The 225,398-nt window shown below is 64.2% G+C and carries 220 protein-coding genes, 1 tRNA gene and 2 pseudogenes (1 of these 223 running past the window's edge); 96 read left to right on the top strand and 127 right to left on the bottom strand.

Annotated elements, in window-relative coordinates:
- The 3 genes from BUB39_RS20615 to BUB39_RS20605 all read left to right on the top strand — a co-directional run.
- Nucleotides 1-583: the 3' end of an ABC transporter substrate-binding protein gene (locus BUB39_RS20615; RefSeq protein ID WP_210187119.1), read on the top strand. Its footprint begins 614 nt before the window's first position; only the last 583 of its 1,197 coding nucleotides appear in the window; its start codon lies off the left edge, out of view; its stop codon occupies nt 581-583.
- 71 nt (nt 584-654) lie between these two features.
- Nucleotides 655-1,602, top strand: coding sequence for a carbohydrate ABC transporter permease (locus BUB39_RS20610; RefSeq protein WP_210187118.1), 948 nt, complete (start codon nt 655-657; stop codon nt 1,600-1,602).
- Nucleotides 1,603-2,430 carry a carbohydrate ABC transporter permease gene (locus BUB39_RS20605; RefSeq protein WP_073057554.1) on the top strand — a complete coding sequence of 276 codons (828 nt, stop codon included), beginning with the start codon at nt 1,603-1,605 and terminating at the stop codon, nt 2,428-2,430. It abuts the gene before it with no gap.
- A 40-nt stretch (nt 2,431-2,470) separates the two neighbouring features.
- On the opposite strand, the pseudogene BUB39_RS20600 reads toward BUB39_RS20605, so the two are convergent.
- A pseudogene (locus BUB39_RS20600) lies at nt 2,471-2,752 on the bottom strand (transposase); the annotation flags it as partial.
- Between the two features lie 50 nt (nt 2,753-2,802).
- Between BUB39_RS20600 and BUB39_RS20595 the strand changes: the two are divergent.
- Nucleotides 2,803-3,546, top strand: a complete 744-nt coding sequence (locus BUB39_RS20595) for an SDR family oxidoreductase (RefSeq protein WP_073057552.1) — start codon at nt 2,803-2,805, stop codon at nt 3,544-3,546.
- A 75-nt stretch (nt 3,547-3,621) separates the two neighbouring features.
- Here the strand turns inward: BUB39_RS20595 and BUB39_RS20590 are convergent, their stop codons facing one another.
- A complete protein-coding gene (locus BUB39_RS20590) occupies nt 3,622-4,476 on the bottom strand; it encodes a sulfurtransferase (RefSeq protein WP_073057550.1) in 855 nt (284 codons plus the stop codon).
- Between the two features lie 481 nt (nt 4,477-4,957).
- Between BUB39_RS20590 and BUB39_RS20580 the strand changes: the two genes are divergently transcribed.
- The 7 genes from BUB39_RS20580 (at nt 4,958) to BUB39_RS20550 (ending at nt 13,473) form a co-directional block, all read left to right on the top strand.
- Complete coding sequence (locus tag BUB39_RS20580; protein WP_073057547.1) at nt 4,958-5,932, top strand: substrate-binding domain-containing protein; 975 nt, start codon at nt 4,958-4,960, stop codon at nt 5,930-5,932.
- 104 nt (nt 5,933-6,036) lie between these two features.
- A complete protein-coding gene (locus tag BUB39_RS20575) occupies nt 6,037-7,506 on the top strand; it encodes a sugar ABC transporter ATP-binding protein (protein ID WP_244540327.1) in 1,470 nt (489 codons plus the stop codon).
- Between the two features lie 20 nt (nt 7,507-7,526).
- On the top strand, nt 7,527-8,546 hold the full coding sequence (locus BUB39_RS20570) for an ABC transporter permease (protein WP_073057542.1): 1,020 nt from the start codon (nt 7,527-7,529) through the stop codon (nt 8,544-8,546).
- Nucleotides 8,543-10,510 carry a D-apionate lactonase family protein gene (locus BUB39_RS20565; RefSeq protein ID WP_073057539.1) on the top strand — a complete coding sequence of 656 codons (1,968 nt, stop codon included), beginning with the start codon at nt 8,543-8,545 and terminating at the stop codon, nt 10,508-10,510. Before BUB39_RS20570 ends, BUB39_RS20565 begins: the two co-directional genes overlap by 4 nt.
- Nucleotides 10,507-11,553 (top strand): Gfo/Idh/MocA family protein, encoded by a 1,047-nt coding sequence (locus BUB39_RS20560; protein WP_073057537.1) that lies wholly within the window; start codon nt 10,507-10,509, stop codon nt 11,551-11,553. Before BUB39_RS20565 ends, BUB39_RS20560 begins: the two co-directional genes overlap by 4 nt.
- Nucleotides 11,550-12,596, top strand: coding sequence for an aldo/keto reductase (locus BUB39_RS20555; RefSeq protein ID WP_073057534.1), 1,047 nt, complete (start codon nt 11,550-11,552; stop codon nt 12,594-12,596). The genes BUB39_RS20560 and BUB39_RS20555 overlap by 4 nt, the downstream gene beginning before the upstream one ends.
- A gap of 85 nt (nt 12,597-12,681) precedes the next feature.
- Nucleotides 12,682-13,473, top strand: a complete 792-nt coding sequence (locus BUB39_RS20550) for an SDR family NAD(P)-dependent oxidoreductase (RefSeq protein ID WP_073057531.1) — start codon at nt 12,682-12,684, stop codon at nt 13,471-13,473.
- Between the two features lie 131 nt (nt 13,474-13,604).
- Here the strand turns inward: BUB39_RS20550 and BUB39_RS20545 are convergent, their stop codons facing one another.
- The gene (locus BUB39_RS20545) at nt 13,605-14,456 is read right to left on the bottom strand and encodes a VOC family protein (protein WP_073057530.1); all 852 of its coding nucleotides are present in this window, start codon (nt 14,454-14,456) and stop codon (nt 13,605-13,607) included.
- Between the two features lie 283 nt (nt 14,457-14,739).
- Here BUB39_RS20545 and BUB39_RS20540 point away from each other — a divergent pair, with 283 nt between their 5' ends.
- Complete coding sequence (locus tag BUB39_RS20540) at nt 14,740-15,477, top strand: IclR family transcriptional regulator (RefSeq protein WP_073057528.1); 738 nt, start codon at nt 14,740-14,742, stop codon at nt 15,475-15,477.
- Between the two features lie 24 nt (nt 15,478-15,501).
- On the opposite strand, the gene BUB39_RS20535 is transcribed toward BUB39_RS20540, so the two are convergent.
- Complete coding sequence (locus BUB39_RS20535) at nt 15,502-16,431, bottom strand: helix-turn-helix transcriptional regulator (RefSeq protein WP_084527764.1); 930 nt, start codon at nt 16,429-16,431, stop codon at nt 15,502-15,504.
- A gap of 587 nt (nt 16,432-17,018) precedes the next feature.
- On the opposite strand from BUB39_RS20535, the gene BUB39_RS20530 reads away from it, so the two are divergent.
- From BUB39_RS20530 to BUB39_RS20500, 7 genes are all read left to right on the top strand, one after another.
- Entirely contained in the window at nt 17,019-18,332 is a 1,314-nt protein-coding gene (locus BUB39_RS20530; RefSeq protein WP_073057600.1) for an ABC transporter substrate-binding protein, read from the top strand.
- A gap of 74 nt (nt 18,333-18,406) precedes the next feature.
- Nucleotides 18,407-19,159 (top strand): ABC transporter ATP-binding protein, encoded by a 753-nt coding sequence (locus BUB39_RS20525; protein ID WP_073057526.1) that lies wholly within the window; start codon nt 18,407-18,409, stop codon nt 19,157-19,159.
- A complete protein-coding gene (locus tag BUB39_RS20520) occupies nt 19,156-19,881 on the top strand; it encodes an ABC transporter ATP-binding protein (RefSeq protein ID WP_073057524.1) in 726 nt (241 codons plus the stop codon). The genes BUB39_RS20525 and BUB39_RS20520 overlap by 4 nt, the downstream gene beginning before the upstream one ends.
- The gene (locus BUB39_RS20515) at nt 19,881-20,777 is read left to right on the top strand and encodes a branched-chain amino acid ABC transporter permease (RefSeq protein ID WP_073057599.1); all 897 of its coding nucleotides are present in this window, start codon (nt 19,881-19,883) and stop codon (nt 20,775-20,777) included. The genes BUB39_RS20520 and BUB39_RS20515 overlap by 1 nt, the downstream gene beginning before the upstream one ends.
- Nucleotides 20,774-21,838, top strand: coding sequence for a branched-chain amino acid ABC transporter permease (locus BUB39_RS20510; RefSeq protein ID WP_073057522.1), 1,065 nt, complete (start codon nt 20,774-20,776; stop codon nt 21,836-21,838). Before BUB39_RS20515 ends, BUB39_RS20510 begins: the two co-directional genes overlap by 4 nt.
- A 36-nt stretch (nt 21,839-21,874) precedes the next feature.
- A complete protein-coding gene (locus BUB39_RS20505; protein ID WP_073057521.1) occupies nt 21,875-22,660 on the top strand; it encodes a coniferyl-alcohol dehydrogenase in 786 nt (261 codons plus the stop codon).
- Between the two features lie 60 nt (nt 22,661-22,720).
- Nucleotides 22,721-24,163, top strand: a complete 1,443-nt coding sequence (locus BUB39_RS20500) for an aldehyde dehydrogenase (protein ID WP_073057519.1) — start codon at nt 22,721-22,723, stop codon at nt 24,161-24,163.
- A gap of 21 nt (nt 24,164-24,184) precedes the next feature.
- Here the strand turns inward: BUB39_RS20500 and pcaQ are convergent, their stop codons facing one another.
- Nucleotides 24,185-25,132, bottom strand: coding sequence for a pca operon transcription factor PcaQ (gene pcaQ / locus BUB39_RS20495; protein ID WP_244540326.1), 948 nt, complete (start codon nt 25,130-25,132; stop codon nt 24,185-24,187).
- A 101-nt stretch (nt 25,133-25,233) separates the two neighbouring features.
- Here pcaQ and pcaD point away from each other — a divergent pair, with 101 nt between their 5' ends.
- The 5 genes from pcaD to BUB39_RS20470 all read left to right on the top strand — a co-directional run bounded on the left by pcaD (nt 25,234) and on the right by BUB39_RS20470 (nt 28,953).
- On the top strand, nt 25,234-26,028 hold the full coding sequence (pcaD, locus tag BUB39_RS20490; protein ID WP_073057517.1) for a 3-oxoadipate enol-lactonase: 795 nt from the start codon (nt 25,234-25,236) through the stop codon (nt 26,026-26,028).
- Nucleotides 26,021-26,422 carry a 4-carboxymuconolactone decarboxylase gene (gene pcaC / locus BUB39_RS20485; protein ID WP_073057515.1) on the top strand — a complete coding sequence of 134 codons (402 nt, stop codon included), beginning with the start codon at nt 26,021-26,023 and terminating at the stop codon, nt 26,420-26,422. Before pcaD ends, pcaC begins: the two co-directional genes overlap by 8 nt.
- A 28-nt stretch (nt 26,423-26,450) precedes the next feature.
- Nucleotides 26,451-27,194: a protocatechuate 3,4-dioxygenase subunit beta gene (pcaH, locus tag BUB39_RS20480; protein ID WP_073057512.1), complete on the top strand. Its 744-nt coding sequence runs from the start codon at nt 26,451-26,453 to the stop codon at nt 27,192-27,194.
- Nucleotides 27,194-27,820, top strand: a complete 627-nt coding sequence (pcaG, locus tag BUB39_RS20475) for a protocatechuate 3,4-dioxygenase subunit alpha (RefSeq protein WP_073057510.1) — start codon at nt 27,194-27,196, stop codon at nt 27,818-27,820. The genes pcaH and pcaG overlap by 1 nt, the downstream gene beginning before the upstream one ends.
- 65 nt (nt 27,821-27,885) lie before the next feature.
- On the top strand, nt 27,886-28,953 hold the full coding sequence (locus BUB39_RS20470) for a 3-carboxy-cis,cis-muconate cycloisomerase (protein ID WP_073057507.1): 1,068 nt from the start codon (nt 27,886-27,888) through the stop codon (nt 28,951-28,953).
- Here the strand turns inward: BUB39_RS20470 and BUB39_RS20465 are convergent.
- Nucleotides 28,935-29,810, bottom strand: a complete 876-nt coding sequence (locus BUB39_RS20465) for a helix-turn-helix domain-containing protein (protein ID WP_073057504.1) — start codon at nt 29,808-29,810, stop codon at nt 28,935-28,937. The genes BUB39_RS20470 and BUB39_RS20465 overlap by 19 nt on opposite strands.
- Nucleotides 29,811-29,936: 126 nt before the next feature.
- Here BUB39_RS20465 and pobA point away from each other — a divergent pair, with 126 nt between their 5' ends.
- The gene (gene pobA / locus BUB39_RS20460) at nt 29,937-31,109 is read left to right on the top strand and encodes a 4-hydroxybenzoate 3-monooxygenase (protein WP_073057502.1); all 1,173 of its coding nucleotides are present in this window, start codon (nt 29,937-29,939) and stop codon (nt 31,107-31,109) included.
- 42 nt (nt 31,110-31,151) lie between these two features.
- Here pobA and BUB39_RS20455 read toward each other — a convergent pair whose 3' ends face one another.
- Complete coding sequence (locus BUB39_RS20455; protein WP_073057499.1) at nt 31,152-31,763, bottom strand: TetR/AcrR family transcriptional regulator; 612 nt, start codon at nt 31,761-31,763, stop codon at nt 31,152-31,154.
- Between the two features lie 102 nt (nt 31,764-31,865).
- On the opposite strand from BUB39_RS20455, the gene BUB39_RS20450 reads away from it, so the two are divergent.
- The 14 genes from BUB39_RS20450 to BUB39_RS20380 all read left to right on the top strand — a co-directional run bounded on the left by BUB39_RS20450 (nt 31,866) and on the right by BUB39_RS20380 (nt 48,670).
- Entirely contained in the window at nt 31,866-33,323 is a 1,458-nt protein-coding gene (locus tag BUB39_RS20450; RefSeq protein WP_073057496.1) for a carotenoid oxygenase family protein, read from the top strand.
- 431 nt (nt 33,324-33,754) lie between these two features.
- A complete protein-coding gene (locus BUB39_RS20445; protein ID WP_073057493.1) occupies nt 33,755-34,606 on the top strand; it encodes a fumarylacetoacetate hydrolase family protein in 852 nt (283 codons plus the stop codon).
- Between the two features lie 64 nt (nt 34,607-34,670).
- Entirely contained in the window at nt 34,671-36,311 is a 1,641-nt protein-coding gene (locus BUB39_RS20440; RefSeq protein WP_073057490.1) for a bifunctional 3-(3-hydroxy-phenyl)propionate/3-hydroxycinnamic acid hydroxylase, read from the top strand.
- 35 nt (nt 36,312-36,346) lie between these two features.
- A complete protein-coding gene (locus tag BUB39_RS20435; RefSeq protein WP_073057487.1) occupies nt 36,347-38,110 on the top strand; it encodes a thiamine pyrophosphate-binding protein in 1,764 nt (587 codons plus the stop codon).
- 2 nt (nt 38,111-38,112) lie between these two features.
- Nucleotides 38,113-38,880, top strand: coding sequence for an SDR family NAD(P)-dependent oxidoreductase (locus tag BUB39_RS20430; RefSeq protein ID WP_073057484.1), 768 nt, complete (start codon nt 38,113-38,115; stop codon nt 38,878-38,880).
- 25 nt (nt 38,881-38,905) lie between these two features.
- Nucleotides 38,906-39,307: a VOC family protein gene (locus BUB39_RS20425; protein WP_073057482.1), complete on the top strand. Its 402-nt coding sequence runs from the start codon at nt 38,906-38,908 to the stop codon at nt 39,305-39,307.
- Between the two features lie 5 nt (nt 39,308-39,312).
- Entirely contained in the window at nt 39,313-40,086 is a 774-nt protein-coding gene (locus BUB39_RS20420; protein WP_073057479.1) for an SDR family NAD(P)-dependent oxidoreductase, read from the top strand.
- 91 nt (nt 40,087-40,177) lie between these two features.
- On the top strand, nt 40,178-41,491 hold the full coding sequence (locus BUB39_RS20415; RefSeq protein WP_175561916.1) for an ABC transporter substrate-binding protein: 1,314 nt from the start codon (nt 40,178-40,180) through the stop codon (nt 41,489-41,491).
- Nucleotides 41,492-41,568: 77 nt separating this feature from the next.
- On the top strand, nt 41,569-42,300 hold the full coding sequence (locus BUB39_RS20410) for an ABC transporter ATP-binding protein (RefSeq protein WP_073057476.1): 732 nt from the start codon (nt 41,569-41,571) through the stop codon (nt 42,298-42,300).
- Nucleotides 42,284-43,006 carry an ABC transporter ATP-binding protein gene (locus tag BUB39_RS20405; protein ID WP_073057473.1) on the top strand — a complete coding sequence of 241 codons (723 nt, stop codon included), beginning with the start codon at nt 42,284-42,286 and terminating at the stop codon, nt 43,004-43,006. The genes BUB39_RS20410 and BUB39_RS20405 overlap by 17 nt, the downstream gene beginning before the upstream one ends.
- A complete protein-coding gene (locus tag BUB39_RS20400) occupies nt 42,993-43,853 on the top strand; it encodes a branched-chain amino acid ABC transporter permease (protein WP_073057471.1) in 861 nt (286 codons plus the stop codon). Before BUB39_RS20405 ends, BUB39_RS20400 begins: the two co-directional genes overlap by 14 nt.
- Nucleotides 43,841-44,857, top strand: a complete 1,017-nt coding sequence (locus tag BUB39_RS20395; RefSeq protein ID WP_244540325.1) for a branched-chain amino acid ABC transporter permease — start codon at nt 43,841-43,843, stop codon at nt 44,855-44,857. Before BUB39_RS20400 ends, BUB39_RS20395 begins: the two co-directional genes overlap by 13 nt.
- 56 nt (nt 44,858-44,913) lie before the next feature.
- Nucleotides 44,914-46,389, top strand: a complete 1,476-nt coding sequence (locus tag BUB39_RS20390) for an aldehyde dehydrogenase family protein (protein ID WP_073057465.1) — start codon at nt 44,914-44,916, stop codon at nt 46,387-46,389.
- Between the two features lie 1,003 nt (nt 46,390-47,392).
- Complete coding sequence (locus tag BUB39_RS20380) at nt 47,393-48,670, top strand: porin (RefSeq protein WP_244540324.1); 1,278 nt, start codon at nt 47,393-47,395, stop codon at nt 48,668-48,670.
- Nucleotides 48,671-49,145: 475 nt separating this feature from the next.
- Here the strand turns inward: BUB39_RS20380 and BUB39_RS20375 are convergent, their stop codons facing one another.
- The 3 genes from BUB39_RS20375 to BUB39_RS20365 all read right to left on the bottom strand — a co-directional run bounded on the left by BUB39_RS20375 (nt 49,146) and on the right by BUB39_RS20365 (nt 54,871).
- Nucleotides 49,146-50,585, bottom strand: a complete 1,440-nt coding sequence (locus tag BUB39_RS20375) for an efflux transporter outer membrane subunit (protein WP_073057455.1) — start codon at nt 50,583-50,585, stop codon at nt 49,146-49,148.
- A gap of 96 nt (nt 50,586-50,681) precedes the next feature.
- Nucleotides 50,682-53,789: an efflux RND transporter permease subunit gene (locus tag BUB39_RS20370; protein ID WP_073057452.1), complete on the bottom strand. Its 3,108-nt coding sequence runs from the start codon at nt 53,787-53,789 to the stop codon at nt 50,682-50,684.
- Nucleotides 53,786-54,871 (bottom strand): efflux RND transporter periplasmic adaptor subunit, encoded by a 1,086-nt coding sequence (locus BUB39_RS20365; RefSeq protein WP_073057449.1) that lies wholly within the window; start codon nt 54,869-54,871, stop codon nt 53,786-53,788. Before BUB39_RS20365 ends, BUB39_RS20370 begins: the two co-directional genes overlap by 4 nt.
- 156 nt (nt 54,872-55,027) lie before the next feature.
- Here BUB39_RS20365 and BUB39_RS20360 point away from each other — a divergent pair, with 156 nt between their 5' ends.
- The 3 genes from BUB39_RS20360 to BUB39_RS20350 all read left to right on the top strand — a co-directional run bounded on the left by BUB39_RS20360 (nt 55,028) and on the right by BUB39_RS20350 (nt 58,237).
- The gene (locus BUB39_RS20360) at nt 55,028-55,732 is read left to right on the top strand and encodes a response regulator (protein ID WP_073057447.1); all 705 of its coding nucleotides are present in this window, start codon (nt 55,028-55,030) and stop codon (nt 55,730-55,732) included.
- Nucleotides 55,732-56,946, top strand: coding sequence for a HAMP domain-containing sensor histidine kinase (locus tag BUB39_RS20355; RefSeq protein ID WP_073057444.1), 1,215 nt, complete (start codon nt 55,732-55,734; stop codon nt 56,944-56,946). The genes BUB39_RS20360 and BUB39_RS20355 overlap by 1 nt, the downstream gene beginning before the upstream one ends.
- A 283-nt stretch (nt 56,947-57,229) precedes the next feature.
- Complete coding sequence (locus tag BUB39_RS20350) at nt 57,230-58,237, top strand: LacI family DNA-binding transcriptional regulator (RefSeq protein ID WP_073057595.1); 1,008 nt, start codon at nt 57,230-57,232, stop codon at nt 58,235-58,237.
- A gap of 70 nt (nt 58,238-58,307) precedes the next feature.
- Here BUB39_RS20350 and BUB39_RS20345 read toward each other — a convergent pair whose 3' ends face one another.
- Both BUB39_RS20345 and BUB39_RS20340 read right to left on the bottom strand, forming a co-directional pair.
- On the bottom strand, nt 58,308-59,423 hold the full coding sequence (locus tag BUB39_RS20345) for a mannitol dehydrogenase family protein (protein ID WP_073057441.1): 1,116 nt from the start codon (nt 59,421-59,423) through the stop codon (nt 58,308-58,310).
- Nucleotides 59,420-60,430 carry a zinc-binding alcohol dehydrogenase family protein gene (locus tag BUB39_RS20340; protein ID WP_073057438.1) on the bottom strand — a complete coding sequence of 337 codons (1,011 nt, stop codon included), beginning with the start codon at nt 60,428-60,430 and terminating at the stop codon, nt 59,420-59,422. The genes BUB39_RS20345 and BUB39_RS20340 overlap by 4 nt, the downstream gene beginning before the upstream one ends.
- Nucleotides 60,431-60,719: 289 nt before the next feature.
- Between BUB39_RS20340 and BUB39_RS20335 the strand changes: the two genes are divergently transcribed.
- Together BUB39_RS20335 and yghU are read left to right on the top strand one after the other, a co-directional pair.
- Nucleotides 60,720-61,622, top strand: coding sequence for a GntR family transcriptional regulator (locus tag BUB39_RS20335; protein WP_073057436.1), 903 nt, complete (start codon nt 60,720-60,722; stop codon nt 61,620-61,622).
- Nucleotides 61,623-61,984: 362 nt separating this feature from the next.
- Nucleotides 61,985-62,863, top strand: coding sequence for a glutathione-dependent disulfide-bond oxidoreductase (gene yghU / locus BUB39_RS20330; RefSeq protein ID WP_073057433.1), 879 nt, complete (start codon nt 61,985-61,987; stop codon nt 62,861-62,863).
- A 102-nt stretch (nt 62,864-62,965) separates the two neighbouring features.
- Here the strand turns inward: yghU and BUB39_RS20325 are convergent, their stop codons facing one another.
- The 6 genes from BUB39_RS20325 to BUB39_RS20300 all read right to left on the bottom strand — a co-directional run bounded on the left by BUB39_RS20325 (nt 62,966) and on the right by BUB39_RS20300 (nt 67,836).
- A complete protein-coding gene (locus BUB39_RS20325; protein ID WP_244540323.1) occupies nt 62,966-64,171 on the bottom strand; it encodes an MFS transporter in 1,206 nt (401 codons plus the stop codon).
- Nucleotides 64,172-64,200: 29 nt separating this feature from the next.
- The gene (gene arsH / locus BUB39_RS20320; protein WP_073057427.1) at nt 64,201-64,917 is read right to left on the bottom strand and encodes an arsenical resistance protein ArsH; all 717 of its coding nucleotides are present in this window, start codon (nt 64,915-64,917) and stop codon (nt 64,201-64,203) included.
- Nucleotides 64,910-65,332 (bottom strand): arsenate reductase (glutaredoxin), encoded by a 423-nt coding sequence (gene arsC / locus BUB39_RS20315; protein WP_073057422.1) that lies wholly within the window; start codon nt 65,330-65,332, stop codon nt 64,910-64,912. Before arsC ends, arsH begins: the two co-directional genes overlap by 8 nt.
- Nucleotides 65,329-66,420: an ACR3 family arsenite efflux transporter gene (arsB, locus tag BUB39_RS20310; protein WP_073057419.1), complete on the bottom strand. Its 1,092-nt coding sequence runs from the start codon at nt 66,418-66,420 to the stop codon at nt 65,329-65,331. Before arsB ends, arsC begins: the two co-directional genes overlap by 4 nt.
- Entirely contained in the window at nt 66,417-66,800 is a 384-nt protein-coding gene (locus BUB39_RS20305) for an ArsR/SmtB family transcription factor (RefSeq protein ID WP_073057593.1), read from the bottom strand. The genes arsB and BUB39_RS20305 overlap by 4 nt, the downstream gene beginning before the upstream one ends.
- A 97-nt stretch (nt 66,801-66,897) precedes the next feature.
- The gene (locus BUB39_RS20300) at nt 66,898-67,836 is read right to left on the bottom strand and encodes a helix-turn-helix domain-containing protein (RefSeq protein WP_073057416.1); all 939 of its coding nucleotides are present in this window, start codon (nt 67,834-67,836) and stop codon (nt 66,898-66,900) included.
- A 485-nt stretch (nt 67,837-68,321) separates the two neighbouring features.
- Here BUB39_RS20300 and BUB39_RS20295 point away from each other — a divergent pair, with 485 nt between their 5' ends.
- From BUB39_RS20295 to BUB39_RS20285, 3 genes are all read left to right on the top strand, one after another.
- Entirely contained in the window at nt 68,322-69,434 is a 1,113-nt protein-coding gene (locus BUB39_RS20295) for a hypothetical protein (protein WP_244540321.1), read from the top strand.
- Nucleotides 69,435-69,687: 253 nt separating this feature from the next.
- Nucleotides 69,688-70,137, top strand: a complete 450-nt coding sequence (locus tag BUB39_RS20290; protein ID WP_073057591.1) for a host attachment protein — start codon at nt 69,688-69,690, stop codon at nt 70,135-70,137.
- 12 nt (nt 70,138-70,149) lie between these two features.
- Nucleotides 70,150-71,133, top strand: a complete 984-nt coding sequence (locus BUB39_RS20285; RefSeq protein WP_073057410.1) for a zinc-dependent alcohol dehydrogenase family protein — start codon at nt 70,150-70,152, stop codon at nt 71,131-71,133.
- 5 nt (nt 71,134-71,138) lie between these two features.
- Here the strand turns inward: BUB39_RS20285 and BUB39_RS20280 are convergent, their stop codons facing one another.
- The 4 genes from BUB39_RS20280 to BUB39_RS20265 all read right to left on the bottom strand — a co-directional run bounded on the left by BUB39_RS20280 (nt 71,139) and on the right by BUB39_RS20265 (nt 76,199).
- Entirely contained in the window at nt 71,139-71,618 is a 480-nt protein-coding gene (locus BUB39_RS20280) for an NUDIX hydrolase (RefSeq protein ID WP_073057408.1), read from the bottom strand.
- Nucleotides 71,619-71,701: 83 nt separating this feature from the next.
- Complete coding sequence (locus tag BUB39_RS20275; RefSeq protein WP_073057405.1) at nt 71,702-74,932, bottom strand: efflux RND transporter permease subunit; 3,231 nt, start codon at nt 74,930-74,932, stop codon at nt 71,702-71,704.
- Nucleotides 74,929-75,942 (bottom strand): efflux RND transporter periplasmic adaptor subunit, encoded by a 1,014-nt coding sequence (locus tag BUB39_RS20270; RefSeq protein ID WP_084527754.1) that lies wholly within the window; start codon nt 75,940-75,942, stop codon nt 74,929-74,931. Before BUB39_RS20270 ends, BUB39_RS20275 begins: the two co-directional genes overlap by 4 nt.
- A 53-nt stretch (nt 75,943-75,995) precedes the next feature.
- Nucleotides 75,996-76,199, bottom strand: a complete 204-nt coding sequence (locus BUB39_RS20265; RefSeq protein ID WP_073057402.1) for a YgaP family membrane protein — start codon at nt 76,197-76,199, stop codon at nt 75,996-75,998.
- Nucleotides 76,200-76,334: 135 nt separating this feature from the next.
- On the opposite strand from BUB39_RS20265, the gene BUB39_RS20260 reads away from it, so the two are divergent.
- Nucleotides 76,335-76,604, top strand: a complete 270-nt coding sequence (locus BUB39_RS20260) for an ArsR/SmtB family transcription factor (protein ID WP_244540320.1) — start codon at nt 76,335-76,337, stop codon at nt 76,602-76,604.
- A gap of 9 nt (nt 76,605-76,613) precedes the next feature.
- Here the strand turns inward: BUB39_RS20260 and BUB39_RS20255 are convergent, their stop codons facing one another.
- From BUB39_RS20255 to BUB39_RS20195, 13 genes are all read right to left on the bottom strand, one after another.
- Complete coding sequence (locus BUB39_RS20255; RefSeq protein WP_073057399.1) at nt 76,614-77,606, bottom strand: ABC transporter permease; 993 nt, start codon at nt 77,604-77,606, stop codon at nt 76,614-76,616.
- Nucleotides 77,606-79,129, bottom strand: coding sequence for a sugar ABC transporter ATP-binding protein (locus BUB39_RS20250; protein ID WP_073057396.1), 1,524 nt, complete (start codon nt 79,127-79,129; stop codon nt 77,606-77,608). Before BUB39_RS20250 ends, BUB39_RS20255 begins: the two co-directional genes overlap by 1 nt.
- A gap of 205 nt (nt 79,130-79,334) precedes the next feature.
- Nucleotides 79,335-80,321, bottom strand: coding sequence for a sugar ABC transporter substrate-binding protein (locus BUB39_RS20245; protein WP_073057393.1), 987 nt, complete (start codon nt 80,319-80,321; stop codon nt 79,335-79,337).
- Nucleotides 80,322-80,424: 103 nt separating this feature from the next.
- Nucleotides 80,425-81,657, bottom strand: a complete 1,233-nt coding sequence (locus BUB39_RS20240; RefSeq protein WP_073057390.1) for a metal-dependent hydrolase family protein — start codon at nt 81,655-81,657, stop codon at nt 80,425-80,427.
- On the bottom strand, nt 81,654-83,324 hold the full coding sequence (locus BUB39_RS20235) for a hydantoinase B/oxoprolinase family protein (RefSeq protein WP_073057387.1): 1,671 nt from the start codon (nt 83,322-83,324) through the stop codon (nt 81,654-81,656). Before BUB39_RS20235 ends, BUB39_RS20240 begins: the two co-directional genes overlap by 4 nt.
- 4 nt (nt 83,325-83,328) lie before the next feature.
- The gene (locus BUB39_RS20230) at nt 83,329-85,398 is read right to left on the bottom strand and encodes a hydantoinase/oxoprolinase family protein (RefSeq protein WP_073057384.1); all 2,070 of its coding nucleotides are present in this window, start codon (nt 85,396-85,398) and stop codon (nt 83,329-83,331) included.
- A gap of 23 nt (nt 85,399-85,421) precedes the next feature.
- Nucleotides 85,422-85,940 carry a GAF domain-containing protein gene (locus BUB39_RS20225; RefSeq protein ID WP_084527746.1) on the bottom strand — a complete coding sequence of 173 codons (519 nt, stop codon included), beginning with the start codon at nt 85,938-85,940 and terminating at the stop codon, nt 85,422-85,424.
- Between the two features lie 134 nt (nt 85,941-86,074).
- Nucleotides 86,075-87,367, bottom strand: coding sequence for an ArgE/DapE family deacylase (locus tag BUB39_RS20220; protein WP_073057381.1), 1,293 nt, complete (start codon nt 87,365-87,367; stop codon nt 86,075-86,077).
- Nucleotides 87,368-87,453: 86 nt separating this feature from the next.
- Nucleotides 87,454-88,278, bottom strand: coding sequence for an ABC transporter ATP-binding protein (locus BUB39_RS20215; protein WP_073057379.1), 825 nt, complete (start codon nt 88,276-88,278; stop codon nt 87,454-87,456).
- On the bottom strand, nt 88,275-89,165 hold the full coding sequence (locus BUB39_RS20210; RefSeq protein WP_073057376.1) for an ABC transporter ATP-binding protein: 891 nt from the start codon (nt 89,163-89,165) through the stop codon (nt 88,275-88,277). Before BUB39_RS20210 ends, BUB39_RS20215 begins: the two co-directional genes overlap by 4 nt.
- A 3-nt stretch (nt 89,166-89,168) precedes the next feature.
- Entirely contained in the window at nt 89,169-90,041 is an 873-nt protein-coding gene (locus tag BUB39_RS20205) for an ABC transporter permease (protein ID WP_084527745.1), read from the bottom strand.
- Nucleotides 90,042-90,044: 3 nt separating this feature from the next.
- Nucleotides 90,045-91,067, bottom strand: coding sequence for an ABC transporter permease (locus BUB39_RS20200; protein WP_073057373.1), 1,023 nt, complete (start codon nt 91,065-91,067; stop codon nt 90,045-90,047).
- A 182-nt stretch (nt 91,068-91,249) separates the two neighbouring features.
- Nucleotides 91,250-92,851 (bottom strand): ABC transporter substrate-binding protein, encoded by a 1,602-nt coding sequence (locus tag BUB39_RS20195; protein WP_073057370.1) that lies wholly within the window; start codon nt 92,849-92,851, stop codon nt 91,250-91,252.
- A 403-nt stretch (nt 92,852-93,254) separates the two neighbouring features.
- On the opposite strand from BUB39_RS20195, the gene BUB39_RS20190 reads away from it, so the two are divergent.
- The 3 genes from BUB39_RS20190 (at nt 93,255) to BUB39_RS25560 (ending at nt 95,443) form a co-directional block, all read left to right on the top strand.
- Entirely contained in the window at nt 93,255-93,896 is a 642-nt protein-coding gene (locus BUB39_RS20190; protein ID WP_084527743.1) for a helix-turn-helix domain-containing protein, read from the top strand.
- A gap of 582 nt (nt 93,897-94,478) precedes the next feature.
- Entirely contained in the window at nt 94,479-94,823 is a 345-nt protein-coding gene (locus BUB39_RS20180; protein WP_073057368.1) for a hypothetical protein, read from the top strand.
- Between the two features lie 452 nt (nt 94,824-95,275).
- Nucleotides 95,276-95,443 carry a hypothetical protein gene (locus BUB39_RS25560; protein ID WP_175561915.1) on the top strand — a complete coding sequence of 56 codons (168 nt, stop codon included), beginning with the start codon at nt 95,276-95,278 and terminating at the stop codon, nt 95,441-95,443.
- A gap of 50 nt (nt 95,444-95,493) precedes the next feature.
- Here the strand turns inward: BUB39_RS25560 and BUB39_RS20175 are convergent, their stop codons facing one another.
- Nucleotides 95,494-96,729, bottom strand: a complete 1,236-nt coding sequence (locus tag BUB39_RS20175) for an NAD(P)/FAD-dependent oxidoreductase (protein WP_073057364.1) — start codon at nt 96,727-96,729, stop codon at nt 95,494-95,496.
- Nucleotides 96,730-96,928: 199 nt separating this feature from the next.
- On the opposite strand from BUB39_RS20175, the gene BUB39_RS20170 reads away from it, so the two are divergent.
- The 7 genes from BUB39_RS20170 to BUB39_RS20140 all read left to right on the top strand — a co-directional run bounded on the left by BUB39_RS20170 (nt 96,929) and on the right by BUB39_RS20140 (nt 104,177).
- Entirely contained in the window at nt 96,929-97,963 is a 1,035-nt protein-coding gene (locus tag BUB39_RS20170) for an acyltransferase family protein (protein WP_073057361.1), read from the top strand.
- Between the two features lie 60 nt (nt 97,964-98,023).
- Nucleotides 98,024-99,490 carry a cryptochrome/photolyase family protein gene (locus tag BUB39_RS20165; RefSeq protein ID WP_073057358.1) on the top strand — a complete coding sequence of 489 codons (1,467 nt, stop codon included), beginning with the start codon at nt 98,024-98,026 and terminating at the stop codon, nt 99,488-99,490.
- A gap of 109 nt (nt 99,491-99,599) precedes the next feature.
- Entirely contained in the window at nt 99,600-100,643 is a 1,044-nt protein-coding gene (locus BUB39_RS20160; protein ID WP_073057355.1) for a cysteine synthase A, read from the top strand.
- Complete coding sequence (locus BUB39_RS20155; RefSeq protein ID WP_073057353.1) at nt 100,640-101,356, top strand: alanyl-tRNA editing protein; 717 nt, start codon at nt 100,640-100,642, stop codon at nt 101,354-101,356. The genes BUB39_RS20160 and BUB39_RS20155 overlap by 4 nt, the downstream gene beginning before the upstream one ends.
- 21 nt (nt 101,357-101,377) lie before the next feature.
- Nucleotides 101,378-102,232 carry a 3-mercaptopyruvate sulfurtransferase gene (sseA, locus tag BUB39_RS20150; protein WP_073057351.1) on the top strand — a complete coding sequence of 285 codons (855 nt, stop codon included), beginning with the start codon at nt 101,378-101,380 and terminating at the stop codon, nt 102,230-102,232.
- Nucleotides 102,229-102,774 (top strand): MOSC domain-containing protein, encoded by a 546-nt coding sequence (locus tag BUB39_RS20145; protein ID WP_175561914.1) that lies wholly within the window; start codon nt 102,229-102,231, stop codon nt 102,772-102,774. The genes sseA and BUB39_RS20145 overlap by 4 nt, the downstream gene beginning before the upstream one ends.
- 140 nt (nt 102,775-102,914) lie before the next feature.
- A complete protein-coding gene (locus BUB39_RS20140; RefSeq protein WP_139251551.1) occupies nt 102,915-104,177 on the top strand; it encodes an OmpA family protein in 1,263 nt (420 codons plus the stop codon).
- Nucleotides 104,178-104,219: 42 nt separating this feature from the next.
- Here the strand turns inward: BUB39_RS20140 and BUB39_RS20135 are convergent, their stop codons facing one another.
- From BUB39_RS20135 to BUB39_RS20120, 4 genes are all read right to left on the bottom strand, one after another.
- Nucleotides 104,220-105,011, bottom strand: a complete 792-nt coding sequence (locus BUB39_RS20135) for an amino acid ABC transporter ATP-binding protein (RefSeq protein WP_073057346.1) — start codon at nt 105,009-105,011, stop codon at nt 104,220-104,222.
- Nucleotides 105,012-105,028: 17 nt separating this feature from the next.
- On the bottom strand, nt 105,029-106,360 hold the full coding sequence (locus BUB39_RS20130) for an amino acid ABC transporter permease (RefSeq protein ID WP_342169481.1): 1,332 nt from the start codon (nt 106,358-106,360) through the stop codon (nt 105,029-105,031).
- A 16-nt stretch (nt 106,361-106,376) separates the two neighbouring features.
- Nucleotides 106,377-107,594, bottom strand: a complete 1,218-nt coding sequence (locus tag BUB39_RS20125) for an amino acid ABC transporter permease (protein ID WP_073057343.1) — start codon at nt 107,592-107,594, stop codon at nt 106,377-106,379.
- Nucleotides 107,595-107,730: 136 nt separating this feature from the next.
- A complete protein-coding gene (locus tag BUB39_RS20120; protein ID WP_073057341.1) occupies nt 107,731-108,750 on the bottom strand; it encodes an amino acid ABC transporter substrate-binding protein in 1,020 nt (339 codons plus the stop codon).
- A gap of 315 nt (nt 108,751-109,065) precedes the next feature.
- Between BUB39_RS20120 and metC the strand changes: the two genes are divergently transcribed.
- Complete coding sequence (metC, locus tag BUB39_RS20115) at nt 109,066-110,244, top strand: cystathionine beta-lyase (protein WP_073057338.1); 1,179 nt, start codon at nt 109,066-109,068, stop codon at nt 110,242-110,244.
- Nucleotides 110,245-110,250: 6 nt separating this feature from the next.
- Here metC and BUB39_RS20110 read toward each other — a convergent pair whose 3' ends face one another.
- From BUB39_RS20110 to BUB39_RS20095, 4 genes are read right to left on the bottom strand one after another with little or no spacing between them, the layout of a single operon-like run.
- On the bottom strand, nt 110,251-110,577 hold the full coding sequence (locus tag BUB39_RS20110) for a lipid-A-disaccharide synthase N-terminal domain-containing protein (RefSeq protein WP_073057335.1): 327 nt from the start codon (nt 110,575-110,577) through the stop codon (nt 110,251-110,253).
- Nucleotides 110,570-111,346, bottom strand: a complete 777-nt coding sequence (locus BUB39_RS20105) for a glycosyltransferase family 2 protein (RefSeq protein ID WP_073057332.1) — start codon at nt 111,344-111,346, stop codon at nt 110,570-110,572. Before BUB39_RS20105 ends, BUB39_RS20110 begins: the two co-directional genes overlap by 8 nt.
- On the bottom strand, nt 111,309-112,259 hold the full coding sequence (locus BUB39_RS20100; protein ID WP_073057329.1) for a phosphatase PAP2 family protein: 951 nt from the start codon (nt 112,257-112,259) through the stop codon (nt 111,309-111,311). Before BUB39_RS20100 ends, BUB39_RS20105 begins: the two co-directional genes overlap by 38 nt.
- A complete protein-coding gene (locus BUB39_RS20095) occupies nt 112,256-113,977 on the bottom strand; it encodes an ArnT family glycosyltransferase (protein WP_084527740.1) in 1,722 nt (573 codons plus the stop codon). Before BUB39_RS20095 ends, BUB39_RS20100 begins: the two co-directional genes overlap by 4 nt.
- Nucleotides 113,978-114,142: 165 nt before the next feature.
- On the opposite strand from BUB39_RS20095, the gene BUB39_RS20090 reads away from it, so the two are divergent.
- Genes BUB39_RS20090 through BUB39_RS20060 form a run of 7 tightly spaced genes read left to right on the top strand, consistent with a single transcriptional unit; the run spans nt 114,143 to nt 122,444 of the window.
- Nucleotides 114,143-116,839, top strand: coding sequence for a DUF2339 domain-containing protein (locus BUB39_RS20090; RefSeq protein WP_084527738.1), 2,697 nt, complete (start codon nt 114,143-114,145; stop codon nt 116,837-116,839).
- A 55-nt stretch (nt 116,840-116,894) separates the two neighbouring features.
- On the top strand, nt 116,895-117,179 hold the full coding sequence (locus BUB39_RS20085; RefSeq protein WP_210187117.1) for a hypothetical protein: 285 nt from the start codon (nt 116,895-116,897) through the stop codon (nt 117,177-117,179).
- Between the two features lie 47 nt (nt 117,180-117,226).
- Complete coding sequence (gene waaF / locus BUB39_RS20080) at nt 117,227-118,306, top strand: lipopolysaccharide heptosyltransferase II (protein WP_073057326.1); 1,080 nt, start codon at nt 117,227-117,229, stop codon at nt 118,304-118,306.
- Nucleotides 118,307-118,328: 22 nt separating this feature from the next.
- A complete protein-coding gene (rfaD, locus tag BUB39_RS20075; protein WP_073057323.1) occupies nt 118,329-119,336 on the top strand; it encodes an ADP-glyceromanno-heptose 6-epimerase in 1,008 nt (335 codons plus the stop codon).
- Nucleotides 119,333-119,872, top strand: a complete 540-nt coding sequence (locus BUB39_RS20070; protein ID WP_073057320.1) for a D-glycero-alpha-D-manno-heptose-1,7-bisphosphate 7-phosphatase — start codon at nt 119,333-119,335, stop codon at nt 119,870-119,872. Before rfaD ends, BUB39_RS20070 begins: the two co-directional genes overlap by 4 nt.
- Nucleotides 119,869-121,308, top strand: coding sequence for a D-glycero-beta-D-manno-heptose-7-phosphate kinase (gene rfaE1 / locus BUB39_RS20065; protein WP_073057317.1), 1,440 nt, complete (start codon nt 119,869-119,871; stop codon nt 121,306-121,308). Before BUB39_RS20070 ends, rfaE1 begins: the two co-directional genes overlap by 4 nt.
- Complete coding sequence (locus BUB39_RS20060) at nt 121,305-122,444, top strand: AGE family epimerase/isomerase (RefSeq protein ID WP_073057314.1); 1,140 nt, start codon at nt 121,305-121,307, stop codon at nt 122,442-122,444. Before rfaE1 ends, BUB39_RS20060 begins: the two co-directional genes overlap by 4 nt.
- Here the strand turns inward: BUB39_RS20060 and waaC are convergent.
- Together waaC and BUB39_RS20050 are read right to left on the bottom strand one after the other, a co-directional pair.
- Nucleotides 122,427-123,461 (bottom strand): lipopolysaccharide heptosyltransferase I, encoded by a 1,035-nt coding sequence (gene waaC, locus BUB39_RS20055; protein WP_073057310.1) that lies wholly within the window; start codon nt 123,459-123,461, stop codon nt 122,427-122,429. The genes BUB39_RS20060 and waaC overlap by 18 nt on opposite strands.
- A 52-nt stretch (nt 123,462-123,513) precedes the next feature.
- The gene (locus BUB39_RS20050; protein ID WP_073057307.1) at nt 123,514-124,602 is read right to left on the bottom strand and encodes a COX15/CtaA family protein; all 1,089 of its coding nucleotides are present in this window, start codon (nt 124,600-124,602) and stop codon (nt 123,514-123,516) included.
- Between the two features lie 196 nt (nt 124,603-124,798).
- Between BUB39_RS20050 and BUB39_RS20045 the strand changes: the two genes are divergently transcribed.
- On the top strand, nt 124,799-125,005 hold the full coding sequence (locus tag BUB39_RS20045; protein ID WP_073057303.1) for a DUF2842 domain-containing protein: 207 nt from the start codon (nt 124,799-124,801) through the stop codon (nt 125,003-125,005).
- Here the strand turns inward: BUB39_RS20045 and BUB39_RS20040 are convergent.
- Nucleotides 124,965-126,050 (bottom strand): polysaccharide deacetylase family protein, encoded by a 1,086-nt coding sequence (locus BUB39_RS20040; RefSeq protein ID WP_073057299.1) that lies wholly within the window; start codon nt 126,048-126,050, stop codon nt 124,965-124,967. The two genes, BUB39_RS20045 and BUB39_RS20040, sit on opposite strands and share 41 nt — an antisense overlap.
- 114 nt (nt 126,051-126,164) lie before the next feature.
- Here BUB39_RS20040 and BUB39_RS20035 point away from each other — a divergent pair, with 114 nt between their 5' ends.
- Complete coding sequence (locus BUB39_RS20035; protein WP_073057296.1) at nt 126,165-127,403, top strand: GNAT family N-acetyltransferase; 1,239 nt, start codon at nt 126,165-126,167, stop codon at nt 127,401-127,403.
- Here BUB39_RS20035 and BUB39_RS20030 read toward each other — a convergent pair.
- Nucleotides 127,400-129,541: a GumC family protein gene (locus tag BUB39_RS20030; protein WP_073057293.1), complete on the bottom strand. Its 2,142-nt coding sequence runs from the start codon at nt 129,539-129,541 to the stop codon at nt 127,400-127,402. The genes BUB39_RS20035 and BUB39_RS20030 overlap by 4 nt on opposite strands.
- 185 nt (nt 129,542-129,726) lie before the next feature.
- Between BUB39_RS20030 and BUB39_RS20025 the strand changes: the two genes are divergently transcribed.
- The 5 genes from BUB39_RS20025 to BUB39_RS20005 all read left to right on the top strand — a co-directional run bounded on the left by BUB39_RS20025 (nt 129,727) and on the right by BUB39_RS20005 (nt 134,780).
- Nucleotides 129,727-130,293 (top strand): polysaccharide biosynthesis/export family protein, encoded by a 567-nt coding sequence (locus BUB39_RS20025; RefSeq protein ID WP_073057290.1) that lies wholly within the window; start codon nt 129,727-129,729, stop codon nt 130,291-130,293.
- Entirely contained in the window at nt 130,271-131,458 is a 1,188-nt protein-coding gene (locus BUB39_RS20020; RefSeq protein WP_342169478.1) for a glycosyltransferase family 4 protein, read from the top strand. Before BUB39_RS20025 ends, BUB39_RS20020 begins: the two co-directional genes overlap by 23 nt.
- Nucleotides 131,459-131,593: 135 nt before the next feature.
- Nucleotides 131,594-133,090 carry an undecaprenyl-phosphate glucose phosphotransferase gene (locus BUB39_RS20015; protein WP_073057283.1) on the top strand — a complete coding sequence of 499 codons (1,497 nt, stop codon included), beginning with the start codon at nt 131,594-131,596 and terminating at the stop codon, nt 133,088-133,090.
- On the top strand, nt 133,087-134,406 hold the full coding sequence (locus tag BUB39_RS20010) for an O-antigen ligase family protein (RefSeq protein WP_073057280.1): 1,320 nt from the start codon (nt 133,087-133,089) through the stop codon (nt 134,404-134,406). The genes BUB39_RS20015 and BUB39_RS20010 overlap by 4 nt, the downstream gene beginning before the upstream one ends.
- Nucleotides 134,407-134,507: 101 nt before the next feature.
- Entirely contained in the window at nt 134,508-134,780 is a 273-nt protein-coding gene (locus BUB39_RS20005) for a helix-turn-helix domain-containing protein (protein ID WP_073057277.1), read from the top strand.
- A 240-nt stretch (nt 134,781-135,020) separates the two neighbouring features.
- Here the strand turns inward: BUB39_RS20005 and BUB39_RS20000 are convergent, their stop codons facing one another.
- The 9 genes from BUB39_RS20000 to BUB39_RS19960 all read right to left on the bottom strand — a co-directional run bounded on the left by BUB39_RS20000 (nt 135,021) and on the right by BUB39_RS19960 (nt 141,687).
- Nucleotides 135,021-135,686, bottom strand: a complete 666-nt coding sequence (locus tag BUB39_RS20000; protein WP_073057274.1) for an outer membrane protein — start codon at nt 135,684-135,686, stop codon at nt 135,021-135,023.
- A 709-nt stretch (nt 135,687-136,395) separates the two neighbouring features.
- On the bottom strand, nt 136,396-136,764 hold the full coding sequence (locus BUB39_RS19995) for a YybH family protein (protein ID WP_073057271.1): 369 nt from the start codon (nt 136,762-136,764) through the stop codon (nt 136,396-136,398).
- A gap of 115 nt (nt 136,765-136,879) precedes the next feature.
- Nucleotides 136,880-136,956: transfer RNA gene (locus BUB39_RS19990), tRNA-Pro, on the bottom strand.
- A 119-nt stretch (nt 136,957-137,075) separates the two neighbouring features.
- Complete coding sequence (locus BUB39_RS19985) at nt 137,076-137,915, bottom strand: MerR family transcriptional regulator (protein WP_073057571.1); 840 nt, start codon at nt 137,913-137,915, stop codon at nt 137,076-137,078.
- Between the two features lie 65 nt (nt 137,916-137,980).
- Nucleotides 137,981-138,310, bottom strand: coding sequence for an integration host factor subunit alpha (locus BUB39_RS19980; RefSeq protein ID WP_073057268.1), 330 nt, complete (start codon nt 138,308-138,310; stop codon nt 137,981-137,983).
- A 136-nt stretch (nt 138,311-138,446) separates the two neighbouring features.
- Nucleotides 138,447-139,424, bottom strand: a complete 978-nt coding sequence (locus BUB39_RS19975; RefSeq protein ID WP_073057264.1) for a beta-ketoacyl-ACP synthase III — start codon at nt 139,422-139,424, stop codon at nt 138,447-138,449.
- Nucleotides 139,421-140,482 carry a phosphate acyltransferase PlsX gene (gene plsX / locus BUB39_RS19970; RefSeq protein ID WP_073057261.1) on the bottom strand — a complete coding sequence of 354 codons (1,062 nt, stop codon included), beginning with the start codon at nt 140,480-140,482 and terminating at the stop codon, nt 139,421-139,423. Before plsX ends, BUB39_RS19975 begins: the two co-directional genes overlap by 4 nt.
- 120 nt (nt 140,483-140,602) lie before the next feature.
- A complete protein-coding gene (locus BUB39_RS19965) occupies nt 140,603-141,139 on the bottom strand; it encodes a YceD family protein (protein WP_073057259.1) in 537 nt (178 codons plus the stop codon).
- On the bottom strand, nt 141,139-141,687 hold the full coding sequence (locus BUB39_RS19960) for a ubiquinol-cytochrome C chaperone family protein (RefSeq protein ID WP_073057257.1): 549 nt from the start codon (nt 141,685-141,687) through the stop codon (nt 141,139-141,141). The genes BUB39_RS19965 and BUB39_RS19960 overlap by 1 nt, the downstream gene beginning before the upstream one ends.
- Before the next feature lie 228 nt (nt 141,688-141,915).
- Here BUB39_RS19960 and BUB39_RS19955 point away from each other — a divergent pair, with 228 nt between their 5' ends.
- Nucleotides 141,916-142,428, top strand: a complete 513-nt coding sequence (locus BUB39_RS19955) for an outer membrane protein assembly factor BamE (RefSeq protein WP_073057254.1) — start codon at nt 141,916-141,918, stop codon at nt 142,426-142,428.
- Between the two features lie 147 nt (nt 142,429-142,575).
- Here the strand turns inward: BUB39_RS19955 and BUB39_RS19950 are convergent, their stop codons facing one another.
- The 5 genes from BUB39_RS19950 to ribH form a co-directional block, all read right to left on the bottom strand.
- Nucleotides 142,576-144,711 (bottom strand): sodium-translocating pyrophosphatase, encoded by a 2,136-nt coding sequence (locus BUB39_RS19950; RefSeq protein WP_425292926.1) that lies wholly within the window; start codon nt 144,709-144,711, stop codon nt 142,576-142,578.
- Nucleotides 144,712-144,856: 145 nt separating this feature from the next.
- Nucleotides 144,857-146,086, bottom strand: coding sequence for an MFS transporter (locus tag BUB39_RS19945; protein ID WP_073057248.1), 1,230 nt, complete (start codon nt 146,084-146,086; stop codon nt 144,857-144,859).
- Nucleotides 146,073-147,068, bottom strand: a complete 996-nt coding sequence (gene thiL / locus BUB39_RS19940; protein ID WP_073057245.1) for a thiamine-phosphate kinase — start codon at nt 147,066-147,068, stop codon at nt 146,073-146,075. Before thiL ends, BUB39_RS19945 begins: the two co-directional genes overlap by 14 nt.
- Nucleotides 147,061-147,591, bottom strand: a complete 531-nt coding sequence (gene nusB, locus BUB39_RS19935; protein WP_073057242.1) for a transcription antitermination factor NusB — start codon at nt 147,589-147,591, stop codon at nt 147,061-147,063. The genes thiL and nusB overlap by 8 nt, the downstream gene beginning before the upstream one ends.
- A 1-nt stretch (nt 147,592) precedes the next feature.
- On the bottom strand, nt 147,593-148,045 hold the full coding sequence (gene ribH, locus BUB39_RS19930; RefSeq protein ID WP_073057240.1) for a 6,7-dimethyl-8-ribityllumazine synthase: 453 nt from the start codon (nt 148,043-148,045) through the stop codon (nt 147,593-147,595).
- 334 nt (nt 148,046-148,379) lie between these two features.
- Here ribH and BUB39_RS19925 point away from each other — a divergent pair, with 334 nt between their 5' ends.
- Nucleotides 148,380-149,075, top strand: coding sequence for an isochorismatase family protein (locus BUB39_RS19925; protein ID WP_073057237.1), 696 nt, complete (start codon nt 148,380-148,382; stop codon nt 149,073-149,075).
- A gap of 48 nt (nt 149,076-149,123) precedes the next feature.
- On the opposite strand, the gene BUB39_RS19920 is transcribed toward BUB39_RS19925, so the two are convergent.
- The 7 genes from BUB39_RS19920 to BUB39_RS19890 form a co-directional block, all read right to left on the bottom strand.
- Nucleotides 149,124-149,735: a riboflavin synthase gene (locus BUB39_RS19920; protein WP_073057234.1), complete on the bottom strand. Its 612-nt coding sequence runs from the start codon at nt 149,733-149,735 to the stop codon at nt 149,124-149,126.
- A gap of 2 nt (nt 149,736-149,737) precedes the next feature.
- Nucleotides 149,738-150,826 (bottom strand): bifunctional diaminohydroxyphosphoribosylaminopyrimidine deaminase/5-amino-6-(5-phosphoribosylamino)uracil reductase RibD, encoded by a 1,089-nt coding sequence (gene ribD / locus BUB39_RS19915; protein ID WP_244540319.1) that lies wholly within the window; start codon nt 150,824-150,826, stop codon nt 149,738-149,740.
- A 77-nt stretch (nt 150,827-150,903) separates the two neighbouring features.
- Nucleotides 150,904-151,380 (bottom strand): transcriptional regulator NrdR, encoded by a 477-nt coding sequence (nrdR, locus tag BUB39_RS19910; RefSeq protein WP_073057228.1) that lies wholly within the window; start codon nt 151,378-151,380, stop codon nt 150,904-150,906.
- 12 nt (nt 151,381-151,392) lie between these two features.
- The gene (glyA, locus tag BUB39_RS19905; RefSeq protein ID WP_073057225.1) at nt 151,393-152,700 is read right to left on the bottom strand and encodes a serine hydroxymethyltransferase; all 1,308 of its coding nucleotides are present in this window, start codon (nt 152,698-152,700) and stop codon (nt 151,393-151,395) included.
- Between the two features lie 129 nt (nt 152,701-152,829).
- Entirely contained in the window at nt 152,830-154,098 is a 1,269-nt protein-coding gene (locus BUB39_RS19900; protein WP_425292923.1) for a L,D-transpeptidase family protein, read from the bottom strand.
- A 412-nt stretch (nt 154,099-154,510) separates the two neighbouring features.
- A complete protein-coding gene (gene ldtR / locus BUB39_RS19895; RefSeq protein ID WP_073057567.1) occupies nt 154,511-155,023 on the bottom strand; it encodes a transcriptional regulator LdtR in 513 nt (170 codons plus the stop codon).
- Nucleotides 155,024-155,205: 182 nt separating this feature from the next.
- Entirely contained in the window at nt 155,206-155,628 is a 423-nt protein-coding gene (locus tag BUB39_RS19890; RefSeq protein ID WP_073057222.1) for a DUF6163 family protein, read from the bottom strand.
- A 264-nt stretch (nt 155,629-155,892) separates the two neighbouring features.
- On the opposite strand from BUB39_RS19890, the gene BUB39_RS19885 reads away from it, so the two are divergent.
- From BUB39_RS19885 to BUB39_RS19870, 4 genes are read left to right on the top strand one after another with little or no spacing between them, the layout of a single operon-like run.
- Entirely contained in the window at nt 155,893-157,197 is a 1,305-nt protein-coding gene (locus BUB39_RS19885) for a hemolysin family protein (protein WP_073057219.1), read from the top strand.
- Nucleotides 157,198-157,250: 53 nt separating this feature from the next.
- Complete coding sequence (hemB, locus tag BUB39_RS19880; RefSeq protein WP_073057217.1) at nt 157,251-158,273, top strand: porphobilinogen synthase; 1,023 nt, start codon at nt 157,251-157,253, stop codon at nt 158,271-158,273.
- 13 nt (nt 158,274-158,286) lie between these two features.
- Nucleotides 158,287-159,660, top strand: coding sequence for a branched-chain amino acid ABC transporter permease (locus BUB39_RS19875; protein ID WP_073057214.1), 1,374 nt, complete (start codon nt 158,287-158,289; stop codon nt 159,658-159,660).
- A gap of 15 nt (nt 159,661-159,675) precedes the next feature.
- The gene (locus BUB39_RS19870) at nt 159,676-160,920 is read left to right on the top strand and encodes a threonine ammonia-lyase (protein ID WP_073057211.1); all 1,245 of its coding nucleotides are present in this window, start codon (nt 159,676-159,678) and stop codon (nt 160,918-160,920) included.
- A gap of 25 nt (nt 160,921-160,945) precedes the next feature.
- On the opposite strand, the gene BUB39_RS19865 is transcribed toward BUB39_RS19870, so the two are convergent.
- From BUB39_RS19865 to BUB39_RS19855, 3 genes are all read right to left on the bottom strand, one after another.
- On the bottom strand, nt 160,946-162,472 hold the full coding sequence (locus BUB39_RS19865; RefSeq protein ID WP_175561913.1) for a hypothetical protein: 1,527 nt from the start codon (nt 162,470-162,472) through the stop codon (nt 160,946-160,948).
- Nucleotides 162,473-162,816: 344 nt separating this feature from the next.
- On the bottom strand, nt 162,817-164,490 hold the full coding sequence (locus BUB39_RS19860) for a hypothetical protein (protein WP_073057204.1): 1,674 nt from the start codon (nt 164,488-164,490) through the stop codon (nt 162,817-162,819).
- Between the two features lie 35 nt (nt 164,491-164,525).
- On the bottom strand, nt 164,526-165,485 hold the full coding sequence (locus tag BUB39_RS19855) for a glycosyltransferase family 2 protein (RefSeq protein ID WP_175561912.1): 960 nt from the start codon (nt 165,483-165,485) through the stop codon (nt 164,526-164,528).
- 173 nt (nt 165,486-165,658) lie between these two features.
- Between BUB39_RS19855 and BUB39_RS19850 the strand changes: the two genes are divergently transcribed.
- The gene (locus BUB39_RS19850) at nt 165,659-166,174 is read left to right on the top strand and encodes an RDD family protein (RefSeq protein WP_244540318.1); all 516 of its coding nucleotides are present in this window, start codon (nt 165,659-165,661) and stop codon (nt 166,172-166,174) included.
- A 79-nt stretch (nt 166,175-166,253) separates the two neighbouring features.
- The gene (locus tag BUB39_RS19845) at nt 166,254-167,000 is read left to right on the top strand and encodes an arginyltransferase (RefSeq protein ID WP_073057198.1); all 747 of its coding nucleotides are present in this window, start codon (nt 166,254-166,256) and stop codon (nt 166,998-167,000) included.
- A 15-nt stretch (nt 167,001-167,015) separates the two neighbouring features.
- On the opposite strand, the gene BUB39_RS19840 is transcribed toward BUB39_RS19845, so the two are convergent.
- From BUB39_RS19840 to puuE, 3 genes are all read right to left on the bottom strand, one after another.
- Nucleotides 167,016-167,516, bottom strand: a complete 501-nt coding sequence (locus BUB39_RS19840; protein ID WP_244540329.1) for an AAA family ATPase — start codon at nt 167,514-167,516, stop codon at nt 167,016-167,018.
- A 115-nt stretch (nt 167,517-167,631) separates the two neighbouring features.
- Nucleotides 167,632-169,890 (bottom strand): DNA topoisomerase IV subunit A, encoded by a 2,259-nt coding sequence (gene parC / locus BUB39_RS19835; protein WP_073057196.1) that lies wholly within the window; start codon nt 169,888-169,890, stop codon nt 167,632-167,634.
- A gap of 138 nt (nt 169,891-170,028) precedes the next feature.
- A complete protein-coding gene (gene puuE, locus BUB39_RS19830) occupies nt 170,029-170,940 on the bottom strand; it encodes an allantoinase PuuE (RefSeq protein WP_073057193.1) in 912 nt (303 codons plus the stop codon).
- A 180-nt stretch (nt 170,941-171,120) separates the two neighbouring features.
- Here puuE and BUB39_RS19825 point away from each other — a divergent pair, with 180 nt between their 5' ends.
- Entirely contained in the window at nt 171,121-171,336 is a 216-nt protein-coding gene (locus BUB39_RS19825; RefSeq protein ID WP_073057190.1) for a hypothetical protein, read from the top strand.
- An 89-nt stretch (nt 171,337-171,425) separates the two neighbouring features.
- Here BUB39_RS19825 and BUB39_RS19820 read toward each other — a convergent pair whose 3' ends face one another.
- The 6 genes from BUB39_RS19820 to BUB39_RS19795 form a co-directional block, all read right to left on the bottom strand.
- Nucleotides 171,426-172,862 (bottom strand): aldehyde dehydrogenase family protein, encoded by a 1,437-nt coding sequence (locus BUB39_RS19820; protein ID WP_073057187.1) that lies wholly within the window; start codon nt 172,860-172,862, stop codon nt 171,426-171,428.
- A gap of 139 nt (nt 172,863-173,001) precedes the next feature.
- On the bottom strand, nt 173,002-174,003 hold the full coding sequence (araD1, locus tag BUB39_RS19815; protein WP_073057182.1) for an AraD1 family protein: 1,002 nt from the start codon (nt 174,001-174,003) through the stop codon (nt 173,002-173,004).
- Nucleotides 174,004-174,104: 101 nt separating this feature from the next.
- Nucleotides 174,105-174,830 carry a FadR/GntR family transcriptional regulator gene (locus BUB39_RS19810; RefSeq protein ID WP_210187116.1) on the bottom strand — a complete coding sequence of 242 codons (726 nt, stop codon included), beginning with the start codon at nt 174,828-174,830 and terminating at the stop codon, nt 174,105-174,107.
- 320 nt (nt 174,831-175,150) lie between these two features.
- On the bottom strand, nt 175,151-176,632 hold the full coding sequence (gene gatB / locus BUB39_RS19805; RefSeq protein ID WP_073057176.1) for an Asp-tRNA(Asn)/Glu-tRNA(Gln) amidotransferase subunit GatB: 1,482 nt from the start codon (nt 176,630-176,632) through the stop codon (nt 175,151-175,153).
- 96 nt (nt 176,633-176,728) lie between these two features.
- The gene (locus tag BUB39_RS19800) at nt 176,729-177,211 is read right to left on the bottom strand and encodes a CreA family protein (protein ID WP_425292925.1); all 483 of its coding nucleotides are present in this window, start codon (nt 177,209-177,211) and stop codon (nt 176,729-176,731) included.
- Nucleotides 177,212-177,306: 95 nt separating this feature from the next.
- Entirely contained in the window at nt 177,307-178,713 is a 1,407-nt protein-coding gene (locus BUB39_RS19795; RefSeq protein WP_073057170.1) for an MATE family efflux transporter, read from the bottom strand.
- A 233-nt stretch (nt 178,714-178,946) separates the two neighbouring features.
- Here BUB39_RS19795 and BUB39_RS19790 point away from each other — a divergent pair, with 233 nt between their 5' ends.
- On the top strand, nt 178,947-180,023 hold the full coding sequence (locus tag BUB39_RS19790; protein ID WP_073057167.1) for a DUF2865 domain-containing protein: 1,077 nt from the start codon (nt 178,947-178,949) through the stop codon (nt 180,021-180,023).
- Here BUB39_RS19790 and BUB39_RS19785 read toward each other — a convergent pair.
- A complete protein-coding gene (locus BUB39_RS19785; protein ID WP_073057165.1) occupies nt 179,962-181,335 on the bottom strand; it encodes a glutamate--tRNA ligase in 1,374 nt (457 codons plus the stop codon). The two genes, BUB39_RS19790 and BUB39_RS19785, sit on opposite strands and share 62 nt — an antisense overlap.
- Before the next feature lie 45 nt (nt 181,336-181,380).
- Nucleotides 181,381-181,974, bottom strand: coding sequence for a TetR/AcrR family transcriptional regulator (locus tag BUB39_RS19780; protein WP_073057161.1), 594 nt, complete (start codon nt 181,972-181,974; stop codon nt 181,381-181,383).
- A gap of 91 nt (nt 181,975-182,065) precedes the next feature.
- Here BUB39_RS19780 and BUB39_RS19775 point away from each other — a divergent pair, with 91 nt between their 5' ends.
- Both BUB39_RS19775 and BUB39_RS19770 read left to right on the top strand, forming a co-directional pair.
- A complete protein-coding gene (locus BUB39_RS19775) occupies nt 182,066-183,343 on the top strand; it encodes an MFS transporter (RefSeq protein WP_073057158.1) in 1,278 nt (425 codons plus the stop codon).
- Nucleotide 183,344: 1 nt separating this feature from the next.
- A complete protein-coding gene (locus tag BUB39_RS19770; RefSeq protein WP_073057156.1) occupies nt 183,345-184,202 on the top strand; it encodes an aminoglycoside phosphotransferase family protein in 858 nt (285 codons plus the stop codon).
- On the opposite strand, the gene BUB39_RS19765 is transcribed toward BUB39_RS19770, so the two are convergent.
- The 3 genes from BUB39_RS19765 to BUB39_RS19755 form a co-directional block, all read right to left on the bottom strand.
- Nucleotides 184,178-184,579 carry a GFA family protein gene (locus BUB39_RS19765; protein WP_244540317.1) on the bottom strand — a complete coding sequence of 134 codons (402 nt, stop codon included), beginning with the start codon at nt 184,577-184,579 and terminating at the stop codon, nt 184,178-184,180. The genes BUB39_RS19770 and BUB39_RS19765 overlap by 25 nt on opposite strands.
- Nucleotides 184,569-185,957, bottom strand: a complete 1,389-nt coding sequence (locus BUB39_RS19760; protein ID WP_073057153.1) for a class II 3-deoxy-7-phosphoheptulonate synthase — start codon at nt 185,955-185,957, stop codon at nt 184,569-184,571. The genes BUB39_RS19765 and BUB39_RS19760 overlap by 11 nt, the downstream gene beginning before the upstream one ends.
- 130 nt (nt 185,958-186,087) lie before the next feature.
- Nucleotides 186,088-186,885 carry a helix-turn-helix transcriptional regulator gene (locus BUB39_RS19755; RefSeq protein ID WP_073057150.1) on the bottom strand — a complete coding sequence of 266 codons (798 nt, stop codon included), beginning with the start codon at nt 186,883-186,885 and terminating at the stop codon, nt 186,088-186,090.
- 132 nt (nt 186,886-187,017) lie between these two features.
- Between BUB39_RS19755 and BUB39_RS19750 the strand changes: the two genes are divergently transcribed.
- Nucleotides 187,018-187,377, top strand: coding sequence for a nuclear transport factor 2 family protein (locus BUB39_RS19750; protein WP_073057148.1), 360 nt, complete (start codon nt 187,018-187,020; stop codon nt 187,375-187,377).
- Between the two features lie 77 nt (nt 187,378-187,454).
- On the opposite strand, the pseudogene BUB39_RS25890 reads toward BUB39_RS19750, so the two are convergent.
- From BUB39_RS25890 to rpiA, 6 genes and pseudogenes are all read right to left on the bottom strand, one after another.
- Nucleotides 187,455-188,102: pseudogene (locus BUB39_RS25890) on the bottom strand (DNA-3-methyladenine glycosylase family protein); the annotation flags it as partial.
- Nucleotides 188,103-188,236: 134 nt separating this feature from the next.
- On the bottom strand, nt 188,237-188,428 hold the full coding sequence (locus tag BUB39_RS19740; protein ID WP_084527768.1) for an Ada metal-binding domain-containing protein: 192 nt from the start codon (nt 188,426-188,428) through the stop codon (nt 188,237-188,239).
- A gap of 66 nt (nt 188,429-188,494) precedes the next feature.
- Nucleotides 188,495-189,778 carry an MFS transporter gene (locus BUB39_RS19735; RefSeq protein WP_073057142.1) on the bottom strand — a complete coding sequence of 428 codons (1,284 nt, stop codon included), beginning with the start codon at nt 189,776-189,778 and terminating at the stop codon, nt 188,495-188,497.
- A gap of 98 nt (nt 189,779-189,876) precedes the next feature.
- On the bottom strand, nt 189,877-191,247 hold the full coding sequence (gor, locus tag BUB39_RS19730) for a glutathione-disulfide reductase (protein WP_073057139.1): 1,371 nt from the start codon (nt 191,245-191,247) through the stop codon (nt 189,877-189,879).
- 108 nt (nt 191,248-191,355) lie between these two features.
- Entirely contained in the window at nt 191,356-191,862 is a 507-nt protein-coding gene (locus BUB39_RS19725; protein ID WP_073057136.1) for a DUF2059 domain-containing protein, read from the bottom strand.
- A 28-nt stretch (nt 191,863-191,890) separates the two neighbouring features.
- Nucleotides 191,891-192,589 (bottom strand): ribose-5-phosphate isomerase RpiA, encoded by a 699-nt coding sequence (gene rpiA / locus BUB39_RS19720; RefSeq protein ID WP_073057132.1) that lies wholly within the window; start codon nt 192,587-192,589, stop codon nt 191,891-191,893.
- Between the two features lie 165 nt (nt 192,590-192,754).
- Here rpiA and BUB39_RS19715 point away from each other — a divergent pair, with 165 nt between their 5' ends.
- Complete coding sequence (locus BUB39_RS19715; RefSeq protein WP_073057129.1) at nt 192,755-193,438, top strand: HAD-IA family hydrolase; 684 nt, start codon at nt 192,755-192,757, stop codon at nt 193,436-193,438.
- Nucleotides 193,439-193,444: 6 nt separating this feature from the next.
- Here BUB39_RS19715 and BUB39_RS19710 read toward each other — a convergent pair whose 3' ends face one another.
- Nucleotides 193,445-194,323, bottom strand: coding sequence for a cell envelope integrity EipB family protein (locus BUB39_RS19710; protein ID WP_175561910.1), 879 nt, complete (start codon nt 194,321-194,323; stop codon nt 193,445-193,447).
- Nucleotides 194,324-194,525: 202 nt separating this feature from the next.
- On the opposite strand from BUB39_RS19710, the gene BUB39_RS19705 reads away from it, so the two are divergent.
- The 6 genes from BUB39_RS19705 (at nt 194,526) to BUB39_RS19680 (ending at nt 200,295) form a co-directional block, all read left to right on the top strand.
- Complete coding sequence (locus BUB39_RS19705) at nt 194,526-194,990, top strand: RidA family protein (protein ID WP_073057126.1); 465 nt, start codon at nt 194,526-194,528, stop codon at nt 194,988-194,990.
- 2 nt (nt 194,991-194,992) lie between these two features.
- Complete coding sequence (locus tag BUB39_RS19700) at nt 194,993-195,739, top strand: glycerophosphodiester phosphodiesterase family protein (RefSeq protein ID WP_073057123.1); 747 nt, start codon at nt 194,993-194,995, stop codon at nt 195,737-195,739.
- A gap of 89 nt (nt 195,740-195,828) precedes the next feature.
- Nucleotides 195,829-197,109 (top strand): GNAT family N-acetyltransferase, encoded by a 1,281-nt coding sequence (locus BUB39_RS19695; protein WP_073057118.1) that lies wholly within the window; start codon nt 195,829-195,831, stop codon nt 197,107-197,109.
- A 36-nt stretch (nt 197,110-197,145) separates the two neighbouring features.
- The gene (locus BUB39_RS19690) at nt 197,146-198,831 is read left to right on the top strand and encodes a sulfatase-like hydrolase/transferase (protein WP_073057115.1); all 1,686 of its coding nucleotides are present in this window, start codon (nt 197,146-197,148) and stop codon (nt 198,829-198,831) included.
- Between the two features lie 31 nt (nt 198,832-198,862).
- Nucleotides 198,863-199,843 (top strand): 2-hydroxyacid dehydrogenase, encoded by a 981-nt coding sequence (locus BUB39_RS19685; protein ID WP_073057111.1) that lies wholly within the window; start codon nt 198,863-198,865, stop codon nt 199,841-199,843.
- A 26-nt stretch (nt 199,844-199,869) separates the two neighbouring features.
- Nucleotides 199,870-200,295 carry an HIT family protein gene (locus BUB39_RS19680; protein WP_073057108.1) on the top strand — a complete coding sequence of 142 codons (426 nt, stop codon included), beginning with the start codon at nt 199,870-199,872 and terminating at the stop codon, nt 200,293-200,295.
- A gap of 24 nt (nt 200,296-200,319) precedes the next feature.
- Here the strand turns inward: BUB39_RS19680 and BUB39_RS19675 are convergent, their stop codons facing one another.
- The 3 genes from BUB39_RS19675 to BUB39_RS19665 form a co-directional block, all read right to left on the bottom strand.
- Entirely contained in the window at nt 200,320-201,381 is a 1,062-nt protein-coding gene (locus tag BUB39_RS19675; RefSeq protein ID WP_073057105.1) for a fatty acid desaturase, read from the bottom strand.
- A 63-nt stretch (nt 201,382-201,444) separates the two neighbouring features.
- The gene (locus BUB39_RS19670) at nt 201,445-202,563 is read right to left on the bottom strand and encodes an AAA family ATPase (RefSeq protein ID WP_073057101.1); all 1,119 of its coding nucleotides are present in this window, start codon (nt 202,561-202,563) and stop codon (nt 201,445-201,447) included.
- 5 nt (nt 202,564-202,568) lie between these two features.
- On the bottom strand, nt 202,569-203,681 hold the full coding sequence (locus BUB39_RS19665; RefSeq protein ID WP_073057098.1) for an S-(hydroxymethyl)glutathione dehydrogenase/class III alcohol dehydrogenase: 1,113 nt from the start codon (nt 203,679-203,681) through the stop codon (nt 202,569-202,571).
- 164 nt (nt 203,682-203,845) lie between these two features.
- Between BUB39_RS19665 and BUB39_RS19660 the strand changes: the two genes are divergently transcribed.
- Nucleotides 203,846-205,324, top strand: a complete 1,479-nt coding sequence (locus BUB39_RS19660) for a DHA2 family efflux MFS transporter permease subunit (protein ID WP_073057095.1) — start codon at nt 203,846-203,848, stop codon at nt 205,322-205,324.
- 3 nt (nt 205,325-205,327) lie between these two features.
- On the opposite strand, the gene BUB39_RS19655 is transcribed toward BUB39_RS19660, so the two are convergent.
- The 3 genes from BUB39_RS19655 to BUB39_RS19645 all read right to left on the bottom strand — a co-directional run bounded on the left by BUB39_RS19655 (nt 205,328) and on the right by BUB39_RS19645 (nt 208,758).
- Entirely contained in the window at nt 205,328-205,948 is a 621-nt protein-coding gene (locus tag BUB39_RS19655; RefSeq protein ID WP_073057092.1) for a glutathione S-transferase family protein, read from the bottom strand.
- A gap of 82 nt (nt 205,949-206,030) precedes the next feature.
- The gene (locus tag BUB39_RS19650) at nt 206,031-207,311 is read right to left on the bottom strand and encodes a replication-associated recombination protein A (protein ID WP_425292924.1); all 1,281 of its coding nucleotides are present in this window, start codon (nt 207,309-207,311) and stop codon (nt 206,031-206,033) included.
- 28 nt (nt 207,312-207,339) lie between these two features.
- A complete protein-coding gene (locus BUB39_RS19645; RefSeq protein ID WP_073057086.1) occupies nt 207,340-208,758 on the bottom strand; it encodes a DegQ family serine endoprotease in 1,419 nt (472 codons plus the stop codon).
- Between the two features lie 208 nt (nt 208,759-208,966).
- Between BUB39_RS19645 and BUB39_RS19640 the strand changes: the two genes are divergently transcribed.
- Entirely contained in the window at nt 208,967-209,956 is a 990-nt protein-coding gene (locus BUB39_RS19640; protein WP_073057083.1) for a hypothetical protein, read from the top strand.
- 44 nt (nt 209,957-210,000) lie between these two features.
- A complete protein-coding gene (locus BUB39_RS19635; protein WP_073057081.1) occupies nt 210,001-210,699 on the top strand; it encodes a hypothetical protein in 699 nt (232 codons plus the stop codon).
- Between the two features lie 71 nt (nt 210,700-210,770).
- Here the strand turns inward: BUB39_RS19635 and rplQ are convergent, their stop codons facing one another.
- The 28 genes from rplQ to BUB39_RS19495 form a co-directional block, all read right to left on the bottom strand.
- Nucleotides 210,771-211,202: a 50S ribosomal protein L17 gene (gene rplQ, locus BUB39_RS19630; protein WP_073057078.1), complete on the bottom strand. Its 432-nt coding sequence runs from the start codon at nt 211,200-211,202 to the stop codon at nt 210,771-210,773.
- 50 nt (nt 211,203-211,252) lie between these two features.
- Nucleotides 211,253-212,269, bottom strand: coding sequence for a DNA-directed RNA polymerase subunit alpha (locus BUB39_RS19625; protein ID WP_073057076.1), 1,017 nt, complete (start codon nt 212,267-212,269; stop codon nt 211,253-211,255).
- 120 nt (nt 212,270-212,389) lie between these two features.
- Nucleotides 212,390-212,779 (bottom strand): 30S ribosomal protein S11, encoded by a 390-nt coding sequence (rpsK, locus tag BUB39_RS19620; RefSeq protein ID WP_073057073.1) that lies wholly within the window; start codon nt 212,777-212,779, stop codon nt 212,390-212,392.
- 79 nt (nt 212,780-212,858) lie between these two features.
- A complete protein-coding gene (rpsM, locus tag BUB39_RS19615) occupies nt 212,859-213,227 on the bottom strand; it encodes a 30S ribosomal protein S13 (protein ID WP_073057070.1) in 369 nt (122 codons plus the stop codon).
- A gap of 151 nt (nt 213,228-213,378) precedes the next feature.
- Nucleotides 213,379-213,984, bottom strand: a complete 606-nt coding sequence (locus tag BUB39_RS19610; protein ID WP_073057067.1) for an adenylate kinase — start codon at nt 213,982-213,984, stop codon at nt 213,379-213,381.
- Complete coding sequence (gene secY / locus BUB39_RS19605; protein WP_073057064.1) at nt 213,981-215,312, bottom strand: preprotein translocase subunit SecY; 1,332 nt, start codon at nt 215,310-215,312, stop codon at nt 213,981-213,983. The genes BUB39_RS19610 and secY overlap by 4 nt, the downstream gene beginning before the upstream one ends.
- Nucleotides 215,313-215,424: 112 nt before the next feature.
- Nucleotides 215,425-215,916: a 50S ribosomal protein L15 gene (rplO, locus tag BUB39_RS19600; RefSeq protein ID WP_073057061.1), complete on the bottom strand. Its 492-nt coding sequence runs from the start codon at nt 215,914-215,916 to the stop codon at nt 215,425-215,427.
- A gap of 20 nt (nt 215,917-215,936) precedes the next feature.
- A complete protein-coding gene (rpmD, locus tag BUB39_RS19595; RefSeq protein ID WP_073057058.1) occupies nt 215,937-216,146 on the bottom strand; it encodes a 50S ribosomal protein L30 in 210 nt (69 codons plus the stop codon).
- Between the two features lie 28 nt (nt 216,147-216,174).
- Entirely contained in the window at nt 216,175-216,720 is a 546-nt protein-coding gene (gene rpsE, locus BUB39_RS19590; protein WP_073057053.1) for a 30S ribosomal protein S5, read from the bottom strand.
- A 49-nt stretch (nt 216,721-216,769) separates the two neighbouring features.
- On the bottom strand, nt 216,770-217,126 hold the full coding sequence (gene rplR / locus BUB39_RS19585; RefSeq protein WP_073057050.1) for a 50S ribosomal protein L18: 357 nt from the start codon (nt 217,124-217,126) through the stop codon (nt 216,770-216,772).
- 11 nt (nt 217,127-217,137) lie between these two features.
- Nucleotides 217,138-217,671, bottom strand: coding sequence for a 50S ribosomal protein L6 (rplF, locus tag BUB39_RS19580; protein ID WP_073057046.1), 534 nt, complete (start codon nt 217,669-217,671; stop codon nt 217,138-217,140).
- 39 nt (nt 217,672-217,710) lie between these two features.
- Nucleotides 217,711-218,109, bottom strand: a complete 399-nt coding sequence (rpsH, locus tag BUB39_RS19575; RefSeq protein WP_073057043.1) for a 30S ribosomal protein S8 — start codon at nt 218,107-218,109, stop codon at nt 217,711-217,713.
- Nucleotides 218,110-218,122: 13 nt separating this feature from the next.
- Nucleotides 218,123-218,428, bottom strand: a complete 306-nt coding sequence (gene rpsN / locus BUB39_RS19570; protein WP_073057042.1) for a 30S ribosomal protein S14 — start codon at nt 218,426-218,428, stop codon at nt 218,123-218,125.
- A 24-nt stretch (nt 218,429-218,452) separates the two neighbouring features.
- Nucleotides 218,453-219,010: a 50S ribosomal protein L5 gene (rplE, locus tag BUB39_RS19565; RefSeq protein ID WP_073057040.1), complete on the bottom strand. Its 558-nt coding sequence runs from the start codon at nt 219,008-219,010 to the stop codon at nt 218,453-218,455.
- A complete protein-coding gene (gene rplX / locus BUB39_RS19560) occupies nt 219,003-219,320 on the bottom strand; it encodes a 50S ribosomal protein L24 (RefSeq protein WP_073057037.1) in 318 nt (105 codons plus the stop codon). Before rplX ends, rplE begins: the two co-directional genes overlap by 8 nt.
- Entirely contained in the window at nt 219,320-219,688 is a 369-nt protein-coding gene (rplN, locus tag BUB39_RS19555) for a 50S ribosomal protein L14 (RefSeq protein WP_029075463.1), read from the bottom strand. The genes rplX and rplN overlap by 1 nt, the downstream gene beginning before the upstream one ends.
- Before the next feature lie 71 nt (nt 219,689-219,759).
- A complete protein-coding gene (gene rpsQ / locus BUB39_RS19550) occupies nt 219,760-220,008 on the bottom strand; it encodes a 30S ribosomal protein S17 (protein ID WP_073057034.1) in 249 nt (82 codons plus the stop codon).
- Between the two features lie 10 nt (nt 220,009-220,018).
- On the bottom strand, nt 220,019-220,219 hold the full coding sequence (gene rpmC / locus BUB39_RS19545) for a 50S ribosomal protein L29 (RefSeq protein WP_073057032.1): 201 nt from the start codon (nt 220,217-220,219) through the stop codon (nt 220,019-220,021).
- A 25-nt stretch (nt 220,220-220,244) separates the two neighbouring features.
- A complete protein-coding gene (gene rplP, locus BUB39_RS19540) occupies nt 220,245-220,658 on the bottom strand; it encodes a 50S ribosomal protein L16 (RefSeq protein WP_073057029.1) in 414 nt (137 codons plus the stop codon).
- 34 nt (nt 220,659-220,692) lie between these two features.
- Nucleotides 220,693-221,406: a 30S ribosomal protein S3 gene (gene rpsC / locus BUB39_RS19535; RefSeq protein ID WP_073057026.1), complete on the bottom strand. Its 714-nt coding sequence runs from the start codon at nt 221,404-221,406 to the stop codon at nt 220,693-220,695.
- Nucleotides 221,406-221,786, bottom strand: a complete 381-nt coding sequence (rplV, locus tag BUB39_RS19530) for a 50S ribosomal protein L22 (protein ID WP_073057023.1) — start codon at nt 221,784-221,786, stop codon at nt 221,406-221,408. The genes rpsC and rplV overlap by 1 nt, the downstream gene beginning before the upstream one ends.
- Before the next feature lies 1 nt (nt 221,787).
- The gene (rpsS, locus tag BUB39_RS19525; protein ID WP_073057020.1) at nt 221,788-222,066 is read right to left on the bottom strand and encodes a 30S ribosomal protein S19; all 279 of its coding nucleotides are present in this window, start codon (nt 222,064-222,066) and stop codon (nt 221,788-221,790) included.
- Between the two features lie 12 nt (nt 222,067-222,078).
- Nucleotides 222,079-222,915: a 50S ribosomal protein L2 gene (gene rplB, locus BUB39_RS19520; protein WP_073057018.1), complete on the bottom strand. Its 837-nt coding sequence runs from the start codon at nt 222,913-222,915 to the stop codon at nt 222,079-222,081.
- 22 nt (nt 222,916-222,937) lie between these two features.
- Nucleotides 222,938-223,231, bottom strand: coding sequence for a 50S ribosomal protein L23 (locus BUB39_RS19515; protein ID WP_073057016.1), 294 nt, complete (start codon nt 223,229-223,231; stop codon nt 222,938-222,940).
- The gene (gene rplD / locus BUB39_RS19510) at nt 223,228-223,848 is read right to left on the bottom strand and encodes a 50S ribosomal protein L4 (RefSeq protein ID WP_073057013.1); all 621 of its coding nucleotides are present in this window, start codon (nt 223,846-223,848) and stop codon (nt 223,228-223,230) included. Before rplD ends, BUB39_RS19515 begins: the two co-directional genes overlap by 4 nt.
- Entirely contained in the window at nt 223,848-224,558 is a 711-nt protein-coding gene (gene rplC / locus BUB39_RS19505) for a 50S ribosomal protein L3 (RefSeq protein ID WP_073057011.1), read from the bottom strand. The genes rplD and rplC overlap by 1 nt, the downstream gene beginning before the upstream one ends.
- Before the next feature lie 16 nt (nt 224,559-224,574).
- Nucleotides 224,575-224,883, bottom strand: a complete 309-nt coding sequence (rpsJ, locus tag BUB39_RS19500; protein WP_018184903.1) for a 30S ribosomal protein S10 — start codon at nt 224,881-224,883, stop codon at nt 224,575-224,577.
- Between the two features lie 63 nt (nt 224,884-224,946).
- On the bottom strand, nt 224,947-225,398 hold a 452-nt coding region (locus tag BUB39_RS19495; RefSeq protein ID WP_342169433.1), incomplete at its 5' end, for an EF-Tu C-terminal domain-related protein.

Raw genomic sequence — 225,398 nt, 5'->3', positions numbered from 1 at the left:
GAAGGAATGGACCGGGCCACTGTCCCTCTATGCGAAGCTTTATGACGATGGTCTGATCAGTCGCGATGTTCTTGGTCTGTCTGACGATCAGATCGTCAATGAATTTGCGACTAGTAAGGTCGCGATGATGGGCGCGGGACCTTGGAATCTACCAGCAATTCGCGGCATCAATCCGCAGATCGAGATGAACTTCATGGCAGTGCCTGGCCCGGTGTCCGGGGAGAGCTTCCTGTCCGGCGCTCCATCGCCGGGCTATGCCATCAATTCGGCGACCGAGCATTTGCAGCAGGCTGAAGCCTTCCTGACCTTCTTGGCTTCGCCAGAGGCCGTGAAACTCTATCACAAGTCCTCCGGCGCGATCACCACGACCGCGGACTACAAGCCCGACCTCGATCCCGCACTCGCCGCGATTTATGCCGGTATCGAGGCGAGCCGGATCTATCTGCCGATGACATCCTGGCCACGCGCGCAAGACGCGCTCCACACCGAGATGGTGGCGCAGATCCAGAACATGGTCGCCGGCGGCATAAAGCCGGCCGACGTAGGCAAGGCCCTCGACGCAAAGCTGGCCGACAGTCAGTAGACGCGCGAACGGGCTGAAGCGGGGCGGCCGCCACTCCTCCCACGGCCGCCCCGCCCTTAGTGGAGTTCACAGTGAACATCGACAGAAATGTGATCGTCGGCGTCGCGCTGCCTGGAACCGTCCCACGCATGCAGACACTTCGCCACTGGTGGCGCGAGGCCATGGCGAGGCAGGTCTTTCTGCTTCCGATCGCAGTGGTCTTCCTCGCACTTTTCCTGATCCCGCTCGGCCAGACGCTCTGGTACAGCCTTACGGATTTCAACGGCTACTCGCGTGCGCTGCGCTTCGTCGGCATCAAAAACTACGTCCGCGCATTCACCGATCCCTCGATGATCGCCTCGCTCGGCTACACTTTCTTCTATGCCGTCTCCACGACGATCGTAGTGACGGCGCTTGCCATCCCGCTCGCCATCGCGCTGAACCAGCACTTCCTTGGACGTAACGCCGTCCGCGCGGTTTTCTTCTTCCCCGCCATCCCCAGCATCGCCGTGCTCGGCCTCGTCTGGTCCTTCATCCTGTCGCCGCTGCCATCGGGCGCCGTCAACACCGTGATTGGGCTCGTCGGTCTTGGGTCAGTGCCCTGGCTCTCCGATCCGATGCTCGCGCGACTTTCCACGGTGCTGGTCTCCGTCTGGGGGCAAACCGGCTGGCACGCGATCCTCTATCTCGCCTATCTGCAATCGATCCCAAGCGATTTCTACGAGGCGGCGGCGATCGATGGCGCCAATGCGCGGCAGCGTTTTTTTCATCTGACGCTGCCGCTCCTCGCGCCGGCCGTCACGGTAAGTCAGATGCTGCTGCTCACCGGCGGGCTCAAGGTGTTCGACCTGCCCTATACGCTGACCAAAGGCGGCCCTGGCTATGCGACGACAACGCTGTCGCAAGTGATCATCCGCCGGGGACTGGGAGAAGCGAAGTTCGGCGAGGCCTCGGCGCTCGCTGTCGTTTTCATGCTGCTGGTGCTGGCCGTGGTCGTCGCGCAGTTCGCGATCTCACGCCGTCTTGAAAGGCGCCTTTAGATGCACCGCCAGAACAGCAAGATGTTGGCCCTGCTCAGCATCACCATGATCGCGCTCGCGGTCATCATGGGCTTGCCCTTCTACTATATCATCGTCAACACGTTGAAAACGCAGCAGGTAGCCGGCAATTCACCTTTCGGCCTGCCGTCTCGGCTGTTCCTCGACAACTACCTTTCCGTGTTCCGGACCGTTCCGATTCTGCGGAGTGCGCTGAACACGCTCTACATTACCGGCGCATCAGTGTTCCTCATGCTGCTGATCGGCTCCATGGCGGCCTATGGCATGATCACGCGGCGCACCGCGCTCAACAGGCTGTTCGGAGCCGCCTTGCTGCTGGCCTTCATGGTGCCGTTCCAGTCGACACTCATTCCGCTCTACCAGATGCTGGCGCGGGTTCATCTCGTCGACAGCCTGAACGGGCTCGTCGTGATGTACAGCGCCGGCTCGATCTTCTGTTACTTCCTCATTCTCGGCTATATGCGCACGGTGCCGTTCGAGATCATCGAGGCGGCCCGCATCGACGGGTGCGGCACCTTTGGCATCTACTGGCGGATCGTCCTGCCGCTGATCCGGCCGATCCTGATCACGGTCGGTGTCTTCCAGACGATGTGGGTATGGAACGATTTCATAACGCCGACCGTGTTCCTGAGTTCTCCCGTCAACAAGACTTTGGTGCTGCAGGTCTATTCCGCGGTAGGGCAGTTTGCGATCAACTGGCCGGCCTTCATGACGCTGACGGTTATCGTGCTCTTCCCAGTTGTTGTCTTCTTCATCGCGATGCAGAAGCACATCGTAAACGGACTCGTCAGCGGCGGTATCAAGGGCTGAGCTCGCCACTCAAAAGGCTTTAGGCTGTGGTGACGATTATCTAGTTGAGCCATAGCATGACGCTTGCGATTTTGATCAAGCCTGTGAAATTCGCGGCCAGATCGTCGTATCGGGTTGCGATGCGGCGCCGTTGTTTGAGTCTGGCGAAGGAACTTACGATACCCCGTCGCTGCTTGTAGGCGATGCGGTCATAGGAGCGCTGATTCCTGCGGTGGCCGCGGGGTGGAATGACTGGCTGGCCACCCTGATTGAGGATGATGTCCTGGAGGCTATCGGTGACATAAGCGCGGTCAGCCAGCACTTGCCCGGCACGCTTGCCCTTCCGCGTCTCCATTCGCTATCAGCAACATCCTCTTGCAGGGAACGACACACATGAACAGCCTGGTCGGAAAGGTCGCTTGGATCACGGGCGCAGGCAGCGGCATCGGACAGGCGGTGGCGACCGCGCTGGCCGACGCCGGCTGTACCGTCGTGCTCACCGGTCGGCGCCAGGACGCGCTCGAGCAGACGGCTCAGACCATCACCCGCGACGGCGGAAAGAGCGTTGTCAGAGCCGGCGACCTCACCGATGCCGAAACGGCAGAATTGATCGTCGGTGAAATCGAGGCGCGGTTCGGGCGGCTCGACATTCTCATCAACAATGCCGGCGGCAACATCGTTGACCGTGCCTGGAAGGACCTCACTAGCAGCAGCATCGATACGCTCATCGCCAGCAATCTGTCGGCCGCATTCTACTGCGCCACCGCCGCGATGCATCCGATGCGCAAGGCCGGGCAAGGCCAGCTGATCCATATCGCGTCATGGGCCGGCAAGTTCATCCATCCCGTGAGCGGACCGGCCTATACCGCTGCAAAGCATGCCGTCGTAGCAATGAGCCAAAGCATCAACATGGAGGAATATCGCAACGGCATCCGCTCGACGGCCATCCTGCCGGCGGAGGTCGCGACGCCGATTCTCGACAAGCGTCCGACGCCGCCGTCATCAGAAGAGCGTGCAGAGATGCTTCAGCCGGCTGATCTTGCAGCGCTCGCGCTGTTCATCGCGACGCAGCCCGCTTCGGTCTGCCTCAACGAGGTCGTCATCAGCCCCAGGCTGAACAAATTCTACGAACGATAGCGCGGGACGACCATTGCTGCTGCAACGCCCCAGTGTCCCGGCAGAACACTGGGGCCCCAGCGGACCAACCCGAAATCACGCGTCCGGCTTGGCGGCCGTCAGTTTCGGCGTGTCGTCGCGCTGGCCCCATTCGTGCCAGGAGCCGTCATAGAGCGTCCAGTTCCCGTTGCCGGCCCGCTCGATCATGAAACCGAGGATGGCGGCCGTAACGCCAGACCCACAGGTGGTGATCACTCGGCCGCGGACATCGACACCCGCATCGGCAAACACCTTGGCCGCGGCCTCAGTGTCGACGAAGGCGAAATTATTCGCTGGGTCGAAGAACTTCGCCCAAGGCGTGTTGATGGCGTTGGGCATGTGGCCGCTCGCGACGCCCGGATAGCCTGAGCCCTCCGTTCCATCGAAGCGAGCCGCCGTGCGCGCATCGACGACGATCACACCGCTTCCCAGCGCGGATCGCACATCCTCAATGTCCGCGACCCGGCCAGGCAGAAGAGCAGCTTCGAAGACGGCAGGGGTTGGCTGCCCGGCATCGCCCGCCTCGACCGGCCGCCCTTCCGCGACCCATTTACGCAAACCGCCGTCAAGAATGCGCACATTGTCGTGCCCAAAGACGCGGAACATCCACCACAGGCGCGCCGAGACATAACCGCCGTCGTAGATGATCACGGTCGTCTCGTTATCGATGCCGAGACGGCCGATCTCGGTTGCCCAAAGTTCCGCTGACGGCAGCATGTTCACATAGGGCGAGGTGGGGTCCGACACGGCGCTCAGATCGATGAACCGAGCGGTGGGGATGTGGCTGCGACGGAAATCGTCGATCGCCTGCTTGCCTGAATCCGGCAGGTACCAGGAACAATCGAGCACGGCCAGTTTGTCATCGCCAAGATGCGATGCGAGCCAATCCGTCGTTACAAGCCAATCACTCATCGTCTTTCTCCAGCAGAAATGGAACGACGCTTAAGGCGGGTAGCCGCCGTCGTTCGTGGTCGCAATGTGCATCAGCTGTCCAGAATCGGGCAGCGCCTGACGAAGGAGCGGCATGCGCCGGTCGCCAGCGCCGAAGCCCCCATCGGCCGGGCCGAACTCCCCTGTGCGGTAGCGCGCCGCTGCGCGATCTCCCGCCGCCTGGGCGGCAGTGGGGGGATATCGCACACACGCGCGGACAGCGATCACCCCACTTTTCGAGTACGCGAAGCGATTGCGGAGCCCTCAAAGCCCCCCCGGCAATCAGACTAGACCGGTGCGCCGTTGGGAAGCCGGCCCTGCGCAGCATGGAAATTGTGTTTCTCCCTGTCCGATCCGCACAGAAAATCGTACCTTCAATCATACACGATAAATTCAATATAGATAGTGGAGTAAAGATTGCCCAGGTCGCTTGGGCACTGAAATCCCAAAGGAATTTCCACCGATGTCGACGAAGACAACGATTGCCGCGATCGCTCTCGCGGCGCTTGCGGCTGCTCATGCTTTCCCCGCTTCGGCGGCGCCGAAGGGTAAGGACGCTGAGGTCACCATCCTCGTTTCGTCGCTCACCTACGCCTTCCCGCATTTCGTTTTCCTGCAGGAGCAGTTGGAAGATGAAGCCTCCAAGATCGGCAAGGTGAAGATCCTCAGGGCGGACGGGCAGCTGAGTGCGCCGAAGCAGATTGCCGATATCGAAGCCGCCGTCGTGCAGGGCGTCGATGGCATCATCATCGCCCCGGCCGATGCCGACGCACTCGCTCCGGCCGTGAAAGCCGCAATCGATGCCGGCGTGCCGGTCGTGACCATCGATCGTCCGGTGAATGGCGTTCCCGAGGTTCTCGCCAATGTGGCGGCCGATAACGTTAAGGGCGCCGAGCGTCAGGGAGAGGCGATCGCCGCCCAGTTCCCGAAGGGTGCGACGCTGATCAACCTGCAGGGCATCCCCGGCGACAAGACCGCCAATGACCGCAACAAGGGCCTCCATACGGTCCTCGACAAGCAGCCCGATCTCTACAAGTTCGTCTCCGAGCAGACCGCCCGCTTCAGTCGCGACCAGGGCCTCTCTGTCACCGAAAATATTCTGACCGGCCTTCCTGAAGCGCCGCAGGTGATCGTCGCCGCCAATGACGACATGGCTCTCGGCGCCGCACAGGCCGTCGAGGCCCGCAAGCTCAACGGCAAGATTGCCATCTATGGCTATGACGGTTCGACGGACGCTCTCAAGGCCGTCAGCGACGGCTCGCTCGCGGCAACCGTTGATCAGTTCCCCGGCAAGCAGGGACGCGTCGCCGTCAAGACGCTGGTCGACTTCATTCGCGAGGGCACCAAGCCGGCTTCAGCCGACATCCTCGTCGAGCCGATTGCCGTCACCAAGGCCAATCTTTCCGAGGCTGAGCGCATCGGCACCGTTACGCAATGATCGGATCCGGCAGCAATGCCAGAGGCGCGGTTTCATCGGGTGGCGTTGCGCCACCCGATGAGGCGTTTCTGGGCGTCCACGATCTTACGAAGAATTTTTTCGGAGTGACCGTTCTCGACGGAGTTTCGCTGTCGCTCACAGCTGGCAAGGTGCATGCGCTTCTTGGCGAGAACGGCGCCGGCAAGTCGACGCTGATCAATCTCCTCAGTGGCATTCATCAGCCGGATGGCGGCACGCTCCGCATCGACGGACAAGTGGTCGCGTTCTCCGGACCGACCGACGCACAGCGGCGCGGTATCTCGACCATCCACCAGGAATTCAGTCTGTTTCCGACTCTGACTGTGGCTGAGACACTCTTCGCGGGCCGCTTGCCGGTCAACCGCATCGGCCTGGTTGACTGGCGCGGCATCGCTGCCAAGACCGAGGCTGTGATGCAGCAGCTCGGAGCCGATATCGCTCCGGGGCGACGCGTTGCGGATCTGAGCATTGCCGAGCAGCAGCTCGTCGAGATCGGACGCGCGCTGACCCTGAAATCCCGTCTGATCATCATGGACGAACCGACTGCGTCGTTGACGCCGCGGGAAGTGGGCCGCCTCAAATCGGTCATCCGCTCGCTGACGGCCGAGGGCGTCGCGATCCTCTTCGTCAGTCACCGGCTTGAAGAGGTCAAGGAGCTTTCCGATAGCTTCACCGTGCTGCGTGACGGCGCTGTTGTAGCGCGAGGGGAGATCGCAGATGCCTCCATTGACGATCTTGTGCGCTGGATGGTGGGCCGCGACCTGCTTGAAGAGGGCCGGCATCACGCGATCTCGACGCCGGGAGCAATCGTGCTCGAGGTTGATAATCTGTCGAGCAGGCCCCGCTCGGCCCGTTCGGCCTTTGTTGAGAGCATCAGCTTTGCGGTCCGCTCCGGCGAGATTGTCGGCCTGGCCGGCCTCGTCGGCGCCGGCCGCACCGAGATCGCGCGCCTGATCTTCGGGGCAGATCCGATCGGCAGCGGCTCAATTCGCTTGAATGGCCATCCGTTCCGGCCCAGCGGGCCGGGGGATGCCATCGCGGCGGGCGTCGCGCTTGTACCAGAAGACCGCAAGCATCAGTCGCTCTTTCCCTCGCTACCGATCAGCGAAAACTTCGCCGCCGTCGGTAGCGTTCGTCCCGGCCCATTCGGTTTCCTCCGCCGCAAGGCCGAGAGACTGGCCCTCCAGCAGTTTCGCGATCGGCTGAAGTTGCGCGCGGCAGGCGCCGATGCGCCGATCGCTACACTCTCAGGCGGCAATCAGCAGAAGGTCATTCTCGCGCGCTGGCTGGTGCTGAAGCCCCGTCTGTTGATCGTCGACGAGCCGACGCGCGGGGTGGACATTGGCGCAAAGTTGGATTTGCACCACCTTTTGCGCGAGCTCGCCGCTGATGGCGTCGCCATCCTGCTGATCTCGTCCGACCTGCCGGAAATTCTCGCGCTCAGCGACCGCATTCTGACCATCCGCAGCGGCCGTCTGACAGGCGAACTCGCCGGTCGCGAGGCCGACGAAGAGAGCCTGATGCGTCTGATGACGCTCCCCAAGGCGGCCGCCTGATACCCACAACGGTTGAAACCATGTCCCTCGCCTCCCCGACCTCCCTGGTGCGCCCCCGGCCGCCGACAAACGCACTCGCGTTTCTCGCGCGCTTTGCGCCGCTGATCTTTCTCCTGCTGCTGATGGCGCTGTTCACCTTCCTGGCACCGCGGTTCCTGTCGTCTCTCAACCTCTTCAACGTCCTGCGCCAGGTTTCCATCTTCGGCATCGTCGCGGTCGGGATGACCTTCGTCATCCTGACGCGCGGCATTGACCTTTCGATCGGCGCATTGATCGCACTGACCGGCCTCGTCGCGGCGGTGGTGGCCAAGGGCGGGGTCACCGGCCGCTTCGAACTGACGTCGGGAGGCATTGGCCTCGCGTGGTACTGGGCGGCATTGGCCGCGATCCTCGTCGGCGGCATTGCCGGCGCGCTGCAAGGTGTCTTTGTCGCCAAATTCACCGTTCCGGCCTTCGTCGTGACGCTTGGCGGCATGACGATCTTTCGCGGCCTCGCCCTGATCATTGGCAATGGCGGCCCGATCAGCGGCTTTGACGAAAACTTTGGCTGGTTTGGACGCGGCATGGTTGGCGCGGTCCCTGTTCCCGTCATCGTCTTTCTCGTGGTCGTCGTCATCGCGGGGGTGGTGCTGCATTCCACGCGCTATGGCCGCTCCGTCTACGCCATCGGCTCCAACCCCGAGGCGGCCCGGCTCTGCGGCCTAAACGTCAACCGCACGCTGATCAGCGTCTATGCGCTGACCGGCCTCTGCTCCGGCCTCGGCGGCTTCCTCCTCGCCTCGCGGCTCAATTCAGCCGAGGCGGTTGCTGGCAGCCAGTACGAACTCAACGTGATCGCCGCTGTCGTCATCGGCGGCACCAGCCTCTATGGCGGCACCGGCAACATTGCCGGCACCGTGATCGGCACGTTGCTGATCGGTGTCCTCCTGAACGGTCTCGTGATCCTCAATGTCTCGCCCTATGTGCAGCAGTTGCTCATCGGCGCGATCATCATCGGTGCGGTCACGTTTGATATCCTCATCAAGAAGTACAAGCGATGAGCCGCGCCATCTTTCTGACCGGAACGGCGAGCGTTGAGCCGCCGGTCCAGCCCCTCGCCGCCGGCCCGCTCTCGGCCAGCTATGATCGCGGCGCCCTGCGCTGGGTTCGCTGGCACAGCCGTGAAATCCTGCGCGGTCTTTCGTTTCTGGTCCGCACGCCAGGATGGGGAACGCCTGACGCTGAAATCTCCGACCTCACGATCGAGCAGGACGACGATTTCTTCGCGCTGGAATGCGCAGCACATTACCGCAACGGCAGTTCGGTCCTCTCGGCCAGGATCCGCTTTGCGGCATCGACCAACGGAACGCTCGAAGCCACCGCAACCATCCTGCCCGCGACGGATTTCGAGACGAACCGCACCGGATTCGTCGTGCTGCATCCCCTTGATGGCGTCGTCGGCCAGCGCCTTGCGGTCGAGCATGCATCGGGCGGGCGGGAAGAATTTGTCATGCCGGAAGCCATCAGCCCCGGCCAGCCGCTGCTCGACATCCGCGCCATCACGCATTCCCCGGAGCCTGGACTCTCGGTCGAAGTCCGTTTCGCGGGCGATGTCTTCGAAATGGAAGACCAGCGCAACTGGTCCGATGCCTCGTTCAAGACCTATAGCCGTCCGATCGGCCTTCCCTATCCCTACCGGCTCGAGGCGGGTACGCCGACACGGCAATCCGTGACGATCACGATCAAGGATGATGTCGAGCGCTCAGCGGTTTCCGGCGCGGCGGACGACGCAGCAGTCGCCGAAGTCGCTGTCGGCGCGCCAACGGGCGTGCCCCTGCCCCGCATCGCCGTCGGTCTGCCAGCCCGTCTTGCTGCGGAATCGCTGGCCGCCGCCCCGCAACTCGCGCTGCTTGCGGGCGCGCGCCTGCTGCTCCGCTACGACCCGGCGGCAGGTGACGTACCTGATGATATCGAGGCGGCGGGCAAACTGGCTAGCGCGGCGGACCTTCCTGTCTCGTTCGAGCTTCTCATCACTGCCGAAGCCGATCCGCGCCCGGAGGTGGCCGCGGCAGCACGGCTCCTCGCTGGAGTTGGCATCACCCCGCTGTCGGTCGCGGTGTTCCCGAAAGTCGACGAGGCGTCGTTTCAGCCCGGCGAGGCGCGCCCACCCGCGCCAAACGAGCCGGCGATCCATCAGGCAGTTCGCGAGTCCTTTCCGGGCATCCCGGCTGGCGGGGGCTCGCCGGCCTTCTTCACGGAGCTCAATCGCAAGCGCCCACCTCCGGGCACGTTCGATTTCATCACGCATGCGACGGCGCCGACCGTCCATGCTGCGGATGATCTCTCCGTGATCGAAACGCTGCAGTCGCTGCCGCATATCCTCCGTTCGGCAGGGCAGATCGCTGGCGACGCGCCGCATCATATCGGCCCGATCGGCATCGGCGCACGGCTCAACCCATATGGACCCGGACCGACACCCAATCCGCAGAATCGCCGCGTCGGCCTTGCCGATGCCGATCCGCGCCAGCGCGCCCTCTTGGGTGCCGCCTGGCATGTCGGCTACGCCGCTACCGTTGCAGCGTTTGGCATCGATACGCTCGCTCTCGGCGCGCCGGTGGGCCCATTCGGACTGGTATCGACCCCGCAAGCCTATGCCCGCCCATGGTGGGACGGTGCGGCGGAGACGGGCGTCTATCCGCTGTTCCATGTCGTCGCCGATCTCGCCGCTGCCGCCGGCAAAGAGCGGCTGGCAGTTGACGTCTCGCATCCCTCCATCGCGGCGCTCGGCTGGATCTTGAATGGCAATCGGCAACTCCTGCTCGCGAACCTCTCGGAGCGTGCAGTCACGGTGAGACTGACAGGCCTCGGCGCGGCTGGGGTTCGCACGCTCGACGCCGCGCATTTCGAAAACGCGGCGACACGACCAGAGGCGTTCCGCAGCGGCACGAACGCGCTTTCTGCAAGTGGAACACTGGAGCTCGACGCCTACGCCGTTGCCATGATTTTCGAGGGCGAGACACCATGACGACACGCTTGAAAGGCGCCGTCATCGGCTGCGGCTTCTTTGCGCAGAACCACCTGCATGGCTGGGCGGAGTTCGACGATGTCGAGATCGTCGCCGTGTGTGATCTCGATGACGCCAAGGCCAAGGCGGCGGCGGAAATATTCGGGATCGCACGCGTCTATACCAGCGCCCAGGCCTTGTTCGAGACCGAGGTACTCGACTTCGTCGACATCCCCACGACGATGGAAATGCATGAGCCGCTGGCCGGGTTGGCCTTTGCACATGGTGTGCCGGTGATCCTGCAGAAGCCTTTCGCGCCGGATCTCGATGCCTGCAAGCGCATCGTCGCCGCGGCCGAGGCCGCCAATGTAACGTTGATGATCCATGAGGATTTTCGGTTTCAGAACCTCTTCCGCAAGGTTCGCGACATTGTCGACAGCGGCGAACTTGGCCGACTGACCTTTGGTCGCCTGTCCTGGCGCACCGGCATCAACGTCTATGCCAACCAGCCCTACCTGGTTCACGTCAAACGCTTCATCATCATGGATGTTGGTGTCCATCTCCTCGATCTGGCGCGTTTCCTGTTCGGCGAGGCGAACAGCGTTTTCTGCCGGACGCAACAGATCAAGACGGGCATCGCCGGCGAGGACGCTGCCATCGTCCTGCTCGGTCACGACAATGGCGCGACCTCGATCCTCGACTTCAGCTACGCCACCAAGCGCGATCCAGATCCGTTCCCGCAGACCCTCGGCGAGATCGAGGGAACCGACGGCACACTGATCATCGGCGCCGGCGGAACCCTGACCCTGCATGCGAATGGCGCGACCCGGACCATCGCCGTTCCTCACGACTGTCGCGGCTGGACCAGCGAGCCTTGGACCCAGATCCAGGACAGCGTCGTCCATACCCAGCGCCATTTCATCGACAGCCTACGGCGCGGCATCGAGCCGGCGACCTCCGGTCGCGACAGCCTTGCGACCTATGCACTGCTCGAGGCGGCCTATCTCTCGGCAGCCAGCGGCGCGCTTATTCATCCCGACCGGTTTCCGCGAGAGCCAGCATGACCCTTTTCCCAACCCGCCAGCTTGGCTCGACCAACCTCCGCCTGCCCGTCTTCGGTGTCGGCACCTGCCCGCTCGGCGATCTCTTCGAAGCCATTCCGGAAGCGGATGCCAGCGCCACCCTGGAAGCCGCGTGGGAGAACGGCATCCGCTTTTACGACACCGCACCCTGGTACGGCCTTGGCCAAGGCGAGCATCGCACCGGACGAGCGCTCTATCGCCGGCCGCGCGAAGACTTCGTGCTTTCGACAAAGGTCGGACGCCGGCTCTTCCGCCCACGTGACCGCGCAAGCTTCGACGGTTCGAAGTGGAAGGGCGGCCTCGCCTTCGATCATGTGCATGACTACAGCTACGACGGAATCCTGCGGTCCTATGAGGACAGCCTGCAGCGGCTCGGGATCAACAAGGTCGACATCCTCTATATCCACGATCTCGACACCGGCTATTTCCCTGACGAGACCGACCTGTTGGCCCGGCTCGGAGAACTCGAAAAGGGCGGCTTCCGCGCACTCGACGAGTTGAAGGCTTCCGGCGAGATCGGCGCCATCGGCGCCGGCATCAACGAACGCGGCATGATCAACCGCTTGCTCGACCGCTACCCGCTCGACGCCTTCCTGGTTGCCTCGCGCTATACGCTGCTGGAACAGACAATCTATGCCGACGAATTGCTGCGGGCCGAGCGTGAGGGCGCCGGCATCGTCATTGGCGGGGCGTTCAACTCCGGCATTCTGGCGACCGGCGTCTCCGGCGCTGCGCGCTACGAATATGCGGCAGCCCCTGCCTCCGTGATCGAGCGCGTAACCCGGCTCGAGGCGGTGGCCAGCCGCCATGGCGTGCCGCTCGCGGCTGCGGCTCTCCAGTTTCCATTCGGTTTCAAGGCGGTGGCGAGCGTACTGAATGGCCCTTCGAGCACACGCGAGATCATCGAGAATGTCCAGCACGTCCGGCATCTGATCCCGGACGACTTCTGGCAGGAACTGCGCGCCGAGAACCTCATCGCGGAAGACATCCCGCTACCCGCGGCGCCCGCCCACGCAGCGGTCTGAGCCGCCCAGCACGAAATCCGAACTTTCGCCAGACCGTTTCTCGGTCCCCCAAACATCTTGAATCGTCCTCGTCGGAGCAAAACTCATGGCTCGTATCGTCGATACGCTCTTTTCACTTGAAGGTAAGACGGCACTCGTCACCGGCGCCGGCGGCGCGATCGGGCGCGTGCTCGCCAAGGCGCTGGCCGATAGCGGCGCAACGGTCGCCCTGCATGATTTCGACGACGCGCGGCTTGAATCGGCCCGCAAGGAAGTCGAGGCCGCCGGCGGCAAGGTCTTGACCTTCAAGGCCGATTTGACCGACGCCAAAGCCTGCCGGACGCTCGTCGACGAGGCCCACGCCGAGCTCGGCCGGCTCGACATCCTTTTGAATAGCGCTGGAACGAACCGTCGCAAGCCGATCGTCGACGTGACGCCGGAAGATTTCGACGCGATCATCGACGTCAATCTGCGCAGCATCTATTTCCTGAGCCAGGCCGCGCAGCCGCATATGGCCGCACAGGGCGGCGGCAAGATCATCAATATCAGTTCGTTGAGCGCTAAACATGCGTTCAACACGATCTCGGTCTATGCCGCGTCCAAGGCCGGCGTCAGCCAGCTGACCAAGGCGATGGCGCGCGAATGGGTCGGCGACAATATCCAGGTCAATGCGATCGAGCCGGGCTTTGTGAAGACGGAGTTCACGCGCCCGCTCTGGGACGACGAATATCGTGCCGAATGGTTCGCCCGCTTCATCCCCGCGGGCCGGCTCGCTCATCCAGATGAGTTGATCGGCGCCACACTGCTACTGAGTTCGGCTGCCTCGTCCTACATCACCGGACAGGCCATCGTCGTCGACGGCGGCGTCCTTTCTGGCGCGACCTGGGTCAAGCCATAGCGGCATGTGGCAGGCACGACCGATCAGGCGCGCTCCCCCTAGCTGGAAACCGCCTCACCGGCGCAGAGCGCGGCCCGACTTCAGACTTCCGTCGTCGAGCCGCTCGATGGGGCCAGAATCGCTGCGGTCGCTCAGGACCTCAGGATGGCTGGCCCCCATTTGTTCAGCGTCCGCGGATCCTGCGGCCAGTCGATCACCTCGCGATCGTAGATCGTCTCGAGCTCTCCGGAGATTTCGATCCAGTTTCCGTCGGGGTCCGTGTAGAAGACGAAGAGATTATTTCCCGGTCCATGACGGCCCGGCCCCCAGTTCAACAGCTGACCGTTCGCGGCGAACCGGTCGCAGAACTTCTTGATCGTCTCGAAGCTGCCCGCCTCATAGGAGTGATGATCGACACCGGTCCGGTTCGATTTGAAGCAGGCGATGGTATGATGCTCATGGTTAGTAGTCGTGAAGACGGTCGCCAGATCGCCATTAGCATGCAGAACGCGATCCGACAGGAAGAAGCCCATGCGATCGACGTAGAACTCCTTGAAACCCGGCAGGTTCTGGGTAGCGAAGGTCAGATGCTGCGTCGGCGCGTGCAGTCCTTCATGCCCGGGCTTGTAAGCAACCGTGCGCTCGATGGCCACGCCGATACACAGAAGATGACCGTCATAGTCGCGAACCGCAAAGGCATCATCTCCAAAATAGGGCGAGATGCTGGGAAGAATCTCGATGCCGTTCGTCTCCGCTCGGGCCCTTAGAGCGGCGAGGACCGCCGCGTCCCGGCAGGCCAATCCTGCATAGGCGAGCTTCTTGTCCTCGCCCTGCACGGCAACGAATCGGCGCAAGGGTCCCTCGCAGCGGAATTCGGCGGGCCCGACTTCGATCAATGTCATGTCCATATTGGCGGCATAGAATTCTGCGAGCCGCCTCGGGTTCGAACTCTCGAACGCGACGTGATGCAGATAGGCACCGGCCTGAACGGGATTGTGCGACATGGGAGCCCTCTTCGCGTCCATTCTAGTTATCTTAATGAGAGAAATTTGCATACTGTATGGCCATAATTATCGATATTCGGTAATTAAGTCCATAGAGCTACGAGGATAGAGTACCGAGCCCTCACGCTTTGGGGATGACAGGGGCCTTGCAGCTGCGGCGTGCAATTCTACCCGCCCGTCAGGGGCATCGCGGCCGCCTGTCGGGAATTGTCGAGATCGTGTGAGGATGGGATACCGTCATTCGACAAATTGATGAGCGGTGCAGCTACGGGGCGATGACTCGATGATGGGGATCACGCGATATACGCGCATATTGGCGCTGTTCGACGAGAACAGGCCGTCTCTGACCGTAGCCGAGATGTCGGAGGCACTCGAGACATCGGCCAGCACGCTCTATCGGCTGGTCCGCGAAATGGTCGCCGTCGAGATGCTCGAGAGCACCGTCGAATCGCACTATCGGCTTGGGCCACTATTTGTCGAATATTACCGCAGGATCGTGCTGACCGATCCCCTCATCCGATCGGGCACAAAATTCCTGGAGCCATTGGCGACGCAGGCTGGCGTCGCTTGTACGGCCATTCTGGCCCGCCTCTATGGCAAGACCGTCATGTGCGTGGCCGAGCACCGCATGCCTGCCGCGACCTTCAAGACGAGTTACGAATTGGGGCGCCCGATGCCGCTTCTTCGGGGCGCGACGTCCAAAGCGGTGCTGTCCTCGCTGCCGAAACGCAACATCACGGCGCTTCTGGCCGATAAGGCGAGCGAGGAGACGCGTGAAGCGCTTGCCGCTTCGTTCGCAGCCATCCGCAAGTTTGGATTTTGCGAGACGCGCAGCGAGGTTGACCGCGACTTGATCGGCATCGCGGCTCCGCTGCGCAATGCCGAACTTGGCATCAATGCGTCTGTCTCGGTAATTATAGAGGCGCGCTCGCTGACGACGGAAACGCAGCCCCAGATATATACGGCCGTAACGGCGACGGCACGAATGATCGAGGGGTTCATGGCCGAGCAGCTTGGCTGAACGCGCAGCTCTCCCGATACCACTTCATGGCCATGCCGCGAAGGAAAGCGGCTCCCGTGTAGTGCGCGCCACGGGACCGCTTTGACGGTAGGCACCCGGCGTCACACCGGTCAGCCGCTTGAAGAAGCGGTTGAAATAGCTCGGATCACGAAAACCAAGGCTGTAGCCGATCTGCTCGACCGACAAGTCGGTTTGCTCGAGGCGGGATTGCGCCTCCTCGAGCAGGCGGACATGGATCAGCGCCAAAGGCGTCTCCCGCGTGGCGCGCAGGCAGGCATCGTGTAAATGAGCGCGGGTTACGCCGAGCCGATCGGCATAGTCGTCAACGCCGAGATTTTCGCGGTAGTGGAGCTCGATGAGCTGGCGGAAACGCTGAACCGTCGTCACCCCGCTCCCGCGTTGGGCCGTCGCAGCCCCTCCGCCAGAGGCGCGCCACAGGTGGAGCATGACGACGCCGAGGTGCAGCGCCATCATCGCTGCGCCTCCCGCTTGCGGTTCGCGCGATTCCCGGATGAGCGCATTGAGCGACACCCCAATTTCGGCGAGCTGCAGCGCGATCCGGTCGCTGGGCGCAACCACCACTCGCTCGAGCATCGGCCGCAGATGGGTCGCGACAGGGCTGTCGCCGATGATCCGCCAGACAAAGTCCTCTGCGATCATCGCTGTGATGCCATCGCCGCCGGCCTCCAGGCGAAACTCTCCGGCAACCGGGAGCGGCAGCCACAGCATGACCGGCGCCAGCAGGTCCATCCGGTGGCGGTCGACCCCGATGAACACGGCCCGGCCGTGCAGAACGCAGAACAGCTGGCAATGATGACGCTTTTCCCGATCCGAGATTGACCAACTGCGCTCGGCAAGTCCCGTCTCTATCTTCGACGCAACCACGGCAGCGCCAGCACGCTGAAGCCGGTCGGCTCTCAAGGGGGCTGATGATGCGATGCGGGCGCTGACCATGACGGGCGGGAACCTCGACGGAAACCACTCGAACTATCCAGGAAAGTGCTATTTATGTCGAGAATAATGCATTCCTCTATCTGCCGCGCTGAGGCTTACTGATCATCGTCAATCCAGCCAAAGAACTGGATGGTCGGAGGAAGCGAACAGCGAACGGACTTTTGCCTTTCGAGGAGCAAGGCGAAGCAAACGTTCCCTTCAGAGTGCAGCAGATTTTTCCGTAAACGTCCCGGCGACGGAGACGGGCAATTTGATGACTTCATTGAGACCGGAAGCGACTGTTTCCGGCGCCGGATTTCTGCGGCCTGTCGTCGGAGGAGGACGCTGTGCTCGATGTTCCGTTGCTTCTGCGCGATCACGACATGCCGGCCTCGGATGGCGGTACGTTTGATCGGCTGAATCCCGTCACGCGTGAGATTGCAAGCCGCGCCGCTGCGGCAACGCTCGCAGATGCGACTGCGGCGGGCTTTGCGTCGCAGCCATTCCGAATTCACCGAGCTGCGCTGGATCACGGTTTCGAGCCAGCCGGGAGACTACCCGATCCAGCGCCGGCTCTCGGCACATGGGGAACGAACAGGGAGGAAACAATGTCTAGTCATTCGAACCATGAGGCATGCCTGCGCCCCAACCGCCGCCAATTGATGGCCGGGATAGGTGCTGGCGGATTGATGCTCGCAACACAGGGGCGCGCGTTCGCCGCCGGGGCGGACAATATCATCAAGGTCGGCTTCGTCAGTCCGCGCACCGGTGCCTTGTCCGGCTTCGGCCAGACCGACGGCTATGTTCTCGATCTGGCGCGCAAGTCTCTAGCCAAGGGTCTAGCGATCGGCGGCAAGACCTACGAGGTCCAGATCATCGATGTCGATACGCAGTCGGATCCCTCGCGCGCCAGCCAACTCGCCAAATCGCTGATCAACAGCGATCAGGTCGATCTGATCCTCGCGATATCGACGCCGGAGACCATCAATCCCGTTGCCGATGCCGCCGAGGCGGCGGGCGTTCCGTGCCTATCGACAGTCATGCCTTGGGAGGCCTGGTATTTCGGCCGCGGCGCCAAGCCGGGCGCGCCCTCGCCGTTCAAATGGACGTATCATTTCGGTTTCGGCGTCGGCGAATTCTACAAGATGTACGTCTCGCAGTTCGGCCTTATCGAGACGAACAAGAAGGTCGGCGTGCTCTATCCGAACGACGCGGACGGCAATGCGATCCGCGCCAATCTTGTCCCGCTGCTCGAGAAGTCCGGGTTTACTATCATAGATCCGGGCGCTTACGAGGATGGAACAACCGACTATTCCTCCCAGATATCGCTGTTCAAGAAGGAGAAGGTCGAGATCTTCAACTCCTTCCCCATCCCGCCGGATTTCGCTGCTTTCTGGCGCCAGGCGGCGCAGCAGGGCCTCCGCAAGCAATTGAAGATCGCGCAGCTCGCCAAGACAGGCCTGTTTCCGGACGGCGTCGAGGCGCTCGGCTCGCTGGGCTACAATCTCGGCAACAACGCCTATTGGCACAAGACCTTCCCCTACACCTCATCGCTCACGGGCATTGGCGGCGAGGCGCTTGCCAATGGCTATGAAGAAAGCTCCGGCAAGCAGTGGACGCAGCAGCTTGGCGCCACTCTCTCGCTTCTCGACGCCGGATTTACCGCGCTCAAAGCAAGCACCGATCCCAAGAGCAAGGCGGACATCGCCAAGGCGATCAGCACGCTGAACACGGTCACCATCTCCGGCAAGGTCGACTTCACGAGCGGCCCGGTGCCGAACGTTTCGCCGGGTCCGATCGTCGGCACGCAATGGGTCAAGGCAGCCCCGGGCTCGAAGTTCAAGCTCGACTTCGTCGTCACTGACAATGCGACGGACTCGAAGGTCCCGATCGCGGCCAAGCTGCTGCCGCTCAACGGCTGACAGGACGGACCTTCCGCGTCGATGCGCGGGAGGTCCACCCTCCCCTTCCTGTCGCGATGACAGAACAGACCCGAATGGATCAAAGCGTGAGCGAGGCAAAAGGCAAGCCGATCATAACGGTCTCTGGATTGCACAAGCGCTTCCGTGCGCTGGTCGTTCTGGACGGGATCGACTTTTCGATGCGCGCCGACGAGGCGGTCGGAATTGTCGGCCCTAACGGCGCCGGCAAGACGACGTTCCTGAGCGTGCTCGTGGGTGCGCATCCTCCGACCAGCGGCACGATCGACCTCCTCGGCGAGGACGTCACCCATGTCTCGGCTTCGGAGCGTTGCCGGCGCGGCATCGTCCGAACGCACCAGATTCCGCGGCCCTTCGGCGGAATGACGGTGTTCGAGAACGTCTTCGTGGCAGCCGCGAATGGCGGCGGGTTTCCGCGTGACGAGGGTTATGAACGGGCGCTGGATTCGCTGCGCCTCTGCGGCATGTTCCATCTCTGCAACCGCCGCGCCGAGACGCTTGGCCTGCTTGACCGCAAGCGGCTCGAGCTGGCGCGCGCGCTGGCGACTAATCCCAAATTGCTTCTGCTCGACGAGATCGGCGGCGGACTGACGGATGGCGAGGCGAATGAACTCGTCGCCACGATCCGCGAACTGCGCCGGCGCGACATCGCGATCGTCTGGATCGAGCACATCGTCCATATCCTGCTCGAAGTGGCTGATCGCCTTGTTTGCATGGACCAGGGCCGCATCATCGCCGACGGTGATCCCGCGACGGTGATGAAGACGCCTGCCGTGGTCGAAGCCTATCTTGGAGGAAGCGCGGAATGAGCCTCCTCGAGATCAGGAACCTCGACGTCCGCCATGGCCTGCTGCAGGCGGTGCGCGGCGTCGACCTTTCCGTTGAAAAGGGCGAGACGATCGCGCTCGTCGGCGCCAACGGTGCAGGCAAGACGACGCTACTCCGCGCGATCGCCGGCGCCCATCTTCCGGCGGGCGGCAACGTGCGTTTTGGCGGAACGGATATCACGCTCGTTCCCTCCCACAGCCGCGTTGGGCTCGGTATCGCGCTGGTCCCGGAAGGCCGGCGCCTGTTCAGCCAGATGACCGTCGAGGAAAACCTGATCCTGGCGCGCTCTGCCGGCCGCAAGGGGCCCTGGACGCTCGACCGGGTCTTCGAGGCCTTTCCCAATCTCGTACCGCGGCGCAAGGCAAAGGCGGGCAATCTTTCGGGCGGCGAGCAGCAGGCGACGGCGATCGGCCGCGCACTGATGACCAATCCGGAAATCCTGCTGCTCGACGAGGTCTCGCTCGGCCTGTCGCCGCTTGCCGTCGACCGCGTCTACGCATCGCTCGATACGCTCATCCATGGCGGCACGACAATCGTGCTGGTCGAGCAGGATCTGCGCCGTGCCATGCGGGTGGCGGACAGGATCGTCTGCATGCTGGAGGGGAAGATCGTGCTGGAAGGCAAGCGCGGCGAGATCACGCGCGAGCAGGTATCCGAAGCCTATTTTGGCCTCGGCATCGCCAAGGGGAGGCTCAGCGCATGATGATTTGGGTCAACCAGATCGTGCAGGGCATCCTGCTCGGCGGTTATTACGCCGTGATCGCCTGCGGTCTCTCCTTCATGTTCAGCGTGATGCGCATGATCAATTTGGCGCATGGCAGCCTCGCCATCGTCGCCGCTTTCGCACTCTACGTGCTCGCCGACCAATACGGCTTCAATCCCTTCAGTGCGCTGATCCTCGTGCTGCCTGCCATGGCGGTTCTCGGCTGGGTCCTGCAGCGGACGATCCTGGAGCGGAGCCAGCGCGGCGGGATGCTGGTACCGATCCTCTCGACCTTCGGCCTCTCGATCGTGCTCGACAACCTCCTGTTCGAGCAGTTCGGCGCGGACACCCGTTCGCTCGCCCCGTTCATCGACGAGCTTTCCTATGACAGCTGGACGATCACTGACGACCTCTACATCGGCAAGCTGGCGGCGCTGACCTTCGTCGCCGCGGTCGTCATTCTCGGCGGGCTGCAACTTTTCCTGACCCGGACGCAGCTCGGGCGTTCGATCCGCGCCACGGCCGAGGATCCGGATACGGTCGGCCTCATCGGCATCAATGCCAAGCGCGTCAATGCTGCAGCTGCGGCCATCGCGCTGGTGACGGTAGGCATTGCCGGCGCCTTCCTCGGCATGCGCGCTACCTTCGATGCCTATGCCGGCGGACCGCAATTAATCTTCGCCTTCGAGGCGGCCGTCATCGGCGGCGCTGGTTCGCTCTGGGGCACGCTCATCGGCGGCATCGTGCTCGGCGTGGCGCAGAGCCTCGGTGCCCAGATCAGCCCACAGGGCTTCCTGATCACCGGTCACATCGTCTTCCTCGCCGTGCTGTTCGGCCGTCTCCATCTCGACACGATCGGCACTAAGTTCCGCAAGACCGTGAGGCGTTCCGCATGAGCCAGGATCCCACCGTCCGGGTCGAGCGATGGACGCTGCAGTCGCGCATCTCCATCCTTGCCGCAGCGATCATCCTCGCCATCCTCGCAACAGGGCCGTTCTTCTTCGGCAACAACGCGATCGACAAGCTGACGACGCTGTTCATCTACGTCATCCTCGCGGTGACATGGAACGCACTCGCCGGCTATGGCGGTCTCGTCTCCGTCGGACAGCAGGCCTTTTTCGGGCTCGGCGCCTATGCCGCCGTGCGGCTCGCCGATGCCGGCCTCAACGTCTATGTGTCGCTTGTGCTCGCGGCCGTCATCATCGCGGCCGTATCGCTGCCGATCTCCAGCTTCATGCTGCGGCTGAGGGGCGGCGAATTCGCGATCGGCATGTGGGTTGTGGCCGAACTCTGCCACCTTCTGGTTAATCTCGACAGTCTGGTGCAGGGCGAGACGGGCACCTCATTGATCGCGCTCAACGCCTACGACGCCGACACGCGGCACGCGCTCAACTACTGGGTAGCGCTCGGCTCGATGACGGCCATCCTTGTCATCCTGTTCGTCCTGCTCCGCAGCCGCATCGGCTCGGCGATCCAGGCGATCCGCGACAATGAGGAGGCAGCAGCGTCTCTCGGCGTCCGCGTGATGGGAACGAAGCGCATCATCTATGTCTTCGCCGCCTTCGGCGCGGCGCTGGCTGGGGCTCTCTGGCTCTCCACCGCGATCACCTTCCAGCCCAAGACCTATTTCGGCGTCCAGTGGACCGCCTACATGATCTTCATGGTGCTGGTCGGCGGCCTCGGAACCTTCGAAGGCGCGATCCTGGGCGCGCTGATCTTCTTCCTGATCGAGACGTGGTTCGGTGGCAGCGGCGTCTGGTACCTGATCGGGCTCGGCGCCACCGCCCTCGTCTTCTCGCTGTTCGTGCCGCGCGGCATCTGGGGCTGGCTGGAGCGCCGCTTCGGCCTCGGCCTGCTGCCGCTCGGCTATCGCATTCTCGGCGTCCCGTCGGCCACCCGCATGCAAACACCGGATGACGGCGGGATCGGCGCAGCGCCCTCGGTCGGCACGCCCTAGCCGCATTTCAAGACAACGGAAACGAAAGACAGAACCATGCTGTTCGGCAAGACCATTCTCATCACCGGCGTCGCCTCCGGTATCGGCGCCCGCACGGCAGAGCTCGCGCTAGCCTTCGGCGCGGATGTTATTGGCGTCGACAGGAACGTTCCGGCTGCACCGCTGCAGTCATTCATCAAGGCCGATATCTCGTCGCCGGAATCGATCGCAGAACTGGTCTCCCGTTTGCCGCAACGCATCGATGCACTGGCCAATGTTGCCGGCGTTTCCGGGACACTCGGCGACGCCAAAACGATCGCGATCAATTTCTATGGTCTTCGGGCGCTGTCCGAGGCCGTCGCGCCGCATATCCGCGAGGGTGGCGCCGTCGTCAATGTGGCCTCTGTCGCCGGCTATGGCTGGCGCGCCAATCTCGAGCGGGCGAAGGGTCTCGTCGGCGTGCAGGGCTTCCCGGATCCCGACCAGATCGTCAAGGAATTCGCGATCGCGGAAGGCGAAGGCTATCCCATCTCAAAGGAGGCGCTGCTGCTCTGGACGCAGCGCGCTGCACATCAAGCCCTGTTCCGCGACCGCGGCATTCGCGTCAACGCCGTCAGCCCCGGCCCGGTCACGACGCCGATCCTCAACGAGTTCCGCAAGGTATTCGGCGATGCACGGGTCGACAGCGATATCACGCGCGTCGGCCGGGCTGGCAGCGCGCCAGACATCGCACCCGCGATCCTCTTCCTCGCCTCCGACGGCGCCCGTTGGATCAACGGAGCCAACCTCCCGGTCGATGGCGGCCTCGAAGCCTCCATCAATGCGGATGTCCTCGGCTTCTGAGCCGTCGGCCCTATCCATGCCCAGCCATACGCGGCTGACATCCTGAAGCAGGAGAGAACCATGAAGATCGGTTTCATCATCGATGGCGAAGCAGCAGATGCCGCCTCCGGCGCCACCTTCGACCGCAAGGACCCGGTGACCGGCGCGGTGGCAACCAGCGCCGCAGCGGCGGGCCTCGCCGATGTCGATGCGGTCGTCGCGTCGGCCGCCAAGGCGTTCGAAAGCTGGTCCGAGACCGGCCCCAGTGAACGGCGCGCACTGCTCATGAAGGCGGCGGACCTGCTGGAGAGCCGCGCGGCCGATTTCGTCAAACTCATGCTGGAAGAGACCGGCGCCACAGCTCCTTGGGCGGGGTTCAACGTGCATCTCGCCGCCGGCCACCTGCGCGAGGCTGCGGCTCTCACGACCCAGATTACCGGTGAAATCATCCCTGCCGACAAGCCCGGCATCCTCTCGCTCGCCATTCGCCAGCCGGCCGGCGTCGTGCTCGGCATCGCGCCCTGGAACGCGCCGATCATCCTCGGTGCGCGAGCAATTGCCGCTCCGCTTGCCTGCGGCAACACGGTCATCCTGCGGTCGTCAGAGGCCTGCCCCGGCACGCACCATCTGATCGGCCAGGTGATGAACGATGCCGGCTTCCCGAAGGGCGTGGTGAATGTGATTTCACACGCTCCAGCCGACGCACCGACCGTTATCGAGGCGCTGATCGCGCATCCCGCGATCCGACGGGTCAACTTCACAGGATCGTCCAAGGTTGGAAGGATCATCGCCAAGCTCGCGGCCGAACACCTGAAGCCCGTGCTGCTGGAACTCGGCGGCAAGGCACCGTTTCTCGTGCTCGACGATGCCGATATCGATCAGGCCGTTTCGGCGGCCGCGTTCGGCGCCTTCCTGCACCAGGGCCAGATCTGCATGTCGACGGAACGCATCATTGTCGACGAAAAGGTCGCCGACGCGTTTGTCGCGAAATTCGCGGCGAAGGCGGCTTCGTTGCCCGCCGGTGATCCGCGTGGCCATGTGGTTCTCGGATCGCTCATCGACCTCAAGGCTGCCGAGCGGATGGACGAATTGATCGCGGACGCTGTTTCCAAGGGCGGCATCCTCGTCGCTGGCGGGAAACGCACTGGCACGGTCGTCGAGGCCACCGTGATCGACCGCGTGACTCCGAACATGCGCGTCTATTCGGAAGAGGCCTTCGGTCCGGTGAAGCCGATCGTTCGCGTCAACGGTGTCGACGAGGCCGTGCGGGTCGCTAACGACACCGAATACGGCCTCTCCTCCGCCGTGTTCGGACAGGACATCAAGCGCGCGCTCGCAGTCGCAAAACGGATCGAGAGTGGCATCTGCCACATCAACGGACCGACCGTCGCCGATGAACCGCAAATGCCTTTTGGCGGTGTGAAGTCGTCCGGTTATGGCCGTTTCGGCAGCAAGGCCGTGATCTCCGAGTTCACGGAGTTGCGGTGGGTCACGATCGAAGGGTCGCAGCAATATCCGTTCTGACCAAGCGCCAACAGCGCCGGCTCACACGGAGCCGGCGCGACCCGCCAAGACCGCGCGAACCGATTGGACAAAGAGCTGGACCGGCAGCGTTGGCGGCACGTCGGCGCGCGTCGTAAGGCCGACGGGACCCTGCGTGTCCGATGTGTCTGCCGGCAGCATCGCGAGAAAGCCATGCGTCACATCCTCGATGACCACGCCCTTCGAGATGATCCAGACCGCATCGGATGCGCGGACATAGCTGCGCGCGAAGGCGTCCGACACGGTCTCGATCTCCCCCGCGACGAGAGGTCCGACCGCATGGGCGACGAGAAAGCGGTCGACGATCGGCCGGATGATCGACCCTGGCGGCGGCATCAGCATCTGGAAGCCGCTGATCGCGCCGATATCGAAGCCGGGGCCCCCCAGCAGCGGATGACCGGGCCGGACAATCAGAGCGATTGCTTCCGAATAGAGATGCTCGAAGGCAAAGCCGCGCATGGTCTCCGGTTCGGCCATGCGGCCGATGACGAGATCGACATCGCCGACGCGCAGCTGCGACATCAGGAAAGCATTGGGCCCGGTGATGATGCGCGGCTTCATGCCGAGACGCTGGGCGCTGAAATGCAGCACGGCGGACGGCAGGATGCTCGCCGAAACGGTGGGCAGCGCTCCGATTGTGAAGGCGACGGTGCTGTCCGGTTGAACCACCGAACGCACACCCTGCTTGAGCGATGTCAGGCTCGCGCCGACATAGCGCTGAAACACGTCGCCATAGGCCGTGAGGATCAGATTGCGGCGGCTGCGATCGAAGAGTTCGACCCCCAGGATCGTTTCCAGTTCCTGGATCGTCTTGGAGGCGGCGGGCTGGCTGAGGCCGAGCACGGACGCCGCCTGGACGACGCTCTTCAGCCGCGCGACTTCCAGGAAGCACACAAGATGGCGCAGCTTGATCCGCGCATCGACAAGCTCGCCGCGCATGCTGTCAATCATCATAACTCCTGAGTTATATGGATCAGCCAATATCTCATTTTACATGAATATCCGCAGGGGCTAAGCCTGCTGTGTCACTTTGCTTCGGACCTCGATCTGCCATGGCGTTTTCGCTGCTGAACCATCAGGTGATCCATTGGACCGAGACCGGGCGGGTCGGTGGCCCGGCAATCCTGTTCGTCAACTCTCTCGGCACGGATTTCCGGATCTGGGACGAAGTCGTCGCCCGGCTCGGCCAGCGTTGGCGCATGGTCCTGCACGACAAGCGCGGCCACGGACTTTCCGACGCGCCTGCCGGTCTCTATTCCATCGACGATCACACCAACGATTTGCTCGCCCTCGCCGATCACCTGAAACTGGATCGCTTTGCACTGGTCGGGCTTTCGATCGGCGGTTTGATCGCGCAAAATCTGGCGCTCCGCGCACCGGAACGCCTTGCGGCGCTGGTTCTGGCCGATACGGCGTGCAGGATCGGCACTACCGAGAGCTGGAATGCCCGGATCGACGCCGTCAGGCATGGCGGACTTGAGCCGATCGCCGACGCGGTCATGGAGCGCTGGTTCACGCCAGCCTTCCGCGAAACGAATCCCGTGCAGCTCGCCGGCTGGCGCAATCTGCTGCTCCGCACCCCGCCAAAGGGCTATGTCGGCAGCTGCGCGGCAATCCGCGACGCCGACTTGACCGAGCGGATCGGTGCCATCGCCGTGCCGACGCTCGTCGCCGCCGGCGACCAGGATCTCTCGACGCCCCCCGATCTCGTCCGGGCCACCGCAGATCGCATAGCCGGCGCCCGGTTCGAGACCATCGCATCGTGCGGCCATATCCCGCCGGTCGAGCAGCCCGCTGCTCTCGCGGCCCTCATCGCCCGCCATCTCGAGGAGAACGGACATGTCTGAGCCGACCGAGCGCTACAAGACCGGCATGGAGACGCGCCGCACGGTTCTGGGCGCCTCCTATGTCGACGCGGCCGTGGCGTCGACCACCGCGTTCAACGCCGACTTCCAGACCCTGATCACCGAGAGCGCCTGGGGCTCGGTTTGGTCGCGCGATACGATCTCAAGACGCGAACGTTCAATGCTGACCATCGCGCTTCTGGCAGCGCTCGGCCATCATGACGAAGTCGCGATGCATATCCGCGCGACCCGGAACACCGGCGCCAGCATGGACGACATCAAGGAAGCGCTCCTGCATGTCGCGATCTATGCCGGCGTGCCCGCGGCGAACCACGCCTTCAAGATTGCCGCGAAGACATACGCGGAAATGGACGCCGAAGCGAAGACCACAGGCTGACGGCGGAGGATCGGGAGGAGGTCCACTCATGCGAAACGACAATGCATCCTATCAGGACGGCGCGTTCTTTCAGCGCGACCGCGCCTGGCATCCCCCAGCGTTCACCCCCGAATACAAGACTTCCGTGTTGCGCTCTCCGCAGAAGGCGCTGCTTTCGCTCGGCAACACGATCTCGGAGATGACGGGCCCGGTCTTCGGCCATGACATGCTAGGCCCGCTCGACAACGACCTCATCCGCAACTACGCGACGACGGGCGATCCGATCGGTCCTCGCATCATCGTGTATGGCCGTGTTCTGGACGAGAATGCACGACCGGTGCCGGGCGCGCTCGTCGAGTTCTGGCAGGCCAATGCAGGCGGCCGCTATCGCCACAAGAAGGAAACCTATCTGGCGGCGATCGATCCAAACTTTGGCGGCTGCGGACGCACCATCACCGACGAGGAGGGGCGCTACTGGTTCAGGACCATCAAGCCGGGCGCCTATCCCTGGCCGAACGGGGTCAACGACTGGCGGCCGGCCCATATCCACTTCTCGGTCTTCGGCCACGCTTTCGCCCAGCGGTTGATCACGCAGATGTATTTCGAGGGGGATCCGATGATCTGGCAATGCCCGATCGTCATGAGCATCCCGAGCCGCGAAGCGGTGGAGACGCTGGTGGCAGCGCTCGACCGCGCGGCATCGCTGCCGATGGACACCCTCGCCTACAAGTTCGACATCGTGCTGCGCGGAAGCCGCGCGACGATGTTCGAGAACCGCAAGGAGGGCAATTGATGGTCCAGAAGCTCGGAAGGCTCAAGGAGAGCCCGTCGCAGACCGCCGGCCCCTATGTTCATATCGGCACCAACCCGAACTTCATCGGAATCCACGGCCTCTATGCCGCCGATCTCGGTTCCGAAACTGTTCCCGAGGCCGTCAGGGGCGAACGGATTGTGGTGACTGGCCGTGTCTTCGATGGCGGCGGCAACATCCTGAAGGACGCGCTGATCGAAATCTGGCAGGCAGACGCCGATGGCCTCTATCCCGGACGTGGCGAGCATCGCGGCGCTGCTGATCCTGCGTTCACCGGCTGGGCCCGCCAGCCAGTAGACGGCGTGACTGGCGATTTCCGCTTCGAAACGATCAAGCCCGGTTCAGCCCCCTATTTCGACGGCCGGCCGATGGCGCCGCACATCACGTTCTGGATCGTGGCGCGCGGCATCAATATCGGCCTGCACACACGGCTCTATTTCGGTGACGAGGAAGAGGCCAATGCGACAGATCCGGTGCTGACCCGGATCGAGCATCGCGGCCGCGTCCCGACGCTGATCGCAGCGCGATCCGACGACAGCGGCCAGCCCACCTACACCTTCGACATTCATCTTCAGGGTGACAAGGAAACAGTGTTCTTCGACATATAGCGGGCAGCGCGTGGGCATGAGGTCCACCGCCCGTCGCACCGCTCACCCCGATCCGAACGGAAACCATGACGACCAGCCTGCTCAGCGCACTCGCCGGCGACGCGGCGATCGAGGCCTTCTTTTCCGAAGGCAGCGAGATCGAGGCCATGCTGGCCTTCGAGACGGCGTTGGCCGGTGCCGAAGCTGACGCTGGGATCATCCCATCCGAGTCTGCCGCTGCCATCGCGGCGACCTGTCATGCGTTCCGGCCGCCGCTCGACGCGCTTCGGGCCGGCATGGCGAAGGATGGCGTCGTCGGGCCTTCCTTTGTCGCACTGCTGCGGACGGCAGTAGGTGAGCCGCACGGCAAATGGCTGCATTTCGGGGCGACCAGCCAGGATCTCGTCGATACCGCGCTCATCCTGAGGCTGAAGCCGATCATTGCCGAACTCAGCGCTCGTCTTGCGGCCTTGATCAGCGCGCTTCGACACCTGCAGGAGATCAATGGCGGTGTCGCCCTCATGGCTCAGACGCGCATGCAGCGGGCGCTGCCGTTCACGGCCGCTGACAAGATCGATACGTGGCTGCGGCCGCTGGAGCGCGATGAGGCGCGACTCGCCGAAATCACGCCGCGACTGCTCGTCGTGCAATTTGGAGGGCCGGTCGGCACCCGCTCCGGCCTCGACGGCAAGGGCGATTTAATCGCGGAGAAGCTGGCGGAACGTCTCGGTCTTTCCGCGGCTCCGGCCTGGCATACGGCGCGCGACAGCATCATCGAATGGGGCGGCTGGCTTTCGCTCGTGTCGGGGACACTCGGCAAGATCGGCGCCGATATCGCACTGATGGCGCAGAACGAAGTCGCCGCCGTCCAGATCGCCGGCGGCGGCGGTTCGTCCGCCATGCCACACAAATCAAACCCCGTCGACGCGGAGGTCCTGACCGCCCTCGCCCGCTTCAATGCCGGCCTTGCCGGCACGCTGCACCAGGCGCTGGTCCATGAGAACGAACGCTCCGGCGCGGCATGGACGCTGGAATGGCTGGTCCTGCCGACGATGGCCATCACGACGGGAGCGGCGCTGCGACACGCCGCGCAATTGATCGCAGCGATGCAATTCCTGCCTGACGCCGAACCCGATCAGCCGTCGGATCGATAGTCCGACGGCGACCGACCGGCGCGTGCGGCAAAGAAGCGCGAAAAATAGGCCGGATCGGAAAATCCAAGCCCGAAAGCGATCTGCGAAACGCTCATCGAGGTATAGACGAGATGTCGCCTCGCCTCGAGCATCAGCCTGTCATGAATGACGCGGATCGCGGACCGGCCAAGCGTTTCCCGGCAACAGCGCGTCAGGTGTGGCACTGAGACGCCGAGCTGGCGCGCATAGGCTTCCAGCGGCAGATGATTGCGAAATTCCGCCTCGATGCACTCGACAAAACGCCGAACAAGGACCGAGCGACTGTCGGCTGAAGGCTCGAGCGAGACCGAGGCTTCGAGCGCCGCCCGGGCGAACCAGGTTGCCAGCAGCATCGCATAGGCCTGCAGTCCGATGTCTCGGCTGCGCGCATTGCGGGCGAACTCTGCAAGTCCCGCCCGCATTATGCCATGCAAGGCGCCAAAAGCGTCCGATTCCTCAGGGTTATCGAACGCACGCGGCCGCGCGAGTGCTGACGCAGCCCCTGGATCCGCCTCCAGCGACCGGCGGAGCGTCGCCTCCGCGACACTGGCGACATAGCCTTCCGTTCCTGTCTCGAACCAGAACTCGTGAATGACGAAGGGCGGGATGAGCATCGCCGTGCCGGGGCCGAGCGTGAGCGCCTCGCCATCGATCCGCGCCCTGCCGCCACCGCCAACGATGAGAAAGAACTGGTGCATGTCCTGATGCCGATGTGGCTGGATGCGCCAGTTGTTGATGGCGCTGCGAGCATCGATCGTCTCGATATGCAGCGCATCGGGAAAGCGGTCCTCACGCCGTTCGCCATAGAGCCAATAGGCCGGAACTGATGTCGACGACATAGCGCATCCATGCTCGATTTGTCCAAGAGGCTGCGCGAATGCTCCATTCCCGTCAAGTCGGGATCGACCGACACTGCACCAACTGCGATGTCGGCCTCGCCTGTCGTCGCAAGGGGAGGATAAGACATGCGAACTCAGGTCGCGATCGTGGGCGCGGGCCCATCAGGACTTCTGCTCGGCCAATTGCTGTCGTTGCAGGGCATCGACAACGTCATCATTGAACGCAAGAGCGGCGACTATGTTCTCTCGCGCATCCGTGCCGGCGTTCTCGAACAGGGCATGGTGGCGATGCTCGAAGACGCACGCGTCGCCCAACGGCTGCACCGCGACGGCCTCGTCCACGACGGCTTTTCGCTCGCCTTCGACGGCCGCCGCCATCGCATTGACCTGAAGGGGCTGACAGGCGGCAAGACGGTGACGGTCTACGGCCAGACCGAAGTGACGCACGACTTGATGGCGGCGCGCGCTGCCATCGGCGCCACAACGATCTATGAAGCGGACGATGTCGCTCTTCACGATTTTGATGGCCAGTCCCCTCGCATCACCTTCGTGAAAGATGGGGTGTCGCACGCGATTGAATGCGACTTCATTGCCGGCTGCGACGGCTTTCACGGCGTCTCGCGCCGCAGCCTTCCGGATGGAGCGGTCCGGGAATTCGAGCGGATCTACCCGTTTGGCTGGCTCGGGCTTCTCGCCGATGTGCCTCCCGCCGCACATGAGCTCGTCTATGCAAGCTCCGACCGTGGCTTTGCATTGTGCTCGATGCGCTCGATGACGCGCAGCCGCTATTATGTCCAGGTATCGCTTGAGGAAAAGGTCGAGGACTGGTCGGACCAGCGGTTCTTCGATGAGCTTCGTCGTCGCCTGCCGGCTGACGTGGCAGAAGCGGTCACGACGGGCGCGTCGATCGAGAAGAGCATTGCGCCGCTGCGCAGCTTCGTCGCCGAGCCGATGCGCTTCGGCCGGCTCTTCCTCGCCGGTGACGCGGCTCATATCGTTCCGCCCACCGGCGCCAAGGGGCTGAATCTCGCCGCCAGCGATATCCACTACCTGTCGCAGGGCCTGATCGAGCACTATCGTGACAAGTCGGATGCGGGACTTGACGCTTATTCCAACCGGGCGCTCGCCCGCATCTGGAAGGCGGAGCGGTTCTCCTGGTGGATGACAAGCCTGCTGCATCACTTTCCGGCCAACACGCCGTTCGAGCAGCGCATGCAGCGGGCCGAGTTCGACTATATCGCGACCTCACCCATCGGCTCGACCGGCGTGGCCGAGAACTATGTCGGGCTGCCCTACTAGGCCGCCGAACGCGCGATGGAGAGCCGGCGGAAAGCCAAATCTCTATGGCGTCCGCGCGCGATAGAGGATCGCTATCGCCTTGGCAGCGTCTGTCGCCGCTTTCTCGATGTCTGCTGTGCTGGGCTCCGGACCAAGAGCCCAAAGGCGCTTTTCATAGAGATCGGTCTCGGCAATCGCCTTGAGGCGCAGCGCCGCCGCTGGAATGTCGGCGATCTGCAGCGCGCCGGAACTCGCGATCTGCGCCAGCCTCGCTTCCAACCGATCCAATGTGAGCCGGGGGCCGTTCTCGTAGAAGATCCGCCCGAGCTCCGGGAAGCGGGGGGCTTCGGCAATCACAAGCCGATTGATGGCCACGACGTCGGGCGACAGCACCAGTTGCAGATAGGCGCGAGCCAGTGCGGCAAGCGCCGCCTCGACATTCTCGACGGGATCGTCGGCATCGGCCAGCGATGCGAACGGCTCACGCCCGGCCTCGACGACATAGGCTTCGAACAGAGCCTCTTTGGTCGGGAAGTGATTGTAGAGAGTCGACTTCGATCCCCCTGCCTCGGCGGCGATGCGGGCCATGTTCACGGCGCCGAAGCCGTGCTCGCGAAAAAGGCCACCCGCCGTCGCGATGAACTGACGGCGCTTCGTCTCACTTTTAGGCCGCAAGGCAGCTCCTCTCCGTACACATCCGTACGCCTATTATTGACGGATATCGCCGGCAGATGTAAGCCAAATAACCGTACAAAGTTGTACAGTTTGGAGGAACCGATGACCGTGCCATTCCCTGCGGAGCCTGAGTTTTCGGGCGCCCTCTACGAACCTGCCCGATTTGAGGGCGACGTCTTCGACCTGATTGTCGAGGGCAATCTGCCGGCCACGATTGATGGCGTGTTCTACCAGGTCGCTCCGGACCCCCAGTTCCCGCCGATGCTGGGCCAGGACATCTTCTTCAATGGCGACGGCTGCATCCATAGCTTCACGTTCCAGAACGGCCATGTCGACTTCCGGCGTCGCTATGTGATGACGGAGCGGCTGCTCGCCCAGCGGGCAGAGCGCCGGTCGCTGCATGGCGTTTACCGCAATACCTTTACCAACGACCCGTCGGTGGCCGGTATCTCCAACAGCACGGCCAACACCAATGTCGTGCGGCATGGCGGCCTTCTGCTGGCACTCAAAGAAGACAGCCCGCCTTACGCGCTTGATCCCGTCACCTTGGAGACACGTGGCCTTTGGGATTTCAACGGCCAATTGACCAGCGCGACCTTCACCGCACATCCCAAGATCGATCCAGAAACGGGAGACCTGCTCTGCTTCGGCTACGAGGCGAAGGGAGAGGCGACGCCTGACATCGTCTATTATGAGATCGACCGAACGGGCCGGAAGAAGCGGGAGACATGGTTGCGCGGTCCCTATGCCGCGATGATTCACGACTTCGCCGTTACCGAGAACTACGTGATCTTCCCACTGATGCCGCTCACCGCTGATCTCGATCGGATCAAGCAGGGCGGTCGGCACTTTCAGTGGCAGCCAGGCCTGGAACAGTTGTTCGGCGTCCTGCCGCGGAACGGCGAGGCGAAGGATGTCCGCTGGTTCACGGCGCCGAACGGCTTTCAAGGGCACACCCTGAATGCCTTCGACGATGGCAAGGGCCGCGTCTATGTCGACATGCCCGTGACGTCCGGCAACATCTTCTATTTCTTTCCGCAGTCCGATGGTCGCGTTCCGCCGCCCGAGACGCTGAAGTCACAGCTCACGCGCTGGACCTTCGATATGGGCCGGCCCGGCAACAACCTCGAATCGACGCCGCTGACCCAGTTCCCATGCGAGTTTCCCAAGAGCGACGACCGCTATATGGGCCGCCCCTATCGGCACGGTTTCGTCATCGCCTTCGATCCGGCCAAGCCCTATGACGGCGAGAGGCTCGGGCCGCCGCCATTCCAGTTTTTCAACATGCTGGCGCATGTCGATGTCGCGACGCAGAAGACCAAGACCTGGTTTTCGGACGACCAGACCTGCTTCCAGGAGCCCATCTTTGTTCCGAAGTCCGAGAACGCGGCAGAGGGTGAAGGCTATGTCATGGCGCTCGCCAACCGGCTTCGCGACCGGGTGACCGACCTGGTGGTGCTCGACGCCCAGCACCTCGACGAAGGCCCGATCGCGACGGTCAAGCTGCCCTTCCGCCTGCGCATGTCGCTCCATGGCAGTTGGGCGCCGGCCGAGCACTAGGCAAACGTCGAGCCGGGTCTCGCACCGATCCTTGATCGCCCGCCCCGGCTCCATCTGCCTCGCCCTGTCGGTTTTTCCCAGTCGCCGTCCCGCACCACAAGGCACTGATCAGTCGCCAAAATCTCATAATCGGAAATTAAGTCGAACAACGATTGACGAATTACCGTTATGTGATAATCCTCACGTCAATAAGTTGCGGGAGGATCCAATGTGCTTGACGGCTTTTCGCCCCGATGCCTGGGGCCATCCGGTCGCTCCTCCATACAGCTTGCGTTGCCAGTGACAGCCAACACACGGTGACGCGCGTCAGCTGTGCCTCCGTCCTTCTCGGCCGAGCACCGGACAAGACCCACAAAGCCAGTCCCGCACGAAATCCGGAAAGATCTGGACGCCTTGTGCTTTGAACCGGCCTGCAGATTGGAGACGCGATAATGCAATTCGTCAGCTACACACGCCTCGGCCTGCCTGGATTTGGCGCCCGTGTCGACGGCGGCATTGTCGATCTGACAGGCCGGATTCGTCCCGGCATCACGTCGCTTCGGCAGGCAATTGCGGCCGATCTTCTCGGCGAGGCTGCCCCCCTTGTTGTCGGCCGCCCCGCAGAATTCACCGAGGCGGATGTCGCGCTCCTGCCGGTAGTTCCCGATCCTGGCAAGATTCTGTGCGTCGGCCTCAACTACGAAACGCACAGGGCCGAAACCAAGCGCCCGGATGCCAAGCATCCCACCATCTTCACGCGCTTCGCCGACACGCAAATCGCCCACCGTCAGCCGATCCTGAAGCCCCGCGTATCGGATCATCTCGACTATGAGGCCGAGCTCGCGGTGGTGATCGGCCGGGGTGGCCGCTACATCCCCGAGGACCGCGCGCTGGAGCATGTCGCGGGCTATGCCTGCTACAACGACGCCACGATCCGCGATTGGCAGCGTCATACCTTCCAGTTCACGCCGGGCAAAAATTTCCCGTCCACCGGCCCCTTCGGACCTCAGCTCGTGACACCCGATGAGGTCGGCGACTACCGCACTCTGAAGATCGTTGGTCGGCTGAACGGCCAGGTGATGCAGGAAGCCACGCTGGCCGACCTGATCTTCCCGATCGAAACGCTGATCTCCTACTGTTCGTCCTTCACGCCCCTGCGGCCCGGCGACGTGATCCTCACGGGTACACCGGGCGGCGTCGGCGACCGACGCGAGCCGCCGGTGTTCATGAAGTCCGGCGACGTCTTCGAGGTGGAAATTCCGGGCGTCGGACTGCTCGTCAACCCCATCGCCGTGGAGCCTTGAAACGGTCTGTCGCAGAAGGCCCGTCCCTGGACGGCGCGCAAATGGCACCCGGTGAGGAACAGTCATGAAGTCGAAGGATGACGCATCAAGCGCCGACATCGTGATCGTCGGCGCCGGGCCCACGGGGCTCACGCTCGCCAACCTTCTCGGCGGCATGGGCGTCTCGGTGGCCCTGATCGAGCGAAACCTGACGACCGTTCAAGAACCGCGCGCGGTATCGATCGACGATGAATCGATGCGCACGATGCAGGCGATCGGCCTCTCGCAGGCCGTCGAGGCGATCGTCGCTCGCGGCTATGGATCGCGATATCTGTCGCCGAAGCATGAGTTGTTTCTGACCGTTGAGCCGACGTCGCGCGAGTATGGCTTCGACAAGCGCAACGGCTTCCAGCAGCCGGAGCTCGAAGGCGTCCTGCGCGCTGGCCTCGATCGATATCCGCATGTGCGTCAATGGTTTGGCTGGGAAATGAACGCCTTCAGCCAAACCGACACCGGCGCAACCGTGGAGATCATCGATGCCGCCGGAGCGACCAGAGCGGTTTCTGGCCGCTATATGGTCGCCTGCGATGGTGGTCGCTCCCCGACGCGGAGCCAGCTTGGAATCAAGCTTGAGGGCTCGACCTTTGCCGAGCGCTGGCTGATCGTCGATCTCGTCCGCACCAACAATCGCTTTCGCCACACCGAGGTCTATTGCGATCCGGCACGCCCGTGCATCTCGTTGCCGGGGCCGGACAATATTCGGCGCTACGAGTTCATGCTGCATCAGGACGAGGACGAGAAGGCGGCCACCGACGAAGCCTTCGTTCGCGACCTGCTTTCACGTGTCGGCCCTGACCGGGACGCTGTGTTCAAGCGCGTGCGGGTCTACACATTCCATGCCCGGATGGCGACGCGCTGGCGTGACGGCAACATCTTCCTCGCCGGGGACGCCGCCCATCTGACCCCTCCCTTCGCCGGGCAGGGAATGAACAGCGGACTTCGGGACGCGCACAATCTGGGCTGGAAGCTGGCCGAGGCGCTGCGGGGGCCGGTCGATGATGCAGTCCTCGACAGCTATGAGACCGAGAGAAAGCCGCACGCCTGGGAGATGATCACGCTGGCGCTCAGGATGGGCCGGGTGATGATGCCGGAGAATGCCACCAAGGCGGCGTTGACGCGGGCAGCGTTTCGCGGCCTTGGACTCTACCCGCCGGCGCGGGATTACTTCGCGCAGATGCGATACAAGCCCAAGGCTCGCTTTCGCGCCGGCCTGATGTGGGCCGACGGACGCTCCGAACGACAGACGATGGTGGGGCGGCTCATACCGCAGCCGATCGTCGAGGATGTGCGCCGCCGCCGACACCTGCTGGACGCGGTCCTGCCGGACAGGCCGGTCGTCCTCCTCTTCGAGGACTATCCCGATCGTGCGATCTCGGCCGAGACAGTTGCCCGCCTCGAAGCCGCCGGAGCGGCTGTCATCGGGCTGACGCCCGAATGGATGAATCCCGTGGAAGCCCCGATTCCGATCTATCGCGACGCGACCGCGCTCTTCAGCGCCCCGGCGATGCGCCCCTATCTCGGCCACGCCCTTCTGGTCCGCCGCGACCGGTTCATTGCCGCCGCCACGCCGATTGATCAGATCGACGGGCTTCTGCCCAAGATCGCCAGCATCACGGCGCCCCGCAAGGGCGTCAGCAACAACCGGGAGCTTGTTGCCGCCTTGTGAAGAGGGAGCTCACTTGGATCGGCAGGGAGGAAACCATGCACGACATCAGCAACCGGGCGACAGCGTCCGAAGACAAGATCCGACTGACTGGCGGCCAGGCACTCGAACGCGTGCTGAAGGCAAGCGGCATTCAGAACGTCTACGGCGTCGTCGGCGGGGCCTTCGGGCCGTTTCTTGCCTCGATCAGCAAGGGCAATGCGATCAAATATGTCGGCGCGCGCCACGAGGCAGCTGGCGCCTTCATGGCGGCGGCGGAGTTCTATTCGACGGGCAGGATCGCCGTCTGTCTCGGCGAGCAGGGTCCCGGCGGCCTGAACCTGCTGTCCGGACTGGGCGTCGCGCACAACAACAATCTCGCTCTCCTAGCCATCACCACCAACGTGCCGCTGATCAGCGCCTATCCGCATGAAGGCAAGCTGATGGACGCCGACCACAAGCGGCTGTTCGAGGGGCTGACTTCCTGGAACGCGACGATCAACGATGTCTCCCGCCTGCCGGCTCTTGTCCGACGAGCCCTGCGCCATGCCTTGACCGGCTGCCCTGGCCCCGTGCACCTAGACATTCCAATGGACGTGCTGGTCGAGAGCGACGATTTCGGCCTCGACGAACTCGATGCCCCACTTTCACACTTCCTGCCTTCCGGCAGGCAGCCAGCCGAAACCGCGGCGGTGCAGCGTGCCGCCGAGATCCTGGCGCGGGCCGAGCGGCCGCTAATCATCGGCGGCACTGGCGTCTGCCATGCCGATGCGCAGGCCGAGTTGATGACCGTCATAAGCCGGCTCGGCGCAGCCGCCACCTCCACCATGACCGGCGTCGGCGCGGTACCGTCCAGCTATGAGGGTTTCATCGGCAGTTCGGGCGTCATCGGAGGACCGGTGATCCATCGCGCCATGCACGAGGCCGATGTCATCCTCGCCGTCGGCTGCAAATTCTCGTCCTATATGTGGGACGTCGACCGCCCGGCGGTCCGCGGCTGGCCCGAACAGCAACTGATCCAGATCGATATCGACCCGACACGGCTCGGCAATGCGGCGCCGCTCGCCGTGGGGCTGCTCGGCGATGCCCGAGCCGTGCTCGGCCAACTGTCAGGCGCGCTCGCGGCAATCAGCGCGCCGCTGCTGCCCAACCGCTGGACGACCGAACTCACCGCCGAATTCGCCAGCTACTCCCGGGCGCTTGAAGACCTGCCGGAAACGATCGACGGCTTAATTCATCCCGCCGCCCTCGCCCGCCGCATCGGAACGCTGCTTGGCGACAAGGGGCTCGTGGTCTTCGACGGCGGGCACACGACGTTCTGGAGCAACGCGCTGACGCCGGCCGAGCGCCCGCGGACGCGCTTCAACGATGCCTGCATGGCGCAGCTTGGCTTCGGCACACCTTTCGCGATCGGCCTCAAGCACCTTCATCCGAACGAGACGGTCGTGAACATCACGGGCGACGGCTCCTTCGGCTTCACCCTGGCTGAACTTGATACCGCGCGCCGCTACGGCCTCCCCGTCATCAACATCATTCACAACAACGCCGCCTGGGGCATCATCGCCTTCGGCCAGAAGCTCGGCGGCTTCGAGCTCGGCGGATCACTTGATGGCACCGACTATGCTGCCATCGCGCGTGGCTTCGGCTGTTACGGCGAGGTCGTGACCGATCTTGACGATTTCGATGCCGCCTTCGCCCGCGCCATCGCGTCGAATGTGCCGGCGGTGCTCGATGTCCGCGTCGGCTTTGTTCCTCATCCGCAAATGCCGGCCTTTGGCCGCATCGGCCTTGCGCAGCCGCGCCGAAACAACGGCGGACACTGACTATGCGCCTGGATGGAAAAAACGCGCTGATTGTCGGGGCTGGATCGGGGATCGGTGCGGCCACAGCCAGGCTTTTCATAGAGCTCGGCGCGCGATGCGTCTTGATGGGCCCGGTACTCGAACCGCTCCAGCAGGTTGGCGAGCGCACCAAGTCGCCGATCTCTTGTGGCGATGCATCGCGTGCCCCCGATATGGAGGCTGCGCTCGCCCTGCTGCACACGCATCACGGCAAGGCTGACATTTTGGTCAATGCCGCGGGCGGCGGCGGCAATGCAGCTCTTCTCGATCTGTCCGACGAAGACTGGGGCAAGGCGCTCACCACCAATCTCGAGACGGCCCGCATCGCCAGCCGATGCCTGATGCCGGATCTGATCGAGGGCAAGGGCGCGATCGTGCTCGTGGCGTCGCTGGCGGGCCTGCGCGCCGTGAGCGGCGCCACCGGCTATATCGCCGCCAAGCACGCCCTGCTCGGTTTGATGAAGGCAATGGCCGCCGACTACGGGCCGAAGGGCGTGCGCGTCAATGCCGTCTGTCCAGGACTCGTCCAGACCGAGATGGCGGATCAGGTCATGGACCATTTCGCGGGAGAACATGGGCTGACCCGTGCGGCGATGTATGACCGGGCGACGTCCGGCTATCCCCTTCGCCGTCCCGGACAGCCGGATGAGATCGCCCGGGTCATCGCGTTCCTGTCGAGCGAATGGGCGTCTTTCGTCACCGGCGAAGCGGTCGTCGTCGATGGCGGCGGCTCGATGGTCGACGTCTTTTAGCGGGACAAAGGGGAGGACGGCGGAAATGGTCGCCAGGAACGCAGTTCACACGGGCTATCACGTCAGCGACATCGATCGTTCGGTGGCGTTCTACGAGAAGCTCGGCTTTGCCGTACATGTGCGCATGCCGATGGGCGACGCTGAGCAGAAGAAGATTGGCGAAGTGGCGTTCATGGCGCTGCCGGGCGACGGGCCGCGTGTCGAGCTGCAGCAGCTCTTTGCCAATCCCGCACCGAATGCGGGCACGGCGCGGTCGCATATCGGACTCACCGTCGATGACATGGACGAGGCGCTCGCTCAACTCGCTCGCCATGGCATCTCACCGGAAGGCCCCCCTTTCCGTCCGGTCAAGGACGGCGCGACCATCTGCTTTATCCGCGATCCAGACGGACATCTCGTCGAATTGCTCGCCGGGTTGGAGCTCTAGGGCCGATGACAATCCCCCAGCTCCTGAGCGGCAAGGTGATCGTCGTCACCGGCGCGTCGAGCGGCATCGGCCGCGCCATCGCCATCGCCTCGGCGGAGGCCGGGGCTCGCGCCGTGATCGTTGCGGACATTCGCGAGACACCGCGCGAGGGCGGGCCGACGACGTGCGAGCGGATCACGACGCTCGGCGTCGAATGCAGCTTCATCGCATCCGATGTCAGCCAGAAGGCTGATGCGCAGGCGATCATCGCCGCCGCGGCGCCGTTCGGCGGCGTCGACGGCATGGTGTGCAATGCCGGCATCGCGCTTTCAGAGGATGTTCTGACCGTCAGCGAGGAAGACTATCGCCGCATCACCGCCGTCAATCTGGACGGAGCCTTCTTCACCGCACAGGCGGCGGCCCAGGACATGGTCCAGCGCGGTCGTGCCGGTTCCATCGTCGTCACGTCCAGCATGGGCGGACTGCGGGGCTCGGCGATTACCACCGTCTATTCGTCAACGAAGGGCGCCGTTCGGCTGATGGCTGCATCCATGGCGGACGCACTCGGCCCGCGCGGGATCCGGGTAAATGCGGTCTGCCCCGGGGTCATCGATACGCAGCTCACCCAGGCGGCCGCCCAGTCCGACCAGATCAAGGCCATGGCCGGGCGTTCGGCGCTGAAGCGGATAGGCAGGCCCGAGGAAGTCGCCGCAGCCGTCGTCTGGCTGCTGTCCGACGCCGCGTCCTATGTCACCGGCGCATCGCTCCCGGTCGATGGAGGCACCACGGCGATCCTCTGACGAGACGAATGCCGGGCGGGAGGAGCCCGGGAAACGACCAGGGCCTGCGAGACAGGCGATTTCGAAGTGTCACACGAGGAGGAGACCTCAATTGACAGACGATACGCAAAAGCGCGGCCTGAGCCGCCGGCAGTTGATCCAGAGTTCGGCGCTCGTCGGCGGCTCGGCGGCTCTCAACCTGTTCGCTCCCAATATCGTGAGAGCGGCCGAGACCACGATCAAGATCGGCTACATCACATCCCTGTCCGGTCCCCGAGCGACCTTCAGCGAGCCCGCGCAGTATACGGTTGATACGATGAAGGCCCTGCTGCGCGACGGGCTGGAGATCGGCGGCACGAAATACCCCGTTGAAATTCTGATGCGCGATCAGCAATCGAGCCCGACCCGCGCCGGTGAAGTCGGACGTGACCTTATCCTGCAGGATCAGGTCGATATTTTGCTGGCGGACGATGGCGACTCCCATTTCGCCGCCGGCGAGATCGCCGACCAGAAGGGCGTCCCCTTCGTCTCCACCATCAACCAGTGGGAGCCGTTCATCGAGGCGCGCAATTCGACGCCGGAGAAGGGCTATCCATGGTCGTTTATGTTCACATTCGGCGCGACCGACATCGCGAAGACCTATGTCGGTCTCTGGGAGACGCTGCCTACCAACAAGAAGGTTGGCGTGCTGTTTCTCGATATCCCGCCCGGTCACGCCTTCGGCGATCAACAGCGCGGCATCCCGTTCTTCCTCAAGCAGAAGGGCTTCGATGTCGTCGACGGCGGGTTTGTCCGCTTCGACAGCGATGACTTCTCCAGCCAGATCGCCATGTTCAAGGAAGCGAAGTGCGACATCATCGCCGGCTTCCTGCTGGATCCGCATTTCCAGACATTCTGGGGCCAGAGCCTCCAGGCGGGACTTTCGCCGAAGGCCGTGACCTTCGCCGGTCCGTTCCTGTTCCCCACCAGCCTGGCGGCTCTCGGCGACATGGGTGACGGCATGTCCGGCGAGGTATGGTGGACGCCCGACGTGCCGTTCAAGTCGAGCCTCACCGGTCAGACCGCGCGCGAGGTCGCGACGGCTTGGGAGACCGCGACCGGCGCGCAGTGGACCCAGCCTCTCGGCTACATGCATGCGCTCTACGAAGTGGGCTTGGCCGCTCTCAAACACGCCAAGGATCCGCGCGACAAGGAAGGCATCCGCGAGGGCATCCGCCAGATGGCTCTCGATACCGTCGTCGGCCCCGTCAATTTCCGCGACTCCAAGATCAAGAGCGTCGCGGTGACGGAAGTCGCGATGGGCCAGTGGAGCAAGACGCCCGAGGGTTCGAAATTCCCCTATGAACTCGGCATCGTCTACGCCGATCCGCAGATCGCGCCCAACCTCAAGCCGAACGCCAAGATGCGTCTGCTCGGCCAGAGCTGAGACCGGCGGCCATCGCCGAAGACCTCCGGCTCGCAGCCCTCTGCGGGCCGGAACGAGGATCCGACAAGGAAGGTCGCATGACGATTGTGCTGCAGGCCGAAGGGCTGGCGAAGAGCTATGGGCGGATCGTCGTCGTCGACGATCTGTCCTTCGAGGTGGCCCGGGGTGAGTGCCTCGGCGTGATCGGCCCGAACGGAGCCGGCAAGACGTCCCTGTTCAACGTGCTCGACGGCGGCGTTCGCGCCGATCGCGGCAAGATCATCCTGAACGGCGAGGACGTGACGCATCTGCCGCGGCACAAGCGGTCGCACAAGGGCATCGCGCGCGCCTATCAGGTTCCCCAGCCTTTCCCGGATCTGACGGTGTTCGAGAACGTCCTGGTGGCGGCTTCCTTTGCGGGGCGGCTTCACGGCCATGCGGCCGAGAGCGCGGCCTGGGAGGTGATCCATCGCGTCGGTCTCCAGGAGCGGATACGCGATCTGGCTGGCGGGCTGAGGCTCCTGGACCGGAAGCGGCTGGAAGTGGCCAAGGCCCTGGCGGCCCGGCCGCAGCTTCTTCTCCTCGACGAGGTCGCGGGGGGGCTCACCGAAGCGGAAGTCAACGTGCTGGTCGATCTCGTGAAATCGCTCAAGCCGGATTTCGGCATCATCTGGATCGAGCATGTCGCGCATGCGCTGGCAGCCACGGCCGATCGGCTGATGGCCTTGCACTTCGGCCGCAAGCTCATCGAAGGCACGCCGGACGCCGTTCTCGGCAGCCGGGAAGTGCGGGAGATCTATCTGGGGATCGTCGATGACGCCGCTGCTTGAAACGTCCGATCTGCAGACCTTCTACGGCGACTTCCAGGCGCTGTTCGGTCTCGACTTCTCGATCGCGGAAGGCGAGACGGTCGCGATGATCGGCGCCAATGGCGCCGGCAAGAGCACCTTCCTGCGTTCGATCGCCGGTCTCAATACCCAGAAGAAGGGCACGATCCGGTTCGCGGGCGAGGACATCACGCGCCTCCGGGCCGATCTCATATCCAGGCGAGGAATCGCTCTCGTGCCCGAGGGACGCGTGATGTTCCCGAGCCTCACGGTCGAGGAAAACCTGCTGATGGGCCTCGGCACGGACCGCGCTGGCGCCTGGACGCTCAAGAAGGTCTATGAGCTCTTCCCTGCCCTCACGAGCATTCGCCATAGCTCATCGGTCCGCATCTCCGGTGGTCAGCAGCAGATGGTGGCGATCGGCCGGGCGCTGCTCACCAATCCCCGCCTGCTGCTCTGCGACGAGATCTCGCTCGGGCTCGCGCCGAAGATCACCAACGACATCTACGCCTGCTTCTCGGAGATCAAGGCCAGCGGCACGGCCATCATGCTCGTCGAGCAGGACATCGTCCGCGCCTGCCAGGCCGCCGACCGTTTCTACTGCCTGCTGGAGGGACGGATCAGCCTGACCGGCCGACCCGCCGATTTCGGCATCGAGGTCATTTCCCGATCTTATTTCGGCACCGGAGATCACCATGGCCTGGCTTGAAACGATCGTAAACGGCCTGCTGGTCGGCAGTCTTTATGCCCTGTTCGGCCTCGGCGCCGCTCTGACATTTGGCGTCGCCAAGATCGTCAACGTCGCCCATGGCGAGTTCATCGTGCTGTCCGGTTTCATCGGTATCATGCTGGTCGGCATCATTCCCATCCATCCGCTGCTGCTGGTTCCGCTGGTCATCGTGATCGTCTTCGCGATCGGCTTCATCCTGCAGATGACGCTGCTTAACCGGGTGGTCGGCAAGGACCCGATCCCGCCCATGCTGCTCACCTTCGGCCTTTCCATCGTCCTCAAGAACGCGATGGTCGAGGTGTTCGGTGCCACGCCGCGCTCGATCAACATGGGCGGCCTCCGCTTCAAGGGCATGGAGGTGTTCGGCATGACGCTGGGCGTCCTGCCGGTGATCATCTTCGTCATCTCGGTCAGCCTGTTCGTGGCGCTTCATTTCTTCCTGAAATACACCCGGGTCGGGCGGACTCTCCGCGCCACGGGCGACGAGGCGCAGTTCGTCCAGTTGTTCGGCGTTAACTATCGACGCGCGTTCGGCGTCGCGACAGCGCTCGCCCTCTCGATGTCGGCGGCGGCCGGCATGATGCTCGCTATGCGCTCGACCATCACGCCCTTCACCGGAGGCGACCGTCTGTTGATCGCCTTTGAAGTCGTGATCATCGGCGGACTCGGCTCGATGTGGGGCGCGCTGATCGGCGGCCTGATCCTGGGCGTCACCCATCTGGTCGGGCTGAGGATCGATCCAAACAGCGGGCTTCTCTACCCCGACATCGTCTTCTTCATCATTCTCACGATCATGCCGAGGGGAATTTCCGGATGGCGGCAGTAACAACCATGCTCTCCCGCTCGCCCGGACGACACCACCTGCTGCTGATGCCTGCTGTACTTCTGGTGCTGGCGCTTTGTGCGGTCGCGGCTCCGTTCGTCGTCGGTGAAGGACTGTTGCGGCTCTCGAGCGAGATCCTGCTGATCTTCGCGATGGCGCAGATGTGGAATCTCTTGTCCGGCTATGCCGGGCTGCTATCGATCGGCCACCAGGTTTTCGTCGGCGCGGGCGCCTATGGCATGTTCGCGCTCTCGATCCACGCGGGCGTCAATCCCTATGTGGCTATCGCGTTCGCGCCATTCGTTTCTGGTCTCCTCGCCGCTCTCGTCGCGCCGATCCTTTTCCGCCTGCGCGACGCCTATTTCACGATCGGCATGTGGGTCTTTTCCGAGATCGTCACCATCCTGGTCGGCAAGTCGAACTGGCTGGGGGGACAGAACGGACTGACGCTTTCGGCGCTCAGGGACATGGATCCTGACTGGATCTCTCCCATCAGCTTCTGGTGGGCGGCCTTCGCGGCTATCGGAAGCCTGGTCCTGCTTGCCGGGCTGATGCGGTCACGGCTTGGCCTCGCCCTTCTCGCCGTCCGAGACAATGATGTCGCCGCCTCGAGCCTCGGCATCGACGTCTGGCGCAGCCGCTTCATCGCCTTCGTCATCTCGGCGGCCGGAACCGGACTTTGCGGGGCGATCTATTTTCTCGGACCGGCCCATATCCTGCCCGCGGCCGGCTTCGACCCGAACTGGGTGGTGATCATGCTCTTCATCTGTGTCGTGGGCGGCCTCGGTACGATCGAGGGACCGATCGTCGGAACGATTGTCTATTTCGGCTTGCGGCAGGCATTCGCCACCAGCGGTAACTGGTACCTCATCCTGATGGGCTCGGTCGCAGTGGTCGTCATGCTGGTCGCCAGGAAGGGACTCTGGGGAACCCTTCACGCCCGCTATGGGATCTCGTTGATCCCCATTCGGCGAGAGCCTCCATCCGACAAGACGTTCGGCATCTGATCCGGCGCAGCCGAGCTGCGGCTCGGCAGGCCAAGACGAAACAGGGAGAAACGACGATGCAGCAACATTTACCCGCCGCCGATTTCGGCGTAGCGACCTATGGCGACTTCTCCGGCCAGTATATCGACGGAAAATGGAGTGTCGGCCGCGACGGCCAAGCCGTCACTGACCGCAACCCGTTCGACGATGCCGTGCTGGCCGAGATATCGATGGCCAGCCTTGCCGATCTCGATGCGGCATTCGCCGCCGCGAAGTCGGCGCAGCGCGATTGGGCCCGGACGACACCGTCCGAGCGCGCCAACCTCTTCCTCCGGGCGATGGCGATCCTCGACGCCCGCAAGGATGAAGTCATCGACTGGATCGTCCAGGAATCCGGCAGCACCCGCATCAAGGCGAACATCGAATGGGGCGCCGTCCGCGCCGGCATGTTCGAGGCGGCGACGATGCCGGCCTTGGCACAGGGACACATCATCGCCGTCGACAAACCCGGCAAGGAAGCCCGCGTCTACAAGACGCCGGTCGGCGTGGTCGGCGTGATCAGCCCGTGGAACTTCCCGTTCCACCTGTCCAATCGTTCGGTTGCCCCGGCGATCGCGCTTGGCAACGCCGTCGTGCTGAAACCGTCCAGCGACACCCCGATCACCGGCGGCCTTCTGCTCGCCAAGATCTATGAGGAAGCGGGCCTGCCGCCCGGCGTGCTGAATGTCGTCATCGGCGCCTCGTCGACGATCGGCGATGCCTTTTCGCGCCATCCTGTGCCGCGCGTCCTGACCTTCACAGGCTCTACACCCGTCGGACGTCACATCGCCCGCGTCGCCGGCGAATCCCCGCTTTTGAAGCGCCTCGGCCTGGAGCTCGGCGGTAACGCGCCCATGGTCGTGCTCGATGACGCCGATCTCGGTAAGGCGGTGCATGCGGCTCTGATCGGACGCTTCATCCATCAGGGTCAGATCTGCATGAGCACCAACCGCATCATCATCGACAACAAGCTCTATGACCGCTTCGTCGACGCCTACACCGAAGCAGCGAAAACCTTGAAATATGGCGACCCCAACGAGCCCGACACGATCGTCGGACCGCTTTGCAACGACAATCAGGTCCGCAATGTGCTGAACAGCATCGCTGAGGCCCGGACAGCGGGCTTCCGCGAATGTCTGGCCGGCGATGTCCAGCACCGCGTCGTGCCGCCACATGTCTTCTCGGAGGTCACCAACGCGTCACAATTCGCCCAGCAGGAGATCTTCGGACCGGTCGCACCGCTGATCCGTGCAGAGGACGAGGCCCAAGCCCTCGCCTTCGCCAACGATACGGAGTTCGGGCTGTCGAGCGCGGTCTTCACGGAGAACGAGGCCCGCGGCCTCGCCTTCGCGCGCCAGATCGAGGCCGGCATGACACATATCAACGACATAACCATCCACGATTATCCGCATGTCATGTTCGGAGGCGAAAAGAATTCAGGTCTCGGCCGCTTCAACGGGAAATGGGCGATCGACGAATTCACCACCGATCATCTGATCACCGTTCAGAATTAGCGCGCCGACGAATTCGTCAAAGAGCGCGCCTCGTCGCGGCGACAACAGCGGTTTGCATTCGCCGCGATTTCCTTGAGCGGACATCAAGCGCCTCTTGGCCCCGTCTACTGGATGCATCGGGATTCCGAAGAATACCGTGCATCTGAAGCTTGTCGTGCTGCAGGGGCGCCTTGATCTCATGCCGCGCCAAATCGCTTGCGGCGTTCAAGGTCTGCCGCAGTCCCCCTCTTCGTTGCGCCTCCCCGCTTGGTTCAATCTGGGCGACGTCCCGGCGGCATTGCCGTCACCGTCGGGCGCGCGTGATCCTGCCCTCACCACTACAGCCCCGGTTGCCGCTCGCTGGCCGCCGCGTAAGAGCAGGCCCGACGCCGCCGCTTCTCATGGGCCAAGACAACCGAATCCCTAGCCGGCTTCGGAACGAAGGTGCCCAGCCGCGACCCCGACCTCGCGCGGTCGCCATCTGACGGGAAGCAGGTAGCAAACTGCCGCCTGTAATCGGCCAAATCAGGAGCGCAAAGCAGACCCTATCGTGATCCGGCGCCTGATGGCCGATGGCGCTGGTCGTCGCCTGCTTCGGCGGAACGATACCACCCTCGGCAGCCCTCCTCGCCCGTCAGTTGAAGCGGTTCCCCAGCGCCTTTTCGTTCAATCAGAACGGGATTGAGGCCGGCGACGACGAGTCGGCAATCCCAGCAATGCAGCGCCACATACAAACTTGTTCGGGCACATTGCGTGATCATTTAATGCAGAACGTATAAATATAATATATCCAGTTTCTATACATGAGACTGCATTGCCTATTGTATTATCGTATAAAATAGATCGTGTCTATTGGGCAACTAACCGTCACGATTCCACCCCACTTCTCTCAATTCCACGCCAAAACTACTGTTAGGCGAAAAAATCGATGGTAGCTTTATCGCACGTCGCCAGCCCCGGCCGGGCGATTGGCGACACGGATAATCTGTGCGACCCGGCCACAGCCCTTTTTGAACGGGAAACGATGATGCACTGGAAGACCAAGCTACTCTGTTCTGCTGCCACACTGATGATCGCAGGGAGCGCTCAGGCAGCGGACCTTACTGTCGCCGAGCCGGTCGACTATGTTAAAGTGTGTGATGCGTTCGGTGCAGGCTTCTTCTATTCGCCCGGCACTGACACCTGCATCAAGGTCGGCGGCTACGTGAAGTTCGGCACGTCTTTTGGCGACACTGACTTTGGAACCTACAACTCAACCTATCCGAAGAGCCAGTGGTCGAACTTCTACACCGAGGCATCGGTTCAGTTGACCGCTTCTTCGGTCACTGAATACGGCAATCTCACCGGCTTCCTGGACTACCGCGCTCAGTCGGGCAATAGCGGCTCGTTCACGGAATCGGCGTCGCAGATCGTCAATTCCTCGACAAACTCGGCCTATGTGGACAGCGCCTGGCTGTCGATCGGTCCGGTCAAGGCCGGCCGATTCACCTCGCTTTATGATTTCGGGCGTGGCTACACGGATACCGGCTCATTCGGTTCGGACCAGACCACTGACCACATCCAGGTCACGTATGCCGTGAACGGCTTCGGACTGGCGCTCTCGGTCGAAGATCAACGTGACCGTGGTTCCGCCGGCGCGACGGACGGCGTCGAGGAATCCGACGGGACGTACTATTCCGGCGGACAGGACAACATTCCGGACATCGTCGCTGCGCTGACATATGCTTCCGGCATCTTCTCGACCAAGATCGCCGCAGCCTATGTGAACAATGCCGAAGATCGTACTGGCGCGGGAAGTGAGCTCAATCCCTACATCTACACGGCGAAGACCGGTTTTGCGGTCGGCGGCAGTGTCGAATTTGCTCTCGACGCCTTCTCGCCCGGCGACAAGTTCTTCATCACGGGTAACTATGGCGACAACGCCAATTCTTATACCGGCATCTCCGGCGGCACGTCGGTCGCCAACCTGACCTCTTCACTCGATGAGAGCTTCATCGCGTCGGCTGCCCCGGGCTCGAGCTGGTCTGCTCTCGCCTCCTACAAGCATGTCTGGACGCCAGCGGTCTGGTCGGCTGTCACCGGCGGATATGCATCATATGATGGCGATGGCTATTTCGATAACTACACGGTCGATGCCTATCGCGGCGTGTTCTCGACGGGCTGGACCCCAGTTACGGGCCTCGATCTGATGCTCGACGCCCAGTACTCTCATGTCGACGTCTCCGACGGACGCACCGCCGTCAAGAACGAAGACGATGGTGACGCGTGGGCGGTCAATCTCTGGATGAAGCGCTCCTGGTAACCAACAATAAAATATCCTGACCTCCTCCCCCGACACCCCAGGGGGCACTTCGCGGTCCGCCTATGGCGGACCGCTTTTTTATGGGATCAGTTGTGAGACGGTCGGCGCGAGCTCAGTGCTCGCGGGAATATCGTAACAAAGGCGGAAAACCTCGCCTCAAGATCTCCCGGTGGGCGCGACGATTATTATGAAAGGTCGGGGGTTTCTTTGGCGTGCAGCAGGGTCTCGACGCGCGACCAAAGATGATGGATTCAGGAACCATCGGTTCCTCTTTTCGCCGTCAACAAAACGTCGCACAAAATCTGCGAAAGCTCGGTAGCCGCTCTACTCGACGGGCGGAGGCGGGCATGTCGGCTTCAATCGGATGGCGGCCATCCGACCGACCGGAGCGAAGCGAAAAGCTCTGGCAAAGAGCGACGCCGAGGGGCGGCGCTGTCCATGCCGCCGCCGCCGTCGTTCATCGGACTCAATTGCGCTATTCCTGAATCTTCGCGAGATGCGGTCCGGTATGAGTGTCGACGATCTCAGGCTTCGAGCTGTCCACCTGGCCGTCCCAGCCGCCGCCCAGCGCCTTGTTCAGCGCGACATAGTCCGTCGTGATCGCGACGCGGCCCTGAATCTGGGCGTCCTCGGCGGAATAGGCCGATCGCGCGGCCGTCAGCACGTCCAGGAAGCTGGAGGCACCGGATTGGTAGAGTGCATTCGAGAGCCGTGACGCCTCGATATAAGCCTTCGCCGAGACGCTTCGCCTGCGATAGGCGATACGCTGATTATTCAGCGAGACGATGGCGTTTTCGACATCCTCAAGCGCCGTCAGTACGGCAGACTTGTAAGCGATGAAATATTGATCGCGCTGAGCCTGAGCCACTTCCACCGCGGCGCGAAGCTGGCCGCCCTGGAAGATCGGTACGGTGAGCGAGGGGCCGAAGGACCAGCTGATCGCTGAGCCTTTCGCGAGATCGCCGATCTTGACGCCTTCCGTATCGATGTTGCCCGACAGACTGACGCTCGGATACAGCGCCGCCTGCGCCTGTCCGACCTTCGCCGTGTATTGCGCATATTGCCGCTCGGCCGCGCGCACATCCGGTCGCGACAGCAGGACGTCCGCGGGCACGCCGGTCGGGATCGGCAGCCGCGGCACGGGGATGGGGCCGCCTTTTGCCATCTGGTCAGTTAACGCGCTCGGTTCCCGCCCGGTCAGGACGGCCAGACGATGCACGTCCTCGGTATAGGCGCTTTCCAGCGTCGGAATATCCGCAGCCGTGCTGGCCGCCTGGCCCTCCGCATTGGCGACGTCGACGGCCGAGGCGGTGCCGGCGTCGAATTTGGTACGGGTCAACTTCGCAGTATTGGCCTGCGACGACGCGGTCTGCTTGGCAAGAGCAATGCGCGCCTGATAGCCCCTGGCCTCTGTATAATAGGTGGCGACGTCGCCAACGAGCGTTAGCAGCGTCGACCGCAATTCCCACTCAGCTGCATCGATGCCGAACCGCGCCGCTTCCGCCGAACGTTTGTTCGCGCCGAACAGATCCAACTCCCAGCTGGAGTCGAACCCGGCCTTGAAGTCGTTGGCTACCACTTCGTCGGCCCGGCCGCGGTTCGCCGATGCGGTGCCTTCCACGGAAGGAAACAAGCTCCCGAACGCCTGCTTATGGGTGGCGCGGGCTTCCCGGATCTTTGCCTTAGCAGTTGCCACATCGAGATTGCCGGCGACGGCCTCGGCCATCAGCTTGTTAAGCAAGGGATCGTTCAAGCGCTCCCACCAGCGCGACAGTTCAGGCGCCCGAACCTCAGCCTTGCGCGGATTGCTACCCCATTTCGACGGGAGGTTAAGCTGGGGAGCCTTGTAGTCGGGTCCGACCACGAGGCAGCCTCCGAGAAGGCTCACCGATGTGGCGATCCCGACCACCCTCATGGCCTGTCTCAGGTGTCGAATGCGCCTCTCAGGCATGCGGCAGTCCGGCTGTCCAGCAGTCATTTCTTCATATCCACCCGAAAAAGGGATTGCCCACTAGTGACCGGCCGCCGGGGCCGCCGGGGCCGCCGGCTCCGAATGCGCGGACGGGCTGCGACGGAACAGCCGTCCCAGCCAGTGCTCGAGGTCATCGATAAAAGTGAAGATGACCGGGATCACCAGCAGGCTGAGGAAGGTCGACACCAGCAGGCCACCGATGACGACGATGGCCATCGGGCGACGGAAGCTTGAATCCCCGCCGGTCAGGCTCAGCGCCACCGGCAACATGCCGAAGCCCATCGCGATCGTCGTCATGATGATCGGGCGCGAGCGCTTATGGCAGGCGTCGATCAGCGCATCGAACCGCGTCATGCCCTCGCGCCGCGCCATGATCGCGTATTCGACCAGCAGGATGGAGTTCTTGGTCACGACGCCCATCAGCATCAGCAACCCGATGACCGCCGACATGGAGAAGCTGGTGTCGGTGACGACCAGCGGAACAAGAGCTCCGCCGAGCGACAACGGCAGCGCCATCAGGATGGTGAAGGGCTGCAGGAAGTCGTGGAACAGCAGCACGAGAACCGCGTAGATGCAGAACACGCCGATGCCCATGGCGAGCCCGAAGCTCGAAAACAGCTCTGAACTGCGCTGCAACTCGCCCTGCTGAACCAAGTGCACGCCTTTAGGCAGATTCTTCAGGGCGTCCAGAGCCTGCGCTTCCTTGTAGACGTCGTTGAGGATGCGGCCGTTCAGCTCGACAGTGAGGGTGACGTTCCGCGAGCGATCGATACGATCGATCTCGGAGGGGCTGCCGCCGATGCGGATGTCGGCGATCGAGCCGAGGTCGACATTGCCATTGGTCCCTTTCACCTGAAGATTGGCGATCCGGTCGAGATCAGATCGCGTGGCGGGGTCGAACCGAACACGGATCGGAAGCTGGCGCTGCGAAAGATTTAGCTTCGACATGGATGCGGAGTAGTCGCCGCCGGTCGCGACGCGCACCGCCTCAGCAATCGCGTCGGACGTGACGCCGACCGCAGCGGCACGGGCGAAATTCGGCGTGATCTGAATCTCGGGCGCTTCCATCGATGCGCTCGATGTCACGGCGCCAAGGCCGTGCAGCGTACGAAGCTGCTCCTCAAGCTTGGTGGCCGCCTGATCGAGGGTGGCGGAATCGTCGCTGGCGAGCGTGATCTGCAGCTGGGTGCCGTTACCGCCACTGCCCACTTCGATGCGGACGCCCGGCACCACCGCCAGCGCCTTGCGCATCTCGCCCTCGATTTCGGACTGCTTCTCGCTGCGATCGCCGATCGGCGTGAGGTCGACGACGAGCGTCGCGGTCTTTGTGTCGGAAGTGGTGCTTGAGGTCAGACCGCTACCGCTCGACGCGGTGCCGACAGCGTTGAACACATGCGTGACGTGAGGGACCGTCAGCAAGATTTCCGAGACACGCTTCGCGATCGCATCGGTCTGCTCGATCGTGCTGCCCGGCTGGAGCGTCAGGGTCACCTTCGTCTGAGAATTGTCCGACGCCGGGAGGAAGCCGGATTTGAGCAGCGGTATGGTCGAGAGCGACAGGCCGACAAAGACAAGGACCGCCAGCATGGTCAGTCCGCGATGGTGAAGACAGCCGCGGACGACCGAGAGGTAGAACCGCATGAGGCGGCCGTCCTCTTTTTCCTTTTCCACTGGCTTGGCCTTCATCAGATAGGCGGCCATCATCGGCGTGAGCAGCCGCGCCACCAGGAGCGAGGCGAGTACGGCCATGGCCGCAGTGACGCCGAACTGGCGGAAAATCAGACCCGGAATGCCGCTCATGAAAGCGGTTGGCAGGAAGACGGCGACGAGGGTGAACGTTGTCGCGATCACGGCGAGACCGATCTCGTCGGCGGCTTCCAGCGCAGCCTCGAACGGCGATTTCCCCATATGGAGATGGCGGGAGATGTTCTCGATCTCGACGATCGCATCGTCAACGAGAATGCCGACGACGAGCGACAGAGCCAGCAGTGTCACTGTGTTGAGGCTGAACCCGAAGAAGTACATCCCGAGAAAGGTCGGTATGACGGAGAGCGGCAGGGCGACGGCCGCGAGCATCGTCGCTCGCCAATCGCGCAGGAACAGGAACACCACGATCACCGCCAGCACCGCGCCCTCGTAGAGCATGTGCATGGAGCCGTCGTAGTTTTCGATGATCGGGGTGACGGTGCTGTAGGCTTCAGTGATCTGGACATCGGGATTGTCGGCCGCGAACTGCTTCATCGCAGCCTGGAGAGCGGAATAGACGCCCGTATCGGAAAACCCGTTGCTCCGCTTGACCTGCACGGCAATGACCGGCTTGCCGTCGAGATAGGCTAGCGAGGAACGGTCGGCAAAGCTGTCGCTGACATCGGCAACCTGATCGAGACGAACCGACTTGCCGTTGGAAAGCGGAATGCTGAGGGCCGACAGCGCCTCGACCGAATCCATGGCGCCGCGCGTGCGGATCGTCTGCTGGCTGCCGCCGATTTCACCCTTGCCGCCGGAGCGATCGGCCTGGACCGCCACCAGTTGTGACGACACCGAAGCAGCGGTGATCCCGACCGAGGTGAGGAGATCGGGATTGAGGTCGACATGAACTTCGCGGTCGACGCCGCCGAGCCGGCTGACATCGCCGACGCCGGGAACGGCGAGCAAGGCCTTGGTCATCTCATTGTCGGCGAACCAGGAGAGCTCGGTCTCGCCGAGGCGGCTGGACTGGACCGCGAATGTCACGAGCGGCGAACTCTGCGTCGTTACCTTGGTGACGCTGGGCGACGCCATTTCCGATGGCAGGTCGGCCTTGACGCTGTCGACGGCGTTGCGGACCTCGTTGAGCGCGGTTTCGCTGTTCTTCTCCAGCTTGAAGGAGACGCTAATCGACACCGATCCGTCGGTGATGGTCGTTGTGATGTGATCGAGCAGGCTGAGCGACGCGAGGCTGTCCTCGATCTTGCGCGCCACTTCGGTCTCGAGCTGTGACGGCGCCGCGCCTTCCAGCGAAGCGGAGATCGTAATCGTCGGCAGATCCATGTCCGGGAAGTTCTGGACGGCGAGCTTCTCGAATGCCAGCAGACCGCAGAAGGTCAGCAGGAAGAACAGCAGGATGGAGGGGACGGGGCTGCGGATGGACCAGGCGGAGAAATTCATTTCGACGCTCCGCTGACCGTGACCAGTGCATTGTCGGCAAGGAACGCCCCGCCGGACTTCACCACGTCATCGCTGCTGACAATTCCGGAAAGGATCTCGACGGCGCCGTCCCGGCGGCGTCCGGTATCGACGCGGACGCGCTTGACACGATGGTCCGCATCGACGGTGAAGACGTAGTTCAAGCCGTCGCGGAACACGAGCGCCGTATCCGGCACGGTCAGCGCGCTTGTCGATGCAAGCTCTATTTCCCCGGACACATAGATGCCCTCGGGCGGGCGGTCGTCCGGAGGAAGGGCGATATAGACGATCGCGCGGCCGGTGTTGCTGTCGACGGTCGGACCGATCAGGCGTACCGTGCCCTTGATGATCTTGCCGGCCGGGCCGGCGATCTCGGCCGTCATCCCGACGCTGATGCGGGAAAGATAGCGCGCGGACACCTCGGCCTGCCATTCGACGCGCTGCTGCCGGATCATGCGGAACAGCTCGGCGCCGGACGACACGACATTGCCCAGCTGCGCTGAGCGCGACGAGATGAGCCCGTCGTCCGGGGCCAAGATCGTGGTCTGGCTGAGCTGGATCTTGATGCTGTCGAGAGCTGCATTGGCCGAATCGAGATCCGCCTGGGCCGTCTGCTCGGAAACGAGTTTGGTGGTGATATCCTCCTGCGACAGCGCGCCAGTGTTCTGCAGTTTGCGCGTTCTGTCGGCATCGGCCTTGGCCTTTGCGAGGTTAGCCTTCGCGGTCTCCACTGCGGCCTGCTGCTTGCGCAGGTCGGCTTCGACGGTGTCCTGCAGGAGCTTCGCGACCGGCTCCCCCTTCGTGACGACGCTGCCGACGTCGACGAGGATGTCGGTGATCCTAAGCCCGCCAATCTCGGCCGCGATGATCGCCTCTTGCCAGGGTTTCAGCCAACCGCTCGCCGGCACGGTCTCCGGCCATTGCTGCTGCGTCGGCTTGACGACTTCCACCGTGAGGGCTGCAGCCTCCTGCTGTTGCGCCTCCTCCGCGGACATGGCGGGCGCCATTGTCATAAGGGCTAGGCCGAAGGCGGCCGGAAAAATGGCGAGGGGGAAGCGCCTCATGCATCTGCTTTCAAGACTGGACTGCTGCATCGGGAATGGCGTCCGTTGCCCTTCCCCACCGGGTCAGTACCAGCCGCTGCGTTAAGCGCTGTAGGCGGTGTGTTAAGTTCGGTAAAAGTCGGTGCTCGCTGCCGACTCCTGGTCTAGACCTCACCCATGAGCGAACCACGCCATCCCGCCAGGGTCCTTCTCGTCGACGACGATATCGAGCTGGGAACCCTGCTGAAGGAGTATCTGGTCGATGAGGGCTTCGATGTCCTCACGGCCCAGGATGGTCGTGCCGCTCTGATGCTCATCGAGACCGGGACGATCGATATCGTCGTGCTCGACATCATGATGCCGAGAATGAACGGCATCGAGACGCTGCAGCGCATCCGGCGACTGCGTGACATTCCCGTGATCATGCTGACGGCTAAGGGGGATGATGCCGATAGGATTGCCGGACTGAACCTCGGTGCCGACGACTATGTTCCCAAGCCGAGTTCGCCCGGCGAACTCGCAGCGCGCCTGACCGCCGTGCTGCGGCGTGCTGGCCGGACGACCGGTGCTGCTCCCGAGACGGTGTTCGCCGGCGACCTCGTGATGCATCCGGCGAGCCGTAAGGTGGACTGGCGTGGTTCGCCGCTCGAACTGACCGGTACCGAATTCAGCATCCTCGAAGTGCTGGCCCGCCATGCCGGCCAACTCGTGTCGAAGCAGGAATTGTCCCAGCGCGCGCTTGGCAGGGCCCTGACGCCCTTCGACCGCCGCATCGACGTTCACATCAGCAGCGTTCGCCAGAAGCTCGGCAGTCGGCCGGACGGACAATCATGGATCCAGTCCGTCCGGGGGCTGGGCTATCAACTGCTTCGGGATCGGTGATGCGGCGCCTGTTCTGGAAATTCTTCCTGACCATCTGGCTGACTATGGCCGTTTCGGTTGTCGCGCTGTTCACGATCACCAAAGCCTTGCAGATCGAACCGTTTCCTCGCGAAGTGGAGGTCGCAAAGCGCGACTTCGCTACCGCCATCATCAACCGGCTGCTCGCCGAAAAGAATGTCGGCTCAGCAACGACGGTCGCGAGGGCCGCCGAAAAGGAACTGGCCGTCAACGGGATAATGGTCATCTCCGATCCGTCCGCGAACGGGTCCAAGATCGACGTCGCCATCGTGGAACCAGGCCTTATCGACTATGTCTGGCCGAGGCTTTTTCCGTGGGTGTCGATCGTGCTGGCGGCCGCGATCGCCGCCTACTGGCTGGCCCGCAATCTCGTCCGGCCGATCACCCACATCCGCAACGGACTGAGCGCCCTTGCGCATGGCCGGTTCGACGTCCGCATTTCGGACGAAATGGCGGGCCGGCGCGACGAACTCGCCGAACTCGCGGCGGATTTCGATACCACCGCCACGCGCTTGGAAGACTTGCGTCTTTCGCAGCGTCGTTTGTTCAGCGACGTGTCGCATGAATTGCGGTCGCCCCTGTCACGTCTTCAAGCATCGCTTGGCGTGATCGAGCAGAACCCCGCCAGGCTGAGCGCGATGATCGAACGGATATCGCGTGAGATTGAACGCATGGACGGCTTGATCGGCGAAATTCTGACCTTGGCCCGTTTGTCCGATCGCTCCGATCTGCCGATCGAGCGCCAAACGGTCGATCTCATCGATCTGCTGCAGGAAATTGTGGTCGATGCGGCCTTCGAAGCGCAAACGCGATCCATCAAGGTCGATTTCCGCGGGCCTGAGCATTTCATCGCCAAGGTCAATGGCGAGCTTATCTACCGGGCCTTCGAAAACGTCATCCGCAACGCCGTCAAGTATACGGCCGTCGGCTCACGCGTTTCGGTCGAAGCGGAGATCGAAGACCAAGTTCTGGTGCTGTCCGTGGTCGACCAGGGACCAGGGCTTCACGAATCCGAGTTAGATTGGATTTTCCAACCTTTCTCGCGATCCCAGAATGCTGAGCCGGATGGTGGCTTCGGACTTGGTCTGGCTATTGCCAAGCAGGCGATCGAGAGCCACGGCGGAAGCATCACCGCCACGCCGGCCAGCACCGGCGGGCTTGCGATGGTCCTAAAGATCCCAAGCTGTAATCAATGAGGCCGCTCCGCCGAAGCGGCGCACTCCTGAGCGTGGACAATCGTTGGATCTGGCGGGCGTACCTCCTCGCTGCATTTCGGACGCCGGCATCTCCATAGAACGACCTTCCCTCCGTGCCCACTCCGACGAAGATACGCCCGCGCTCCCCGCGACTTGGATCGAGCGGTGCGATCGGATAGGTAGCAAGGGACGTCCGGCATCCGCTGCGACGAGAGCATGATGCGCAATGTCAGACCAAGATCCGCCGGACGACACGCTGCCGCCTGCCCGGGGAAGGCGCCGCTTGGCGACCATCGCTGACGTTGCCGCGACGGCGGGAGTGGCCATCGGGACCGTCTCCCGCTTCCTGAACGGGCGCGAGATCCGCGAGGCGAACCGGCACCAGATCGAGGCGGCGATCGAGAAGCTCTCTTATCGTCGCAATGCGGTCGCCGCGGCGATGAAGACCGATACGACACATATGATCGGTCTGCTGATCCCGACCTTCGACGAATTCCACTCCGAAATGGTCGAGCAGCTTGCGACGCTGCTGCGGGCGTCGGGGCGCGCGTTGGTGATCTACTGCCACAGCCATGATGCCGACGTCATCCATGGCGCGCTCGACTTCTTCGCTGCACAGCGCGTCGATGCGCTGATCATGGACGGCGTTACGCAGGCGCGGCAGCGGGTCGAGCAGTTGATCCGCGAGGGCGTTCCCATCGTCTTCTACAACAACGAAATTCCCGGGCTCGCGGCCGACTGCGTGTTGGTGGAAAACCGCAACGCCAGCTATCGCGCCGTCAACCACCTCATCGACCTCAGGCACGAGCGCATCGCCGTCCTGACCGGCGAACTCCATGATTCCTCCGGCCGTCAGCGCTTCGAAGGCTTTGAGGCGGCGATGGCGGAGGCCGGATTGGCCGTAGACCGTCGCTACATCGCCCACGGCACATGGCGAACCAACAGTGGCTACGAATTGGCACGCCGGCTGATGCAGCTCAACAAACCGCCCACCGCGATGTACGTCTCCAACTATGGCATGACGATCGGCGTGCTCAGCTGGCTGAAGGAGCAAGGCCTTCGTCTCCCCGACGATCTGTCGCTGGTCAGCTTCGACGATGTGGCGCTGTTCCGCCTCTACGAGCCGGGCATAACCTCGATCGCTCAGCCCATTTCCGGGATCGCACAGGCCATCACCAGCCTCATCGAGGCCCGACTCGGCGACGACCGGGATGCGCCGCCGCGCACGATCACGCTCAGTTGCGACATCATCCTGCGCGGTTCCACCCGTCGGCGGCCGGCGTCTGCCTGAGCCGGACCTACCGCCATTGATGTCGCTCGACAGATGCCGTGCGGTCGGACCGAAAGCTGGTGCTGGTCGATCAGCTGGCGCATGCGAGTTCCGGGAACACGGCCTCCAGCTTCGGGAAAGCGCGACCGGGCTGCGCTTGCCGCGCCCAGCGCACGAAGCCGCCGGCGCGCCGATCGATCTTGGCAGCGTGGTTCTGCGCAATGTCGGCGATGCGATGATCGAGGAATGGATTGCCAAAGCGGTCGAGACAGGTCCGCCAATAGCCGGAAACGTCCTCGCCATGATCTGCAAAGGCCGGGATGACCTCTTCGACCATGATGCTCTCGAGCGCGGCCCGAATGGCGGGATCCGCGATGATCTCGCCCACGGTCTCGCCGGCCGGGCGGCCAAGGCTCCGCCATTGCTCGGCCAGGAGGGTATGGCCGAGATTGAGCAGGAACAGCTTGCGCCGCTCGATGAAGCCAAGGTCGTCGACGATCTGGATGTCGGGGTGGATGGCCGGCGGGATCAAACCCGAACGCTGTTCGATTGCCCACAGCGCATAGGGCTCGGCAATGGCGCCGATTGGCTCGATCGGGGCGGAGACGATCCGGTCGACCAGCGAGTTGACCCAGATGCAGTCGCGCGCCAGCCAGGCGATGAAATCTTCGCCAAGCCCGCCTTGTCGCGCAAGCTGGTCCACAACCGCCTGCAGGCGGGCGCCGTTCTTCTCCACGAGTTCGCATGGCAGGATCGTCAGGCCGCCGGCTCCGGCGCTGAAACGGGCATGCAGAAGGGCGGTCAGCAGTTCCGGAAAGCTCGTCCATGCCTCCAGCGACGGGACCGGGTTTTCGGGACAATCGAAGCCCCGGTCGCCGGTATTGCTGAGGACGAATGTCGCCTCGCCGACGAAGAGATCGCGCAGCCGCGCAATGTCGGCGCGCGCCGAAAGGCCATCAACGACACCGGATACACGGCGCTCGACATCCACTGGCCGTCCGTCGACGAGGCCACGAATGCGCACCGGGTAGGGCTGGCCCGCCTTGAACGCCTCGATCCGGGCGCGCGAGGCCGGGGATCCCGTCGTCTCGACCACATGGACTGCGCCGACGGGCTGACCGGCCTCGCGGGCTTCCGACAGCATGAGATCGGCGTGGGCCTGCAGAAAGCGGCTGGTGCCGAACTGGATGATCGTGCCGTTCGTCATGGCGCGACGTCAACCATGGCCTTGATCACCTGGCTGCGATCGGCCGCCCACGCGGCGATGCTCTCCGGCAGACCCTCAAGGCTGGTCTTGTGCGTGATCAGCTTGCGATAGTCGATCGCGCCGCTCTTCAGCGCCGCCACAACCGTCTGGAAATCCTCCGCGGTCGCGTTGCGGCTGCCGAGAAGGCTCATTTCCCGCTTGTGAAATTCCGCATCGTTGAAGGTGACATCCGCCGGCGTAACCCCAACGAGGACAAGGGTTCCGCCATGCGCGACATAGCCGAAGCTCGTCTGCATCGCACCGGCGCTTCCGGTGGCATCAAACACGACATCGAAGCCGTTGCCGCCGGTGACCGCCAGCAGGGCCGCGGCGCCGTCGGCAACGACATGGGTCGCGGCAAAGCCGAACCGTTCGGAAATCAGCGCCAGCCGGTCGGCGCTAGCGTCGAGAAGGTCGACCTCTGCGCCCCGGAGGCGGGCGAAGAGGGCGGCGCCGAGCCCGATCGGGCCCGCACCGACGACGAGCACGCGGTCCGCCGATGTCATCGCCGACCGGCGCACCGCATGGGCGCCGATGGCCAGGAATTCGACGGTCGCCGCCTCTGCCTGATCCAACCCGTCCGCGGCGATGAGATTGCCGGCCGGGATATTGATCCGTTCACAGAGGCCGCCGTCGCGATGCACGCCGAGGACGCCGATCCGCATGCAGCAATTCGGTTTGCCGCGCAGACAGGCATGGCACTCGCCGCAGGCGATGTAGGGGTTGATGACGACGCGCGCGCCCTTGTTCCAGCCGGCTGCATCGGCTGCAACGACACCGCTCAGCTCATGGCCGATGACGCGGGGATACTGCAGGAAGGGATGCTTGCCTTCGTAGATGTGGTAGTCGGTGCCGCAAATCCCGACATGGCTGATGTCGACGGCAACCCAGCCGGTCGGTGGCTGCTCGGGATCAGGCCGATCGACCAGAGCAATCGATCCGGGTTCCTTGACGACTATTGCACGCATCCTGCCTCGCTTCAGACCTGCGGCCACGGAGGCATCACCGCCGCATCATGACCGGGCTCGTTTACCACCTGACGGCACGAGGCCAGCGACATGCTGACAAATGTCTTTATTTTTTTCAAGCAGATTGACCTAGCCGTGCACCGAACCGTTGTTTGAAACAGTTTTGTAGCACGCCCCTGGCATTCCGAGGCGCCTTGCGGGCTGCTTCGGAGAGGCAATTGGGGCCGCGGTTGACCGCGGTGGATGTACAAATTAATTTCGATCATCGAAACTAAGATCGGGAATTCGGATGGCGCGAAGCGACAAGCGATTCAGAGAGGCCTACAACGCGCTGATCGACCTTGGCTCGACATCCGCCCCCGGAAGCGCCCTGCCCTCAGAAAACGCGCTCGCGGAACGAGCCGGGGTCAGCCGGACAGTCATCCGCTCGGTGCTGCATCGCCTGGAAGAAATCGGGGTTGTCGCTTGGCACGGCCGCGACAAGACGCTGCTGCGGACGACGGGAGCCGACGACCGACTGAGCGTCCAGAACGATCCGCCGAAGCCCGAAGACCTCGAGACTGCTTTTCTCGAATGGATCCTGCGTTTCGACGTTCCTGCCGGCACGCAGCTTAATATCGCCCAGTTGGCCAGGGAATTTTCGGTGACGCCGAATGTCCTGCAGGAGTTCCTCGCCAGCCTCAGCCAGTTCGGCCTCGTCGAGCGCGGCGCCAAGGGCGGGTGGCTGATGCTCGGCTTCACCGCCGACTTCGCGGTCGAACTCTCCGAATTTCGAACCATCCTGGAACTGAACGCCGTCCAGCAGGTCATGACCTGTCCGGTCAATCACCCGATCTGGGCGGAGCTGGAATCGCTGCGCAGACTGCATCTCGATCTCGATACGAGGATCGATACCGACTTCCATGATTTCTCGCATCTCGATGAACGCTTCCACGGCGCGATCAATTCCGTCGTGAAGAACCGGTTCGCCGCGCAGTCACAAAAGATCATCTCTCTTATTTTTCACTACCATTACATGTGGGATAAGCGCGACGAGAAGCACCGCAACGCCGCCGCCCTGCGCGAACATCTTGCGATCATCTCAGCGCTTCAATCGCGCGATGAAGAAGCCGCGCTGACGGCGACGCGTCGGCATCTGCGAACCTCCATGACCACATTGCTTTCCTCGCTCAAGGACCATCGACTGGTTTGATGCGGAGGTTGTTGCTCATCACGAGAGAATAGTGCTTCTCATAGTTTTAAATCGAAATATACCGTTCGCAAGGCTGCGCTCCACATGGTCAGCTGCTCTGGAGGAGACACCCCCCTGAGAGATTTCGGGACGGCTATTCGGCGCGCTTGGCGTCGTGACGACGATGGCTTGCCAGCCGGCCTCGGCTCCCCTGAAACGCCTCTCCGAGACCGTCCGCGCCCGCCGGCTGTTGCCCACGCCGGCTAGGTAGAGAAAGATCATGCGTTAAATCGAACAAATGACGCGGAAAGAGGACATGCACCCTTCCCGTCCGTCGATCGCCCAGCCACATGAGCAGGCACCACGCAACCACGGAGACGAGAATGGCGGATTCGGCCGAATACACCCCACCGAAGGTCTGGACCTGGGAAAAGCCCAGCGGCGGGACTTTCGCGAACATCAATCGGCCCATCGCCGGTCCGACACATGAAAAGGAACTTCCGGTCGGGCAGCATCCGTTGCAGCTCTATTCGCTGGCGACGCCGAACGGCCAGAAAGTGACGATCCTGCTCGAGGAATTGCTCGCGCTCGGCCATTCCGGCGCTGAATATGATGCCTGGCTGATCAAGATCGGCGAAGGGGACCAGTTCGGCAGCGGTTTCGTCGCTGTCAATCCGAATTCCAAGATCCCTGCCCTGATGGATCATTCCGGCCCGACGCCGATCCGTGTCTTCGAATCGGGCTCGATCCTCGTCTATCTCGCCGAGAAATTCGGTGCCTTCCTGCCGACGGAACAGCCGGCTCGCGCCGAATGCCTGTCCTGGCTGTTCTGGCAGATGGGCAGCGCGCCCTATCTCGGCGGCGGTTTTGGCCACTTCTACGCCTACGCACCGACGAAGATCGAATATGCGATCAACCGCTTCGCCATGGAGGTGAAGCGCCAGCTCGACGTTCTCGATCGGCGATTGGCGGAAAGCGAGTATCTCGCGGGTCCCGACTACACGATCGCCGACATCGCGGTGCTGCCCTGGTATGGCGGGCTCGCCAAGGGCTTGGCTTACGGCGCTGGCGAATTCCTGTCGGTGCAGGACTACAAACATGTGCAGCGCTGGGCCGATGCGCTGTTCGACCGGCCAGCCGTCAAGCGCGGCCGCATGGTCAACCGCGTCTTTGGCGATCTCTCGGAGCAACTGCCCGAACGACACGACGCCAGCGACTTCGAGACAAAGACGGCAGACAAGCTCGCCAAGACCGGAGCCTGAGGCGGTCGCGCGATAAACACTAGGACGCCCGCCGATCGACCTCAGGTCTTCATCGGTCGGCGGGCCATCCTTTTGCGGCGGCAACGATGCCATCGGTCGCATTCATTGGGCGATAGTACCGCCAGCGAATGCGCCTGATGCTGGCACGCGGCGTGTTGCGCCCGTTCGCCAAAGAAGGAGCGTCAACCCGACGTTGACACATGCCACGATCGCTAGCACACCGAGCAGCGACGATGCGCCGGCATACTCAAGTAGCAGGGCACCGACAAAGGGTGATAGCGCCTGCGCCACGAGACTGGGCATCGCAAGCCGGCCCATCAGCACTGGATAGAGCTCAGGTCCGAACATCGCCAGCGGCAACGCCCCGCGCGCGATCGACCAGATGCCGTTGCCGGCGCCGTAGACGATCAGGGCGCCCGCAACGGCTGGCAGACCCGCCGTCAGGGCAACGATTCCGGCGGCGATGAGCAGTGTGGCGGCCATCAGGGTGAAGATCGGCGCGAAGCGCTTGCCGACGAGCATGTCGAAGAGACGTGAAGCGACCTGCGCAGGGCCGATGAGCGCGCCGAGACCGACGGCAGCGGCGAGCGATAGTCCCCGATCCTGCAAGAGGGTGAGCAACTGGACCCCCAGCATGGTGGCGATCACGCCGCCTGTCGTCAGGATGATTGCGAGGAGAAGGAATGCCCGCCGATGGCGGGGCTCGACGACGGCTTTCGGCACTGCCTCGCTGTCCTCTGCTGACGACAAAGGCAGCGGCTCGGCGCGTGGCAGCAAGACGATCAGGATTGGCAGGCAGAAGGCCAGATGGATTCCGGCATAGACGAAACAGGCGCCGCGCCAGCCAAGCTGTTCAGCCAGGAACGCGCTGAGCGGCCAGCAGATCGTGCTGGCAAAGCCGCCGAACAGCGTCAGCGTCGTGATGGCGCTGCGGGCGCCATAGCCGTAGTAGCGGCCGAGGGTGGCAAAGGCGGCATCGTAGAGCCCGGCACCCGCGCCGCAGCCGATGATGATCCAGCCGGCCAGGTAGACAATGATCGAGGGTGCCAATCCGATCGTCAGCAGGCCAAGCGCCATCAACACGACGCTGGCCGCCAGGATACGCCGGCCGCCATGCTGTTGAATGAGGCGACCCACGCGCGGCGAAACCACCCCTGCCGCGAACAGGCCGACCGAGAGGCCACCGACCACATAGGACAGCGGCCAGCCGGTATCGACGGCGATCGGCTTGGCCAGCACCGCAGGGAGGTAATAGGTCGAGCCCCAGGCGAGGATCTGGGTGACGCCAAGAGCCGAGATCGTGACCATGCGTCCACCCGGCCGCACCGCCTCCACACTCATATGGCAGCCAGGTGCGTGCGGGCTTCCAGCTTTTCCGCCGTTTCCTTCCGCTCGCTGTAGCGATCGGTCAGATAGGCCGAGGCGTCGCGGGTCAGCAGGGTGAACTTCACCAGCTCTTCCATCACATCAACGATGCGGTCGTAATAGGACGATGGCTTCATCCGGCCGGCCTCGTCGAACTGTTCGAAGGCCTTGGCGACCGAGGACTGGTTGGGGATGGTGATCATCCGCATCCAGCGGCCGAGTACGCGCAACTGGTTGACGGCGTTGAAGGACTGCGAGCCGCCGCTGACCTGCATCACTGCCAGGGTTTTGCCCTGGGTCGGCCGCACCGCGCCGATCGTGAGCGGAATCCAGTCGATCTGCGCCTTCATGATGGCGGTCATGGCGCCGTGACGCTCCGGACTGCACCAGACTTGACCTTCCGACCAGGCCGAGAGCGCGCGCAGCTCCTGAACCTTCGGGTGGTTACTCGGCGCATCGTCGGGCAGCGGCAAGCCGCTTGGATTGAAGATCTTCACGTCGGCGCCCAAAGCCTCCAGCAGGCGAGCCGCCTCCATCGTCGCGAACCGGCTATAGGACCGCTCACGAACCGAGCCATAGAGCATGAGGATACGCGGAGGATGGCTCGACGGCTGGGCCCGCAAGCCTTTGGGATCCGTCTGCCGAAAAACGGTTGGAACGAGGTTTGGAAGGTCGTCGGGATCAGGCACGTGTCGCCGCCTGTTCTGTCTCTACGACCTCGCCATCCTCTTTGACGAAGCGGCCGATATTCGGGTTCGGCAGGACGCCCAGCACGGCCTCTGACGGCCTCGCCAGCACAGTGCCGTTGGGCGTCTCGACGACGGGGCGGTTGATCAGGATCGGATGGGCGAGCATGAAGTCGACAAGCTGGTCGTCGGTCCATTTCAGATCCGCGAGCCCGAGTTCGGCATAGGGTGTACCCTTCTCGCGGAGGAGCTGGCGCACGGTGATGCCCATCGCCGCGATCAGTTCGAGCAGGCGCTCGCGGCTCGGCGGCGTTTGCAGGTATTCAATGACGATAGGCTCCTCGCCGCTGGCGCGGATCATAGCCAGCGTGTTGCGCGAGGTGCTGCAATCGGGGTTGTGATAGATGGTGACGGTCATTGCGCGGGCCTCGGCTTGATCGACGGACTCTCGTTGGCGCCTTTAGCAGCGACGGAGCGGACGGCCTCACCGCGCTCGTACCAGCCCTTCGAACGGTTGACTATCCAGACCACCGACAGCATGACCGGCACTTCGATCAGCACGCCGACGACGGTCGCCAGTGCCGCGCCGGACTGGAAACCGAACAGGCTGATGGCGGCGGCCACCGCCAGCTCGAAGAAGTTGGAGGCGCCGATCAAGGCCGAGGGACCCGCAACGCAATGCTCTTCGCCGGTCGCCCGGTTGAGGAGATAGGCGAGGCCGGCGTTGAAATAGACCTGGATCAGGATCGGCACCGCCAGCAGCAGGATGACCAGCGGCTGGGCGATGATCTGTTCGCCTTGAAAGCCGAACAGCAGCACCAGGGTCACGAGGAGCGAAACGAGCGACACCGGCCCGAGCCACTTCAAAAGGCCGTCGAGCGCCGCTTGCCCACCCGTTGCCAGCAGGCGGCGACGCAGGATCTGCGCCACGATGACCGGCACGACGATATAGAGCCCGACCGAGAGCACGAGCGTGTCCCAGGGCACCGTGATCGCGGAGAGACCAAGCAACAGCGCCACGATCGGCGCGAAGGCGACAACCATGATGACGTCGTTGAGCGCGACCTGGCTCAGCGTGAAATGCGGTTCGCCCTTGATGAGGTTCGACCAGACGAACACCATCGCCGTGCAGGGCGCCGCGGCCAGGATGATGAGGCCGGCGATATAGCTGTCGATCTGGTCGGCGGGGAGAAGGGGCCGGAACAACCAGCCGATGAACAGCCAGCCCAGCAAGGCCATCGAGAATGGCTTAACCGCCCAATTGACGATGAGCGTCACCGAGATACCGCGCCAATGGCGCCCGACCTGACTGAGCGCGGCAAAGTCGATCTTGAGCAGCATCGGAATGATCATCAGCCAGATCAGCACCGCCACCGGCAGGTTGACCTTGGCGATCTCGGCCGCGCCGATGGCGTGAAATATACCGGGGAACAGATGCCCCAGTAAGACGCCGGCAATGATGCACAGCGCCACCCAGACGGTCAGATAGCGTTCGAAAAGGGTCATGGGTTTACCGGGTCGGCCAGTTCAGTGACGACTTCCGCCGGTAGACAACACGAGGCCGCGGCACATGTATCGGCCGCCGGGGCGCATACGGCCGGATGACCCTGGCAGCAATCGAGCATCAGGAATCCGACCAGCGCCGAGAGCCCGGCATAGTCGGCGGCATAGATGATCGAGCGTGACTCGCGCCGCGATGTCAGGAGGCCGGCCCGTTCGAGATGAGCTAGATGAAACGAGGCACTCGACGCCGGAACTCCAACAGCGTCCGCGACGGCGCCGGCCGGCATGCCCTCGGGACCGGCCACCACCAGCGCCTTGACCATCCTCAGCCGCGTCTCCTGCGAAAGCGCCCCAAAGGCATCAAGCGCCTGCTGCTCGGACAGAGTCATTTTGATATTCCGATCATTCAAGGATCATGGAAATGACGATAGGCGACGCTCGTGAAGTGCACAATCGTTTTGTGCCGTGGAGTCGGCAGCCCTAGCGCGTGCCGAGCCTTGCCTCGGTCGGCGTCCTGTCGAACCGACGCTTGAACATGCGGTTGAAGGTCGGCATGTCGATGAAGCCGCTTCGGAAGGCAATGTCGGAGATGAAGGCGCCGCTTTCCGAGGAAGCCATCAGGAGCGCGTGCGCTCGATCGAGACGGGCATTCCAGATCACCCGCGCGACGCTCTCCGATTCCGCTGCGAAGATCCGGTAGAGCGTGGCGCGCGAACATCCGACGCGGCTGGCAACGATCTCCGGATTGAGTTCAGGATTCCAGCAATAGTGACGGATCACCGTCATCGCCGCCGCATAGAGACCGGTCGGGAATTGCTCTTCGTCAGCGCCTGTCCTGAATTCCCTTTGAAGCGCCAAGAGCGTCATCTCGGAAGCCGCCGCGATCATCGCCGCCCGCTCTCGTGCGGACATGTTGGCGGCTTCGATGGCGATCAGACGAAGATGCGAGCGCAGGATTGCCGATATCCCGCCGCGCGGCAACAGACGTCCGGCCAGGGTCGACACGTCCCCCTTTAGCGCGTCCGTGAGGCTGGAGCGCCGGAACATCAGCGTGATTTCCCGATTGCGAGCCTGCATATATTCGATCGGCCGGGAAAAATCGGCGATACAGAGATCGTCCTGCCGGAGCGTCTGGCTGCCCTCATGGCTGAGCCGGCTCGGCGCGCCCCGCTCCACGAGGCCGACAAGAATCTCGTCGCAATCATCCCGCCTCAGGCGTGCTCGATCACGCCGTGTGTGGATGGCTTCCGAGACATTGTGCACGAAGGCGCAGTTTTCTCCGGCGATATAGACCAGCCGGCCTGCAAATGGTTTGCCGCCTTCTTCCGCGATCGGCTCCATGCGGTACAGGACAGAATGGCGCCAATAATCGAGCCGCTCCCCCTCCGGGATTCCCTCCGTCGACCGTACGGTCATCATTCCAAGATTTTCTGGGGTGACATGCACGTCCCCCAGCAGAGACATGTGGTCAAGGATCTTGCGGGGGACCTGAGACGCCATGCCTATCGATTCCGAACAAAGCAACGCTAAACGTGAAGAGAAACAGAATTCGGCGCCACCACACGAACGTTCAACCGATCCGGCGATTGCGACAATTCAATAAAAAACAAAGAGACGATCGCGACAAATTCGCATGATCACGCCGATTGGCTGGAGCCCCCGCTTCAGCTTCCGCAATGATCTGTCCCGGCACGATAAGCACTTCCCGGATTTTGGCAATCGCGATTGGATCGTATGGCGCCGCTACCTGTCTTCGGGCTCGCGCGCGACAGCGCCGATCGACCGGCCCGGTGTACGAATTCTGTTGCCCCGACAATATTTGGCTCGGCCGCGACCTTCGATGCGCGACGTATCGAAGGTTTTCGGCCGCGCGTTGAAATCAAGAATGAGGGAGGAAGCGGACAATGAGAAGACATCGTGGCGCTCGCGCGCTGATGGTCTCGACTTTACTAGCGTTCACGGCACTTGCTGGGACGTCCGGCGCGATGGCCGAGTCCGGCATTCCGTCCTATATGGACGTGATCGTCGGCGCCTCGGTGCCGACACCGGCCGATACCGCACGGCAGAATGTGCTCGCGCTCAACACCGGCATGTTCACGCTCTATGAGAGCGCCGGCCGTCTGGTCCAGGCCAGCATCCTCGCCCAGCATCCGGTGATCCTCGGCCTCTTCTCGGGCACGGGCGGACGCTTCACGCTCTACCGCCCCGGCCAGCCGCCACTCGACGCGCCTCCGGTGCCCGAGGTCTACCAGCTGCTGAAGTCGATCGGCCACAGCGTCATGGCGCTTGGCGTCGTGGTCGGCCCGCATATCGGCAAGGTTGGCGACACATCGTGGCAGACGCCTGTTCTCGCCTATCGCGTCCAGTTGAAGGCAGCTCTCGATAGCCTTGATGCGACGTCGATGCCCGAGGACTGGCGCGCCAACAACAAGGCGCTGATCCAGGAAAATATCGACTTCATCGACAAGTCGATCGCCGACGGAGTCATCTCTTTCGCCGCCGTGCAGGACTTCGCCGCCAAGCAGAAGAACCAGCTCAAGCTCAACATCAAATGGGCGGCCGATACCCAGGTGAAGCACTGGATGGGCGTGCTGGCCGACTGGAAACAGCAGCTCGGGCCGGACTGGGACAAGGTCTACGCAGCCAGCAACACGATCTATGTCGCGCGGCAGAACAACGTGCTCTTCAGCGTCCTGGCGCAGTTCTTCCCGCCGGAAGCGATCAATGACCGGCTGATCCTCATCGAAACCGTGTCGTTTACGACGACCCAGCAGGACATGCTGGATTCGCTCACCCGCATCATTGCCGATCGCACCGTCGGCGAAACCTTCTTCGGCAGCCCGCATCTCATGGACTACGAGCTGATGGGAGGCGACGCGCGCGACTCGATCGTCGCCGAGACCAAGGCACGTGGAATGATGACCTCCCTGCCGCCCAAGGTCCCGTTCGGCTCGCACCAGTGGCCGACGTTGATCACGCCGGGACCCGGCGCTGCATCGCTCGCCGACCTGCCCTAGCATCAAGCGCCACGCTGCAGACCCGTCGAGACGGCCGGTCCACCGCGTGCTTGCTGATATCGATATTGCGCGAGGCCGGGTCACTCCCGGCCTCTAAACGCATCTGCACGGCGCGGCGCTGCTCGCTGGCCGCGCGGAACCCTCCCGCGATTGATCGAACGCAACGCGCCTCTGCGCGTTCTCGGCGAAGCTCCCTTCGATGACGGAGGCGACCCTGCCAGTTGCAGTCCGCCGCCATCCGGAGGAGACGACCATGGAACGCATCGACATTCCGCGCCGCGGCTGGGTACTCGTCTGTGACGGCGCCAAGGCGCTCGTCTTGCAGAATGAGGGAGACGCCGAGCTCGTCAATCTGAAGCTCGTCGACGTTTGGGAACATCACGCCGAGGCCGCTCATGAGCTTGGGACCGATAGACCCGGCCGCGTCCATCAATCGGTCGGCGAGAGCCGCAGCTCCGTCGAGATGACCGATTGGCACGAGGCCGAAGAGGCGGCATTTCTGAAACGCGTCGCCAACGAGGTCGCGGGATTGCTGCAGGAACGGCAGGCCCGTGTGCTGGTGCTCGTCGCCCCGCCACATGCCCTCGGCATTCTGCGGGAAGCGCTTCCGGCCTCGGTACGGCCCATCGTCAAGCATGAGCTTGGCAAGGACCTCGTGAACCTGCCGATCGCGCAGATCGAGCGTCATCTCGCTGGTGGCTGATCGGAACCCGCTATGAGAGCCATGGTTCTGCACGCCATCGGATCACCATTGACGCTGGAGGAGCGTCCGACCCCGACGCCGGGGCACGGCGAGATCCGCGTTCGCGTCGAGGCCTGCGCCGTGTGCCGCACCGATCTCCATGTCGTCGATGGCGAATTGCCGAACCCTCGCCTGCCTATCATCCCGGGTCACGAGATCGTCGGCATTGTCGAAGCGGCCGGGCGCGGCGTGCTCCAACCGGCCGTCGGAATGCGGGTCGGCGTGCCATGGCTCGGCCACACCTGCGGCCACTGCGTCTATTGCCGGACCGAGCGCGAAAACCTCTGCGACGACCCTCTCTTCACCGGCTACACCCGCGACGGCGGCTTCGCGACGCATGTCATCGCCGACGCTGCGTTCGCCTTCCCGCTGGACGGCTATGACGATCCGGTAGCCGCCGCCCCATTGATGTGCGCCGGGCTGATCGGCTGGCGCTCGCTCAAGATCGCTGGAGACGGCGGCGCAATCGGCCTCTACGGCTTTGGCGCGGCGGCGCATATCCTCGCGCAGGTCTGCAGTTTCCAGGGTCGCCGCGTCTTTGCCTTCACGCGAGAGGGCGACGCGGCGGCTCAGGCGATGGCGCGTTCCCTCGGCGCCGTGTGGGCCGGGTCGTCCGACGACGCGCCGCCCGAACCGCTAGACGCAGCGATCCTGTTCGCGCCCGTCGGTGCCCTGGTGCCGAAGGCGCTGGCCGCGGTGAAGAAGGGAGGCCGCGTCGTCTGTGGCGGCATTCACATGAGCCCGATCCCGGAATTTGCTTATGATCTGCTGTGGGAGGAACGCCAGCTCGTCTCGGTCGCCAACCTGACACGGCAGGATGCCCACGAATTCCTGGCCATCGCGCTCACGGCCGGTGTCCGCACAACCACGACGGTCTATCCACTGGAGAAAGCCAACGAAGCCCTGGACGGCCTCCGGGTCGGCCGTTTCCAGGGCGCTGCTGTGCTGGTGCCGTGAGCGCGCTACGGAGGATCGAGCGCAACCTCCAGCCGATCGAGCAGTTCGGCCTGACCAGCATTGATCTTCGTCCGCGCCGTCGGCAGATCGAACCACGCCGCGCGATCGACCTCGGGGAAGCTCTGCATCCGCCCGCTCTTGGGAGGCCATTCCATCTCAAAGAGGTTGCTGGCGAAACGCGACAGGTCGAAATCGCCCTCCATGGCAAAGCCATGCACCAGCTTGCCGGCCTTTTGGCGCACATGGCCAAGCGGAATGAGTCGGCCCGTCGGTATGACGCCGATTTCCTCGGCAAACTCCCGCCGCGCCGCAAAATCGGGTGCCTCTCCCGGCTCGCATTCGCCTTTTGGAATCGACCAGGCGCCAGCGTCGCGCTTCTGCCAGAATGGCCCACCCGGATGCACGAGCAGCACCTCAATCGCCGGCGGGCGCCCGCGATACATGAGGATGCCGGCGCTTTCGGGCTTGCCGGTGCGCGCCTTCATTGCGCGCCCTCGCCGATCGCCCCGCCATCCAGCCTCATCGAAATCCGCCCTCCCGTACCCGCCGCGCCGCGGGTAACCGGAATCTAGGGCTTCGTGGGTCTCACGCCAACCGCGCCTCGTTTCTCGCCGCGCAAAGCGACATAGATGGCCGGGATGACGAGCACCGTCAGCGCGGTCGAGGATGCGAGGCCGAAGAGCAGCGAGATCGCAAGACCCTGGAAGATCGGGTCGGTCAGGATCACCGCTGCGCCTATCATTGCCGCGATCGCCGTCAGAAGGATCGGCTTGAAGCGGATCGATCCCGCCTCCAGCAACACGTCGATAAGTGGCCGCCCAGGCGTTCGGGCATGGCGGATGAAATCGACCAGCAGGATCGAGTTGCGCACGATGATGCCGGCAAGCGCAATGAAGCCGATCATCGAGGTCGCCGAGAAGGGCGCGCCGAACAGCCAGTGGCCGATCATGATGCCGATCAGCGTCAGCGGGATCGGCGTCAAGATGACCAGCGGCAGGCGGAATGAGCCGAACTGCGCCACGACGAGAATATAGATGCCGAGGATCGCGACGCCGAAAGCGGCGCCCATGTCGCGGAACGTCACCCAGGTGACTTCCCACTCGCCGTCCCATAGGAGGGTCGGCTTTGTCTCGTCGTCAGGCTGGCCATGCAGCGCGATGGTTGGCTTCGGCACACTGCCCCAATCCGCCTTGTCGATGGCATCGCTGACCGCGATCATGCCGTAGACGGGCGCTTCGAAAGTGCCGGCGAGATCGGCAGTGACCGTCTCGGCCGCGCGGCCATTGTGGCGGAAGATCGGGTAGGACGCCGGTTCGCGGCTCACACTGACGACGTCGCCGAGCTCAACGACGCCCCTCCCGCCTGGCAATGCATCCGCCGGGACGGGCGTTGCCAGCGCGCGGGCGTCGACGACCCCCTCTTCCTTTGGCAGCGCGATGCGGATCGGGATCGGCTGCCGCCCCTCGCCGCGATGCGAATAGCCGACCGTCTTGCCGGCATAGAGCGCATTGATGGCGTCATAAACATCGCCCTGCTCGACACGGTAGTATTCGAGATTGTCCTGATCGATAGCGAGACGCACGCGCTCGGCCGGGACGCCATAGCTGTCGTCGACATCGACGATATAGGGAACGCTCGAAAAGGCCTCGCGAACCTTGCCGGCGACGGCGCGCCGCGTAGCGGCGTCGGGGCCATAAATCTCAGCGAGCAGCGTCGCAAGGACCGGCGGTCCGGGGGGCGGCTCGACGACTTTGACGGCCGTCCCCTGCGGCAGGTCGAGCCCCTTGAGCCGGTCGCGGATTGCGAGCGCAACCGCATGGCTCGTGCGCTCCCGGTCGCCCTTCGGCGTCAGATTGATGGCGACATCGCCCTGCTGCGGCCCGGAACGCAGATAATAGTGGCGGACCAAGCCGTTGAAATTAAAGGGTGCGCCCGTGCCGGCATAGGTCTCGAACGAAACGATCTCCGGAACATCCTTGAGTCGGTCGACGATCGCCTGCAGCGCGCGGTTGGTATCCTCGACCGACGAGCCTTTGCTGAGGTCGACGACGACCTGCAGCTCGGCCTTGTTGTCGAAGGGCAGCAGCTTGACGGTCACATGCTGCGTATAGATCAGCCCCATCGACGCGATGGTGGCAACCCCGACCAAGATCAGGAACAGCCAGGCGCGGCCGCGCGAGGCAAGGATCGGGCGTGCGACGGCGCGGTAGATCCGCCCTAGCTGCCCGCCATCCGCGGCTTCGTGCTCGCCATGGCCATGTCCGCTCGCCTTGCCGGCGAAGCGAAGCATCAGCCAGGGCGTCAGGATCACCGCGACGAAGAACGATAACAGCATCGCCGCCGACGCGTTGGCGGGGATCGGGCTCATATAGGGGCCCATCATTCCCGAGACGAAGAGCATCGGCAGCAGCGCGGCCACGACCGTCAGCGTCGCGACGATGGTGGGATTGCCCACCTCGGCCACCGCTTCGATGGCCGCCTGCGCGCGCGGCCGCCCGTCCTTCATCGCCCAATGGCGTGCAATGTTCTCGATCACGACGATGGCGTCGTCGACGAGGATGCCGATCGAGAAGATCAGCGCGAACAGGCTTACGCGGTTGAGCGTGTAGCCCATCAGCCGAGCCGCGAACAGGGTCAGAAGGATCGTAGTCGGGATGACGAGCGCAACGACGGCCGCTTCGCGCCAGCCGATCGCAAGGGCGACGAGAGCGACGATCGAGATCGTCGCGAGGCCGAGATGGAACAGCAGCTCGTTCGCCTTCTCGTTGGCGCTCTCCCCATAGTTACGCGACACGGTCAGCATGAGGTCATCCGGGACGACTGTGCCCCGCACGGCGTCAAGTCGCTTCGTGATGGCATCGGCGATGACGACGGCATTGGTGCCCGGTCGCTTGGCAAGGGCGAGCGAGACGGTCGGCGTCCGAACCAGGCTGTCTCCATCGCGCGTCACGGCGGTGACGAGCGTCTCGTTCGGACTGGTCGCCAGCACGATATTGGCAACATCGCGGACATAGACCGGCCGGCCGTCGCGCGCGGTGATGACGAGATTGTCGATATCGCTGAGCTGCTGCAGCGTCTGCCCGGCCACCAGCGTTCTCTGCTGGCCGTCGTCGCGCACCCGGCCGACCTCGAACGACCGGTTGGCGCCGGAGATCTTCTCCTGAAGCTGCGCCAGCGTCACGCCGTAAAGGGAGAGCTTCTCGCCGTCCGGCTCGACACGGAACTGCTCGCCTTGCTCGCCGACGAGATAGGTCAAGCCGATATCCGGCAGCTTGGCGAGTTCGATCTGCAGTTCGCGCGCGACCCGAGTCAGGCCATCCGCCGTCCATCGTGCCGCGGCCTCCGGCTTCGGGGCGATATTGACGACGACGATCGCGACATCGTCGATGCCACGGCCGACGATCAGCGGCTCGGGAATACCGACTGGGATGCGGTCGAGATTGGCGCGAACCTTCTCATGCACGCGCAGCACGGCCGCATCGGCCGATGTACCAACCGCGAAACGGACCGTGACGAGAACGCCGTCATCTTCCGTCGTCGAATAGACATGCTCGACGCCGTCGATGCTCTTGACGATGGTCTCGAGCGGTTCCGTCACGAGCTTCTCGGCGTCCTCCGCCTTGAGTCCACTGGCCTCGACGCGGATATCGACCATCGGCACACGGATCTGCGGCTCCTCCTCGCGTGGCAGCGTGATGAGAGCGACCATGCCGAGCGCGAAGGCGGCCAGCAGGAAGAGCGGCGTCAAAGGCGACGCGATGAAGGCACGCGTGAGCGAGCCGGCAAGACCGAGTTTCATTGCTTCGCATCCGGAACGGCGACCACATCGCCGGCCTTGAGACCGGTCAGGATTTCGACACGCGCATCGCCGTTCGATGCGAAGTGTTCGCCGAGGATCACGGAAACCACGTCGCCTGACGCGAGGCGCACGGTGTCGAGGCCATGGCGCGTCTCGACCGCAGCCGGCGGTACGGCCAGCGCATTGCGAGTCCCGATCGGAATCGACACCAGCGTCCGTTCGCCGACAAAATAATCGCCGATATCCGAGACCTCGACATCGGCGGTGACGAGACCGTTGGAGATCTCGGGATAGACCTTGGCGATCCTGCCCGGCCTCAGAACCTTCGCCGCGCCACTATCCGTCGTGGAAAGGCCGCGTCCGCCGATCAGGACGCTGGCCCCCTCATGGATCGCGACAGCGTGACGCTCGGGCAGCGAGAGGCGAAGATAGTAGCCGCCGCTGGCGACGCGGGCGATCGTCTCGCCGTCCAACACCACCGAGCCGAGCGTGACCGGAACCGTCAAGACACGTCCCGTAGCGGGCGCAAGGATCGCGCCCTCGTCGTTCTGCTGGCGAGCGACCGCCGCGTCGGCCTGGTCCGCCGCCAGCTGATTGACCGCGACATCATAGTTCGACTGCGCGTCGTCGAGCGCCGCGGGGCTCGTCACGCCCTTGGCGACCAACAGCTTGGCGCGATCAAGGTCGGCTTTCGCTTTGGTAAGCTGCGAATTCGACTGCTGCGCACGCGCCTCGGCTGCCTGGATCTTCAGCGCCAGCTTGTCGTCGACGATCCGGCCGATGACGGCGCCTTCGGTCACCATGCTGCCCTCGGTCACGCCGATGGACGCGATGGTGCCGCCGATCCGCGCACGGGCGGGAACGACCGTCCGGCTCTCGACCTGCCCGAAAACGGCCTTCATCTCGGGGATGGTGACCGGCTTCACCGTGAAATCAGCGGCAAAGGCCACAGGGATGGCGCCGCCGAGCAAAAGCCCGAAGGCGGCAGGAAAGACGGCGCGGCCGAACATGATCGGTGCCTTGTCAAAGAGTGGGAGAAACGGCTTTAGGCTGGTCGATCCGCTCAGCGGAACGCACCCCCCGGCGCAAGCCCGAGCTTGCGGAACACGATTGCGGCTGGACAGAAGCCTGTCATCGAAGCCTGGATCAGATTGAGGCCGACAAAGCCGGTCAGCAGAAACCAGTAGGACGAGACATAAAGTCCGAGCGACAACGAAAACAGCACCATGAAACCGGCGAACATGAGAACGGCACGATCGAGTGTCATGACGGCGAAATCCCCGAATGAGGGACCGGCCCCTGCCCGCCCCTGTCAGGCTTGCAGTTAACATTCAAAAGTTATAAATTCAAGATCATGAATGTATCAGAAATGATCCCTGCATCCGAACGCGCAGCCGAACTGATGCGCAGCCTGTCGCATCCTCAGCGGCTGCTGACCTTGTGCGCGCTCGGAAACGAGGAAAAGACGGTTGCCGAACTGCGGCACGAGCTGGGCATCGAGCAGGTGCCGATGTCGCAGCAATTGATGCGGCTGCGCGCCGACGGGCTCGTCGCCTCACGGCGCGAGGGCACGACGGTCTATTACCGGATCACCACGCCTGAGGTGGTGTCCGTCATCGAAGCGCTGCACGCCGCCTTCTGCCCGGTGCCAAAAGCGCAGGCGGCAGAATAGGCGTGCGCCTCAGCGCCGCTTGCGGCCGGCCGAGAGGGCGACGGCGACCACGATGATGAGGCCGGTGGTCAGGTCCTTGAAGAACGGATTGACGTTCAGGATGTTGAAGCCATTGCCGATGAGCGCCAGCAGCAGCACGCCGGCGATCGATCGCCAGACCGCGCCTTTGCCGCCGTAGATCGACGTCCCGCCCAGGATGACAGCGGCGATGGCATCGAGCTCCATTCCGACGCCCGCCTGCGGCTGGCCCATCGAGATGCGCGACACCGCGATGACGCCGGCAAGACCGGCCGCGAAGCCCGTCAGCCCGAAGGTCGCGATCTTGACGAGATTGGTGCGCACCCCGGAGAGGATCGCCGCCTCCTCGTTGCCGCCCACGGCAAAGACGCGGCGGCCGAAGGTCGTGCGCGTGAGCAGGAAGGTCATCGCGGCGGCGAAGACCAGGAAGACGATCACCGCGACATTGACCATGCCGATCTTGCCGCGGCCGAGAAAGGCGAATTCCGGCATGCGCACCGGGATAAGCGCGCCGCCGGTGATCAGGATCGCGATGCCGCGGAACACCATGCTGCTGGCGAGCGTCGCCAGGAACGAGTGCACGTTGAAGCCGGTGATGATGAGGCCGTTGACGATGCCGAGCAGCAGGCCGACCAGCGGCCCGGCGATGAGCCCGACAGTCGGGTCGACATTGACGGCAAGCCAGGCGGCCGAGACGGATGCGACACCGAAGATCGCGCCTGCCGAGAGATCGAAGCCGCCGCCGATGATGACGAGGGTCAGCGCGCAAGCGATGATCGCCAGCGGCGCGCTCTGGTTCAGGATGTTGAGCAGGTTCAGCGGCGTCAGGAACGAACTCGACTGCGTCGTCAGCCAGCCCATCAGCAGCGCGATGATGATGAGGATGCCGTAGGTCTGCAGGAAGGCGACCACGCGGCGGCTGAACGGAACCTCGGCGATGCGGGAAGCGCGGACGGGCGCGGCGGGTTGAGAGGTTTCGGTCATCAGGCCACTCCGAGGGCAGCGGCATCGGCGGCCCGGTCGACATTGAACAGACGGAAGAGCGCGTCTTCCACGGTCAGGTTGCGGCAGTCCGCCTCGCCGAGGATGCGTCCATCCCGCATCAGATAGCCGCGATGCGACAGGCTGATCACCTCCTCCAGTTCGGACGAGATGAGCAGGACCGCCGCGCCGCCTTTGGCGAGTTCGATCACGAAATCATGGATGCGCCGCCGCGCGCCGATATCGACGCCGCGGCTGGGCTCGTCGAGAATGACCACCTTGGGGGCGCCATAGACCCATTTCGACAGCAGAACCTTCTGCTGGTTGCCGCCGGAATAATAGGCGACGTCACCGTCAATATGTCCCGGCATGATATTGAAATGCTGGATCATTTCGGCCGTGCGCCGGCGTTCCTCCCGCGTGCGCAGAATGCCGAGCCGCGAGACGAGCGGAAGATGCGGCAACGACATGTTCGGCCGCACCGCCTGCACCAGGTCGAGGCCCTGCTTGCGGCGGTCCTCGGGCACGAAGCCGATGCCGCGCCGCACGGATTGGCGTGGACTGCGATCCTCATAGGCTTCACCGGCGATCCGCACAGTCCCTCGCGAGGGATCGGCGCCGAAGATCGCGCGGGCGAGCTCGCTCCGGCCGGAACCGACAAGGCCGATCAGCCCGACGATCTCGCCGGCCCTTACCTCGAGCGAGACATCTTCGAGACCGGACGCCGAGGAGAGATGCGCGACCTCCAGCAGCTTCGGCGCGGACAGAGCCGGCGGCGCGGGCAATGGGGGAAATGCGACGTCGGCAGGTTCGCCAAGCATCGCCTCGATCAGGCTCTGCTTGGTCTCACCAGCGATCTCGCCGGTGCGGACGATGCGTCCATCGCGCATGATCGTGACGCGATCGGCCGTCTCCAGCACATGTTCGAGGAAGTGGGTGACATAGATGACTGTCCGGCCGTCGTCGCGCAGCCAGCGGATAACGCGGTGTAGCTTGTCGGCTTCGTCGGCCGTCAGCGAGGAGGTCGGCTCATCCATGATGATGACCCGCGCATCGCGGGCGATGGCCCGCATGATCTCGACCTTCTGGCGCTCTGCGATCCGCAGGTCGGCGACGACGGTGCTGGCCGAAAGCCCGAAACCGCAGCGTTCGTCCAGCGCCCGGAAACGCGCCTGTTCGGAGCCGGAGAGCACCCCGCCGCGATTGGCCTCGATGCCGAGGAAGACATTCTGGGCCACTGTCAGCTCGGGAACGAGTTGCAGTTCCTGATGGATCATCGCTATGCCGCTTTGAAGCGCGGCGCGGGGCGACCAATGACCGACCGGCTTGCCGAACACGCTCAGCGAGCCGGTATCGAAGGAATAATAGCCGCCGACGATCTTGCCGAGGCTTGACTTGCCGGCGCCGTTCTCGCCGATCAGCGCATGCACTTCGCCCCGCGCGAAAGCGAGCGAGATGCCCGAAAGCACGCGCGCGCTGCCAAAGCTCTTGTCGATGCCTTCGAGGCGGACGGCGTCTTCGGACATGGCGCTTTCCAACATGCGAGGCCGGGCGGGCCCAGCATCGCTCCGGGTTTTCAAGAGCCTGTGAGTTGCCGGCTTAACCCGGCAACTCACAGGCTCGCTTCCCTGGCCAAACGGAGTCTGGACGGCCGGGTTAAGCCCGGCCATGACAACTAGAGAAGGCGGGGCGCAACCATCACGCGGCCTCACACTTCGGCTCAGGCGAAGCTCAGCCCTGCCACTGCGGCTTGTAGTCCGGGTTCTCGTCCAGCACCTTCTTGGTGATGATCGGGGGAACCTTGCCGAGCGCCATCTCGTCGGTGAAGGCAGGCGTGGCCTTGCCTTCGAGCGCGTCGACGACGCCGTTCAGAGCATATTCGCCCTCGCTCACCGGCAGCTGCGCCAGCGTGGCGCTCCAGCGGCCCGCCTTGATGGCGTCGATGGCGATCTGGTTCGCGCCGCCACCCATCAGGAAGAGCTTCGAGGTGTCGATACCGGCGTCCTGGAGGGCAATCTCGGCGCCGACAAGCTGCTGGTCGGCATTCGAAAGGACGACATTGATGTCCTTGTGCGCCTGCAGCACGTCCTGCATGCCGGCCATCGACTTGTCGGGGTCGTAATTGCCTTCGACGGTGGCGACGATCTGGATGTTCTTATGCTCGCCGAGCACCTTCTGGTAGGTCTCGTAGCGCAGGTTATCGAACGGATAGATCTTCTGGCCGATGATGATCGCGACCTTGCAGGGATCCTTCCCGTTGCAATAGTCGACCACTGCGTCGGCCTGCGCCTTGGCGCCGATCGCCGGGTTTGAAGCAACGGTGGTGGTGAGGCCCGGCACCTGCGGTTCCAGCACGTCGAGCTTCGGCCCGATCGGGAACAAAGTCGTCGCGACCTTGATATTCGCCTTGATCGCCTCTTCGACCGCTGCGGCGATACCGACGCTGTCATTCGGGCAGATCACGATGCCCTGAAACTTGCCGCCGGCAATGATGTCTTCGACCTGCGAAAACTGCTTCGTGGCGTCGAACTCACCATTGAAGATTTCGACCTCGACGCCGCGCGCCTTGGCCGCCTTCTGGACGCCCTCCCAGATCGCCTGGTTGAAGCCGTTCTGGCTCGAGGCCGCGAGGAACGCCACCTTGTAGTCTGCGGCATGAGCCGCGGTGGACAGCAGCGCGGCAAGGCCGGCCGCAAGCGCAATTGACTTCAACTTCATGATCTTCTCTCCTCTTCCGGGTTCCGGACTGGACGGCAGGTTTGATTGTTCTTGTTGTTCGATCGGCCGCGACGAGGCGGCCGACCGGGTCTGACGACCGATCTCAGTTGAGTTCGTTCTTGGCAAAGCGGCCGCGCGCCATGATCGCCGGCATCTGTGCGCCGTCGCCGGCGAGGCAGCGGATGTCCGCATAGGGGTCGCCGTCGACGACGAGGAGGTCGGCAAAGGCGCCCGGCGCGATGACACCGACCTCGCCTTCCATCCGGCACAATCTCGCTCCGACCAGCGTCGCCGAGCGTATGATCTCGGCGTTGGGCAGGACGCGCGCGAGGATCTCGAATTCCATCGTGTGGTACTTCTGGAGCTCGCCGAGGAGGTCGGAGCCGAAGGCCATCGGCAGCCCCGCCGCCTGCATGATCGCAAGCGATTCAAGCCCCGCCGATCGAACGGTCTCGATCTTCGCCGCAGCCTCGGGGCCAAGCCCGAACTTCTCGCCTTCCAGCGCCAGCCCCTCATAGGCAACGAGCGTCGGCACGGCGATGCAGCCGGCTTCAGCTGCGATGGCGGCAGTCTCCGGCTGGATCAAGTTGCAATGCTCGAGGGAGAGGACGCCACACTCGACAACGCGGCGGATCGCCTTGTCGGTATACACATGCGCCGAGACATAGGTGCCGGCGTTTTCGGCTTCCTCGACGATGGCGCGGATCTCGTCGCGTGAATATTGCAGCGAGTGGATCGGGTCGGTCGGCGAGGCAACACCGCCATTCGCCATGATCTTGACGAACTTCGCGCCCTTGCGCAGTTCCTCGCGGGCGGCGAGACGCACATTGTCGACGCCGTCGACGATGCGCCCGAGATTGCCGAGCCGCTCTTCCATCATCGACGCTCGATCGTCCAGCCGCGGACGCTGGTCGGCATGGCCGCCGCTCATCGTGAGGCCCTTGCCGCAGATGACCAGCCGTGGCCCCGCGACGAGGCCTTGTTCGACGGCCATGACGAGACCGAGATCGGCGCCGCAGCAATCCCGCACCGTGGTGAAGCCACGCTGCAGGATCGTCTCCAGGATTTTGCCAGCCTTGAGCGCCGTCAGCGAAGATGGCTGCAGCGTATTGGCCGCGCCGTCGACCGTCGTCGACACGACATGCAGGTGGCAGTCGATAAGGCCCGGCATCAACGTTCTGCCAGCGAGGTCGATGCGCGTCGCGGAAGCCGCCTTGATCGGCGTCTCCGAGACTTCGACGATACGGCCACCATCGACCAGCACCTCGAAGCCGTCCATCAGCGCGTCCTGCGAAGGATCGAGCAGGCGGCCGCCGGTGAAGAGAACCGCGCTCATTCCGCCGCCTCCGCATGGTAGCCGTAGATTTCGGCGGCGCGCTCAGCTGTCAGATAGCCATTCTTGAGATCTTCGGCGATGGCGACCGGATCGCGCTTCGTCGGGTCGCCAAAGCCGCCACCATTGCCGGTCACGACCTTCACGACGTCATCCGTGTTGAGCGGAATGTCGGTCCCGAAAGAGTACCGCTCGGGGGCCTTGCCGGGGCGGAGCACCTCGACATAGTTCGGCGTGCCGTCGAGGCCGCCGTCGACGCCCCAGGGCGGCATGCGCGAGCGCGTGTAGCCGATCGAGAGGAAGTTGTTGTCGGCGCGCACGCGGTAATGAACGTTGATGCCCTTGCCGCCGCGCCAGGCGCCCTCGCCGCCCGCCTCGGGGTTCAGTGCCATCTGGTCGACCGCAAGGCCATAGCGGGCCTCGGCGACTTCGGCCGGGCAGTTGAACGTGTCGCCATGGAAGCCGGAGAAGATCGCGCTGTTGCCGTCATGGCCCATCCAGGCGCCCCAGCCGCCGAGCTGCGGCTCGACGATCGTATAGTGGCGGCCGTGATCAGGATGCGGCCCACCGACGACCGTGCCGCAGATCGAGGCGAAATTGCCGGCCGGCACGAGGCCCGGCAAATGCGGCGCGAGACAGCGGAGGATGAGGTCGAACAGGCGGATCTCGACCTCGGAATAATAGCCGAGCGCGCCGGGCTCAACGACATGGAAGATGGTGCCGGGCTTCGTCACGACGCGCAGCGGCTTGAAGAAGCCACCATTGCCGGGCGCCTGTGTATCTGTCACGGCCTTGAAGGCGAGCTGCGCGGAGATCTCGACGCCTTCGCGGCTCGAATTCTTGGAGCCGGATTGTTTCGGATTGTCGGTGAGATCGATGACGAATTCATCGTCCTTGATCTCGACCGTCACCTTGTGGATCGCGCCGTCGTCCTGCTCTTCCGTGAAATGGAAGATGCCCTTCGGCAGCGTCTTCAGCGCGGCGCGCGCGCGGCGCTCGCCAAGCTCCATGAAGTCGGCAAGGGCGGCCTCGAAGGTTTCGGTGCCGTATTTCTCGACGAGTTCGAGAATGCGCCGCTCGCCGATCCGGACGCCGGCGATACCGGCCCAGAGATCGCCGCGCAGATAATCCGGCAGGCGCGAATTCACATAGAGGATGTCGAACACGGCCTCATTCGGCACGCCGGCATTGACGAGCTTCACCGCAGGGATGCGCACGCCTTCCTGGAAGATCGACGTCGCATCCGACGACATCGATCCTGGCACCATGCCGCCGACATCGTTCCAATGCGCGATATTAGCCGTCCAGGCGACGATGCGGCCATCGGAGAAAACGGGCATCGCCAGGATCATGTCGTTGAGATGCGTGACGCCGCCCCAATAGGGATCGTTGGAGGCGAACAGGTCGCCCGGAACGATCGTCTCGGCGGGGTGCTTCTCGAGGATGCGCTTCACCGCCTTGTCGAGCACGCCGACAAAGGCCGGAATGCCCGCGCCGGACGAGGCGATCTCGCCCTTGGCGTCACAGATGCCGGTGCCCATGTCGAGCACCTCATAGATGATGGCGCTCATCGATGTCTTGCGCTGCGCGGCGAACATCTCGTCCGCCACCGCTTCCAGTGCGTTCTGGATGATGTCGAGCGTGACCGGGTCGAAGGTTGTGTCGCTCATCGGTTCAGCCCTTGATCTCGATATGGGTATTGCCGAAATCGTCGATCGAAACGTGGTTGCCGGGATGGACCACGATGGTCGTGCCCGGATCCTCGATCACCGCCGGGCCGTTGAACGCCATGCCCGGCTCCAGCTTCTCGGCATCGTAGATCACCGCCTCATGCACACCCTCGGTCGCGTAGTCGACCATGCGGCGCCCCTTGACGGCGTCTTCGAGCTTCGCACCCGTCTTCGGCAGCGCGACGATCTCGAGCTTGCCGACCTCAGCCGAAGCGATGAGATGCAACCCTACGATCTCGACCGGCGCCTTGAGGCGATAGGTATATTCCCGCTCATAGATGGCGTGGAACTGCTCGACCATCGTGGCGAGCTTCGCGGCATCCACCGGGCCAGGTTCGATCGGCACTTCGACCGAATGTTCCTGGTTCTGGTAGCGGCACTTCACCATCGGGCGGAAGGTGATCTTGTCGGCGGTAACATCTTCCTCGCCGAACTGCGCGGTGGCATGCGCGCAGGCCTCGCGGACCAGCGCGTCGAGCGCGGCCGTGTCGGTCTCGTCCATCAGCCGGGTCATGAAATAGTCGCGACGAAGGTCCGACATCATCATGCCCCAAGCCGAGAACACCGGCGCGCCGCGCGGCACGACGACCTTGCGGACGCCGAGTTCCTGCCCCAGTGCCACGCCATGCATGGCACCGCCGCCGCCGAACACGACGAGCGTGAAGTCGCGCGGATCATGGCCCCGATTGAGGGAAACGAGCTTCAGCGCGTTGACCATGTTGGAATTGGCGATGCGGACGATGCCGCGCGCCGCTTCCTCGATCGAGACGCCCAGCTGCTCTGCAAGCGGCGTCATGGCACTCGTCACCGAAGCCATGTCGGCGATCACCTCGCCGCCACAGAAATAGTCGCGATTGATGCGGCCGAGCACGAGATTGGCGTCGGTCGTCGTCGGCTTGGTACCGCCACGGCCATAGGCCGCCGGTCCCGGCGAGGCGCCGGCAGATTGCGGGCCGACATGCAGCTTGCCGAACTCATCGACACGGGCGATCGATCCGCCGCCATTGCCGATCTCGACCAGATCGACCACTGGAACCATGATCGGATAGCCGGCCGACTTGCGGCTGCGCTCGATCCAGTAGTCGGTCTTGATGCGGACCTGGCCGTCCTCGATCAGCGAGCATTTCGCCGTGGTGCCGCCGATGTCGAGCGCCAGCACATTCGGCTCGCCGATGATGCGGCCGAGCTCCGCCGCCCCCCAGAAGCCCGAGGCCGGCCCGGACTCGACCATGGTGATCGGGATCGCCTTGGTGGACCGCAGCGAGTCGACGCCGCAATTCGACTGCATGATGTAGAGGCGGCCGCTGTAGTCCGCCGAGGCGAGGCCTTCCTCGATCCGGCTCAGATAGCGCTCCGCCACCGGCTGGACATAGGCCGAGAGGACCGCCGTGTTGGTCCGCTCATATTCGCGCCATTCGCGCGTGATCTGGTGCGAGGCAACGACCGAGACCTCCGGCCAGAGCCGGCGGATCTCCGCGGCGACGGCCAGCTCGTGCACGGGATTGGCATAGGAGTGCAGCAGGCAGACGGCGATCGCCTCGACGCCTTCGGCGCGGAATCCCTTCAGAATTTCCGGCAGGGCGGACAGATCGAGCGGGATCTTTTCCTCGCCGCGATAGCTGATGCGGCCCGGCACCTCGCGGCGCAGAAAGCGCGGCACGAACGGGGTCGGCTTCTCATACATGAGGTTGAAGAAGTCGGGCCGGTTGCCGCGCGCGATCTCCAGAACATCGCGGAAGCCCTCGGTCGTGATCAGCGCCGTCCTGGCGCCCTTGCGCTCGGTCAGCGCATTGATGACCACGGTGGTCCCATGGGCGAAGAAGTCGACCGAGGCGATGTCGACATCGCCCTTCTTCAGCACGTTGAGCACGCCGGCCTCGAAATTCGGCGGCGTCGTGTCGGATTTCGCGGTGCGGATCGTCTGCTTGCCGGTCGCTTTGTCGGTCTCGAAATAGACGAGATCGGTGAACGTGCCGCCGACATCGGTCGCTACGCGGAGGGTGGTCTCTGCCATGCTCGTGCTTCCGTTGGTGGAAATCAGGCCGCGGCGGCGTCGCGCGCGGCGGCCTTGTCCGCGGCCATGAAGGCGATGGCGGCGAAGGGGCGAAGCTGCATCGCGATGGCCATGCGCTCCGGCGTGTAGTGGCCTTTGACGTCGAGAAGGTTCAGCGTGCCGACGACGGCCCCAGCAACGACCACCGGAATGTTGCAGCCGGATTCGCAGCCAAGCGATTGGATCAGCGGCCAGTCGGTGAAGACCTCCGCGATCTGCTCGATCGTGTTCGAGATATAGGGCTGCTGCTTTTCGATCACCGTCTCCGACCAGATGCCGAGCGACATCGGCTTGAAGCCGCCGGTCGGATAGGCAGTCTCGTTGCCGGAATAGGTCCGGCGTGCGAGGCCGGCGAGGGAATCGTAGGTCATGGCGGTGAAGAGCTTGGTGCCGACCGTCTCTTCCGTGATGCGCTGAAGAACCTCGAACGCGCGGCGCGGCTGATCAGGTTCCGCCACCGCCGCCATGAACTCATCCCAATAGTCATTGACGCTGGTCGTCATGGCATCCGTGCTCCTCATTCTCCCAAGAATTATCCTGTATCCAGACTGTCGACAAGCTAGATTCGACCGCTTTCGCCTGTCCGTTGGGCAGTCGCGGAGTTTTCCACCAGCTGCCCAAGGATTGACCGTCAGCTTCAGTCCACGGCCTTTGGCCGTGTTCCACACCACTCCGCGATGAACAGCGCGATCGCCTTGGTGGTCTCGATCATACTGTCGAGTTCGGTCCGTTCGGCGGCGCTGTGCGCGCCTGATCCGCGCGGTCCGTAACAGAGCGTCGGAATGCCGTAATAGAGATCGTATTGGCGGGTATCGCTGGTCGCCGTCATGCTGAAGCGTTCGAGCGGTGTGCCGAATACCGTCTCATGGACCCGTTCGAGGACGGCTTCCGCCTCCGAGCCTGGCTCAAAGACATGGCCATCGGCCTGGAAGCCGATCCAGGCCAGTGCCGGCGGCGCGTCGGCGCCGAGCCGCGTAGCGCAATCCGCCACCGCTTCGAGAACCCAGGCCCGCATGTCGGGCAGCGAGTCACCCGGCAATACCGAGAGGCGGCATTCGATCTCGCACCAGGCCGGCACGGAGCCGAGCCAGTCGCCGCCGCGGATCTTGCCGCAGCTGAACTTCACCGGGTTCTCGATATGGCCAAACCAGCGATGCGTCCGAGCCCGCTCGTTGATCCGCGCCGTCAGCGCCTGCAGCGCGGTGATGTAGTCATAGGCGGCGAGGATGGCGCTGGCGCCGGCTTGCGCCTGCAGCACGTGCACGGGCTTGCCGAGGATGCGCAGGCGGAACCAGACGGAGCCGAGCTCGGCGCGGATCAACCGGTTGTCCATCGATTCCGGGATGAAGCAGGCATCGGCACGATAGCCGCGTTCGAGCGTCGCAAGCGCGCCGTTGCCGGTGCACTCCTCCTCGCTCACCGTCTCGACGAACACATCCGCCGCAGGTTCGAGGCCGATCGCTGCGAGCGCATCGAGGGCGAAGATCATCGAGGCGACACCGACCTTCATGTCGGTGCTGCCGCGGCCATAGAGGAAGCCATCCTTGATCACCGGCTCGAATGGCGGATGCTCCCATTGCTCCAGCGGCCCGGTCGGCACCACGTCGATATGGCCCTGCAGGATCAAGCTGCGGCCGTTCGGTGCGGGCGCGCGAAAGGTGGCGACGACCTGAACCGCCTTCTCATAGTCGACGTCGACCACGGCCGAGGCGCCTGGTTTGCCGGCGATCGGCACCTCCGCGATCGTGAAGCGATCCACCGTCCCGCCACGAGCCGCCAGCTCGCTGGCGATGAAGTCCTGACAGGCAGCTTCCTTGCCGCGGGTTGTATCGAAAGAAACGAGCTTGGCGAGAAAGGCCGTCTGCGCCGCCGCATTGGCTTCGATCGCGCCGGAAAGCCGGCCAAGCAGCCCGTCGGTATCAATGGTCATGTCGCTTCCAACTTGTCTTCAATGCTGAAGTGAGAGCGCCGCCCGCAGGCCCGACGGCGTCATGATAGTCCGGCGATACGTGCCGCTCATGGGTCCAGCGTTGCGGTCTCCGGGACGCCGGTCCGGATCGCATCGCGCAGCTGCGCTTCCTCGTCGGTGACCACGGGCACGGCACCGATCAGCTGGCGCGTATAAGCGCTTTGCGGATTGGCGAAGATCGCGTCGACCGCGCCGGTTTCGACGAGGCGTCCCTTCTGGAAGACGCTGACCCGCGTCGCGATCGATCGGACAACCGCCAGATCATGCGTGATGAAGAGATAGGTCAGCCCGCGCGCCAGCCGGAGCCGATGCAGCAACTGAAGCACACGCGCCTGCACCAGCACGTCGAGCGCCGAAGTCGGTTCGTCGAGGACGATCAGCTCCGGCTCGCAGGCGAGCGCCCGCGCGATCGCGATGCGCTGGCGCTGTCCGCCCGAGAGGCCGCGCGGCGAGCGGCGCGCCATGTCCGCATCGAGGCCGACTTCCGCGAGGAGCGCCTCGACCCGTTGCCGTCGTTCGGCGCTGACGCCGATTTCATGCACATCGAGCGGCAGACGAACGCTGGCGCCGACACTGCGACGCGGATTGAGCGCTGAGAGCGGGTTTTGCTGCACGAGCTGGATCGAGCGCTTCTGCGCACGCGAGCGATCGCCCGGCAGCGGGACGCCATTGAAGAGGATCGAGCCTGACGTCGGCGGCATCAGGCCGAGCACGAGATTGGCGATCGTCGTCTTGCCGGAGCCGCTCTCGCCGACGATCGCGTGGCATTCGCCGCGCTCGAAGGCGAGCGAGACATCGTCGAGCGCCGTAACGCTGTGGCCATCCGCCGAGAACACCTTGCCGAGATGGTCGAGCTGCAGGATCGGCGTCATGGGTTGAGGCCCTCCGGCTCGCTGCAGCCTTCATGGGTGATCATGGGGCTCTCGAAATCAGGGCTGCGCTCGGGAAGATCCGGCAGTCCGCCCCCGGAAATCTTCGGGATCGCCGCCAGCAGCGCCCGAGTATAGGGATGCCGCGGATCGCGGAAGAGCTGCGCCGTGGTGCCATGCTCGACGATGCGGCCGCGATAGATGACATAGACGCGGTCGGCAAATTCGCGGACGACGCCGAGATTATGCGAGATGAGCAGCACGGCCGTGCCGCGCTTCTCGGTCAGCTCATGCATCAGCGACAGGGTCTGCGCCTGCACCGTCACGTCGAGCGCCGTGCCCGGCTCATCGGCGATCAGGAGCGCCGGCCGGTTGGCGAGCGCCATGGCGATCATCACGCGCTGGTTCATGCCGCCCGAAAGCTGGAACGCGTAGGAATCGAGCGCGCGCTTCGGATCGGGAATGCTGACCTCGGCGAGCGCCGCTTCGGCGCGCGCATCGGCATCGGCGACGCTGATCCTCCGGTCGCCCGAGCGCAGCACATCGCGAAACTGGCCGCGAATACGGAAGGTCGGGTTCAGCGCCGATGTCGGATCCTGGAAGATCATCGCGACACGGTTGCCGCGACGACTTGCAATCTCGCGCCCGCCATCGATGGCATCGATCCCATCGAAGCGGATCGATCCCGTCGCGTGAACCTTCTGGCTCTCCTGCAAGAGCCCCATCGCAAGGCGGGCCGTGACCGACTTGCCGGAGCCGGATTCGCCCACCAGCGCTACCTTTTCGCCGGCCCGGACGTGAAGCGAAATGCCATGCAGCACAGCGCTGTTGTTGCGCCGGCTGCCAAAGGCGAGGCGAAGATCACGAATGGTGAGAACGCAATCCGTCATCGATCAGCCCTCCGCCTCGAAAGCTTCGCGAAGGCCGTCGCCGACGAGATTGAAGCCGAGCACGACGAGCAGGATCGCGATGGCCGGCCAGAGCGAGAGCCACCACGCGTCCGGCATATATTTGGCGCCATCGGCCACCATCGAGCCGAGATCGGGCGTCGGCGGCTGCACGCCGAGGCCGAGGAAGGACAGCGACGAAGCCATCAGGATCACGAAGCCGACATCGAGCGTCATCTTGGTGAGGATCGACGGCCAGCAGTTGGGCAGGATTTCGCGGAAGAGGATATGCGCCGTCGATGCGCCGACCGTCTCGGCGGCGAGCACATAGCCCTCCTGCGCCTCGGCGCGGGTGACGTTGTAGATGAGCCGCGCATACCAGGGCCACCACATCGCGGTGATCGCCAGCATGCCGTTCATCAGCGTCGGCTCGAGGAACCCCATGATCGCCATGGCGAGCACCAGCGGCGGCACGGCCAGAAACACATCGGTGAGCCGCATCAGCACATAGTCGGTCCAGCCGCCTTTGTAACCCGCCACGAGACCGACAATGACGCCGATCGGCGTCGCGATCGCCAGCACCACGACGGCCATGATCAGCGACAGGCGATAGCCGAAGATGATGCGCGTGAAGAGATCGCGTCCCATCGTGTCGGTACCGAGCTTGTAAATCTCCCCGGGCCCCGTGTTCATGGCGGCGAAATCGCCGATCGGCCCGACGTGATCGGGAAAGGGCGTCAGATAATCGGCGAAGACCGCGAACAGCACGATCACCGCGACGATGACGAGCCCCGCGATGGACAGCGGATTGGCAAAATAGGCCGCAACGGCCTTGGAGCCACCGCGCTTCGGCAGGACGGGAGAACCGGGCTCTGACATCGCTCAGGCTTTCCCTGCCGCAAGACGGATACGCGGATTGATAAAGCCGACGAGGATATCGACGACGATATTCATGATGAGGAAGGCGGCCGCGATGATGAGGACGGTGCCGACGATCGCGTCGAGATCCTTGCGGATGATCACCTCGACGCCATAGCGCGACAGGCCTGGCCAGCCGAACACCTTCTCGACCAGAAACGCATTGCCAAGCATCGCCGCGAATTCGAGGCCGAGGATCGTCAGCGTGGGGATGAAGGCCGGACGAAACGCATAGCGCGTCGCGATGCGAAACGGCTTGAAGCCATAGGCGCGTTCCATCTCGACATAGGGCTTGTCGTAGACGTCGATCATGTTGGCGCGCGTCAGGCGCGCCGTCTGCCCGAGACCCGACATCGCCAGCGCCAGTGCCGGCAGCACGAGGTGATGCAGTGCGTCGAAGAAGGTGGTGATGTTGCCCGCCGCCAGGCTGTCGATCAGATAGAAGCCGGTCGGCCCCTGCGGCGGCGGCGTCGATTCAAGCAGCCGGCCTTCGATCGGGAAGATCGGCCAGAAATAACCGAAGAAGAGCTGCAGGATGACGCCCCAGACGAAAGCGGGCGTGCAGACGCCGATCAGCGCAATGAGGCGCCCCACGTGATCCGGCACGCGGCCACGGAAATGCGCTGACATGATGCCAAGCGGCAGGCCGATCAGCACCATGATGATCGCCGAAACGACGACGAGCTCCAGCGTCGCCGGCAGGAACTGGGCGATGTCGGTCGTAACGGGGCGATTGGTGTAAAGCGAGCGGCCGAGATCGCCGCGCGACAGCGCCTTCAGGAACTCGAGATACTGGACGGGCAGAGGCGCATCGAGATGGCGCTCGACCCGCAAAGCAGCGACCTGCTCGGCGGTGGCATTCGGCCCGAGCGCAATCCGCGCTGGATCCCCCGGCATCACCCGGGCGATCGCGAAGATCAGCATCGAGATGCCGATCATCACGATGAGCGCCGCGCCGATACGCCTCAATGTCGATTTAAGGATCATCGTGGCTTTTGCTCCGTCAGGGGCGTGAGGCCAGGCGGCAGGACAGCCAAGGAAGGCCAACGGGCGCCAGAGATGCAGCCGGGGGCTCGGACGTCAGCGGCGAGACCTGTGAAAGGCCGACAGGTTACGCGCCCCTTGGAAAACCCCGGCGGAACACCGCCGGGGTCGATGGCGAACGTGCCTTATTCGGCGACGCTGATATTGCGGAAGACGAGGTTGAAGTTGTCCAGCGTCTGCTTGGACTTGTCTTCGAGCGCCGGAATTCCGATCGCATCGCGTACCGTATAGACGCCCGTGAACTCGTAGGCGTTGATATCGGGGGCGAGGTCGCGGATCACCGAATTGAGCTCCTTGTAGATCGCCTCGCGCTTCGCTTCATCGGGCTCGCTGCGGCCGGCCTCGAGCAGTTCGTCAACCTTGGCGTCCTTCAGATGCTCAGCGGACATCCAGGTGGGCGGAACCTTGGACGAGAACATGTTGTAGAGCAGCGAATCCGGATCCGGCGTCACCGCGGCAACCGCGATCTCGACGGCGTGCGGCGCGGTATCAGGCTTGGTGACCTGCTCCGAGACAAGCGCCCACGGCGTCTTGATGACCTTCACCGGGAAACCGAGCTGGGAGAAGCTCGCCTGCATCAGCAGCGCGATACGCTCGCGCGCCGGCACCTCGGCGATCCAGGCGATGTCGAGCGGGCTGGTCTTCGGATCGTACTTGCACTGCGCCAGCTCTTCCTTGGCCTTCGCCATGTCCTGCTTATAGTCGGGAAGGCTCTTGTCATATCCGAGCAGACCGCTTGGCAGCGGGCCCTTCATCGGAATGCCCTGCGCGTATTTGTCGTCGATCTTCAGGATCTTCAGCGCCGTCGCATAGTCGAACGCATAAGTCAGTGCGCGCCGGCAGTGAACGTCGTCGAGCGGCGCACGGGTCGTGTTCAGCTTGATGTATTCGCCGGTCGCGCCACCGGCTTCCGACGCCAGCTTGATCCCCTTCTCGGCCGCCAGCGCGCGGATGACTTCCGGCGGCAGCCAGAGATCGGCGATGTCATGCTCGCCGCGCGACATCAGCGCCCGGACGGTCGGAGCCTCGATGCCGTAGCGATAGCGGACCTTGTCAGGCGCGTTCTCGCCGAAGCCGAGGAAATAGTCCGGGAACTTGACCATGACGGTCTCGGACTGCGGGTTCTGGCTCTCGACCTTGTAGGCGCCCGAGCCCGCGTCATGCGCGGACATCCAGGCATCGGCATAATCGCCGAACTCGCCATACTTGCCATCGACCTTGTTGGCCATGACCGTCTTGGAATCGACGATCGGCAGGCGGACGAGCGCGGCCAGGAACGGTGCGTAAGCCTCGGTCAGCGTGAACTTGACCGTCAGCGGGTCGATGGCTTCGGCCTTCTCGACGCGGCCGGCGAAGAGGCTGGAGAAGCCCTGCCCCATCGCGATCATGCGATTAAGCGAGAAGACGACGTCATCGGCGGTCAGCGGGTTGCCGGAATGAAACTTCACGCCATCCTTCAGCTTGAAGGTGAAGGTCTTGCCGTCGGTGGTCCACTCGGTCGCCAGCAGCGGCTCCACGCCGGGGCCGCCCGCCTTCGGGAACACCAGCGTGTCATAGATATTCACCGCCAGCACGGTATCGGCGTAATCCGTCGCCTTGGCCGGATCGATCTCACCAATCGGCGACTCGTCGAGGCGCAGGACGCGCTCCGCGAAAGACGGCGTCGCCAGCCAGATCGGCGAGGCGAGGATGAAGGCCGAGGCCAATGCCCTTGCTCGAAAATTCATCGAAAGTCCCCTCTGTCCTTGAAACTGCCGCGTCCGCACCGCCCCGGCCAACCCGGCAGCGGCGCAGCGACGCCACCCCGGATCAAAACCATAGCGAGGAAATTTATTTCGTATAGGCGAAATTTGGCGCATTGGCGCCTCAGCGATGCGCAAACGACGCACTATGCGCCCGGCACCTGTCCGTCCAGCAAGCGTTGCCGGGTGCTCGAAATGCAGCCAATGCCCGGATTTTGGCGGTTTCTGGTCAATTCTCAGGCCTTCCGCCCAATATAAGAGCCTGCGAAGCCACGCATGCATTGTGCACAATTTGTCGACATTTCTTTTTGAACGACGTCTTCACACGGCGCTTTGCTAAGGCGGCGGGAATCCTGTAGTTCAAAAATGTTTCCGATAGGAATGCCACATGGCTGCGCCCTCCAAGACCGCCCACACCCCAGCGCCTGCCGGCGTTGAGCCCGTCTCGCCGCGCGGGAGCGAGCCGATCGCCACGATCCTGCGCCGGCTTCGCCGCGAAGCGGGTTTCACGCTGCAGGAACTCGGCGACCGCTGCGGCCTCGCATCCTCGACTCTGTCGAAGATCGAGAACGGCCAGATGTCTCCGACCTATGACACGATCCTTCGCGTCGCTGGCGGCCTCGGTCTCGACATGGCCGAGCTGTTCACCGGAAAGGCGCCGAGCGATATCGGTGGCCGGCGGACGGTGACGCGCAGCGGCCAGGGTGTCATTCGCAGCACGGCACAATATTCTTATGAGATGCTGGCGGCAGAGCTCTCGGGAAAGCAGTTCATCCCGCTGCTGACCACGATCGACGCAAGTTCGATCAGCGATTTTCCAAGCCTCGTCCGCCATTCCGGCGAAGAGTTCTTTTACGTCCTCTCAGGCCAGGTGACATTGCACACCGAGCACTACGCGCCGACCATCCTCAATGTCGGGGACAGCTGCTATTTCGACAGCTCGATGGGGCATGCCTGCGTGTCGACAGGATCAGAGCCGGCGCAGATTCTGTGGATCTGCTCGCGCGTCGTGGCGCCGCTAACCGCCTGAGCGGGCAGACAATTGCCGCCGCGGCGATTTTCTGTTATCAGATAAGGCATGAGTTCAGACGAAACGTTCGATCGCAAGTTGCGAGGCCGGCCACGCACGGACGCCACGCTTGTCGGCGTCCGCATGGCGCCCGAGCTACTGGGTGCTCTGGATCGATTCATCGCCGAGGAAGCGCCGTCAGCGTCGCGACCCGAAGCTTTGCGGATCGCTTTCAGGCAATGGGCCGAGAGCCGTGGCTATCTGCCGGCGCTCCCGCTCGACGAAGGCAAACGACCATCGGAGCTCAATGCGGGCAATGATGGCTGACGCGGCCTTAGGGCCACAATGTTTCAACCGGGGGGTTAAAGTCAAAATGCGCGTTCTTCTCCTTTCACTGGCCGTCATTGCCAGTCTCTCCGCGGTCTCTGGCTGCTCGAGCACGGGCTCGGGCAACAGCGCCGCGGCAGTCGACATGATGAACAATCCCGTCAACGCTTGTGGTTCTGACGGCAGCTCCAACATCAATGATTGCAACGGCGGACGCCGCTGATCGAAACGGCGCCGGCACGCCGGCGCCGACTTCACGGGATCGGAGGACACAGGATGAAACAGCTGGTGGTGGCCGCGGCGGCCCTCCTGATGGCCTCGATCCCGGCATTGGCACAGTGGGAGCCGGTGACGCCGGTCGATCCGGCCCGTTTCCGCAAGCTCTCCTGCGACGAGATCGCGGCACGCATTCAAAAACTCAACGTCCCGATCGGCGACAACAACAGCACGATCGCAGGCTTTCGCCGCAGCCCGACGCTCGAATTCCTGCTGCTTGGCACTGGCTCACGCAGCCCCGAATTCGTGGCGATGGTTGCCAAGGCGCGCGGCGAGCGCAATGCGTTGATCGCCGTCGCCGTTGAAAAGGATTGTGCAGCGAAGCGCCTGGTGCCGATGCGCTGAGCCCGCTTCGGCAAGCGGCTCTCGCCCTCTTTGCCCTGCTTCGACAAAGACGGACACTGACCGATGCGCGTGCTGCTTGTTTTCCTGGTTCTCTCATCAGGCCTGGTCGGCCTCACCGCTTGCACTGGCGACAATCTCGCGGCTGTGCAGGCCATGAATAATCCACCCAATACCTGCGGACCCGGTGGGAGCCGCAATGTCGAGGATTGCAAGGGCCATCGCTGAATTCTTGGTCGGTTGTTCATCCACCGCGAAACCACCGCGCTTTTCCTGACGTTTAACGTTTATGCCTTCTGCTGGGACCGGGGACGGCACGAGATTGCCTGTCGGGGATCTTCAGCCGAAAGCCAACCAGGTCGTCGCAGCTTGCGGCAGCCACGCGATGTCCGCGCCCGGCCCGGCCGTTGTCGGCGCCGCCATTCGATCGTCTTTCAAGGAAACCGGAGGTTCCGATGCGTCTCTTCATTCTCTCGCTGGCGATGGTTGCCGGCCTTGCGGCCGTTTCAGGCTGTTCGAGCACCGGCAACAACGCCGCTGCCATCCAGGCCATGGACAATCCGCCGAATTCCTGCGGCCCCGGCGGCAGCCAGAATATCGAGGACTGCGACAACATTCGCTGATCCTCGTCGGTCGAGGCCCGTGCCTTGCGAAAGGTGCGGGCCTCTGACCGTCATGGCCTCGGGCGGTCGATCGCGAGATCGTCGAACCAGGGCTCTGGCTCTCCGGCAATCATCCGGCCTATCAGCCGCGAGGCGAGGAAGCTGAATGTGATTCCGTTGCCGCCATAGCCATAGGCGGCGAAGATGCCGGGCTTGCCAGGCACTTCACCGATCAGCGGCAGTCCATCCTCCGTCGTCCCGAAAACGCCTGACCAGGTCATTTCGGCCCGCGCATCGAGATCCGGCTGCAAGGCCGCGAGCTTCTTCATGAGCCCGGCGGTCTTTTGCGGCGCAACCGCCTCGCGCTCGGCGCGCTCGGTCATCCCCTCCTCGTCCTCACCGCCGATCACCACGCGCCCGTCAGCAGTGGTGCGCGCGTAGAGATAGTCGTCCGACGCCTCCCAGATGAGCGCCTCGTCACGCCAGAGGAGCCCAGGCTGCTGCACCGGCGTCGCGACCGCGAAGCTCGCATTCGCCGTATAGAGATCGGATTGCACGAAGTCGGGCATCACATAACCGGTGGCCAGCACGACCCTGCCAGCCTCGATCTCGAAGCCGTTGTCGAGACCGACCAGAACGCCCTTGCCGTAGCTGTCATAGGACGTGGCTTCGCCGCTGAGGAAAGTCGCGCCGCGCCGTGCTGCGATGCCGGCGAGCCCGTTGGCGAGCAACAGCGGATCGGCATCGAAGGAGCCCGGCGAGAGGATCGCGGCCTCGCGATCGATCCCATATTCGCGCAGCAGGTCGAGATGGCCGAGAAGACGCCCCGGCAATCCCGCGCGGGCTCGAAGTTGCAGTTCGGCGGCAAGCGCCGCGGCACCAATATCGCCGGCCGCCAGATAAAGCGATGGCCGGCGCCGGAACTGGCATGGCAGGCCGAGCGTGGACACCAGCCCCGCAAGTCCCGCGACGGCCTCGAAGCTCTGCCGATAGATGTTGCCCGCGCGTTCGAACCCGTAGAGATCGGCAAGCTCGCTGAGCGGGCGATCGATCTCCCAGAGCAGCATCGCGGTGCTGGCCAGCGTGCTGCCGCGTCCCGGACGCTCACGATCCAGGACGATGACGCTTCGCCCGAGGCTCGTCAGATGCTCGGCCGCAAGCGCACCCGTAATGCCCGCACCCACGATCAGGACGTCGCAGCGGAGATTGCCGATGACCGACTGCAGCGGCGGCAGCGCGAGATCGCTCCGCCAGGGCGGCATCCCCTCGCGGAGATCCGCTTGGTCCTTGGTTTCCGGATCGAACATGAAGGCGGTTTCCCCCTGGTGAAGCCGGGGTGAACGCGCGGCACGCCAAATGGCTGCATCGTCCAGATGGCGCGCCCAGGATCGGTCCTGATTCACCAATTCGTAAAATTTTCGGGAGGCGACGCCGAAATCGGCAGATCGGATTGGCCTTTCCCGCGTCAGAGGCGCTAAAGCTCCGGCATCGACAGGAGCGGATCGCATGGATCTGACTGCGCGGACCAAAGCACGGGTCGACTGGGTCGACTATGCGAAGGGCTTCTGCATCATCATGGTCGTGATGATGCACTCGACGCTGGGCGTCGAAAAAGCTGCCGGTGCCGAAGGCTGGATGACCTATGTCGTCGCTTTCGCCAAGCCGTTCCGCATGCCGGACTTCTTCATGATCTCCGGATTGTTCCTGGCTCAGGTCATCGATCGCGACTGGCGCACCTATGCCGACCGCAAGATCATCCATTTCGGCTATTTCTATGTGCTCTGGCTGGTGATCCAGTTCGCCTTCAAAGCGCCGGGCATGATCGCCGATGATGGCACGATGGGCGCTCTGCGCGAATTCCTGCTCGCCTTTATCGATCCTTTCGGCACGCTCTGGTTCATCTTCCTGCTGCCACTCTTCTTCGCGGTCACCAAGCTTCTGCGGGGCGTCCCGGTCTGGATCGTCTGGCTCGCGGCGGCAGCGCTCGAAACATTGCCAATCGAGACCGGCTGGGTCATTCCGGACGAGTTCGCCGCCCGCTTTGTCTATTTCTATTCAGGCTACATTTTCGCGCCGCTGATCTTCCGCTTCGCAGCGCGCGTTATCGAGCGCCCCGTCGAAGCCGCTGCGGCGCTGGCGGTCTGGGCAGTGATCGAGGGCGTCGCCGTCTTCGGCGGTTATTCGGAGCTGCCCTTCGTCAGCCTCGGACTCGGCATGCTTGGCGCAGCCGCCGTCATCGCCTTCTCGGCGCTGCTTTCGAAAAGCCACCGGCTCGGATGGCTGCGATATTGCGGCCAGAACTCGATCGTCATCTATCTCGCCTTCTTCCTGCCGATGGCGACGACGCGAACGCTGCTGCTCAAGACCGGCGTCATTCCCGACCTTGGCACCATCTCGCTGATCGTGACCGCCGTTGCGGTCGTGACGCCGATCCTGTTCTTCTGGCTGGTGCGCGGCACACGGTTCCGCTTCCTGTTCGAGCGCCCGGCCTGGGCGCGGATCGAACGAGGCTCGGCGCGCGCGTTTGCCGCCGCCGAATAGCGGCGTTTCAATGTGCCTTGCCCCTCGCCGGGGCGATGATGCAACGCTAATTCAGCGCACATGACCCACGCCGATACCCCTGCCCTCGTCTGGTTTCGCGACGATCTCCGCCTCGCCGACAATCCCGCACTGACAGCCGCGATCGAGAGCGGTCGCCCGCTTGCCCTGGTCTATTGCCTCGACGAGGAAACCGAGGGCATCCGGCCGCTCGGCGGCGCAGCCCGCTGGTGGCTCCACCATTCGCTGGAGCGTCTTTCAGAGGACCTCGCAGCGAAGGGCCATCGGCTGATCCTTCGGCGAGGCAAGGCCGCCGCAACCATCGAGCGCCTTGTCGACGAACTCGGCGCTGGAGCCGTGTTCTGGAACCGTCGCTATGGTGGAGCCGAGCGCGCCGTGGACGCGGCGCTCAAGGCCCGCTTCAAGGAAAAGACAGTCGCGGCCGAAAGCCGGCAGGCCAATCTCCTCTTCGAGCCCTGGACGGTGCAAACCAAAGAGGGTCAGTCCTTCCGCGTCTATTCGCCGTTCTGGCGCGCCTGCCTCAGCGGCTCGCCGCCGCGTCAGCCGCTGCCGGCGCCCGAGACCTGGCCGAAGGCCGCAGACGAAGTGGCCTCCGACGACCTCGATGACTGGAAGCTGCTGCCGCGACATCCCGACTGGTCCGGTGGATTGCGCGCGGCATGGACTCCGGGCGAGGCCGGGGCGCTGCAACGGCTCGATGATTTTCTCGAGAACGGTCTTCGCCTCTACGCCGCTCATCGGGACGAGCCGGCCATCGACGCGACATCAAGATTGTCGCCGCATCTCCGCTTCGGCGAGATCAGCCCGTTTCAGCTCTGGCATGCCGTCGAGGCTGCGTCGCACGCCGCCTCCCCCACCCCGCCGCGCCGTTCGATCGACAAGTTCCTGTCGGAACTCGGCTGGCGTGAATTCAGCTGGCATCTCCTCTTCCATCAGGCGGACCTTGCAACACGCAATTTCCAACCGCGCTTCGATGCCTTTGGATGGCAACAGCCGGTCGCGGCGCAACTGAAGGCATGGCAGCAAGGCAGCACCGGCTTCCCCATCGTCGATGCCGGCATGCGTCAGCTCTGGCAGACGGGCTGGATGCACAACAGGGTCCGCATGATCACCGCATCGTTCCTGATCAAGAATCTCCTGATCGACTGGCGGATCGGAGAGGCTTGGTTCTGGGATACGCTCGTCGATGCCGATGCCGCCAACAATCCGGCCGGCTGGCAGTGGGTGGCCGGATCAGGCGCCGATGCGGCGCCCTACTTCCGCATCTTCAATCCCATTCGGCAGGGTGAGACCTATGATTCGAAGGGCGACTATGTGCGCGCCTTCGTCCCGGAACTTGCCAACCGTTCGGCCGCGGAGATCCACGGGAAGACGCCCAGCGCGGCCGGCGATTATCCAGCGCCAATCGTTGACCTCGACGCCTCCCGAAAGCGTGCCCTTGCAGCTTTCGCGGCGCTGAAGAATGGGGATCACGCCGACATTCCAAGCGAAGCCTCGTCGCCGGAATGATTTTCTCCCGCAAGCCGCGATGGCGAGGCGGAGTGCTTTGCGATGCGTGACGCCTTGCAGCATCTGTGGACGCCCGCTAGCGTTCCGGCGCCGTTATCCGAAGGACCCCATGGCCGTTTTCCCCTCCGTCATCGAAGCCATCGGCAATACGCCGCTGATCCGTCTCCGCCGCGCGTCCGAGGAGACCGGCTGCACGATTCTCGGCAAGGCCGAATTCCTCAATCCCGGCCAGTCGGTCAAGGATCGCGCCGCGCTGTTCATCGTTCAGGACGCGATCGCCAAGGGCCAGCTGCGACCGGGCGGCACCATTGTCGAGGGCACGGCCGGCAATACCGGCATCGGCCTGGCGCTCGTCGCGAGCGCGCTCGGCTTCAAGACTGTGATCGTCATCCCAGACACCCAGTCGCAGGAGAAGAAGGACGCGCTTCGCCTCGCCGGCGCGACGCTGATCGAGGTTCCGGCCGTTCCTTATCGCGACCCCAACAACTACGTGAAGCTCTCGGGGCGTCTTGCCATGGAGCTCGCGAAAAGCGAACCGAACGGCGCCATCTGGGCGAACCAGTTCGACAATGTCGCCAATCGCCAGGCGCATATCGACACGACGGGCCCCGAAATATGGGAGCAGACCGGCGGCAACGTGGATGGCTTCGTCGCGGCGGTCGGCTCGGGCGGTACGCTGGCCGGAGTCGGTATCGCACTAAAGAGCTTCAAACCAGCCATCCAGATCGCCCTCGCCGACCCGCATGGAGCCGCGCTCTATAGCTGGTATACGGACGGCGTCCTGAAAGCCGAGGGTTCCTCGATCACCGAAGGCATCGGCCAGGGCCGCATTACCGCCAATCTCGAGGGCGCGCCGATCGACCGCGCTTACCGGATCGACGATGCCGAGGCACTGGAGATTGTCTTCGATCTCGCCGAGCATGAAGGGCTGATCCTCGGTGGCTCGTCCGGCATCAACATCGCCGGCGCCATCCGCCTCGCGAAAGATCTCGGCCCCGGCCACACCATCGTGACGATCCTCTGCGATTACGGCACGCGCTATCAATCGAAGCTGTTCAACCCGGCCTTTCTGCGCGAGAAGGGATTGCCGGTGCCAGCCTGGCTCGAGCGGCCTGTTGATATCGCCATTCCCTATGAAGACGCCGACACATGACCGAAACGATCCTCCTTTTCCGCGAAGACCCCTATCTCTCCACGGCCGAGACAGCGGTGGTGGGCCTCACGGATCAGGGCGGGATCCTGCTCGACCGGACGATCTTCTATGCGACCGGCGGCGGGCAGCCTGGCGACAAGGGCAAGCTTGAGCGCGCCGATGGCTCGATGATCGAGATCGACACGGCGGTCTATGGCAGCTCGAAATCCGAGATCGTGCATGTTCCGATCGCTGGCTCGGCTGTGCCTGAGATCGGCGAACGGCTCGTCGCGCATATCGATTGGCCGACACGCCACCGCTACATGCGCATTCACACCGGCCTGCATCTCCTCACGGTCGCGGTGCCCTTCCCGGTTTCGGGCGGCCGCATCGGCGCCGAGGAAGGCCATCTCGACTTCGACATCGAAGGCGCGGTGCCGACCAAGGACGAGATCGACGCGCGCCTCGCGGAGATGATCGCGGCAGATCATCCGGTGACCACGGAGTGGATCACCGACGACGAGCTTCTCGCCAATCCCGGGCTGGTCAAGACGATGAGCGTCAAGCCGCCGATGGGCAGTGGCCGGGTCCGTCTCGTCCGCATCGGCGATATCGACCTGCAGCCCTGCGGCGGCACGCATGTCCAGGCGACGGCCGAAATCGGCCTGATCGCGGTCGCGAAGATCGAGAACAAGGGCAAGCAGAACCGCCGCATTCGCATTCGCTTTGCGTGAAGCCCTCCGCGAAAGACCATCATGACCCACGCCACCTCCCCATTCGTATCTCCGGCCTGGCTGGCTGACCGGCTCGGCGAGCCGGGACTCTCCGTTGTCGATGGTTCCTGGTATCTGCCGGGCGATGCCCGCGACCCCGATGCGGACTATGCGGCTGGCCATATCCCCGGGGCGGTGCGCTTCGATCTCGATCGGATTGCCGACACGACGAGCGGCCTGCCGCATATGCTCCCCTCGCCCGAGGCCTTTGCCGCGGCCGTCGGTGCACTTGGGATTTCCGAACGACAGACGATCGTCGTCTATGACGGCGCCGGCCTCTTTTCGGCGCCACGTGTCCGGTGGACCTTCCGCGTCATGGGCGCCATCGATGTCCGCATCCTCGAAGGCGGTCTGCCGGCCTGGGTCGCGGCGGGATTGCCGCTGGAGACGCACGGCCCGAAACCGGAAGCGGCCGTCTTTCAGGCGAAGCTCGACCGCGATGCCGTGCGCGCCATCGACGAGATGCAGTCGATCATCGGCTCGGCCGCTGTCGAGATCGTTGATGCGCGGCCGGCCGCCCGCTTTCGCGGCGAGGCGCCGGAGCCCCGCCCCGGCCTTCGCTCCGGCCATATGCCGGGCAGCCGAAACGTCCCGGCGAGCGAACTGATTGCCAATGGCAAGCTCAAGAGCCCCGATGCCGTGGCCGTGATCTTCGCCGAGGCGGGCGTCGACCCTGCAAAGTCGATCGTCACCACCTGCGGCTCCGGCGTGACGGCCGCGATCCTGGCGCTCGGCCTTGAGACAATCGGCGCGAAGAACGTCGCGCTCTATGACGGCTCATGGGCGGAATGGGGCGGGCGTGCCGATGTTCCGGTTGCGACAGGCCCTGCCGAATGACGACTCCGCGGGTGGTTGCCGTCTGCGCGAGCCAGGTTCACGCCTTCTCCAAGGACAGCCAGCCGGCGATCCGGCTTCTCGCCGGGCTTGGCGTCGAGGGCGATGCGCATCAGGGCGTGACCGTCCAGCATCGTTCCCGTGTCGCCGTTGACCCGGCCCAGCCCAATCTGCGGCAGGTTCATCTCGTGCATGCCGAATTGTTCGACGAACTCGCCGCAGCCGGGTTCGAGATCGGTCCGGGCGCCATCGGCGAGAATGTCACGACGGCCGGCATCGACCTCCTCGACCTACCCCGTGGCACTCGCCTCCATCTCGGCGAGACCGCCGAGATCGAAGTCACCGGGCTGCGCAACCCCTGCATCCAGATCGACCGGTTCCGAAAGGGCCTGATGGCGGCCGTGCTTGGCCGTGACGCCGAGGGACAGCTGGTGCGCAAGGCAGGCATCATGGCGATCGTCATCGCCGGCGGCATCGTCCGCCCGGGTGACGCCGTGGTGGTCACGCTGCCCCCACCGCCCCATCAGCGGCTCGAGCGCGTCTAGCGGCCGAGCCCGCAGTCTTCTTCTTCAACGATGTGTCGGATCCGTTCAGCAGCGGTTCATGTGCAGCGCAGCATAAGGCGCTCACATCCTCGCCGCATTCCGTCGGCGAACTAAGCCGTCCGTCCGAGAAGGTCATCCGCATGAAGCTCGCCTCGTTCCTGCTGCTCTCCGCCGTCCTCCCGGTCGCCACGCTTGCCTCACTGCTGCCAGCCTATGGCGCTTCCGAAGCGGCGATCGTCGTGGCACAGGCCGATGACCCGGTCGACGCGGCGCAGAAGGCCCTCGACGCTGCAGAAAAGTCACTGTCCAATGCTGAGGAGACCGGTGGCGACATCCGTGCCGCGCGCCGCTCGGTGGCCAACGCCATGAAGTCGCTGCGCGCGGCCGAGGTTGCCGCCGGCAGAGTGCCGGCTCAGCCCGCAACGCCAGCTCCGGTGACGGCCGCGCCGCAGCCGCCCGCGGTTCAGCCTGCCGCCGAACCGCAACCCACGACGCCCGCAGCGCCCGCCGCCAATGCGCCGAAGCCATACCAGCCGCCGAAGATCGAGCAGCCCGCGCCCATAAAGCCGCCGGCGGAAACCAAGCCGGCGCCTTCCTCGAAGCCTGCGACGCCGCCAAAGCCCGCGGCGCCCGCGAAGCCGCCCGCCCCCGCGGCCGACGCGCCTGTCGTCATCCGTCGCGGCAGCCTCACGGAGACGCGCCAGCGCTATCCCGGCGGCGTCACCGTGGTCGACATCACCGATCGCAACAATCGTCTCGTCCGCCGCATCCAGATCGCGCCAGACGGCACGGAGACGGTGATCATCGATCGCATGCGCCCGGATCGCTATGGCGATGACCGCGAGTTACCGCCGCGCATCTACGACCCCCGCGAGGTTCCCCCGCCGCCCGGTTTTGGCGGCGGACGTGGCGGCCTCGATGGCGGCAGGGCCAGCGAAGCCGAGATCGAGGGCGCGCTACGCGGCCGTCCCGTGGCACCGGGAATGGGTGGCTATACGCTCAATGAAATCCGCCGCTCGGAGCAGTTGCGCGCCCGCGTCGCGGCGGTCGATCTCGACACGATCACCTTTGAAAGCGGCTCGGCGCGGGTTTCCGACGATCAGGTCTGGAAGCTCGAGCGTATCGCCGCCGCTCTCGGCCGCGTGCTCGACCGCTGGCCAAACCAGGTGTTCCTGATCGAGGGCCATACCGACGCCGTCGGGACGCGGCTCGCCAATCAGGAGCTGTCGGACCGCCGGGCCGCCTCGGTCGCCGCCATTTTGAACCGCTACTTCGCCATACCGGCCCGCAGCCTGGTGACCCAGGGCTATGGCGAAGACTATCTGAAGGTCCCGACCGACGGCCCGTCGCGCCAGAACCGCCGCGTGACGATCCGCAACATCACGCCGCTGCTCAGTCGCTGACCGAACCGCGTACGCTGACCGGTCCTGCCTCGGCCGGGCTGGTCAGTGATGCAGGATCTGGCTGAGGAAGAGCTTGGTCCGCTCGTGCTTCGGATTGGTGAAGAAGGTCTCGGGCTCGTCCTGCTCGATGATCTGGCCGCCATCCATGAAGATGACGCGGTTGGCCACCTGGCGCGCAAAGCCCATCTCGTGCGTCACGCAGATCATGGTCATGCCTTCAAGGGCAAGCCCGACCATCACGTCCAGCACTTCCTTGATCATCTCCGGATCGAGCGCCGACGTCGGCTCGTCGAACAGCATCACGCGAGGGCTCATGCAGAGCGAGCGGGCAATGGCAACGCGCTGCTGTTGGCCGCCCGAGAGCTGGCCAGGATATTTGTTCGCCTGCTCAGGAATCTTGACGCGCGTCAGATAGTGCATCGCGACGTCTTCCGCTTCCTTCTTGGGCATCTTGCGGACATGGATCGGCGCCAGCGTGCAATTTTCGAGAATTGTCAGATGCGGGAAGAGGTTGAAGTGCTGGAACACCATGCCGACCTCGCGGCGCACCTCGTCGATCTTCCTGAGATCGTTGGTGAGCTCGATCTGGTCGACGATGATCTTGCCCTTCTGGTGCTCCTCAAGGCGATTGATGCACCGGATGAGCGTCGACTTGCCGGAGCCGGACGGTCCCGCGATGACGATCCGCTCGCCGCGCATGACCTTCAGATTGATGTCGCGCAGCACATGGAACTCACCGAACCACTTGTTGACGTCGATCATCTCCAGGGCAACGTCGGTCGACGAAACCTTGAGGGCGATCGGCGGTTCAGCGACTGCAATCGCTTCGGTCATAAGATCCCCTTCGCAATCTATCCACGGCGGCTTCTATCGAGCCGCCTTTCGGTAAACGCCGCATAGCGTGACATGGAGAAGCAGAACGCCCAGAACACCATGGCGGCGAAAATATATCCGGTGATGCCGGTAACTGGCGATGCCCATTTGGCATCATTGGCCGAGGCCTGAATCTGCCCCAGCAGATCGAACAGGCCGATGATCGCGACAAGGGTCGTATCCTTGAACAGCGAGATGAACGAGCCGACGATCCCGGGAATGACCACGCGCAGCGCCTGCGGCAGGATGATGAGGCGCATTCGCTGCGGATAGCTGAGCCCGATGGCCATGGCGCCTTCATACTGGCCGCGCGAAATCGACTGCAGGCCGCCACGGATCACCTCGGCCATGTAAGCGGCCTGGAAGAGTGCGACGCCGATCAGCGCCCGCAACAGTTTGTCGAAGGTCACGCCCTCGGGCAGGAAAAGCGGCAGCATCACCGACGCCATGAATAGAACCGTGATCAGCGGCACGCCGCGGCACACCTCGATGAAGGTGACCGAGGCGATCCGCACCACCGGCATCTTCGAGCGCCGGCCGAGCGCCAGGATGACCCCGAGCGGCAGGGACGCCACCATGCCGGTCACGGCGACGACCAGCGTCACAAGCAAGCCGCCCCAATTGGCTGTCTCGACAGGTACCAGCCCGAAATCGGCGCCGACGACCATGAAAACCACGGCGAGCGCGCCGAGAACGATACCGATCGCACTGCCCGACTGCGAGGCCCGCAGGCCGAGCAGCCGCGCCCCCAGCCCCACCAAAAGGATGATGACGAAGGATACGAGCGCGAATTCGAGGGCGAAGCGAACGGGACCCGGACCGACGATGTCGTCGGGGAGGAAGCGCCCGCGAAGGCCGATATGGCCGCCAGTCAGGAGGACGAACGAGGCGAGCGGATAGACGGTGAGCAGGAACAGCGCATTGAGCCGCTTGAACGGCGCGCGCGGGATCAGCATCGGCACCAGCGCGACCGCGAGCATCAAGAACACGATATCGACGCGCCAGCGCTGATCGATCGGATAGCGGCCATAGATGAACTGCGGCAGATAGGCCTTCACATAGGCCCAGCACGCACCGCTCGCCTGCGCACACGCGGCGCGGTCATCGCCAGTCCAGACCGCATCGATCAGGGTGAAACGGATGACGGGAATCAGGCACCAGACGATGAACAGCGCTGCAACAATCGACAGCACGCTATTGATCGGACTGGAGAACAGATTCTTCCGCGCCCAGCCGATAGGGCCGATCATGCTCGGCGGTGCCTTCTGCGGCCCCACCATTTCGCTGCGAACATAAGCAGTCGACGCCATCGTGCTCATCGGCGCCTCACCGCTCGACCAGCGCAACGCGCCGGTTCCAAATATTCATCACAAACGAGGTCAGGAGACTGAGGCCGAGATAGAAGATCATCCAGATGGTGACCATCTCCACGGCCTGGCCCGTCTGGTTCAACACCGTGCCGCCGACCGACACGAGGTCTGGATAGGCGACCGCGACCGCGAGCGATGAGTTCTTGGTGAGGTTCAGATATTGGTTGGTCAGCGGCGGAATGATCACCCGCATTGCCTGTGGGATCACGACATAGCGCAGCGTCTGCCCGTTCCGCAGGCCCAGCGAATGCGCCGCTTCGGACTGGCCGTGCCCGACGGCGCTGATGCCGGCACGCACCGTCTCCGCGATATAGGCGGCGGTATAGAGCGAAAGCGCGAGCAGCAGGCCGAAGAATTCGGGAATGACCGTCATGCCTGAACCGGCCTGGAAGCCGCGCCTCAGGATCGGCCCCTGGTCGTTGAAGACAGGTACGTCGAACGAGATCGGCCGGCCCAGCGCGAAATAGGCGATCAGCGGCAGGCCGATGATCAACGCAACGCCAATCCAACCGGCTGGAGGCGCCTGGCCGGTTGCCTCCTGCCTTTTGCGGCCCCAGCGTGCAACGAGCACGGCGGCGACGACGCCGATGATGAGCGCCAGGCCAACGGTGCCGGCGCCATCGGCAAAAACCGGACGCGGGACGTGCAGGCCGCCGATATTGATGTGGAAGATGCCGAGAAAGGTCCATTTCTCGCGCATGCCCGGCACGGCACGCAGCACCGCGAAATACCAGAAGAAGAGTTGGAGAAGCAGCGGGATATTGCGCAGGATTTCGATATAGGCAGTCGCGATCCGGGCGATCAGCCAGTTTGGCGAGAGCCTCGCTACGCCGATGATGAAGCCGAGGATCGTCGCGATCACGATGCCGAGGCCCGCGACGAGCAAGGTGTTGAGAAGGCCGACGAGCAGCGCGCGGCCATAAGAGCTTGCCTCGGTATAGTAGACCAGCTTCTGGACGATGCCGAAGCCTGCCGTTCGATCGAGAAAGCCAAAGCCGGCGGCGATATTGGCCTTCTGCAGATTGCGCGCCGTGTTGTCGGCGATGTCCCAGGCGAACCAGACAAGCGCCGCGACAAACGCGATCTGGAATACAAGACCGCGCACGGACGGATTGTTGATGATCGCGGCGGCGCGACCTCCAAAGGACCGAGCCCCGATATCCCCTGCTGCCATATCCCCTCGTCATCCGGCTTCGCGCCGGTCAGATGCGCGGTTGGCCTGCGTCACGCTCGCCGGATCTTGTTGCCCGGTCGGCTCTGAGGCAGTCGCCGCGGACGGTCTTCCGTCCGCGGCCGTTTGCGAGCGAAGGCTAGCGGATCGGCGGGGCGTACTGGATGCCGCCCTTCGACCAGAGATTGTTCAGCCCGCGGGCGATGCCGAGCTTCGTCGAGGGGCCGACATTGGCGTCGAAAATCTCGCCATAATTGCCGACGCCCTTGATGACGTTGTAGGCCCAGTCATTGGTCAGGCCGATGCCGGTTCCAAAATCGCCCTCGACGCCGACGAAGCGCTTGATCTCCGGATTATCGGCGGTCTTCTTCTCGTCGATATTCGCCTTGGTGAGACCGAGTTCCTCGGCATTGATGAGCGCGAACAGCGTCCACTTCACGACCGTGAACCACTTGTCGTCGCCCTGGCGGACGGCCGGCCCGAGCGGCTCCTTGGAGATGATTTCCGGCAGGATCATGTGATCGTCGGGATTGGTGAGCTTCAGGCGCTCGGCATAGAGGCCAGACGCGTCCGTCGTGTAGGCGTCGCAGCGGCCGGCCTCATAGGCCTGCAGCACTTCCTCGTTCTTCTCGAAGGCGACGACCTCGTAGGGCATGTTGTGCGAGCGGAAATAGTCGGCGAGGTTCAGCTCGGTCGTCGTGCCTGTCTGCGTGCAGACCTTCGCGCCCGAGAGCTCCAGCGCCGACGAGACGCCGAGCGACTTGCGAACCATGAAGCCCTGGCCGTCATAATAGGAGACGCCGACGAACATCAGGCCGAGCGATGAATCGCGCGACATGGTCCAGGTCGTGTTGCGCGACAGCAGGTCCACTTCGCCGGACTGCAGGGCGGTGAACCGCTCCTTGGCGTTCAGCGGGCTGAACTTGACCTTGGTCGGATCGCCGAAGATCGCTGAGGCGACGGCGCGGCAGAACGAAACGTCGATGCCGCTCCACTCGCCTTTCTCGTCGGCGACACCGAAGCCGATCAGGCTCGGATTGACGCCGCACTGCACGAAACCCTTGGCCTTGACGTCTTCCAGTGTGCCGGCGCTGGCGGCCGAAACGCCAGCCGTGGCCAGCGCGGCGCCGGCGACGATCGATGCGATCAGTTTCTTCATTTTCTGCAGCCCTCTGTCATTTTTCGGGTCGTCCGATGCCGCTTGATCGGCTCGTCCTGCCGGTTGGCTTTCAATTTCCGCCGATACGGACAAAGCCTCTCAAACCCGGCGCCTCTGTTGTCGCCGCGCGGACAGCCGCGCGATCGCCGAACCATTGCGGCACGCCCCCGGAACGTTTCCGACGACGTTTGACCGGGCCATCTCAGGCGATTATGGCAGGCAGGTCAAGGGGCGAGCACCACGCCAAGTGGCAAATGCGCACATTGATGCGGCATGATGATTTTAGCGCCAGCTGTGCGCATGAAGGAGAGCAGAATGGCGAGTGGGAAGGAAGACGGTCGCGAAAAGCGCCCGCTGACGCAGCTTGCGCAGGGTGGACGCAGCCGCTCGATCACCGGCGCCTTCGTCAACCCGCCGGTCGTGCACGCCTCCACCGTCCTGTTTCCCGATGTCGAGACCATGCGTCCGGGCGGGCAGCCCTATACCTACGGCCGCACCGGGACACCGACCATCGAAGCGCTCGAAACGGCCATGACCGAGCTTGAGGGCGCAGCCGGAACCGTGCTCTGCCCGTCCGGCCTTTCCGCGATCTCGATCGCGCTTCTCTCGGTGCTGGCCAGCGGCGATCACTTGCTGATGGCCGACAACGTCTATGATCCGGCGCGCACCTTCGCCGAAAAGGTGCTGGCGCGGTTCGGCGTCGAGACGACGTTCTTCGATCCAGAGATCGGCGGCGGCATTGCAGCGCTGATGCGCGATACGACACGCGCCGTCTATGTGGAGAGCCCGGGCTCCCTCACCTTCGAGCTGACCGATATCCCAGCCATGGCGGGCGCGGCGCATGACAACGGCGCGCTCCTGATCGCAGACAACACCTGGGCGACGCCCTACTATTGCAAGCCGCTGGCGCTCGGCGCCGACATCAGTCTTCTCGCCGCGACGAAATATATCGGGGGCCATTCAGACCTGATGCTGGGAACGGTCTCGGCCGCACAATCGGCCTTCGCTCGGCTGCGCGAGACCTATGTGACGCTCGGGCTCTGCGTCGGACCGGATGATATCTATCTCGGGCTGCGCGGCCTGCGCACGCTCGGCATTCGCCTCGACCATCACATGCGATCCGGCCTCGCCGTTGCCCAATATCTCGAGACTCGCGCCGAGGTCGCGCACGTCCTCCATCCAGGCCTCGCCGGACATCCGGCCCACGCGCTCTGGCAGCGCGACATGGCCGGTGCGTCGGGGCTGTTCGGCGTCGTCATGGACGGTTGGAGCCAGGACAAGACGACGGCCTTCCTGGAGGCACTCAGGATTTTCGGCCTCGGCTATTCCTGGGGTGGCTTCGAAAGCCTCGCCATTCCCGCCCGCCTCCGCCGCTCCGCGACGGACTGGCAAGCGGCCGGTCCCCTCATCCGCCTGCATGTCGGCCTCGAGGATACTGCCGATCTCATCGCCGATCTCGACGCGGCCTTCCAGCAGGTCGACAATCTCGCCTGACGGCGATCAGCCGGCAGCCGTCTCGCGCTTTTCGCGGCGGATGAACCAGACGTTGCGGAAATAGATGAAAAGGCCGCCGGCCTGTCCAGCGATGAACACCGGATCCTTGCGGTAGATCGCATAGACCAGCAGCAGGGCGCCGCCGAGGATCGAGAATGTCCAGAACGCGGCCGGCACGACGCTGCGCCTTGCGCGCTCGCTGGCGACCCACTGCACGACGAAGCGCATCGTGAACAGGATCTGCGCGGCAAAGCCAAGCACCACCCACCAGTCGAGCTGCTGCACGAACACGGCATGCAGCCAGCCACCAAGCGCATTGAACACATCAACCATCGAGCGAAATCTCCGTGGGGCTCGGCACGCGCTTGCGCCGCCGCCGCAGCCACCAGACACCGAAAAGATCGAGCGCGCCGGCAACGCCGCGATCGAGAATGCCGTATTTGGAAGCACCGTGCCGCCGGTTGCGGTCGACAACGTCGATATGAGTGACGGCGTAGCCCTCGCGGATCGCCAAAGCCGGCAAATAGCGATGCCATCCGTCAAAATACGGTAGTAAAAGGAACACCTCGCGCCGGATAGCTTTCAGGCCGCAGCCTGAATCCCGCGTCCCGTCCTTCAGGATCGCGCCGCGCAGCCAGTTGGCGAAGCGCGAGGCAATCCGTTTGGCGCCGGAATCGGTACGCTTCAGCCGCTGGCCCGCCGCGATCGCCGTCCGCGGGCCGCCAGCTTCGAGCGCGTCGATCAGCTTGGGCATGAAGGCTGGATCGTTCTGACCATCCCCATCGATCGTGACGACGATCGGCGCCCGCGCGGCGAGCAGCCCGGTTCTGACGGCCGCACTCTGCCCGCAGGACGCCGTGTGGCGCACCAGCCTCAGCCAGGTGCGATCGCGCATCAGCGCCGTGACAACGGCAGGCGTATCGTCGTCCGAGCCATCATCAATAACGATGATCTCGAAAGTCCGCGCGCCGAGCGCAACCCGAATTTCCTCAATGAGTTCAGGCAGATTCTCGGCTTCGTTCTTGCCGGGAATGAGAACCGAAACGGCCGGCAGCCGCTCGGGCTTATTCGACGCGCCCGATGCGGGGGAAGGTTCTGCCATACGAGCCGTCTCCGATCGATGCCAGCGCCGGGATGAAAACGGGACGCCCGACCAGCGCATCGACAAGGCTGGCCAGCACGATCACGATCCGCGCAGGACTTCGACAGACCCGCCGGATCGCCCCGGAGCGCGCCCTTATAGTGCCGGTCGCGCCGCGATGAAAGGCCCAGCCATAACGGGCAAAGACAGCCGAGAGCCACATCGTGAAGGCAAATCCCACGACGAGACCGGCCGCGACGTCCGATGGATAGTGCGCCGCCACGGCGACGCGGCTGGCGCCGATCGCGAGGCCGAAAAGCAGGAGGCCGATGCGCCAGCGCGTGAAGACCAGGAAGCCGAGCGCGATCAGGGCGCCGCCCGTCGCCGAATGGCCGGACGGGAAGCTCTGGAACTCATAGGCGAAATGAAGGGGCTGAAACGAAAAGGGCCCGAACATGTCGAATGTCGGTGGCCGGCCACGGCCGATCGGCTGCTTAACGATGTTCACAAGGAGGCCGATACCGCCAATCGAGGCAAAAACAAACGCCGAGAGCGCGCCAACTTCGGCCCAAAAGACGCGGGCGAATCGCGGTGCCGCCGACCAACTGCAGCCAAGCAGCAGGAGCACCAGAATGCCCGCCGGATAGAGTTCCCATTGCGACTTGCCGGCGTCCGAGATGATCCTGAACACATCGACGACGACGCCGGGAAGCTCGCGAGCCCGGAAGATCGAGATCCGATCGAAGGCAACGCCGATCACCAGCACGGTTACGGCTGCCGCCAGCGCGATCGCCGCCCATTCACCGAGGCGAAGCCGCGGCGGCTCGACATGGCTGCGCAGTGTGACGCGCATCGCCCTGCCCCGGATCGAAATGACATTGTCGACGAAGCGTTGCTTCAGAGCCGCGAGCCGGCCGTGGCGATCAAGCTTCAAGGCTTCGCCTCCGGCAAGGTGAACACATGCATTTCGAGACGGCGGCCGCCATTGATGTTGTAGCCCTCGATCACGGCCCGCTCCTGCGGCGCGAGACCGAGATCATCGGCGCGGCCGTTGAACATCGACAGTTGCCGCCGCTCGACGAAAGCGACGCGGCAGGGTCCCTCGGAAAGGAACGTGGCAGCCCGCTCACCGTCGATAAGCTGGATCGCGGTTCCTGCGACGAAGACGAGGCTCGGCTCCTCGAACCCGGCGCTGGCCAGCGCCGGTGTCGGACAGGACGCAGCGGCGTGGCCGGCAGCGACCAGTCTTTCGCTAAGCCGCGTCTGCTGCAGCCCGGGCAGGACGACGCCGAATGCGCCCCAATAGGCAACGATCGCGGCAAGACCCGCGACGACGGCGCTCGCTATGGTCGAGCGGGTGAACAGCTTAGCGGAGACAAGACCGACACCCGCCGCAGCGATGAGGATCAGCGTGCCGAGAACCGGCATCTGGTCCCCGAGCAGCAGGGCAATGGCGATGCCCGCCACGCCCAGCGCGACCGGCAGAAGCGCCGGTGCGAGCGCGAGGAAGCGCATGAACCAATGCGTGCTCGCCTTGTTGATCACGCCGCGGTCGATCGCATCGGCCGTCACCATCGCGATCAGCGGAAACAGCGGCAGAATGTAGTGCGGCAGCTTGGTCGGCACCGCCTCGACGATGATCCAGTAAGGGCTGACGGCGCTAGCGGCATAGAGGATCGAAGGCTGGCGCAGCCGGTCGAGGATCGATGAGAGGCCAGCGAGGAAATAGGCGGCGAGCGGCCAGAAGGTGAAGACGAAGATGAGCGCATAGGCGCCGGGCGGCGCGCCATGCGATTCCTGGACGCTGACGACCTTCTGGAACAAGTCCTTGCCGAGCGCTTCCTGATAAAAGGCACCGCGACTGGCAAGGCCGATGCCGATAAACCAGGGCGCGACAACAAGCGCCATCCAGATCAGGCCCGGCAAAGGCGCGAGGCGGCGCAGCCAGCCGAATGAGCCGCTCACCAGCGACAGCACAATCACCGGGCAGGCAATGGCACCAACGCCGACAGGCCCCTTGAGCAGGATCGACGCACCGAGCGCCGTCCAGAAAATCGCGGCAAGTTTCAGCGAACGCTTGTTGTCGACCGAGAGATAGGCCCGGGCGAGCGCACCATGCGCCGCCGTAATCGTCAGGAGCAGCATCATGTCGGTCTTGGCGAGACGCGCCTCGACACCGACGAGAATGGTGGTTGCCACCAGCATGCCGGCCAGAAGCGCCGCGCGCGGCCGACCGAAGGCGATCGCCAGCCACCAGGTGAGCATGGCAGCGGCAATCGCACCGAGGAAGGATGGCAGGCGATAGATGTAGATCGGCGCGTCAGGGCCGGTGCCGGTCAGCCAAACGGCGGCGGATTGCAGCCAATAAATGCCGATCGGCTTCTTGTAGCGCGCCTCGTCCTGGAAACGGATGTCGAGATAATTGCCGGTCTCGATCATCTGGTGCGTCGCCTGCGCGAAGCGCGGCTCGTCGCGATCGATCGGTGGCAGTGTCGTAAGGCCGGGAATGAAGGCGAGAAAGGCGACGATGGCAATGGCCAGAAGGCTCGCCACCGTGGATGTCGCGATCCGGTCGACCAGCGCTTCGATCGCGCGGGAGAGCCGCGCAATACCGGAGCCATCGGACTGTACGGGCGTTTCCGTGCTGCTCACGCGACCTCGCCGTTTCCTCTGCCTGCCCAGCCCGTCATCAATCTTCGCCCGCTGCGGGATACAGGGAACGAGGCGGCGCGGCAACTGGGGCCTCGCCGCCTTCCGCCAGGCCAAGCTGGGATCAAGGACACAGCAGCGCCTTACTGGACATGCTATCGACGGCGCATGGACGGTCTCATCGCCTTTGGTATCCTTCTCGTCATTGCACTGCCGATCATCACGGTGGTGTCCTTCTTCATGCTGATCGGCACCCGCCGCCGCCTTGCGGTGGTTGAAAAACGACTGATCGCGATCGAGCAAGGCGGCACTGAACGGCCGCCACAGCCCGATATCGCGATGGCGGCGCGAATCGAGACGATTGCCCCATCCGTCTCCCCGCCCGACGAGTCTTCAGCCCACGCGGCAGAAGACGTGCCGGCGGAACCAGCCCCGTCGCAACCGTCCGCTCCACGACGCGCGCCACGCGAAAGCCTTGAGCAGAAGCTCGGCGCGCGCTGGGCGGTCTGGGTCGGCGGCTTGGCGCTGGCGCTCGGCGCAATCTTCCTCGTCCGCTATTCGATCGATGCTGGCCTGATCGGTCCCGGCATCCGCGTCGCCTTTGGCGCAGCGTTCTCCCTCGCTTTGCTTGGAGCTGGAGAATGGCTGCGCCGATCGCCGCGGGTCACGGCGTTCTCGGCGATTCCGGCTGCCAACATCCCGGGCATCCTGACGGCGGCCGGCACCGTCGGCCTGTTCGCAACGGTCTACGCGGCCTACGCACTCTATGCGCTGATCGGTCCGGCAAGCGCCTTCATCCTCTTCGCGGCCATCGGTCTCGGGACGATGGCCGCGGCGGCCCTGCACGGCCCCTGGCTTTCAGGCCTTGGCCTCGTCGGTGCCTATGCAACGCCGCTGCTGGTGGCGTCTCGCGATCCCAATCTGGCGATTCTCGCGCTCTATCTGATCTTCGTCACGGCATCCGCCTTCGGTCTCGCGCGCATCCGCGGCTGGCGCTGGCTGGCCATTGCGGCCAGCGTCGGCGCGCTCGGCTGGGGCCTTCTCATGCTCGCGGGCGCCACCGGCGACGCATTTGTCGATGCCGCCTACGCGCTGGCTTTCCTGGGGCTGGCCCTTGTCTTCCTCGTCGTCGACGTCCATCGCGACGACGAGGCGGCAGAAAAACCCGATTGGCTCGCCAGCCTCGTCTTGGCCGGCGCAGCCGCTCTGCTGGTTGCCGGCAACGCTGCCCACGCCTATCCGACCACGAGCGTCATTGCGGCGCTGTTCGGCGGCGCGATGATGCTCGCCGCTGCCTGGCGCTATGACGCCTTGGCGCTGGCCAGCGGTGTCGCCGCCGCGCTGGTCGTCACGCTGCTGTTCTTCTGGCCGGCCGCCAGCCAGGCCGCCGCAGAGCCCACCACCTATGTGGTTGATTCCATCGCCGCCTATTTCCCGTTGCCCGGCACGATCACCTTCTTTGCGAATATCGCGGCAATCGGCGCGGCCGGGTTGATCGTGACGGCGCTGGCACGGTCGAGGCGACGTCCCGAAGCCGGCGCGTTCGCGACGGCGGCGCTGATCTGCGCCGCGACCGCAGGCCCCCTGCTCATCATCGCGATGACCTATCTGCGGATTTCCGGCTTCACCGCGAATCCGGTTCTCGCCGCCATGGCGCTGGCGCTCGCAGCGCTCTACGGCGTTCTCGCCGCCCGCGCCTCGTCGGCCGAGCGGCCCGATAATGCCACCGACATGATCGCGACCGGACTTTTCGCGGCCGGCACTGTCGGCGCAATCGCCTTCGCGCTGACGATGGCGCTCGACGGCGGGATCCTCACCACCGCCTTTGCGCTGACCAGCCTCGGTTGTGCCTGGGTGGAGACGAAAAGGCCCATCGCCGCGCTGCGCTATGCCGTGCTGGTCATGGCCGTCGCCGTATTCGGGCGCATCGTCTGGGATCCCTATGTCTTTGACATCCGCGCAGGATCGGCCGTCTATGCCTCGATTCTCGCGGGCTACGGCATTCCAACGCTCGCCTTTGGTGGCGCGGCGGTCCTGCTGCGGCGACGCGTGACCGATCGTGCGGCCCTCGCGGCCGAGGCGATCGCTCTGGCGATGCTCGCGCTGCTGGTCGTGTTCGAAATCCACGCCATCACATTCGGCGGCAATCTCCTCGCGGACGAAACGCGCCTCGGGGAGCAAGGTCTCAACACCGCCGCAGCCTTCGCCTTCGCCCTCGGCCTGACCCGCCTCGGACGGCGAGACTCGAACCCTGTCACCGCGGCCGGAGCCGTCATCGCGCGCATCATCGGCCTCCTCAACGCCGTCATCGCACTCGGCTTCCTGCTTAACCCGCTGGTAACTGGCGATCCCGTCGCCGGCTCCGCGCTTTTGAACGAGATTGTCCTCGCCTACTGGCTGCCGGCGCTGTTGGCTGGGCTGCTCGCCATGCAGCCGCTTCCGGCGGGTTCCGGTGCCGTCCGGCGCTGGCTGAGGCTTGCGACAGGCCTGGTCGCCCTTGGGCTTGCCTTCGGCGGCGTTTCGCTCGAAATCCGCTTCCTTTATGCGACCAGCCCGGACCTGACGGCCGGCATCATCAGCTCCGCCGAATCCTACACCTATTCGGCGGTGTGGCTGGTGCTCGGCCTGCTGCTGCTCCTCGGCGGGCTGCTGTTCGACGTGAAGGCGGCGCGCCTCGCCTCGGCGGTCGTGATCCTGATCGCGGTGCTGAAGGTCTTCTTGCTCGACATGGGCAACCTCGAAGGCATCTGGCGGGCCCTTTCCTTCATGGGCCTCGGCTTGGTGCTGATCGGCATCGGCCTGCTCTATCAGAGGCTGCTTTTCGGCGGGCAGCGGAGGACGCCACCGCCTGTATCGGACGGCTGATCGGAACCCTGGGTGCGGGCGAGGCGTTCATCTTCCAGCAAAGGGAGAAACGCCGATGTCCGATCCAGTTCAGCCGACCACGCCCGAGCCCATGCCACCCGGCCAGCCGATGCCGCCGATGCACGACCCCATCCCGACGCAGCAGCCGCCTGTGCAGCCGCCGGATATCCCGGGCAACCTGCCAAGGGAACTGCCCCAGCAGGAGCCGCAGGAACTGCCGCCGACCAATCCGAAGGGCGGGCGCACGCCTTATCCGGTCAACGATCCGCCGATCGAGGACCAACCAGGGAGCGAGCCGGACTATGTTCCGCCGCTGCAGCCCGAGCCGCCGGTGATGTAAGTCTTGACGGGGCCGTCCGGCGCGGCCATGAGAAGGCCGAGCCGGATATGCCAGATCGTGACGAAACCTCGCCCATCCTGATTGTCGGCCCCGCTTGGGTCGGCGACATGGTCATGGCTGCAAGTCTTGTCGAGGCTGTCCGCCGACGCTGGCCGGGCCGGGCAGTCGACATGCTGGCGCCCCCCTCCTCGCTCCCCATCGCGACGCTTATTGATGGCGTAGAGCGGACGCTGCCTTTGGCGCTCGGTCACGGCGAGCTCGGCCTTGCCGATCGCTGGAAAATTGGCCGGGGGCTGAGGGACCGCGGCTATGGCACAGCGATCATTCTGCCACGAGCCTTCAAGGCCGCCATCGCGCCCTTCGCAGCCGGCATTCCGGAGCGGATTGGCTACGCCGCCGAGGGCCGCTCACTGCTTCTCACCGACGCGCGGCCGGATCGCGAGCGCAAGACGGCGCGGACCATCGATCGGTTCGTCGCCCTCGCGGGACCGCGGGGGCTGCCATCTGTTTCGCCGAGACCTGTGCTCCGGATGCCGCGCCGGCCGGCGCGCGAGCTCGAAACCCGTCTTGGCATCGACCTTTCCGTGCCTTCAATCGCCTTCTGTCCGGGTGCCGAATACGGCCCTTCCAAGCGTTGGCCGGCCGAGAAGTTCGCGGGCCTTGCCCGCATCGCGCATCAGGACGGCTATCGCGTCCGCCTATTCGGCGGCCCCAAGGATCAGCCGATCACCGCCGAAATTGCTGCGAAATCCGGCGTCCCGCTCGACGACCTCGCCGGCCGCACCAGCCTTGTCGAGGCGGCATCGCTGCTATCGATCGCCGACGTCGTCGTTTCAAACGATACCGGCCTCATGCATGTCGCTGGCGCGCTCGATAGGCCGCTCGTCGTGCTCTACGGGTCGAGCTCCGAGAAGCTGACGCCACCCACCGCGCCGAATTCCGAAGCGCTTTCGCTCGAACTGTCCTGCCGACCGTGCTTCGAACGCACCTGCCCGCTAGGCACGCTCGCCTGCCTCGAAGGCATCGAACCTGCCGCGGTCTTTGCCGCCGTGCGGCGCGTCGCGGCCGCTGCCCTTTCCATGCCGGGCCCTGTTGCGCTATCCACGCGGCGGCCGGCTGTCGAGTGACCCCGGCGCCGGGGACGGAAAAATGGCGATTGCAGCAAGACACGGCCGCGACACGATCCTCGTGACAGGCGGGGCGGGGTTCATCGGCTCCAACATCGCGCGCGCACTGGCCGCTGACGGCTGGCGCATCGTCGTCGCCGACTGGTTCGGCACCGGTGGCAAGTGGAAGAACCTCGCCGACGTTCTGCTCGACGATGTTCTGACGCCCGATGCCACGCTCGACTGGCTGGAGGCCCATCACGGCCGCGTCGAAGCGATCGTCCATATGGGCGCCATCTCGGCGACGACCGAGCCCGATGTCGACCTTATCGTCGCCCGCAACATCCGCACGACACTCGATCTCTGGTCGGCAGCGGCGCGCCATGCCGTTCGCCTGATCTACGCCTCGTCCGCCGCAACCTATGGTGACGGTTCTTCCGGCTTCGTCGACGACAATTCCGCCGCCCATCTTGCCACGCTACGGCCGCTCAACGCCTATGGCTGGTCGAAGCTCGCCGTCGATCGCCGCTTCGTCTCAGATGTCGTAGGAGGACGGCCAACACCGCCGCAATGGGCCGGCCTGCGCTTCTTCAACGTCTATGGGCCCAACGAGGCACACAAGGACGACATGCGCTCGGTGATCCACAAGATCTACCCGCTCGCAGCCGCCGGCGAGACCGTGACCCTCTTTCGCTCGCATGATCCGAACTATGAGGACGGCGGCCAGCTCCGCGACTTCATCCATGTCGATGACTGCGTCGCCGTCATGCGCTGGCTGATCGCCGAACCATCGGTGAACGGCATCTTCAATGTCGGCACCGGCAAGGCGCGCTCCTTTGCCGATCTCGCCCGCGCCGTCTTCGCGGCGCTCGGGCAGGAGCCACGCATCAGCTATGTCGACATGCCCGAGCGTATCCAGAAGGCGTACCAGTACTTCACCGAGGCGGACATGGGTCGGCTACGCGCTGCCGGCTACCAGGGCCAGTTCACGACGCTGGAGGACGGCATCACGCGCTATGTCGCCGTGCTAAGATCCGCCGAAGCCCGATGACCGGACGAAAAGCCGCCTTTCTCGATCGCGACGGCGTGATCAATGTCGATCACGGCTATGTCGTCGATCCCGCCTCGCTTGACTTTATCGAGGGCGCAGCGGCGGCCATCCGGCGGCTCAACGAGGCTGGCTATCTCGTGGTCGTGGTCACCAACCAGTCCGGCGTCGCACGCGGCTATTTCACCGAGGCCGATGTCGAGCGGTTCCATGATCACCTGCGCGAACGGCTTGCGGCTGCCGGCGCGCATATCGACGCGATCTATACGGCGCCGCATCACCCGGACGGGGTCATTGCGGCCTACCGGGGCGATCATCCCGACCGCAAGCCGCGTCCCGGCATGGTCCTTCGCGCCTTTGCGGATCTCGGCATCGCACGCTCAGGCTCCTTCCTTGTGGGCGATAAGCCGAGCGACGTAGCAGCGGCTGAGGCGGCGGGCATTCCTGGCCATCTCTTCGCCGGCGGTGACCTTGACGTCTTCATGACCGGCGTGCTCGCTGCGGCGGCAGAGGATCCGGCATCAAAGGGGGATCGATGAGCGAGACGAACAAGCCGGCCCGGATCGCCGTCATCGGCGACGTGATGGTCGATCGCTACATCACGGGCTCCGTCAATCGCATCTCGCCCGAGGCGCCGGTCCCCGTGCTGCTGCACGCTGCCGAGCGGGTCGTGGCCGGCGGCGCGGCCAATGTCGCGGCGAATGCCGCGGCGCTTGGCGTGAGCGTTGCGCTGGTCGGGCTGGTCGGCGATGACGCCGCAGCCGAATCGCTGCGCGGCGTTCTCGGCGACCACAGCGCGATCGATCTCTCGGGCCTCGTCATCGACGCCGATCGACCCACGGTCACGAAGACGCGCGTCATGAGCGGGCGGCAGCAGATCGTGCGTATCGATGCGGAAGTCAGCGCGGCGCCGGGCGCCCATGTCATCGAGGAATTGATCGCGCGCGGCAAGGCCGCCATTCGCGGCGCGGCGGTCGCGGTGCTGTCCGATTATGCCAAGGGCGTTCTCTCGGACGCCGTGATCGCAGCACTGATCGCCGAGGCGAATGCGCATGACGTGCCGGTAATCGTCGATCCCAAGCGCCGCACATTCGAAGTCTATCGCGGAGCGGCGCTGGTCACGCCCAACCGCAAGGAGCTGTTCGAGGCGACGGGCCTGCCCGACGATACGGACGCCGATGCTGCTGCAGCCGCCGAGGCTGCCGCCAACCAGTTCGGCGGCGACGTTCTCGTCACCCGCGCCGAGAAGGGCATGACGCTCTGGCGCCGTGACGGCACGATCAAGCATGTGCCAGCACATGCTCGCGAGGTCTTCGACGTCTCGGGCGCCGGCGATACGGCATTGGCGGCTCTCGCGGTTTCGCTTGCCGAGGGGCGCTCCGTCGACATGGCGATGGAAATCGCCAACGCCGCCGCAGCCATCGCAGTCTCGAAGCTCGGCACGGCAGTCGTCACCCGCGTCGAGCTCGACGCCGCGCTGCATCGCGCGGCGGCCGACGCCGTGCATCCCGGGGCACTGGTGGACCGCGAGGCCGCAGCCGCCATCGCCGCCGGCTGGCGCGCGCGCGGCGAGACCGTCGTGTTCACCAATGGGGTGTTCGATCTCGTGCATCCCGGCCATATCGGCCTCATCGAGGCCGCGGCGCGCGAGGGCGACCGGCTGATCGTCGGCCTCAATTCCGATGCCTCCGTAAAGCGCCTCAAGGGCGAGAGCCGTCCGCTGCAGGACGAGAACGCGCGTGCGCGGGTGATCGGCGCGCTGCGCGATGTCGATCTGGTCGTGCTTTTCCCCGAGGATACGCCCCTTCAACTGATCGAGGCGGTGCAACCGGATATCCTGGTCAAAGGCGCGGACTACAAGCCATCCGAAGTCGTCGGTGCGGATTTCGTAGTCGCGCGCGGCGGCAGGCTGGTACTGGCCGATATTCTGGCGGGCCGCTCGACCAGCGCGCTGGTCGCCGCGGCACGCACATGAAGACTTTGGTGTCGGCCCGGCGCTGGGCGATCGAGCGTGCTCTACCGCTCTGGTCGACGACTGGTTTCGACGGCCGTCTGGGTCTTTTCCACGAGCGGCTGGACCTCGAGCGCCGCCCCCTCGCCGCCTGTCCGCGCCGTGTGATGGTGCAGGCGCGGCAGATCGCCAGCTTTGCCCGCGCCAGCCTCCTCGGCTGGCATCGAGCGGGGGCGGAGGCGGATGCGCTCGAGACCGTCATCCGCCTCTATCACCAGCGTGACGGTGCGCCCGGCTGGATCTTTTCGCTCAATCCCGATGGCAGCCCGGCCTCCACGGTGCGAGATCTCTACGCGCACGCATTCATTCTCTACGCGATCGCCTGGGGCTATCGCGCCGCAGGTTCGCCGCATCTGATCGCGCTCGCCGACGAGACGCTTGCCGACATGGACCGGATCTTCGCCGCCCCACATGGCGGCTTCCGCGATGCCGTGCCAGCCGCCGACGATATCCGTCGCCAGAATCCGCACATGCATCTGCTTGAGGCGCTGCTCGCGCTGCATGAGGCCACCGGAGCCGAGCGCTACATGGCGCGCGCGGAACATCTGATCGCCCTTGCCACCGACCGTTTCATCGCAGCGGATGGCGGCGCGCTGATCGAGGATTTCGGCCATGACTGGCAGCCGCTGGAAGCGTCCGGCGACAACCGTGTCGAGCCGGGCCATCTTTTCGAATGGGCCTGGCTGCTCGGCGAATATGAGCGGCTCGGCGGCACAGTCGACAGCGGCATGCGCGACCGGCTCATTGCTTTCGCAACCCGCACCGGGCTTGATCCGGCGACCGGGCGGATCGTCGACGCGGTCAACGAGCGCGGCACGATCCTCGCCGCCTCGACCCGCTCCTGGCCGCATGCCGAGGCCGTCAAGGCCTTCGCCGCGGCGGCGCTCGGCGGCGCGGCCGACGCTGAGCGATCGGCGGATCGAGTGCTCGGAACGCTCATGCAGACCTTCGCGCCGGATGTGCTCGAAGGCGGCTGGATCGATCGCTTCGATGCCTCCGGCGAGCCGATGGTCGACCACATGCCGGCGAGTACGCTCTACCATATCTCGGGGGCGATTATCGAAGCCGATAGAGCTTTCGGATCAAAGTCTTCCGACTAGATTCGGATTCAATTTCTGAAGCGCCCGCCATACGGCCTCCGGCGCATGATCGGCAAGACAAGGCGGCCCCTCGCCGAAATCCGGCCGGATCGCACAGCTTGACTTCTCACAGGGAACGCAGGGCAGCCGGCCGATGAATTCGTGAGCCCGCGCACCCACAAGGCCGGTCAGGCCGGGATTGGTCGGGCCGTAGAGGCCGACGGTCGGCAGGTCGAAGGCCGCAGCGAGATGACCGAGGCCCGTATCGACCGTCACCACCCCTTCCGCACCGGCAATGACGGGAATGACCGCCTCTAGACGTCCAGGTGGCAGGCGGCGAGCGGCAGGAATGCCATCCGCGATCGCATCGACCCGCGCCCGCTCCTTGTCACCATGGGCGAAAAGGAGCACGTCGAGCCCCGCCTCGCCCGCCTGGATGGCCAGCGAGCGCCATCCCTCGACTGTCCAAGTCTTGGTCGGCCAGGTCGTCCCGTGGATCAGCACGATATAGGGCCGGCTCGCCGAGCGGGCCGCCACCCCGCCCCGGTCGAGCCCCGGGTCCACAGGCGTCTGCGGCATCGGATAGCCAAGCACGGCCGCAAACAGGCGACGGATGCGCGTCGCCATATGCTCGACTTCGGGAAGAGCATGGCCAACATCATAAGTGAGCGCTGCCGTCCCCTCGCGGGCGGTATCGCGGCTGAAGCCATGGCGTCGGCCGCCGCGGGCGAGCCGCCCGACGATCGCGCTTTTCCAAAGTCCCTGCGCGTCGATGATGAGATCATAGCGCGTGGCACGCAGCTGGTGCATGGCAAGACGAAGATCGCCGAAGGCGGCGCGTGGCGTCTTCTTCATCCTCCGGATTGGCAGCTGAATGACCCGGTTGACGGCGGGGTGAAGCCGCGCCAGCGGCGCGAAGGCTTCATCCACCACCCAGTCGATCTCGAGTCCCGGCATCGCCGAGGCGGCGTCGGTCAGCGCCGGAAAACTATGGACGACATCGCCGAGCGAGGAGAGCTTCACGAGGAGCACGCGCATGCAAGAGCCTATCGCCGATGCACCTGACATTGGCAAGCGCGCGCCTGCAGCCTCAATCGTCGATCGGGATCGGCGGCGACAGGGCCCGGCGGTGCGAGACGGCAGCGATGAGCACCACGGCCGCACCGAACTGATGCGTCAGCGCCACGTCGATCGGCACGACCATCAGCAGTGTCGCGATGCCGAGCCCTGCCTGGGCCAGGACCAGCACTGCAAGATGCCGAGCCCGCCGCGCCGCACGGCTGCCGCGCGCCAGGCGGAAACTCTGGAAGGCATGCACCAGCGCGCCGACGAGAAGCAGATACGCCACCATGCGGTGGTCGAACTGCACCGTCATCACGTCCTCAAACACACTCCGCCACATCGGGTCATACTGATAGACACGGCTCGGGATGATGGCGCCGTCGATCAGCGGCCAGGTGTTGTAGGTGAAGCCGGCATCAAGGCCTGCGACCAGACCGCCAAGGAAGATCTGCATGAAGACAAGCAGGACCAGGAACGTTGCCATGCCCTTCAACGGTGCGGTCTCGACGGCCGCATCGCCATCCGGCGGTGCGAGTCCGCGCCGGATCCAGACCGCTGCGGCCAGGATCAGGCAGGCGATGAGGAGATGGGTCGCCAAACGGTACTGGCTGACATCAACCCGGTTGACGAGGCCGCTCGCGACCATCCACCAGCCAATGCCGCCTTGCAGTCCGCCCAACACGAACAGCCCCAGGAGCGGCGGCACCAGCTTGCGCTCGATGCGTCCAGTGAACCAGAAGAAGAGCAGCGGCAGAAAGAACACGACGCCGATCAGTCGGCCGAGCAGGCGGTGTCCCCACTCCCACCAGAAGATCGACTTGAAGGCGTCGAGGCTCATGCCCTTGTTGAGCTGCTGATATTGCGGGATCTGCTGGTATTTCGCGAACTCTTCCTGCCATTCGGCCAGGTTGAGCGGCGGAATCACCCCGTGGATCGGCTTCCATTCGGTGATCGAGAGGCCGGAATTGGTGAGGCGCGTCGCGCCGCCGACCACGATCATCGCGATGATCATGATGATCACCGCACCCAGCCAGGCGCGGATGAGCGCCCTGTCGCGCCGCCGGTCCCGCAGCTTCGCAGGAGCGATCGATCCGGCAACCTCTACGCTGTCCGTCATCTCGAACCCTCGCCTTTCCCCCGGCAGCAGCCACTTAGCGCCGCGGGGACGCCGCGACAATCGGCTTCTCGTCGCAGGCAGCGCGGACGGCAACCGGCGCAGAGCGTGGACAAGACTTGTCGCCATGGGCTCTATGGGGATAGACGATGCCCCCACCGACTATACCCAGCCACCGAACCCCGACCCTGGAGCCGAAATGCCTGAGCGCCTTCGCAAGTTCATCGGCATGGTGGTGCTGGTTGCCTTCGTCATCATCTACGCCCTGGTCGTGGTGACCATCCCGATCCAGAATGTCCCGGGTGCGCTGATGTGGCTTGCCTATGCCACGGCAGGTTTGCTGTGGGTCCTGCCGGCCGGATTGATCATCGCGTGGATGCAGAAGCCACGACCGCCACGGACGTGATGCCGCGGAGGCGTTTCACGCCGCGTTCGAGGGCGAACGGCACGCCGGACAGCAGCAGGTCGATATAGCGGATCGCCTGGAAGCCGCCATTGACGGAAATCCGTGGCAGGGCGAACGGCGCCTCGCCGCCTTGAAGGACGCCGCGCTGCGTCGTCACCCCGGTTTCGAAGCCAAGCTCCTCGGCAAGTGCATATTCGCGCGGCCCAGCGGCAGAGGCCGAGCCATAGGGATAGGCGAAGTGGCGCGCTGTGACACCCGCGGCCTCGAAAAGACGGATCCGGCTCTCCTCCATCTCCAGGCGAGCACGCCCCGCATCGATGCGTGACAGCGCATAGTGGCCGACTGTATGCGCGCCGATGGTCGCCAGCGGACATCGGGCGATTGCCCGCACTTCTTCCCAATCGAGCATCAGGCTGTTGGCGAGCGTCCTGGCATTTACGCCATGAATCGCGGCCATCCGCGCGACGGCACGCCGCTGTTCATCCTCGTCGCATGTCGTGAGCTGACGGATGACAGCTTCGAGCGCCGCTTCCTTTTCGCGAACCGATCCGGCGGGCAGATCAAGCTCGCTGTCGCCAACGCGGCCGCAGATTCGCGGATTGTGGGCGACGATCTCACCGACGATGTCCCACCACGGGATTGCGGTTCGGTCGATCAGCCCCGTCGCGACATAGACGGTGAACGGAACGGCCGCCGCCTTAAGCACCGGATAGGCCTCGGTAAGATTGTTGCGGTATCCGTCATCGAAAGTCAGGACGACGAAGCGCCGTCCGGGAGTGGAACCTGCAAGCCTGCGCATGGCTTCATCGAGATCGACGATGTCGATGTCGCGTTGCTGCAAATGGCGAATGACGGCGCCGAGGAAGTCGGGAGTGACGTCGAGATGCCGATTGGGATGGAAGCGGCCATGTCTGGCGCTGCGAACGTGATGAAACATCAGAATTGCGCCCAGCCCGCCGGTCAGCGGGGCGGCGATCTCATGCGCACGGCTCCAGTAAAGCGCATTGAGGGCAGTCTTGATCCCGAGCTTGCTCAGTCCGGTCATGCTCGCTCGGCGATCCACACGATTTCCATCCAGATGGAGACTCTTCACGAATATGTTAACAGCCGGTTGACCAGCATGAACCGCGGCAGTGACCGTTTTCGCGGAGCTTGGTAAATGAACGGCGCGACGCGCGAAAGGGCGGCACCGAATACCGACGGCACCCGTCCCGCCTTGGAATTCAACCACCTGTCGATCAGCGTCCACGCCGAGGCAAGCGAGATCGAGGCTGACTGGCGCGCGCTGTTCGAAGATGCCGGCACCACCGTCTACCAGTCGTTTGATTGGATCAACTGCTGGCTCGCCACGGCGGCGCGGGCCCTCGGCATCCGCCCAGCCCTTGTCGCCATGCGCTTCGAGGGCCGGCTGGTGATGCTCATGCCGCTCGGCGTCGAACGCATCGGCCCGCTGCGCGTCGCCCGTCATCTTGGCGGTGAGCACGCCAATATCCGGATGCCGCTGGTCGCCACCGATTGGCGCCTGTCAGCAGCGGAGGCGGCGACGAACCGATTGCTGGCCCGCGTCGCTTCTGCGATCGGCGGTGTCGATCTGTTCGATTTCGATGCCCTGCCCGTTGATCAGCCGGGAACGCCGCTCTTTCTCGCCGCGCATCCTGCGGCGCGGCCGGCCCGAATCAATGTTGGGACGCTTGCGCTCAAGGCGGATTTCGCGGCGCTTCTCGCCGAACACCGCGGTGCCAAAAAGAGCAAGAAACATCGCTGGCAGAAGAACGCGCTCGCGTCCGTTGGCGGATACCGCCTGCGCCGTGCCGAAAGCCAGGCCGACGCCGAGGCCATGTTCGACGCCTTCCTCGCCGAAAAGGCGGCCTGGTTTCGTCGCAAGGGCATCGCCGACAGCTTCGCGGAAGCCGGAATCGCACCGTTCTTTCGGGCGCTCATCGCGCGGCGCTGGGCCGGCGACGGCAACACCGTCATCGATATCGACGCGATCGAATTCGATGGCGCCTTCCACGCCATCCTTGGCAGCGGGACGGCGTCCGGCAGGCAGAGCGGCTATTTCCTTGCCGTCACCGATGACGAATGGCGCCGCATCAGTCCGGGCGAACTTCTCATCCATGACGTGGTCGCTGCCGCCTGCGCCCGCGGCACCGCGTGCCTCGATCTTGGCCGGGGCGAAGAGCGGTACAAGGCGTCCTGGCTCGACCAGCCCGAACGCCACGTGCGCCTGCTGCGGCCAGTCACGATGGCCGGACGCGCCGCTACGCTGGTCCTCTTGGGACGTGATGCGATCGAACGAAGCGTGCGCAACGACCAGCGCCTCTGGCGACTGGCGACACGGCTGCGACGGCTCCGTGCCGACGCACAGGCACCGGCCGACGACAATCGCGACAGTTAGGCGGCTTCCGTTTTCGGATCGGGCGCTTCGCCCTCCGGCGCCGTATCGGCGATGAGCAGCAGGATCTCCGCCTTGGTCGCCGCCGTAAAGGTCTCGTGCGCCGTCAGTGTGCGCGGATCGCTGGCGAGGGCCTCGGCAACCAGGACGATTGTCGAGGCCGTTGGCGCGAGCGCCTCAGCCATATCGCGGTCGACGTCGAGAAGGATATGGTCATAGGTGGCGTCGAGTGCGTCGAGGATTTCAGCGAGGCGCGCGTCGCCGGCTAGCCCTTCTGGCAGCGGCTCCGTGCCGCGCGGAATGATGTGGGCACGCGACGAACGATCGCGGAAGATCGCCTGCGCGAAGGATACTTCGCCGGCCAAGAGATTTGAGAAGCCCGTCAGCCGTTCGCTTTCCGGCGCCATGGCAGCGCCGTCGGCGCCATCGGCGTGGAGATCCACCAGCAGAACACGATTGCCGCGCCGCGAGAGCTGGCGCGCCAGGGCAACGGCAGCCAGCGGCCGTCCAGCGGCCGGCGGCTCTGCCATCGTGACGACCAACCGATGCGAGCGCGTCGCGACGATCCGGTCGACAAGTGCGCGCAACGAATCCTGCATGTCCGGCGGCAGGACTTGCGGCTGCGCAAAGGACGGCGCGGCCGGCATCATCCGGCGGACGTCGCCTCCATCGGACCAGCGCATCCGCCCATCGACCGGAAGCCCGGGCTCTGCCGGTTCTGGCGGCTCGACGATGACCCGGCGGAGCGCCCGCCCACTCATCAACTCGCGGACCATCACGAAAGCCAGCGAAAGCAACAGCAGGGCGACGGTAGCCGCAGCGGTGATCGGCAGCCTCCTGGGGAAGGATGGCTCGAGCGGGACGGCAGCGCGGGAGATCACGCGCGCATTGGCAGGGAGATAGTCTCCATCCTGACGCGATGTCGCCTCGCGATACCGCCGCAGATAGCCTTCGAGCAGCTCGCGCTCGGCGACGGCTTCGCGCTCGAGCGCCCGCAGCTGGACCTCCGACCCATTCGACTGCGCCGTCGCAACTTTGGCGCGGTCGATATCTGCGGCGATCTCCACCTCCCGGGCCTTCGCCGTGGCGACCTCGCCTTCGAGGCTGGAAAGAACCTGGCGGGCCGCCTGCCGGACCTGGCTATCGAGATCGGCCAGCTGGGCGTTCAGTTCACGAATGCGGGGGTGCGCCGGCAGCAGTGTCGCCGAGAGCTGCGCAACCTGGGCACGCAACGAGACCTGCTGCTCGCGCAGACGCTGGACGAGCGACGAGTCAAGAACCTCGGGAATGTCGAAATCACTGCCGGCAGCGAGCGCCTTGCGCACCTGCTCAGCCTTGGCGTCCGCCGATGCCCGGGCCGCCTCGAGCCGTGCCATCTCGGTGTTGAGATCGGAGAGCCTCTGCTGCGGCAGCGACACGTTGTTATTCTGCCCGCCCATGAAAAGCCCGCTCTCGGCGCGGAAGGTTTCGACCTTGGCCTCGGCCGTATTCACGCGCGCCCGGAGCGCACCGATCTGCGAGTCGAGCCAGCGCGTCGCATCGGCGTTGGCGACACGCGTCGCCTCGCGCTGCAGCGCGAGATATTCCTCGGCGATCGTATTCGTGACCTTGGCCGCCAGCACCGGATCGGACGATGAGAAGGAAATGTTGATCACGCGGGTCTTGTCGACGGAATAGACCTCCAGCTTCTCGGCAAACCGCTGCAGGACGCGCTCTTCACGCACCGAATCGCCAGAAGGCTTGCCGAGGCCGACCTTGGAAAGCAGCCCGTTGATGAAGTCAGAGACAGGCGTCGCGTAGAATTCCGGCAGCTTGTCGAGCTGCAGTTTTGCGACGACCGTCATCGCGAGATCACGCGAATCGATGAGCTGGACCTGGCTGGCGACGCCCTCGGCATCAAGCAGCGCGCGCGACTCCTCGGTATCGCCGCCCGTCTGGGTGATCGATGATTCTCCCTTTTCGATCAGGACCTTGGTCTCGGCCGTGTATCGTGGCGTCACGAAGGAGAGGCCGACATAGAGCCCGACTGCGAACAGAAGGAAGAGCGGCACCAGGATCGGCAAGGCACGCCCGAGCGCGCGCATAAGGGCGCGCATGTCGAGCTCGACATCGTCGATAGGTCCCAAGCGGCCGTCGCTCATCGCGGATTTCTTCCCGTTGGCTTTCGCGCGATCATGGGAAAATAGAGTAACCGCCGGGTTAATGACGCGCGGCGCATGATCCACCGGATAAGCAATCGCTAACCATGTCGTCGCTATTTTACCGGTAATTAACCACGACCGGGGGAGAGTCCGGCAAATGCTCCTCAAGCCGGGAACGCCCGCCGATGCGTCTCGTCCTCCTTATCCTCAGCCTCATTGGCGCGACGCTGCTCGGCGGCTGCGCGAAGAGCTACCCGCCGCCTGATGCGACCACCTATTCGGCGCTGATCGCTCCCTATCGTCTCGACAGCGGCGATCGCCTGCGTGTTGTCGTGTTCGGCCAGGCAGATCTTTCGAGCACCTATCTCATCGACCAGGCCGGCTATATCTCGATGCCGCTGATCGGCGCTGTCGCGGCGCGCGGGCGCTCCGCCCAGCAGCTGGAGGGTGAAATCGCCGGCAAACTGAAATCCGGGCGCTTCGTGCGCGACCCCGACGTCTCAGTGGAAGTTGATCGCTACCGGCCGTTCTTCATCATGGGCGAGGTCACCAGCGCCGGGCAGTACCCCTATGTCACCGGAATGACCGTGCAGACGGCGGTCGCTATCGCCGGTGGGTTCACCCCGCGCGCGCAAAAGTCCGATGTGGACGTGACACGCCAGGTGAACGGCAAGGTCACCACCGTGCGGCTTCTGCCGACCCAGCCAGTGATGCCTGGGGACACGGTCAATGTTCGCGAGCGCTTCTTCTGACGCTATGGCCGACGGCGTTGCCTCGCATCAGGACGGGCGGCTGCGCATCGTTCATTGCTTCCGGTCGCCGGTCGGCGGGATTTTCCGCCACGTGCGTGATCTCGTTCGCGCACAAACGGCGGCAGGCCACGAGGTCGGCATTGTCTGCGACGCCGCGACGGGCGGCGCGCGCGAAGAGCAGCTCTTTCGCGAGATTGCCCCGGTCCTCAGTCTTGGTCTGCAGCGCGTTCCGATGCAGCGGCAGATCACGCCAATCGATATCATCACGCTGACACGCCTCTTCCGGCGCGTCGGTAAACTGGATCCCGACGTGATCCATACCCACGGCGCCAAAGGCGGTGTGTATGGACGCGCGATCGGAACGCTCTTGCGGGTCTCTGGTAAACGCGTGGCCCGCATCTATTGCCCGCATGGCGGCAGCCTGCACTATGACGCCCGCACCAGCGCCGGAAAGCTCTTCTTCGGCCTTGAGCGGCTCATGGAGCGCATGACGGACGGCTTCGTCTTCGTCAGCCATTATGAGGCCGATGCTTTCGCGGTGAAGGTTGGCCCACCTGAAAAGCCGTTCTGCATTGCACCGAACGGGATCGAGCCCGAGGAATTCGCTCCCCTGCCGGTACGTTCGGACAAGGCGGAGTTCCTCTATATCGGCATGATGCGTGACTTGAAGGGCCCCGACCTCTTCATAGAGGCGTTGAGTCTCATCCGGGATCGTCGTGGGGCGGCGCCCACCGCGCTTATGGTCGGCGACGGGCCAGACACGGGGCGGTACCAGGCCAAGGCCGCGGCGCTCGGGCTCGCCGACATCGCCTTTCATCCGGCCATGCCCGCTCGAAGCGCCTTCGCGATGGCGAAGCGGATTGTCGTGCCTTCGCGCGCCGAATCGATGCCCTATATTGTGCTGGAAGCCATTGCCGCCGGGCTGCCCATGGTAGCGACAAGGGTCGGTGGCATTCCGGAGATCTTCGGGCCGCAAGCCTCTGACCGGCTCGTCCCGCCCGGCGAGCCGCCTCTCCTTGCCAGCGCCATGGAAGCTCTGCTCGACGATCCCGCAGAGGCCGAGGCGGACGCAGCGACATTGCAGGCCTCGATCCATGACCGCTTCTCGGTCGGCACCATGGCAGCGACGGTTGAGGCTCTCTATGCGACGGCTCTTGCGCGATGATGAAACGCGGCATTTCCAGCGTCGCCGATCGTGCTTCAGGCGTCCCGCCGCTAAAGCGTCCCGGCAAAAGCTTTTGTTAGCCTCAGGCTGCTAACTGTCGGCGGATCGGGATCCGGCCACCAGTGTTCGCGTAAAATGGCTGCAGAGACAGAAGGTCGTTTGGACCAGCCTGGCCGCCCACCGGCCCTGGGGCAGGAAGCGCTTGCCGTCGCCCAGGCCATGTCGAAGCGCTCGCTCGCACCCGCCATCTTGGCGAATTCCGTCCAGGCATTCGAATTCTTTGCACTCCTGTTCATCGGTGCCCTGCTGCGCGATCTCGTGGGCCTGGGCCTCGATTCGGCAGGATGGCTCGGCTGGATGGCGATCGTTCTGGCACCCCTGCTGACTGTCATCATCGCCCATTCGAACGGCTCCTATCTCATTCCGGCGATGCGCGATGGCGTGGGGGCACTTTCGCGAATGCTCGCGATCTGGACCGGCGTCATCCTGATGCTGGCGGCTGGGGCGTTCCTGCTCGATGTCGGCAGCGACGGCGCGCCGCGCTGGATGCTTCTTTTCTTCCTCTCCGGATTGGCCCTGCTTCTCGCCGAACGGACAATCCTTGCGCATCTCGTTGCCGGTTGGACGCGACAGGGCCGCTTCGACCGCCGCGCCGCCATCGTCGGTGGCGGCGACGAGGCGGCGGCGTTGATCGCGGCTCTGGCGGTCGAATCGCCCGATATCCTCGTCTGCGGTGTGTTCGATGATCGAGGCGTCGAACGGTCATCCGAACGCACCGACGGTCCCCCAAAACTCGGAACAGTCGCCGAACTAGTCGCTTTCGCCCGCATCGCTGAGATCGATCTCGTCATCGTCTCGCTGCCGCAAAGCGCCGAAAGCCGCCTGCTTGAGATCCTGCGAGCGCTTTGGGTCCTGCCGGTCGATATCCGGCTGTCAGCGCTCGGCGCACGCCTGCGCTTTCGGCCGCGCGCCTATTCCTTCATCGGCTCGATCCCGTTCCTCGACCTCGCGGACCGCCCGATCAGCGGCTGGAGCGCTGTGGCGAAGCGTAGCTTCGACCTCACCGTCGCCGCCCTCGCGCTCATCCTGCTATCGCCGCTGATGCTCCTCACGGCGCTCGCGGTGCGGCTCGATAGTCCGGGGCCCGTCCTCTTTCGCCAGAAGCGCTACGGCTTCAACAACGAGGTAATCTCCGTTCTGAAGTTCCGTTCGATGTACCATCATATGAGCGATCCCAGCGCGAAGGTGGTGGTGACGCGGGGGGACCCGAGGGTGACGCGCGTTGGACGGTTCATCCGCCGCACCTCGATCGATGAGTTGCCCCAGCTCTTCAACGTCCTTTCCGGAACACTCTCGATCGTCGGTCCGCGGCCGCATGCGGTGAATGCGCATACGGCGCAGCAGCTCTGGGACGAGGTCGTGGACGGCTATTTCGCGCGCCACCGCGTCAAGCCCGGCATCACCGGCTGGGCCCAGATCAACGGATGGCGCGGCGAGATCGACTCGCCGGAAAAGATCCAGCGCCGCGTTGAACTCGATCTCGAATATATCGAACGCTGGTCGGTGCTCTTCGATCTCTACATCGTCGCGATGACGCCGCTCAGCCTGCTGCAGGGGGAGAACGCCTATTGAGCAGCAGGGTCACGAGCGCGCGGCCCGCACCGCAGGGCATCCCGACACGCTTCATCGGCAATGCCGCCATCGCCGTGCTCGTCTTTCTGTCCGGCTTCGTGATGGTCGAGCCGGCGCCTTCCGACCTGCTGCTTTGCCTGGTGGCGCTCGTCTGGGCCTGCTGCGGCCTCACCTTCACCAGGCCGATGCTGCCGCTGATCGTGTTGCTCGCGCTGTATTGCGCGGGCGGACTGTTGTCCTTTACGCAACTTCAGGCATTCCAGAAGCCGATCACCTATATGGCCACGACGATATTCCTCGCGATCTCGTCGATCTTCTTCTGCGCCGTTGTTCAACACGATACCGCGCGACGGATGCGCATCATCGAAAAGAGCTATGTCCTCGCCGCGGTGATCTGCGCGACTGTCGGCATTCTCGGCTATTTCGGCGCCATCCCGCATGCGGACCTCTTCACGCTCTATGATCGTGCGAAGGGCGCCTTCAAGGATCCGAATGTCTTCGGCCCCTTCGTCGTGCTCCCGCTTGTCGTGCTGGCGAGGGCCATCCTGACACAGCCGATCCATCGCTCGGGCTGGGCGATCCTCGGCGCGATGATTCTCTTCCTGGGGCTTTTTCTTTCCTTCTCGCGCGCAGCCTGGGGCCTCGCGGTCCTGGCCATGCTGGTGATGACGCTGCTCGTCTTCGCGACCGAGCCGCGCACCTCGAAGCGGCTGCGTATGACGGCAGCGCTCGCCGCCGCCCTGCTCGGCGTGGTCTTTCTTCTGGCAGTCGCGATCTCGATTCCTGCGGTTCAGGAACTCGTCATCCAGCGTGCCCGGCTGGTTCAGGACTACGACGCCTCGCGCCTAGGCCGGTTTGAACGCCACATCATCGGCTTCTTCCTGATCCAGGAGCACCCTCTCGGCGTCGGGCCGTTCCAATTCGGCCTCGCGCTCGGTGAAGATGAGCACAATATGTGGCTGAAGGGCTTTACCGTCTATGGTTGGCTCGGCGGCTTCTCCTACATCGCCCTCGTCATCTGGACCTTGGTCATCGCAACGCCCCTTGTCGTTCGCAAGCGGCCGTGGACACCCTTTCTGCAATGCATTTATGCTGTCTATATCGGCCATCTGCTGATCCACAACGTGATCGACAATGATCACTGGCGTCATCTCTTCCTGATCTATGGGTTACTTTGGGGCGCCTATGCGGTGGAACGATCGCTGGCGCGGCGAAGCAGCCTTTGGCGCACGCCCTATGTCACGGCGGGAGTGCCTGCCGACGCGCCGTCGCCACAGCGCATCTTCGGTCCGGTCGCCCTGCCCCGCGCGCCCTGACGCTCACAGCATCTGTCGCCCGGAAACATATCCGACTTATTTCGTGAACCATTTCCGGCCTGTCGCATTGGACCTTCAGGTTCCAACCCAGGAGGATCGACATGCTCAACGAATTCGACCCCGGCAAATACGAGCTGGCGGCTGCGGTGCGCGGCGATACCCCAATCGATCCGGCTATGACTGGCCATGATGACGAACCGGCATCCGTGCAAGCCCTTCGGGAAATGCGCGGGCTCGGCATCGTCGAGCTGGCCGGGCTGGCCGGCATCCTGCCTGACCATCTCCGCGCGATCGAAGCGGGCGTCGAGCCGACGACTCCCGAGCGGCAGGCGATAGCCGCTGCTCTCAATGTTCCGGTCGACCGCATCGCCTGATACCAACGCGACGATCTCGTAAACGAAAACCGCCCGGCACGATGTGCCGGGCGGTTTTCGTTTGGAGCGGGAAATGATCAGTTCGCGCAAGGCGGACGCTAGCGGAGCGGCAGGGCGATCAAAACATTGCAGCTGCAAAAGCCCACGATGGGCAGAGCTGACCCTCTCGCAGAAGTCGCGGCATAAAAAAATGGCCCAGCTTACGCTGGGCCATCCTTGAACACTTAGCGTGTCAGACGATCAGAACTTGTAGTTCAGACCGACCTTGACGACGTTGGTGGTGTTCTTCAGCTCGATCGTGCCGATGGCATTGCTGATGTCGTAGGCAGCCGAACCGAGATCGAAGTAATCATACTCGGCGAAGCCGGTGATGTTCTTCGTGAAGGCCTTTTCAAGACCGGCACCAACGGTCCAGCCGGTTGCCCACTTGGAGTCCGAGAAGACCAGCGAGTCGATGTTGGCCTTGGTCTCGCCGTAAGCGAAACCGCCCTTGACGTAGGGCAGCCAGGTGTCGATCGCGTAACCGGCGCGAACCGTGGTCGAACCCAGCCAGTTCAGGTTGGCGTTGACGCCGACCAGGCCCGGGATCACGTCCTGACCGGTGGTCAGGTTCGTGTAGGCGAGATCGGTCTGGACGCCGAGGACGACCTGATTGATCTGGTAGTTGTAGCCGGCCTGGACACCACCGAGGACGCTGCTGGCATTGCCGAAAGCGTCCTGCCAGATGTTGGTGCTGAAATCGCCCCAGGCGCCGCCGCCATGGACACCGACGTAGAAGCCGGACCAATCAAAAGCTGCGGGAGCAACCACGGGGGCCATCGGAGCGGGCTCCATGGTCAGGTCGGCGGCGGAGGCTGCGGCGGTCAGCGCCAGCACAGCCACACCTGCAAGAAGAACACGCTTCATTTGAAATCTCCAAGTTTTACACATTGGGCCTATCAACCCCCCGTGCGAATTGCGGCCTCGGACTGAAACATACGCCCATCCCGCCGGCCTTCAAGAGCGATCTGTGATGGTTAGCGCTTCGGTCTGACAGTGTTGCTAAAGTGCTTCACAATGACCGTAAGTATAGCTAACAAACAACTAAGACCGGATTGGCGGCAGCCATATCCGATCTAGAGCGACTTCTCGTCCCGAAAACGGGCAAAATTGAGATCGGTTCCAGATCGCCAGCCTCCAGGCCGCGCCGATGCCCCCTGATAGGACAGGATCTGCCTCTGACGCGCCCTGATTCAGATCAAAGCGGAAGATCGAGCCTTCGAAAAAGGGCTGAATTCTGCGCTTTTGCGAGCCATCGCGCCTGTTGCGTGCCATTTTGACAACAGTCCCGGCAATCCAACTTCACGCCCCCGTGAGGCGGCGACGCCCTGGCCGGTAGGCCGAATGTCCCATCTCAACTCATCAAATATCCTACGCCGCGCCACATTTGCGACCAGTCGAAATGCGGCGCGTGCCAGCCCGCGAGACGAGAGCAGAGTGCGGCAGGACGACCGCAGCCTATAAGGTCATTTTGCGGAGCTTAGGATTTAGTTAGGAAATTCACGCCCGACAGATCGCTATGCTTGCCTGCCGCCGGGAAGACTCTGACCCCGGCCGCAGGCGCGCTCGGCAGCATCTAGATGCCGACGCGTGGCGAGCCATGGTGCTGCGCGATCCGCCAGTCGCCCGCGCGCCGAACCAGCATCCAAGTCATCCGATAGGGCATCGGGCTATCGCCGTCGGCGAAGTCGACATGCCCGGCCGTGGCGGCAATATCGGGCGCGAGCTGCAGCACCGTCGGCATCGGATAGCTCACGACATGCACGCCCGGCGGTCGTCTGGCGAAATAGGTGCGAATGACGGCCCGCCCGACATGCAAGGTGTCCACGGAGCCGAACAAGAGTGCGTCTTCCGTATAGAGCGCCATATGCGCATCGAGATCGCGGCTGTTGAAGGCAGCGATCCATTGTTCAAGGAGACTCTCGATCGTCGATGTGCGGCTCATAGCATCCTCCCCATGCCCGTTTCCCGCAGCCTGTGACGACCCGCGCGAAGAATCAACAGCACCGTCGGCACGACCCGACCGGCATGGAGCTGGCATCTGTTAGCTTTGAAGAAAATGGTCGGAGTGGCCGGATTTGAACCGACGACCCCCTGTCCCCCAGACAGGTGCGCTACCAGGCTGCGCTACACTCCGATGCCGCGGCTGCCCGAAGGAGGGCCGAACGGCGGGGCCTTGGCCCGCCGCGAGCGACGCGCCGCTGTTAGCACGACTTTCAGCGCCTTGTCACCGGCTATTGCGAGCCATCCACGTCTTCAGCGTGCGTGATCGAGGATACGCTTGCATTCGAGCAATTCGACCAGCGCTGCCTGAAGCCGGTCGATGTCGTCGCCGGAAAGAGACGGAGGGCTCGTCGGGTGCCCGGATGGCAGCCCGTCGTCATCCTCGGTCGGCGGTGCGAAGGAGCGGATCGCCGGGCCTTCGAAGGCGTGGTTTCGGGCGGCGGCCGGCTTTTCATAAGTGGGTGAAGGGGGCGGCGGCGGCGCCGGGTGCACGGCCTGAGGTGGCAGATAGACCTCGGCCTCGTCAGGCTCATCCGGCGGTGCCGCAGGGATTCGCGACGCGGGAGCGGTGGTAAAGTCCGGCTCGCTCCGCTGCGGGGATGCGTGCAGGTCCGAACGGCCAAACGAGGGCGACGGCCGATCCGTCAGAACCGGCTCGCGCCGCCCCCCGAAAAGCGGCTCGCGGCGCTGCCCGGCTCCCGGATCGACATAGGGTGCAGCCCCACGGGCCTCTCGTCCCTCGTCAACGAGAATGCCCTCGGGCACATCGCCTTCGAATTCGGGCTCGAAACGGTGGCCCGGCGGGGCCGGATCCAGCGCACCGCCCTGACCGGCCAGGACGACCTGACGCGCACCCTGCTCTTTCAGGATGCGCTGGACGCCCTTGATCGTATAGCCCTCGCCGTAGAGAAGCTTGCGGATGCCGCGAAGAAGATCGACGTCGTCGGGCCGATAATAGCGGCGCCCGCCGCCGCGCTTCATCGGACGGATCTGCGAGAACCGCGTTTCCCAGAAGCGCAGCACATGCTGTGGCAGGTCGAGTTCCTCGGCCACCTCGCTGATCGTCCGGAACGCATCGGGACCCTTGGACAAGGCCTGACCCTCGGACATTCAGTTGCACAGCCGGCGCGACGGGACGTCGTCGCCGGGTCGTCAGTTCAGGCTTCGTCGTCCGGCGCGTGACCGTTCGGCAGAAGCGTGCCGTTGATGCGCTGCTTCAGCACATTGCTCGGCTTGAAAACCATGACGCGGCGTGGCGAAATCGGCACTTCCTCGCCTGTCTTCGGATTGCGGCCGACCCGCTCGCTCTTCGACCTGACGATAAACGAGCCGAACGAAGAAAGCTTGACCGATTCGCCGCGAATGATGCACGCGCTGATTTCGTCGAGAACCAGTTCGACCAATTCAGCCGACTCGGTGCGCGAAAGCCCGACCTTCTGGTAGACGGCCTCGCAAAGATCGGCACGCGTAACCGTCTTGCCTGCCATGGTCTTGTTTTCCAACCTCTCCCCCGGGCATTCGAGAACCTCGTCTCGAAGCGGGAAGCCTATTGCGGGACCGGGGGCTGGTCAACGACCTTCATCGTAACGCGCGGGGAAACAAGACGATTTCAGTATCGTCCGGTCACCAGCGCAACAGCGCCGATCCCCAGGTGAAGCCGCCGCCCATCGCTTCGAGCAGCACGAGATCGCCCCGCTTGATCCGTCCGTCCTCGCGCGCGACCGAGAGCGCAAGCGGGATCGACGCCGCCGAGGTGTTGCCATGATCGGCGACCGTGCGCACAACCTTCTCGCTCGCAATGCCCAGCTTCTTGGCGCTGCCGTCGATGATGCGGATATTGGCTTGGTGCGGCACGAACCAGTCGACGTCCTCGGCGCTGTATCCGGTCGCGCTGAAGGCATCTTCGATCACATCCGTGATCATGCCGACGGCGTGCTTGAACACTTCGCGGCCCTCCATGCGGACATGGCCGACCGTCCCCGTCGAGGACGGGCCACCATCGACATAGAGCTTCTCGCGATGGCGGCCGTCCGAGCGGAGATGCGTCGTCAGAACGCCGCGGTCCTCGCGCGTACCGTCCTGAACCGACGCGCCGAGCACCACGGCGCCGGCGCCGTCGCCGAACAGCACGCAGGTCGTGCGGTCCGTCCAGTCGAGAATGCGCGAGAAGGTTTCGGCGCCGATCACCAGCACATGCTTTGCCTGGCTTGCGCGGATATAGGCGTCGGCCGTCGCGAGGGCGAACACGAAACCCGAGCAGACGGCCTGCAGGTCGAACGCGGCGCCATGCTCCATGCCGAGCTTCTTCTGCACGGTGACCGCGGTCGAGGGGAAGGTGTCGTCCGGCGTCGAGGTCGCGACGATAATCATGTCGATCGAGCCGATCGAAAGGCCCGCATCGGCAAGGGCGGCCACGGCCGCTGCCGTGCCGAGATCGGAGGTCAGCTCGCCCTTCGCCGCGATGTGGCGCGAGCGGATGCCGGTTCGCTGGACGATCCACTCGTCCGAGGTCTCGACCATGGTGGAGAGCTCGGCATTGGTGAGCGCGCGCTCGGGCAGATAGCTGCCGCAGCCGAGCACGACCGAACGGATGAAACTCACTTGGCTTCCTCGATGACAACATCGGCGATGTCGCGCGCGAAGCCCGCGCGGTGATAGTCGCCGAGGTCCTGGTTGATTTTTGTCAGCAGGCCATTCTTGGCCATGCTGTAGCCGACCTCGATGGCATTGGCGTAGCCGACGCCATCGGTGCCGCCATGGCTCTTGATGACGATGCCGTTGAGGCCGAGGAGCACGGCGCCATTGGACGAGCGCGGATCCAGCTTCTGGCGGAGTTCGCGAAATGCCCCGCGCGCAAAGAAATAGCCGATGCGTCCCATCAGCGTGCGGCTCATCGCATCGCGAAGATGCGACGCGATCTGCCGGGCGGTTCCCTCGGCGGTCTTGAGCGCGATATTGCCGGCAAAGGCTTCGGTCACGACGACATCGACCGTGCCGCGGCCGATATCATCGCCCTCGACGAAACCGATATAATTGAGGTGGTCGAGATTGGCCTCCTTGAGGATTTGTCCGGCGACGCGGACCTCCTCAAGCCCCTTCATCTCCTCGACCCCGATATTCAGAAGACCGACCGAGGGGCGTTCCACATCAAGCAGAGCACGCGCCATCGCGCCGCCCATCATGGCGAAGTCGATCAGTTGCTGCGCGTCGGCATTGATCGTGGCGCCGACATCGAGCACCACGCTTTCCCCACGCAGCGTCGGCCAGAGCGCCGCCAGCGCGGGGCGCTCGATGCCAGCCATGGTGCGGAGACAGAATTTCGACATCGCCATCAGCGCGCCGGTATTGCCGGCGGAGAGAGCGACATCGGCCTCGCCCTTCTTCACAGCCTCCAGCGCGCGCCACATGCTGGATTTCCAGCGGCCCTTGCGCAGGGCCTGGCTCGGCTTGTCGTCCATCTGGACGGTGATCTCGCAATGCGTGAACGTCGAGACCGCCTTGACGCGCGGATAGGCCTCGAGAAACGGCCGGACGACCGCTTCCTCGCCAAACAGCTGAAATTCAAGATCGGGTCGGCGAACCAGCGCGATATCGGCACCGGCGAGCACGATCGACGGCCCATTGTCGCCGCCCATGGCATCGATCGCTATTTTCACCATGGCAGTCTTTCAGAGCCTCGAAGCAGTCGCGAGAAGGCCGGCGGATGCGCGCGGGCGGCGCTGGAAAATACCCGTTTCGGGGGGAGAGACAACCCCATCGGACGGAGCGCCGCAGGAAGCCTAGTCCCTCTTCAACTGCGAGAGGGCCGCAAAAGGCGAAGTTGAACCGTTGCCATCCTCGGCAAGCGCCGCCGCGAGATCAGCACCGGGCGCGCGCGGATAGGGATCGAGCGCCAGCGCGAGTTGCTCCGTCGCGATGGCGCCGAGATCGAGCGTGTTGCCAATCAGCGGATCGGGCGGATCATCCGCGTCGACATCAACGATCACCTCGGCCTCCGCCACCGTCTTGGGATCGGCGGCCTGCGCTTCCGGCGGCAGGAAGGTCAACGAAAAGCGCTGGTCGATTCGCTCAGGAACCGGCTCCAGCGTCACGATGCACGCCTGCACCGCCTCGGCGATGAGGCGCCCTTCGAGTTCGAGGCCGACTCGGTTCCACGGCCTGATCACCATCCGCGCTTCGAGCTTGTCCAGCCCGAGGATGCCGAATGACGCAGCGATCGCCGCGCGCTCTTCAGGACTGGCAGTGATCTGCTCGGTTCGGCCCGAATCGTTGATCCTGCGGATATCGACAGGGCGACTGAAGGGGATTCGATCCATCACGTGGCCTCCGGCGAGGAGAGTTCGGGAAAGGCGATTCGGCCGGCGAGAATCGCGTCGACCGGCTGCTCGGCCGCCTGCCGGGCCGCGGCTTCAACATAGGCTGCAAGTTGCGGGACGGCCCGGTCGCCGTCGCCATCGGGAAAGATATTGCGCGCCAGCGCATCGCGGAGCGCGGCGGCGTCGCCGGCCGTCAGCGCCGAATCATAGGCGCCGACACGGCCGTAGAAGGCCTCGGCCATCTTCTTGAGCTTCTTCGGGACGCCCATGTCGGTGACGCCCATCTCGCGCAGATTTCGGTCCATGTCCTTCAGGAAGATGTCGAACACGTCCTGCCCGATGCGGCGATGGTCCGTATCCTCAGTCTTGAGCCGATAAAACAGCAGGAAGCCGTGCAGCACGATCATGTCGAAACGGCCATCCAGCGTGTCGGGCACGCCGAAATCGGCATAGAAGGCCGGTTGGCGCGCCTGCGCCACGATGGTGCCGTAAAGGGAATATGCTATGGCTTCGTTGCGGCGGCGGCGCGCGAACAGTCGTTGAAACACCGAATTGTTCTCCGAAAGGCTGGCCGGCCGCAGCCGGATTGCTTCCGATCCACCGAAAATGGGTCTCTCGGGCGCTACCGCAAGCGGGCTTCGCCATGGCGAGGCCAATTGTCACGAGCCCTAGCGCAGGCTAGGGAGATTGCCAACCCGTTCGATGGGCTGGCGGAGACCGGAAACGGTCGCCGGTCCCGCGCGGGTCGGACATGCGAATGGTGCCAGGAGAGCAGAATGCAGTTTGGCGTTTCTGACCAGCGGTTCGACATTGCCCGCGTGGGCCGGGTCGGAGTCGTGCTGCTTGCCGTCGGCATGGCGGCCGGGCTTGCCGGTTGCAAGACCAATGTCGCCGGCGGCCTGAACGAGACTTATCACTCCGGTTTTGTCCCCCCGGCCAATGCGCTTGAGCAGATCCCGGTTGGCGCCAGCCAGGACCAGGTCCGTATCGTGCTCGGGACGCCGTCGACGACGGCCGAGTTCGGCGGCGATGTCTGGTACTACATCTCGCAGACACGCGTTCGCCGCGTCGCCTTCCAGAACCAGAAGATCGTCGACCAGCGCGTCCTCGCGATCTATTTCGACAAGGACCGGAACATCGAGCGCGTCGCCGATTACGGCCTGAAGGACGGCAAGATCTTCGAATTCATCACGCAGACCACGCCGACCGGTGGCAAGGATGCCGCCTTCCTCGAGCAGGTCCTCACCGGCGCCCTCGGCGTCGGCGCGAGCAACCCGTTCGGCGGCTGATCGCGTACAAACCTCAAAGCCCTCGGCCATATCAGGCCGAGGGCTTTTTCTATTGAAGCGTGAAGCACTCCCTGACGACCGCCGCCGGAAAACGCCTCGCTCTCAGCGCGGGTGATGGAGCCGGGGCGTTGCTGCCCCGGCACCCTTTCAATGATGCGCCAGCACCGCGAGCAGCAGCAGCGCAACGATGTTGGTGATCTTGATCGCCGGGTTCACTGCCGGGCCGGCCGTGTCCTTGTAGGGATCGCCGACCGTGTCGCCTGTCACCGAGGCCTTGTGCGCGTCCGAACCCTTGTAATGGGTTTGGCCGTTGGCATCGGTGAAGCCATCCTCGAACGACTTCTTGGCATTGTCCCAGGCGCCACCGCCTGATGTCATCGAGATCGCCACGAACAAGCCGGTGACGATGACGCCGAGCAGCATGGCGCCGACGGCCGAGAAGGCCTCGCTTTTGCCCGCGATCCAATAGATCGCGAAATAGACGACGATCGGCGCGAGCACCGGCAGCAGAGAGGGAACCACCATCTCGCGGATGGCGGCCTTGGTGAGAATGTCGACCGCCTTGCCGTAGTCCGGCTTGTCGGTACCGGCCATGATGCCGGGCTTCTCGCGGAACTGCCGCCGGACTTCCTCGACGATCGCGCCAGCGGCACGGCCGACGGCGGTCATTGTGATCCCGCCGAAGATGTAGGGGATGAGGCCGCCGAGCAGCAGCCCAACCACGACATAGGGGTTCGACAGCGTGAAGTCGGGAATGACGCCCTTGAAATACTGGAACGCCGTCGCCCCCTCCTTGTTCGCCTCCGCGATAAAGTAGGTCAGGTCGTAGTTGTAGGCCGCAAACAGAACCAGCGCGCCGAGACCGGCCGAGCCGATCGCATAGCCCTTGGTGACTGCCTTGGTCGTGTTGCCGACCGCATCAAGCGCATCGGTCGACTTACGCACTTCCTTGGGCAGGCCGGCCATTTCCGCGATGCCGCCGGCATTGTCGGTGACCGGCCCGAAGGCGTCGAGCGCCACCACCATGCCGGCAAGACCGAGCATGGTCGAGACGGCGATCGCCGTGCCGAACAGGCCGGCGAGCGAATAGGTGACGATGATGCCGACGACGATGATCAGCGTCGGCACCGCGGTCGCCTCCAGCGAAACGGCAAGGCCCTGGATGACATTGGTGCCGTGGCCGGTCACCGAGGCTTGGCTGATCGAGCGCACCGGGCGATAGCCGATGCCGGTGTAGTACTCGGTGATCCAGACGATGCCGCCGGTGACAGCGAGACCCGCAAGGCCGCAGAAGAAGAGGTTCAGCCCCGTGATGCTCGCCCCGCCCACGGTGCCGATCTCGCCCCAGCCAATGAAGAGCTGAGTCGCGATGGCAAGCCCGACGATCGACAGCAGCGCCGAGGCGATGAAGCCCTTGTAGAGCGCACCCATGATCGACTGGTTGGCGCCGAGCTTGACGAAGAAGGTGCCGGCGATCGAGGTCAGGATACAGACGGCGCCGATGCCGAGCGGAAACAGGATGATCGTCGGCAGCATCGGCGAGGCCGCGAAGAAGATCGAGGCGAGAACCATGGTGGCGACGAGGGTCACCGCATAGGTTTCGAAAAGATCGGCTGCCATGCCGGCGCAGTCACCGACATTGTCGCCGACATTGTCGGCGATCGTGGCAGGATTGCGCGGATCATCCTCGGGAATGCCGGCTTCGACCTTGCCGACGAGGTCGCCGCCGACATCGGCGCCCTTGGTGAAGATGCCACCGCCGAGACGGGCGAAGATCGAGATGAGCGAGGCGCCGAAACCGAGCGCAACCATCGCGTCGATCACGACTCGATCGTTCGGCTGATAGCCGGCGAAGCTGGTCAGCACGAGGTAGTAGACGGCGACGCCGAGCAAAGCGAGGCCGGCGACCAGCATGCCGGTGATGGCGCCAGACTTGAAGGCGATCTCCAGCCCCTCGGCAAGACTCTTCGTTGCCGCCTGGGCGGTGCGGACATTGGCACGAACCGAGACGTTCATGCCGATGAAGCCCGTGATGCCCGAGAGAATCGCCCCGATGGCGAAGCCGATGGCGACCGTCAGCGACAGCAGCCAGGCAACGATGATGAAGATGACGACGCCGACGATGGCGATTGTGAGATATTGCCGCCTGAGATAGGCGCTCGCGCCCTCGCGGATGGCGGCGGCGATCTCCTGCATCCGCGCCGATCCGGCGTCGGCTGCGAGCACAGACTGCGTCGCCCATGCGCCATAGGCGAGAGCCACCAGCGCGCATAGAATGATCAGATAAATCACGTTCTCATTCCTCCCTGCCCGGCTCGTTCTGTTGACGCTGGCGCGTCAAGCCGGCCCAAACTGCAAGGGGAAAAAGCACCGTTCCTCCCGGCTCGATCCCCCTGGAATCAGAGTTGAGAACGGGTTTGGGCGGAGGTCAAGGTGCGGGTGTCGGGAAAGTCCGGCGTGTCACCGCGGCGAGCGCAAGCGCCCCGAGCGCAAGGGCCGAAACGGGGAAGACGATCCCGTTGATGAAGCCCCATCCCGGCCCGCCGATCAGCAGCCCGGCCAGCAGCGAAGCACAGGCCGAGACGGCGAAGACGAGGAAGTCGTTGAGACCCTGGATGCGGCCCTTCTCTTCCGGCCGGTAGGTCTCGGTGAGCATCGCGGTCGCACCGATGAAGCCGAAATTCCAGCCAAGTCCGAGGAGGACCAGCGCGCCCCAGAAGTGCCAGACCGTGAGCCCAAGCAGCGAGACGACAGCGCAGGCTGACAGCAGGCCAAGGCCGGCGATGACGATCCGGTCCTTGCCGAAACGGGTGATCAGCCGCCCGGTGAAGAAGCTCGGCGCGAACATCGCCATGACATGCCACTGGATGCCGAGTGCCGCATCGCTTTGGCTGAGCCCGCAGCCGATCATCGCGATCGGCGCCGCTGTCATCACCAGCGTCATCATCGCATAGGAAGCGACGCCGCAGAGCACGGCGGCGATAAAGCGCGGCTGCCGTGCGATCTCTGCCAGCGGCCTGCCGCGATCATGGCTGCTGCCACGCGGATGTGGCGTCACGAGATCGCGAAAGCGGCTGACCGTCAGCGCAGCAAGCAGCGCGAAGAGGGCGATGGCAACATAAGCGCCGGCAAAGGGGATCGGACTGAAGAGGTCGCGCGTGAAGATCGCCGCCTGCGGCCCCAGCACCGCCGAGAGGACGCCGCCGCCCATGACCAGAGCGAGCGCCCGCGTGCGCGCCTTCTCGTCTCCGGCATCGACAGCCGCGAAGCGATACTGCTGGTTGAAGGCCGCCGAGGCGCCAATGAAGAGGCAGGCGAAGGCCAAGAGCCAGAATTGCCCGGCTATGATGGCATAGGCGGCGAGCAGGCCGCCCATGATCGCCGGCATTGCGCCGAGGACGAGGCCCCGGCGGCGTCCGAGCCGGGCCATCAGCGTCGCGGCGGGAATCGTGGAGAGCGCAGAGCCGACCGTCAGCGCGGTAATGGGTACCGTCGCCAGCGATTTGTCGGCCCCAAGCAGATAGATGCCCGCGAGCCCGCCGAAGGCGACTGCGATCGGCATCATCGATCCGCCAAAGGCGGTCGCAGCGGTCAGGACAAAGGCGTTGCGCCGGACGGCCGCATCGAGAGCGCTCGGCGGCAGGTCAGAAATGGTCATGAGAGGCGCGCTCCAGACGTATCGGCGCACCATCGCTTCCCACGACCAGAGCTGGACCCGCCCCGGCGATGATCTCGCCGATCGGCGTCACGGGAACGCCAGCGGCCGCCGCTGCTAACTGATAGGCCGCGACGTGATCGCGCGGCACGCTGGCGAGGATCTCATAGTCATCACCGCCGGAGAGCACGCTGCCAAGCGCCGAAGGGTCAGCTTCGACAAGGGCGCGAGCGGCGGCCGACAGCGGCACCCGCGCCGCCTCGATCCGCGCACCGACACCGGAGGCCTTGAGGATGTGACCGAGATCGCCCACCAGACCGTCCGAAACATCGAGCGCGGCGGAGGCATGGAGACGCACCGCTTCTGCCAGAGCCAGACGAGGCTGGGGATGCAGATAGCGATCAAGGAGATGCCCTGCGCCCTCGCCTGCCGGCGTTCCGTCGATCGTGCCGAGGCGGAGGCGAAGCCCGAGCGCGGCATCGCCGATGGTCCCGGAAACGAACAGGACGTCACCGACACGCGCCCCGCCACGGCGCACCATGGTGCCGGAAGGGACGGCGCCGATGGCGGTGATCGACAGCGTCAGACCGCTGGGCGCCTTGACCGTGTCGCCACCGAGCAGCGTGATGCCATAGGCCCTCTGGTCTTCGGCAAGGCCCGCGGCAAAATCCGCCATCCAGTCCGCCGTCCAGTCGGCAGGCAGCGCTAGTCCCAGCAGATAGCCGACAGGACGAGCCCCCTTGGCGGCGAGATCCGAGAGATTGACGCGCAACGCCTTGCGGGAGATCGAGGCGGCGGCGTCGTTCGGGAAGAAGTGAATGCCGGCGGCCACCATATCCTTGGTGAGGACGAGATCGGCGCCCGGCGGCGGCGTGAACGCCGCGGCATCATCGGTGAGATTGAGCGCGGCCGGATCGTCGGCGAGCGGGCGAAGATAGCGGGCGATCAGGTCGAATTCGCCCGGCCGCGCCGTCTCGTCAGCCATTCCTCTGGCCTTGGCGATCGGGCGCTTCGCCCGGGAACTCGTCGGGCCTCAAGCGGCGGGCGGCCGTGTCGAGCACGGCATTGACCAGCTTGATCTCGTCGCCGATGCCGAAGAATGCACGCGCAACGTCGACATATTCGGTGATGACGACGCGCGCGGGCACGTCGCGGCGGCCGACCAGCTCATACGTCCCGCAGCGCAGGATTGCGCGCAGCGTCACGTCGATGCGGCTGAGCGGCCAATCGGCCGAAAGCGAGGTATGGATCGCCGGATCGAGATTGCGCTGCTCGCGCACGACCCCCGCCATGATGTCGCGGAAGAACGCTGCGTCGGCATCGCGATACTGGTCGCCGTCGACTTCCTTGCCGAGGCGGAAATTCTCGAACTCCGCCACGACTTCCGTCAGCGGCGCGCCGCCGACATCCATCTGGTAGAGCGCCTGAACCGCCGCGAGGCGGGCGACGCCTCGCTGGTTGGCGGGGCGGACGGCCCGCTCGGCCGGCGCCTTGTCCACAGGTGTCATGTCAGAGACCGAACTTGCGACGCAGCGCGATCATGGCCAGCGCCGCTTCGGCGGCAGCGCCGCCCTTGTTCTTCTCGGCGACGCGCGCACGGGCATAGGCCTGCGCATCGTTCTCGACGGTGAGGATGCCATTGCCGATGGCGAGCGCCTCGATCACTGCCATGTCCATGATGGCCCGCGCCGATTCATTGGCGACGATATCGTAGTGGGACGTCTCGCCGCGAATGACGCAGCCGAGCACGACGAAGCCGTCATAGTCGACCTCCCCGTCTTCCATCGAGGCGAGCGCCATCGACAGCGCGGCCGGAATCTCCAGCACGCCCGGCACCGAGACCCGGTCGAGCGTGGCGCCGGCACGCTCGATGGCCTGCTTGGCCCCTGAAAAGAGTTCGTCCGAAATGTCTTCGTAGAAACGGGCATCGATAACGAGAAGGTGCGGCGACGCTTCGCTCATGGGGTATCTTTCTGGCTCCGAATGGTCGGCAGGTGAACCATGCGCCGCCCCGGGCTGTAAAGCAAAAATCAGGACTCAAGGCGGGATGACGCAGGCTTGGCGGTAGGGCGCGCCGAAATTCGGGGACAGGCTACAAAGCCGCGGCGCTTCCTTCGTCCTTCGGTGGCCCGCAGCTGACCGGCATGGAGCTCGTCCCACTCGCCCCGTCGCGTTGCTAAAAGGCCGGACGACGCACGGATTTCGCGTCGGAGGCCTTGACCGCCTGGCCGCTTCGGCAATGCTTTCCGTCATCACCCCCGATGCGGCGGCTGTCGCAGAAAACCGGAGACTGTCCATGCATGCCGTGAATATCGACGAGGCCCTGGAGCTGGTGCGCACCTGGCGCGGCGTCGACCATGTCTTCTCGGACATCAACCCCGCCCGCACGGCCCATCTCGTCATCGACATGCAGAACGCGTTCCTTGAGGAAGGCATGGAGCTCGAGGTTCCGCAGTCGCGCGAGACGGTCGACAACATCAACCGCATCTCGGCCGCTCTCTCCGCCGCCGGCGGGGTCAACATCTTCACCCGCATGGTGATGAACGAGGACTTCGAGCAGAACTGGACGATCTGGCTGCGCTATTTCTGCGGCGACCGTCGCTCCGACAATGTGAAGGCGATCCTAAGGCCGGGCACGCATGGCCAGGAGCTCTATCCGGCCATCGAAGTCGGCCCGTCGGACCTCGTCATCGACAAGAACCGCTATTCCTGCTTCTTCCCCGGCGCCTCGCCGCTGCAGTCGATCCTCGCCGAACGCGGCATCGATACGCTGATCATCTCCGGCACCGTTACCAATTGCTGCTGCGAGGCAACCGCCCGCGATGCCATGCAGATGAACTACAAGGTGATTTTCGTCTCGGACGCCACCTCGGCGCTCAGCGACGCCGATCACAACGCCGCGCTGAAGAACATGGTCACGATCTTCGCGGATGTCATGGATACCGACACGCTCGTCGGCTTCATCAAGGAACCGGTGCCGGTCAATCTCTAGGACTTGCGGAGGATGCGCCTTCCCGGCGCATCCTCGCTTAACGGTCCATCAGGCCGCTTCAGTCAGACGGGCGACATAGCGCGCCATCTGGTCGATCTCGAGATGGACGCGATCGCCGACCTGTCGCTTGCCCCAGGTCGTGACGTCCTCGTGAAGCGTGTGCGGGATCAGCAGTACGGAAAACCGATCGCCTTCGACCCAGTTCACGGTGAGCGATGTGCCGTCGAGCGCAACCGAACCCTTGGTGGCGATGAAGCGGGCATAGGCATGCGGCACTTCGAAGACGAAACGGGTCGTCTCGCCGAGATCCTCGCGTTCGACGATCGTAGCGAGGCCATCGATGTGGCCGGACACCATGTGACCGCCGAGCTCGTCGCCAAGCCGCAGCGAGCGCTCGAGATTGATGCGCGTGCCCTCGTCCCAATGCGCCACCTCTGTCAGGGCGAGCGTTTCCGGCGCGGCCTCGACGTCGAAATACGTGCCACCTTCGGCCTTCGGATTGAGCGAGATCACCGTGAGACAGACGCCGGCGCAGGCGATCGAGGCCCCAATCGCGATCGTCGCGGGATCATAGGCACTGTCGATCGTGATGCGATTGACGTCATTGCGGCGCTCGACCGCGGTTACGGTGCCGACATCGGTGATGATCCCGGTGAACATCGTCAGTTGGTCCTTTCGTAGCGGATCATGCGGTCTTCGCCGAGCCGCGCGTCCTCGATGATTCGGTAGCGCGGACTGCGCTCGATGGCCGACAAGGCGCCGCCGGCCAGGGCGCGGACGCCATCGGGCCCGATCACGACCGGCGCGCGGAACAGCACCACTTCGTCCGCAAGCCCGTTCGAGACCAGCGTTGCGGCGACGCGCGCGCCGCCTTCGACCAGCAACCGCGTGATGCCCCGCTCCGCGAGCAGTTTCAGCATGGCTCGGATATCGAGCCCGCCGGAACTTGCGCCGACCGGCAGTACCGTGACTCCGGCCGAGGCGAGCGCTGCGGTGGCCCCCGCATCGGCCTCGGGACCCACGATCAGCCAGAGCGGCGTCTCGCCGGCGCTCTTTACAAGCGCGGATGTGAGGCCAAGCCGCGCGTCGCGGTCAAGGACGATTCGAATGGGCGAGAAGGCGCGCATCCCGGCGGCGCGTACGACGAGGCTCGGATCATTGACCAGCGCTGTCTCGATGCCGATCAGAGAGGCGTCGGCTTCGATGCGCATCATCTGCAAACGCTGGAAAGCCTCTGGCCCGGAGACGAGCATGCGTTCGCCGGTTTTTCGCCCGATCATGCCATCAGCCGAAACCGCAAGCTTCAGCGTCACATGGGGACGGCCGAGCGTTGCGACACTGACGAAGCCCGCATGCAGCCGTCGCGCCTCCTCGCCGAGCACGCCAGCCGTGACACCGACGCCAGCCTCGCGCAGCCGGGCGTAGCCCGACCGGGTCCGCCGGCTGTCGGGATCATCGAGCGCGCTGACGAGACGCGCGATGCCCGCCCCGATCAGCGCATCCGTATCTGAATAGCCGTCGGCATGGCGGATAGCCGGTTCCAGCGAAACATAGCAGGTGGCGCCGCGTGCTGCCTCGCCTGCCTCGGCAAGCGCTATCTCCGTGGCGTGGCCGACGCCGCCGGGGGATGTCGCGCCGCGCCCGACGATGACCGGCGCACCATCCTCGAAGCGGACGATCAGCGCGCCGACGGCCGGGGCCGGATGAGTCCGACCCTGGCTGCGACGCCCATGGCGAAGCGCCGCGGCCATCAGCCTGCGGTCCATCTCCGGATCAGCGATCAACCCTTGCGCCACGCTGCTGCCCCCGGGCCAGCGATGCCCTGTCGCTATTTACGCTGGTCCTCGATCGCCTCGAGCGAGGAAAGTTCGCTGAGCACTGCCGAGAAATCCTTGGCCTCGCGGAAATTGCGATAAACCGAGGCGAAGCGGACATAGGCGACGTCGTCGAGGGTTTTGAGTCCCTCCATCACGAGAACGCCGATCTGGTCGGAATTGACTTCGTTCTCACCGCTCGATTCGAGCTGGCGGACGACGCCATTGACCATCCGCTCGATGCGGTCCGGATCGACCGGACGCTTACGAAGCGCGATCTCGACCGACCGCATCAGCTTGTCGCGATCGAACGGCACGCGGCGGCCGCTCTTCTTCAGCACCACGAGTTCGCGCAACTGGATGCGCTCGAAGGTCGTGAAACGACCGCCACAGACGGTGCAGACACGACGGCGGCGGATCGAGTTGCTGTCCTCCGACGGGCGCGAATCCTTGACCTGGGTGTCGTCGCTTCCGCAATAGGGACAGCGCATGGCGGCCCCCGATCAGGAATAGATGGGGAAGCGGGCCGTCAGGGCGTGGACGCGCTCCTTGACGGAGGCTTCGACGAGCGGCGCGCTGCCGTCTTCCGACTGCGAGACGGCGCTGAGCACCTCGGCGATCAGGCGGCCGACCTCCTGGAATTCGGCGACGCCAAAACCGCGTGTCGTGGCTGCCGGCGTTCCGAGACGGATGCCGGACGTCACGAACGGCTTCTCGGGATCGTAGGGAATGCCGTTCTTGTTGCAGGTGAGGCCGGCACGCACGAGCGCCTTTTCCGAGACATTGCCCTTGACGCGCTTCGGACGGAGATCGACCAGCATCAGGTGATTGTCGGTGCCGCCGGAGACGATATCGAAGCCGGTGCCCTTCAGCGTTTCCGCAAGCGCACGAGCATTTTCGACGACATTCTTCGCGTAGATCTTGAAGTCCGGCCGCAGCGCCTCGCCAAAGGCGACCGCCTTCGCCGCGATGACATGCATCAGCGGCCCGCCCTGAAGGCCGGGGAAGACGGCCGAATTAATCTTCTTCGCCATCGCCTCGTCATTGGTCAGGATCAAACCGCCGCGCGGGCCGCGCAGCGACTTGTGCGTCGTCGAGGTCACGACATGAGCGTGCGGGATCGGCGAGGGATGCACGCCGCCGGCAACGAGGCCGGAGAAATGCGCCATGTCGACCATGAGATAAGCGCCAACGGAATCGGCGATCTCGCGGAAGCGCTTGAAGTCCCAAAAGCGCGAATAGGCGGTGCCGCCGGCGATGATCAGCTTCGGCTTCGTCTCTTCGGCAATGCGCGCAATCTCTTCATAGTCGAGCAGCTGGTCTTCGCGGCGTACGCCATAGGGCGCCACCTTGAACCACTTGCCGGACATGTTAACCGAAGAGCCATGCGTCAGGTGGCCGCCCGCCGAAAGATCGAGCCCCATGAACGTATCGCCGGGATTGAGCAGCGCCAGGAACACCGCCTGGTTCATCTGGCTGCCGGAATTCGGCTGCACATTGGCGAAGCCGGCGCCAAACAGCTTCTTCGCCCGCTCGATCGCCAGCGTCTCGGCGATATCGACGAACTCGCAGCCGCCATAGTAGCGCTTGCCCGGATAGCCTTCGGCATATTTGTTGGTCATCACCGAGCCCTGCGCCTCAAGCACGGCGCGCGACACGATGTTCTCCGAGGCAATCAGCTCGATCTCATGCTGCTGCCGACCGAGCTCCCTGGCGATAGCGTCCGCGATCTCGGGATCCGATTCCGCGAGGCTGCGATTGAAGAAATCCGCCGTCGGGCTGGCGGAGAGCGCTTGATCGGTGAGCGACATGGCCGGTGATCCTTCTGGTCGAGCACGCCGCCAGACGGCGCCGCTCAGCAACGCGGGCGACGTACCATATCATGCGGTCTCCGCCAAGGCGGAGACCTATCGATAGTGAAATCGCTGTGAGCGACGAGCCTACTGAAGCGCGATCTGGCCGACGCCGTCGCGATTGTAGATGTCGTTGCGGAAATAGACCGCGCCGTCCGGGGTCGCCCAGGCGGTGATGTATTCGAGATAGACCGGCACTTCGGGCTTCAGGTTCACGTCGACCTGTTCACCGGTCTTGAAGATCTCGTCGATGCGCGAACGCGGGAAATCCGGATTGTCGCGCAGCAGCCAGGCGATGACCTGACGGACATTCTGAACGCGCACGCAGCCCGAGGAGTCGAAACGCTCGACATTGCCGAAGATGTCCTTCAGCGGCGTGTCGTGCATATAGACCTGCTCGTCATTGTGGAACGAGATGCGAACGGTGCCGAGCGAGTTGAAGTCGCCGGGATCCTGCCGGAACATATAGCCCTTGGTCGCCTGATCCGTCGTCCAGTCGATCGCCGTCGGCGGCACTTCCATGCCCGAGGAATCATAGATCCGGATGTGCTTCTTGGTGAGGTAGCCCGGCTCCTTCTGCATCAGCGGGATCAGGTCCTTGCGGATGATCGACGCCGGCACGGTCCAGTTCGGGTTGAAGCTGACGCGATAGATCTTCGAATTGAGGATCGGCGTCTCGCGGTCGATCTTGCCGACCACGGCCGTGTGCCGCGACACAACGCGGCCGCCGTCGACGACCTCGATCGCCGCCGCGGGCACATTGACCATCACATAGCGGTCGCCGAGCGATCCCGACATTGCCTTCAGCCGCACGAGATTGGTCTGCAACTGGCCGAGCCGGACATTGGCCGGAATGTTCATCATCGCGACCGTCGTGTCGCCGAGAATGCCGTCTGCCGGAAGGCCGTGCCGCGCCTGGAAGCGGCGCACGGCGGCGTCGACATAGGAATCATAGGTCGACGAGCTCGGAATACCGGGCGCGAGATCGCCCGTCACCTGCAGCCGCTGGCGCAGGATGACGACGGTCGGGTCCTGCATGCCGAGGCTGAGCTTCTGTCCAGCCGGCACTTCCGGCCAGCCGCCGCGCGCGACGATATCGCTGTACTGGGCGATGGCCTGCTCAACGGAGCCCGCCGTCGAGGGCGAGAGGATCGGCTCGGTAGTCCGAACAGACGCCGCGCTGGTCGGGCCGGCGTCGAAGCCATCCGATGCTTCGCCGAAGCTGTTCTGCAGCATCTGCTGAACCGGATCGTCGGAATTGGCGGCAAAGGCGAAGCCCGGCAGGGCCAGCGAACCGAAGGCCGATGCGGCAACACCGCCTGCCAGCGCCCGCAGCATGCTGCGACGCGACATCATCCGGCCCTGGACGGGCGAACCGTGAAGAGGAAGTATCTTGCCTGATCCGCTCATATGTCTGTTCTCAATCGCTGAAACCGGCCCATCGCAAAGCATTTCGAGGCGAGAGCCCTCGCCCGCTGCCGCGACCGCCGGATACCCGGGCCCAAGCCCGCTTTGCTGCACATGCTAACCGGAATGGGCGCCCCACGCGCGCATAACGATGTCCATGTTTGGTTTTCACGCCAGTATGGCGCTTTCATGTCACGGTCCGGCCGCCCGGCACCGCTTCACGAAGCCATGATCGGCGCTGATGGTTACCGAGCCGTTCACGAACGAAGAAAGGCCCCGCCGATCTAACGACAGAGCCTTTCCACTGATGTCCCGGGGTGGGGGACGACGGGCGAAAGCGGATATCTGGAGGCCGGGCGTCTCAGAGCCGATAGAGGATCTGGTCGGTCCAGAAACGCTCCAGGCGATGCAGCGACTTGTTCAGCAGCTGGAAATCGTCGATCGCGATGCCGCCGACCTGCTGGATCGAGCGGATGTGGCGCTCGTAAAGCGCGCTGACGATATTGGCGATCTCCTGGCCCTTCGGCGTCAGGCTGACGCGGACCGAGCGGCGATCCATCCGCGAGCGCTGGTGATGGATGTAGCCCATCTCGACCAGCTTCTTGAGATTATAGGAGACGTTGGAGCCGAGATAATATCCGCGCGAGCGAAGTTCTCCGGCGGTCAGCTCGGCATCGCCGATGTTGAAAAGCAGCAGCGCCTGCACGCTGTTGACGTCGGAACGGCCCGAACGATCGAACTCGTCCTTGATCACATCCAGGAGCCGGCGATGAAGCCGCTCGACCAGCGTGAGTGCTTCCATGTAAAGCGGCTTCAGCTCCGGCGTAGTCTGCGGCTGATTGTGCGAATCCACTGCCCGCTTTGCATTGATCATCTCGATGCCTCTCTGTTTCATGACAGGTATTCTTCCCGTCTCATGAGAAGCAACATTAAGCGCCTGATTTGAAAATCACCTTAAACATCACGCTTAACGACGGCTTACCTCGCGAATTGGCATTCGAAGCGAGTTTTATCGTTAAAGAGCTGCTATCAGCCGGCCCGGTCGCAGGCGGAAAGCTAGGCGAGCTGCGCCTCGCGCCGCCGCTCCATGAAGACCAGCGCAGCGAAGACGGCGAGCGAAACAGCGTGGAAACCCACGATGATCGGATCGAGCCCGAATGTCTCGGAGAACACCGTGTGGATGGCGATCTCGAACACCGACGCATAGACCCACAGCACATTGCCCCACGAGACGCGCATCCAGAGACCGACCGCCGCGACGAGGTCGACCACCGCGAGATGGATCGTCACGAACTGCCATTCGGTAGTCATGGACTCGAAGGTCCAGCCGGGCTCATTGAAGATGCCGGCGATATAAAGCCAGTGGCGCAGGCCGAGCAGAATCAGAAGTGCCGCGATGCCGCGCAGATAGATGGTGAGCGCGAGCGACCATGGATTGTCGGGCTCGCTTGGAAGCTGCGTCACCTCGTGATCGATCATCGGGCCCTGATCCTCATGGTCATGCGCGGCGCTCTGCGATAGCCGGATGGCGGGCGAACGTCAAAGCTGCGCATTCTGCTGCGCTGCCGCAGAGGGCTCTGGCGGGTGACAGCGCGCTTGGCTATCATCATGTCCATGTCGACCTCCCCGGCAATGACGATTCCCCGCCCGGACCAAGCTTGGTCCGACCCCTTTCACGCGGCAAGCCGGCCGGCGGACGTCCGCCTTCCAGCCGCAATCAGCCGCTGAGTCCCGGGATCCATCATGCCCTGGGGTGACATTGCCATCATCGCGATCCTGATCGCGTTCAACGCCTTCTTCGCCATGTCGGAGATCGCCGTCGTTTCATCACGCCCGGCGCGATTGCAGGGAATGGCCGCCGACGGCATTCCCGGCGCCGCCGCCGCGCTCAAGCTCTCGGAGGACCCGACCGGCTTCCTCTCAGCCGTGCAGATCGGCATCACGCTGGTCGCGATCCTGTCCGGTGCCTTCGGCGAGGCCGAACTCGCCGCGCCATTGCGCGTGTTCCTGGCCGACACCTTCCCACAGCTCGGTGCGCGTGCCGACACGATCGCCACAGTGACGGTCGTGGTCGGCCTTGCTTATTTCTCGCTGATCTGCGGCGAACTGGTGCCGAAGCGGCTCAGCCTCACCAATCCCGAGCGGATCGCCTGCCTCGTCGCACGGCCGGTGACGGCGCTCGCGCGCGTCGCCCATCCGATCGTCTGGTTCCTTCGCCTTTCGACCAACTTCATCCTGCGCCTCCTCGGCAAGGACGTGAACGATGAACGCGGCGTCACCGAGGAAGAGGTCAAGACGCTCATCGCCGAGGGCACGGAATCCGGTGTCTTTCACCAGGCCGAGCGCGAGATGATCGAGGGCGTGATCCGCGTCGCCGACCGTTCCGTGCGCTCGATCATGGTGCCGCGGCCGGATGTCGTGTGGCTCGATGCGGACGATCCGCCGGAAATGATCGCGACCGAGATTCTCGACGGCGGACATTCCCGCTTCCCGGTTTCGCGCGGCGATATCGACGGCGTGCTCGGCATCGTGCACGCCAAGGACCTGCTCAACCAGATGCGCCACGGCGCTGCGATCGATCTGCAGGCCGTGATCCGCGAGCCGCTCTATGTCGACGAGCGCATGCCGATCCTCAACATGCTCGATCGCTTCAAGACGTCGAATGTCCATATGGCGATCGTCCTCGACGAATATGGCAGCTTCCAGGGCGTCGTGACGCCGATGGACATCCTGACGGCGATCGCCGGCGACCTGCCCGAGCGGGCTGGCGACGAGGAGCCCGATGCGATCCAGCGCGAGGACGGCTCCTGGCTGATCGACGGCAGCGCGACCATCGACGTCGTCGAGCGCGTGCTCAGCCTGAAGTCGCTCGCCAATGACGAGGACTACGCCACCATTGCCGGCTTCATGCTCAATCATCTCGGCCATATTCCGGTGCCGGGCGAGCATTTCGCTTATGAAGGCTGGTGCTTCGAGGTGGTTGATCTCGACGGGCGACGCATCGACAAGGTGCTGGTCTACAGGATCGAGGCGAAATCGGCGTCTTGACGCTGAAGGCCGGCCACAGGCCTCGCCGAAGGATCGCCTCAGAGGAAATTGCGATGACTGCAGAACCGCGCTTCCCGAAATACGACATGGACGCCATCCTGGGCGGACGTCGCATGCGACGAAATCGCCGTGCCGACTGGTCGCGCCGCCTCGTCCGCGAGACGGTGCTGACGGTCGACGATCTTATCTGGCCGATCTTTCTGGTCGATGGCGACCATGTCCGCCAGGGCGTTCCCTCGATGCCCGGCGTCGAGCGGCTTTCGGTCGATCAGGCCGTCGTCGAGGCAGAGAAGGCCGCAGCGCTCGGGATTCCGGCCATTGCGCTGTTCCCGTTTACCGAGCCGTCGCTGCGTGACCCGACTGGCTCGGAATCGCTCAATCCCGACAATCTCGTCTGCCGCGCCTGCCGGGCGATCAAGGCGGCTGTTCCCGAGATCGGCATCATCTGCGACGTGGCGCTCGATCCCTATACCAGCCACGGCCATGACGGCGTGATGGAAGGTTCAACGATCCTCAACGACGAAAGCGTAGCGCTTCTTGCCCAGCAGGCCCTTAACCAGGCCGAGGCCGGCGCGGACATCATTGCCCCCTCCGACATGATGGATGGTCGCGTCGCAGCCATTCGCGAAACGTTGGATATCGCCGGGCTCTCAGACGTTCAGATCATGGCCTACGCCGCCAAATACGCCTCGGCCTTCTACGGCCCGTTCCGCGATGCGATCGGTACGTCGAAGACGCTGACCGGCGACAAGCGCACCTACCAGATGGATTTCGGCAACAGCGACGAGGCCCTGCGCGAGATCGAGCTCGATATTGCCGAGGGTGCCGACATGATCATGGTCAAGCCTGGCATGCCCTATCTCGACATCATCAGGCGCGCCAAGGACGCGTTCGCCATGCCGACCTTCGCCTATCAGGTGTCCGGCGAATACGCGATGATCCGCGCGGCGGAGCGCAATGGCTGGATCGATGGCGAGCGCGCCATGGTCGAGAGCCTCTGGGCGTTCAAGCGCGCCGGTGCCGACGGGATCCTGACCTATTTCGCTCCCTTCGTTGCACCTCTCCTGAAGCGCTGAGCACGCATCGCGGATGCGCCGGCCCCTGCGCCCGATCGTCCTCGCAGCACTCACCGCCCTTATCGCCATCGTGCTTTCGGGCTGCGACCAGGCCGATCGCCAGCAGGCGCTGGTCTGCGTTGCTATCGCCACGGCGATCGGACCCGACAACAGCGCCGTCACCATCCGCTCGGTCGAGCCGCTTGGGGGCATCGACAATGCCGTGCGGGTGATGTTCACCGCGGCCGGCGATCCGCGCACGCTGTTTGCGGACTGCGCCTTTGCCGGAGGGGCGTTGTCACTCGGCCGCACCGAAATCATCGCGGTGCGCGGCTATGAGGGCCGGTTGCCGGAATGGCGGCTGGATCTGCTCAGGCGATGGTTTCTCGACCAGCCGGGCGCCGTGATGACCGCCGTCGGCGAGACAGGATGGCAACCGTCCGGCCTCGCGATCCTCCCCATTTCGCCGCCGGCAGCGGTCGGCTACGCGCTCCAGCAGTCGGTGAACGCGCTCAACCTCGCCGCCTTTTATGTGCCGCTCGCGCTCGCCTATGCGCTCATCTACGGCCTCATCGGACGCATCAACATGGCCTTCGGCGAGATGGCGATGATCGGCGCGTTCGGCGCCGTGTTCGGCCTTGTCACCGCCATCGGCGCCCGGCTGCCCTCGCTCGCCGTCATTCTGGCGATGGCCCTCGCCGTTGCCGTCTCGCTGACCGCGCTGGCCGGCTGGCTGGCAGCGCGAACCGTCGTTCTCCCGCTGATGGAACGGCCCGCACGCAGCTTCATCGTTGCCACCGTGGGACTCGGCCTGGTGATCTCGGAAGGGCTGCGGATCGCGCAGGGCTCGCACGAAATCTGGCTGCAGCCGATGCTTGAGAGCCAGATCATGCTGACGGCCGGCCCGTTTCCTGTGGTCATCACCGCGATGCGCGCACTGATTTTCGCGACCTCCGCCCTCGCGGTCCTCGCTCTGGCACTGTTCGTCCGTCGCTCGCATTTCGGCCGCGCCTGGCGGGCGGTTGCCGACGACCGCCTGATGGCAAGGCTTTGCGGGATCGATCCTGGCGCCGTGACGGCCCTCACCTTCATCCTGGCAGCGAGCATCGCAGCGCTGGCGGGCGCCATCGTTGCGCTGAGCTATGGCGGGACGTCTTATGCCGGCGGCTTCCTGCTCGGCCTCAAGGCGCTGATCGCCTGCCTGATCGGCGGCGGAACCCTTGGCGGCGCCGTCCTCGGCGGCTTGCTGCTAGCGGCACTGGAAACCGGCTGGTCGGCCTATTTCGGATCCGGCGAGCGCGATATCTTCGTGCTCGTCGTGATCACGATCCTGTTCCTGCTGCGCCCGGACGGCCTGATCGGTCGGCGGGCCGCGCTTGAGGAAGGCCGGCTGATCCGGCTATCGTGACCTTGGAGGCGCGCCATGACCGTGCTCGATCCCATTCTCGACCCCGTCGCCCTGCCCTCGATCGATGATATCCGCGATGCCGCACGCGCCATCGAAGGCAGCGTGCTGAAGACACCCTTCCTGCCGGCACCGCGCCTGTCGCAACTGACCGGCGCCGAAGTCTTCGTCAAATACGAGAACCTGCAGGTAACCTCGGCCTTCAAGGAGCGTGGCGCTCTCGTAAAGCTGCTGTCCTTGACGTCGGCCGAGCGCGCCGCTGGCGTCGTGGCGATGTCGGCCGGCAACCACGCGCAGGCCGTCGCCTATCACGCCTCGCGGCTCGGCATTCCTGCGACCATCGTCATGCCCGCGACGACACCCTTCGTGAAGGTCGAGGCGACGCGTGCCTTCGGCGCCGAGGTGGTCGTCGAGGGCGAGACGCTGGCCGAGGCACAGGCACGGGCCAACACAATCGCCGAGACGACCGGCGCCGTCTGGGTGCATCCCTATGACGATGCCCATGTCATTGCAGGGCAAGGAACGATCGCGCTTGAAATGATCGAGAGCGGCATACCGCTTGACACGCTGGTGGTTCCCGTCGGCGGCGGCGGTCTCATTGGCGGGATGGCAATCGCGACAAAGGCACTGTCGCCACGCACCACGGTCATCGGCGTCGAAACCGAGCTCTATCCCTCGATGCGAGCCGCTCTCGACGGCCAGCCGCCCGAATGCGGCGGCAACACGCTGGCCGAGGGCATCGCCGTCAAGAATGTCGGACGCTTGACGCTGGCGATCGCGCGTCGCTTCGTCGATGACGTGGTGCTGGTGCCGGAGAGCGCCATCGAACGCGCTGTGAACGCCTATCTGACGCTTCAGAAGACGATGGCCGAGGGCGCGGGCGCAGCCGGTCTTGCCGCCCTGCTCGCTTTCCCTCACCGTTTTGCCGGCCAGCGCGTCGGCCTCGTTCTCTGCGGCGGCAATATCGATCCACGACTCGCTGCCTCAATCATGGTGCGGGAACTCGCGCGGGCCGAGAAGATCGTTGCCGTCCGGCTTATCATTCCCGATCGGCCCGGCGTCCTCGGAGATATCGCGGCGACGATCGGCGGCTGCGGCGGCAATATCCTCGAGGTTCTGCATCACCGAACGCTCCTCAGCGTTCCGGCCAAGGGTGCCAGCGTCGATGTCACCATCGAGACGCACGGGCCGCACCATGCCCGCGAGATCGAAGCAGCCCTGGAGGCCCGGCACTACAAGGTGGAGCGCCTCGCAACCCCCTGACACCCGCGCGTCGCGGCTCGCGACGTCAGTTCCCGGTTCGGCTCGGCGGGACGCATCTGGGGTTCACGATCATCCAGATGGGCTTTCCGTTATCGCCCGCAATGTTGAAGCGTTCCGCCCCCTGCCACGATTTGAGATAGGCGAAGAGGTCCTGGTTGTAGGCCAGGCCTGGCAGCCATCGGCTTGGCGACGGACGCGACGGATCAGCGATCAGGACAATATCGCCCCTCTCGGCGAATCTCTTCATCTCATCCAGATCGCGCGACATGAACGCCGGCGCGATGGCAATCGGTATACCGATCTTGGCTGCCTCGAACTTCACCAGTTCAGTCGGTATAGGCAGCGCGTCGGTGAATACGACGACGAGAGGACGGTCGCTGCAGGTCGCGTTGTCTGCATTGGCGAGAGAAACCTCGCCGATCTGCGTCGTGACCCGGTTGATCATCGGCGGCAGCTTGAACGCGTCCGGATCCGCGCCATAGTAATATGAAGCAAGCGGCAGCTTGTAGACGTAAAACGCGGCGACGCAGATCAGCGACGCGCGCGCGAGCCATTTCAGTCCGAGTATGTCTTTGACGAATACGAGAATACGCACGGACGCTGCGGCAAACGCGATGACGAACGGGATATAGAAGAAGCTTCCCTGGTAGAGCGTCTTCTCGCCGGAAATCGCCAGCGCCAGATAGAGACCGGCGACCAGCAAATAATACTCGATAACCCCCCTGGTCCGGCTCTGGCGTCGCACCGCCCAGATCACGGCATCGACGCAGATCAGCGCAAGACCGTTGCGCAGGAACCTGCCCAGCGCCACCTGCCCACCGATACCGGTGGAATTATAGAGAAGATGAAACTGGATATCGCCACTTGATCGCCAGACATCGGCATAGGTGAAAAGGGCGTCATAGACATATCTGTATGTCGGCGCCCCCCATATCAAAGACACCGGCAGCATCAGTAGAATATACGCACCGAAGATCTGCGCGATTTTTGCGAGATTCGATCGCGTATGCTCCCTGTCGATGATGATCGACCTGACGGCAACGAGCAGCAGCGCCCCGACAAGCGCCGGCATGACAAGGATGAAGGCTGTGGGCTTGGTGATGGTCGCGGCGACGAACAGCGCGGCCAGTCCGAACAACCGAGCCCTGGTCGCCTGGCGCAAGTCGATCGTGCAGATTGTGTAGAGGGCAATTCCAACGATGAGCCCAGCCGGCAGATCCGGCCGAAACTCCATGACCATGGCCTGAACCACGGGCACGAACAGGAACGTCGCGATGAAGAGGGCCCTGTCGAGCGTGTTCCCGATGGGTCGACTCATCCACGTCAGAAACACGAGGAACAGAAGGACGACCCAACTATTCGCGATATAGGCGGCGATCGGCTCCGGTCCTAGAAGCCAGAAGCCCATCATCGCGGTGAGGGTCGTGACCGGCGCATGCGGAGGATCGGCGATGAACGAATTGACGACGGAGCGGAGGCCGGACCCGTTGCTGAAACGCAACCGCGACAGTCCATCCGACATATAGTTGATGTCGTCGTAGATCGGAATCATGGCCAGATGGCCATGAAACAAACTTAAGGAAATATTGGCTAGAACGAATAAGACAAACAGGGCTCCGACGATAATCGCCAGAAGCCGCTCGTCATTGCTCTGCGTTTTCCAAAATGAATTAAGCATATACCCCAGAAGGATCCGAGAAGCAGGAGAAGCGCGCGAGAACCATGACCGATCCCGCCCGGGTCGGGTGAATCCCCATCGAGAGTGACGAAGACCCTCGCGTCATTCAAGAGAGGGAGGCGAAATCGCCGTCGATCGGCGATTTGACTTCGCCTTTCTCCGGGAATGCGTGATCGCCGACACGGGATGCTCGCGGGGCCACGCCTCAATAAGCCTTCTCATGGCGGCGTGACCGGTTCGCAGTGCGGCTTCACGAAGAGCCAGAACGGATGATTGCGATAGACGCCCACCTGGATCTTCCGAACGCCCGGCTTCTCGCTGAGATAGCGATAGATATCGGGCGCCATGGCTGCGAGGAGCAGCCACTGGTTGGTTGGCTTGGCGGCGGGATCGGCCATGACGACGAGGTCGACATCGTCGATCGTCTTCAACGCATCCTGCAGGCTGCGCGGAAAGAAGACATAGTCCGACGCAACGTTCAGGCCCCCCTCGGCGAGTGCCATCTGGATGGCTCCCGCGGTGATCGGATCATAGTTGATGGCGGTGATCCGCATCGTCCGCTCTGCACAGCTAGGGCTGTCGATCCATTCGTTCTTGTTAAGAGCGAAGATCGCATCCGAGATCTGCGGCAACAGGCTGACGGCCTCGGGTCCGTCCGTGGCGCGGACCGTATAGGCCCCGCCAAGCGGCAGGAACAGGATCGCGAGAACGAGGCCTGACGCGAGCACGACATCGCTGCCGATCGGCGCGCGCACGGACCAGCGGAGCCGTGCCTGCACCACGATCCGAACGAAGGCGCTGGCGGCCGCGAACAGCAACGGCAAATAGAAATAACTGCCCTGGAACACGGTCTTCTCGGTCGAGACCGCCATGGCGCAATAGACGACCGCGATCGTCAGATAAAGAGGCAAGACCCCCGGGCGCCGATAGCTGGGAAAGCGAACGAACATCAGCAGATCGACGATGACGATCACCAGCGCCAGAACGCCGAACACACCAAGCGCCTCGGTCCCGCCCGGGCCGCTGAAATGATAGGTCCAGTGAAACCATCGATCGCCGGGCGTCGCCCAGATATCCGAGTTGGTAAACAGCACATCGCGGATGTAGCGGATCGTCTCGGCGCCGAACGCCACTGCGAAGGGCACCAGCGCCAGCGCATAGAGCGCGACGGTGGCCAGCCCGCTTAACAGGAGCCGGACTTTGGCCCTCCCGGTGAAGAGACCCTGGGCCACCATGGCGACGGCAAAGGCGACGCCGAGCGCGGGTATCGTCAAAATCACGGCGCTCGGCTTGGTGATGGTTGCGGCCAGCGCCAGCAAGACGAGATGGATCCGTCTCTTGATGGTGACGTTTCGGAAATCCGTGCCGCACATCAGTGCGATCGCAAGCGCGAACAGCAGCCCGCCCGCCATGTCGGGCCGGAACTCCGTCACCATCGCATGGGCAACGGGAACGAAGACGAGCACGGCAACGAAAAGCGTTCGCGCAAGGAGGCCGCCGAGGGGCCGGCTGAGAACCGCGAGCACCGCCACATAGAGCGCGAGAACCCAGCCGTTCGCGATATAGGCGGAGATGGGGGCCGGACCGAGGGCCCAGAAGCCGAACATCGCCGTCAGCGTCGTCACCGGCGCGTGAGGCGGGTCCACAATAAGCGATCCGATCGCCGACCAGAGCCCATCGCCCTTGACGAAAATCACCCGGCTCAGGCCATCCGCGAGATAGGCGACGTCGTCATGGATCGGAACGCTGGCGAGCCGGCCCTGCCGAAGGCTGAAGGCGATGTTGACGACGAAGGTAATGAGAAAGATCGCGATGAAAGGTAGCGACTCGACAAGGCGATCACGCCAGGCCCGCGGTTTTGCGGGCGCGTCTATCGCGCCGATCGTCGTCATCGGGAACTCCTTGGTCGCCAGACGGGAGGGTGCGCTCAACCCTGCGACCGGTAGACGTCGTCGATGATGAAAAGCGGTCGCTGCTTGGTCTCGAGATAGAGGCGACCGAGATATTCGCCGATGATGCCGAGCACGAAGAGCTGGATGCCGCCGACGAGAAAGATGGCCGAGAGCAGGCTGGTCCAGCCGGCGACGGTGTGGCCGGACAGCCAGGCTACGAGCGAATAAAGAATGGCCATGACGCTCACGAGCGATGCGGCGAGCCCGACGACGCTCGCAACCCGCAGCGGCAGGATCGAGAAGCTTGTGATCGCGTCGACCGCGAAACGAACCATCTTCTTCAGCGGGTAGCCGGATGTTCCAGCGAAACGGGCTTCCCGATCATAGGGAATGGCGATCTGCCGGAAGCCGACCCAGCTGACGAGCCCGCGCGTGAAGCGGTAGCGCTCCGGCATGGCATTGAGAATGTCGCAGACGCGGCGGGTGATGAGACGGAAATCGCCCGTGTCAGCGGGAATGTCGATATCGGCGAGGCGCCGCAGACCGCGATAGAACGCCTTGGCCGAACCGCGCTTGAACGCCGTTTCTCCGGCGCGGCTCCTGCGCCGGCCATAGACCACTTCCGCCTTTTCCGCCTCCATGACGCGGAACATTTCGCTGACGAGCTCTGGCGGATCCTGCAGATCGGCATCGATGATCAGCACATGCGCGCCGCGGCAGATGCTAAGGCCGGCGCAGAGCGCGAGCTGATGGCCGAAGTTGCGCGAGAGGCGAACTGCCACCACATGCGGGTCGCTGGCAGCAAGGCTCCTGGCAATCTCGAAGGTCCGGTCGGCGGAGCCGTCGTCGACGATGATGATCTCATAATCGTCACCGGCCACGGCGCGAGCCGAGGCAGAAGCGCGCTCGTGAAAGACCTCGAGAGAGGCTTCCTCATTGTAGGCCGGCGCCACCACCGATAGACGCGGCCTTTTAATTTCGTCCGCTGATGCCATCTGATATCCGGCCCGGCTGCTGAGCGCGTCCGGAGCCGCGTTATTTGAGTTCAAGGGAACGCGCTCCACTTGCGACATGACATCTCCGGCGCGTGGTCCCACGATCACGCTCGGAAGCGGACGATCTAGCATTCGCCGACAGTGCGGTGCAACGTGGCACGGAGACGGAGATTATGGAGCATCAGTCGATGGGCATCGCGGAGCGCGAGATATTCATCTCGGGTGAGGTCTTTGATCCGGTGAGCGAACCCCAGCTCTTTTCCGGGGTGCTTGGCAAGCGCGTGCTGGCCTTCATCGTCGATGTCGTGCTGCTCGGCCTGTTCGAACTTCTGGCCGTGTTGGTGGTGTTCACCCTCGGGCTCTTCACGTTCGGCGTGGCCTGGTTCCTCTTCGCCCTGCCCTTCTTCGCCATCGTCGCGGTGCTCTATGTCGCGCTGACGCTCGGCGGTCCGAATGCCGGGACGCCGGGGATGCGCCTCGCTGGGCTCGCCATCCGGGCAACCGACGGCGGCCGCGTCGGCTTCTTCATCGCCGCCGCTCATGTCATTCTCTATTGGGTATCGATCTCGCTGCTGACGCCTTTCGTACTGCTGATCGGCTTCTTTTCCAATCGCAAGCGCCTGCTTCATGACATGCTGCTGGGTACGGTCGTCATGAATCGCGACCCGCTGGTTCGAAGCCGCCGGTGAGCGGCGGAATAGGCCTTCAGGCCGAAGCGCCGGCGTATTATCGTTCTTGCCCAGACGAGCCGCGACGGCCTTTCGCCCGATGACGCACCATCAGACCGATACACCGCAATTCTTCCTCACGGCGCCGTCGCCCTGTCCCTATCTGCCGGGCCAGATGGAACGGAAGGTGTTCACCCATCTCGTGGGAGCGCGGGCGTCGGCGCTCAACGAGATCCTGACGCAGGGCGGCTTCCGTCGCAGCCAGAACATCGCCTATCGGCCCGCCTGCGAGACTTGCAAGGCTTGCGTCTCCATTCGCGTTCCCGTCGATCGCTTCCAGCCCGGCCGGAGCTTTCGCCGCGTCATCGAGAAAAACCGGGATGTCATCGGCATGCGCGTCGCGCCTGCGCCAACCTCTGACCAGTATTCGCTGTTCCGCGCCTATCTGGATGCGCGTCACGCCGAGGGCGGCATGGCCGATATGACGGTGCTCGACTATGCGATGATGGTCGAGGACACCCATGTCGAGACCATGCTGATCGAATATCGCTTCCGCGGACCTGACAGCGCCATCACCGGCGCCGGCGAAGGCCCGCTGATCGGCACGGCCCTGACCGATGTCCTCTCCGATGGGCTGTCGATGGTCTATTCGTTCTACGAGCCCGACTATATCGACCGCTCGCTCGGCAGCTTCATGATCCTCGATCATATCGCTCGGGCGCGGAAGATGGGCCTGCCCTATGTCTATCTCGGCTATTGGGTCGCCGGCTCGCGCAAGATGGCCTACAAGGCGCGCTTCCGGCCGCAGGAACATCTCGGGGCGCAAGGCTGGGAACCGGCGAAGTAAGCTGACGCATCCTCGTCAGCATTTCGCGAGGATCGCATCGACAACTCGCGCCAGCGGTGCCGTCCCATCGATCTCGATCGCGCCCGAAGGAATATTCTCCCGCGTCGCCGAGAGCCCAAGGATGAAATCCCGCTGCGCCGGCGTACCGCCGAACTCGTCATCCGGCCGGCTGGCGAGACGCCACTTTAGGGTTTCATGATCGACAGCGAGAACGAAAACCGCGTCGAACCAGCCGACGAAGCGGTCGAAATTCCGCGAACCGCCGCAGAAAAAGGTCACCGGCCAGCTCCGGTCCGCCGTGAGCGCCCTGACCTTGTCGACATCCCAGAGATGGTGCCTGTGCCCGAAGGCGACATCCATGTTCGGCGGGTCGGAAGGATCGATGTCCAGCGGCTCCCCGGTCCGGGGATCGCCTCGGTAGGCGAGTTCGCGGTCGCCATGAATGACGTGATATCCGCGCCGCTGGAGTTCGGTGGCCACCGAGGTCTTGCCGGAACCGGACACGCCTTCGATCAGGACGTTCTAAACGCCCATGTCAGATCAAGCCCGAGATCATCATCACGCCGGCGACGGGCCGAGATCGGTTGACATAACGAGAGGTGTTGCGGGCAACGAACATCCCCGGCCGGCCTCAAGGTATAGCGGGCGTGCCGAAGGTGTTGGTCTTCGGGAAACGATCCGGCGGCAAGCGTCCGGCCTGGCCGCGATCCGCGACGAAGTCCTTCAACTCCTCCATCGACCGCGTATAGAGGCGACCCGACGAATCCTGCCAGGTCAGGCCTTTGTCGCGCGAGAAGACGCGAATATCGGCCGGTCCGCCGTCGCGGTAGCGCTGCAGCCGGACGCCCTTACCACGCGACATTTCCGGCATCTGCTCAAGCGGGAAAGCCAGGAACTTCCGGTTCTTGCCGATGATCGCCACCATATCGCCTGAAGCGTCTACGCAGAGCGACGCCTCGGCCGTGCCATCGACATTCAGCACCTGCTTGCCCTTGCGGGTATTCGCGATGATGTCGACCTCGGACACGACGAAGCCGTAGCCCTCGCTGGACGCGACCATGAGCTTGCGGCCGGGCTTATGGACGAAGACGGAAATGATGTCCTGTTCATTGTCCATGTCGACCATTAGGCGAACAGGCTCGCCATGGCCGCGCCCGCCCGGCAACTTGTCGGCGCCGAGCGTATAAAATCGCCCGCCGGTCGAGAAGACGAGGATCTTGTCCGTGGTCTCGGCATGCAGCGCGAATTTGAGACCGTCGTCGGTCTTGAATGTGAGGGTGGAGAGGTCGCCGACATGGCCCTTCAGCGCTCGAATCCAGCCCTTCTCCGACACCACCACGGTGATCGGCTCGCGCTCGATCATCGCCTGCTGCAGGTCCTCGACGTCATGAGTCGGCGCGTCGGCGAACGCCGTGCGGCGCTTGCCGAGCGGGGTCTCAGGCCCAAACGTCTTGCGGATTTCGCCGATCTGCCAGGCGATGGTCTTCCACTGCTTGCCTTCGGACGCCATCAACGCATCGATCTGCGCGAGCTCTTCCGAGAGATTGGCATGCTCGCGGCGCAGCTCCATCTCCTCCAGCTTGCGCAGCGAGCGGAGCCGCATATTGAGGATCGCCTCGGCCTGGACATCCGTCAGCTCGAAGGTCCGCATCAACTCGGCCTTCGGCTCGTCCTCCTCACGGATGATGCCGATCACCTCGTCGAGATTGAGATAGGCGATGATATAGCCGCCGAGCACCTCAAGGCGCTTGCGGATCTGCTCCTGACGGAAGGCAGACCGGCGCAGCAGCACCTCGCGGCGATGATCGAGCCATTCGCGGAGCACCTCGCCAAGGCTCATGACCTTCGGAACGATGCCCTTCGAGAGCACGTTCATGTTCAGCGAGATGCGGCTTTCGAGATCGCTGAGCTTGAAGAGCGATTCCATCAACAGCGCTGCATCGACGGTGCGGGCCCGCGGCTCCAGCACGACGCGGATATCCTCGGCCGACTCGTCGCGTACATCGACCAGCAGCGGCACGCGCTTGGTCTGCACAAGTTCAGCCAGCTTCTCGATCAGGCGCGATTTCTGCACCTGATAGGGGATTTCCGTCACGACGATCAGATAGGTGCCGCGGCCCTGGTCCTCGATATGCCACTTCGCGCGGACGCGGAAACCGCCGCGGCCTGTGCGATAGGCCTCGGCGATCGCCGTCTGGTCGTCGACGATGATGCCACCGGTAGGAAAGTCCGGACCCTTCACATGCTGCATCAGCGCCGCGACATCGCTGTCTGGCTGGCTGATGAGCATGATCGCGGCATCGCAGAGTTCGGCGACATTGTGCGGCGGGATCGACGTCGCCATGCCCACGGCAATACCGGAGGAGCCGTTGGCGAGCAGGTTCGGAAAGTTGCCCGGCAGGACGATCGGCTCGCTGTCCTCGCCGTCATAGGTCTCGCGGAAGTCGACGGCATTCTCGTCGATACCCTCCAGAAGGAGGGCCGCGACCTCGGTCATGCGCGTTTCGGTGTAGCGCATGGCTGCGGCGCTATCGCCGTCGACATTGCCGAAATTGCCCTGGCCGTCGACGAGCGGAAAGCGGACGGCGAAATCCTGCGCCAGACGGACCAGCGCGTCATAGACGGACTGGTCGCCATGCGGGTGATATTTGCCGATGACGTCGCCGACGACGCGGGCCGACTTCTTGAAGCCGGCGTCGGGATCGAGCCGCAGCTGGCGCATCGCATAAAGAATACGGCGATGGACGGGCTTGAGACCGTCGCGGGCGTCGGGCAGCGCCCGGTGCATGATGGTCGAAAGCGCATAGGCAAGGTAACGCTGCTCGAGCGCCTCGCGCAGATTGATGCCTTCGATGTCGCCGCCGTCAGGCGGAATCAGTGCCTTGCCCATTTCTGACGGAAGTACCCTTCAAAAGCCCGGGATTCAAGGCAAACCGGGCTAGGCCGGCCGCGGGGCACCGGACGAAACGACGACAAACTCCCGTTGCTCCGAGCGATGACCCCAACGACCTTGAGACACGGTCGCAGATCACGCCGGCTTGTGGTGCGCGTGCCAGTGCCAGGCAACATCAATGCGGCGGGGAATCCAGACCCTGTCCTTCGAGGCGACATAGTCGACGAAGCGGGCAAGCGCCTGAGCGCGCGCCGGCCGGCCGACAAGCCGGCAATGCAGGCCGACGCTCAGCATCTTCGGCGCACCCTGCTCCCCTTCCTCATAGAGCATGTCGAACGCGTCCTTCAGATAAGTGAAGAACTGGTCGCCGGAGTTGAACCCCTGCGGCGTCGCAAAGCGCATGTCGTTGGTGTCGAGCGTATAGGGGATGATGAGATGCGGCCCGTTCGGCCCGGCGATCCAGAACGGAAGGTCGTCCGAGTAGTTGTCCGAGGTATAGAGGAAGCCGCCCTCCTCCATGAGAAGCCGCAGCGTATTGTCCGACGGCTTGCCCTGGTAGAAGCCGAGCGGCCGCGAGCCGGTGATCTCGGTGTGGATACGGATCGCATCATGGATGTGCCGCCGCTCTTCGGCCTCCGGGAAGTCCTTGTATTCGAGCCATCTGAGGCCGTGACTTGCCAGTTCCCAATCGGCTTCCTTCATCGCCGCGACTGCCTCGGGATTGCGCGCCATGGCAAGCGTCACGCCATAACAGGTGACCGGGATGCCGCGGCTCGAGAACAATCGCCAGAGCCGCCAGAACCCGGCCCGCGATCCATATTCGTAGATCGATTCCATGTTGAGGTTGCGCTGGCCCGGCCAGGGCTGCGCGCCGACGATCTCCGACAGCAGCGATTCCGAGGCCTTGTCGCCGTCAAGAATGGAACTCTCGCCGCCTTCCTCATAGTTGACGACGAACTGTACCGCGATATTGGCGCCGCCGGGCCATTTCGGATCGGGCGGGGTGCGGCCATAGCCGATGAGATCGCGCGGATAGGGTGTCGTCATGAGGCGCTCGCTGTCGGTGTCGAACTGAACGGAAGTGGACCAGAGCGGATCGCTCGCCGCAAGGCGATCCGCGCCCGCGAACCTGCGCCGGGACGCCGCGCTTTACGAGTGGTTAACCTTCGGCGCGCAAATTTACGGGGATGATGGCCGCGGACGAACCCGCGACGAGGGAGACGGCAGATGCAGCATGCCCCGCGTGAGTTTGAGGCCGAAACGCTGGCCGCAGACGACCCCCGCTTTGTGGCCGCGCTGGACCTGCAGATCGCCCAGATGCGCCGCGTGTTGACGCTGATGGCGCCATCGAGCGGCGCCGAGGCGCTCCGCGCCATGCGCGAGGCGTTCCCGGACGCAGCGTTCGGCGAACGCGCCCTTGCCGTGGCAGGCATGCGCGAATAATCCGTCGAAGACGTCGATCCGCGCTCTGCAGCACCGACCAAACCTAGACTTGACGGGGCGGCCGCAAGCAGCCGCCCCAGAAGCATGCCTTACGGCTGCGTATAGGCCGTCTTCACGGTGGTGAAGAACTCGACCGCATACTTGCCCTGCTCGCGCGGGCCGTAGCTGGAACCCTTACGACCGCCGAAGGGCACGTGATAGTCGACACCCGCCGTCGGCAGGTTGACCATGACCATGCCGGCCTCGGCATTGCGCTTGAAGTGCGAGGCGTGCTTGAGGCTGGTCGTCACGATGCCGGCCGAGAGACCGAACGGCGTGTCGTTGGCAACCGCGAGCGCCTCGTCATAATCAGCGACCTTGATGACGCTGGCGACCGGGCCGAACACTTCTTCCTTATTGATGCGCATCTCCGGCGTCGTGCCGGTGAAGAGCGTCGGCTCCAGGAAGAAGCCCGGATTGTCGCGCTCGATCCGGTTGCCGCCAACAGCGAGCGTGCCACCCTCGTCCTTGGCGATCTGGATATAGCGCTCGTCCTGGTCGAGCTGGCTCTGGTCGACGACCGGTCCGATATGCGTGCCCTGCTTGATCGCGTCGTCGACGACGAGATCCTTCATGCGCTTGGCCATCGCCTCGACGTACTGGTCGTGGATCTTCTCGGTAACGATCAGACGCGACGACGCCGTGCAGCGCTGGCCGGTCGAGAAGAAGGCGCTGTTGACGGTCGATTCGACCGCGACCTTGAGATCGGCGTCATCGAGCACGATCGTCGGGTTCTTGCCGCCCATCTCGAGCTGGAACTTGCGCATCACGGCGATAGAGGCCTCGGCGACCTTCTTGCCGGTTCCAACCGAGCCGGTGAAGGAAAGCGCATTGACCTTCGGCGATTCGAGGATCGCCTGGCCGACGACCGAGCCGCGGCCCATCACGAGGTTCAGCACGCCCTTCGGCAGGCCGTTGCGGACGAGGATGTCGACGATGGTCCAGGTGCAGGCCGGCACGAGATCGGCCGGCTTGATCACCACGGTGTTGCCATAGGCCAGCGCCGGGGCGATCTTCCAGGCGGGAATGGCGATCGGGAAGTTCCACGGCGTGATCAGCCCGACCACGCCGACCGGCTCGCGGGTGATCGAAACGTCGATGCCCGGACGCACGCTCGGCAGGATCTCGCCGGCAAGGCGCAGCGTCTCGCCCGCGAAGAAGTGGAAGATCTGCGCGGCGCGGGTCGTCTCGCCGATGCCCTCGGGCAGCGTCTTGCCCTCTTCACGCGACAGGAGGCGGCCGATCTCTTCCTTGCGGGCAAGGAGTTCGTCGCCAGTCGCCTTCAGGATGTCATGGCGCTGCTGGATCCCCGACTGGGACCAGGTCTTGAAGGCCAGCGCTGCGGCGTCGATGGCGGCCTTGGCGTCGGCAGCGGTGCCCTGCGCGAATTCGCCGACCACTTCATTGGTGTTGGAGGGATTGATGTTGGGGCGGGCATCGCCAGCGACCCATTCGCCGCCAATATAGTTCTTGTGCAGTTCGGTCATCGCATCCTCGGATGTTTCATGGGGAGGGAAGCCGGCCCGCCGAACGGGATGGCTTCCCAAGGGATGAGGTGGATCGCATTGGCGTCCGTTCTATCGCGCGGGGCCCTCCGGGCCAACCGCCGATGCGGCCGCCGCCAGATCAGAGTGCGGTCACCGTCACGGTCTCTTCCGGCGCGAAGGCCAGCGCATTGCGCAGCGGCAGGCCGAAGACCTCGGATTCGATCTCGAACACGTCGCCCGGCTCGGTCTTGATGCCGAAGGCAACCGACAGCGTCGCGGTGCCGTAGGTGTGAACGTGGATCTGGCCCGGGCGGCGGAAGAAATCGTATTTGAAGTGGTGATGCTCGAGGTTCTCGAGCGTATGCGACATGTTCGCCTCGCCGGAGAGGAAGGGCTCGTCGAAGATCACCTGGTTGTTGCGCAGGATGCGCGAGCGGCCGCGGACATCATCCGGCAGCGGACCCACCAGGAGTTCCGGCCCGACCGAGCATTCGCGGAGCTTCGAATGGGCGAGGTAGAGATAGTTCACCCGCTCCATCACATGGTCGGAGAATTCGTTGGCGAGCGCGAAGCCAATGCGGAACGGCAGGCCGTCATCGCTGATGATGTAGATGCCGGCGACCTCAGGCTCCTCGCCACCGTCCTGCGCGAAGGAGGGCGCGGTCAGCGGTTCGCCCGGGCCTACCAGAAGCGCGCCGTCGCCCTTGAAGAACCATTCCGGCTGCACGCCAACCTTACCGGCGGCCGGCTTGCCGCCTTCGATGCCCATGCGGAACATCTTCATCGAGTCGGTCAGCGTCTCTTCCGCGACGGCAGCGGTCTTGTGCATGGCGTCACGCGCCGAGGCCGAACCGAGATGCGTCAGGCCGGTGCCGGTGATGAGGAGATGCGCCGGATCGGGATGATCGATCGGCCCCAGCACGCGGCCGGATGCCAGCAGCGCCGCGCGGTCGACCGCAGCGCCCTCGCCGGCCGCCTCAACCAGCGACACGATCCCGCTCTTTGCAGCGATGGCGGCGCGCGCCAGATCATAGATCGTGGTGTAGCCCGGAACGATGTAGGACCGCTGGTCCTTAGCCGAACCGACGGTCGCCACGACGGCGCGGCCACCCTCTTCGGTCCTGATCTGCATCAATCTCATCGCTTCCTCCTTCAGGTGCTCGGGCCGCCTTCGGGCCGGCCTCGATTGTCAAAAAAGCCCGGTGGCGCGGCATGCGCCCGGGCAGATGGAAATTCGGTCCGCTAACGGATTTCAGTTTCGGCGCCGGCCTCGCTGCGCCGGTTCACCCAGATGGAATCGAAGACATTGCCCTTGGCGTTGCGCAGCAGCCGCCGCATCGCGAGAAAGGCGCCATCGGCATTGCGGTCACGGATCGCCTCATAGACATCGCGATGCTGCAGCACCGCATCGTCGCCCATCACGGTACGCCAGCCGAGAGAAAACGAAATGACGAGGCCCGATTCGATCATGCTGCCGGCCGAGCGCAGCAGAGGATTATGCGAGGCTTCGAGCACCACCATGTGGAAGGCGAGATCGGCCTTGATCTGGTCGGCGCTGCCGCGCGGACGGCTCCGGATACCCTCGAACGCCTCGGCCAGCGCCTCGATCTCCTCGGCCGTAGCGCGCTCGGCGGCACGCGAGGCGGCGGCTGGCTCGATGATCTCGCGCATCTCGAACAGCGAGTGAATGAATTCGTCGCTCGGAAAAGGATCGATCTGCCAGCGCAGCACGTCGGGATCGAGCATATTCCAGTCCGAGCGCGGCCGGACCTTGGTGCCGATCTTCGGCCGCGACACGGTCAGCCCCTTGGCCGACAACAGTCGAATGGCCTCGCGAACCGCCGTGCGGGAAACCTTGAACTCTTCCTGAACGCGGGGCTCTGTCGGCAGCGTGTCCCCCGGCTGGTACTGTCCGGAAACGATGCGGCGACCGATCTCGCCCGCAACGCGATCGGACAAGCTTGTCACGCGCTCCCGCCCCGTCGTTGCGAGAGCACGCGTCGTATCCTGGACGCCGCGCATCGTCTTGCCTGCCCCTCCATGGTCGCGCCTGGCGGGGGCCAACGACCCTGCGCGCTCATTCATAGTATGTTTGGCGATCGAAAAACTCAACCCGCCGTGCATGCAGGCCAAGCAGCGCTCTGGCCGAAAAAGGCGCGGCTCGGCCGGCGGGCGCAGTCGCTCTCGACAATCTGGCGATCATCCGATGGCGAGCCGACTCACCGAAATGAGCTCAGGCGAAGACTGCAAATAACGACAAACAAGCGCGTGGCGGCGCCCTGCCCGCGTCACTCCAGGCCGAGCTTCCGCTTCAGGATCTCGTTCACGGCCTGCGGATTCGCCTTGCCGCCGGATGCCTTCATGATCTGGCCGACGAACCAGCCGGCAAGCGTCGGCTTCAGTTTCACCTGTTCGACCTTGTCGGGATTGGCGGCGATGATGTCATCGACCACTTTCTCGATCGCGCCTGTGTCGGTGACCTGCTTCAGCCCGCGCGCCTCGACGATCGCCTTGGGATCGCCGCCCTCCGACCAGATGATCTCGAAGAGATCCTTGGCGATCTTGCCGGAGATGGTGCCGTCGGTGATCAGGTCGATGATCGCACCGAGCTGAGCGGCCGAAACCGGGCTGCTGGCGATATCGAGGCCGTCCTTGTTCAGGCGGGCGGCAAGTTCCTGCGTGACCCAATTGGCGGCAGCCTTGGCATCGCGGCCCTTGGCGACCGCCTCGTAGAATTCGGCCGTATCCTTCTCAAGCACCAGCACACCGGCATCATAGGGCGAAAGCCCATAATCGGCGATGAAGCGCGCCTTGCGGGCGTCGGGCAGCTCCGGAAGAGCTGCGGCGAGACCTTCTATCCAGGCCTCGTCGAGCACCAGCGGCAGGAGGTCCGGATCGGGGAAATAGCGATAGTCATGCGCTTCTTCCTTTGAGCGCATCGACCGCGTCTCGCCCTTGTTGGCGTCGAAAAGCCGCGTCTGCTGCTCGATCACGCCGCCGTCCTCGATAATCGCGATCTGGCGGCGCGCTTCATAGTCGACGGCCTGGCCGACGAAGCGGATCGAATTGACGTTCTTAATCTCGCAGCGCGTTCCGAACGGCTCGCCCGGACGACGAACGGAAACATTGACGTCGGCGCGCATCGAGCCTTCGTCCATGTTGCCGTCGCAGGTGCCGAGATAGCGCATGATTGTGCGCAGCTTGGTGAGATAGGCCTTGGCCTCGTCGGCCGAGCGCAGATCCGGCTTCGACACGATCTCCATCAGCGCGACACCCGAGCGATTGAGGTCGACGAAGCTCATGGTCGGATGCTGGTCATGCAGCGACTTGCCGGCGTCCTGTTCCAGATGCAGCCGCTCAATGCCGACACTGACGCTTTCGCCGCCATCGAGATCGATCGTGATTTCACCCTCGCCAACGATCGGCTGCTTATACTGCGAGATCTGATAGCCCTGCGGCAGGTCTGGATAGAAATAGTTCTTGCGATCGAAAACGCTGCGCGTGTTGATCGCCGCCTTGAGGCCGAGCCCGGTGCGCACGGCCTGCGCCACGCATTCGCGATTGATCACCGGCAGCATGCCCGGCATCGCGGCGTCAACGAGGCTGACATGCGAGTTCGGCGCGCCGCCGAACTCGGTCGAGGACCCCGAGAACAGCTTCGAATTCGACAGCACCTGCGCATGCACTTCGAGGCCGATCACGACCTCCCAGTCGCCGGTCGCACCCCGGATCAGCTTCTTCGGGTCGGCGGGGCGGGCAATGGCGTTCATGGGCAACGTCCTTCGGGGATCCTGTCGGTTTCCGGGTTAGTGCTTCTCTCGCCCGATCGCAAGAGAGCGGCCGCGCGTGCTAGCCCCTCGACCGCCTCAGTTGATGAAATCCTTGCACTGGGCGGCTGGCTTGTCGCCCCAGGGCATGATCGGGACGCTGGAGATCGAATTCTTCGGGCTGCCATCGACCAGCTTGTCGGAATAAACGAGATAAACCAGAACATTCCGCTTCGGATCGCACCCGCGCACGATCTGCATTTTCTTGAACCAGAACGAGCGGCGCTGGCGGAACATCTCATCGCCCTGGCCGATCTTCTCCTTGAACGAAATCGGACCGACCTGACGGCAGGCGAGCGAGATGTCAGACGTCTCCTCAGCCAGCCCCAGCATGCCCGAGACGCCGCCCTTTTCCGCCGCCGCGAAATGGCAGGCGACGCCGTCAACTTCCGGATCATCGATGCCGTAGACGGCGATCTTGTCGTTCGGAGTGACCCATTTGAACGTGGTCGACTCTTTGAAGATGAGGTCCGGACCGTCGGCTAGCGCCGGCGCCGCGAAGGCGCAGGCAGCCGAAATCATGAGAACAGCAGCAATCGAGCGGCGCATGGATATCTCCGTCGCGAGGGGCCGAGCGCTATATAGGGTGGCAGCGCCCGCACTTGCGAGGGCAATGCTCAGGCGGCGACGCCTTCGAGCCCGAGCCGCCCGCGCCGCATCCAGCGGACCACCAGCATGGTCGAGGTCGCGGCAAGACCGCAGGCCAGCCCGATCCAGATGCCGATGCCGCCATAGCCGAGCCCGAAGCCGAGGGTGACGCTGGTGCCGAGGCCAACGCCCCAATAGCCGAGCGCAGCATAGAGCATCGGAACCCGTGCATCATGCAGACCACGCAGCATGCCGCCGGCGATTACCTGCGCTCCATCAAAGACCTGGAACAGCGCGGCGATGAACAGGAACGAGACGGTCAGTCGGACGACCTCGGCGTTCGCGACGTCGCCGCGATCGAGGAAGATACCGGCGAGCGTCTCGGGAATGGCGAGGATAACCAGCGCTGTGCAGCACATGAAGGCGATGCCAAGCGCGAAGGGCGTCCAGCCTGCCCTGCGGATCGCGTCGCGGTCGCGCGCGCCATAGGCATAGCCGACGCGAACCGTCGCCGCCTGCGAGAAGCCGAGCGGCACCATGAAGCAGAGCGCTGCGAACTGGATCGCGATCGCATGGGCCGCCACCTCTGTGGCGCCGATGAGACCCATCAGGAACACCGCCGCGTTGAACACCGTGACTTCGAGGCCGACGGCAACGCCGATCGGCAGGCCAAGCGCTGCCAGCTTCAGGAATTCGCGAAGGTCGGGCCGCCAGAAATAGCCAAAGACATGGTAGCGCCGGAACCGGGGATGGACCACGCAGACCACCGCCATGCCGGCGAACATCGCCACCGCCGAGATGGTCGAGCCGATGCCGGCGCCGACGATACCGAGTGCCGGCAGGCCGAATTTGCCGAATACCAGCACCCAGACGGCGAGCGCATTCACCGCAAGGCCGATGATGCCGATGACCAGCGACCAGAAAGGCTGTTCGAGCGCGACGACGAAGGAGCGCAGGACCAGATAGCCGAGGAAGGGCAGCATCGCCCATTGCAGGCCACGCATGTAATGGCCGGCGATCGCCGCAAGTTCCGGCTCCTGGCCGATGGCGATCAGAATGGCCTCGCTGTGCCACAGCAGAATCCAGAAGGGAACGGAGATCGCCAGCGCGAGCCAGAAGCCTTGGCGGACGATATTGCGCACGGCGCGCACAGAATGGCGCCGCTCGCCGAGCTTTTTGGCAATCATCGGCGAGACGGCGGAGATCATGCCGATGCCAAAGATCAGCATGGCGAAATAGAGATTGGTGCCAAGCGCGCCGGCGGCCAGCATGCGCGAGCCGAGCCAGCCGATGAAAATGATATCCGTCGCGTTGATGACCGTCTGCGCCAGATTGGTGAGGATCAGTGGCAGCGACAGCGAAATCGTCGCGCGCGCTTCCACGATCCAGGGGTGAAGCAGGTTCTCCCGCTCGAGGGTGGCGGCTTGGACGGGCATGGCGATCTCGGAAATGAAAAAAGCGGCGCGCGGCGCCGTTGGCCGCCCATTAGGCACATTGCCCGTGAAATGACCATCGAAACATTGCGATCGCTGCTATTAGCGGCATGAATGATTGGTTTTGGCGAGGTTCCTGTTGGTGATCCCCGTCACATGAGTGACCCTGCGCTGCCGATATGCTAAGAGAGACTGATCAAGTCGACGATTTGCCAAGCCGCCGAAGAGACCGGAAGATGTGTGTTCGGAGTAAGCTTTCGCGTGTCGCCATTGCGGCGGTGGTCCTGCTCGGCTTCGGCGGGGCGGCGGAAGCAGCGTCGACCGTATGCCGTTCGCTCGAAGCGCAGCTTGCAGCCGCGCAGCAGGGCGGCGGCCGCGCTGCGGCTTTCGGCGACGCGGCAAGCCGTCAGCGCCAGGCGATCGCGTCGGCGGAAAGCCAGGCCCGCCGCAGCGGCTGTTTTGGCGCTGCATTCCTAACCAAGGATCAATCCGGATCGGCGCAGTGCCAGGCGCTCGTCGCATCGATCGGCAAGATGAAAGCCAACCTCGCCAAGCTCGACCGTGGATCGCGGATCGGCGGCATGCGCCAAGCGCCGGTCGGCAATCGCGATGCGATCCTGCGCCAGCTCGGCGCCAATGATTGCGGACCGCAATATGCGAGCTATGTGGCGCAGCAACCACAGCGCAGTTTCCTGCAGCGCCTCTTCAACCCCGATAACAACCAGCCGCCTCAGCCGAACGTGGCCGTCGTGCCGGCCGCGCCCGTAACCCGCGACAGTTCCCGTTCAGACGGCGGCGGTTACGATACCGGCTTTGGTCGCGGCACATACCGGACGCTGTGCGTCCGGACCTGCGACGGCTATTATTTCCCGATCAGCTATTCGACCAGCAAGGCGAATTTCGCCGCCGACGAGCAGGCGTGCCATCAATTGTGCCCCGGCACCGACGTCGCGCTCTATGCTCATCGCAACCCGGGCCAGGATGCGACCCGGGCTCTCTCGACCGTCGATCAGTCGCGCTACGCCGACCTGCCGACGGCCTTTGCCTATCGCACGAGCTTCAATCCGAGCTGCGCCTGCGGCAAGCCGGCGGCGCTCGACCCGGTCGCCGGGAACTACAGCCCGATCGGTGACGGCGCGTTCGGCAACGCCATGACGTCTCCGACCGCAACGCTCCCCGCGCCGGCCGTCGACACGCGGCCCGACGCCGACGAAACCGGCCGGACGAGCGCCGAAACGCCCGTCGCGACGCTCACGCTTCCGGCACCAGGCGCTGTGCGGCGAGTCGGTCCATCGTATTACTACGCCCAATAAGCGGCAGCAGCGCCGCGAGCTCCGGCCCGTGATCGAGGCCGGTCAGTGCGCGGCGAAGCGGCAGGAAGAGCGCCTTGCCCTTGCGGCCTGTCTCGGCCTTCAGCCGATCGGTCCAAAGTTTCCAGGTTCCCGCGTCGAAGGGCTCTTCTGGGAGCGATGCCTCGGCCGCGGCGATGAAGGCGACTTCCTCGGGCGCGATCGGCGTCGGTGAAATCGGTCCCGTGACCACCCGCCACCAGTCCGCTGCATCCTGCAAGCGCACGAGGTTCCCCTTCACGGCCTCCCAGAACGCGGCGCTCCCGCTGATGCCGAGCGCGCCGAGCCGGTCCGCGACCGCCTCGAAGGGCAGCCCATGGATCAGGCGAGCGTTCAGCCCGTCGAGATCGGAGGGATCGAACTTCGCCGGCCCCTTCGAGATCATCGAGAGGTCGACCAGCCGGGAGAGCGCCTCGAGATCAGCTGCGGGCTCGACCGGCGCGGAGGTCCCGATCAGGACGGCCAGCGAGGCGACAGCCATCGGCTCGTAGCCGGCCTCGTTCAACGAGGCGAGGGAAAGCGCACCGGTCCGCTTGGAGAGCCCCTCGCCGCTCGCCGTGGTCAGCAGATTGATATGGCCGAAGCTTGGTACCACGCCGCCGAGCGCCTGGAACAGCTGGATCTGCACGCCGGTATTGGTGACGTGATCATCGCCGCGAATGATATGCGTGACGCCGAAATCGATGTCATCGACGACCGAAGGCAGCGTGTAGAGAAAGGTTCCGTCGCCGCGGATCAGCACAGGATCCGACTGCGAGCCGATATCGACGCTTTCGGGCCCGCGGACCAGATCGTCCCACTGCACATGCGGCGCTGCATCGTCCAGCCGGAAGCGCCAGTGCGGCTGCCGTCCTTCGGCTTCGAACGCAGCCTTTTCGGCGTCGGTGAGGCGGAGCGCCGCCCGGTCATAGATCGGCGGCAAGCCGCGCGCCATCTGGCGCTTGCGGCGACGATCGAGTTCGTCGGATGTCTCATAGGCCGGATAGAGCCGCCCCGAGCGCTTCAACGCCTCGGCCGCCGCCTCATAGGCAGCGAAGCGGTCCGACTGACGCTCGAACCGGTCCGGCCGGATTCCGAGCCAGGCGATATCGCGCCGGATCGCCTCGGCAAAGCGCTCCTCGGAACGCTCGCGATCGGTATCGTCGAGCCGCAGCACAAATTGGCCGCCATGCCGAAGGGCGAACAGCGCGTTGAACAGCGCCGGCCGCGCATTGCCGATATGCAGAAAGCCGGTTGGCGACGGCGCGAAGCGGACGATGACGGGGTTCTGTGTCATGCGAGGCGATGTAGCCCGCGCGTCGCCGGCGCGCAATCGGTACGCTCAGCGCCTGACGCTTGCCCCGATCAGACGATCGGCGACGACGGCCAGTGAGCGCACCGGTCCGCCGACTCCGAAAATCTGGCCAGACGCATTGGCGCCCTCAAACAGCATCAGCAGACCATCGGCTAGCAGAGCCGGATCGTCTGCGCCCATGTCTCCTGCAAGCAGCTCCAGACGCGCGCGGAGCGCTCGCTTGTTGGCTTCGCTGACGAGACGCGCCGGCGACCCCGGCTCTGGGAACTCGACCGCGGCATTTGTCAGCGCACAGCCGCGATAGTTGGTCAGCGCTTGACGCTGGCTGACGCCAGAAAAATAGGCGACGATGCCGGCGCGCGGATCGCCAGGGTGACGCGCCAGTGCCGTTTCAAACCGGCTCCAGAATCCGATCTCGTAATCACGCAGATAGGCGGCCGCGAGTTCGTCCTTGGAGGGGAAACTGCGATAGAGGCTCGGCTTGGTGACGCCGGCAGTCTCCACGATCTCGTCGACGCCGACGGCGCGGATGCCCTCGCGGTAGAAGAGGTCCCGGGCAGCATTGAGAATCTTCTCGGCCGCGCGCGGTTTCGCCGTCACATCTGGTCTGTCCGAACTCATGGCCTGCTGCGATCTCCGACTGACAATGCCCCCTTGATATGTAACAGACCGGTACGTATCATCAAGGCCTGACATCCGATCGGTGAGTCCCATGCAGACAATAACGCGGCGGCCCTTCGGCCAGAACTATGCCTTTATCGTTGCAGGCGTCATCTTCCTGGCGCTGCTCTCGGCAGCGGGGCTGCGCGCCGCGCCGGGCGTGATGATGCTGCCGCTGCAATCGGCCTTCGGCTGGGACAAGGCGACCATTTCCGCCGGCGCCGCGGTCGGCATCTTCCTCTACGGCCTAGCCGGACCTTTCGCCGCCGCCCTGATGCAGACCTTCGGCGTCCGGCGAACGCTCGTCTGCGCGCTCATCTTGATGTCGGCCTCGACCGGGCTTAGCGCCCTGATGTCGGAGCCCTGGCAATTCATCGCCACCTGGGGCGTGCTGTCGGGCATCGGTTCGGGCGCGGTCGCGCTTGTCATGGGCGCGACGATCGTCAACCGCTGGTTCGTCACCAATCGCGGCCTGATGATGGGCCTCTTTTCCGCCTCAACCGCGACGGGAACGCTGATCTTCCTGCCCGGCCTCGCCGCCCTTTCGGAATGGGGCGGCTGGCAGGCGATTGTGCTGACGATCTCGATCTTCATGGCGGTGCTGATACCGGTCGTGCTGTTGCTCGTTCCGGAAACCCCACGCTCGATCGGCGTCATGCCCTATGGCGCCACCGGCGCGGAAACGCCCGCCGCGCTGCATCTCGGAAATCCGTTCAGGAACGCCATCAATGCGCTGGTGGAAGCCGCGCGCACGCGGACATTCTGGTATCTCTTCGCCACCTTCTTCATCTGCGGCTTCACGACCAATGGGCTCGTCGGCACGCATATGATCTCGTTCTGCGCCGATATGGGCATTCCGGAGGTGCAGGCGGCGAGCATGCTGGCGATGATGGGCCTGTTCGACCTTATCGGCACCACGGCCTCAGGCTGGCTCACCGACCGTGTCGATCCGCGCAAGCTGCTCTTCGCCTATTATGCGCTCCGCGGCCTATCGCTCTTCTACCTGCCCTTCTCCGACTTTTCCTTCTACAGCCTGTCATTCTTTGTCGTGTTCTATGGCCTCGACTGGATAGCGACCGTGCCGCCAACCGTACGTCTCGCGACCGAAGCCTTTGGCGATCGCAAGGCGCCGATGGTGTTCGGCTGGATCGCGGCCGGCCACCAACTCGGCGCCGCTTCTGCCGCGTTCTTCGCCGGATGGCTGCGCACGACGCAGGGCAACTATTTCGATGCCTTCATGATCGCAGGCGTCACCGGCATCATCGCAGCCGCGCTCGCACTGTTGATCGCGCGGCCACGGCGGGACGCCATCGTCGCAGGCGCCGCCTGACATGGAGGCGCCTCCCCCGCTGTTCTCGCCCTATCTGGCGCGCTGGCAGTTGGCGCCCGACGGAGCGCCGATTGAGACGCCGACCAGCAACTTGCTGCCGGTCATGAATGCCGGCCGCCCCGCCATGCTCAAGCTGCTGAAGCCATCAAGCGATGAGGGGCCCGGCATTGCTGCGCTCGGCTGGTTCGCTGGCGCCGGCGCGGTGGATATCATCGCGACCGAAGGCGATGCCGTGCTGATGGAACGCGCCATCGGAACGCGTTCGCTCACCCGCATGGCAACCTCCGGCGATGATGAAGGCGCCATCCGGATAATCGCAGGGGTTGCGGCGCAGCTCCATGCGCCGCGCTCCACACCGCCGCCCAATCTCCCCAATCTGACTCGGCGCTTCCGCGCTTTGTTCGAAGCGGGCGAGTCGCATCCCGTTCTGCCGCGATGTGGGGCCGCCGCACGGGGCCTGATCAACAATCCGCGCGAGACGGTGGTTCTGCATGGCGACCTGCACCACGAGAACGTACTCGACAGTCCGCGCGGCTGGCTCGCCATCGACCCGAAGGGCGTTTCCGGCGAGCGGGCCTATGATGTCGCGAACCTGTTCCTGAATCCGGTCGACGTTGATAGGCTCGTTCTCGATCCGGCGCGCGCCCTCCGGCTTGCAACCATCGTTTCCGATGCGCTCGGCATCGAGAGGGCACGCGTGCTCGGCTTCGCCTTCGCGCATGCCGGTCTCTCCGCAGCCTGGTGCATGGAAGACGGGATCAACCCACGCCTCGCCATCGAAGCTGCCGAAATGCTGGAGCCGCTGGCCGGTCAGGCTAACCGGCGCAAGCGCCTTCAGTCGTCGCCCGGAAACTGCTGAATGCCGTCGGCGATCTCGTAATAATCGCCCTTGTCGGCGACGAAGATGTGCCGGTCGACCATGGTGCCGGTCGGCTTGTCGAAGCCGCCCATCGCGATGGCGATCCGACTGGACCCAGGCCGTCGCCAGAACAGCACGGAGCCGCAGTTGCCGCAAAAGCCGCGCTCGGCGACGTCCGAGGCGGCAAACCAGCGGACATGGCCGACGCCATCCAGCGCAAGGTCATCTTCGTCCACATTGGTCGAGGCGAAGAAATGGCCCGTTTGCCGCCGGCACATCGTGCAATGGCAGGCAACAACGGGCGAAAGCCCGCCGGTCACCGTGTAGCGAATGGCGCCGCAAAGGCAGGCGCCGTGATGGATGGGCTCAGAAGCCACTCGCCACGGCCTGCTTCTGATGACCAACGCGGCTGGTCTTCAGGAGCTCGGCGACGAGAAAGGCCAGCTCCAGCGACTGGTCGGCGTTGAGCCGGGGATCGCAATGCGTGTGATAGCGGTCCGAGAGATCTTCATCGGTGATGGCCCGCGCGCCGCCGGTGCATTCGGTGACGTTCTTGCCCGTCATCTCGATATGGATGCCGCCCGGGAACGTGCCCTCGCCGGCGTGAACCTCGAAGAAGCTCTTCACTTCCTTGAGGATCAGATCGAACGGCCGCGTCTTGTAGCCGGTGACGGCCTTGATCGTGTTGCCATGCATCGGGTCGCAGGACCACACGACCGACCGACCCTCGCGCTCGACGGCACGGATGAGCTGCGGCAGGTGGTCGAACACCTTGTTGGCGCCGAAGCGGCAGATCAGCGTCAGCCGACCCGGCTCGTTCTCGGGATTGAGCAGGTCGATCAATTCGATGAGCCCGTCGCCGGTCAACGAGGGGCCGCATTTGAGGCCGATCGGGTTCTTCACGCCGCGCATATATTCGACATGCGCATGATCCGGCTGGCGGGTGCGGTCGCCGATCCACAGCATGTGGCCAGATGTGGCGTACCAGTCGCCGGTCGTCGAATCGACGCGGGTCATCGCCTGCTCATAACCGAGCAGCAGCGCTTCGTGTGAGGTGAAGAAGTCAGTCGAGCGCAGCGACGGCGCCGTCTCCGGATCGATGCCGCAGGCGCGCATAAAGGCCATGGATTCGGAGATGCGATCGGCGATCTCCTGGTAGTGATGGCCCTGCGGGCTGTCCTTGACGAAGCCGAGCATCCACTGGTGCACGTGCTCCAGATTGGCGTAGCCGCCCTGCGCGAAGGCGCGCAGCAGATTGAGCGTCGCCGCCGACTGGCGATAGGAATCCTCGATCCGGCGCGGATCAGGATTGCGCGCCTCGGGCGTGAACTCGATGCCGTTGATATTGTCGCCGCGATAGGATGGCAGCTCGACATCGCCGATCTTTTCCATCGGCGCCGAGCGAGGCTTCGCGAACTGGCCCGCGATGCGGCCGACCTTCACCACCGGCATCTGGCCCGCAAAGGTCAGCACCACCGCCATCTGCAGGAAGACGCGGAAGAAGTCGCGGATATTGTCCGGGTGATGCTCCAGGAAGCTCTCGGCGCAATCGCCGCCTTGCAGCAGGAAGGCTTCGCCGCGCGAAACGGCCGCAAGACCCTTCTTCAGCTTGCGCGCCTCGCCCGCGAAGACGAGCGGCGGATAGGTGGCAAGCCGCGCCTCCACCGCCTCGAGCGCAGCCTTGTCGGCATAATCGGGCACTTGCTGGATCGGCTTCTGCTGCCAGCTCGCGGGTGTCCAGCTCGTCTTGATCATGATCCGCTCCACTCATACCGGCATGCGGCGCTTCCCTGCCGGCCGGAAAGGTGGCCGTTATACACGCTCGCCTCCCCGCTCGCCATCACCAGCGATGCTGCACCGCCGCGTGGCCGGACCGCGTGCCTGGTCAGCCCAGGGCGAGGCCCCGCAGCCGCGCCGCGGTCTCCGCGTCGGCGGGAAAGAACGCCTCGATGGCGAGTTCCGACAAGGTTACATCGGCCGGCCCGCCAAAGACCGTCGTCGTGGTGATGAAGGAAAGCACCATGTCGCCGACCCGGAGGCGAAATGGCAGCGCGATGCCGCCATAGGGTTCGCTGGCCGCTGTTCGGCGCGGCCCGCCGGCTGGAAGCGATTCCAGTTCGGCATGCAGCGCCGAAAGCCGCGGGTCGCCGGTCAGTTCGGCCTCCCGCGCCAGGCGGCCCAGAAGATGTCCGCGCCATGCCAGAAAATCGACCGTGCGCGCTGCAAGGCCTGCTGGATGAAGTGCAAGCCTCAGAACATTGACCGGCGGCCTCAACAGGACCGGATCGACGCCCTCGATCAGACTCGCCACCGCGGCGTTTGCTTCGATCATGGTCCAATGGCGGTCGATCGCCAGCGCGGGATAGGGATCATGGCCCTCGACAATGCGCCGCACCGCGTCACGGGCCGCCGCAAGACCCGGATCGTCGAGACGTCGCTCAGCATGGACTGGCGCGAAGCCGGCCGCGAGCAGCAGGCCGTTCTGCTCACGCAGCGGCAGGTCGAGCCGTTCGGCGAGCTTCAGAACCATGGCCCGGCTCGGGCGGGACCGACCCGTTTCGAGAAAGGAAAGATGGCGCGTGGAAAGATCTGCCTCGCCGGCAAGATCCAGTTGGCTGAGGCGCCGGCGCAGGCGCCAATTGCGGAGTTCCTCGCCGAAGGAGAGGCTGCTGGTGGCTGTCATGGAACTGAAATTAGTCTGATCAGCGCGAAGCTCCAATGACCTCCGAGGTAATCGACGCAGGGCGCCTAGAGCCGCAAGGTCTCCCCGTCGAGCCGCCGGACAGACCGGCAGCCCCCCTCGAAGGAGACCATCATGACCGACCCAGCTAGCCTCGCCGAACGCTATATCGCCGTGTGGAACGAGCGCGACCCCGGACGGCGCAGCGCGCTCGTTGCCGAAACCTTTGCCGAGGGCGCCACCTACGGCGATCCGCTCGCCGAGGTCGAGGGACATGCCGGTATCGAGGGTCTCGTCGCCGCCGTCCAGGCGCAGTTCCCGGACTTCAGCTTTGCACCCACCGGCCGAGTCGACGCCTATGGCGACCGGCTGCGCTTCAGCTGGACGCTGGGCCCACTCACTGGCCCAGCCGTAGCTGGCGGTACCGATTTCGCCACGATGGCGTCGGGCCGGTTCACCAGCGTCGTCGGCTTCCTCGACTTCGCGCCGGGCTGATCCTCGAGAGACGCCCAGAGATGGGCCGTGGCGAGGCTGCGATGCGGCGCGAAGGCGCGCATGGCAGCCTCCTGCTCCGCGATGTCGGGTCGCGTGCCGAGACCGTAAAGACGCTCTAGCCCGGTCGCGAGGCCTGAATCTCCGACAGGCGCGACGTCAGGAAAGCCGAAGCCGCGCAACAAGATGTAGCGCGCGGTCCAGGGGCCGATGCCGCGGAGCGCAGTCAACGCCGCCTCGGCAGCGTCCGGCCCGGCCGCCGTCAGATCTTCGAGCGATGGCATGCCGGCGGCGATCGCCGCCGATGTCTCGACGAGATAGCGCGCCTTCGAACGCGAAAAGCGACGCGCCGCAAGATCAGCGGGATCGAGCGCCGCCACGGCGGCCGGCTCCGGATGCGCGAGGAGACCGCTGCCTGGGTGCAGCGTTCCAGCCAGCGCGATCATCTCCCGTCGCAAGGTCGCGGCAAAGGTCAGGTTGATCTGCTGGCCGATGACAGCCCAGCACACCGCCTCGAACAGGGTGGCGGTCAGCGGAATGCGAAGGCCGGGACGCGCGGCGGCAAGCTTCGCCGATGCGGCCAAAGCCTCGAAACCGTCCGGATCGCTCGAAAGGCCCAGAAGACGCTCAACAATGTGCGTGGCTTCGATACGCTCGGCCTCGTCGAGGACCCGGTCGAAACGCGCCACTGCCGCATGGCCGTTGATCTCAAGCGAGAGCAGCGCCATGCCGCCCGGCAGCCAGAGCGGCTTTTCGAACCGCATCCCCTCGACCCGCTCGCTGAGGCTGAGGGGATCGCGGCCATGATAGGCAAGCGTGTCCGCAACGCGGTAGCGCGCCGGAAGCGGAACAGCGAACCCCGTCACGGCTCGCGTCCGGGCGAACAGCGCTTGCAGGCCCGGAGACCGGCCGCCTTGGCCGCTGCGGCATCGGCAAAAAACCGCACATTCTCCGGCCGCGGCGGCCGCGAGGGACAGTCCGGCCGGCAGAAGATCTTTGTGGTCATCACGCCATAGAAGCGGGCTTCGGCGGGGAATGGGACGCTCGTGCTCATGGCGTCATGATGGCCGGACAGAGTGCGTCCGGCCACCCGCTTCTTGCGCACTCAGATCTTGCGCATTCAGTGCTGGTCCTTCGACCAGAGATACAGTCCGATGCCCGCGCCGAGCAGCGACAGGAAAGCCAGATAGTGCGCATGCGCCATCGGGTCGGACTTCAGCGCCAACGTCACCATCAGCGGCGTCAGACCGCCAAAGATCGCGTAGGCGATATTGTAGGCGAACGAGACGCCGGTGAACCTGACGGCCGCTGGGAACGCCTTAACCATCACATAGGGCACGGCGCCGATGACGCCGACCGAGAAGCCGGCCAGCGCAGCCAGCGGATAGAGCGACGCCGGATCCGACGCGACCGACGAATAGAAATAATAGGTCGCCGCGCCGAAGAAGAGGCTTCCGATCGTGAAGAAGCGCCCGGCACCGACTTTGTCGACCGTTAGGCCCGCGAGAACGCAGCCAAGCGTCAGGAACAGCGTCGCGATCGAATTCGCAGTCAGCGCGTCCTTTGCCGGGATCTTGTAGAGCGTTTGCAGCAGCGTTGGTGTCATCAGGATCGCGACGACGATCGCGCCAGAGAGCATCCAAGTCAGAAGCATCGACAGCACGGTCGCGGACTTGTGGTCGCGCAACACCGCCTTCAGTGGCAATTCGGCGGCGAGCTGCTTGCGCGCCTTCATCTCCTTGAAGACCGGCGTTTCTTCGAGCCAGCGGCGCAGATAGACCGCGACAAGCCCGAAGACGCCACCGAGCAGGAATGGGAAACGCCAGGCGAAGCTGAGAATATCATCCGCAGAGAAGGCATAGTTGACGGCTGTCGCGATCAGCGAGCCGAGCAGGATGCCGGCGGTGAGGCCGCAAGTGAGAATCCCGCAGGCGAGACCGATCCGGTGCACCGGCACATGTTCGGACACGAAGGTCCAGGCGCCTGGAACCTCGCCGCCGATCGCAGCGCCCTGCAGGACGCGCATCGCCAGAAGCAGGATCGGCGCCGCAATGCCAATGGTTGCATAGGTCGGCAGCGCCGCGATGCCGAGCGTCGACAGTGCCATCAGCAGGATCGACAGCGTGAACATGCGCTTGCGGCCGAGCTTGTCGCCGAAATGCGCCATGATGAGGCCGCCAAGTGGTCGCGCCAGGTAGCCAGCCGCGAAGATCCCGAAGGCCTGCAGCTGCGCCACCCATTCCGGAATCTCCGGCGGGAAGAACAGATGGCCAAGGACCGTGACGAAGAAGACGAAGATGATGAAATCGTAGAACTCGAGCGCGCCGCCAAGGGCGGACAGCGCAAGGGTCTTGTAGTCGTTTCCGTCGAGCAGACGGCGACCGGGCGCAGCAATTGCGGTCATGGGGATCACTCGCGGTGTCTGTGCACCGTTCTTGCGTTGGCGATCGGCGTTGTTTGATCCCGGAAACGCCGATTCACAAGCAAAAAGACGAGCAGCCCTTAGCGTCGATGGCGAATCGAGGGCTCGCGCATCGTCACAAGCTCTTCGGCGGCCGTCGGGTGCAGCGCCATCGTGGCGTCGAACTGCGCCTTGGTCGCACCAAGCTTGATGGCGATCGCGACGAGCTGAATCATCTCGGCAGCGTCATGGCCGAGGATATGGCAGCCGAGCACGCGCCCGCTATCGGCATCGACGACCAGCTTCATCATCATGCGCTCGTCGCGGCCGGCAAGGCCGTTTTTCAACGACTTGAAGCTGGTCTTGAAGATATCGACCGCGGTGAATTCCACCAGCGCCTCTTCTTCAGACAGGCCGACCGTGCCGATCTCGGGCTGCGAGAACACGGCCTTGGGCACGCCGAAGTGATCCACCACCACGTCACGTCCGCCAAAGATCGTATCGGCGAAGGCATGGCCCTCGCGGATCGCCACCGGCGTCAGATTGATCCGGTTGGTGACGTCGCCGACCGCATAGATCGACGGCACGTTCGATTGCGAGCGCTCGTCGACGGAGATCGCGCCGGCGCCATCGAGTTCCACTCCGGCCTGCTCCAGCCCGAGGCCGCTCGTGTTGGGACGCCGTCCCGTAGCGACCATGACTTGGCCGGCTGGGATGGCCAGACCCGCGGCTGTATGAACGACGAGACCATCCGGGCCCTTCTCGATGCGCGAAGGACTGTCGCCAAGCACGAGGCGAATGCCCTTCTTCTCGAGCGCCTCGCCGAGGCCATGCCTCAGGTCGTCGTCAAACCCACGCAGCAGCTTTTTACCGCGGTGGATCAATGTCGTCTCGACGCCGAGGCCGTTGAAAATGCCGGCGAACTCGACGGCGATGTAGCCACCGCCGACAATGACGATCCTCTCTGGCAAGCGCTCGAGGTGGAAGGCCTCGTTCGAGGTGATCGCGAGTTCCCGGCCAGGCAAAGCGGGATCAACGAACGGCGTCGATCCCGTGGCGACCAGAATATACTTCGCCGTGACGACCGTTCCATCCGCCAGACGAACCGTGTGCGGATCCTCGATCGTGGCGCGCGAGGCGACGAGCTTGGCGCCCGAACGTTCGAGATTGCGGATATAGGCCGCATTGAGGGCATCGATCTGCCGGTCCTTGCCGGCGACCAGCGCCGGCCAGTCAAAAGTCGGCGTCGCAACCGTCCAGCCAAAGCCGGCGGCATCCTCAAAATCCTCGGCGAAGCGCGAGGCATAGACGAAGAGCTTCTTCGGCACGCAGCCGCGGATAACACAGGTGCCGCCGACGCGATCCTCTTCCGCGACCATCACCCGGGCGCCATGGCCCGCTGCGATCCGACCGGCGCGAACGCCGCCAGAACCCGCGCCGATGACGAAAAGGTCGACGTCGAACTCCGCCATGATCTCAATGCCCTCTGCCTGAAGAAGCGTCGCCTGAAGACGACGAAGCCGGCCACGAGCGGGCCGGCTTCAACTCATATAGGACCGGCTGGGCCGGTCGCGCCAGCCTTAGAGATCGACGCCCTTCTTCTTCAGCTCTTCGCGCGACTTTTCGAACATCTCCTCGCCGACGCGATCCGACCAGCCCTTGACCGACTGCAGCGTCTCGCCGACGACCTTGGGGCCGATATCGGCAAGCTTCGCGCCGGCCGGGCTCTTGTAGAAGGTGGTGATCGCGTTCAGCTCGTCCTCGGTGAAATACTTCGCCCAGATACGGGCGACGTCGTTGTCGAGATCGGCGCGGCGGGCCACGAGATCGAGCGCCTCGGCATCAACGACCTGGCCGATGAGGACATGCTGATCGGGACGCATGCGGATCAGGCGGTTCTGCGTCTGCTGTGCGAGAAGGGGCAGCAGATTGTCGAAGCCCCGTGAGGTCTTGGCGGCCTGCACCGCAGCAACCGCTGCCTGGAGATGCGACTCGGTCACCTCCTCGGCGGACGCGACGCCGGCACAGCCGACCATCAGGCCTATGGCGAGCACGGCGGCGCGAAGGGACGAGCGGATGAGGGTCATTGAACGGGCTCCCATAGGGCGAATGACGTTAGGCGTGCAACCAGATGACACCGTCGGGACGGGCGATGACGGCGGCGGTCGCAATGCCGATAAACAGACCATGCTCCACCACCCCCGGAATCGCTGCGAGGGCAAGGTTCATGGCTTCTGGCTCGCGAATGAGGCCAAATGATGCATCGATGATGGCGTGACCACCGTCGGTGACGAACGCGGTGCCGTCGCTTGCGAGACGGCGCTTCAGCGTCACGGGCTGGTCCAGCTGGCGCGCGGCCGCCTCGATGGCGATCAGCGTCGCCCCGAGACCGAAATGGTTGACCTCGATCGGCAGCGGGAACGCGCCGAGTTGATCGACCAGCTTCGAGCCATCTGCGATGACGATCATGCGGTCGGAGGACGAAGCGACGATCTTCTCGCGCAGCAGCGCTCCGCCGCCGCCCTTGATGAGCCGCAGCGAAGGATCGAGTTCGTCGGCCCCATCAATGGTGAGGTCGAGATGCGGCGTCTCGTCGAGCGTCGTCAGGCGGATGCCTTCGGCCGTCGCGAGTTTGGCGGTCCGCTCCGAAGTCGGTACGCCGATAATGTCGAGACCGCCGCGAACGCGCTCGCCGAGCCCCTGGACGAAGAAGGCGGCCGTCGAGCCGGTGCCGATGCCGAGCTTCATGCCGGGCTCGACATGATCGAGGGCGGCAAGCGCCGCCTGCTTCTTCAGATCGTCACTGTCGCTCATCGGTCCCGCCCGGCTTGCGCCGCAGCCTGCGCGGCGGGAGGTGTGTTAGCATGCGACACCTGCGGCGCCAACGGCTGCGGCGGCGTGCGCCATCGCGGCGCGTGCACTTGCCCGTCCCGTCGTGCCCGCTATGCTCCCGCCGCCCTCCAGCCGGAAGCCCGCCGCATGCGCCCCACCCTCGTCTTCGATCTCGACGGAACGCTGATCGACACTGCCCACGATCTCGTTGCAACCTTGAACGTGATCCTGGAACGCGAGAACCTCACGGCCCTCCCCTTCGAAAACGCCGTCTCGATGGTTGGTCACGGCGCACGCGTCCTGATCGAGCGCGGGCTCGCGGCCAATGCGGTGACGCGCGAAGCGGCGATCGTCGACCGGATGTTTGACGACTATATCGCTCACTATACGGATCACATCGCAGATCTCAGCCGGCCCTATCCGGGCCTCATCGCGGCGCTTGATCATTTCGCTGCCGAAGGCTGGATTCTCGCCGTCTGCACCAACAAGCTCGAGCATCTGTCCGTGGACCTGCTCGGGCGTCTCGACCTTGCGAGCCGTTTCGCCGCCATTTGCGGCGCCGACACCTTCCTGGCGCGCAAGCCCGATCCAATCGCGCTCACCGAAACCATCCGCCGTGCCGGCGGCGTGCGCGAAGCGGCCCTGATGGTGGGCGATTCGAAGACCGATATCGACACTGCCAAGGCGGCGGGCATCCCCGTCGTCGCTGTTGATTTCGGTTATACGCCGATCCCCGTCACCGAACTCGGCCCGGATGCCGTGATCAGCCATTACGACGAACTGGTGGGCGCTGTAACGCGGCTGCGGCCGGATCTCGCGGTGGCGCGCTAAACGCCGCTAGCGGCAAGCCTTGGCGGCGACGCGCGTCGGCGCGAGATCGAGCTTCACAAGCTTCCCTTCCAGCGCGAAGTCGCCATAGTCGAGCTTCATGCGCCGGGTGATGCCGTTCTCGTAGATGATGAACGACAGCTCATAGGACGGCTTTTGCTCCCCGCTGTCGTCGCCGCCGCTGAAATAGCTGATCGTCACCGGCCATGAGCGGATATTGGCGAGGCCGGCCCCCTTGGCCGTTGCCTCGTCGCCAAGTTCGTCGCTACCGGAATTCTCCGCGCCGATGACCGCCGAGGTCTCATAGGACTTCTGGCCCTGGTCCGATCCGTCGAAGAGATCGACCTGCAGGAAATGCTCGCCGCGCTGGGCAGCCGCGATGATCGCGGCCAAGTGCTGGTTGGGGAACTGGAAGTTCGGGGCGATCGTGAAGTGATCCGCCTTCGGCTTCGCGATGGTGACAGCCACCTTCGATCCCTCGCGGGCAGCCGAGCCGGAGGAATCCTCCGAGATCGTCCCATCGACATAGCTCTTCGTCGAGAAATTGAAGGTCTTGCCCGCCGTGTCTTCGAAGGTCGTTGTCGCGACATCCGTGAGGCGCGCGTTGCCGTCCTCGTCGCTGATCCGCGTCACGAAACGCAGCCGCGTCGTGTAGCCGTCGCAAGGCGTGCCGGCGAAGTCGTAGACCATGCGGCCCTCGGCATCGCTGACCGTATCGGACGAATTGTCCTGGTCCAGCGTCAGCTCGTAGACAGCGCGATGGGCCACCATCGCGGGGCCCGGCGGCACGGCCGCATCAGCAGACGCCGTCGATGCGAGAAGAGCCGCCAGAAAGCCGGCCGCAGCAACGCGGCGCGCAGATGCAGGCATCTTCAGGCTGGCAACCATTCGTGTCACTCCATCATGGCCGTGGCGACCAGCATCGTTCCCGCCGTCGTCTCGGCGACATATCGGCATTTCAAACTGCAATTCCAGCGAAGTCCACGCCGATTCGATCGAGCCCATCGGCATGATGAACCGGTTCTTGCCTTGCAGCACGGCCGAATTCGGGCGAAACCGTCGCTAATCGCCCATCCGACCGGAGAAGCCCATGTCCAGCGCCATCGAAGCCCGCCTGAAGTCCCTCGGCATCACGTTGCCGCAGCCGGCCGCCCCGGCCGCCAATTACGTGCCCTATGTCGAGAGCCACGGCATGCTCTACATCTCCGGGCAGATCCCGGTCGGCGCGGAGGGCATCCAGTATGTGGGCAAGGTTGGAGCCGGGCTCGATATCGATGACGGCCGCGTCGCCGCCCGTCTCTGCGCCATCAACATCCTCGCGCAGGCCCGCGCTGCGCTCGGCGATCTCGATCGGGTCGGACGCATCGTCAAGCTGGTTGGCTTCGTCAATTCCGCCCCTGATTTCAATGATCAGCCGAAGGTCGTGAACGGCGCCTCCGATTTCATGGTCGAGGTATTTGGCGACAAGGGCCGGCACGCGCGCTCGGCGGTCGGCGTCTCGGCGCTGCCCTTCGGCGTCGCAGTCGAAGTCGAAGCCGTCATCGAGATCGCCTGACCATGGCACCGTCCTGGCTGACCGCCCGCCCGATCGCCCATCGCGGCTATCACGCGAGCTCCGAAGGCCGGATTGAGAATACGCTTTCGTCAGTGCGCGCGGCCATCGCCCACCGCTTTGCCATTGAGGTCGACCTGCAGCTGACCGCCGATGGGGCCGTCGTCGTCTTCCATGACGAAACGGTCGACCGCCTGATGGAAGCAAGCGGACGGGTCGACGCCTTCAACCTTGCGGCCTTGAAGGCGTTGCGCTTTCGCGGCGGCAGCGATGCCATCCCGAGCCTGGACGAACTCCTGAAGACCGTTGCCGGGTCGGTTCCGCTGGTGCTGGAGCTGAAGAGCGAGTTCAAGGGCGACCGCCGGCTCGAAAACGCCGTTGCGCCGATCCTTGCCGGCTATGGCGGCCCCTGCGTCGTGATGTCCTTCGATCCGGATTCGATGGCGGCGATGAAGCGCCTTGCCCCCACGATCCCCCGCGGCATCGTGGCCGATCGCTATACCGACCTCAACGACTGGGGATTCCTGACGACGGGCCAGCGGTTCCGGCTCCGTCACCTGCTCGATGTCGCGCGTGTCGGCGCTACCTTCGTGTCCTATGATTTGAACGGCTTGCCCTCGTTCGCACCATCGATCGTGCGGGCGCTGGGGCGGCCACTGATCACATGGACGGTCCGCACGCAGGCCGACCGCGAGAAGGCCCGCGGCGTCGCAGACCAGATCACCTTCGAAGGCTTCGATCCCGACGCGTGAAAGCGGTCCGGAAGCGGCGACTTGCGCTTGAAGTTGCGAGCCCTAGATGATCGGATGATTTTCCCTCGACATCTGAAGGTCGCCTGCCGATGAGCGCCTCTGACGCGCGCCTGACTGTCCTGTCCTCGCTCGGCGAAATCGAGCGCGAGGCCTGGGACGCCTGCGCCAATCCGGGCTGGGATCCGGATGCGCCGTTTGGCTCCGATATCGATTCGTTTTTCAAGGACTTACACGGAAAAGCGGATTCAACTTCTGAGCCCGACGCTTCTACGTCCGAACAAATCCCCTATAACCCCTTCATTTCACACGATTTTCTTCGATGCCTCGAAGAAGCGGGGTGTGCCGTCGGCCGCTCGGGCTGGCAGGGGCGCCACCTCGTGCTCGATGATGCCGCCGGCCGGCCGGAAGCGATCGTGCCGTGCTACCAGAAGACCCATTCGATGGGCGAATATGTCTTCGATCACGGTTGGGCCGATGCCTTCGAGCGGGCCGGCGGCCGCTACTATCCAAAGCTCCAGGTTTCCGTTCCCTTCACCCCCGCAACGGGACGCCGCCTGCTTGTCCGGTCCGATGCAGGCGCTTCGGCCAAGGCAACGCTCGCCGCTGGCCTCGGCGAACTCTGCCGGCGCATTGGCGCATCATCGGTGCATGCGACCTTTCTTGAAGAGGACGACGCAGCCGTGCTCGAAGGCGCGGGCTTCCTGCCGCGCGTCGACCAGCAATTCCAGTTCGACAATCCGGGCTACCGCGACTTCCAGGATTTTCTCGACGCTCTCTCTTCCGGCAAGCGCAAGACCATCAGGCGCGAACGGCGCGATGCGCTCGCGGGCGGCTTGGAGGTCGAGATCCTCACCGGCAAGGCCATCGACGAAGCGGCGTGGGATGCGTTCTTCGCCTTCTACACCGATACCGGCGCGCGCAAATGGGGCCGCCCCTATCTCAATCGCCGCTTTTTCTCGCTCCTCGGCGCGGCGATGTCCGATCGCGTCCTGCTGATCTTCGCCAAGCGCGGCAGCAAGCGCATCGCCGGGGCTCTCAACCTCATCGGCTCGGATGCGCTCTATGGCCGCTACTGGGGCACGCTGGAGGAGGTACCCTTCCTTCATTTCGAGATCTGCTACCATCAGGCGGTAGAATGGGCGATCGCGCACGGCCTGCCGCGCGTCGAGGCAGGTGCACAGGGCGAGCACAAGCTGGCCCGGGGCTACCGACCGGTCATCACGCGCTCCGCACACTGGATTGCGGACCGAGGGTTTCGAACGGCCGTGGCGGACTATTTGCAGCGGGAGCGCGCCGCCGTCGAAGCCGAGCACGAGATTCTCGACGAACATACGCCCTTCAGGGCTCAACCGACGACCCTGGCTAAATAGCGACAGGCGCAGCCATCAGGCGGACCCCGACGACGAATGAACGCACTTCTCCTCTGGCTCGCAGTCGCAGCGGTCCTCGCCATCGCTGAACGCCAACCGGCGCGCATCCTTCTTGCGCTTGCGGCCTTCGCCGCGTTGACCGCGCTGATCATGGTGTTCTCCGGTGACCTGCCCCGCGCGACGCTTCTGGCCGCCATCCTCGCCGCGACCATCGCCGGCGCGTCCGGCGTCAAGCATCACCATAGCGGCATGAAGCTGGCGGTTGCCGATCTCGGCCTGACTTTTGCCGGCACCATCCCGTTCATGCTGCGCCAATATCGCCTGACGGCGACCCTCACCATCCTCGGTGGCCTGCTTCTCGCCCTCGCCGCCGTGGCAGTGATCCTGCTTGTTCCAGGCACACCGCTACCCCTTTCGGAGCGGCTGGCGATCCTTGCTTTGTCCATCGCGCTCTATGCGTCGGCGTTCTACGCGACCGGTGGGTCGGAGCGCTGGCGACGCGACGTCACCGTCCGGACCGGTCTCTTCTCTTTCTTCATGGCGTCGCTGATCGATATTGCGAGCTGGTGGCCGACGGGGGGCCTGCGCATGCTCGATGTCGCCGACACACCGCTGCCGCTGCTGCCGCCCCTGCCCGCGCGCCACGGCATCAAGCCCGATATCTTCGTAATCCAGCATGAATCGGTCTTCGACCCGCGGAGTTATGGGCTTGCCGTCGATGCTGAAATCGCCGCCTTCCTGTCGCCGCCTGGAGCGCATTCCGGAAGGCTGCACGTTGATATCTATGGCGGTGGTTCTTGGCAGACCGAATTCAGCCTGCTGACCGGGCTCTCCTCGGCGAGCTTCGGGCCCGACTCCTATTTCCTGTTCAAGAAGGGCGTCGGCCGCTTCGCCCATTCCTTGCCGTCCGAACTGATGAGCCTTGGCTATCGCAGCCAGCTGATCACGAGCTGTCGGCGGGCTTTCATGAACTACGACCCGTTCTATGCGGGGCTGGGCGTCGAGGAACGCGTGTTCTCGGACGAATTCCCGCCGCCCTTCGATCTTGTCGCGTTCGAGGCGACCAATTCCGACGCCGCGTTCTTCGGCGCGACGGAAGGCGCGCTCTCCAGTGCCCTGGATCGTGATCCAGCGCCGCGCTTCGCGATGATTCTGACCAACTTCAACCACGGCCCACATGAGGTCCGCCTGCAGCCGCCGGGCCAATATGAAGACGAGCGGAGCTTTGCGCGGACAGTGCTGGATGATGCGACCTATGCGGAGTATTACGCGCGTCTCAAAGAAACGGCGGAGAGCTACGCGGCCTTCCGCGCCAGCCTCCTCTCCCGCTATCCCGGCCGTCCCATGCTGATCGCGCGCTATGGCGATCACCAGCCCACGATGTCGCGCGCGATCGAAAAGGCCCAAGGCATCCGCCCCGACGATCCGCGTCAGTTCGAGACGTTCTTCACGATCGAGGCGCTGAATTTTGAGCCGGATTTCGCCGGCCTGCCCGAAACCCTCGACATCGCACAGCTCGGAACGGCAGCGTTGAAAGCCGCGGGACTGCCCCTCGACGCGGTCTCGGCGACGCGCCTCGATCTCTTTGCCGAACTCGGCGACCGCTATGTCGCGACCCCCTCCGAGCGCAAACGCCGCTTCCACCGCACGCTTGTGGATGCCGGCATGATCGATCTTTCCGCGACATCAAAGCCGCTCGCGGCGGTGCCCGACCGCGCCTAGTTTCAATCAAACCTTCCCGATGGAGTGACCGATGCCTGCCGCACTGCTGCTCAGCCGCTTTCCGCCGGCTTTTTGCGATGCGCTGGCTGAGCGGCTGGAACTGATCGGCCCGCATGACCAGGACGCGTCGATCGCGCTCCCTGCCGACGTTCGGAGCGAGATTCGCGTGGTCATCACCATGGGCACCATCAAATGTGGCGCCGGCCTCATCGACGCCCTGCCCAATCTCGGCCTTATCTGCAACTATGGCAGCGGCTTTGAGGGCACGGATCATGCGGCGGCGGCAAAGCGCGGCATCGTGGTGACCAACAGTCCGTCGGGCAACGCCTCAGCGGTCGCGGATCTCGCGATGGGACTGCTTCTCGCCGCCTGCCGCAACATCCTGGTCGCCGATCGCTTCGTGCGCGACGGACGGTGGAACGGACAGGGCACCAGCGCGGCGCGCATGCCACTGGTCCACGGCCTCTCCGGTCGCAAGCTCGGCATATTCGGCCTCGGCGAGATCGGCGAGCGCATCGCCCGACGCGCTGAAGCCTTCGAGATGACGGTCGCCTATCACAACCGCAGCCGCCGCGGCGACGACCGCTATCCCTACCATGAGACGCTGCAAAGCCTTGCCGAATGGGCCGATGTGCTGGTCGTCGCGGCCCGCGCCGACGCCGGCAATCGTCACATCGTCTCGCGCGATGTGATGCGCGCGCTCGGGCCGGACGGCATCGTCATCAATATCGCGCGCGGTTCGCTGCTGGATGAGATGGCGCTCGCCGAGTTGCTCAGGGATCGAGAGCTTGGCGCCGCCGGCCTCGATGTCTTCGAACACGAGCCGAACGTACCCGCCGCGTTGACCGCGCTCGACAACATCGTCCTGGCCCCGCATATCGCCGGCGGCACCTTTGACGCGCATGCAACGCTGAAAAGCATGGTGCTCGCCAATGTAGACGCCTTCCTTGCCGGCAGGCCGATCCCGACGCCCGTCGTCTTGAAGGCGGCGGCAGCGACGGCTACAGGCTAGGCTCCATATCCGATGGGAGCAGCAGCATGTCCGCCTATGACGACAGCAATATCTTCGCGAAAATCCTGCGCGGCGAGATTCCGTCGACGAAGGTCTATGAGGATACCGACACGCTGGCCTTCATGGACGTGATGCCGCAGTCGCCGGGTCATTTCCTCGTCGTTCCGAAGGCGCCCTCGCGCAACCTGCTCGACGCTGCGCCGCAGACGCTGGCCACTTTGTTTCCCGTCGTGCAGAAGCTGGCCCACGCCGCCAAGGAGGCCTTCGCGGCCGATGGCATCTTCGTCGCACAGTTAAACGAGGCGCCCGCGGGACAGACCGTGTTCCACCTCCATGTGCACGTCATCCCGCGCTATGACGGGATCGCCCTGAAGCCGCATGCAGGCGGAATGGAGAGCGCCGAAATCCTCGCCGCTCAGGCCGACAAGATCCGCGCCGTGCTGGCCGGCTAACCAGCAGCGCCGCGGCAGGATGCTTCAGGCGGCGGCGACCGCCGGCTGGACGTCGCGCCAGCCCTTGAACGGGATCAGTTTGCCGTTCGCCTCGTCCCACAGAACGAGCTTCACCGAGCGCAGGCTGTCGACGAGCGTGATCCGGCCGATCGAGCGCAGTTCCGGGTGGCGTTTCAGCACTTCCGGCAGACGGTAGTAGGGAATCCGGCTGCAGAGGTGATGCACATGGTGCACGCCGATATTGGCGGTCATCCAACGCAGCACCGGGGGCAGGTCGTAATAGGAACTGCCATGCAGCGCCGCTTCGGCGTGGCTCCAGTCCGGCGGCCGCGACCAGGTCGTGGTCTCGAACTGATGCTGCACGTAGAACAGCCAGACGCCCATCGACGCGCCGATCATGACGATCGGAAGCTGCACCAGCAGGAACGGCCCGATGCCAATCGTCATGATGAGGACGAGAGCAGCGAGCGCGATGGCGAGATTGGTCAGCATCGCGCTGAGCCACGGGCGCCAGCCCTCGCGCATCAAACCGATTGGAAGGCGGAACTGCAGCAGGAACAGATAGGCCGGGCCAATGCCGAACATCACGATCGGATGGCGATAGATGCGGTAGCCAAGACGCTGCAGCCGGCTCGAGGCGCGATATTCCTCGAGCGTCATCGTGGTGACATCGCCGATGCCGCGCAGCTGCAGATTGCCTGAGGTCGCGTGGTGGATCTGGTGCGTCCGCCGCCAATAGTCATAGGGCGTAAAGGTGAGTACGCCGATGACGCGGCCAACCCAGTCGTTGACGTCGCGCCGGCGGTAGAAGGCGTCATGGCTGCAGTCATGCTGGATCATGAAGAGCCGCACGAGGAAACCTGCGGCGGGGACGGCGAGCAATAGAGCGCCCCACCAGTAGCCGTATTCGACCAGCAGCCACATCGTTACCCAAAAGGCGATGAATGGCAGCGCAGTGACGATGATCTCGAAAGTGCTGCGCCATTCGCGGGGTTCGCGATAGGCGGCAAGGAGCTTTGGCCATCGCTTGGCGATGGCGCCGCGGTTACCCGCGAAGGCTTCTGATGTGTCGGACATTGATGACATATACACCCAATCGCCCTTTGGCGCCGAACAATCAGGCCCGGCGCATGCCGATAGAATGGGCGGTCAGTCTGCGTCGGCGAAGCTGCCCGTCAGCCGCAAACCCTCGATCCAGGTCGCGCCTTCCCGCTTGATGACGGCACGCGGCTCGGCGTCGCCTTCCCGGGCGAGTGCTGCCGCAAGCGGTTCGGAATGCGTGACGACCCAGACCTGCGTGCGCTCCGCCGCCTTGGCGATGAGCCGCGCCAAGGCTGGAATGAGTTCCGGATGCAGGCTCGTCTCCGGCTCGTTCAGCGCAATGAACCCCGGCAGGCGATAGGAGGCGAGCGCCCCTACCAAGCAGAGAAAGGCCAGCGTGCCGTCGGAAAGTTCGCTCGCCGCCAGCGGCCGCGGCAGGTCGCGCATTTCGAGTTCGAGAGCGACGCGGCCATCAACGATCCGCGTGATGAGGCGCGAACCCGGAAAGGCGTCGTCGATCGCGGCATGGATCGCCGGACCCTCGCCGCGCACCTGCCGAACGGTCGCAAGCGCCGCGGCGAGATCGTGACCATTCGAGGCGAGCGTCGGCGTGGTTACGGCGAGCGCCGGCTTACGGATAGCGGACTCGCGGTCGGTTCTGAAATTGTGGAAGAAACGCCAGTCGCCGAGCGCCCGGCGGACGATATCAACCTCGGTATAGCGCTCGACATCACGGAAGGAGGCAAGTGCGGTTTCGGACGGCAGTAGCGCGGTCTCGTAGGTCTGACGCTTGCCCTCGCCGTCGCGCAACCACGCGCCCGGCCCTTCTCGCTTCATCAGCGTAACCGGCTTTCGTCCGCCGCCGATGAGATCGAGCTTTTCCGCCTTCACCATCGGCTCGGTCTCGGTCAGCGCCGCCTCCATCGGCGACGGCAGTCCGATCTCGATCGAATAGGCATAGCTGCCGACCTCGCAGCCGAGCCGCAGCCGCACCGGGCCCGTTTCACGCGGCCCGGCGAAGAGAACGGAGCCGAGCCCGCCCTCGGCCGCGATTTCATGGGTGATCGAACCGCGCGCCGCCGCCGTGAGCAGCTCAAGCGCGCGATAGAGGTTGGTCTTGCCGACGCCGTTGCGACCGACCAGCACCGTGAGCGGCGCGACCGGGAGCATGATGCTGCGGATGGAGCGATAACGCTCGATTCGCACCGCAGTCAGCGGCAGGGCCATCGCCGCTAGTAGAGGACGACCGAGCGGATCGACTTGCCCTCATGCATCATGTCGAAGGCGGTATTGATCTCGTCGAGCGGCATGGTGTGGGTGATGAGATCGTCGATATTGATCTTGCCCTCCATGTACCAGTCGACGATCTTCGGAACGTCTGTGCGGCCGCGCGCGCCGCCAAAGGCCGAGCCGCGCCAGACACGACCCGTGACGAGCTGGAACGGCCGGGTCGATATCTCCGTGCCAGACGGCGCCACGCCGATGATGATGGATTCGCCCCAGCCGCGATGGCAGCATTCGAGCGCTTGCCGCATCGTATGGACATTGCCGATGCATTCGAAGGAGAAGTCGGCACCGCCACCGGTCAGATCGACGATCGCCTGCACGACCTTGTCACGACCGACCTCGTCCGGATTGACGAAATGCGTCATGCCGAACTTCCTGGCCATCTCGACCTTGCCGGGATTGAGATCGACGCCGATTATCTTGTCGGCGCCAACCATGCGTGCGCCCTGGATCACATTGAGCCCGATGCCGCCGAGGCCGAACACCACGACATTGGCACCCGCCCAGACCTTCGCGGTGTAGACCACCGCGCCGATGCCCGTCGTGACGCCGCAGCCGATGTAGCAGATCTTGTCGAACGGCGCGTCCTCGCGAACCTTGGCGACGGCGATCTCCGGCAGCACCGTGAAGTTCGAGAAGGTCGAGGTGCCCATATAGTGGAACACTTGCTCGCCGGAGCAGGAGAAGCGGGTCGTCGAATCGGGCATCAGGCCCTGTCCCTGTGTCGAGCGGATCGACGTGCAGAGATTGGAGCGGCGCGACAGGCAGGTTTTGCAGTTGCGACATTCGGGCGTGTAGAGCGGGATCACGTGGTCGCCGACCTTCACCGAAGTGACGCCAGCGCCGATCTCGCGGACGATGCCCGCGCCCTCATGGCCGAGAATCGCGGGGAATTTGCCCTCGGAATCGAGCCCCGACAGCGTATAGGCGTCGGTGTGGCAGACGCCGGTCGCCATGATCTCGACCAGCACTTCGCCAGGGCGCGGCCCGTCAATATCGATGGTTTCGATGGTCAGCGGCTTGTTGGCTTCCCAAGCGACGGCGGCGCGGGTCTTCATGAGCGATCCCTCTCTCTTGTCGAATCCTCGTCCCGGCGAGGTTCAGTTCTTGTCCAGCTTACACGGGGCGCCGAACCGCAGGGAAGACCGCACGAGAGTCGTTCCACCGACTGCCCGCTCCATGCTAGCCATTGTATGCAATCAGGACGTCGGGGGACGATAGGATGGACGGGGCAGCGCCCGAAGCGTCGCGTGGAGACCCGAAGACGGGGCAGCCGACAACTGGCGCAGCACCTTCGCAGGGCGCCAATCCCTGGCCGATTGTCGCGATCACCTGCATCGGCGCGGCGATGGGCCAGTTCGACGCCAGCGTGGTTCAACTCGCGCTGCCCGATCTCGCAGTGACCTTCCAGACCCGGGAAACGCTCGCAAGCTGGGTCGCGCTTGCCTATGTACTCGCTTTTTCCGCCGCGCTTCCCGTCTTCGGTCGCCTCTGCGAAATGTTCGGGCGCAAGAAGCTCTATCTCGCCGGCATCCTCGTCTTCGTGGCCGCCTCTGCGCTCTGTGCCATGGCCACCAGCCTGCCGGAATTGATCGCCTTCCGCATCCTGCAGGGAATTGGCGGCGCGAGCCTCGGCGCCAATTCGATCGTGATTCTCAATCGCGCGGCCGGCAAGGAGCTTCGGGCGCGCGCCATGGGCTATTTTTCCGCCGCCCAGGCGGTCGGCGTCAGCCTCGGGCCGATCGCCGGCGGCCTGCTGCTCGGCTTCTTCGGCTGGCAGGCGATCTTCTGGGTCACGGTGCCGATCGGCCTCCTCGGTGCCGTGGCGGGCTGGCTGATCCTGCCTGATGACATGGAGCGCGACCTGCGCCCGTTTGACTGGCAGGGCGCACTGTTACTCGGTCCCGCGCTCGTTTCGCTGGTGCTCGTCCTCAATCACATCGCCGATTGGGGCCTCACCTCGTTGCCCTCGCTCGCCTTCGGCATCGGCGGCGTCGCGCTACTGGCGCTGTTCATCCTGAGGGAAAAGCGCACCGCCTCGCCTCTCGTCAATCTCGATATCTTCACGTCGAAGCCGTTCTCGCTCGGCGTTCTCGCCGTGCTGCTCTCGTATGCGCTGCTCTATGGCATGTTCTATTTGATGTCCTATGCCGCGATCCGCGGGTTGCATGAGACCCCGACGCGCGCAGGCCTCCGCCTCTCGGCTATCCCGATCGCGCTCGGCATCGCAGCCCCTTTTGCCGGCGCGCTGGTCAAGCGCCATGGCACGGCAACGCTGGCGCTGTTCGGCATGACATTGGCTGCGGCAGCGCTCTTGACGCTCTCGATGGTCGCGCTGGAAGCGACGCCCTCGCGCGCCGTCGGCATGGTGGCGCTTGCCGTCTTCGGCGCCGGTCTCGGCTTCTTCATGGCCCCGAACAACAGCGCCACCATGGGCTCGGCGCCGCCCGCCTTCTCCGGCGAGGCCGGCGCCCTGATCAACCTTGCCCGCATGCTTGGCGTCAGCCTCGGCGTCGCCTCATCCGCCTCGATGCTGCGCTGGCGGACAGAGGTCATCGCCGGGGCCAGCGACAAGGACATATTCTTCTACGGCCACCCGATGCTGGGCGCCGTCGAGACCAGCTTCGGCCTGCTCTTCGTGCTCGCGCTGATCGCCGCCGCCGCAACCTGGTGGCGCCGCCGCCTCGCGCCGGAGCGGTGAGGCTCAGGCCGGCGGGCTGAAGGCCTGCGCAATTTCCTGGAAGACCGGCAGCGCCTCGCAACGCTCGGCATGGGCCAACAGCGCCGGATGATTGCCAAAGAGATCGGTATGCACGTCGCGCAGGAATCGGAGCGCGCAGGCGACCGCTATGTCGGCATGGCCTATGCGATCGCCATACCACCATGTCGTGGTGCGTGCCGCCCGCTCCTGCTCCAGGGCATCGAGAACATCATGGATCTGCGCCTTGCAGCGAGCCACCCAGACGTCCGACTTCTCCTTGTGCAGAACGCCCTCGTAAAAGAGGATCACCGCCTTGTCGGCAAGCCCGGTCGCCAGAGCCGCGGTCTTGAGAGCCCGACGCCGGTCGGGACCATGATCGGCGATCATCGCCCTGTCAGGGCCGACCTCCTCATCCAAAAAGTCGAGGATCGCCGCGCTCTCGATCAGCACCTCGCCGCTGTCGAGCACCAAAGTTGGCACGCGGCGAAGCGGATTGTAGGCCGCAATCTTCTCGGCATCGCCGAAGCTTGACCAAGGCCGATGCTCGAAATCGATCTCATAAAGCCGGAGCGCAACGCCAACGCGGCGGACGAACGGCGAGTCGTATTGGCCGATAAGGAACATGCGAGCGGCTCCGGAACGATTGAACGCCGTATCCGGGCATGCGGGCAGCCTCAGCGTCAAGCCCGACAACAGGCGAGCAGCTCTATCCGCCGCGCTCGTTTCTCAGCTTCGCCCAATAGTCCATCCGCTTCCGGATCTCGCGCTCGAAGCCGCGCTCAACCGGCTCGTAGAAGGACTGTCGGCCAAGGGCATCCGGGAAATAGTTCTGGCCAGAGAAGGCGTCGGGCTCATCGTGATCGTAGCGGTAGCCCTCGCCGTAGCCCTCCGTCTTCATCAGCTTCGTCGGCGCGTTCAGGATGGTCTTCGGCGGCAGCAGCGAGCCGCCCTGCTTGGCCGCCTGCGTCGCCGCCTTGAAGGCCGTGTAGACGGCATTCGATTTCGGCGCTGTCGCGAGATAGACAGCCGCCTGCGCGAAAGCGAGCTCGCCCTCCGGACTGCCGAGATAGTCGTAGGCATCCTTCGCCGCGTTGGCGATGACGAGCGCCTGAGGGTCGGCAAGGCCGATATCCTCGACCGCCATCCGGACTAGCCGACGCCCGAGATAGAGCGGATCCTCGCCCGCATCGAACATGCGCGCGAGATAATAGAGCGCCGCGTCAGGATCGGAGCCGCGCACCGATTTGTGCAGCGCCGAGATCAGATTGTAGTGCCCGTCCTGGCCCTTGTCGTAGATCGGCGCCCGGCGCTGGACGATCTCCTGCAGGCCGGCCGCATCGAAGATCTCGCCCGGCTGCGCCGCGCGCCACACCTCTTCGGCGAGCGTCAGCGAGGCGCGCCCGTCGCCGTCCGCCATACGGATCAAAACCTCGCGCGCCTCCTCATCGAGCGGCAAGGGTCGCTGCTCCACCGCTTCGGCGCGGGCGAGAAGCTGCGCGATCGAATCTGGTCCATGCGAATGAAAGACCAGCACCCGCGCCCTCGAGAGCAGCGCCGCATTGAGCTCAAAGGACGGGTTCTCGGTGGTGGCGCCGACCAGCGTCACCGTGCCGTCCTCCATCACCGGCAGGAAGCTGTCCTGCTGCGCGCGGTTGAAGCGGTGGATCTCGTCGACGAAGAGCAACGTGCCCTTGCCGATCTGCCGCCGCGCCCGGGCCTGCTCGAACACCTTCTTGAGGTCGGCGACCCCTGAGAAAACAGCCGAGACCTGCTCGAAATGCAGATCCGTCTCGCCGGCGAGCAACCGTGCCACCGTCGTCTTGCCGGTGCCAGGCGGCCCCCAGAAAATCATCGAGCCGAGCGAGCCAGAATTCAGCATGCGCGTCAGCGCGCCGGACGTGCCGACGAGGTGGTCCTGCCCGACAACGTCAGACAGCTTTTCGGGGCGCAGACGATCGGCGAGCGGCCGTGGCGCCGCCCGCTCCATGCCAGCCGCCTCGAAAAGATTGCTCACGTCATCCTCCGATCGTCGAGCGAATGAGCCTTCCGTCGCGCTCGATCGTCAACCGCCAGAGATCAGCCGGCCGCCCCGTCATCGCCGCCAGTGTCCGCGTCGCATCGACCGCCTGGCCGTTGACCTCGACGACGACGTCGCCGGCCTGGAAACCGACGCTTGCCGCGATTGAACCGTCATCAACCTTCTCGATCAGCACACCCTTGGTCCGCCGTCCCTTATAGCCGGTATCGGCGATCACGGCTGGAGAGAGATTGACGACCGTCGCACCCTGGAACGGCGATTCCGATTTCAGCGTCAGTTCCTCGCGCGGCGGGATCTCGGGTGCCGACGCCAATACGATCGTGGCATTCGCCGGCTTGCCGCCGCGCAGCAGTCCGAGTTGCACAGAGGCGCCGATCCCCTTGGTCACCAGGCGATAGTTGAGCCCATTCGGATCGTCGATGTCGATCCCGTCGGCGCTGACGACGAGGTCGCCGGCCGTGAGCCCTGCCTTCTCGGCCGGACTGCCATCAGTCACGCCCGCGACCAGCGCGCCATGCGGCCGATCGAGCCCAAGTCCATCCGCAAGATCCGGCGTCACCTGCTGGAACTCGGCGCCAATCCACGGCAGACGAACCTTGCCATCGGAGAGCGCCGCCTTGGTGATCACCTGGACCATGTTGGAGGGAATGGCGAAGCCGATGCCAATCGAGCCGCCGGAGCGCGAATAGATGGCGGTGTTGATGCCGACGAGGCGGCCGTCCATGTCGACGAGCGCACCACCGGAGTTGCCCGGATTAATCGCTGCATCCGTCTGGATATAGAACTGATAGTCAGCGGCGCCGACCTGCGTGCGGGCAAGCGCCGAGACGATACCGCTCGTCACGGTCTGCCCGACGCCGAACGGATCACCGATGGCCAGAACGAGATCGCCAACGGCGAGCGCATCGCTGTCGGCGAATTCGACGACCGGGAACGGTCCGGCGGCACCCTTGAGCCTCAGAACGGCAAGGTCCATCCGCTCGTCCTTGAGGACGATGTCGGCCGCGAGCTCCCGCTTGTCCGAAAGAGCGACCTTGACCTCATCGGCATTGGCGATGACGTGATAATTCGTCACCACGATGCCCGACTTGTCGATGATCACGCCCGAGCCAAGCGACTGCTGGATCCGCGTGCGCGGCGCTCCCCCGCCTCCACCGCCGAAGAACTGGCGGAAGAAGGGATCGTCCATGAAGGGCGAGACCCGCTGCTGCACGACGCGCGAGGCATAGACATTGACGACAGCGGGCGAGACCCGCTTCACCAACGGCGCGAACGAATAGCGAAGCGCCGCCTCGGATGGCGGAATGCTCGGCGCAGCCGCTTCGGCCGCCAGTGGTGCCAGGCCCGGCAGAAGCAATCCGGCGAGAGCCAAAGCCATCATCACGCGTGCCCGCATGCGCCCAATCTCCATGTTGTTGCCAAGAGACGACGATTCGCCATCAATTGAGGCGAGCCCGTGACGCGTTGGCTCAATGAATCCGCCAATGATCACTGAGCGGCTTGGCACAGCCGCTTCGCCGGTAGAGCATCACCTTTCGCCTGATTCGGGGGCTTGGCGGGATGCTCGCCATCTGGATAATGGCCGAGGGGCGAGAAGGAAACCGATGCTCTGGGTTCTGCTGTTCATCGCCGGCCTGATGATCCTGCTTGTCGGGGTCATGTCCCTGATTCTGAAAGGCCCGCGGCTCGTCAACAGCCTGCTGGCTTCGCTCGGCGTCGTGGTGCTGGTTTCCGGCGCCGGTGGCGTGATCTTCAAGCCGCGCCTCCCAGCCTTCGATGTCGCGAGCCTGCCCCTGCCCGCGCCCGCGGCGCCCGAGCCCGAGTCGCAACCGGATCCCGAGCCCCTGCCAGCGCCCGCCATGATCACGCCGAGCGAACCTACCCCGGCGCAGCAGCCCTCGGTGCTCCCCGCGCCCGCATCGGCGAAGGACGAGTCGCAGTTGGCACCGATCAAGCTGCCGGCGCCGCTTTCCGTCCCCACGACCACCGTTGTCGGCACGGAGACGGACCCGCTGACCGACACATCGGCCACGCCGCCCCAAACGCCTGCTCCCGAGCCGACGCCGGCGCCCGCGACGCCGGCCCAACCGCCACCGCCAACCGAAGCGGAGAAGCTCGCTGCACTGGCGCCGCAGCAGACCCGCGAAGAGTCGGCCTTCACCAAGGCCGTCTCCGACGCGCGCACCGAATATGATAAGGCCGGCGATGACGATCGAGCCTCTGTGCAGTCCAGCCGCGCCGCGGACATCTGCGCAGCCGTCAAGAAGCCCGACATCCAGGGCTGGGTCGGCACCGTGAAGGAGCTCGACCGGGATCCCGGCGGCCGCACGATTCTCTCGATCGCCCTGCCGGATGGCACGCTTGTGAAGACCTGGAACAATGCGATGTCGGATATCGACGACAAGACGCTGATACTCGCCGGGACGCCTCTGGCCGCAGCCGTCGGCAAGCTCGCCGTGGGCGATGCCGTCCGCTTCTCGGGCTCGTTCTTCCCCGACGACCCCGACTGTTTCCGCTCGAGCCGCCTGTCGCTGGACCAGTCCATGACCGAACCAAGCTTCCTCTTCCGCTTCGCAAGCTTCGACAAGCTTTGAGGACGGGCAGAGCATTCGTCGACTTCATCGCGGGAATCATCTCAATGTCGCGTCGCCTGATCGCTGCAACGGCCCTTGCCGCGGCGCTGCATCTCGCTGGCCTCGGCCAGACGTTTGCACGTGCGGCTGAGCACCAGGCTTGGCCCGATACCGCGGTGACGCGGCTGGCAGCGCTGGCCCTCATCCAGACGCTGAACGCAGAGTTGCTCTCCAGCCCCTCCGCCACCCTGACACTTGACCGCTGGTGCAACACGCACGCGCTGGCGCCGGCCGGATCGAAGATCATCGCCGAGCGGATAACGGGACAGGACAAGGCCGCAGACCCCGAAATCCGCGAACGGCTCGAAGCAGCGCCAGACGAGGCGGTCGCTTACAGGCGCGTGCGCCTTACCTGCGGCACGCACGTCCTCTCGGAAGCCGACAACTGGTACCTGCCGGCTCGTCTCACTGACGAGATGAACCAAGCCCTCGAGACCACGAGCACCAGCTTCGGACGCGTGGTCGCGCCGCTCCGGTTCACGCGCACCACTCTCGACGCAACTCTCCTTTGGCAGCCGCTGCCCGAGACCTGGGCGCTGCAGCCGATCGCGCCGGCGACGAAAGCTTCGTCGCCGCTGGCGATCCCCGATTTCCTGCTGCGTCACCGTGCCGTGCTGAAGCGCGCCGACGGGCGGCCCTTCAGCCTCGTCGTCGAGAGCTACACGGGCAATATCCTCGCCTTTCCGGCGCCCGCCATTCCATAAAGCTAGCGACCGCAAACGAAAAAGGGCGGCCTCTCGGCCGCCCTTCGAATTCTGCGATCGCGCGCCCGAAATCAGGCGGCGACGCTCTCGCCCTGCGCCTCTTCGGCGGCCGCCCGGGCACGATCCGAAGCGCCCTTGGCATCCACATCGCGCTCGACGAACTCGATGACCGCAACCGGCGCATTGTCGCCATGGCGGAAGCCAGCCTTGAGAACGCGGGTGTAACCACCCTGACGCTCCTTGTAGCGCGGCCCAAGCGTGTCGAACAGCTTGGCAGCAGCCGCGACGTCGCGCAGCTGCGCGATCGCCTGGCGACGCGCGTGCAAATCGCCGCGCTTGCCGAGCGTGATGAGCTTCTCGACGATCGGGCGAAGATCCTTCGCCTTCGGCAGGGTCGTGGTGATCTGCTCGTGGGTGATCAGCGCCACGGCCATATTGGCGAACATCGCCTTACGGTGGCTGGCGGTGCGGCTGAACTTGCGGCCGGAATTACCGTGGCGCATGGCTCTCTCCTCAGTTTCTAGACCGGCGGCTCACGCCGTGGGTCGGGATCTCAATAATGGTCTTCGTAACGCTTGGCGAGTTCTTCGATGTTCTCCGGCGGCCAGTTCGTGACCTCCATGCCGAGATGGAGACCCATCTGGGCGAGAACTTCCTTGATCTCGTTCAGCGACTTGCGACCAAAGTTCGGAGTCCGGAGCATCTCGGCTTCGGTCTTCTGGATGAGGTCGCCGATATAGACGATGTTGTCGTTCTTGAGGCAGTTGGCCGAACGCACCGAAAGCTCGAGCTCGTCAACCTTCTTGAGCAGCGCAGGATTGAAGGCGAGTTCCGGAATGCTCTCCGTCGTCGTCTCCTTCTGCGGCTCTTCGAAATTGACGAAGATCGACAGCTGGTCCTGAATGATACGCGCTGCATAGGCAACGGCATCGTCAGGGCGCAGCGAGCCGTCGGTCTCGACCGTCAGGGTCAGCTTGTCGTAATCGAGAACCTGGCCCTCGCGGGTGTTCTCGACGCGGTACGACACCTTCTTGACCGGCGAATAGATGCTGTCGACCGGAATGAGGCCGATCGGGGCATCCTCGGGACGGTTCCGGTCGGCCGGCACGTAACCTTTGCCGGTGTTGACCGTGAACTCCATGCGGATCTCGGCGCCATCGTCGAGGGTGCAGAGCACCAGCTCGGGATTGAGAACCTCGATATCGCCAACCGTCTGGATGTCGCCAGCGGTGACGACGCCAGGTCCCTGCTTCCGGACGACCATGCGCTTCGGGCCGTCGCCCTGCATCTTGATCGCGATTTCCTTGATGTTGAGGATGATGTCAGTGACATCCTCACGCACGCCGGCAATCGACGAGAATTCATGCAGCACGCCGTCGATCTGCACCGCGGTCACCGCGGCGCCCTGAAGCGACGACAGCAGCACGCGACGCAGGGCGTTGCCGAGCGTCAGGCCAAAGCCCCGCTCCAGAGGCTCGGCCACGACGGTTGCCAGGCGCTTCGGATCGGAGCCCGGCGCAACCTCGAGCTTGTTCGGCTTGATCAGCTCTTGCCAATTCTTATGGATCACGACCGTATCCTTTCGATCTCAAGCGCCACCGTTGGAACCGGAGACGCGACACCCCGGAGACACCGACGGGCGGAATGCCGATGCGCGAATGCCGGCGCCCGAAGGCGCCGGCCCGGGTCGTCAGACACGACGACGCTTGCGCGGACGGCAGCCATTGTGAGCGATCGGCGTGACGTCGCGGATGGAGGTGATGGTGAAGCCGGCGGCCTGCAGTGCGCGCAGAGCCGACTCACGGCCCGAACCGGGTCCCGAAACCTCGACTTCCAGCGTCTTCATGCCGTGCTCGGCGGCCTTCTTGCTCGCGTCCTCGGCCGCCATCTGAGCGGCGTACGGGGTCGACTTACGCGAGCCCTTGAAGCCCATCATGCCGGCGGACGACCAGGAAATGGTGTTCCCCTGCGCATCGGTGATGGTGATCATGGTGTTGTTGAACGTCGAATTCACATGCGCGACGCCGGAGGAAATGTTCTTGCGCTCGCGGCGGCGAATGCGCGTCGTGTCCTTAGCCATTCTCTATCCTTAGGTTCGATCTCGACACCGCCGTAATGCCGGCGGCTCCACCGGGGGCCTAGCGCCCCAATCTCGTCTCTTACTTCTTCTTGCCGGCGATCGGCTTGGCCGGACCCTTGCGGGTGCGCGCATTGGTATGCGTGCGCTGGCCGCGAACCGGCAGGCCACGACGGTGACGCAGGCCGCGATAGCAGCCAAGGTCCATCAGGCGCTTGATGTTCATCGCGACTTCGCGGCGCAAATCGCCCTCGACGACGTAATCGCGGTCGATCGCTTCGCGGATCTGCAGGACTTCGGCGTCTGAAAGTTCGTTGACGCGGCGCGACGGGTCGATGTTGACCTTCGTCACGATGTCCTGGGCATGCTTCGCGCCGATGCCATGGATATACTGCAGCGCGATGATCACGCGCTTGTTCGTCGGAATATTAACGCCTGCGATACGGGCCATTGCCGTCTCCATGTCAGCCACATCGAAACAATGCGGCGGTTATGTCCGCGTCCGGTGGAGGCCGGCCCATGCGAACGAAATCGTCATAAGCAAGCGACGCCGTCCCTGAAACAGGGGACGTCGCCACCCGAAAAGTAAAGAGGCGCGACCCTTATCGGCTCGCGACCGCTTCGTCAAGAGGAGCGACGACTTTTTCAATGTCGCCCCAGACTTCATCGATCGGACGCATGCCATCAATCTCGATGAGACGGCCCCGCGCCTTGTAGTAAGGCGAAATCGCCGCCGTATCACGCTGATAGGCAGCAAGCCGGGTCTTGAACACCTCGGGATCGTCGTCCTTGCGAACTGGCTCACCCCGCGCCTTGGTTTCATCCGCGCGCTTGACGATCCGTTCGATCAATTTTGAATGGTCAACCTTCAGCTCGACGACGAGATCGAGCTTGAGGCCCTTGCTGGCCAACATGGCTTCCAGGGCATCAGCCTGGGCGATGGTCCGAGGGAAACCATCGAGAATGAAGCCCTTCCGCGCATCCGGCAGCTCGATCCGGTCTGCGACGATGCCGATGACGACATCGTCCGAGACCAGATTGCCGGCATCCATGATCGCCTTTGCGCGTACACCGATCGGCGTACCCGCGGCGACCGCAGCGCGCAGCATGTCGCCAGTCGAAAGCTGCGGAATTCCGTACTGCTTCACGAGACGAGCAGACTGTGTGCCCTTACCAGCCCCCGGTGGTCCGAGCAGGATCAGTCTCATCGCCTCTTCCCCTTCAGCTTCGACTTCTTGACGAGCCCTTCATACTGATGCGCAAGCAGGTGGCCTTGCACCTGCGACACGGTGTCCATCGTCACGTTGACCACGATGAGCAGCGAGGTTCCGCCGAAATAGAAGGGCACGTGGGTCGCCGAAATCAGGAATTCCGGCAGGAGGCAGACAATCACCAGATAGATCGCGCCAAGCACCGTGATTCGCGTCAGCACGTAGTCGATATATTCGGCTGTGCGCTGGCCCGGACGGATGCCCGGAATGAAGCCGCCATGCTTCTTCAGATTGTCGGCCGTGTCGGAAGGATTGAACACGATCGCGGTGTAGAAGAAGGCGAAGAACACGATCATCGCAGCGTAGAGCGCCATGTAGAGGATCGTGCCGTGGCCGAGCAGCGCGACGATGCTGTTGAACCAGCCGGGCCCCTTGCCCTGCGAGAAGTTGGCGATCGTGGCCGGCAACAACAGCAGCGACGAGGCGAAGATCGGCGGGATGACGCCCGAGGTGTTCAGCTTCAGCGGCAGGTGCGAAGACTCGCCCTGGAACATCCGGTTGCCAACCTGGCGCTTCGGATACTGGATGATCAGGCGGCGCTGGGCGCGCTCCATGAACACGATGAACAGGATCGCCGCGATGGCCACGATGGCAACCAGCAGGACGACCCAGGCCGGAAGCGCACCCTGCCGGCTCAGATCGAGCATACCAGCGAGCGCATGCGGCAGGTTCGCCACGATGCCGGCGAAGATGATGAGCGAGATGCCGTTGCCGATGCCGCGCGACGTGATCTGCTCGCCGAGCCACATCAGGAACATCGTGCCGCCTGTCAGGGTCAGCACAGCCGTGATGCGGAAGAAGAGACCAGGATCGATGACGATATTGGTGCCACCCTCGAGGCCAACCGAAATGCCGTAGGCCTGAACGACGGCCAGCAGCACGGTGCCATAACGGGTGTACTGATTAATGATCTTGCGACCCGCCTCGCCTTCCTTCTTCAGGGCGTCGAGCGACGGTATGATCGACGTCATCAGCTGAATGATGATCGACGCCGAGATATACGGCATGATTCCGAGCGCAAAGATCGCCATGCGTCCGACGGCACCGCCGGAGAACATGTTGAACAGGCCCAGGATGCCGGACTGCTGGTTGTTGAACGCGCTCGCCAGCGCTTCCGGATTGATGCCCGGCAGCGGGATATAGGTCCCGAGGCGATATACGATGAGCGCGCCCAGCGTGAACCAGATGCGCTTCTTGAGAGCATCGGCCTTGGCGAACGCGCCAAAATTGAGGTTGGCCGCAAGTTGTTCAGCCGCAGATGCCATTCGCCGCTCCGATCGGACCCGCAGGACGGGATCCTATGTCCATCGAGGGACATAAACTGGGCTTTCGGAGACGCCGCATCAAGCGGCGTCCCGACGATAGGTGCGATATGTCTCAGGACGCCGCGGCGGCGTCCTCGACCGTCTTCGCCACGAGCACCTTGACGGTGCCGCCAGCCTTCTCGATCGCCTCGAGCGCAGGCTTCGACGCACCGGCGACTTCGAAGGTCACTGCGGTGGTCAGCTCGCCATTGCCGAGGATGCGAACGCCATCCTTGACGCGGCGGATGACGCCGGCTTCCTTGAGCGCCTCAGCGGTAACGGCCTTCGAGGCGTCCAGCTTGCCCGCCGCGATGGCGGTCTGGATGCGGCCGAGGCCGACCTCGTTGAAGTCGAGCGCGAAGATGTTGTTGAAGCCGCGCTTCGGCAGGCGCCGATGCAGCGGCATCTGGCCACCCTCGAAGCCCTTGATGGCGACGCCGGTACGGGACTTCTGGCCCTTGACGCCGCGTCCGCCCGTCTTGCCCTTGCCGGAGCCGATGCCACGGCCGACGCGAATGCGCGACTTGTGGGCACCCGGATTGTCGTTGATCTCGTTGAGCTTCATCGGACTGGTCCTTCTATGACTCAGGTCTCGTCCACAACGCGGACGAGGTGAGCCACCTTGGCGATCATGCCGCGAACCGCAGGCGTGTCCTGCAGCGTCGAACGGCGACGGATCCGGTTGAGGCCGAGGCCGATCAGCGTCGCGCGCTGTTCGGCCGGCCGGCGAATCGGGCTGGCGGTCTGTTCGACGATCAGCGTCTTGGCAGCCGCGCCTTCGGTCTTCTTAGCCATCGGTCAATTCCTCGAATGGTGACGGCTATCAGGCTTCGGCGGTCGCTTCAGCGTCACCGCCGCGGCGGGACTGAAGCACCGAAACCTTGATACCGCGGCGCGATGCCACGCTGCGCGGGCTGTCCTCAGCCGCAAGCGCGGCGAAGGTGGCACGCACCATGTTATACGGGTTCGACGAACCCATCGACTTGGCGACGACGTCCTGGACGCCGAGCGTCTCGAACACCGCACGCATCGGGCCGCCGGCGATGATGCCGGTGCCGGGAGGCGCAGCGCGCAGGAACACGCGGCCGGCGCCATGGCGACCGAACACGTCGTGATGCAGCGTACGGCCGTCGCGCAGCGGAACGCGAACCAGCGCCCGCTTTGCCGCTTCCGTCGCCTTGCGGATCGCTTCCGGCACTTCACGCGCCTTGCCGTGTCCGAAGCCGACACGGCCCTTCTGGTCGCCGACGACGACGAGGGCCGCAAAGCCGAACCGCCGGCCGCCCTTCACCACCTTCGCGACGCGATTGATGTGAACGAGCTTGTCGACGAATTCGCTGTCGCGCTCTTCCCGCTGCTCTCTGGCCATCGAAATCCCAATCGTCCTGTTGTTCCGTTAGACGCGCGTCAGGGGCGCATCAGAAATCGAGGCCGCCCTCGCGTGCCCCGTCGGCCAGCGCCTTGACGCGGCCGTGGAAAAGATATGACCCGCGGTCGAACACGACCGCCGTGACACCGGCAGCCTTCGCCCGCTCGGCGACAAGCTTGCCGACTGCTTCAGCGGCAGCCTTGTCGGCTCCGGTCTTCAGCGAGGCGCGCAGATCCTTTTCGAGGGTCGAGGCAGCCGCGAGCGTGCGACCGTCGGCATCGTCGATCACCTGGGCGTAAATATGCTCCGACGAGCGGTGCACGCTGAGGCGCGGACGCCCCGATGCGACCTTGCGGAGCGCACGGCGGACACGCGCTGCGCGCCGGTCCTTCTGAGTGTTGGCCATGACGGTCTCCGTTACTTCTTCTTGCCTTCCTTGCGGAAGATCGTTTCGGTCGCATATTTCACGCCCTTGCCCTTGTAAGGCTCGGGACCGCGGAAGTCGCGGATTTCTGCAGCGACCTGACCGACCCGCTGCCGATCCGTACCCGAGACGAGAATCTCGGTCGGCTTGGCGCACTGGATCGTGATCCCTGCCGGGATCGGATAGACTACGTCGTGGCTATATCCAAGCGCCAGTTGCAGGTTTGTCCCCTGAACCGCCGCACGATAGCCGACGCCGTTGATCTCAAGCTTCTTGGAGAAGCCGTCGGTCACGCCCTTCATCAGGTTCGCGATCATCGTCCGCGACATGCCCCAGGCGGCGCGAGCCGGCTTGGACCCGTCACGCGGCGAAACCTGAATACCGCCATCCGTCATTTCAACGGAGACATGATCCGTGAAGTCGAAGGAGAGTTCCCCCTTCGGCCCCTTCACGGAGACCGTCTGGCCATTGATGGTGGTCGTGACGCCCTTCGGCACCGCCACCGGCTTTTTACCAATACGAGACATCAGACCAATCCGTCCGGTTCGTGTTGCGCCAAGGCCAGATCAGAATACCTGGCAGAGAACTTCTCCGCCGACATTCTGTTCACGGGCATCTGCATCCGACATCACGCCCTTCGGCGTGGACAGGATGGAGACACCGAGGCCATTCTTGACGCGCGGGATGCTCTTCACAGAGGCGTAGACGCGGCGACCCGGCTTCGAGACACGCTCGATTGTACGGATCACAGGCTCGCCGTCGAAATACTTCAGCTCGATCTCGAGCTCCGCCTTGCCATCGCCATGATCCACGGCGGCGAAGCCGCGGATGTAGCCTTCCTGCTGCAAGACTTCGAGAACGTTCTCGCGCAGCTTCGAGGACGGCGTCGAAACCTTCGACTGCCGGCGCATCTGGGCATTACGAATCCGGGTGAGCATATCACCCAAAGGATCGGTCATCGTCATCGGACCGTGCTCCCTACCAGCTCGACTTGACCAGGCCCGGGATAAGACCCAGCGACCCAAGTTCGCGCAAAGCGATACGCGACATCATCAGCTTGCGATAGACGCCGCGCGGGCGCCCCGTGACCGCGCACCGATTACGGATGCGGGTCGGCGAGGAATTGCGCGGAAGCTCCGCCAGCTTGAGGCGCGCCTGGAAGCGCTCCTCCAGCGGCAGGCTCTCGTCATTGGCGACAGCCTTCAGCTTGCTGCGGCGATTGGCGTACTGCTTCGCCAGATCCCGACGCCGGTTGTTCTTCTCGATGGAGCTCTTCTTAGCCATCTCGTCCTATCCTTTCCCGGCGACTTACTGGCGGAACGGGAAGTTGAGCGCCTTCAGAAGGGCGCGGGCTTCCTCATCCGTCTTGGCCGTGGTGCAGACGATGACGTCCATGCCCCAGACCTGGTCGACCTTGTCGTAGTTGATCTCCGGGAAAATGATGTGCTCCTTGATGCCCATGGCATAGTTGCCACGGCCGTCGAAGCTCTTCGGATTGAGACCCCGGAAGTCACGAACACGCGGAAGCGCGATCGTGACCAGGCGATCGAGGAACTCGTACATCCGCGCCTTGCGCAGCGTCACCTTGCCGCCGATCGGCATGAACTCGCGCACCTTGAAGGTGGCGATCGACTTGCGCGCCTTGGTGACAGCCGGCTTCTGGCCAGCGATCTGGGCGAGATCCGCGAGCGCCGTACCGACCTTCTTGGAGTCGTTCACCGCTTCGCCGATGCCCATGTTGAGCACGATCTTGTCGAGACGCGGGATTTGCATCGGATTGCCGTAGCCGAATTCGGCTGCGAGCTTCGAGCGAACCTCGTCCTCGTAGAACTTCTTGAGCCGCGGCTCGTAAGCTGCCTCAGCCATCGATCACTTCTCCCGAACGTTTTGCGACGCGTTGCTTGCGCCCGTCTTCGGATACCTTGAAACCAACCCGGGTCGGCTTGCCGTCCGTCGGATCCGCCACAGCGATATTCGACAGATGAATCGGCATCTCCTTGGAGACGATTCCGCCCTGCTCGCTCGCCGTCTGCTTCTGGTGCCGGCGGGCGATATTGACGCCGCGAACGACCGCGCGCTCCTCAGTCGGGAACACGGTCAGCACTTCGCCGGACTTGCCCTTGTCCTTGCCGGTCAGGACGACGACGTTGTCGCCTTTCTTGATCTTGGCAGCCATCACAGCACCTCTGGCGCGAGCGAGATGATCTTCATGTGGTTCTTCGCGCGCAGTTCGCGCGGAACCGGTCCGAAGATACGGGTCCCGATCGGCTCCTTCTGATTGTTGATCAGCACCGCCGCATTCTTGTCGAAGCGGATGACGCTGCCGTCGGGACGACGAATGTCCTTCGCGGTACGGACAACGACCGCCTTCATGACGTCGCCCTTCTTGACGCGACCCCGCGGGATCGCCTCCTTGATCGAGACGACAATGATGTCGCCGACCGAGGCGTATTTCCGCTTGGAACCGCCGAGAACCTTGATGCACATCACACGACGAGCGCCGGAATTATCCGCCACGTCGAGGTTAGTCTGCATCTGAATCATGACTGGCCGCCTGCTTTCTGGTCACTGCCCTCGCCCAACAGGCGAAAGCCGCGACAAACCTCTTCCGTGCGCTACTTGCCGTCCGACAATTCGGTGCCGAGCACGACCCAACGCTTGTTCTTCGAAATCGGCTTCGATTCTTCAATGAAGACCGTGTCGCCGACCTTGTATGTGTTGGCCTCGTCATGGGCCTGGTACTTCTTCGACCGGCGCACCGTCTTCTTCATGACGGGATGCGTGAAGCGGCGCTCGACCAGCACGACGACGGTCTTGTCATTCGTGTCGCTGACGACGCTGCCCTGCAGAACGCGTTTTGGCATATTCGCCTCCTCAGCTCTGATCTGCGCCGCGCTTCTGCGCGGCGATAGTCTTGATTCTCGCGATGTCGCGGCGAACTTGCCGGACTCGTGCGGTATTCTCGAGCTGCCCGGTCGCCCGCTGAAAGCGCAGGTTGAACTGCTCCTTCTTCAGGTTCGCGAGCTCTGTGTCGAGCTGATCGGCCGTCTGCAGCCGAACGTCCTTCGCCTTCATGGCTCTATCCTCGTCCGTACGCCGCTCAATCGGCGATGCGCTGTACGAAGCGCGTCTTGATCGGCAGCTTCGCCGCGCCGAGACGCAGCGCTTCGCGCGCGGTCTCCTCGTCGACGCCGTCCACCTCGAACATGATCCGTCCCGGCTTGACCCGCGACGCCCAGTATTCCGGCGCGCCCTTGCCTTTGCCCATTCGGACTTCGGTCGGCTTGGACGTGACCGGAACGTCCGGGAACACCCGGATCCAGACACGGCCGGCACGCTTCATCGCGCGGGTGATCGCGCGGCGAGCCGCCTCGATCTGCCGGGCGGTGACCCGCTCCGGCTCCATCGCCTTCAGCCCGAAACCGCCGAAGTTCAGGTCGGTGCCGCCCTTGGCGACGCCGTGGATCCTGCCCTTGAACTGCTTGCGGAACTTGGTGCGCTTCGGTTGCAGCATTTTCGTTCTCTCTCGGCTTCAGGTGCGGTAGCTGTCAGGCCGCGTTATCGCGACGACGACCGCTGCCCGAGCCCTGCTCGTTACCTTCCGTCTGGCGACGCTCGGACGCCATCGGGTCATGCTCAAGGATTTCGCCCTTGAAGATCCAGACCTTGATGCCGCACGTGCCATAGGCCGTGTGCGCAGTCGCCGTGCCGTAGTCGATATCGGCACGGAGCGTGTGCAGCGGCACGCGGCCCTCGCGGTACCATTCCAGACGCGCGATCTCGGCACCGCCAAGGCGGCCCGATGCGTTGATGCGGATGCCCTCGGCGCCGAGGCGCATCGCGGACTGCACCGAACGCTTCATCGCACGGCGGAACGCAACGCGGCGCTCCAGCTGCTGGGCGATCGAGGCGGCGACCAGGTTCGCGTCGATTTCCGGCTTGCGGACTTCAACGATATTGATGTGAACCTCGCTGTCGGTCAGCTTCGCAACAGTCTTGCGCAGCTTCTCGATATCAGCGCCCTTCTTGCCGATCACGATGCCGGGACGGGCCGAATGGATCGTCACGCGGCACTTCTTGTGCGGACGCTCGATCACGATCTTCGAGACCGCAGCCTGCTTCAGATCCTTCATCAGCACTTCGCGGATCTTCTGGTCCTCATGGAGCAAGCGGCCATATTCGCCCTTGTTGGCGAACCAGCGGCTGTCCCAGGTCCGATTGATACCGAGGCGGAGCCCGATCGGATTGACTTTCTGGCCCATTAAGCGGCCTCCCCAGCTTCACGCACGACGATCGTCAGGTGCGAAAACGGCTTCTCGATCCGGCCGACACGGCCACGAGCCCGCGGCGACCAGCGCTTCATCACCAGCGCCTTGCCAACGAACGCCTCGGCAACGACGAGAGCGTCGACGTCGAGATCATGGTTGTTCTCGGCGTTGGCGATCGCCGACTCGAGCGTCTTCTTGACGTCGCGAGCGATGCGCTTTTCGGAGAAGGTCAGGTCCGCAAGCGCGGCGCTGGCCTTCTTGCCGCGGATCAGTGCCGCGACCAGATTGAGCTTGCGCGGAGAGACACGGATCATGCGCGTGATCGCGCGCGCCTCGGTGTCCTTCAGCGCGCGTTCGCGCTTCGGCTTGCCCATCTTACTTCCTCTTCGCCTTCTTGTCGGCCGTGTGACCGTAGTAGGTGCGCGTCGGCGAGAACTCGCCGAACTTGTGACCGACCATGTCCTCGTTGACGATGACAGGAATGTGCTTCTGGCCGTTATAGACGCCGAAGGTCAGTCCCACGAACTGCGGAAGGATCGTGGAGCGACGGCTCCAGATCTTCACCACCTCGCTGCGGCCCGAAGAGCGGCTCTTCTCGGCCTTGCGCAGGAGATACCCGTCAACAAACGGGCCTTTCCAGATTGAACGAGCCACGAAAAGCCTCTCTTACTTGCCCTTGCGCAGATGACGGCTGCGCGCGATGAACTTGTCTGTCGACTTGTTGTTGCGGGTCTTTTTGCCCTTGGTCGGCTTGCCCCACGGGGTAACCGGATGACGGCCGCCCGACGTACGGCCTTCGCCGCCGCCATGCGGATGGTCGACCGGGTTCATGGCGACGCCGCGAACGCTCGGGCGCTTGCCGAGCCAGCGGTTGCGGCCAGCCTTACCGAGCGAGATATTGGAATGGTCCGGGTTCGACACCGCACCAACCGTCGCAACACAGGCCTGGCTCACCAGGCGCTGCTCGCCGGAATTGAGCCGCAGGATCGCCATGCCGCCATCGCGGCCGACATACTGCGCATAGGCACCGGCCGACCGTGCGATCTGACCGCCCTTGCCGGGCTTCATCTCGACATTGTGGACGATCGTGCCAACCGGCATCGCGCCGAGCGGCATGCAGTTGCCAGGCTTCACATCGGCCTGGGCCGCGGACACGACAGTATCGCCAATCGCCAGGCGCTGCGGCGCCAGGATGTAGCTCAGCTCGCCGTCCTCATACTTGATGAGGGCGATGAAAGCCGTGCGGTTCGGATCATATTCGATCCGCTCGACGACAGCCGTCATGTCGCGCTTGCGGCGCTTGAAGTCGACCAGGCGATAGGTGCGCTTGTGACCGCCGCCACGCCCATAGGCCGTGACGCGGCCGAGATTGTTGCGGCCGCCGCTCTGGCGGAGACCAACGGTCAGGCCCTTGACCGGCTTGCCGGCATAGAGCTCCGAGCGATCGACGAGGACGAGCTGGCGCTGTCCCGGCGTGGTCGGCTTGTAATGCTTGAGAGCCATGGCTTCAGCCTATTCTTCTGCTCTAGAGACCGGTCGAGACGTCGATCGACTGGCCCTCGGCCAGCGTCACAATCGCCTTCTTCAGGTCGCTCTGCTTGCCGACGATGCCCCGGAAGCGCTTCACCTTGCCCTTGCGGACGAGGGTGTTGACGCCGGTGACCTTGACCTTGAACAGCGCCTCGACGGCCGCCTTGATCTCGGGCTTGGTCGCGCTCTTCAGCACGTTGAAGACCACCTTGCCCTGCTCTGTCGCGATCGTTGACTTTTCGCTGAGCACCGGGCTGCGGATGATGTCGTAATGGGTCGGGTTGCTCATTTGAACCGCTCCTGCAGCGCTTCGACCGCAGCCTTGGTCAGCACGAGCTTCTCGCGGCGCAGAATGTCGTAGACGTTGATCCCCTGCACGGGCAGGACATCGATATGCGGGACGTTGCGCGCGGCCAGACCGAAATTCGTGTCAACCGTCGCACCGTCGATGATCAGCGCATTCGCCCAGCCGAGCTTGGCAAAACGCTCCTTGACCGCCTTCGTCTTCGCGGCGTCGAGAGCGACGTCGGCGACGATGACGAGATTCTCGCTGCGCGCCTTCGACGACAGCGCATGCTTCAGCGCCAGCTGGCGGAACTTCTTCGTCAGGTCATGCGCATGGCTGCGCACGACCGGACCGAAAGCCTTGCCACCGCCGCGGAACTGCGGCGCAGTCTTGGCACCGTGGCGAGCGCCGCCGGTACCCTTCTGCTTGTACATCTTCTTGGTCGTGCCCGAAATCTCGGAACGACCCTTCGACTTGTGCGTGCCAGCCTGGCGGCGAGCAAGCTGCCACCGGACCATGCGCTGCAGGATGTCGCTGCGCGGGTCGAGGCCGAAAATCTCGTCCGAGAGCGAGATCTCGCCAGCCGACGCGCCGTCAAGCGTGGTGACCTTGAGGTCCATCACTCGGACTCCTTCACTTCGACCGGAGCCGCGGCGCGCGACTTGAACGCGCCGGGGAACGGAACTTCCTTGGGAAGCGCGCGCTTCACAGCATCGCGCACCTCGATCCAGCCGCCCTTGGCGCCGGGAACGGCACCCTCGACCATGATCAGGCCACGCTCGGCATCCGTGCGCACAACCTTGAGGTTCTGCGTCGTCACGCGGGCATCGCCCATATGACCGGCCATCTTCTTGTTCTTGAAGACCTTGCCGGGATCCTGGCGCTGACCCGTCGAACCGTGAACACGGTGCGACAGCGAGTTACCATGAGTCGCACGGCCGCCGCGGAAATTATGCCGCTTCATGACGCCGGCGAAGCCCTTGCCGATCGACGTGCCCGACACGTCGACAAACTGGCCGACGACGAAGTGCTCGGCGGTCAGCTCAGCGCCGACCTCGATCAGGTTGTCAGGGCTCACACGGAACTCGGTGACCTTGCGCTTCGGCTCGACTTCGGCCGCCGCGAAATGTCCGCGCTCCGCCTTCGTCGTGTTCTTGACCTTCGCCAAGCCACTGCCGAGCTGCACCGCGGTGTAGCCGTTCTTGTCTTCCGTCCGATGGGCGACAACCTGACAGCTGTCGAGCTTCAGCACCGTGACCGGCACCTGCTCACCCGCATCCGTATAGATGCGGGTCATACCCACCTTCTGTACGATCAATCCAGAGCGCATCTTGTCCTCGCTCGCCTCAGAGCTTGATTTCGACGTCGACGCCGGCGGCCAGGTCGAGCTTCATCAGCGCGTCCACGGTCTGCGGGGTCGGATCGACGATGTCGAGAAGGCGCTTATGGGTGCGCATCTCGAACTGCTCACGGCTCTTCTTGTCGATATGCGGCGACCGGTTCACGGTGAACTTCTCGATCTGAGTCGGGAGCGGCACAGGGCCAACAACCCGCGCACCCGTACGCTTCGCCGTGTTCACAATCTCTCGCGTCGATGCATCGAGGATACGATGATCAAACGCTTTGAGCCGGATCCGGATATTCTGACCGTTCATCGATTTCTGTCCTTAAGTCACGAGGGCACGCGTTACCGCGTGCCCCGTCCGGAGCCTCGACTCTTACTTGATGATGCTAGCGACGACGCCGGCGCCGACGGTGCGGCCGCCTTCGCGGATAGCGAAGCGCAGCTTCTCTTCCATGGCGATCGGAACGATCAGCGTCACTTCCATCGAGACGTTATCGCCCGGCATCACCATTTCGACGCCTTCAGGCAGCGTGCACACGCCGGTCACATCCGTCGTGCGGAAGTAGAACTGCGGACGATAATTGGTGAAGAACGGCGTGTGACGGCCACCCTCCTCCTTCGTCAGGATATACGCCTCGGCCTTGAACACCGTATGCGGCGTCACCGAGCCGGGCTTGCACAGAACCTGGCCGCGCTCGACGCCTTCACGGTCGATGCCGCGCAGCAGCGCGCCGATATTGTCGCCAGCCTGGCCCTGGTCGAGCAGCTTGCGGAACATCTCGACGCCGGTCACCGTCGACTTCACCGTCGGACGAATGCCGACGA

This window comes from Kaistia soli DSM 19436 (assembly GCF_900129325.1).
GTDB classification, from domain to species: domain Bacteria; phylum Pseudomonadota; class Alphaproteobacteria; order Rhizobiales; family Kaistiaceae; genus Kaistia; species Kaistia soli.
Note: the sequence above shows the minus strand (reverse complement) of the source record. Positions and strands in the feature narration are given on the sequence as shown.

Bases quoted from the DNA above. Each gene is read 5' to 3' on its own strand.
- BUB39_RS20265 (WP_073057402.1), bottom strand. From the start codon at position 76,199: ATGACACTCGATCGTGCCGTTCTCATGTTCGCCGGTTTCATGGTGCTG.
- BUB39_RS19845 (WP_073057198.1), top strand. From the start codon at position 166,254: ATGACGCACCATCAGACCGATACACCGCAATTCTTCCTCACGGCGCCG.
- BUB39_RS20015 (WP_073057283.1), top strand. From the start codon at position 131,594: ATGGCTGCAGAGACAGAAGGTCGTTTGGACCAGCCTGGCCGCCCACCG.
- rplC (WP_073057011.1), bottom strand. From the start codon at position 224,558: ATGCGCTCTGGATTGATCGTACAGAAGGTGGGTATGACCCGCATCTAT.
- BUB39_RS20205 (WP_084527745.1), bottom strand. From the start codon at position 90,041: ATGTCAGAGCCCGGTTCTCCCGTCCTGCCGAAGCGCGGTGGCTCCAAG.
- BUB39_RS20215 (WP_073057379.1), bottom strand. From the start codon at position 88,278: ATGACGCCGATCCTGCAGCTCGACCATCTCGGCAAGGTGTTCTCGGCG.
- BUB39_RS19875 (WP_073057214.1), top strand. From the start codon at position 158,287: ATGCGCCGGCCCCTGCGCCCGATCGTCCTCGCAGCACTCACCGCCCTT.
- BUB39_RS19690 (WP_073057115.1), top strand. From the start codon at position 197,146: ATGAACGCACTTCTCCTCTGGCTCGCAGTCGCAGCGGTCCTCGCCATC.
- BUB39_RS19685 (WP_073057111.1), top strand. From the start codon at position 198,863: ATGCCTGCCGCACTGCTGCTCAGCCGCTTTCCGCCGGCTTTTTGCGAT.
- BUB39_RS20155 (WP_073057353.1), top strand. From the start codon at position 100,640: ATGACCGAAACGATCCTCCTTTTCCGCGAAGACCCCTATCTCTCCACG.
- BUB39_RS20535 (WP_084527764.1), bottom strand. From the start codon at position 16,431: ATGGTCAGCGCCCGCATCGCATCATCAGCCCCCTTGAGAGCCGACCGG.
- BUB39_RS20120 (WP_073057341.1), bottom strand. From the start codon at position 108,750: ATGAAGAAACTGATCGCATCGATCGTCGCCGGCGCCGCGCTGGCCACG.
- BUB39_RS19665 (WP_073057098.1), bottom strand. From the start codon at position 203,681: ATGAAGACCCGCGCCGCCGTCGCTTGGGAAGCCAACAAGCCGCTGACC.
- BUB39_RS20360 (WP_073057447.1), top strand. From the start codon at position 55,028: ATGAGCGAACCACGCCATCCCGCCAGGGTCCTTCTCGTCGACGACGAT.
- BUB39_RS20500 (WP_073057519.1), top strand. From the start codon at position 22,721: ATGAAGATCGGTTTCATCATCGATGGCGAAGCAGCAGATGCCGCCTCC.
- BUB39_RS20220 (WP_073057381.1), bottom strand. From the start codon at position 87,367: ATGACCATTGATACCGACGGGCTGCTTGGCCGGCTTTCCGGCGCGATC.
- BUB39_RS20060 (WP_073057314.1), top strand. From the start codon at position 121,305: ATGAAGACTTTGGTGTCGGCCCGGCGCTGGGCGATCGAGCGTGCTCTA.
- rplD (WP_073057013.1), bottom strand. From the start codon at position 223,848: ATGGACCTCAAGGTCACCACGCTTGACGGCGCGTCGGCTGGCGAGATC.
- BUB39_RS20040 (WP_073057299.1), bottom strand. From the start codon at position 126,050: ATGACCGGACTGAGCAAGCTCGGGATCAAGACTGCCCTCAATGCGCTT.
- BUB39_RS20070 (WP_073057320.1), top strand. From the start codon at position 119,333: ATGACCGGACGAAAAGCCGCCTTTCTCGATCGCGACGGCGTGATCAAT.
- BUB39_RS20020 (WP_342169478.1), top strand. From the start codon at position 130,271: ATGTTCGCGAGCGCTTCTTCTGACGCTATGGCCGACGGCGTTGCCTCG.
- BUB39_RS20405 (WP_073057473.1), top strand. From the start codon at position 42,284: ATGACGCCGCTGCTTGAAACGTCCGATCTGCAGACCTTCTACGGCGAC.
- BUB39_RS20540 (WP_073057528.1), top strand. From the start codon at position 14,740: ATGATGGGGATCACGCGATATACGCGCATATTGGCGCTGTTCGACGAG.
- hemB (WP_073057217.1), top strand. From the start codon at position 157,251: ATGACTGCAGAACCGCGCTTCCCGAAATACGACATGGACGCCATCCTG.
- rplF (WP_073057046.1), bottom strand. From the start codon at position 217,671: ATGTCTCGTATTGGTAAAAAGCCGGTGGCGGTGCCGAAGGGCGTCACG.
- BUB39_RS19725 (WP_073057136.1), bottom strand. From the start codon at position 191,862: ATGACCCTCATCCGCTCGTCCCTTCGCGCCGCCGTGCTCGCCATAGGC.
- BUB39_RS19785 (WP_073057165.1), bottom strand. From the start codon at position 181,335: ATGACACAGAACCCCGTCATCGTCCGCTTCGCGCCGTCGCCAACCGGC.
- BUB39_RS20570 (WP_073057542.1), top strand. From the start codon at position 7,527: ATGTCCCTCGCCTCCCCGACCTCCCTGGTGCGCCCCCGGCCGCCGACA.
- BUB39_RS20225 (WP_084527746.1), bottom strand. From the start codon at position 85,940: ATGACGACCAGCGTCAATGACTATTGGGATGAGTTCATGGCGGCGGTG.
- arsB (WP_073057419.1), bottom strand. From the start codon at position 66,420: ATGACCCTTTTCGAACGCTATCTGACCGTCTGGGTGGCGCTGTGCATC.
- BUB39_RS20375 (WP_073057455.1), bottom strand. From the start codon at position 50,585: ATGAGGGTGGTCGGGATCGCCACATCGGTGAGCCTTCTCGGAGGCTGC.
- rplN (WP_029075463.1), bottom strand. From the start codon at position 219,688: ATGATTCAGATGCAGACTAACCTCGACGTGGCGGATAATTCCGGCGCT.
- BUB39_RS20270 (WP_084527754.1), bottom strand. From the start codon at position 75,942: ATGTTCGGCCGCGCCGTCTTTCCTGCCGCCTTCGGGCTTTTGCTCGGC.
- BUB39_RS25560 (WP_175561915.1), top strand. From the start codon at position 95,276: ATGCGTCTCTTCATTCTCTCGCTGGCGATGGTTGCCGGCCTTGCGGCC.
- BUB39_RS20390 (WP_073057465.1), top strand. From the start codon at position 44,914: ATGCAGCAACATTTACCCGCCGCCGATTTCGGCGTAGCGACCTATGGC.
- BUB39_RS20000 (WP_073057274.1), bottom strand. From the start codon at position 135,686: ATGAAGCGTGTTCTTCTTGCAGGTGTGGCTGTGCTGGCGCTGACCGCC.
- BUB39_RS20510 (WP_073057522.1), top strand. From the start codon at position 20,774: ATGAGCCAGGATCCCACCGTCCGGGTCGAGCGATGGACGCTGCAGTCG.
- BUB39_RS20340 (WP_073057438.1), bottom strand. From the start codon at position 60,430: ATGCGTGCAATAGTCGTCAAGGAACCCGGATCGATTGCTCTGGTCGAT.
- BUB39_RS19670 (WP_073057101.1), bottom strand. From the start codon at position 202,563: ATGGCCCTGCCGCTGACTGCGGTGCGAATCGAGCGTTATCGCTCCATC.
- BUB39_RS19790 (WP_073057167.1), top strand. From the start codon at position 178,947: ATGTGTGTTCGGAGTAAGCTTTCGCGTGTCGCCATTGCGGCGGTGGTC.
- BUB39_RS20465 (WP_073057504.1), bottom strand. From the start codon at position 29,810: ATGTCGTCGACATCAGTTCCGGCCTATTGGCTCTATGGCGAACGGCGT.
- BUB39_RS20325 (WP_244540323.1), bottom strand. From the start codon at position 64,171: ATGGTCACGATCTCGGCTCTTGGCGTCACCCAGATCCTCGCCTGGGGC.
- BUB39_RS19850 (WP_244540318.1), top strand. From the start codon at position 165,659: ATGGAGCATCAGTCGATGGGCATCGCGGAGCGCGAGATATTCATCTCG.
- nrdR (WP_073057228.1), bottom strand. From the start codon at position 151,380: ATGCGCTGTCCCTATTGCGGAAGCGACGACACCCAGGTCAAGGATTCG.
- BUB39_RS19650 (WP_425292924.1), bottom strand. From the start codon at position 207,311: ATGGAGCGGGCGGCGCCACGGCCGCTCGCCGATCGTCTGCGCCCCGAA.
- arsC (WP_073057422.1), bottom strand. From the start codon at position 65,332: ATGACCGTCACCATCTATCACAACCCCGATTGCAGCACCTCGCGCAAC.
- BUB39_RS19710 (WP_175561910.1), bottom strand. From the start codon at position 194,323: ATGGTTGCCAGCCTGAAGATGCCTGCATCTGCGCGCCGCGTTGCTGCG.
- BUB39_RS20280 (WP_073057408.1), bottom strand. From the start codon at position 71,618: ATGAAGGCGCGCACCGGCAAGCCCGAAAGCGCCGGCATCCTCATGTAT.
- BUB39_RS20380 (WP_244540324.1), top strand. From the start codon at position 47,393: ATGATGCACTGGAAGACCAAGCTACTCTGTTCTGCTGCCACACTGATG.
- BUB39_RS20110 (WP_073057335.1), bottom strand. From the start codon at position 110,577: ATGGTTGATGTGTTCAATGCGCTTGGTGGCTGGCTGCATGCCGTGTTC.
- waaC (WP_073057310.1), bottom strand. From the start codon at position 123,461: ATGCGCGTGCTCCTCGTGAAGCTCTCCTCGCTCGGCGATGTCGTCCAT.
- rpsK (WP_073057073.1), bottom strand. From the start codon at position 212,779: ATGGCTAAGGACACGACGCGCATTCGCCGCCGCGAGCGCAAGAACATT.
- ribH (WP_073057240.1), bottom strand. From the start codon at position 148,045: ATGAGCGAAGCGTCGCCGCACCTTCTCGTTATCGATGCCCGTTTCTAC.
- BUB39_RS20190 (WP_084527743.1), top strand. From the start codon at position 93,255: ATGGCTGCGCCCTCCAAGACCGCCCACACCCCAGCGCCTGCCGGCGTT.
- BUB39_RS19795 (WP_073057170.1), bottom strand. From the start codon at position 178,713: ATGCCCGTCCAAGCCGCCACCCTCGAGCGGGAGAACCTGCTTCACCCC.
- BUB39_RS20165 (WP_073057358.1), top strand. From the start codon at position 98,024: ATGACCCACGCCGATACCCCTGCCCTCGTCTGGTTTCGCGACGATCTC.
- BUB39_RS19760 (WP_073057153.1), bottom strand. From the start codon at position 185,957: ATGATCAAGACGAGCTGGACACCCGCGAGCTGGCAGCAGAAGCCGATC.
- rplO (WP_073057061.1), bottom strand. From the start codon at position 215,916: ATGAAGCTCAACGAGATCAACGACAATCCGGGTGCCCACAAGTCGCGC.
- BUB39_RS20050 (WP_073057307.1), bottom strand. From the start codon at position 124,602: ATGACGGACAGCGTAGAGGTTGCCGGATCGATCGCTCCTGCGAAGCTG.
- BUB39_RS19955 (WP_073057254.1), top strand. From the start codon at position 141,916: ATGCAGTTTGGCGTTTCTGACCAGCGGTTCGACATTGCCCGCGTGGGC.
- BUB39_RS19925 (WP_073057237.1), top strand. From the start codon at position 148,380: ATGCATGCCGTGAATATCGACGAGGCCCTGGAGCTGGTGCGCACCTGG.
- BUB39_RS20170 (WP_073057361.1), top strand. From the start codon at position 96,929: ATGGATCTGACTGCGCGGACCAAAGCACGGGTCGACTGGGTCGACTAT.
- BUB39_RS20335 (WP_073057436.1), top strand. From the start codon at position 60,720: ATGGCGCGAAGCGACAAGCGATTCAGAGAGGCCTACAACGCGCTGATC.
- BUB39_RS20295 (WP_244540321.1), top strand. From the start codon at position 68,322: ATGAGAAGACATCGTGGCGCTCGCGCGCTGATGGTCTCGACTTTACTA.
- BUB39_RS20085 (WP_210187117.1), top strand. From the start codon at position 116,895: ATGTCCGATCCAGTTCAGCCGACCACGCCCGAGCCCATGCCACCCGGC.
- BUB39_RS19775 (WP_073057158.1), top strand. From the start codon at position 182,066: ATGCAGACAATAACGCGGCGGCCCTTCGGCCAGAACTATGCCTTTATC.
- BUB39_RS19860 (WP_073057204.1), bottom strand. From the start codon at position 164,490: ATGACGACGATCGGCGCGATAGACGCGCCCGCAAAACCGCGGGCCTGG.
- BUB39_RS20230 (WP_073057384.1), bottom strand. From the start codon at position 85,398: ATGGCAGAGACCACCCTCCGCGTAGCGACCGATGTCGGCGGCACGTTC.
- nusB (WP_073057242.1), bottom strand. From the start codon at position 147,591: ATGACACCTGTGGACAAGGCGCCGGCCGAGCGGGCCGTCCGCCCCGCC.
- rfaD (WP_073057323.1), top strand. From the start codon at position 118,329: ATGGCGATTGCAGCAAGACACGGCCGCGACACGATCCTCGTGACAGGC.
- gor (WP_073057139.1), bottom strand. From the start codon at position 191,247: ATGGCGGAGTTCGACGTCGACCTTTTCGTCATCGGCGCGGGTTCTGGC.
- BUB39_RS20125 (WP_073057343.1), bottom strand. From the start codon at position 107,594: ATGGCAGCAGGGGATATCGGGGCTCGGTCCTTTGGAGGTCGCGCCGCC.
- metC (WP_073057338.1), top strand. From the start codon at position 109,066: ATGGCGAGTGGGAAGGAAGACGGTCGCGAAAAGCGCCCGCTGACGCAG.
- BUB39_RS19995 (WP_073057271.1), bottom strand. From the start codon at position 136,764: ATGAGCCGCACATCGACGATCGAGAGTCTCCTTGAACAATGGATCGCT.
- BUB39_RS20035 (WP_073057296.1), top strand. From the start codon at position 126,165: ATGAACGGCGCGACGCGCGAAAGGGCGGCACCGAATACCGACGGCACC.
- BUB39_RS20590 (WP_073057550.1), bottom strand. From the start codon at position 4,476: ATGAGTGATTGGCTTGTAACGACGGATTGGCTCGCATCGCATCTTGGC.
- BUB39_RS19870 (WP_073057211.1), top strand. From the start codon at position 159,676: ATGACCGTGCTCGATCCCATTCTCGACCCCGTCGCCCTGCCCTCGATC.
- BUB39_RS20555 (WP_073057534.1), top strand. From the start codon at position 11,550: ATGACCCTTTTCCCAACCCGCCAGCTTGGCTCGACCAACCTCCGCCTG.
- BUB39_RS19885 (WP_073057219.1), top strand. From the start codon at position 155,893: ATGCCCTGGGGTGACATTGCCATCATCGCGATCCTGATCGCGTTCAAC.
- BUB39_RS20470 (WP_073057507.1), top strand. From the start codon at position 27,886: ATGACGACCAGCCTGCTCAGCGCACTCGCCGGCGACGCGGCGATCGAG.
- ribD (WP_244540319.1), bottom strand. From the start codon at position 150,826: ATGGCCGCGGCGCTTCGCCATGGGCGTCGCAGCCAGGGTCGGACTCAT.
- BUB39_RS20545 (WP_073057530.1), bottom strand. From the start codon at position 14,456: ATGTCGCACAATCCCGTTCAGGCCGGTGCCTATCTGCATCACGTCGCG.
- BUB39_RS20210 (WP_073057376.1), bottom strand. From the start codon at position 89,165: ATGACGGATTGCGTTCTCACCATTCGTGATCTTCGCCTCGCCTTTGGC.
- BUB39_RS19610 (WP_073057067.1), bottom strand. From the start codon at position 213,984: ATGAGACTGATCCTGCTCGGACCACCGGGGGCTGGTAAGGGCACACAG.
- rpsE (WP_073057053.1), bottom strand. From the start codon at position 216,720: ATGGCCAGAGAGCAGCGGGAAGAGCGCGACAGCGAATTCGTCGACAAG.
- BUB39_RS20285 (WP_073057410.1), top strand. From the start codon at position 70,150: ATGAGAGCCATGGTTCTGCACGCCATCGGATCACCATTGACGCTGGAG.
- BUB39_RS20145 (WP_175561914.1), top strand. From the start codon at position 102,229: ATGACGACTCCGCGGGTGGTTGCCGTCTGCGCGAGCCAGGTTCACGCC.
- yghU (WP_073057433.1), top strand. From the start codon at position 61,985: ATGGCGGATTCGGCCGAATACACCCCACCGAAGGTCTGGACCTGGGAA.
- BUB39_RS19920 (WP_073057234.1), bottom strand. From the start codon at position 149,735: ATGTTCACCGGGATCATCACCGATGTCGGCACCGTAACCGCGGTCGAG.
- BUB39_RS20160 (WP_073057355.1), top strand. From the start codon at position 99,600: ATGGCCGTTTTCCCCTCCGTCATCGAAGCCATCGGCAATACGCCGCTG.
- BUB39_RS19645 (WP_073057086.1), bottom strand. From the start codon at position 208,758: ATGCGGGCACGCGTGATGATGGCTTTGGCTCTCGCCGGATTGCTTCTG.
- sseA (WP_073057351.1), top strand. From the start codon at position 101,378: ATGACCCACGCCACCTCCCCATTCGTATCTCCGGCCTGGCTGGCTGAC.
- rpsC (WP_073057026.1), bottom strand. From the start codon at position 221,406: ATGGGCCAGAAAGTCAATCCGATCGGGCTCCGCCTCGGTATCAATCGG.
- rplB (WP_073057018.1), bottom strand. From the start codon at position 222,915: ATGGCTCTCAAGCATTACAAGCCGACCACGCCGGGACAGCGCCAGCTC.
- BUB39_RS20525 (WP_073057526.1), top strand. From the start codon at position 18,407: ATGGATCAAAGCGTGAGCGAGGCAAAAGGCAAGCCGATCATAACGGTC.
- puuE (WP_073057193.1), bottom strand. From the start codon at position 170,940: ATGACGACACCCTATCCGCGCGATCTCATCGGCTATGGCCGCACCCCG.
- BUB39_RS19675 (WP_073057105.1), bottom strand. From the start codon at position 201,381: ATGTCATCAATGTCCGACACATCAGAAGCCTTCGCGGGTAACCGCGGC.
- BUB39_RS20175 (WP_073057364.1), bottom strand. From the start codon at position 96,729: ATGTTCGATCCGGAAACCAAGGACCAAGCGGATCTCCGCGAGGGGATG.
- BUB39_RS20105 (WP_073057332.1), bottom strand. From the start codon at position 111,346: ATGGCAGAACCTTCCCCCGCATCGGGCGCGTCGAATAAGCCCGAGCGG.
- BUB39_RS19770 (WP_073057156.1), top strand. From the start codon at position 183,345: ATGGAGGCGCCTCCCCCGCTGTTCTCGCCCTATCTGGCGCGCTGGCAG.
- BUB39_RS20090 (WP_084527738.1), top strand. From the start codon at position 114,143: ATGGACGGTCTCATCGCCTTTGGTATCCTTCTCGTCATTGCACTGCCG.
- BUB39_RS20045 (WP_073057303.1), top strand. From the start codon at position 124,799: ATGCCTGAGCGCCTTCGCAAGTTCATCGGCATGGTGGTGCTGGTTGCC.
- BUB39_RS20365 (WP_073057449.1), bottom strand. From the start codon at position 54,871: ATGAGGCGCTTCCCCCTCGCCATTTTTCCGGCCGCCTTCGGCCTAGCC.
- BUB39_RS20515 (WP_073057599.1), top strand. From the start codon at position 19,881: ATGATTTGGGTCAACCAGATCGTGCAGGGCATCCTGCTCGGCGGTTAT.
- BUB39_RS20595 (WP_073057552.1), top strand. From the start codon at position 2,803: ATGAACAGCCTGGTCGGAAAGGTCGCTTGGATCACGGGCGCAGGCAGC.
- plsX (WP_073057261.1), bottom strand. From the start codon at position 140,482: ATGGTGAAAATAGCGATCGATGCCATGGGCGGCGACAATGGGCCGTCG.
- BUB39_RS19735 (WP_073057142.1), bottom strand. From the start codon at position 189,778: ATGACCGCAATTGCTGCGCCCGGTCGCCGTCTGCTCGACGGAAACGAC.
- BUB39_RS19965 (WP_073057259.1), bottom strand. From the start codon at position 141,139: ATGGATCGAATCCCCTTCAGTCGCCCTGTCGATATCCGCAGGATCAAC.
- BUB39_RS19750 (WP_073057148.1), top strand. From the start codon at position 187,018: ATGACCGACCCAGCTAGCCTCGCCGAACGCTATATCGCCGTGTGGAAC.
- BUB39_RS20180 (WP_073057368.1), top strand. From the start codon at position 94,479: ATGAAACAGCTGGTGGTGGCCGCGGCGGCCCTCCTGATGGCCTCGATC.
- BUB39_RS20255 (WP_073057399.1), bottom strand. From the start codon at position 77,606: ATGACCGAAACCTCTCAACCCGCCGCGCCCGTCCGCGCTTCCCGCATC.
- rpmC (WP_073057032.1), bottom strand. From the start codon at position 220,219: ATGAAGGCGAAGGACGTTCGGCTGCAGACGGCCGATCAGCTCGACACA.
- BUB39_RS19890 (WP_073057222.1), bottom strand. From the start codon at position 155,628: ATGATCGATCACGAGGTGACGCAGCTTCCAAGCGAGCCCGACAATCCA.
- BUB39_RS19700 (WP_073057123.1), top strand. From the start codon at position 194,993: ATGGCACCGTCCTGGCTGACCGCCCGCCCGATCGCCCATCGCGGCTAT.
- pcaG (WP_073057510.1), top strand. From the start codon at position 27,194: ATGGTCCAGAAGCTCGGAAGGCTCAAGGAGAGCCCGTCGCAGACCGCC.
- BUB39_RS20005 (WP_073057277.1), top strand. From the start codon at position 134,508: ATGCTCAACGAATTCGACCCCGGCAAATACGAGCTGGCGGCTGCGGTG.
- rplE (WP_073057040.1), bottom strand. From the start codon at position 219,010: ATGGCTGAGGCAGCTTACGAGCCGCGGCTCAAGAAGTTCTACGAGGAC.
- BUB39_RS20560 (WP_073057537.1), top strand. From the start codon at position 10,507: ATGACGACACGCTTGAAAGGCGCCGTCATCGGCTGCGGCTTCTTTGCG.
- rplR (WP_073057050.1), bottom strand. From the start codon at position 217,126: ATGGCCAACACTCAGAAGGACCGGCGCGCAGCGCGTGTCCGCCGTGCG.
- BUB39_RS19695 (WP_073057118.1), top strand. From the start codon at position 195,829: ATGAGCGCCTCTGACGCGCGCCTGACTGTCCTGTCCTCGCTCGGCGAA.
- BUB39_RS20520 (WP_073057524.1), top strand. From the start codon at position 19,156: ATGAGCCTCCTCGAGATCAGGAACCTCGACGTCCGCCATGGCCTGCTG.
- BUB39_RS20250 (WP_073057396.1), bottom strand. From the start codon at position 79,129: ATGTCCGAAGACGCCGTCCGCCTCGAAGGCATCGACAAGAGCTTTGGC.
- BUB39_RS20400 (WP_073057471.1), top strand. From the start codon at position 42,993: ATGGCCTGGCTTGAAACGATCGTAAACGGCCTGCTGGTCGGCAGTCTT.
- BUB39_RS20355 (WP_073057444.1), top strand. From the start codon at position 55,732: ATGCGGCGCCTGTTCTGGAAATTCTTCCTGACCATCTGGCTGACTATG.
- BUB39_RS19740 (WP_084527768.1), bottom strand. From the start codon at position 188,428: ATGAGCACGAGCGTCCCATTCCCCGCCGAAGCCCGCTTCTATGGCGTG.
- ldtR (WP_073057567.1), bottom strand. From the start codon at position 155,023: ATGATCAATGCAAAGCGGGCAGTGGATTCGCACAATCAGCCGCAGACT.
- BUB39_RS20195 (WP_073057370.1), bottom strand. From the start codon at position 92,851: ATGAATTTTCGAGCAAGGGCATTGGCCTCGGCCTTCATCCTCGCCTCG.
- rpmD (WP_073057058.1), bottom strand. From the start codon at position 216,146: ATGGCTAAGAAGACCGAAGGCGCGGCTGCCAAGACGCTGATCGTCGAA.
- BUB39_RS19660 (WP_073057095.1), top strand. From the start codon at position 203,846: ATGGACGGGGCAGCGCCCGAAGCGTCGCGTGGAGACCCGAAGACGGGG.
- BUB39_RS20425 (WP_073057482.1), top strand. From the start codon at position 38,906: ATGGTCGCCAGGAACGCAGTTCACACGGGCTATCACGTCAGCGACATC.
- BUB39_RS20370 (WP_073057452.1), bottom strand. From the start codon at position 53,789: ATGAATTTCTCCGCCTGGTCCATCCGCAGCCCCGTCCCCTCCATCCTG.
- rpiA (WP_073057132.1), bottom strand. From the start codon at position 192,589: ATGAGCGACAGTGACGATCTGAAGAAGCAGGCGGCGCTTGCCGCCCTC.
- BUB39_RS20410 (WP_073057476.1), top strand. From the start codon at position 41,569: ATGACGATTGTGCTGCAGGCCGAAGGGCTGGCGAAGAGCTATGGGCGG.
- BUB39_RS20430 (WP_073057484.1), top strand. From the start codon at position 38,113: ATGCGCCTGGATGGAAAAAACGCGCTGATTGTCGGGGCTGGATCGGGG.
- BUB39_RS20275 (WP_073057405.1), bottom strand. From the start codon at position 74,932: ATGAAACTCGGTCTTGCCGGCTCGCTCACGCGTGCCTTCATCGCGTCG.
- BUB39_RS19825 (WP_073057190.1), top strand. From the start codon at position 171,121: ATGCAGCATGCCCCGCGTGAGTTTGAGGCCGAAACGCTGGCCGCAGAC.
- BUB39_RS19755 (WP_073057150.1), bottom strand. From the start codon at position 186,885: ATGACAGCCACCAGCAGCCTCTCCTTCGGCGAGGAACTCCGCAATTGG.
- BUB39_RS19635 (WP_073057081.1), top strand. From the start codon at position 210,001: ATGTCGCGTCGCCTGATCGCTGCAACGGCCCTTGCCGCGGCGCTGCAT.
- thiL (WP_073057245.1), bottom strand. From the start codon at position 147,068: ATGGCTGACGAGACGGCGCGGCCGGGCGAATTCGACCTGATCGCCCGC.
- BUB39_RS19865 (WP_175561913.1), bottom strand. From the start codon at position 162,472: ATGATTCCGATCTACGACGACATCAACTATATGTCGGATGGACTGTCG.
- glyA (WP_073057225.1), bottom strand. From the start codon at position 152,700: ATGTCGCTCACCGATCAAGCGCTCTCCGCCAGCCCGACGGCGGATTTC.
- rplX (WP_073057037.1), bottom strand. From the start codon at position 219,320: ATGGCTGCCAAGATCAAGAAAGGCGACAACGTCGTCGTCCTGACCGGC.
- rplQ (WP_073057078.1), bottom strand. From the start codon at position 211,202: ATGCGCCACGGTAATTCCGGCCGCAAGTTCAGCCGCACCGCCAGCCAC.
- rpsJ (WP_018184903.1), bottom strand. From the start codon at position 224,883: ATGAACGGTCAGAATATCCGGATCCGGCTCAAAGCGTTTGATCATCGT.
- pcaH (WP_073057512.1), top strand. From the start codon at position 26,451: ATGCGAAACGACAATGCATCCTATCAGGACGGCGCGTTCTTTCAGCGC.
- BUB39_RS19655 (WP_073057092.1), bottom strand. From the start codon at position 205,948: ATGTTCCTTATCGGCCAATACGACTCGCCGTTCGTCCGCCGCGTTGGC.
- rpsH (WP_073057043.1), bottom strand. From the start codon at position 218,109: ATGACGATGACCGATCCTTTGGGTGATATGCTCACCCGGATTCGTAAT.
- rplP (WP_073057029.1), bottom strand. From the start codon at position 220,658: ATGCTGCAACCGAAGCGCACCAAGTTCCGCAAGCAGTTCAAGGGCAGG.
- BUB39_RS20245 (WP_073057393.1), bottom strand. From the start codon at position 80,321: ATGAAGTTGAAGTCAATTGCGCTTGCGGCCGGCCTTGCCGCGCTGCTG.
- rpsM (WP_073057070.1), bottom strand. From the start codon at position 213,227: ATGGCCCGTATCGCAGGCGTTAATATTCCGACGAACAAGCGCGTGATC.
- BUB39_RS20450 (WP_073057496.1), top strand. From the start codon at position 31,866: ATGACCGTGCCATTCCCTGCGGAGCCTGAGTTTTCGGGCGCCCTCTAC.
- BUB39_RS20530 (WP_073057600.1), top strand. From the start codon at position 17,019: ATGTCTAGTCATTCGAACCATGAGGCATGCCTGCGCCCCAACCGCCGC.
- rplV (WP_073057023.1), bottom strand. From the start codon at position 221,786: ATGGGCAAGCCGAAGCGCGAACGCGCGCTGAAGGACACCGAGGCGCGC.
- waaF (WP_073057326.1), top strand. From the start codon at position 117,227: ATGCCAGATCGTGACGAAACCTCGCCCATCCTGATTGTCGGCCCCGCT.
- secY (WP_073057064.1), bottom strand. From the start codon at position 215,312: ATGGCATCTGCGGCTGAACAACTTGCGGCCAACCTCAATTTTGGCGCG.
- BUB39_RS20260 (WP_244540320.1), top strand. From the start codon at position 76,335: ATGCGCAGCCTGTCGCATCCTCAGCGGCTGCTGACCTTGTGCGCGCTC.
- BUB39_RS19640 (WP_073057083.1), top strand. From the start codon at position 208,967: ATGCTCTGGGTTCTGCTGTTCATCGCCGGCCTGATGATCCTGCTTGTC.
- BUB39_RS20135 (WP_073057346.1), bottom strand. From the start codon at position 105,011: ATGACCGAAGCGATTGCAGTCGCTGAACCGCCGATCGCCCTCAAGGTT.
- BUB39_RS19715 (WP_073057129.1), top strand. From the start codon at position 192,755: ATGCGCCCCACCCTCGTCTTCGATCTCGACGGAACGCTGATCGACACT.
- BUB39_RS19945 (WP_073057248.1), bottom strand. From the start codon at position 146,086: ATGACCATTTCTGACCTGCCGCCGAGCGCTCTCGATGCGGCCGTCCGG.
- BUB39_RS19705 (WP_073057126.1), top strand. From the start codon at position 194,526: ATGTCCAGCGCCATCGAAGCCCGCCTGAAGTCCCTCGGCATCACGTTG.
- pcaC (WP_073057515.1), top strand. From the start codon at position 26,021: ATGTCTGAGCCGACCGAGCGCTACAAGACCGGCATGGAGACGCGCCGC.
- BUB39_RS20235 (WP_073057387.1), bottom strand. From the start codon at position 83,324: ATGAGCGACACAACCTTCGACCCGGTCACGCTCGACATCATCCAGAAC.
- BUB39_RS20140 (WP_139251551.1), top strand. From the start codon at position 102,915: ATGAAGCTCGCCTCGTTCCTGCTGCTCTCCGCCGTCCTCCCGGTCGCC.
- BUB39_RS20420 (WP_073057479.1), top strand. From the start codon at position 39,313: ATGACAATCCCCCAGCTCCTGAGCGGCAAGGTGATCGTCGTCACCGGC.
- BUB39_RS20445 (WP_073057493.1), top strand. From the start codon at position 33,755: ATGCAATTCGTCAGCTACACACGCCTCGGCCTGCCTGGATTTGGCGCC.
- araD1 (WP_073057182.1), bottom strand. From the start codon at position 174,003: ATGAGATTGATGCAGATCAGGACCGAAGAGGGTGGCCGCGCCGTCGTG.
- rpsQ (WP_073057034.1), bottom strand. From the start codon at position 220,008: ATGCCAAAACGCGTTCTGCAGGGCAGCGTCGTCAGCGACACGAATGAC.
- BUB39_RS20580 (WP_073057547.1), top strand. From the start codon at position 4,958: ATGTCGACGAAGACAACGATTGCCGCGATCGCTCTCGCGGCGCTTGCG.
- parC (WP_073057196.1), bottom strand. From the start codon at position 169,890: ATGGGCAAGGCACTGATTCCGCCTGACGGCGGCGACATCGAAGGCATC.
- BUB39_RS20290 (WP_073057591.1), top strand. From the start codon at position 69,688: ATGGAACGCATCGACATTCCGCGCCGCGGCTGGGTACTCGTCTGTGAC.
- BUB39_RS19515 (WP_073057016.1), bottom strand. From the start codon at position 223,231: ATGAGCAACCCGACCCATTACGACATCATCCGCAGCCCGGTGCTCAGC.
- pobA (WP_073057502.1), top strand. From the start codon at position 29,937: ATGCGAACTCAGGTCGCGATCGTGGGCGCGGGCCCATCAGGACTTCTG.
- BUB39_RS19680 (WP_073057108.1), top strand. From the start codon at position 199,870: ATGTCCGCCTATGACGACAGCAATATCTTCGCGAAAATCCTGCGCGGC.
- BUB39_RS20395 (WP_244540325.1), top strand. From the start codon at position 43,841: ATGGCGGCAGTAACAACCATGCTCTCCCGCTCGCCCGGACGACACCAC.
- pcaD (WP_073057517.1), top strand. From the start codon at position 25,234: ATGGCGTTTTCGCTGCTGAACCATCAGGTGATCCATTGGACCGAGACC.
- BUB39_RS19980 (WP_073057268.1), bottom strand. From the start codon at position 138,310: ATGGCAGGCAAGACGGTTACGCGTGCCGATCTTTGCGAGGCCGTCTAC.
- BUB39_RS20505 (WP_073057521.1), top strand. From the start codon at position 21,875: ATGCTGTTCGGCAAGACCATTCTCATCACCGGCGTCGCCTCCGGTATC.
- gatB (WP_073057176.1), bottom strand. From the start codon at position 176,632: ATGAACGCCATTGCCCGCCCCGCCGACCCGAAGAAGCTGATCCGGGGT.
- BUB39_RS20605 (WP_073057554.1), top strand. From the start codon at position 1,603: ATGCACCGCCAGAACAGCAAGATGTTGGCCCTGCTCAGCATCACCATG.
- BUB39_RS20025 (WP_073057290.1), top strand. From the start codon at position 129,727: ATGCGTCTCGTCCTCCTTATCCTCAGCCTCATTGGCGCGACGCTGCTC.
- BUB39_RS20300 (WP_073057416.1), bottom strand. From the start codon at position 67,836: ATGATGACCGTACGGTCGACGGAGGGAATCCCGGAGGGGGAGCGGCTC.
- BUB39_RS19900 (WP_425292923.1), bottom strand. From the start codon at position 154,098: ATGATGTCGCGTCGCAGCATGCTGCGGGCGCTGGCAGGCGGTGTTGCC.
- BUB39_RS19800 (WP_425292925.1), bottom strand. From the start codon at position 177,211: ATGATTTCGGCTGCCTGCGCCTTCGCGGCGCCGGCGCTAGCCGACGGT.
- BUB39_RS20435 (WP_073057487.1), top strand. From the start codon at position 36,347: ATGCACGACATCAGCAACCGGGCGACAGCGTCCGAAGACAAGATCCGA.
- rpsN (WP_073057042.1), bottom strand. From the start codon at position 218,428: ATGGCTAAGAAGAGCTCCATCGAGAAGAACAACCGGCGTCGGGATCTG.
- rfaE1 (WP_073057317.1), top strand. From the start codon at position 119,869: ATGAGCGAGACGAACAAGCCGGCCCGGATCGCCGTCATCGGCGACGTG.
- BUB39_RS20130 (WP_342169481.1), bottom strand. From the start codon at position 106,360: ATGGCGTCGACTGCTTATGTTCGCAGCGAAATGGTGGGGCCGCAGAAG.
- BUB39_RS20240 (WP_073057390.1), bottom strand. From the start codon at position 81,657: ATGAGCGCGGTTCTCTTCACCGGCGGCCGCCTGCTCGATCCTTCGCAG.
- BUB39_RS20200 (WP_073057373.1), bottom strand. From the start codon at position 91,067: ATGATCCTTAAATCGACATTGAGGCGTATCGGCGCGGCGCTCATCGTG.
- BUB39_RS19855 (WP_175561912.1), bottom strand. From the start codon at position 165,485: ATGGCATCAGCGGACGAAATTAAAAGGCCGCGTCTATCGGTGGTGGCG.
- BUB39_RS19820 (WP_073057187.1), bottom strand. From the start codon at position 172,862: ATGACCGAACTGCACAAGAACTATATTGGCGGCGAATGGGTCGCTGGC.
- BUB39_RS20345 (WP_073057441.1), bottom strand. From the start codon at position 59,423: ATGACGAACGGCACGATCATCCAGTTCGGCACCAGCCGCTTTCTGCAG.
- BUB39_RS20440 (WP_073057490.1), top strand. From the start codon at position 34,671: ATGAAGTCGAAGGATGACGCATCAAGCGCCGACATCGTGATCGTCGGC.
- BUB39_RS20550 (WP_073057531.1), top strand. From the start codon at position 12,682: ATGGCTCGTATCGTCGATACGCTCTTTTCACTTGAAGGTAAGACGGCA.
- BUB39_RS19780 (WP_073057161.1), bottom strand. From the start codon at position 181,974: ATGAGTTCGGACAGACCAGATGTGACGGCGAAACCGCGCGCGGCCGAG.
- BUB39_RS20030 (WP_073057293.1), bottom strand. From the start codon at position 129,541: ATGAGCGACGGCCGCTTGGGACCTATCGACGATGTCGAGCTCGACATG.
- pcaQ (WP_244540326.1), bottom strand. From the start codon at position 25,132: ATGATTGACAGCATGCGCGGCGAGCTTGTCGATGCGCGGATCAAGCTG.
- BUB39_RS20565 (WP_073057539.1), top strand. From the start codon at position 8,543: ATGAGCCGCGCCATCTTTCTGACCGGAACGGCGAGCGTTGAGCCGCCG.